This is a genomic window from Nocardia brasiliensis (genome assembly GCF_042691675.1).
GTDB lineage: Bacteria > Actinomycetota > Actinomycetes > Mycobacteriales > Mycobacteriaceae > Nocardia > Nocardia brasiliensis_D.
On the sequence record NZ_CP170507.1, the window covers coordinates 7,238,566 to 7,467,399 of the forward strand.

The 228,834-nt window shown below is 67.2% G+C and carries 220 protein-coding genes, 2 pseudogenes and 1 riboswitch (2 of these 223 cut by a window edge); of the genes and pseudogenes, 118 read left to right on the forward strand and 104 right to left on the reverse strand.

Features of this window, described 5'->3' with window-relative positions; translation table 11 throughout:
* Together ACFK0J_RS33340 and ACFK0J_RS33345 are read left to right on the forward strand one after the other, a co-directional pair.
* Positions 1-1,070, forward strand: the 3' portion of a protein-coding gene (locus tag ACFK0J_RS33340; protein WP_378733679.1) for a DEAD/DEAH box helicase. Its footprint begins 724 nt before the window's first position; the window shows 1,070 of its 1,794 coding nt (coding positions 725-1,794); the start codon falls outside the window, past its left edge; it ends in the stop codon at positions 1,068-1,070.
* Between the two features lie 259 nt (positions 1,071-1,329).
* On the forward strand, positions 1,330-4,695 hold the full coding sequence (locus tag ACFK0J_RS33345; protein ID WP_378733680.1) for an AAA domain-containing protein: 3,366 nt from the start codon (positions 1,330-1,332) through the stop codon (positions 4,693-4,695).
* Positions 4,696-4,709: 14 nt separating this feature from the next.
* Here the strand turns inward: ACFK0J_RS33345 and ACFK0J_RS33350 are convergent, their stop codons facing one another.
* Both ACFK0J_RS33350 and ACFK0J_RS33355 read right to left on the reverse strand, forming a co-directional pair.
* Entirely contained in the window at positions 4,710-5,888 is a 1,179-nt protein-coding gene (locus tag ACFK0J_RS33350) for an amino acid deaminase/aldolase (protein ID WP_378733681.1), read from the reverse strand.
* 86 nt (positions 5,889-5,974) lie between these two features.
* Positions 5,975-6,361 (reverse strand): TetR family transcriptional regulator, encoded by a 387-nt coding sequence (locus ACFK0J_RS33355; RefSeq protein WP_246634161.1) that lies wholly within the window; start codon positions 6,359-6,361, stop codon positions 5,975-5,977.
* Positions 6,362-6,840: 479 nt separating this feature from the next.
* On the opposite strand from ACFK0J_RS33355, the gene ACFK0J_RS33360 reads away from it, so the two are divergent.
* Positions 6,841-7,584, forward strand: coding sequence for a tyrosine-protein phosphatase (locus ACFK0J_RS33360; protein WP_378733682.1), 744 nt, complete (start codon positions 6,841-6,843; stop codon positions 7,582-7,584).
* Between the two features lie 7 nt (positions 7,585-7,591).
* Here the strand turns inward: ACFK0J_RS33360 and ACFK0J_RS33365 are convergent, their stop codons facing one another.
* Entirely contained in the window at positions 7,592-8,866 is a 1,275-nt protein-coding gene (locus ACFK0J_RS33365; RefSeq protein WP_378733683.1) for a class I adenylate-forming enzyme family protein, read from the reverse strand.
* A gap of 92 nt (positions 8,867-8,958) precedes the next feature.
* A complete protein-coding gene (locus tag ACFK0J_RS33370; protein WP_378733684.1) occupies positions 8,959-9,753 on the reverse strand; it encodes an enoyl-CoA hydratase/isomerase family protein in 795 nt (264 codons plus the stop codon).
* A 38-nt stretch (positions 9,754-9,791) separates the two neighbouring features.
* On the opposite strand from ACFK0J_RS33370, the gene ACFK0J_RS33375 reads away from it, so the two are divergent.
* The 12 genes from ACFK0J_RS33375 (at position 9,792) to ACFK0J_RS33430 (ending at position 25,795) form a co-directional block, all read left to right on the forward strand.
* Complete coding sequence (locus ACFK0J_RS33375; protein ID WP_378733685.1) at positions 9,792-10,814, forward strand: glutathione S-transferase family protein; 1,023 nt, start codon at positions 9,792-9,794, stop codon at positions 10,812-10,814.
* Between the two features lie 98 nt (positions 10,815-10,912).
* Positions 10,913-11,644, forward strand: coding sequence for a hypothetical protein (locus ACFK0J_RS33380; RefSeq protein ID WP_378733686.1), 732 nt, complete (start codon positions 10,913-10,915; stop codon positions 11,642-11,644).
* Positions 11,641-12,642: an ABC transporter ATP-binding protein gene (locus tag ACFK0J_RS33385; RefSeq protein ID WP_378733687.1), complete on the forward strand. Its 1,002-nt coding sequence runs from the start codon at positions 11,641-11,643 to the stop codon at positions 12,640-12,642. Before ACFK0J_RS33380 ends, ACFK0J_RS33385 begins: the two co-directional genes overlap by 4 nt.
* Complete coding sequence (locus ACFK0J_RS33390) at positions 12,639-13,421, forward strand: ABC transporter permease (protein ID WP_378733688.1); 783 nt, start codon at positions 12,639-12,641, stop codon at positions 13,419-13,421. The genes ACFK0J_RS33385 and ACFK0J_RS33390 overlap by 4 nt, the downstream gene beginning before the upstream one ends.
* Positions 13,422-13,553: 132 nt before the next feature.
* Complete coding sequence (locus ACFK0J_RS33395) at positions 13,554-17,159, forward strand: ABC transporter ATP-binding protein (RefSeq protein ID WP_378733689.1); 3,606 nt, start codon at positions 13,554-13,556, stop codon at positions 17,157-17,159.
* Between the two features lie 159 nt (positions 17,160-17,318).
* Entirely contained in the window at positions 17,319-21,092 is a 3,774-nt protein-coding gene (locus ACFK0J_RS33400) for a multifunctional oxoglutarate decarboxylase/oxoglutarate dehydrogenase thiamine pyrophosphate-binding subunit/dihydrolipoyllysine-residue succinyltransferase subunit (RefSeq protein WP_378733690.1), read from the forward strand.
* Positions 21,093-21,207: 115 nt separating this feature from the next.
* On the forward strand, positions 21,208-21,549 hold the full coding sequence (locus ACFK0J_RS33405; RefSeq protein WP_378733691.1) for an ESX-1 secretion-associated protein: 342 nt from the start codon (positions 21,208-21,210) through the stop codon (positions 21,547-21,549).
* Positions 21,546-21,845 (forward strand): WXG100 family type VII secretion target, encoded by a 300-nt coding sequence (locus tag ACFK0J_RS33410; RefSeq protein WP_378733692.1) that lies wholly within the window; start codon positions 21,546-21,548, stop codon positions 21,843-21,845. The genes ACFK0J_RS33405 and ACFK0J_RS33410 overlap by 4 nt, the downstream gene beginning before the upstream one ends.
* A gap of 3 nt (positions 21,846-21,848) precedes the next feature.
* The gene (locus tag ACFK0J_RS33415) at positions 21,849-23,339 is read left to right on the forward strand and encodes a hypothetical protein (protein ID WP_378733693.1); all 1,491 of its coding nucleotides are present in this window, start codon (positions 21,849-21,851) and stop codon (positions 23,337-23,339) included.
* Complete coding sequence (locus ACFK0J_RS33420; protein WP_378733694.1) at positions 23,336-24,004, forward strand: pentapeptide repeat-containing protein; 669 nt, start codon at positions 23,336-23,338, stop codon at positions 24,002-24,004. Before ACFK0J_RS33415 ends, ACFK0J_RS33420 begins: the two co-directional genes overlap by 4 nt.
* A gap of 191 nt (positions 24,005-24,195) precedes the next feature.
* A complete protein-coding gene (locus tag ACFK0J_RS33425) occupies positions 24,196-25,437 on the forward strand; it encodes a helix-turn-helix domain-containing protein (RefSeq protein ID WP_378733695.1) in 1,242 nt (413 codons plus the stop codon).
* A 160-nt stretch (positions 25,438-25,597) separates the two neighbouring features.
* On the forward strand, positions 25,598-25,795 hold the full coding sequence (locus tag ACFK0J_RS33430; protein ID WP_378733696.1) for a hypothetical protein: 198 nt from the start codon (positions 25,598-25,600) through the stop codon (positions 25,793-25,795).
* 22 nt (positions 25,796-25,817) lie between these two features.
* Here the strand turns inward: ACFK0J_RS33430 and ACFK0J_RS33435 are convergent, their stop codons facing one another.
* Together ACFK0J_RS33435 and ACFK0J_RS33440 are read right to left on the reverse strand one after the other, a co-directional pair.
* Positions 25,818-26,531 carry a GAP family protein gene (locus ACFK0J_RS33435; RefSeq protein ID WP_378733697.1) on the reverse strand — a complete coding sequence of 238 codons (714 nt, stop codon included), beginning with the start codon at positions 26,529-26,531 and terminating at the stop codon, positions 25,818-25,820.
* 138 nt (positions 26,532-26,669) lie between these two features.
* A complete protein-coding gene (locus ACFK0J_RS33440) occupies positions 26,670-27,305 on the reverse strand; it encodes a TetR/AcrR family transcriptional regulator (RefSeq protein ID WP_378733698.1) in 636 nt (211 codons plus the stop codon).
* 60 nt (positions 27,306-27,365) lie between these two features.
* Here ACFK0J_RS33440 and ACFK0J_RS33445 point away from each other — a divergent pair, with 60 nt between their 5' ends.
* The 6 genes from ACFK0J_RS33445 to ACFK0J_RS33470 all read left to right on the forward strand — a co-directional run bounded on the left by ACFK0J_RS33445 (position 27,366) and on the right by ACFK0J_RS33470 (position 35,107).
* On the forward strand, positions 27,366-28,907 hold the full coding sequence (locus ACFK0J_RS33445; RefSeq protein WP_378733699.1) for a flavin-containing monooxygenase: 1,542 nt from the start codon (positions 27,366-27,368) through the stop codon (positions 28,905-28,907).
* A complete protein-coding gene (locus ACFK0J_RS33450) occupies positions 28,904-29,734 on the forward strand; it encodes an SDR family NAD(P)-dependent oxidoreductase (RefSeq protein WP_378733700.1) in 831 nt (276 codons plus the stop codon). Before ACFK0J_RS33445 ends, ACFK0J_RS33450 begins: the two co-directional genes overlap by 4 nt.
* 15 nt (positions 29,735-29,749) lie before the next feature.
* Positions 29,750-30,664, forward strand: a complete 915-nt coding sequence (locus ACFK0J_RS33455; RefSeq protein ID WP_378733701.1) for an alpha/beta hydrolase — start codon at positions 29,750-29,752, stop codon at positions 30,662-30,664.
* A 119-nt stretch (positions 30,665-30,783) separates the two neighbouring features.
* Complete coding sequence (locus ACFK0J_RS33460) at positions 30,784-32,577, forward strand: AMP-dependent synthetase/ligase (RefSeq protein ID WP_378733702.1); 1,794 nt, start codon at positions 30,784-30,786, stop codon at positions 32,575-32,577.
* 179 nt (positions 32,578-32,756) lie between these two features.
* Positions 32,757-34,394, forward strand: a complete 1,638-nt coding sequence (locus ACFK0J_RS33465) for a sulfite oxidase (protein ID WP_378733703.1) — start codon at positions 32,757-32,759, stop codon at positions 34,392-34,394.
* A gap of 86 nt (positions 34,395-34,480) precedes the next feature.
* Positions 34,481-35,107 carry a Uma2 family endonuclease gene (locus ACFK0J_RS33470; RefSeq protein ID WP_378733704.1) on the forward strand — a complete coding sequence of 209 codons (627 nt, stop codon included), beginning with the start codon at positions 34,481-34,483 and terminating at the stop codon, positions 35,105-35,107.
* Between the two features lie 62 nt (positions 35,108-35,169).
* Here ACFK0J_RS33470 and ACFK0J_RS33475 read toward each other — a convergent pair whose 3' ends face one another.
* The 6 genes from ACFK0J_RS33475 to ACFK0J_RS33500 all read right to left on the reverse strand — a co-directional run bounded on the left by ACFK0J_RS33475 (position 35,170) and on the right by ACFK0J_RS33500 (position 41,051).
* The gene (locus ACFK0J_RS33475; protein WP_378733705.1) at positions 35,170-36,651 is read right to left on the reverse strand and encodes a DHA2 family efflux MFS transporter permease subunit; all 1,482 of its coding nucleotides are present in this window, start codon (positions 36,649-36,651) and stop codon (positions 35,170-35,172) included.
* Positions 36,648-37,400 (reverse strand): PadR family transcriptional regulator, encoded by a 753-nt coding sequence (locus tag ACFK0J_RS33480; protein ID WP_378733707.1) that lies wholly within the window; start codon positions 37,398-37,400, stop codon positions 36,648-36,650. The genes ACFK0J_RS33475 and ACFK0J_RS33480 overlap by 4 nt, the downstream gene beginning before the upstream one ends.
* A gap of 214 nt (positions 37,401-37,614) precedes the next feature.
* Complete coding sequence (locus tag ACFK0J_RS33485; RefSeq protein WP_378733708.1) at positions 37,615-38,331, reverse strand: ABC transporter permease; 717 nt, start codon at positions 38,329-38,331, stop codon at positions 37,615-37,617.
* The gene (locus ACFK0J_RS33490; protein WP_378733709.1) at positions 38,328-38,996 is read right to left on the reverse strand and encodes an ABC transporter permease; all 669 of its coding nucleotides are present in this window, start codon (positions 38,994-38,996) and stop codon (positions 38,328-38,330) included. Before ACFK0J_RS33490 ends, ACFK0J_RS33485 begins: the two co-directional genes overlap by 4 nt.
* A complete protein-coding gene (locus ACFK0J_RS33495; RefSeq protein ID WP_378733710.1) occupies positions 38,984-40,156 on the reverse strand; it encodes an ABC transporter ATP-binding protein in 1,173 nt (390 codons plus the stop codon). The genes ACFK0J_RS33490 and ACFK0J_RS33495 overlap by 13 nt, the downstream gene beginning before the upstream one ends.
* 10 nt (positions 40,157-40,166) lie before the next feature.
* The gene (locus ACFK0J_RS33500; RefSeq protein ID WP_378743220.1) at positions 40,167-41,051 is read right to left on the reverse strand and encodes an ABC transporter substrate-binding protein; all 885 of its coding nucleotides are present in this window, start codon (positions 41,049-41,051) and stop codon (positions 40,167-40,169) included.
* A 245-nt stretch (positions 41,052-41,296) separates the two neighbouring features.
* On the opposite strand from ACFK0J_RS33500, the gene ACFK0J_RS33505 reads away from it, so the two are divergent.
* Together ACFK0J_RS33505 and ACFK0J_RS33510 are read left to right on the forward strand one after the other, a co-directional pair.
* Complete coding sequence (locus tag ACFK0J_RS33505) at positions 41,297-42,190, forward strand: ABC transporter substrate-binding protein (protein WP_378733711.1); 894 nt, start codon at positions 41,297-41,299, stop codon at positions 42,188-42,190.
* Between the two features lie 42 nt (positions 42,191-42,232).
* Positions 42,233-42,445 carry a hypothetical protein gene (locus tag ACFK0J_RS33510; RefSeq protein WP_378733713.1) on the forward strand — a complete coding sequence of 71 codons (213 nt, stop codon included), beginning with the start codon at positions 42,233-42,235 and terminating at the stop codon, positions 42,443-42,445.
* A 9-nt stretch (positions 42,446-42,454) separates the two neighbouring features.
* Here ACFK0J_RS33510 and ACFK0J_RS33515 read toward each other — a convergent pair whose 3' ends face one another.
* The 4 genes from ACFK0J_RS33515 to ACFK0J_RS33530 form a co-directional block, all read right to left on the reverse strand.
* Positions 42,455-43,651 carry an NADP-dependent malic enzyme gene (locus ACFK0J_RS33515; RefSeq protein ID WP_378733714.1) on the reverse strand — a complete coding sequence of 399 codons (1,197 nt, stop codon included), beginning with the start codon at positions 43,649-43,651 and terminating at the stop codon, positions 42,455-42,457.
* 509 nt (positions 43,652-44,160) lie between these two features.
* Complete coding sequence (locus ACFK0J_RS33520) at positions 44,161-45,939, reverse strand: FAD-binding protein (protein ID WP_378733715.1); 1,779 nt, start codon at positions 45,937-45,939, stop codon at positions 44,161-44,163.
* Positions 45,940-46,035: 96 nt separating this feature from the next.
* The gene (locus tag ACFK0J_RS33525) at positions 46,036-46,302 is read right to left on the reverse strand and encodes a hypothetical protein (RefSeq protein ID WP_378733716.1); all 267 of its coding nucleotides are present in this window, start codon (positions 46,300-46,302) and stop codon (positions 46,036-46,038) included.
* Positions 46,299-47,153, reverse strand: a complete 855-nt coding sequence (locus tag ACFK0J_RS33530; RefSeq protein WP_378733717.1) for a PHP domain-containing protein — start codon at positions 47,151-47,153, stop codon at positions 46,299-46,301. The genes ACFK0J_RS33525 and ACFK0J_RS33530 overlap by 4 nt, the downstream gene beginning before the upstream one ends.
* A gap of 138 nt (positions 47,154-47,291) precedes the next feature.
* Between ACFK0J_RS33530 and ACFK0J_RS33535 the strand changes: the two genes are divergently transcribed.
* Positions 47,292-48,368, forward strand: coding sequence for a magnesium and cobalt transport protein CorA (locus ACFK0J_RS33535; protein WP_218471363.1), 1,077 nt, complete (start codon positions 47,292-47,294; stop codon positions 48,366-48,368).
* Between the two features lie 6 nt (positions 48,369-48,374).
* On the opposite strand, the gene ACFK0J_RS33540 is transcribed toward ACFK0J_RS33535, so the two are convergent.
* From ACFK0J_RS33540 to ACFK0J_RS33550, 3 genes are read right to left on the reverse strand one after another with little or no spacing between them, the layout of a single operon-like run.
* The gene (locus tag ACFK0J_RS33540; protein WP_378733719.1) at positions 48,375-48,956 is read right to left on the reverse strand and encodes a suppressor of fused domain protein; all 582 of its coding nucleotides are present in this window, start codon (positions 48,954-48,956) and stop codon (positions 48,375-48,377) included.
* A gap of 3 nt (positions 48,957-48,959) precedes the next feature.
* On the reverse strand, positions 48,960-49,451 hold the full coding sequence (locus ACFK0J_RS33545) for a general stress protein (RefSeq protein WP_218471365.1): 492 nt from the start codon (positions 49,449-49,451) through the stop codon (positions 48,960-48,962).
* Positions 49,452-49,463: 12 nt separating this feature from the next.
* Positions 49,464-50,420, reverse strand: coding sequence for an HpcH/HpaI aldolase/citrate lyase family protein (locus ACFK0J_RS33550; RefSeq protein ID WP_378743222.1), 957 nt, complete (start codon positions 50,418-50,420; stop codon positions 49,464-49,466).
* 64 nt (positions 50,421-50,484) lie between these two features.
* On the opposite strand from ACFK0J_RS33550, the gene ACFK0J_RS33555 reads away from it, so the two are divergent.
* The 9 genes from ACFK0J_RS33555 to ACFK0J_RS33595 all read left to right on the forward strand — a co-directional run bounded on the left by ACFK0J_RS33555 (position 50,485) and on the right by ACFK0J_RS33595 (position 58,290).
* On the forward strand, positions 50,485-51,771 hold the full coding sequence (locus ACFK0J_RS33555; RefSeq protein ID WP_378733720.1) for a magnesium transporter MgtE N-terminal domain-containing protein: 1,287 nt from the start codon (positions 50,485-50,487) through the stop codon (positions 51,769-51,771).
* On the forward strand, positions 51,764-52,327 hold the full coding sequence (locus ACFK0J_RS33560) for a DUF1003 domain-containing protein (RefSeq protein WP_378733721.1): 564 nt from the start codon (positions 51,764-51,766) through the stop codon (positions 52,325-52,327). The genes ACFK0J_RS33555 and ACFK0J_RS33560 overlap by 8 nt, the downstream gene beginning before the upstream one ends.
* 359 nt (positions 52,328-52,686) lie before the next feature.
* Positions 52,687-53,886 (forward strand): lytic murein transglycosylase, encoded by a 1,200-nt coding sequence (locus ACFK0J_RS33565; RefSeq protein ID WP_378733722.1) that lies wholly within the window; start codon positions 52,687-52,689, stop codon positions 53,884-53,886.
* A 113-nt stretch (positions 53,887-53,999) separates the two neighbouring features.
* A complete protein-coding gene (locus ACFK0J_RS33570; protein ID WP_378733723.1) occupies positions 54,000-54,866 on the forward strand; it encodes a lytic transglycosylase domain-containing protein in 867 nt (288 codons plus the stop codon).
* Positions 54,867-54,885: 19 nt separating this feature from the next.
* On the forward strand, positions 54,886-56,019 hold the full coding sequence (locus ACFK0J_RS33575) for an Mrp/NBP35 family ATP-binding protein (RefSeq protein WP_378733724.1): 1,134 nt from the start codon (positions 54,886-54,888) through the stop codon (positions 56,017-56,019).
* A 198-nt stretch (positions 56,020-56,217) separates the two neighbouring features.
* Positions 56,218-56,538, forward strand: a complete 321-nt coding sequence (locus tag ACFK0J_RS33580) for a DivIVA domain-containing protein (RefSeq protein ID WP_378733725.1) — start codon at positions 56,218-56,220, stop codon at positions 56,536-56,538.
* Positions 56,535-57,143: a DNA-3-methyladenine glycosylase I gene (locus ACFK0J_RS33585; RefSeq protein WP_378733726.1), complete on the forward strand. Its 609-nt coding sequence runs from the start codon at positions 56,535-56,537 to the stop codon at positions 57,141-57,143. Before ACFK0J_RS33580 ends, ACFK0J_RS33585 begins: the two co-directional genes overlap by 4 nt.
* A gap of 141 nt (positions 57,144-57,284) precedes the next feature.
* Positions 57,285-57,452 carry a DUF3117 domain-containing protein gene (locus ACFK0J_RS33590; protein WP_011211259.1) on the forward strand — a complete coding sequence of 56 codons (168 nt, stop codon included), beginning with the start codon at positions 57,285-57,287 and terminating at the stop codon, positions 57,450-57,452.
* Positions 57,439-58,290, forward strand: coding sequence for a putative RNA methyltransferase (locus ACFK0J_RS33595; RefSeq protein ID WP_378733727.1), 852 nt, complete (start codon positions 57,439-57,441; stop codon positions 58,288-58,290). The genes ACFK0J_RS33590 and ACFK0J_RS33595 overlap by 14 nt, the downstream gene beginning before the upstream one ends.
* Positions 58,291-58,299: 9 nt before the next feature.
* Here the strand turns inward: ACFK0J_RS33595 and glgA are convergent, their stop codons facing one another.
* Positions 58,300-59,457, reverse strand: a complete 1,158-nt coding sequence (gene glgA, locus ACFK0J_RS33600) for a glycogen synthase (protein WP_378743224.1) — start codon at positions 59,455-59,457, stop codon at positions 58,300-58,302.
* 138 nt (positions 59,458-59,595) lie between these two features.
* On the opposite strand from glgA, the gene glgC reads away from it, so the two are divergent.
* Positions 59,596-60,810, forward strand: a complete 1,215-nt coding sequence (glgC, locus tag ACFK0J_RS33605; protein WP_378733728.1) for a glucose-1-phosphate adenylyltransferase — start codon at positions 59,596-59,598, stop codon at positions 60,808-60,810.
* A 92-nt stretch (positions 60,811-60,902) separates the two neighbouring features.
* Here the strand turns inward: glgC and ACFK0J_RS33610 are convergent, their stop codons facing one another.
* The 3 genes from ACFK0J_RS33610 to ACFK0J_RS33620 form a co-directional block, all read right to left on the reverse strand.
* On the reverse strand, positions 60,903-61,121 hold the full coding sequence (locus ACFK0J_RS33610) for a hypothetical protein (protein ID WP_378733729.1): 219 nt from the start codon (positions 61,119-61,121) through the stop codon (positions 60,903-60,905).
* A 392-nt stretch (positions 61,122-61,513) separates the two neighbouring features.
* Positions 61,514-61,753 carry a hypothetical protein gene (locus ACFK0J_RS33615; protein ID WP_378733730.1) on the reverse strand — a complete coding sequence of 80 codons (240 nt, stop codon included), beginning with the start codon at positions 61,751-61,753 and terminating at the stop codon, positions 61,514-61,516.
* Between the two features lie 151 nt (positions 61,754-61,904).
* Entirely contained in the window at positions 61,905-62,537 is a 633-nt protein-coding gene (locus tag ACFK0J_RS33620; protein ID WP_218471374.1) for an O-methyltransferase, read from the reverse strand.
* A 307-nt stretch (positions 62,538-62,844) separates the two neighbouring features.
* Here ACFK0J_RS33620 and sigE point away from each other — a divergent pair, with 307 nt between their 5' ends.
* The 8 genes from sigE to ACFK0J_RS33660 all read left to right on the forward strand — a co-directional run bounded on the left by sigE (position 62,845) and on the right by ACFK0J_RS33660 (position 69,040).
* Positions 62,845-63,501, forward strand: coding sequence for an RNA polymerase sigma factor SigE (gene sigE, locus ACFK0J_RS33625; RefSeq protein WP_378733731.1), 657 nt, complete (start codon positions 62,845-62,847; stop codon positions 63,499-63,501).
* Between the two features lie 59 nt (positions 63,502-63,560).
* Entirely contained in the window at positions 63,561-63,950 is a 390-nt protein-coding gene (locus ACFK0J_RS33630) for a zf-HC2 domain-containing protein (RefSeq protein ID WP_378733732.1), read from the forward strand.
* A gap of 10 nt (positions 63,951-63,960) precedes the next feature.
* Positions 63,961-65,475, forward strand: a complete 1,515-nt coding sequence (locus tag ACFK0J_RS33635) for a trypsin-like peptidase domain-containing protein (RefSeq protein WP_378733733.1) — start codon at positions 63,961-63,963, stop codon at positions 65,473-65,475.
* A 33-nt stretch (positions 65,476-65,508) separates the two neighbouring features.
* Entirely contained in the window at positions 65,509-65,925 is a 417-nt protein-coding gene (gene tatB / locus ACFK0J_RS33640) for a Sec-independent protein translocase protein TatB (RefSeq protein WP_378733734.1), read from the forward strand.
* Between the two features lie 82 nt (positions 65,926-66,007).
* Entirely contained in the window at positions 66,008-66,865 is an 858-nt protein-coding gene (locus tag ACFK0J_RS33645; RefSeq protein ID WP_378733735.1) for a hypothetical protein, read from the forward strand.
* A gap of 149 nt (positions 66,866-67,014) precedes the next feature.
* Positions 67,015-67,587, forward strand: coding sequence for a hypothetical protein (locus tag ACFK0J_RS33650; RefSeq protein ID WP_378733736.1), 573 nt, complete (start codon positions 67,015-67,017; stop codon positions 67,585-67,587).
* Positions 67,588-67,609: 22 nt separating this feature from the next.
* Positions 67,610-67,834 (forward strand): hypothetical protein, encoded by a 225-nt coding sequence (locus ACFK0J_RS33655; RefSeq protein WP_378733737.1) that lies wholly within the window; start codon positions 67,610-67,612, stop codon positions 67,832-67,834.
* Positions 67,835-67,963: 129 nt separating this feature from the next.
* Complete coding sequence (locus ACFK0J_RS33660; RefSeq protein ID WP_378733738.1) at positions 67,964-69,040, forward strand: XdhC family protein; 1,077 nt, start codon at positions 67,964-67,966, stop codon at positions 69,038-69,040.
* Between the two features lie 15 nt (positions 69,041-69,055).
* Here ACFK0J_RS33660 and ACFK0J_RS33665 read toward each other — a convergent pair whose 3' ends face one another.
* The 9 genes from ACFK0J_RS33665 to dapE all read right to left on the reverse strand — a co-directional run bounded on the left by ACFK0J_RS33665 (position 69,056) and on the right by dapE (position 79,433).
* On the reverse strand, positions 69,056-71,299 hold the full coding sequence (locus ACFK0J_RS33665) for a xanthine dehydrogenase family protein molybdopterin-binding subunit (RefSeq protein ID WP_378733739.1): 2,244 nt from the start codon (positions 71,297-71,299) through the stop codon (positions 69,056-69,058).
* A complete protein-coding gene (locus ACFK0J_RS33670) occupies positions 71,296-72,306 on the reverse strand; it encodes an FAD binding domain-containing protein (RefSeq protein WP_378733740.1) in 1,011 nt (336 codons plus the stop codon). The genes ACFK0J_RS33665 and ACFK0J_RS33670 overlap by 4 nt, the downstream gene beginning before the upstream one ends.
* The gene (locus tag ACFK0J_RS33675) at positions 72,303-72,836 is read right to left on the reverse strand and encodes a (2Fe-2S)-binding protein (protein ID WP_378733741.1); all 534 of its coding nucleotides are present in this window, start codon (positions 72,834-72,836) and stop codon (positions 72,303-72,305) included. The genes ACFK0J_RS33670 and ACFK0J_RS33675 overlap by 4 nt, the downstream gene beginning before the upstream one ends.
* 213 nt (positions 72,837-73,049) lie before the next feature.
* Entirely contained in the window at positions 73,050-74,003 is a 954-nt protein-coding gene (locus tag ACFK0J_RS33680) for a glucosyl-3-phosphoglycerate synthase (protein WP_378733742.1), read from the reverse strand.
* Positions 74,000-74,884, reverse strand: coding sequence for a dihydropteroate synthase (gene folP, locus ACFK0J_RS33685; RefSeq protein ID WP_378733743.1), 885 nt, complete (start codon positions 74,882-74,884; stop codon positions 74,000-74,002). Before folP ends, ACFK0J_RS33680 begins: the two co-directional genes overlap by 4 nt.
* A gap of 145 nt (positions 74,885-75,029) precedes the next feature.
* Positions 75,030-76,799, reverse strand: a complete 1,770-nt coding sequence (locus ACFK0J_RS33690) for a long-chain-acyl-CoA synthetase (protein ID WP_378733744.1) — start codon at positions 76,797-76,799, stop codon at positions 75,030-75,032.
* A 16-nt stretch (positions 76,800-76,815) separates the two neighbouring features.
* Complete coding sequence (locus tag ACFK0J_RS33695; protein WP_378733745.1) at positions 76,816-77,376, reverse strand: TIGR00730 family Rossman fold protein; 561 nt, start codon at positions 77,374-77,376, stop codon at positions 76,816-76,818.
* Positions 77,370-78,179 carry a TIGR00730 family Rossman fold protein gene (locus ACFK0J_RS33700; protein WP_378733746.1) on the reverse strand — a complete coding sequence of 270 codons (810 nt, stop codon included), beginning with the start codon at positions 78,177-78,179 and terminating at the stop codon, positions 77,370-77,372. The genes ACFK0J_RS33695 and ACFK0J_RS33700 overlap by 7 nt, the downstream gene beginning before the upstream one ends.
* A 150-nt stretch (positions 78,180-78,329) precedes the next feature.
* Positions 78,330-79,433 (reverse strand): succinyl-diaminopimelate desuccinylase, encoded by a 1,104-nt coding sequence (gene dapE / locus ACFK0J_RS33705; RefSeq protein ID WP_378733747.1) that lies wholly within the window; start codon positions 79,431-79,433, stop codon positions 78,330-78,332.
* Between the two features lie 84 nt (positions 79,434-79,517).
* Here dapE and dapD point away from each other — a divergent pair, with 84 nt between their 5' ends.
* On the forward strand, positions 79,518-80,465 hold the full coding sequence (gene dapD, locus ACFK0J_RS33710; RefSeq protein WP_378733748.1) for a 2,3,4,5-tetrahydropyridine-2,6-dicarboxylate N-succinyltransferase: 948 nt from the start codon (positions 79,518-79,520) through the stop codon (positions 80,463-80,465).
* A 67-nt stretch (positions 80,466-80,532) separates the two neighbouring features.
* Here dapD and ACFK0J_RS33715 read toward each other — a convergent pair whose 3' ends face one another.
* Complete coding sequence (locus ACFK0J_RS33715) at positions 80,533-81,960, reverse strand: acyl-CoA synthetase (RefSeq protein WP_378733749.1); 1,428 nt, start codon at positions 81,958-81,960, stop codon at positions 80,533-80,535.
* 137 nt (positions 81,961-82,097) lie between these two features.
* Between ACFK0J_RS33715 and ACFK0J_RS33720 the strand changes: the two genes are divergently transcribed.
* Both ACFK0J_RS33720 and ACFK0J_RS33725 read left to right on the forward strand, forming a co-directional pair.
* A complete protein-coding gene (locus tag ACFK0J_RS33720) occupies positions 82,098-82,952 on the forward strand; it encodes an oxygenase MpaB family protein (protein WP_378733750.1) in 855 nt (284 codons plus the stop codon).
* Positions 82,953-83,041: 89 nt separating this feature from the next.
* Positions 83,042-83,749, forward strand: a complete 708-nt coding sequence (locus ACFK0J_RS33725) for a hypothetical protein (RefSeq protein WP_378733751.1) — start codon at positions 83,042-83,044, stop codon at positions 83,747-83,749.
* A 6-nt stretch (positions 83,750-83,755) separates the two neighbouring features.
* Here ACFK0J_RS33725 and ACFK0J_RS33730 read toward each other — a convergent pair whose 3' ends face one another.
* Positions 83,756-84,388: a TetR/AcrR family transcriptional regulator gene (locus tag ACFK0J_RS33730; RefSeq protein WP_218471397.1), complete on the reverse strand. Its 633-nt coding sequence runs from the start codon at positions 84,386-84,388 to the stop codon at positions 83,756-83,758.
* Between the two features lie 151 nt (positions 84,389-84,539).
* Here ACFK0J_RS33730 and ACFK0J_RS33735 point away from each other — a divergent pair, with 151 nt between their 5' ends.
* Positions 84,540-85,421 carry an oxygenase MpaB family protein gene (locus ACFK0J_RS33735; RefSeq protein WP_378743226.1) on the forward strand — a complete coding sequence of 294 codons (882 nt, stop codon included), beginning with the start codon at positions 84,540-84,542 and terminating at the stop codon, positions 85,419-85,421.
* Positions 85,422-85,487: 66 nt separating this feature from the next.
* Here the strand turns inward: ACFK0J_RS33735 and ACFK0J_RS33740 are convergent, their stop codons facing one another.
* The 6 genes from ACFK0J_RS33740 to ACFK0J_RS33765 all read right to left on the reverse strand — a co-directional run bounded on the left by ACFK0J_RS33740 (position 85,488) and on the right by ACFK0J_RS33765 (position 92,927).
* Positions 85,488-86,396 (reverse strand): proline dehydrogenase family protein, encoded by a 909-nt coding sequence (locus ACFK0J_RS33740; RefSeq protein WP_378733752.1) that lies wholly within the window; start codon positions 86,394-86,396, stop codon positions 85,488-85,490.
* Between the two features lie 44 nt (positions 86,397-86,440).
* Complete coding sequence (gene pruA / locus ACFK0J_RS33745; RefSeq protein ID WP_378733753.1) at positions 86,441-88,075, reverse strand: L-glutamate gamma-semialdehyde dehydrogenase; 1,635 nt, start codon at positions 88,073-88,075, stop codon at positions 86,441-86,443.
* Positions 88,076-88,154: 79 nt separating this feature from the next.
* On the reverse strand, positions 88,155-89,264 hold the full coding sequence (dapC, locus tag ACFK0J_RS33750; protein WP_378733754.1) for a succinyldiaminopimelate transaminase: 1,110 nt from the start codon (positions 89,262-89,264) through the stop codon (positions 88,155-88,157).
* Positions 89,265-89,271: 7 nt separating this feature from the next.
* On the reverse strand, positions 89,272-89,595 hold the full coding sequence (gene fdxA, locus ACFK0J_RS33755; protein WP_014987978.1) for a ferredoxin: 324 nt from the start codon (positions 89,593-89,595) through the stop codon (positions 89,272-89,274).
* 97 nt (positions 89,596-89,692) lie between these two features.
* Entirely contained in the window at positions 89,693-90,310 is a 618-nt protein-coding gene (locus tag ACFK0J_RS33760) for a Uma2 family endonuclease (protein ID WP_378733755.1), read from the reverse strand.
* Positions 90,311-90,338: 28 nt separating this feature from the next.
* The gene (locus tag ACFK0J_RS33765) at positions 90,339-92,927 is read right to left on the reverse strand and encodes a bifunctional FO biosynthesis protein CofGH (protein WP_378733756.1); all 2,589 of its coding nucleotides are present in this window, start codon (positions 92,925-92,927) and stop codon (positions 90,339-90,341) included.
* Positions 92,928-93,237: 310 nt separating this feature from the next.
* Here ACFK0J_RS33765 and ACFK0J_RS33770 point away from each other — a divergent pair, with 310 nt between their 5' ends.
* Positions 93,238-93,735: a PH domain-containing protein gene (locus tag ACFK0J_RS33770; RefSeq protein ID WP_378733757.1), complete on the forward strand. Its 498-nt coding sequence runs from the start codon at positions 93,238-93,240 to the stop codon at positions 93,733-93,735.
* 2 nt (positions 93,736-93,737) lie between these two features.
* Positions 93,738-95,339 carry a PH domain-containing protein gene (locus ACFK0J_RS33775; protein ID WP_378743228.1) on the forward strand — a complete coding sequence of 534 codons (1,602 nt, stop codon included), beginning with the start codon at positions 93,738-93,740 and terminating at the stop codon, positions 95,337-95,339.
* Positions 95,340-95,449: 110 nt separating this feature from the next.
* Here the strand turns inward: ACFK0J_RS33775 and ACFK0J_RS33780 are convergent, their stop codons facing one another.
* From ACFK0J_RS33780 to typA, 6 genes are all read right to left on the reverse strand, one after another.
* Entirely contained in the window at positions 95,450-95,851 is a 402-nt protein-coding gene (locus tag ACFK0J_RS33780; protein ID WP_378733758.1) for a hypothetical protein, read from the reverse strand.
* A 26-nt stretch (positions 95,852-95,877) separates the two neighbouring features.
* The gene (locus ACFK0J_RS33785; RefSeq protein ID WP_218471408.1) at positions 95,878-96,036 is read right to left on the reverse strand and encodes a hypothetical protein; all 159 of its coding nucleotides are present in this window, start codon (positions 96,034-96,036) and stop codon (positions 95,878-95,880) included.
* A 45-nt stretch (positions 96,037-96,081) separates the two neighbouring features.
* Positions 96,082-97,551 carry an amino acid permease gene (locus ACFK0J_RS33790; RefSeq protein WP_378733759.1) on the reverse strand — a complete coding sequence of 490 codons (1,470 nt, stop codon included), beginning with the start codon at positions 97,549-97,551 and terminating at the stop codon, positions 96,082-96,084.
* Positions 97,552-97,741: 190 nt separating this feature from the next.
* On the reverse strand, positions 97,742-98,617 hold the full coding sequence (gene mshB, locus ACFK0J_RS33795) for an N-acetyl-1-D-myo-inositol-2-amino-2-deoxy-alpha-D-glucopyranoside deacetylase (RefSeq protein ID WP_378743230.1): 876 nt from the start codon (positions 98,615-98,617) through the stop codon (positions 97,742-97,744).
* Entirely contained in the window at positions 98,614-100,338 is a 1,725-nt protein-coding gene (locus tag ACFK0J_RS33800; protein WP_378733760.1) for an ABC transporter family substrate-binding protein, read from the reverse strand. Before ACFK0J_RS33800 ends, mshB begins: the two co-directional genes overlap by 4 nt.
* A gap of 145 nt (positions 100,339-100,483) precedes the next feature.
* On the reverse strand, positions 100,484-102,382 hold the full coding sequence (gene typA, locus ACFK0J_RS33805) for a translational GTPase TypA (RefSeq protein WP_378733761.1): 1,899 nt from the start codon (positions 102,380-102,382) through the stop codon (positions 100,484-100,486).
* 153 nt (positions 102,383-102,535) lie between these two features.
* Here typA and ACFK0J_RS33810 point away from each other — a divergent pair, with 153 nt between their 5' ends.
* Positions 102,536-102,712 carry a hypothetical protein gene (locus ACFK0J_RS33810; RefSeq protein WP_167768842.1) on the forward strand — a complete coding sequence of 59 codons (177 nt, stop codon included), beginning with the start codon at positions 102,536-102,538 and terminating at the stop codon, positions 102,710-102,712.
* A gap of 96 nt (positions 102,713-102,808) precedes the next feature.
* Positions 102,809-103,105 carry a 4a-hydroxytetrahydrobiopterin dehydratase gene (locus ACFK0J_RS33815; RefSeq protein ID WP_378733762.1) on the forward strand — a complete coding sequence of 99 codons (297 nt, stop codon included), beginning with the start codon at positions 102,809-102,811 and terminating at the stop codon, positions 103,103-103,105.
* Positions 103,106-103,107: 2 nt separating this feature from the next.
* On the opposite strand, the gene ACFK0J_RS33820 is transcribed toward ACFK0J_RS33815, so the two are convergent.
* On the reverse strand, positions 103,108-104,373 hold the full coding sequence (locus tag ACFK0J_RS33820) for a mannosyltransferase (RefSeq protein ID WP_378733763.1): 1,266 nt from the start codon (positions 104,371-104,373) through the stop codon (positions 103,108-103,110).
* Positions 104,374-104,672: 299 nt separating this feature from the next.
* Here ACFK0J_RS33820 and ACFK0J_RS33825 point away from each other — a divergent pair, with 299 nt between their 5' ends.
* The gene (locus ACFK0J_RS33825; RefSeq protein WP_378733764.1) at positions 104,673-105,458 is read left to right on the forward strand and encodes a hypothetical protein; all 786 of its coding nucleotides are present in this window, start codon (positions 104,673-104,675) and stop codon (positions 105,456-105,458) included.
* A gap of 118 nt (positions 105,459-105,576) precedes the next feature.
* Entirely contained in the window at positions 105,577-105,936 is a 360-nt protein-coding gene (locus ACFK0J_RS33830) for a hypothetical protein (RefSeq protein WP_378733765.1), read from the forward strand.
* An 8-nt stretch (positions 105,937-105,944) separates the two neighbouring features.
* Here the strand turns inward: ACFK0J_RS33830 and ACFK0J_RS33835 are convergent, their stop codons facing one another.
* The 3 genes from ACFK0J_RS33835 to ACFK0J_RS33845 form a co-directional block, all read right to left on the reverse strand.
* Positions 105,945-106,652 (reverse strand): DUF1906 domain-containing protein, encoded by a 708-nt coding sequence (locus ACFK0J_RS33835; protein ID WP_378733766.1) that lies wholly within the window; start codon positions 106,650-106,652, stop codon positions 105,945-105,947.
* Between the two features lie 213 nt (positions 106,653-106,865).
* Positions 106,866-108,014, reverse strand: coding sequence for a hypothetical protein (locus ACFK0J_RS33840; RefSeq protein WP_378733767.1), 1,149 nt, complete (start codon positions 108,012-108,014; stop codon positions 106,866-106,868).
* A gap of 282 nt (positions 108,015-108,296) precedes the next feature.
* Complete coding sequence (locus ACFK0J_RS33845; RefSeq protein ID WP_378733769.1) at positions 108,297-108,953, reverse strand: CHAP domain-containing protein; 657 nt, start codon at positions 108,951-108,953, stop codon at positions 108,297-108,299.
* Positions 108,954-109,103: 150 nt separating this feature from the next.
* Here ACFK0J_RS33845 and ACFK0J_RS33850 point away from each other — a divergent pair, with 150 nt between their 5' ends.
* From ACFK0J_RS33850 to ACFK0J_RS33875, 6 genes are all read left to right on the forward strand, one after another.
* Positions 109,104-109,361: a type II toxin-antitoxin system VapB family antitoxin gene (locus ACFK0J_RS33850; protein ID WP_378733770.1), complete on the forward strand. Its 258-nt coding sequence runs from the start codon at positions 109,104-109,106 to the stop codon at positions 109,359-109,361.
* Positions 109,358-109,750 carry a type II toxin-antitoxin system VapC family toxin gene (locus ACFK0J_RS33855; RefSeq protein ID WP_378733771.1) on the forward strand — a complete coding sequence of 131 codons (393 nt, stop codon included), beginning with the start codon at positions 109,358-109,360 and terminating at the stop codon, positions 109,748-109,750. The genes ACFK0J_RS33850 and ACFK0J_RS33855 overlap by 4 nt, the downstream gene beginning before the upstream one ends.
* A 106-nt stretch (positions 109,751-109,856) precedes the next feature.
* Complete coding sequence (locus ACFK0J_RS33860) at positions 109,857-110,507, forward strand: ABC transporter permease (protein WP_378743232.1); 651 nt, start codon at positions 109,857-109,859, stop codon at positions 110,505-110,507.
* Positions 110,500-111,699, forward strand: a complete 1,200-nt coding sequence (locus tag ACFK0J_RS33865) for an ABC transporter ATP-binding protein (protein ID WP_378733772.1) — start codon at positions 110,500-110,502, stop codon at positions 111,697-111,699. Before ACFK0J_RS33860 ends, ACFK0J_RS33865 begins: the two co-directional genes overlap by 8 nt.
* Complete coding sequence (locus tag ACFK0J_RS33870) at positions 111,696-112,478, forward strand: ABC transporter permease (RefSeq protein ID WP_378733773.1); 783 nt, start codon at positions 111,696-111,698, stop codon at positions 112,476-112,478. Before ACFK0J_RS33865 ends, ACFK0J_RS33870 begins: the two co-directional genes overlap by 4 nt.
* The gene (locus tag ACFK0J_RS33875; protein ID WP_378733774.1) at positions 112,475-113,449 is read left to right on the forward strand and encodes a glycine betaine ABC transporter substrate-binding protein; all 975 of its coding nucleotides are present in this window, start codon (positions 112,475-112,477) and stop codon (positions 113,447-113,449) included. Before ACFK0J_RS33870 ends, ACFK0J_RS33875 begins: the two co-directional genes overlap by 4 nt.
* 15 nt (positions 113,450-113,464) lie before the next feature.
* Here ACFK0J_RS33875 and ACFK0J_RS33880 read toward each other — a convergent pair whose 3' ends face one another.
* Positions 113,465-114,115, reverse strand: coding sequence for a TIGR03086 family metal-binding protein (locus ACFK0J_RS33880; protein ID WP_378733775.1), 651 nt, complete (start codon positions 114,113-114,115; stop codon positions 113,465-113,467).
* A gap of 90 nt (positions 114,116-114,205) precedes the next feature.
* Here ACFK0J_RS33880 and ACFK0J_RS33885 point away from each other — a divergent pair, with 90 nt between their 5' ends.
* The 4 genes from ACFK0J_RS33885 (at position 114,206) to ACFK0J_RS33900 (ending at position 118,784) form a co-directional block, all read left to right on the forward strand.
* The gene (locus ACFK0J_RS33885) at positions 114,206-115,186 is read left to right on the forward strand and encodes a helix-turn-helix transcriptional regulator (RefSeq protein ID WP_378733776.1); all 981 of its coding nucleotides are present in this window, start codon (positions 114,206-114,208) and stop codon (positions 115,184-115,186) included.
* 1,535 nt (positions 115,187-116,721) lie between these two features.
* Positions 116,722-117,078, forward strand: a complete 357-nt coding sequence (locus tag ACFK0J_RS33890) for a nuclear transport factor 2 family protein (protein ID WP_378733777.1) — start codon at positions 116,722-116,724, stop codon at positions 117,076-117,078.
* Positions 117,079-117,317: 239 nt separating this feature from the next.
* On the forward strand, positions 117,318-117,740 hold the full coding sequence (locus tag ACFK0J_RS33895; RefSeq protein ID WP_378733778.1) for a hypothetical protein: 423 nt from the start codon (positions 117,318-117,320) through the stop codon (positions 117,738-117,740).
* 123 nt (positions 117,741-117,863) lie between these two features.
* Positions 117,864-118,784, forward strand: a complete 921-nt coding sequence (locus tag ACFK0J_RS33900; RefSeq protein ID WP_378733779.1) for an alpha/beta fold hydrolase — start codon at positions 117,864-117,866, stop codon at positions 118,782-118,784.
* 525 nt (positions 118,785-119,309) lie between these two features.
* Here the strand turns inward: ACFK0J_RS33900 and ACFK0J_RS33905 are convergent.
* Positions 119,310-120,767, reverse strand: a complete 1,458-nt coding sequence (locus tag ACFK0J_RS33905) for an MFS transporter (protein ID WP_378733780.1) — start codon at positions 120,765-120,767, stop codon at positions 119,310-119,312.
* A gap of 75 nt (positions 120,768-120,842) precedes the next feature.
* Between ACFK0J_RS33905 and ACFK0J_RS33910 the strand changes: the two genes are divergently transcribed.
* Positions 120,843-121,325, forward strand: coding sequence for a MarR family winged helix-turn-helix transcriptional regulator (locus ACFK0J_RS33910; RefSeq protein WP_378733781.1), 483 nt, complete (start codon positions 120,843-120,845; stop codon positions 121,323-121,325).
* 100 nt (positions 121,326-121,425) lie between these two features.
* On the opposite strand, the gene ACFK0J_RS33915 is transcribed toward ACFK0J_RS33910, so the two are convergent.
* Positions 121,426-122,256, reverse strand: coding sequence for an AraC family transcriptional regulator (locus ACFK0J_RS33915; protein WP_378733782.1), 831 nt, complete (start codon positions 122,254-122,256; stop codon positions 121,426-121,428).
* 63 nt (positions 122,257-122,319) lie between these two features.
* Here ACFK0J_RS33915 and ACFK0J_RS33920 point away from each other — a divergent pair, with 63 nt between their 5' ends.
* A complete protein-coding gene (locus tag ACFK0J_RS33920) occupies positions 122,320-123,249 on the forward strand; it encodes a DMT family transporter (RefSeq protein ID WP_378733783.1) in 930 nt (309 codons plus the stop codon).
* A 472-nt stretch (positions 123,250-123,721) separates the two neighbouring features.
* Positions 123,722-125,569, forward strand: coding sequence for a lipase family protein (locus ACFK0J_RS33925; protein ID WP_378733784.1), 1,848 nt, complete (start codon positions 123,722-123,724; stop codon positions 125,567-125,569).
* A 44-nt stretch (positions 125,570-125,613) separates the two neighbouring features.
* On the opposite strand, the gene ACFK0J_RS33930 is transcribed toward ACFK0J_RS33925, so the two are convergent.
* The 6 genes from ACFK0J_RS33930 to ACFK0J_RS33955 form a co-directional block, all read right to left on the reverse strand.
* On the reverse strand, positions 125,614-126,186 hold the full coding sequence (locus tag ACFK0J_RS33930; RefSeq protein ID WP_378733785.1) for an NADPH-dependent FMN reductase: 573 nt from the start codon (positions 126,184-126,186) through the stop codon (positions 125,614-125,616).
* A gap of 160 nt (positions 126,187-126,346) precedes the next feature.
* Entirely contained in the window at positions 126,347-126,862 is a 516-nt protein-coding gene (locus tag ACFK0J_RS33935) for a hypothetical protein (protein ID WP_378733787.1), read from the reverse strand.
* A gap of 4 nt (positions 126,863-126,866) precedes the next feature.
* The gene (locus tag ACFK0J_RS33940; RefSeq protein ID WP_378733788.1) at positions 126,867-128,078 is read right to left on the reverse strand and encodes a DUF6973 domain-containing protein; all 1,212 of its coding nucleotides are present in this window, start codon (positions 128,076-128,078) and stop codon (positions 126,867-126,869) included.
* Complete coding sequence (locus ACFK0J_RS33945; RefSeq protein ID WP_378733789.1) at positions 128,075-128,374, reverse strand: hypothetical protein; 300 nt, start codon at positions 128,372-128,374, stop codon at positions 128,075-128,077. The genes ACFK0J_RS33940 and ACFK0J_RS33945 overlap by 4 nt, the downstream gene beginning before the upstream one ends.
* A 70-nt stretch (positions 128,375-128,444) precedes the next feature.
* Complete coding sequence (locus ACFK0J_RS33950; protein WP_378733790.1) at positions 128,445-128,849, reverse strand: hypothetical protein; 405 nt, start codon at positions 128,847-128,849, stop codon at positions 128,445-128,447.
* A gap of 174 nt (positions 128,850-129,023) precedes the next feature.
* Entirely contained in the window at positions 129,024-130,079 is a 1,056-nt protein-coding gene (locus ACFK0J_RS33955) for an alpha/beta fold hydrolase (protein ID WP_378733791.1), read from the reverse strand.
* 198 nt (positions 130,080-130,277) lie between these two features.
* On the opposite strand from ACFK0J_RS33955, the gene ACFK0J_RS33960 reads away from it, so the two are divergent.
* A complete protein-coding gene (locus tag ACFK0J_RS33960) occupies positions 130,278-131,420 on the forward strand; it encodes a hypothetical protein (RefSeq protein WP_378733792.1) in 1,143 nt (380 codons plus the stop codon).
* A 69-nt stretch (positions 131,421-131,489) separates the two neighbouring features.
* Positions 131,490-131,825 (forward strand): dienelactone hydrolase family protein, encoded by a 336-nt coding sequence (locus ACFK0J_RS33965; RefSeq protein ID WP_378733793.1) that lies wholly within the window; start codon positions 131,490-131,492, stop codon positions 131,823-131,825.
* A 234-nt stretch (positions 131,826-132,059) separates the two neighbouring features.
* Here the strand turns inward: ACFK0J_RS33965 and ACFK0J_RS33970 are convergent, their stop codons facing one another.
* Positions 132,060-132,422: a nucleotide pyrophosphohydrolase gene (locus ACFK0J_RS33970; RefSeq protein WP_378733794.1), complete on the reverse strand. Its 363-nt coding sequence runs from the start codon at positions 132,420-132,422 to the stop codon at positions 132,060-132,062.
* Between the two features lie 232 nt (positions 132,423-132,654).
* Between ACFK0J_RS33970 and ACFK0J_RS33975 the strand changes: the two genes are divergently transcribed.
* Entirely contained in the window at positions 132,655-134,523 is a 1,869-nt protein-coding gene (locus tag ACFK0J_RS33975) for a DNA/RNA helicase domain-containing protein (protein ID WP_378733795.1), read from the forward strand.
* Between the two features lie 173 nt (positions 134,524-134,696).
* Here ACFK0J_RS33975 and ychF read toward each other — a convergent pair whose 3' ends face one another.
* Complete coding sequence (gene ychF / locus ACFK0J_RS33980; RefSeq protein ID WP_378733796.1) at positions 134,697-135,776, reverse strand: redox-regulated ATPase YchF; 1,080 nt, start codon at positions 135,774-135,776, stop codon at positions 134,697-134,699.
* Positions 135,777-136,163: 387 nt separating this feature from the next.
* Complete coding sequence (locus ACFK0J_RS33985; RefSeq protein ID WP_378733797.1) at positions 136,164-137,087, reverse strand: zinc-binding alcohol dehydrogenase family protein; 924 nt, start codon at positions 137,085-137,087, stop codon at positions 136,164-136,166.
* 718 nt (positions 137,088-137,805) lie between these two features.
* On the opposite strand from ACFK0J_RS33985, the gene ACFK0J_RS33990 reads away from it, so the two are divergent.
* The 3 genes from ACFK0J_RS33990 to ACFK0J_RS34000 all read left to right on the forward strand — a co-directional run bounded on the left by ACFK0J_RS33990 (position 137,806) and on the right by ACFK0J_RS34000 (position 139,973).
* Positions 137,806-138,642: a helix-turn-helix domain-containing protein gene (locus tag ACFK0J_RS33990; RefSeq protein ID WP_378733798.1), complete on the forward strand. Its 837-nt coding sequence runs from the start codon at positions 137,806-137,808 to the stop codon at positions 138,640-138,642.
* Positions 138,643-138,652: 10 nt separating this feature from the next.
* On the forward strand, positions 138,653-139,075 hold the full coding sequence (locus ACFK0J_RS33995; protein WP_378733799.1) for a VOC family protein: 423 nt from the start codon (positions 138,653-138,655) through the stop codon (positions 139,073-139,075).
* A gap of 337 nt (positions 139,076-139,412) precedes the next feature.
* Entirely contained in the window at positions 139,413-139,973 is a 561-nt protein-coding gene (locus ACFK0J_RS34000) for a TIGR03086 family metal-binding protein (protein WP_378733800.1), read from the forward strand.
* Positions 139,974-139,976: 3 nt separating this feature from the next.
* Here ACFK0J_RS34000 and ACFK0J_RS34005 read toward each other — a convergent pair whose 3' ends face one another.
* The 3 genes from ACFK0J_RS34005 to ACFK0J_RS34015 are packed head-to-tail and all read right to left on the reverse strand — an operon-like array spanning position 139,977 to position 143,043.
* A complete protein-coding gene (locus ACFK0J_RS34005) occupies positions 139,977-140,828 on the reverse strand; it encodes a carbohydrate ABC transporter permease (RefSeq protein ID WP_378733801.1) in 852 nt (283 codons plus the stop codon).
* A complete protein-coding gene (locus tag ACFK0J_RS34010; RefSeq protein ID WP_378743234.1) occupies positions 140,825-141,700 on the reverse strand; it encodes a carbohydrate ABC transporter permease in 876 nt (291 codons plus the stop codon). The genes ACFK0J_RS34005 and ACFK0J_RS34010 overlap by 4 nt, the downstream gene beginning before the upstream one ends.
* Before the next feature lie 59 nt (positions 141,701-141,759).
* A complete protein-coding gene (locus ACFK0J_RS34015; protein WP_378733802.1) occupies positions 141,760-143,043 on the reverse strand; it encodes an ABC transporter substrate-binding protein in 1,284 nt (427 codons plus the stop codon).
* Between the two features lie 384 nt (positions 143,044-143,427).
* Between ACFK0J_RS34015 and ACFK0J_RS34020 the strand changes: the two genes are divergently transcribed.
* The 4 genes from ACFK0J_RS34020 to ACFK0J_RS34035 all read left to right on the forward strand — a co-directional run bounded on the left by ACFK0J_RS34020 (position 143,428) and on the right by ACFK0J_RS34035 (position 148,288).
* Complete coding sequence (locus tag ACFK0J_RS34020) at positions 143,428-145,722, forward strand: carbon starvation CstA family protein (protein ID WP_378733803.1); 2,295 nt, start codon at positions 143,428-143,430, stop codon at positions 145,720-145,722.
* Between the two features lie 56 nt (positions 145,723-145,778).
* On the forward strand, positions 145,779-145,982 hold the full coding sequence (locus tag ACFK0J_RS34025; RefSeq protein WP_378743236.1) for a YbdD/YjiX family protein: 204 nt from the start codon (positions 145,779-145,781) through the stop codon (positions 145,980-145,982).
* A gap of 114 nt (positions 145,983-146,096) precedes the next feature.
* Positions 146,097-147,716, forward strand: a complete 1,620-nt coding sequence (locus ACFK0J_RS34030) for a DNA-3-methyladenine glycosylase 2 family protein (RefSeq protein WP_378733804.1) — start codon at positions 146,097-146,099, stop codon at positions 147,714-147,716.
* On the forward strand, positions 147,713-148,288 hold the full coding sequence (locus tag ACFK0J_RS34035; protein ID WP_378733805.1) for a methylated-DNA--[protein]-cysteine S-methyltransferase: 576 nt from the start codon (positions 147,713-147,715) through the stop codon (positions 148,286-148,288). The genes ACFK0J_RS34030 and ACFK0J_RS34035 overlap by 4 nt, the downstream gene beginning before the upstream one ends.
* Here ACFK0J_RS34035 and ACFK0J_RS34040 read toward each other — a convergent pair.
* Positions 148,277-148,900, reverse strand: coding sequence for a helix-turn-helix domain-containing protein (locus ACFK0J_RS34040; RefSeq protein ID WP_378733807.1), 624 nt, complete (start codon positions 148,898-148,900; stop codon positions 148,277-148,279). The genes ACFK0J_RS34035 and ACFK0J_RS34040 overlap by 12 nt on opposite strands.
* Positions 148,901-148,977: 77 nt before the next feature.
* Here ACFK0J_RS34040 and ACFK0J_RS34045 point away from each other — a divergent pair, with 77 nt between their 5' ends.
* Positions 148,978-150,414, forward strand: coding sequence for an MFS transporter (locus ACFK0J_RS34045; protein ID WP_378733808.1), 1,437 nt, complete (start codon positions 148,978-148,980; stop codon positions 150,412-150,414).
* A gap of 52 nt (positions 150,415-150,466) precedes the next feature.
* Here ACFK0J_RS34045 and ACFK0J_RS34050 read toward each other — a convergent pair whose 3' ends face one another.
* Complete coding sequence (locus ACFK0J_RS34050; RefSeq protein WP_378733809.1) at positions 150,467-153,706, reverse strand: AAA family ATPase; 3,240 nt, start codon at positions 153,704-153,706, stop codon at positions 150,467-150,469.
* Positions 153,707-153,788: 82 nt separating this feature from the next.
* Positions 153,789-154,967 carry an exonuclease SbcCD subunit D gene (locus ACFK0J_RS34055; RefSeq protein WP_378733810.1) on the reverse strand — a complete coding sequence of 393 codons (1,179 nt, stop codon included), beginning with the start codon at positions 154,965-154,967 and terminating at the stop codon, positions 153,789-153,791.
* A 208-nt stretch (positions 154,968-155,175) separates the two neighbouring features.
* On the opposite strand from ACFK0J_RS34055, the gene ACFK0J_RS34060 reads away from it, so the two are divergent.
* Both ACFK0J_RS34060 and ACFK0J_RS34065 read left to right on the forward strand, forming a co-directional pair.
* Complete coding sequence (locus ACFK0J_RS34060; RefSeq protein ID WP_378733811.1) at positions 155,176-156,333, forward strand: DNA recombination protein RmuC; 1,158 nt, start codon at positions 155,176-155,178, stop codon at positions 156,331-156,333.
* A 59-nt stretch (positions 156,334-156,392) separates the two neighbouring features.
* The gene (locus ACFK0J_RS34065; protein ID WP_378733812.1) at positions 156,393-157,280 is read left to right on the forward strand and encodes a DUF6542 domain-containing protein; all 888 of its coding nucleotides are present in this window, start codon (positions 156,393-156,395) and stop codon (positions 157,278-157,280) included.
* A 21-nt stretch (positions 157,281-157,301) separates the two neighbouring features.
* Here the strand turns inward: ACFK0J_RS34065 and ACFK0J_RS34070 are convergent, their stop codons facing one another.
* Together ACFK0J_RS34070 and ACFK0J_RS34075 are read right to left on the reverse strand one after the other, a co-directional pair.
* Positions 157,302-158,252: a phosphotransferase family protein gene (locus ACFK0J_RS34070; RefSeq protein ID WP_378733813.1), complete on the reverse strand. Its 951-nt coding sequence runs from the start codon at positions 158,250-158,252 to the stop codon at positions 157,302-157,304.
* 160 nt (positions 158,253-158,412) lie between these two features.
* Complete coding sequence (locus tag ACFK0J_RS34075) at positions 158,413-159,423, reverse strand: 4-hydroxy-3-methylbut-2-enyl diphosphate reductase (RefSeq protein WP_218471465.1); 1,011 nt, start codon at positions 159,421-159,423, stop codon at positions 158,413-158,415.
* A 165-nt stretch (positions 159,424-159,588) separates the two neighbouring features.
* Here ACFK0J_RS34075 and ACFK0J_RS34080 point away from each other — a divergent pair, with 165 nt between their 5' ends.
* Genes ACFK0J_RS34080 through ACFK0J_RS34100 form a run of 5 tightly spaced genes read left to right on the forward strand, consistent with a single transcriptional unit; the run spans position 159,589 to position 162,535 of the window.
* Positions 159,589-160,248, forward strand: a complete 660-nt coding sequence (locus tag ACFK0J_RS34080) for a lipid droplet-associated protein (protein WP_378733814.1) — start codon at positions 159,589-159,591, stop codon at positions 160,246-160,248.
* 11 nt (positions 160,249-160,259) lie between these two features.
* A complete protein-coding gene (gene xseA / locus ACFK0J_RS34085) occupies positions 160,260-161,606 on the forward strand; it encodes an exodeoxyribonuclease VII large subunit (protein ID WP_378743238.1) in 1,347 nt (448 codons plus the stop codon).
* A gap of 2 nt (positions 161,607-161,608) precedes the next feature.
* Positions 161,609-161,857, forward strand: coding sequence for an exodeoxyribonuclease VII small subunit (locus tag ACFK0J_RS34090; RefSeq protein WP_378733815.1), 249 nt, complete (start codon positions 161,609-161,611; stop codon positions 161,855-161,857).
* Positions 161,854-162,198: a VOC family protein gene (locus ACFK0J_RS34095; RefSeq protein WP_378733816.1), complete on the forward strand. Its 345-nt coding sequence runs from the start codon at positions 161,854-161,856 to the stop codon at positions 162,196-162,198. The genes ACFK0J_RS34090 and ACFK0J_RS34095 overlap by 4 nt, the downstream gene beginning before the upstream one ends.
* A gap of 37 nt (positions 162,199-162,235) precedes the next feature.
* Positions 162,236-162,535 carry a type II toxin-antitoxin system Phd/YefM family antitoxin gene (locus tag ACFK0J_RS34100; RefSeq protein ID WP_378733817.1) on the forward strand — a complete coding sequence of 100 codons (300 nt, stop codon included), beginning with the start codon at positions 162,236-162,238 and terminating at the stop codon, positions 162,533-162,535.
* Between the two features lie 194 nt (positions 162,536-162,729).
* On the opposite strand, the gene ACFK0J_RS34105 is transcribed toward ACFK0J_RS34100, so the two are convergent.
* Both ACFK0J_RS34105 and ACFK0J_RS34110 read right to left on the reverse strand, forming a co-directional pair.
* Entirely contained in the window at positions 162,730-162,951 is a 222-nt protein-coding gene (locus ACFK0J_RS34105; RefSeq protein WP_378733818.1) for a hypothetical protein, read from the reverse strand.
* A 101-nt stretch (positions 162,952-163,052) separates the two neighbouring features.
* Positions 163,053-163,619, reverse strand: a complete 567-nt coding sequence (locus ACFK0J_RS34110) for a DUF4245 domain-containing protein (protein ID WP_378733819.1) — start codon at positions 163,617-163,619, stop codon at positions 163,053-163,055.
* 203 nt (positions 163,620-163,822) lie between these two features.
* On the opposite strand from ACFK0J_RS34110, the gene glpX reads away from it, so the two are divergent.
* Positions 163,823-164,866: a class II fructose-bisphosphatase gene (gene glpX, locus ACFK0J_RS34115; RefSeq protein WP_218471472.1), complete on the forward strand. Its 1,044-nt coding sequence runs from the start codon at positions 163,823-163,825 to the stop codon at positions 164,864-164,866.
* A gap of 273 nt (positions 164,867-165,139) precedes the next feature.
* Positions 165,140-166,543, forward strand: coding sequence for a class II fumarate hydratase (locus ACFK0J_RS34120; protein WP_378733820.1), 1,404 nt, complete (start codon positions 165,140-165,142; stop codon positions 166,541-166,543).
* A gap of 107 nt (positions 166,544-166,650) precedes the next feature.
* On the opposite strand, the gene ACFK0J_RS34125 is transcribed toward ACFK0J_RS34120, so the two are convergent.
* The 4 genes from ACFK0J_RS34125 to ACFK0J_RS34140 form a co-directional block, all read right to left on the reverse strand.
* Positions 166,651-166,812, reverse strand: coding sequence for a hypothetical protein (locus tag ACFK0J_RS34125; RefSeq protein WP_378733821.1), 162 nt, complete (start codon positions 166,810-166,812; stop codon positions 166,651-166,653).
* 66 nt (positions 166,813-166,878) lie between these two features.
* Positions 166,879-167,736 (reverse strand): acyl-ACP desaturase, encoded by an 858-nt coding sequence (locus ACFK0J_RS34130; protein WP_246634172.1) that lies wholly within the window; start codon positions 167,734-167,736, stop codon positions 166,879-166,881.
* 102 nt (positions 167,737-167,838) lie between these two features.
* Entirely contained in the window at positions 167,839-168,393 is a 555-nt protein-coding gene (locus ACFK0J_RS34135; protein ID WP_378733822.1) for an LGFP repeat-containing protein, read from the reverse strand.
* Positions 168,394-168,562: 169 nt separating this feature from the next.
* Positions 168,563-169,948 (reverse strand): PhoH family protein, encoded by a 1,386-nt coding sequence (locus ACFK0J_RS34140; RefSeq protein ID WP_378733823.1) that lies wholly within the window; start codon positions 169,946-169,948, stop codon positions 168,563-168,565.
* A gap of 360 nt (positions 169,949-170,308) precedes the next feature.
* On the opposite strand from ACFK0J_RS34140, the gene ACFK0J_RS34145 reads away from it, so the two are divergent.
* Positions 170,309-170,581: a hypothetical protein gene (locus tag ACFK0J_RS34145; protein ID WP_218471476.1), complete on the forward strand. Its 273-nt coding sequence runs from the start codon at positions 170,309-170,311 to the stop codon at positions 170,579-170,581.
* Positions 170,582-170,627: 46 nt separating this feature from the next.
* On the opposite strand, the gene ACFK0J_RS34150 is transcribed toward ACFK0J_RS34145, so the two are convergent.
* Together ACFK0J_RS34150 and ACFK0J_RS34155 are read right to left on the reverse strand one after the other, a co-directional pair.
* A complete protein-coding gene (locus tag ACFK0J_RS34150) occupies positions 170,628-170,834 on the reverse strand; it encodes a ferredoxin (protein WP_378733824.1) in 207 nt (68 codons plus the stop codon).
* Positions 170,835-170,846: 12 nt separating this feature from the next.
* Complete coding sequence (locus ACFK0J_RS34155; RefSeq protein ID WP_378733825.1) at positions 170,847-172,028, reverse strand: cytochrome P450; 1,182 nt, start codon at positions 172,026-172,028, stop codon at positions 170,847-170,849.
* Between the two features lie 244 nt (positions 172,029-172,272).
* Between ACFK0J_RS34155 and ACFK0J_RS34160 the strand changes: the two genes are divergently transcribed.
* Positions 172,273-172,983, forward strand: coding sequence for a helix-turn-helix domain-containing protein (locus ACFK0J_RS34160; protein ID WP_378733826.1), 711 nt, complete (start codon positions 172,273-172,275; stop codon positions 172,981-172,983).
* Between the two features lie 53 nt (positions 172,984-173,036).
* Here ACFK0J_RS34160 and ACFK0J_RS34165 read toward each other — a convergent pair whose 3' ends face one another.
* The gene (locus tag ACFK0J_RS34165; protein WP_378733827.1) at positions 173,037-173,480 is read right to left on the reverse strand and encodes a limonene-1,2-epoxide hydrolase family protein; all 444 of its coding nucleotides are present in this window, start codon (positions 173,478-173,480) and stop codon (positions 173,037-173,039) included.
* Between the two features lie 50 nt (positions 173,481-173,530).
* Positions 173,531-174,274, reverse strand: coding sequence for a TetR/AcrR family transcriptional regulator (locus ACFK0J_RS34170; RefSeq protein WP_378733828.1), 744 nt, complete (start codon positions 174,272-174,274; stop codon positions 173,531-173,533).
* A 112-nt stretch (positions 174,275-174,386) separates the two neighbouring features.
* Here ACFK0J_RS34170 and ACFK0J_RS34175 point away from each other — a divergent pair, with 112 nt between their 5' ends.
* The 5 genes from ACFK0J_RS34175 (at position 174,387) to ACFK0J_RS34195 (ending at position 178,701) form a co-directional block, all read left to right on the forward strand.
* On the forward strand, positions 174,387-175,583 hold the full coding sequence (locus tag ACFK0J_RS34175) for an FAD-dependent monooxygenase (RefSeq protein WP_378733829.1): 1,197 nt from the start codon (positions 174,387-174,389) through the stop codon (positions 175,581-175,583).
* A 170-nt stretch (positions 175,584-175,753) separates the two neighbouring features.
* The gene (locus ACFK0J_RS34180) at positions 175,754-176,143 is read left to right on the forward strand and encodes a hypothetical protein (RefSeq protein WP_378733830.1); all 390 of its coding nucleotides are present in this window, start codon (positions 175,754-175,756) and stop codon (positions 176,141-176,143) included.
* Positions 176,140-176,727: a DUF3558 domain-containing protein gene (locus tag ACFK0J_RS34185; RefSeq protein ID WP_378733831.1), complete on the forward strand. Its 588-nt coding sequence runs from the start codon at positions 176,140-176,142 to the stop codon at positions 176,725-176,727. The genes ACFK0J_RS34180 and ACFK0J_RS34185 overlap by 4 nt, the downstream gene beginning before the upstream one ends.
* Before the next feature lie 22 nt (positions 176,728-176,749).
* Positions 176,750-177,961 carry a hypothetical protein gene (locus tag ACFK0J_RS34190; RefSeq protein WP_378733832.1) on the forward strand — a complete coding sequence of 404 codons (1,212 nt, stop codon included), beginning with the start codon at positions 176,750-176,752 and terminating at the stop codon, positions 177,959-177,961.
* Entirely contained in the window at positions 177,958-178,701 is a 744-nt protein-coding gene (locus tag ACFK0J_RS34195; protein ID WP_378733833.1) for an ESX secretion-associated protein EspG, read from the forward strand. The genes ACFK0J_RS34190 and ACFK0J_RS34195 overlap by 4 nt, the downstream gene beginning before the upstream one ends.
* Before the next feature lie 141 nt (positions 178,702-178,842).
* Here the strand turns inward: ACFK0J_RS34195 and ACFK0J_RS34200 are convergent, their stop codons facing one another.
* The 3 genes from ACFK0J_RS34200 to ACFK0J_RS34210 form a co-directional block, all read right to left on the reverse strand.
* Positions 178,843-179,118 (reverse strand): hypothetical protein, encoded by a 276-nt coding sequence (locus ACFK0J_RS34200; protein ID WP_378733834.1) that lies wholly within the window; start codon positions 179,116-179,118, stop codon positions 178,843-178,845.
* A gap of 408 nt (positions 179,119-179,526) precedes the next feature.
* Positions 179,527-180,822: a serine hydroxymethyltransferase gene (gene glyA / locus ACFK0J_RS34205; protein WP_378733835.1), complete on the reverse strand. Its 1,296-nt coding sequence runs from the start codon at positions 180,820-180,822 to the stop codon at positions 179,527-179,529.
* A 199-nt stretch (positions 180,823-181,021) separates the two neighbouring features.
* Positions 181,022-181,597 (reverse strand): TetR/AcrR family transcriptional regulator, encoded by a 576-nt coding sequence (locus ACFK0J_RS34210; RefSeq protein ID WP_378733836.1) that lies wholly within the window; start codon positions 181,595-181,597, stop codon positions 181,022-181,024.
* Positions 181,598-181,836: 239 nt separating this feature from the next.
* On the opposite strand from ACFK0J_RS34210, the gene ACFK0J_RS34215 reads away from it, so the two are divergent.
* Both ACFK0J_RS34215 and ACFK0J_RS34220 read left to right on the forward strand, forming a co-directional pair.
* The gene (locus ACFK0J_RS34215) at positions 181,837-182,295 is read left to right on the forward strand and encodes a PaaI family thioesterase (RefSeq protein WP_378733837.1); all 459 of its coding nucleotides are present in this window, start codon (positions 181,837-181,839) and stop codon (positions 182,293-182,295) included.
* A gap of 18 nt (positions 182,296-182,313) precedes the next feature.
* Complete coding sequence (locus ACFK0J_RS34220; protein WP_378733838.1) at positions 182,314-182,760, forward strand: nitroreductase family deazaflavin-dependent oxidoreductase; 447 nt, start codon at positions 182,314-182,316, stop codon at positions 182,758-182,760.
* A gap of 445 nt (positions 182,761-183,205) precedes the next feature.
* Here ACFK0J_RS34220 and ACFK0J_RS34225 read toward each other — a convergent pair whose 3' ends face one another.
* Entirely contained in the window at positions 183,206-184,402 is a 1,197-nt protein-coding gene (locus ACFK0J_RS34225; RefSeq protein ID WP_378733839.1) for a DUF885 domain-containing protein, read from the reverse strand.
* Positions 184,403-184,638: 236 nt separating this feature from the next.
* Here ACFK0J_RS34225 and coaA point away from each other — a divergent pair, with 236 nt between their 5' ends.
* Positions 184,639-185,571, forward strand: a complete 933-nt coding sequence (gene coaA / locus ACFK0J_RS34230) for a type I pantothenate kinase (protein ID WP_218471494.1) — start codon at positions 184,639-184,641, stop codon at positions 185,569-185,571.
* Positions 185,572-185,577: 6 nt separating this feature from the next.
* Here coaA and ACFK0J_RS34235 read toward each other — a convergent pair whose 3' ends face one another.
* The gene (locus ACFK0J_RS34235) at positions 185,578-186,183 is read right to left on the reverse strand and encodes a hypothetical protein (RefSeq protein WP_378733840.1); all 606 of its coding nucleotides are present in this window, start codon (positions 186,181-186,183) and stop codon (positions 185,578-185,580) included.
* Positions 186,184-186,199: 16 nt separating this feature from the next.
* Positions 186,200-186,979: an isoprenyl transferase gene (locus ACFK0J_RS34240; protein ID WP_218471496.1), complete on the reverse strand. Its 780-nt coding sequence runs from the start codon at positions 186,977-186,979 to the stop codon at positions 186,200-186,202.
* Positions 186,980-187,261: 282 nt separating this feature from the next.
* Between ACFK0J_RS34240 and ACFK0J_RS34245 the strand changes: the two genes are divergently transcribed.
* Together ACFK0J_RS34245 and ACFK0J_RS34250 are read left to right on the forward strand one after the other, a co-directional pair.
* The gene (locus tag ACFK0J_RS34245) at positions 187,262-187,885 is read left to right on the forward strand and encodes a hemolysin III family protein (protein ID WP_378743240.1); all 624 of its coding nucleotides are present in this window, start codon (positions 187,262-187,264) and stop codon (positions 187,883-187,885) included.
* 156 nt (positions 187,886-188,041) lie between these two features.
* Positions 188,042-189,655 (forward strand): adenylate/guanylate cyclase domain-containing protein, encoded by a 1,614-nt coding sequence (locus ACFK0J_RS34250; RefSeq protein WP_378733841.1) that lies wholly within the window; start codon positions 188,042-188,044, stop codon positions 189,653-189,655.
* A 382-nt stretch (positions 189,656-190,037) separates the two neighbouring features.
* On the opposite strand, the pseudogene ACFK0J_RS34255 reads toward ACFK0J_RS34250, so the two are convergent.
* Positions 190,038-192,102, reverse strand: a pseudogene (locus ACFK0J_RS34255) (thioredoxin domain-containing protein).
* 645 nt (positions 192,103-192,747) lie between these two features.
* Between ACFK0J_RS34255 and ACFK0J_RS34260 the strand changes: the two are divergent.
* Both ACFK0J_RS34260 and ACFK0J_RS34265 read left to right on the forward strand, forming a co-directional pair.
* Complete coding sequence (locus ACFK0J_RS34260) at positions 192,748-193,128, forward strand: hypothetical protein (protein WP_378733842.1); 381 nt, start codon at positions 192,748-192,750, stop codon at positions 193,126-193,128.
* A gap of 88 nt (positions 193,129-193,216) precedes the next feature.
* Positions 193,217-193,849 (forward strand): hypothetical protein, encoded by a 633-nt coding sequence (locus ACFK0J_RS34265; RefSeq protein WP_378733843.1) that lies wholly within the window; start codon positions 193,217-193,219, stop codon positions 193,847-193,849.
* 776 nt (positions 193,850-194,625) lie between these two features.
* On the opposite strand, the pseudogene ACFK0J_RS34270 reads toward ACFK0J_RS34265, so the two are convergent.
* Positions 194,626-194,790 (reverse strand): annotated as a pseudogene (locus ACFK0J_RS34270) (DUF255 domain-containing protein); the annotation flags it as partial.
* Positions 194,791-195,189: 399 nt separating this feature from the next.
* Here ACFK0J_RS34270 and ACFK0J_RS34275 point away from each other — a divergent pair.
* Both ACFK0J_RS34275 and ACFK0J_RS34280 read left to right on the forward strand, forming a co-directional pair.
* A complete protein-coding gene (locus ACFK0J_RS34275) occupies positions 195,190-195,756 on the forward strand; it encodes a GyrI-like domain-containing protein (protein WP_378733844.1) in 567 nt (188 codons plus the stop codon).
* A gap of 260 nt (positions 195,757-196,016) precedes the next feature.
* A complete protein-coding gene (locus ACFK0J_RS34280) occupies positions 196,017-196,202 on the forward strand; it encodes a hypothetical protein (protein WP_378733845.1) in 186 nt (61 codons plus the stop codon).
* A gap of 9 nt (positions 196,203-196,211) precedes the next feature.
* Here ACFK0J_RS34280 and ACFK0J_RS34285 read toward each other — a convergent pair whose 3' ends face one another.
* The gene (locus tag ACFK0J_RS34285) at positions 196,212-196,790 is read right to left on the reverse strand and encodes a TIGR03086 family metal-binding protein (protein WP_378733846.1); all 579 of its coding nucleotides are present in this window, start codon (positions 196,788-196,790) and stop codon (positions 196,212-196,214) included.
* Positions 196,791-197,235: 445 nt separating this feature from the next.
* Here ACFK0J_RS34285 and ACFK0J_RS34290 point away from each other — a divergent pair, with 445 nt between their 5' ends.
* Positions 197,236-197,628, forward strand: a complete 393-nt coding sequence (locus tag ACFK0J_RS34290) for a VOC family protein (protein WP_378743242.1) — start codon at positions 197,236-197,238, stop codon at positions 197,626-197,628.
* A gap of 8 nt (positions 197,629-197,636) precedes the next feature.
* Here ACFK0J_RS34290 and ACFK0J_RS34295 read toward each other — a convergent pair whose 3' ends face one another.
* The 3 genes from ACFK0J_RS34295 to mca all read right to left on the reverse strand — a co-directional run bounded on the left by ACFK0J_RS34295 (position 197,637) and on the right by mca (position 200,219).
* Positions 197,637-198,947: an FAD-binding oxidoreductase gene (locus ACFK0J_RS34295; RefSeq protein ID WP_378733847.1), complete on the reverse strand. Its 1,311-nt coding sequence runs from the start codon at positions 198,945-198,947 to the stop codon at positions 197,637-197,639.
* 139 nt (positions 198,948-199,086) lie between these two features.
* Positions 199,087-199,353: a hypothetical protein gene (locus tag ACFK0J_RS34300; RefSeq protein WP_218471503.1), complete on the reverse strand. Its 267-nt coding sequence runs from the start codon at positions 199,351-199,353 to the stop codon at positions 199,087-199,089.
* Positions 199,353-200,219 carry a mycothiol conjugate amidase Mca gene (mca, locus tag ACFK0J_RS34305; protein ID WP_378743244.1) on the reverse strand — a complete coding sequence of 289 codons (867 nt, stop codon included), beginning with the start codon at positions 200,217-200,219 and terminating at the stop codon, positions 199,353-199,355. Before mca ends, ACFK0J_RS34300 begins: the two co-directional genes overlap by 1 nt.
* Positions 200,220-200,338: 119 nt before the next feature.
* Between mca and ACFK0J_RS34310 the strand changes: the two genes are divergently transcribed.
* Both ACFK0J_RS34310 and greA read left to right on the forward strand, forming a co-directional pair.
* Entirely contained in the window at positions 200,339-200,812 is a 474-nt protein-coding gene (locus tag ACFK0J_RS34310; protein WP_378733848.1) for a DUF4307 domain-containing protein, read from the forward strand.
* 301 nt (positions 200,813-201,113) lie between these two features.
* Positions 201,114-201,608 (forward strand): transcription elongation factor GreA, encoded by a 495-nt coding sequence (gene greA, locus ACFK0J_RS34315; RefSeq protein WP_014988087.1) that lies wholly within the window; start codon positions 201,114-201,116, stop codon positions 201,606-201,608.
* A gap of 112 nt (positions 201,609-201,720) precedes the next feature.
* On the opposite strand, the gene ACFK0J_RS34320 is transcribed toward greA, so the two are convergent.
* Positions 201,721-202,866, reverse strand: a complete 1,146-nt coding sequence (locus tag ACFK0J_RS34320; protein WP_378733849.1) for a cystathionine gamma-synthase — start codon at positions 202,864-202,866, stop codon at positions 201,721-201,723.
* Positions 202,867-203,052: 186 nt separating this feature from the next.
* Between ACFK0J_RS34320 and ACFK0J_RS34325 the strand changes: the two genes are divergently transcribed.
* On the forward strand, positions 203,053-204,228 hold the full coding sequence (locus ACFK0J_RS34325) for an acyl-CoA dehydrogenase family protein (RefSeq protein ID WP_378733850.1): 1,176 nt from the start codon (positions 203,053-203,055) through the stop codon (positions 204,226-204,228).
* A gap of 213 nt (positions 204,229-204,441) precedes the next feature.
* Positions 204,442-204,813 (forward strand): DUF6401 family natural product biosynthesis protein, encoded by a 372-nt coding sequence (locus ACFK0J_RS34330; protein WP_378733851.1) that lies wholly within the window; start codon positions 204,442-204,444, stop codon positions 204,811-204,813.
* Positions 204,814-204,894: 81 nt separating this feature from the next.
* Here the strand turns inward: ACFK0J_RS34330 and ACFK0J_RS34335 are convergent, their stop codons facing one another.
* Positions 204,895-205,791: a hypothetical protein gene (locus ACFK0J_RS34335; protein WP_378733852.1), complete on the reverse strand. Its 897-nt coding sequence runs from the start codon at positions 205,789-205,791 to the stop codon at positions 204,895-204,897.
* A 432-nt stretch (positions 205,792-206,223) separates the two neighbouring features.
* Here ACFK0J_RS34335 and ACFK0J_RS34340 point away from each other — a divergent pair, with 432 nt between their 5' ends.
* Positions 206,224-206,682 (forward strand): DUF4254 domain-containing protein, encoded by a 459-nt coding sequence (locus ACFK0J_RS34340; RefSeq protein ID WP_378733853.1) that lies wholly within the window; start codon positions 206,224-206,226, stop codon positions 206,680-206,682.
* Between the two features lie 4 nt (positions 206,683-206,686).
* Here the strand turns inward: ACFK0J_RS34340 and ACFK0J_RS34345 are convergent, their stop codons facing one another.
* Positions 206,687-207,820 carry an AbrB family transcriptional regulator gene (locus ACFK0J_RS34345; protein WP_378733854.1) on the reverse strand — a complete coding sequence of 378 codons (1,134 nt, stop codon included), beginning with the start codon at positions 207,818-207,820 and terminating at the stop codon, positions 206,687-206,689.
* Positions 207,821-208,080: 260 nt separating this feature from the next.
* Positions 208,081-208,196, forward strand: a riboswitch (TPP riboswitch).
* Between ACFK0J_RS34345 and ACFK0J_RS34350 the strand changes: the two genes are divergently transcribed.
* Together ACFK0J_RS34350 and ACFK0J_RS34355 are read left to right on the forward strand one after the other, a co-directional pair.
* The gene (locus tag ACFK0J_RS34350; RefSeq protein ID WP_378733855.1) at positions 208,193-209,581 is read left to right on the forward strand and encodes a purine-cytosine permease family protein; all 1,389 of its coding nucleotides are present in this window, start codon (positions 208,193-208,195) and stop codon (positions 209,579-209,581) included. It overlaps the preceding riboswitch by 4 nt.
* A gap of 162 nt (positions 209,582-209,743) precedes the next feature.
* The gene (locus tag ACFK0J_RS34355; RefSeq protein ID WP_378733856.1) at positions 209,744-210,550 is read left to right on the forward strand and encodes a DUF72 domain-containing protein; all 807 of its coding nucleotides are present in this window, start codon (positions 209,744-209,746) and stop codon (positions 210,548-210,550) included.
* Between the two features lie 47 nt (positions 210,551-210,597).
* Here the strand turns inward: ACFK0J_RS34355 and ACFK0J_RS34360 are convergent, their stop codons facing one another.
* Positions 210,598-211,989, reverse strand: a complete 1,392-nt coding sequence (locus tag ACFK0J_RS34360) for a cystathionine beta-synthase (protein ID WP_378733857.1) — start codon at positions 211,987-211,989, stop codon at positions 210,598-210,600.
* A gap of 109 nt (positions 211,990-212,098) precedes the next feature.
* Between ACFK0J_RS34360 and ACFK0J_RS34365 the strand changes: the two genes are divergently transcribed.
* From ACFK0J_RS34365 to ACFK0J_RS34375, 3 genes are read left to right on the forward strand one after another with little or no spacing between them, the layout of a single operon-like run.
* On the forward strand, positions 212,099-212,578 hold the full coding sequence (locus ACFK0J_RS34365) for a hypothetical protein (RefSeq protein ID WP_378733858.1): 480 nt from the start codon (positions 212,099-212,101) through the stop codon (positions 212,576-212,578).
* Between the two features lie 55 nt (positions 212,579-212,633).
* Positions 212,634-213,488: an SGNH/GDSL hydrolase family protein gene (locus ACFK0J_RS34370; protein WP_378743246.1), complete on the forward strand. Its 855-nt coding sequence runs from the start codon at positions 212,634-212,636 to the stop codon at positions 213,486-213,488.
* Positions 213,489-213,529: 41 nt separating this feature from the next.
* Positions 213,530-214,750, forward strand: coding sequence for an acetyl-CoA C-acetyltransferase (locus ACFK0J_RS34375; protein WP_378733860.1), 1,221 nt, complete (start codon positions 213,530-213,532; stop codon positions 214,748-214,750).
* A gap of 200 nt (positions 214,751-214,950) precedes the next feature.
* Here ACFK0J_RS34375 and ACFK0J_RS34380 read toward each other — a convergent pair whose 3' ends face one another.
* The 3 genes from ACFK0J_RS34380 to ACFK0J_RS34390 form a co-directional block, all read right to left on the reverse strand.
* Complete coding sequence (locus ACFK0J_RS34380; protein WP_378733861.1) at positions 214,951-215,814, reverse strand: Bax inhibitor-1/YccA family protein; 864 nt, start codon at positions 215,812-215,814, stop codon at positions 214,951-214,953.
* 124 nt (positions 215,815-215,938) lie between these two features.
* The gene (locus ACFK0J_RS34385; RefSeq protein WP_378733863.1) at positions 215,939-217,090 is read right to left on the reverse strand and encodes a class I SAM-dependent methyltransferase; all 1,152 of its coding nucleotides are present in this window, start codon (positions 217,088-217,090) and stop codon (positions 215,939-215,941) included.
* A gap of 118 nt (positions 217,091-217,208) precedes the next feature.
* On the reverse strand, positions 217,209-217,814 hold the full coding sequence (locus ACFK0J_RS34390; RefSeq protein WP_378733864.1) for a hypothetical protein: 606 nt from the start codon (positions 217,812-217,814) through the stop codon (positions 217,209-217,211).
* A gap of 163 nt (positions 217,815-217,977) precedes the next feature.
* Here ACFK0J_RS34390 and ACFK0J_RS34395 point away from each other — a divergent pair, with 163 nt between their 5' ends.
* The 4 genes from ACFK0J_RS34395 to ACFK0J_RS34410 all read left to right on the forward strand — a co-directional run bounded on the left by ACFK0J_RS34395 (position 217,978) and on the right by ACFK0J_RS34410 (position 220,865).
* Positions 217,978-218,559 carry a hypothetical protein gene (locus ACFK0J_RS34395; protein WP_378733865.1) on the forward strand — a complete coding sequence of 194 codons (582 nt, stop codon included), beginning with the start codon at positions 217,978-217,980 and terminating at the stop codon, positions 218,557-218,559.
* Between the two features lie 59 nt (positions 218,560-218,618).
* Positions 218,619-219,419: a hypothetical protein gene (locus ACFK0J_RS34400; RefSeq protein WP_378733866.1), complete on the forward strand. Its 801-nt coding sequence runs from the start codon at positions 218,619-218,621 to the stop codon at positions 219,417-219,419.
* Positions 219,420-219,497: 78 nt separating this feature from the next.
* The gene (locus ACFK0J_RS34405; protein ID WP_378733867.1) at positions 219,498-220,133 is read left to right on the forward strand and encodes a DUF305 domain-containing protein; all 636 of its coding nucleotides are present in this window, start codon (positions 219,498-219,500) and stop codon (positions 220,131-220,133) included.
* A 180-nt stretch (positions 220,134-220,313) separates the two neighbouring features.
* Complete coding sequence (locus ACFK0J_RS34410) at positions 220,314-220,865, forward strand: hypothetical protein (protein WP_378733868.1); 552 nt, start codon at positions 220,314-220,316, stop codon at positions 220,863-220,865.
* 31 nt (positions 220,866-220,896) lie between these two features.
* On the opposite strand, the gene ACFK0J_RS34415 is transcribed toward ACFK0J_RS34410, so the two are convergent.
* The gene (locus tag ACFK0J_RS34415; protein WP_378733869.1) at positions 220,897-222,324 is read right to left on the reverse strand and encodes a three-helix bundle dimerization domain-containing protein; all 1,428 of its coding nucleotides are present in this window, start codon (positions 222,322-222,324) and stop codon (positions 220,897-220,899) included.
* A gap of 288 nt (positions 222,325-222,612) precedes the next feature.
* On the opposite strand from ACFK0J_RS34415, the gene ACFK0J_RS34420 reads away from it, so the two are divergent.
* Positions 222,613-223,416, forward strand: a complete 804-nt coding sequence (locus ACFK0J_RS34420) for an SDR family oxidoreductase (protein ID WP_378733870.1) — start codon at positions 222,613-222,615, stop codon at positions 223,414-223,416.
* 25 nt (positions 223,417-223,441) lie between these two features.
* On the opposite strand, the gene ACFK0J_RS34425 is transcribed toward ACFK0J_RS34420, so the two are convergent.
* Both ACFK0J_RS34425 and ACFK0J_RS34430 read right to left on the reverse strand, forming a co-directional pair.
* Positions 223,442-223,921 carry a Dps family protein gene (locus ACFK0J_RS34425; RefSeq protein WP_378733871.1) on the reverse strand — a complete coding sequence of 160 codons (480 nt, stop codon included), beginning with the start codon at positions 223,919-223,921 and terminating at the stop codon, positions 223,442-223,444.
* Between the two features lie 71 nt (positions 223,922-223,992).
* Positions 223,993-224,922 (reverse strand): LysR family transcriptional regulator, encoded by a 930-nt coding sequence (locus ACFK0J_RS34430; protein ID WP_378733872.1) that lies wholly within the window; start codon positions 224,920-224,922, stop codon positions 223,993-223,995.
* Between the two features lie 208 nt (positions 224,923-225,130).
* Here ACFK0J_RS34430 and ACFK0J_RS34435 point away from each other — a divergent pair, with 208 nt between their 5' ends.
* Positions 225,131-226,090, forward strand: a complete 960-nt coding sequence (locus ACFK0J_RS34435) for a YeiH family protein (RefSeq protein WP_378743248.1) — start codon at positions 225,131-225,133, stop codon at positions 226,088-226,090.
* Positions 226,091-226,257: 167 nt separating this feature from the next.
* Here the strand turns inward: ACFK0J_RS34435 and ACFK0J_RS34440 are convergent, their stop codons facing one another.
* Complete coding sequence (locus ACFK0J_RS34440; protein WP_378733873.1) at positions 226,258-227,448, reverse strand: alpha/beta hydrolase family protein; 1,191 nt, start codon at positions 227,446-227,448, stop codon at positions 226,258-226,260.
* A gap of 41 nt (positions 227,449-227,489) precedes the next feature.
* Positions 227,490-228,834: the 3' portion of a DUF885 family protein gene (locus ACFK0J_RS34445; protein ID WP_378733874.1), read on the reverse strand. Its footprint extends 278 nt past the window's final position; 1,345 of the gene's 1,623 nt are visible here — the last part of the coding sequence; its start codon lies beyond the right edge, outside the window; its stop codon occupies positions 227,490-227,492.

Here is a 228,834-nt window from a genome sequence, read left to right on the forward strand (position 1 = left end):
CGCATCAGCGCAAGCTGGACGCGCTCACCCGGGTTCTCGAGGTCGAGTCGTTCGAGGCGATGATCATCTTCGTGCGCACCAAGCAGGCCACCGAGGAGCTTGCCGAAAAGCTGCGTGCCAGGGGCTTTTCCGCGGCCGCCATCAACGGCGACATCGCGCAGAACCAGCGCGAGCGCACCATCGGCCAGCTCAAGTCCGGTGCGCTGGACATCCTGGTCGCCACCGACGTCGCCGCGCGCGGTCTCGACGTGGACCGCATTTCGCACGTGGTCAACTACGACATCCCGCACGACACCGAGTCCTACGTGCACCGGATCGGCCGCACCGGCCGGGCCGGGCGCAGCGGTGAGGCACTGCTGTTCGTCGCGCCGCGCGAACGGCACCTGCTCAAGTCGATCGAGCGGGCCATCCGGCATCCGCTGGAGGAGATGCAGCTGCCCAGCGTCGACGACGTCAACGCGCAGCGCGTCGCCAAGTTCGGCGACGACATCACCGAGAGCCTGACCTCGTCGAACCTGGCGCTGTTCCGCAGGCTCATCGAGGATTACGAACGCGAGCACGACATTCCGCTGGTCGACATCGCGGCCGCGCTGGCCGTGCTCTCCCGCGACGGCGACAACTTCCTGATGCAGCCCGAACCGCCGGAGCCGGTGCGCGAGCGCCGGGAACGGCCGGAGCGCGCGCCGCGCCGGTTCGAGGGCGACGACGATCGGACCGGTTTCGGTTCGCACAGCCGGGCCAACGGCACCGAGCTGGCCACCTACCGGATCAGCGTCGGCAAGCGGCACCGCGTGGTGCCCGGCGCGATCGTCGGCGCCATCGCCAACGAGGGCGGCCTGCGGCGCAGCGACTTCGGGCACATCAGCATCCGGCCGGACCACAGTCTGGTCGAGCTCCCCGCGGACCTGCCGCCGGAGACGCTGGAAGCGTTGCGGCGCACCAGGATCAGCGGCGTGCTCATCCAGCTGACGCCGGATCAGGGTCCGCCGGGACAGCGCTCGTTCACCCGCGGTCCGCGCCGCGAGGGCGCCACCGCCAAGCGACCGGAGCGGCGTAAGCCACGCTCCTGAACCGGGGAGGGTACTCCGAGGTCAGACGCGCTAGCTACAGTGTTGCCGTCCGGTGCGTAATTAGTGCTGACGGCAGCGGGTGTCCCGCGAAAACTCGAGACGTGATGAGCGACAATGACGCAGCCCGCTCAGCGACGCCGATCGGGTGCGGGTGTCCCGCGGAGACCCGAGGCGTCGATGGGCGACAATTGCGCAGCCCGCTCAGCGATGCCGACCGGGTGCGGGTGTCCCGCAAGACACAGGAGGGCCGCGTTTGTTCGTGTTCGGTGATCGTGTCGTCTGCTCCGCCGTCGATCTCGTGCGCGCGGCGCGCTGTGAATTCGCGCTGCTCCGTGCCCTCGATGCCGAACTGGGAACCGTCGCGGGCGACCCGGAGACCGCCGCCGAATGGGCGCCGGAGCCGCGCGTCTGGTTCGACGACTCGCGCGATCGCCGGATCAGCGACTTCCGCGACCGGTTCGGCAGCGCGATGGTGGAGATCCAACGCCCGCAGCACAAATCGGACAGCACGCAGACCCACCTCGCCGCGCTGACGGCCGCGCACGCCGAGACCATCGCGGCGCTACGGGCGGGGGTGCACGTGATCCACGGCGCCACCTTCTTCGACGGCGCGTTCGAATGTTCCTGCGACTTCCTGGTTCGGGCGGGTCACCGGGTGCGCTACACCGTGCACGGCACCGCGCACAGCAGGCCCGACCGCGTCGGCGTCGCGCTGGAACTGGCCGCCTGCGCCGACGCGGTGGACAACAGCGGATCGTTGACCGGCCCGCTGGTCCGGCTGCATCTCGGCGAGGACAACAGCGCGTACGCGGTGAGCGATCTGGTCCCGGTGTACCGGGCGCGCCGGCGCCGGGTGGAACACATCCTGGACGAGAAAATGAGCGAGCTGCTACCCGTACAGTGGGGCGATCCCCGCTATCTCGCGTGCGGGCGGTGCGGCACCTGCACGACGGCCTCGGCGGCCGCGCGGGATCTGCTCCTCGTCGCCGGCATGCCGACCACCACCCGGGCCCGGCTCCGCGAAGCCGGTGTGAGCACCATCGACCGGCTGGTCAGCACCGAGAACACCGTGCGCGGCGTGCCACCGCGGACCTTCGCGGCGCTGCGTCGGCAGGCCGAAATTCAGCTGCGCCGGGAGGATTCCGGCCTGCCGACACACAGCCTGGTCGACCCGATCGCGCTCGGCGCACTGCCACCAGCCTCCCCCGGTGACCTGTCGCTCACCATCGACGGCGGCGTGCGCACCCCGCTGGCCGTCGACGTGGGCGGACCGGGCACGGTGCACCTGACCTTCCGCGGACCGTTCGGCACGGAGGGTGAACCGGGTAGCGAGGCGGCGGGACAGCGGCGCGCCCTGGCGGAGATGCTCGACTATCTGGTGCAGCGGCGGCGGATGTATCCGGACATGCACGTCTACCACTACACCTCCGCGGTGCGCACCGCGCTGCTGCATTGCACCGGCAGCACCGGCGTCGGCGAGGAGATCGTCGACGAGTTGCTGTGCGACGGCGTGCTGGTCGACCTGTATCCGATCGTCCGCAACGCGCTGATCATCGGCGAACGCTCCTACCGGTTGAGCAGGCTGGCGCGGCTGCTGCCCGGCGCGGCGCATTCGCCTGCCGCCGAACGCGATTGCCTGACCGTGCTGCGGTTGCGCGACTGGCTGCTGGACCGGGCCGCCGAGCAACGCATCGACCCGCAGGCGGTGACGCTGGAGCGGGCCGGTGCCTGGTGCCAGGTGGCCGGACCCGACGAGCTGGAACCGATGCCGCCGTCGCGGCCGTCCTCGTTCGAGGCGGCGCTCGCCGAATACGCCGCGGCGCGGGACGAACCGCGGCACACCGCCGCGCTGATGGCCGCTGCGCTCGGTTATCACCGGCGGGAGCGACAGCCGCTGTGGTGGGCGCACGTGGACCGGCTCAGCCATCCGGTCGACGAATGGGCCGACGCTCCAGGGGTGCTCGTCGCCGAATGGGGCACCGTCGACACCAAATGGCATCGCAGCCCGGACCGGCCGACCATGCGCCGCTATCTCACGCTGACCGGCCGGATCGGTTCGAGTTGGAGCGCGGGCGGACCGGGACCCGCCACCGTGCTGACGCCGGGCGCCACCGTATACACCTTCTACGACCGGCCCGCGGCGGCGGGCATGGTGACCGCCGTCGGGCGGCGCGCCACCGCCGTCGCCACCGTGCTCGGCTGCTCGGTGGACGCCGAATTCGATGATGCCGTTCGGCTCGAGGAACTGTTGCCGGACGGCTGCGAACCCTACGACGAACTGCCCACCGCTATCGCGCCCGGTCTACCGGCCTGGGACGAGAACGCCGAGCTCGCGGTCGAATTCGCGGCGCAGCAACTGTTGGTCGCGCTTCCCGACATCCCGGAGAGCGCGGTATTCGACCTGCTCGCCCGCCGCCCACCCCGGCTGCGCTCCGGTGCCGCGCTGCCCGAGGTGCACGGCGATCATGCCGCGGCGATCACCGCCGCGATGCGCGAACTGGACCACTCCTATCTCGCGGTGCAGGGGCCCTCTGGCACCGGCAAGACCTGCACCGCCGCCCGGGTGCTGGAGCGCCTCGTCACCAAGCAGAAGTGGCGGATCGGCATTGTCGGGCAGACACATTCGACCGTGGAGAATTTGCTGGACGCGGTCGTGCGAGTCGGTGTGCTGCCGGAACTGGTCGCGAAGAAGGATGTCCAGGCGGTGGCGCCGGACTGGGTCGTCATCGATGCCTCCCGGTACGCGCGGTTCCTGGACAACGCCATCAGCGGATGCGTACTCGGTGGCACCCCAACGGATTTCGCGAACGAGGAGATGGTGCCGCGCGACGGGCTCGACCTGCTGGTGATCGCCGATGCGGGCCGGTTCCCGCTGGCCGACGCCGTCGCGGTCGGGGTCAGCGCGCGAAACCTGTTGCTGCTCGGCGATCCCGTTCCACCGGCCACCCACAGCGCGCACCCGGAACCGGTCGGCGAATCGGTGCTCGGCTGGCTCGCCGAGGGGCGACACACGCTACCCGGCGAGCGCGGCTACTTCCTGGACCGCACCTGGCGGATGCATCCGAAGGTGTGCGAGCCGATCTCCCGGCTGTATTACGACGGGCGCCTGCGCTCGAATGAAACCGTCACGCTCGCACGGGAACTCGACGGTGAGGCACCCGGGGTGAGTACCGTCCTGGTACCCCATCACGGCAATGCCACCGAATCCGCGGCCGAAGCCCGCGAAGTGGTCCGTCGAGTGCGGACGCTGCTCACCATGAACTGGACCATCGGCGCGACGACCCGGCGGCTGCACCCGCACGACATCTTCGTGGTCGCGCCGTACGCGGCGCAGGTCGGGCGGATTCGGACACTGCTGGCCAGGGCCAGGATCGAGGACGTGCTCGTCGGTACCCCGGACCGGTTCCGCGGCCGGGAGGCGGCCGTGGTGCTGCTCTCGATGACCACGTCCAGTCCGGCGGACGCGCCCTACGGCATGCCGTTCCTGTTGTCGCGGGCGCTGATTCACGCGGCACTGTGCCGGGCCATGTGGAAAGCGGTCATCATCCGCTCGCCGCTGCTCAGCGAGTATCTGCCCGCCTGCCCGGAGGAGTTGCCCGACCTGGCCGGGTTCCTGCGGCTCTGACGACGGAAAACCGCTCAGCCGAAGCAGTTTCCTTCGCCGCGGTAGGTGGGTACCGTCGTCCGGGTGCCGTCGGCGTCGACCAGATGCACCTTGTCGAAGCGCTCGCACAGTTCGCCCGCTTTGGCGTGCCGGAACCACACCCGGTCACCGATGCGCAGTTCCGCCGCACCGGTCAGGGGGGTCTGCACCTCGCCGGTGCCCTCGGTGCCGATCAGCCGTAACCCGGTGGGCCACACGGGCTTCGGCACCCGAGACGGGCCGGTCGGGCCGGACGCGATGTAGCCGCCCGCGAAAACCGTTGCGATGGAAGGTGTGGGGCGACGCAGCACCGAAGTTGCGAAAAACAGTGCGGGCCTTGGCGTGAAGGACCGGTAATGGTCGAACAGTGTCGGCACATACAGTCCGGAACCCGCCGTCACCTCGGTGACGTCCGGGTCCGCGATGCTGACCTCGATCGAGCCGGTGCCGCCGCTGTTGACGATCTCCAGCTTGCCGGTCACCGACCGGACCGCGTCGAGTACCCGCTTGCGGCGCTTGCCGATTTCCGCGGCGGACGCCCGTTTCACCAGGCGCACCGCGACATTGCTGTCGGGCAGTCCGGCGATCTGCGCCTCGTAGGTCATGACGCCGACCACCTCGAAGCCGCGGCGCAATGCCTCCCCGGCCAGGGCGGCGGCCTGCTCGGGCGTACGCACCGGCGAGCGGCGCACGCCGAGATGGATCGGGCCGATCCGCAGAGAGGCGTCCACGTCCAGGCACACCCGTGGGCGTACCCGGTCGGTGCCGATGGCGGCGCGAATGAAGGTCAGTTGGGCCACGTCGTCGACCATCAGCGTGATGGATCGACGCAGAGTGTCGTCGGCGGCGAGTTCGGCAAGCGCGGTCCGGTCGACGGTCGGGTAGCCGAGCAGGATGTCGCGGGCGCCGCGCCGGGCCAGCCAGATGGCCTCGGCCAGTGAGTAGGACATGATGCCCGCGAAGCCACCCGAGGCGGTGAGTTCACCGCCGAGCACTTCTTCGAGGACGGCGCGACAGCGCACGGATTTGCTGGCGACCCGCACCGGGACACCGTTCGCCCGGCGCACCAGGTCGGCGGCGTTCGCACGCAGTGCGGTCAGGTCGAGCGCGGCCAGCGGCGGGTCGAGCTCGGCGGTGGCCGCATGCAGCCCCGCGATGGGAGAAGTCTCGGACACGACTCCAACTCAACCACCAAACTGGTCAAACGTCCAGTATTTGCGGGAGACCATTTCCCGAGGTCACCCCGCGGCCGAGTGGGCGGCTAGACCTCGGCGGCCCTGGTCGCCAAGCTGCTCACCAGATCGTCGAGCACCACCAGCATTGTTTCGTCATTGCAGTCGGCGAGCCAGCGCAACACGGTGCCTTGCAGCACCGAGACCGCGTAGGCCGCGATGGCCTCCACCGGTTCCAGCCACTGCGCGCCCGAGCGATCGGCACACAGCTGCAGGAAGGCCGCGACTTCGGTATCCATCTCGCGGTACGCCGCCGTCGCGGTCGGGTCGGCGATGCAGTCGGTCTGCGCTTCCCAGCGCTCACTCAGTGTCTGCACCGTCGCCGCATAGGCCTGGACCTGCTTGGACGGGGCGGCTTTGACCAGCGGCCAGTACGCGCTCACTCCGGCGTGCAGCAGCACCCGAAGCGCACGCACGCCTCCATGGTCTAGTGAGGCGGCCGCCTTTTCGACGGCCTCGCAGATGGTCGGCCGTAGCCGAACCTCTGCTATATCTCCTCGTACGCTCAACGACGACTCCCTCGGCGAAAAGAACTCGCGCACCCTCGTCGGCGCGACTCGTCGAACATGGCGGGCAAACGCGCTGGAAACCCCAGGCTGCCCGGTCCAACGTTCATCAATGGTAGAGGGTTTTCGGGGTTTGAGAACAGGTTCAGTGGGGAATTCCAGACTGAAAGAATGTTTTGTTACCCAAACGGAATGACGGGGAGACCACCCTGTCCTGCCCCGAATTCCCTCCCTCGGGGTCACTCTCAGCCCTGCCCGGCTGAAAAGCAGACCGTTGTCCACTGTACGGACGGACCCGAGCGGCCCCCGAATCCTGTGGCCGATCACACAGGTGAACCGCGCAAAACGGTCATCTATCGGTGACCGCCGACGGCCGATAACCTGGATCGGTGACTCTCTCGCCAGCCGACCAGTACTTTATCTCCGGCACCTTCAACTTCCGCGATCTGGGCGGGCTGCGCACCGTCGACGGCGCGAAGATCCGGCCGGGCGTGCTGCTGCGCTCGGCCCAGCTGAGCGGACTCGACGAGGCGGGGTTGGCCGCCCTGCGCGAACTGCGCGTCAGCGACGTGCACGACCTGCGCGGGGAGCGCGAGATCGAGCACATCGGCCACGACCGGCTGCCCGAGGGGGTCCGGCTGGCGGTCACGCCGTTCGATTCCCGGATGGCCGAGGCGCCGCCGCACCACGCCACCCCGCAGTCGGCCTTCACCCACATGCTCGAGGTCTATCGGATGTTCCCGGCGCTGCCCGAGGCGCATGCCGCGCTCGCCGCCCTCGCCGCTTCCATCGCGCGCGGAGCGGGCGCGGTGCTGGTGCACTGCGCGGCGGGCAAGGACCGCACCGGCTGGGCCATTGCCACGCTGCTGCGCGCGGTCGGGGTGACCGAGGCCGACGTGCAGGCCGACTTCATGCTGAGCAACGGGGCCATCCCGGCGCTGCGCGCGATGATGACGACGAAGTTGCTCGGTGGCGAAGAGCTCTCGGTGGATCTGCTCGGCGTGCGCGAGGAATACCTGAGCACCGCCACCGAATCGATGTACCAGCTGCACGGTGACGTGGACAGCTACCTGACCACCGTCGGGATCACCCCGGAGCTGCGCGCCCGACTGCGCGAGCGGATGCTGGAGTGACGCAGGGTCATTCGTCCTGAGCGGGGCCTCGGCGCACCAGACCATCGGCGTCGATGGTGACCTGATCGCCGGTGTGGAACCAGGTTCCGGTGAAGCGGGCCGCGGTGGTGGTCGGGTCGTTCCAGTAGCGCGGGGAGACATTCGGGCCGCGGCACAGCAGTTCGCCGTGGCCGGTCTGCGCCTTCGGCCCCCACAGCGCCAATTCCGTTCCGCCGAACGGGAATCCGAGCACCGTGTCGGTGTCGACGGCGTGCTCCGACTCGGCCGCGTCGTCGACCGCGAGGCCGATGCCGCTGGTTTCGGTGGCGCCCCAGATGGACCACTGCCGGGCCGACGGGAACATCTCGCGCAATTCGGCGGCCAGGTCCGCGGGGGTGGCCGGGGCCGCGGCCCGTTCGGCCCGGTGCCCGGCCTTGCTGATTCGGGTGATGCCGTCGGTGCGCAAACCGCCGCCGCGTAACCCGTCGAGTTCGGGCAGCAGGCCCGCGAAGATTCGCGGCGTCGCCGACACCATGTCGATCCGTTCGGCCACAATGGCTTCCGCAAGCCCGCGGGTGTCCCTGGCGAGAACGACGGTGCCGCCGACCGCGAAGGTCGGTAACAGTTGATCGACGCAGCCGCTGGCATGGGCGAGCGGCAGCAACACCAGATTGCGCAGGCCGTCGGTCGGCAGATCGAGTGCGGCGACCACCGAACGTATTGCCGACAGCAGGTTTTCGTTGGTCAGCTCAACGCCCTTGGGCGCGGCCGTAGTACAGAGCGGGGTGCCGCTGGTATAGCTGAGCAGCGCCAGATCACCCAGTGCCGCACCGTCATCGATGAAGGCGGCGCCGTCGGGCAATTCGGCGCCGCGCGCGATTTCCCGGCCCAGCACGAAATCCGCACTGCTGTCGGCGATCACCCGCTCGGCCACCGCGTCCGGTAAGCCGTCGTGCACCAGCACGGGTACCGCACCGCTGAGCAGCGCACCGAGAAACGCCTGCACCCAGCGGACACCGGCGGGCATGTGCACGGCGACCCGGTCGCCGTAGCCGATGCCGTGCTCCTGCAACCCGCCCGCGATCCGGGAGGCCGAATGCCACAGCTCCCGGTAGGTGAGCCGCGCGCCGCCGACCTCGACCACGGCCTCGCGGGTGGAGAAGGCGTGCACCTGCAGGTCGAGTAGCTCGGTGAGCGCCGGCGTGAGGTTGCCGTAGCGCAACACTCCGTCGGCCCCGCGCGCCAGCGGGGTATCCCGGGCATGCGGACGTGACAAGGGGTATTCGACAAGCAACTGCGACATCCGTCCTCCGCGCGCCTCGAGTCAGCAGGCACTGCGACTATATGACGCGAGTCACATTTTAGCCGGGAGAGGCGGTGTACGTGTCCTAGCTGTCACCGCCCGGTGTAGCTCGCCTTCCCCGGACCGACCTCGAGGAAGCTGCGCACCGCGCCTTTGAGGTCCGCGGTGTCGAACAACGCGCCGGACACCTCCGGTGTCACCGAATCCGCGTGCGCCACACCACCGGAGCGCCACGCCTCGATGATCTTCTTGGTCGCCGCGTGCGCCACGGTCGGGCCCTGCGCCAGGCGGTGTGTCAATTCCCTTGCGGCAGTGTCGACATCGTCGTGCACGGCATTCACCACGCCCCACTCGGCCATGGTCGCCGCGGCGTAGAGATCGCCGGTCATCACGAATTCCCGTGCCCGGCCGGAGCCCGCGCGCTCGGCGAGCCGTTGCGGGCCGCCCATCGACGGCGTCAGTCCGACGACGGTCTCCACCAGACCGAACTTGGCCTTCGGCGCGGCCAGAATGATGTCGCAGGCCAGCGCGATCTCGAAGGCGGCGGTCAGGGTCAGGCCGTGCGCGGCGAACACCACCGGGCACGGCAGCGCCTCCACCGGGTGAATGATCTGCGCGAACAGGGTGCGCCACAGTTCGGCGCCCTGTTCGACCGACAACCCGTCGAAGACGTGCACGTCGACGCCGCCGGACACCAGTTTGCCTTCGGCGCGCAGCAGCACCGCGCGCGGCGGGTCGGCCGACAGTTCGGCGATGTCCTCGATCAGCGCGTCGAGCATCGCCCGGTCGAAGAGGTTCAGCGGCGGATGGGCCAGCGTCAGCGTCGCCACCTCCGCGCCGCCGTCGGTGATTTCCCGTTCCAGACGGGTGGCCTTCGTTTCAGTCATTTCGTCAGACTAGGTCCTCGATCTGCCAGACTGTTCGGGTGACCAAGTCGGTGGAAAGCGGTTCCTACGTCGAGCCCGGCGAGTTCAAGCGAGATACGAACTACATCACCACGCGGATCACGGCCGACGGCCGCGACGGTTACCCGGTCGAGCCGGGCCGCTACCGGCTGATCGCGGCCAGGGCCTGCCCATGGGCCAATCGCACGCTGATCGTGCGACGCCTGCTCGGGCTGGAGAGCGTGCTCTCGCTGGGGTTGTGTGGGCCGACGCACGACAAGCTGAGCTGGACCTTCGATCTCGATCCCGGCGGCGTAGACCCGGTACTCGGCATTCCCCGGCTGCGGGACGCGTATCTGGCCCGGTTTCCGGACTATCCGCGCGGCATCACGGTGCCCGCGGTCGTCGACGTGCCGACCGGGCAGGTGGTGACCAACGACTACGCCCAGCTGACGCTCGATTTCGCCACCGAGTGGACCGCGTTCCACCGGCCGGGCGCGCCGCAGTTGTATCCCGAGGCATTGCGCGCCGAGATCGATGAGGTGAACCAGGCGGTGTTCCGCGACGTCAACAACGGCGTCTACCGCTGTGGTTTCGCCGGATCGCAGGATGCCTACGAGGCCGCCTACGATCGGCTCTTCGGCCGCTTGGACTGGCTCTCGGAACGGCTTGCGGCGCAACGTTATCTGGTCGGCGACACGATCACCGAGGCGGACGTGCGGCTGTTCACCACGCTGGCGCGGTTCGATCCGGTGTATCACGGCCACTTCAAGTGCAACCGGTCCAAGTTGAGCGAGATGCCGGTGCTGTGGGCCTACGCCCGCGACCTCTACCAGACACCCGGTTTCGGCGACACCATCGACTTCGGGCAGATCAAAACGCACTACTACGTGGTGCACACCGACATAAACCCGACCGGGATCGTGCCCAAGGGACCGGATCTGATGAACTGGCTCACCCCGCACGGCCGGGAAACGTTGGGCGGCCGCCCATTCGGCGACGGCACCCCGCCGCCCCCACCGCCGCTGACCGAACGGGTGCCCGCGCTGCGCCAACCGGACTGATGGAACCGATCAGGCTGGGTACATCGTTGTCATGACGAGTTGGTGGTGGACTGTGTCCTACAGTTCAACCAGCAGACCGGAAGAGGAGGGTGCCGCCGATGGTTAAAGGCGCGTTCGAGAAGACGGTGGTCCAGCTACTCGATACGGGGTCTCGCCTGCAGGCACCCGCGGTCGCCAAGTATGTCGACCGAATTCGGCGCTCCCACCCGTCGGAGAGTCCCGCGCAGATCATCGAGCGCCTGGAAAAGCAGTACCTGCTCGCGGTGACCGGCAGCGGCAGCGCCGTCGGCGCGACGGCGGCGGTGCCCGGCGTCGGCACGGTCGCGGCGATCGCCGCGGTCAGCGCGGAGACCACGTTCTTCATGGAGGCCTCGGCCGTGTTCACCCTCGCGGTCGCGGCGGTGCACGGCATCTCGCCGGAGGACCGGGAGCAGCGCAGGGCGCTGGTGCTCGCCGTTGTCCTCGGCGAGGGCGGGATGGAGATCGTCCAGAAGACCGTCGGCACCTCGGCGAAGAACTGGGGCACGGTGTTCGCCAATCGGATCCCCGGGCTCTCCTCCATGAACGACTCGCTGCTCAAGCGGTTCATCATTCGGTTCATCACCCGCCGCGCCGCGCTGATGGCGGGCAAGGTGGTGCCCGCCGGTATCGGTGCGGTGATCGGCGGCGTCGGCAACCGGGCGATGGGCAAGACCACGATCAAGAACGCGCGCGAGGCGTTCGGGCCGCCACCGGTGGTCTGGCCCGCCGACCGGCACCTCATCGTCGACGCCGAACCGTTCACCGCGATCGACCCGACGAAGCCCCAATCGCCCACCACGCCACAGTGACCGCGGTGCGTCCGCTCGCCTTCTCCGTCCGAGCCCTGACCAAGCGATACGGTCTGGTTTCCGCCGTCGAGAACGTGAGTTTCACGGTTGCGTCCGGCAGCACCGCCGCCCTGGTCGGGCCGCGGGGTGCGGGCAAGACGACCATCGCCCGGACCCTGCTCGGACTGCTCGAACCGACCTCGGGGACGGCGGCGGTCGCCGGGCCCGGGTCGAGTCGGGCTCGCGGTGACAGTGCCGAACGGGACGTCAGCTCGGCCCGCATCGTCGGCGGGGTGCTCGCGCCGCGCGGACTGCATCCGAGCCGGACCGCGCGCGACCACCTGAAGGTGTACGCGGCGGCGGTCGGGGTGCCGGACGCACGGGTCGCGGAGGCGCTCGAGCTCGTCGGGCTCACCGAGGCAGCGGGGACGAAGGGCGGCGCTTTGTCGGCCGGGCAGCAGACTCGGCTGGCACTGGCGACGGCCGTGCTCGGCGATCCGCCGCTGCTGATCCTGGACGAACCGATGGATGGCCTCGACGCCGCGGAAGGTGGCTGGCTGCAAGACTTTCTGCGCAGGCACACCGCCCGCGGCGGCAGTGCATTGCTGACCAGCGAGAGCCTCGCGGCGGTACTGCCCGGCGCGGACCAGGTGATCGTGCTGAACGAGGGCGCGGTGGTGTATCAGGGCAGCCCGGCCCGGTTGCGGCGCGGTCATCCCGATCGGCTCGTCGTCGCGGCCTCCACCCCCATCGCGCTGGCGACCACACTGGCCGCGCGCGGGTTCATCGACGCGGTGATCCGGCCGGACGGTCGGCTGGCGGTGGCCGAGGCGACCGAAGCCGATATCCGGGACGCCGCGGCGGCGGCGCAGGTGCGGGTGGACAGCATCATCCCCGACCTGATCCATCCCGACCGCGTGCTGGCCTCACTGACCAGACCTCCGAGTCCGGCGCCCTACCCCGGCCTCGCCGGGCCAGCCCACCATCCGACGCCGATGCCCTACGGGATTCCACGATGATCACGCTGCTGCCGCCGGACCTCGTGCCCTCCGTCAACTCGGAGGTTCGCAAGGTCACCACGCTGCCGGCGCACCGAATTCTCGTCGGGGTGCCGCTGGTGGTCGCGCTCGTCGCGAGCATGGCCACCGCGATCATGGCGGGTGAGGCCGATCCCAAGGGTCAACCCGTCACCGGCACCGCGACGGTCGGCCTGTACGTCGGCTTCGCCGTGGCGATCCTGGCGGCCGCTGTGTTCGGCGCGATCGGCAGCGGCGCCGAGTACCGCCACCACACCATGCCGATGACCGCGCTGTTCACCGCGGACCGCGACCGGCTCGCCGCCGCGAAACTGCTCGTCACCGGCGTGTTCGCGGTGGCGGCCGCACTCGCCGTCGAGCTGGTTTCGCTGCTGGCGCTCTTCGCTTTCGGCCGCGGCAAATTCGACTTCGGCCTGGATCTGCTGGCCGTCCTCGGCGGCGGACTGTTCGCCGCGCTCTGCTGGTCGTTGATCGGCGCGGGACTCGGCCTGCTGCTGCGGTCGTCGTCGACCGCGATCACCGCCGTCCTCGGCTGGCTCGTCGTCGTCGAGCCGCTGCTGTGGCTGGTCGCGCACGGGGTCGGCGTCAGCGGCTTCGTCACCCTCTTCCCCGGCTCCGCCACCGTCAGCACCGTCGCCGTCGGGTCCTACCCCGACAGCGACTTCCTCGCCCCCACGCCCGCCGCGATCGTCGTCCTGCTGCTGTGGACCATCGGCATCGGCGGCGCGGCTTGGTGGAACCTGCGCCAGCGCGACCTCTGAGACGGCGCGGGCGCTGGTCCCCTCGCGGAACAAACGGCGTGTCGGTGAGCGTCGTTATGGTCGATGGGTGTGGCGTGGGCAGGTGAGAGGGGCAAGCTGACGAACTCGGGCGCGGGGGGTCGAGCGGGGTGGATGCGCAGGCTGTGGGCCGAGAGTCGGCTACACGGCAGAACGCTGGTAGGTATCGCGGTCGCGTTGGTCGTCGGGGCTTTGGTCGAGGTCGCGGGCCCATTGCTCACCAAACGGGCCGTCGATGCGGCGGGAGTCGGTGATACCGAGGTGATCGGGACCGTTGCCGCGCTGCTCGCGCTGCTGGCGGTGGGCCGGTTCGTCGCCGCGTTCGGACGGCGGCTGCTGGCCGGGCGGTTGGCGCTGGACGTGCAGCACTCGCTGCGGCTGGACATTCTCGGGTCGCTGCAGAAATTGGACGGGGCCGGACAGGACGCGCTGCGGACCGGACAGGTGGTCTCCCGCTCGATCACCGATCTGCAACTGGTGCAGGGATTGCTGGCGATGGTGCCGCTCTCCGGGATGGCGTTGCTGCAATTTCTGCTGGCCGCCGCGGTGATGGTGTGGTTGTCGCCGCCGCTCGCGGCGGTAGCGCTGCTGGTGGTGCCCGCGATCGCGGTGGTGGTGTATCGGATGCGGCCCCGGCTGTACGCGGCGACCTGGTCGGCGCAGCAGCGGGCCGCGGAGGTCGCCCAGCACGTCGAGGAGACGGTCACCGGCGTGCGGGTGGTGAAGGGGTTCGGGCAGGAAGCGCGGATGGTCGAACTGCTGGAACGGCAGGGTCGCACGCTCTACGCCGAACGGATGCGCGCGGCGGCCATCGACTCACGGTTCGCGCCGAGTCTGTCGGCGATCCCGCAAGCCGGGCTGGTCGCGGTGATCGCGCTCGGCGGACTGCTCGCGGTGCACGGCGTGATCGGCATCGGCACCTTCCTCGCATTCGCCGCCTACGTCGCCACCATGACCGCGACGACCCGAACCATGGCGTCGGTGGTGATCATGGCGCAGCTGACCCGCGCGGCTGCCGAACGGGTGTACCAGGTGATCGACACTGCCCCGGTGGTGGCGGATCCGGCGACGCCGGTCGAGTTGCCGGACGGCCCGCTCGGCGTCGAAATGGATTCGGTCACCTTCGGTTTCGATCCCGATCAGCCGATTCTGCGCGAGCTGGACTTGCGGATCAGACCCGGCGAGACGGTCGCGATCATCGGCCCCGCGGGCTCCGGCAAATCCACGCTTTCGCTGCTGCTCCCCCGCTTCTACGCGCCCGACTCCGGCAACATCCGCCTGTTCGGTTCCGAAACCCCCGGCACCCAACCTGTTTCGGTAGACATCGCGGATGTCCGCGCGACGGACCTCCGCGCGGCGATCGGTGTCGTCTTCGACGATCCATTCCTGTTCTCCGACTCCATCGCCGCCAATATCGCGCTCGGCCGACCGGATGCCACCGACGCCGAGATTCGGCAAGCCGCGAAGTCCGCCGCGGCGGACGACTTCATCGCCGAACTGCCGGACGGCTACGACACGGTGGTCGGCGAGCGGGGACTGACGCTGTCCGGTGGGCAGCGCCAACGCATCGCGCTGGCCAGGGCGCTGCTGGCCCGGCCGCGCATTCTGGTGCTCGACGATGCCACGTCCGCGGTGGACGCGGTCACCGAAGCGGCGATCTTCGGCGCACTGCCCGACGACGGCGGGCGCACCACGCTGATCCTGGCGCACCGGGAATCCACGCTCGCCCACGCGGACCGGGTGATTCGTCTGCCCGCGCCCGCCGGGCACGTGCCGATCGCCGATACCCCGATCGCCCGGCCGGTACCGGCTCGGCTCGGCGGCGGTCCGGGCAGCGCGGCGGCGGACCTGAGCGAGACGCCGGAGCTGCGCCGCACCATCGAACGCCTGCCACCCGCCACCGAGCAACCCGGCCTGGACGAGCGACGAATTCGCCTGCCCGACCCGGAATTCCGGTTCCTGAGGATGTTGCGGCCGGTCCGCTGGCTGGTACTGGCCGTGATCACGCTGCTCGCATTGGACGCGATCATCGGCATCGCCTTCCCACCGCTGGTGCGCTACGCCATCGATACCGGCGTGCTCGGCGACCAGCCCTCGGCCCTCGGCCGCGCGGCGGTGTTCGGCGCGGTGCTGGTGGCGGCGGGCTGGGCGGTCGGCGCGGCGACCACGGTGCTGACCTCGCGCACCGGTGAACGTGTGCTCTACGCCCTGCGCGTGCGCAGCTTCGCCCACCTGCAACGGCTCGGCCTCGACTACTACGAGCGCGAACTCTCCGGCCGGATCATGACCCGGATGACCACGGACATCGACGCGCTGTCCACCTTCCTGCAGACCGGCGTCGCGACCACCCTGATCGGCGGGCTGACCCTGGTCGGCATCGCGGTGGCGCTGCTGGTCATCGATGCCTCGCTGGCGGCGGTGGTGTTGGTGGCGCTGCCGGTGCTGCTGCTCGCGACGGCGTTGTTCCGGCGGGTGTCGTCCACCGCCTATACGGTGTCGCGCGAACATGTTTCGGCGGTCAACGCGGACTTCCAGGAGAACGTCAGCGGCCTGCGCGCCGTGCAGGCCAACCGGCACGAGCCGCGCTCGGCCCGCCGCTTCGGCGAATACTCCCAGCGCTACCGCAACAGCAGGATGCGCGCGCAACGGGCCATCGCGACCTACTTCGCCTTCGTGATCGCCTGGGCCGATCTGGCGCTGGCCGCGGTGGTGTTCGTCGGCGCCCGCGAGGTGGCGAGCGGCCGCACGACCGCGGGCACATTGATCGCCTTCGTGCTGTACCTACAGCTGCTGTTCGGGCCGATCCTGCAGCTGTCCCAGGTGTTCGACGGCTACCAGCAGGCCAGGGTCGGCCTGCGGCGGATCGGCGAACTGCTGCGTACGCCCTCCTCCATCGGCGCCGACGCGCCGGACGCCCGGTCGATCGACAACGGCCTGCGCGGCGAGGTCACCGTCGACAATGTACGATTCCACTATCCGCGCAGCGAGGTTCGCGCCCTCGACGGCGTATCGCTGCACATCCCACCCGGTTCGACCCTCGCGCTGGTCGGCCCCACCGGCGCGGGCAAGTCGACCATCGTCAAGCTGCTGGCCCGCCTGTACGACCTGCCACCGGATGGAACCGGTGCCATCCTCGTCGACGACATCGACATCCGTGACTACCGTCTCACCGACTACCGCGCCCGGCTCGGCATCGTCCCGCAGGAAGCTCATTTGTTCAGCGGTGACGTCGCCGGCAATATCGCGTTCGGGAAACCTTCCGCGACCGAAGCCGACATCGCCGAAGCGGCTGCGGCCGTCGGCGCGACCGACATGATCGCCGCACTTCCGCTCGGTATGCGCCAGCCGGTCGGCGAACGCGGGCGCGGCCTGTCCGCGGGTCAGCGCCAACTGATCGCGCTGGCTCGCGCCGAACTTGTGCGCCCCGACTTGTTACTGCTCGACGAGGCCACGGCTACGCTCGACCCGGACGCCGAGGCAGCGGTGCTGGCAGCGAGTCGATCATTGACCCGCGGCCGGACCACCGTCCTCGTCGCACACCGGCTCGGTACGGCGGCGCGGGCCGATCGGATCGCCGTCGTCGAGTACGGCCGGATCGCCGAAATCGGCACCCACGCCGAGTTGCTTGCCGCCGGCGGCGGGTATGCCCGACTGTGGGCAGCGGCACGGGAAACCGGGGGAATATTCTCGGTAACGGACAAGTCGTCTTCTATGAGGTGAGGTTTGTCGGGTGGTCAGTCGCTCCGTCGGTTTGCTGCTGGGCCTATCCTCAGATAGGGCGCATCGGCGCGCATCCGCTGATGCTGGTCCTTTCGAGCGACCTGCAAGCAGTCGCTACGGAGTGCCGGGCACGTCACAAACGTCGCAGCGCGAAATGAAATGAGGCGAACACCTGCTGTGAGCAGCTCAACTTCCCAGTTCGGACAGAACCAGTGGCTAGTCGATGAGATGTATCAGAAGTTCAAACAGGATCCATCTTCGGTCGATGAGAGTTGGCACGAGTTCCTCGCCGATTACACGCCCGAAGCCACGGGTGATTCCGGTAACAGCCAGGCCGCTCCGGCCGCTCCCGCGCAGGCGCCGAACCCGGCTCCGGCTCCCGCGTCGGTGAACTCGGCCCCCAAGGCCGCCGCCCCCGCACCGGCCAAGGCCGCGGCGCCCGCGAAGGCACCGGCGCCGGCTCCGGCCAAGACCACCGCGCGCGCGCCGCAGACCACGCCCGCGCCGACCTCCAACGCGGCGCCCACCTCTGGTGGCCCGAAGACCGACAACGCGGCCGACGAAGCCAAGGTGCTGCGTGGCGCCGCGGCCGCGGTGGCCAAGAACATGGCCGCGTCGCTGACCATCCCGACCGCGACCAGCGTGCGCGCCATCCCGGCGAAGCTGATGATCGACAACCGGTTGGTCATCAACAACCACCTGGCCCGCACGCGCGGCGGCAAGATCTCGTTCACCCACCTGCTCGGTTACGCGATCGTGCAGGCGGTCAAGTCGTTCCCGAACATGAACCGGCACTTCGCCGAGATCGACGGCAAGCCGAACGCGATCACCCCCGCGCACACCAACCTCGGCCTCGCCATCGACCTGCCAGGCAAGGACGGCAGCCGGTCGCTGGTCGTCGCGGCCATCAAGGGCACCGAGGCGATGACCTTCGGTCAGTTCCACACCGCCTACGAGGACATCGTCCGCCGCGCCCGCGACGCCAAGCTGACCGCCGACGACTTCAGCGGCGTCACCATCTCGCTCACCAACCCCGGCACCATCGGCACCGTGCACTCGGTGCCCCGCCTCATGCCGGGACAGGGCGCCATCATCGGCGCGGGCGCGATGGAGTACCCGGCCGAGTTCCAGGGCATGAGCGACGAGCGCATCGCCGATATCGGCGTCGGCAAGCTGATGACGCTGACCTCCACCTACGACCACCGCATCATCCAGGGCGCGGAGTCCGGCGACTTCCTGCGCACCATCCACAACCTGCTGATCTCCGACGAGTTCTACGACGAGATCTTCCACGGCCTCGGCGTGCCGTACGAGCCGGTGCGCTGGCGCAAGGACATTCGGGAACGCGGCGTCGACAAGAGCACCCGCGTGCTGGAGATGATCGCGGCCTACCGCAACCGCGGCCACCTGATGGCGGACACCGATCCGCTGCGCCTGGTCAAGGACAAGTTCCGCAGCCACCCCGACCTCGACGTCACCCAGCACGGCCTGACACTGTGGGACCTGGACCGCACCTTCAATGTCGGCGGCTTCCACGGCCAGGACCAGATGAAGCTGCGCGAGGTCCTCTCGGTGCTGCGCGACGCCTACTGTCGCCACGTCGGTGTGGAGTACACCCACATCCTGGAAACCGAACAGCTGCAGTGGATCCAGGAACGGGTCGAGCAGAAGCACGTCAAACCGACTGTCGCCCAGCAGAAGTACATCCTGAACCGGCTGAACGCGGCGGAGGCCTTCGAGACCTTCCTGCAGACCAAGTACGTCGGGCAGAAGCGCTTCTCGCTGGAAGGCGCCGAAGCCGTCATCCCGATGATGGACGCGACCATCGACCAGTGCGCCGAGCACGGGCTCGACGAGGTCGTCATCGGCATGCCGCACCGCGGCCGGCTGAACGTGCTGGCCAACATCGTCGGCAAGCCGTACTCGAAGATCTTCACCGAGTTCGAGGGCAACATGAACCCGGCCGGTGCGCACGGCTCCGGCGACGTGAAGTACCACCTCGGCGCGCACGGCACCTACCTGCAGATGTTCGGCGACAACGAGATCGAGGTCTCGCTGACCGCCAACCCGTCGCACCTGGAGGCGGTCGACCCGGTCCTGGAGGGCCTGGTCCGCGCCAAGCAGGACCTGCTGGACAAGGGCGACGGCCCGGAGGGCTACTCCGTCATGCCGTTGATGCTGCACGGTGACGCCGCGTTCGCGGGTCAGGGTGTGGTCGCCGAGACGCTGAACATGTCCGGCCTGCGCGGCTACCGGGTCGGCGGCACCATCCACATCGTGGTGAACAACCAGATCGGCTTCACCACCGCTCCGGAGAACAGCCGCTCCACCGAATACTCCACCGACATCGCGAAGTTCATCGGCGCGCCGATCTTCCACGTGAACGGCGACGACCCGGAAGCCTGCGACTGGGTGGCCCGGCTCGCGGTCGACTTCCGGCAGAAGTTCCGCAAGGACGTCGTGATCGACATGGTCTGCTACCGGCGCCGTGGCCACAACGAGGGCGACGACCCGTCGATGACCCAGCCGTCGATGTACGACGTCATCGACACCAAGCGCTCGGTGCGCAAGGCCTACACCGAGAGCCTGATCGGCCGTGGCGACATCTCGCTGAAAGAGGCCGAGGACGCGCTGCGCGACTACCAGGGCCAGCTGGAACGGGTCTTCAACGAGGTCCGCGAGCTGGAGAAGTACACGCCGGAACCGAGCGAGTCGGTCGAGGACGACCAGCGGGTGCCGACCACCGTGCAGACGGCCGTGGACAAGGCGGTGCTGCAACGCATCGGCGACGCGTTCCTGAACGTGCCCGACGGCTTCAACGTGCACCCGCGCGTCAAGCCGGTGCTGGAGAAGCGCCGCGAAATGGCCTACGAGGGCAAGGTCGACTGGGCCTTCGCCGAGCTGATGGCCTTCGGCACGCTGATCGACGAGGGTCGCGCGGTGCGGCTGACCGGTCAGGACTCCCGGCGCGGCACCTTCACCCAGCGGCACGCGGTGATCATCGACCGGAAGACCGCCGAGGAGTACACCCCGCTGCACAACATCGGCAGCACCAACCCCGGTTGGTTCGCGGTGCACGATTCGGCGCTGAGCGAATACGCCGCCGTCGGCTTCGAATACGGCTACTCGCTGGGCAACCCGAACGCACTCGTGTTGTGGGAGGCGCAGTTCGGTGACTTCGTCAACGGCGCGCAGTCCATCATCGACGAGTTCATTTCCTCCGGTGAGGCCAAGTGGGGCCAGCTCTCCGACGTCGTGCTGCTGCTGCCGCACGGCCACGAGGGTCAGGGTCCGGACCACACCTCCGGCCGGATCGAGCGGTTCCTGCAGCTGTGCGCCGAGGGCTCGATGACGGTCGCCGTGCCGTCCACCCCGGCGAACTACTTCCACCTGCTGCGCCGCCACGCACTGGACGGCATCCGCCGCCCGCTGATCGTCTTCACCCCGAAGTCGATGCTGCGCAACAAGGCCGTCGTGTCGGATCTGAAGGACTTCACCGAGAGCAAGTTCCGCTCGGTGTTCGACGAGCCCGCCTACGAGCAGGGCATCGGCGACCGCAGCAAGGTCAAGCGGATCCTGATGACCAGCGGCAAGCTCTACTACGAGCTGGCCGCGGAGAAGGCCAAGCAGAAGCGCGAGGACGTCGCGATCGTGCGGATCGAGCAGCTCTACCCGCTGCCCACCTACCGCCTGAACGAGTCGCTCGACCGCTACCCCAACGCGACCGACATCGCGTGGGTCCAGGAGGAACCGGCCAACCAGGGCGCCTGGCCCTTCTTCGGCCTCAACCTTCCCGAGGTGCTGCCCGACCGCCTCGGCAAACTGCGCCGGATCTCCCGTCGCGCCATGTCGGCCCCCTCCTCGGGGTCCAGCAAGGTGCACGCGGTGGAGCAGGCGGAGATCGTCGCCGAAGCTTTCGAGCCGACCAGCTAGTCCCTAGTTGACCCGAACGCCGGGTCGGATCCGCTCCTGGGTGAGCGGATCCGACCCGGCGTTCGGCGTTTTCCGAGGTCGACAGTGCTGAGGGCGGTCACTAGAATTCGTCGGCATGAGCGACGGGGGGACGCCGGTGGTTCCGGGACAGCAGCTCACGGTCGTCCCCGAGCAGGTGCGCGACGTCGGCAGGTACGTCTACGAGTTGGCCGAGGCGCTGCGCTCGGCATTGGATTCCGCGGCCAAGGACGTGGACGCGCTGACCAACGGCAGTTGGACCGGTGACTCCGCCACCGAGTTCGCCAACGGCTGGACCGACGTCCGCGACGGCGGCACTCGGATCATGTCCGCATTGACCGGCATGGCGGAGAAACTCGGCGTCACCGCCGACACCTATCAATCCCGCGACTCGAACAACGCGACCGCACTGAACACGTCCAGCCTGGATCTGCCATGAGCTCCGAATTCTCGGTCGACCTCGAACACCTCGACCAGATCGTGGCTCGGCTCGCCGGACTTGCCGGGTTCGTCGCCGAGCACCTCGATGAAATCGACGACAAGGTGGCGACGCTGCATGGGACCGGATGGGAAAGCGTTGCCGCCCAAGCATATGCCGACGCCCATCGCGGCTGGGCTACCGGCGCACGCGAATTCGTCGAAGGTGTGCGCGAGATGAGTGACGCGGCCCGCCAGGCGCACACGCGCTATACCCGCGCGATCGCCATCAACAACAAGATGTTGGAAGGGGGTTGAGCCGTGCGCATCGATTGGCAGACCTACTACAACGCCGCCGAGAAATGCCACGCCCTCGCCGCCGACCTGCGCCGCGCGGACAAGCCCGTCCACGATGCCGTCAAAGGTGAGTGCGCCGGCATGGCCGGTGACGCACCCGGCTGCAAGCAGTGGGGTGAAACCTACGACCGCACCGCCCGAGACACGATGCAGTCGTGCACGAACCTGGCCGACGCGCTCACCAACTTCGGTTATGTGCTGTATGCGACCGGCTACAACTACGGCATCAACAACAAGAGCAATCCACCCCCGCCTCGCCCCGACGTTCGCGAGATGACCCAACACCAGGTCACGATCCCGACCTCGGTGCGCGACAACGGGATCGGCATCGAACGCCACAGTGGGGTTCAGGAACTCTTCGACATGCTGGTCGCGGAAATCCTGGAAAAGTTCGGCAAACTCCCGAACGGCGATGTGAAGAAGCTCGACAAGGCGGCGTCCACCTGGCAGACCTTCGCCAACCACGAAACAGTCACCGGTGCCGCAACCCAGATCACCTCGATTATCGGCCTGTTCGACAACATCGACGACAAAACAAACCTGCCGCCGATCCTCAACCACCTCGAAACCCTGCGTAATGGTGCGGGCCAGGTCGCCGCCGCATCCCAGAACCTGGCCGGACCAGTCGCGGACTATCACGCCGGAACAGTCGCGGTACGCGGAGACATCGAATCGGCGATCACCACCGCCGAGTGGGCGATCGGTCTCACCGTGGTCGCCGCTGCCGCCGCAGCCTTTTTCACCTTCGGCGGCAGCGCCGCCGCCGGAGCCGGTGGTGTCGGCGTCATCGTCACCAACACGATCAACACCATCCGCACCGTCTACCAGGGCAGCAATCTCCTCAAAGCGGTCGGCCTCGCCACCGCCGCCGCCGGAGCCGTCGGCGTCATCAAATCCTTCGACAACGTCCCCGACCTCGGCAGCACCCTCACCGCCCTCGGCAGCATAATCGCGATGCGCGTGCTGATCGATGATGAGGGCGAGGCAGCCGGTCCGGCAAACTCAGCCAATACTCCCGGAAGTACGGAGTACCAAAGGCGACTCGACGAACTGGCGAAAGACCCCGCTAAGAACGGGGCATCGAGCCCACAGTCCAGGAGAGAGGCAGAAGTCGGACTGCAGGCCGAACATGACGGCGCGATCCCTGGTCCGATAACCAGGGCACAGCCGGGCCCGAACGGCGAGGACCAAGGCGAGTTCATAGATTCCAAGAACGAACGATGGGACGTGAAAAGCTCGCCCGACTCGCATCCGAGTTACCGGCCGGAGGCGGGCAAACCGATCCCTAACCCGCAGACAGACGAGGCATTCACTAGAATGGTGGACAAGGATATCGCTACCGGCGAGAAAGTGCTGCTCGATCCTGACGGCATGTCACCTGCCCGCCGAGCCCATCTCGAGCAGTTGGTGGCAAACAATCCGAACTGGCAGGGAAAGGTAGTTTGGGGTCGATGACCAGAGTATACGGGCGGTCGCGCGAGAGCGTGGTCAAATGGCCGGATGACGCGAAAGCGCGTGAGGTTCTAGAACGATACCTGGACAGACTTTCAATAGATCCCCCATCATCACTGTCGGACAGTTCCCTGCTGGCCGCTGACGGCATGGACTTTACCGGTGCCGACCTTTCGGGCCTCCAACTGCAAGAGGCTGCGCTCAACGAAGCCGACTTGACCAATATTCGAGCGGTGGAAGCCGACCTGTATGGGGTTTGGATGATGTCGGCGAACATCACCCATGCCGACCTGACACGATCGGACCTGCGGAAAATCGAAGCACGGGGATGCAAGGCGTTTAATGCAATCCTGCGTTCCGCAGAGTTACAGGCGGCCGTATTCGAGGATGGCGATTTCCGGCAAGCCGACTTACACGGGGCCAATCTTTATGACGCCAGTTTCGCCGGGTCAGACCTGCGCTATGCAGACCTTCGCGAATGTCGATTCGGGTGGACTGATTTTTCTAATTGCCGATTCGGCGGCAGTGCCGTGGCGGGAGCCAAGGGCATGATCCTTGGTTCGATTGATGTCGGCATCGATACCCCCGCCATTCTTGCCGGCGCCGAATTGCAGTCTTGGTTCGATGCGCAGGACGCACCAGAGGTTAAGGTCCACGTTCCCCAGTAAGCAACTCATCGGACGTCCTCGTGTGCCCACGCAGGACCGATTGCTCAGGACTTCGCGCGGTGCTAGCAATCGGGATCGCGTTTGCCGTTGCCTGCCGAATAGATCGGTACAAGAAGTATTCGGCTAGCTGCGGCCTACGCTGGCGTGTGCGCGTCGAGAATCCGAGTGGCAAGCACGATCCGAGGTGACCGATGATTGATGATCTCGCCGGGAAGCGGACTGGGGAGCGGATTCAAGTTCTGCGGGAGCGCAAGGGGCTCAGTCGGCCGGTGCTGGCTGGGTTGGTCGGGATGTCTGCTTCCTGGTTGAAGGGGATCGAGCGGGGGACACGGTTGCCGCCTCGGTTGCCTTTGCTGGTCAAGTTGGCTGAAGCGTTGGCTGTGGGTGATGTGGCTGTGCTTGCCGGAGTCGATATGGACCTCGGGGGTTCGACTTCGGTGCCGATCGCGTCGTTTGCGCGAGTGCCGCATGATGCGGTTCCCGCTATTCGCGAGGCGGTGCGTGATTCACTGCTGGTTGTTCCCCCCCATCGCGTCGATGTTGCCGCGCTGGCCGGAAGGACAGCGGATGCGTGGCAGCTCTGGCATCAATCGAAGACACACCGCACGGATGTCGGTCGCATATTGCCGCGGCTTGTCCTCGATGCACGGATCGCTGCCCGGCTCACGGAGGGTACGGACAGGCGGGCCGCGTATGCGGTGTTGGCGGATGTCTACGCCCTGGTGCAGCACGAAATCGTTTGGGCGAGTGAGTCGGAACTGCTGTGGACGGCTGCCGATCGGGCGATGCTCGCGGCGCAAGAAGCCGACGAGCCGGTCGCCTTGGCTGGTGCGGCCTGGACGCTCGGCATGGTGCAACGCTCGGGCGGGGACACGGAGGGTGCACTGTCCCTGGTGCGGGATGCGGCAGCGCTACTCGAACCGCAGCTGGCGAATGCGGGCGACGATGCGCGCGGAATGTACGGCGCGCTCCAGCTACACGCGGCGATCACCGCCGCCCAAGCTGGCCGGGAAGGTGACGCGTGGCGGCACTGGGACGAAGCAGAAGACACGGCGAAACGGCTCGGAAAGAACTACCACCATCCGTGGACCATGTTCGGAGCAGCCAACGTCGAGCTGCACGGGGTCACCATCGCAGCTGATCTGTCCAAAGCGTCCGACGCTCGTCACCGTGCCGAGGACATCGACCCCGACGAGATCCCCAGCAGAGAGCGCCGGGGTCGACTAGGTGTCGAGATTGCTCGCACCTATCACCAGCGCCGCGACTATCCTGCCATGCTGCATTGGCTCGAACAGGCCTACCAGACCTCCGCCGATTCCGTGCACTACTCCCCGTCTGCGCGACAGATGATCACCGACGCAGTCGATAAGGGCGGCGCGCTCATCAGCCGCAGAGCGCGGTTGATGGCCGGCAGTGTCGGTCTGACTCGTTGAGCAGCGGGCGCGCAGTGCACCCCCACCTCGCCAGCCGCACAACGCGGCCCTGCCGACCGCCCCACCGATGAATGCTGATGCGGCCTCGACAAGAGGCGGGCCCAACTTCGAAACTCCTTCCGGGGCAGGGCCCTTCCCCTTATGCCCGGAGGTCCCCGCCATGGCTGACTTTCCCGAACTCCCCCCGACAGACCACAGTGTTCCGGCAGACGGCCTGACCATCGAAGCGGCGCACGTGGTGATGCAATCGCACATCGATTGCCCCATCACGGCTTGTCCGATCAAGCTCTTCGCCAAGACGCTTCTGGTACGGCATGGGCGGCTGCGTCCGGCTGAGCGGCCGAAGTTCGGGTTCTGAAAACGGTTATAGAAGTTGGGGTTCAGCCCTGGAAGGCGAGGGTGGCGGCGGCGTTGAGGGTTAGCCAGATGCCGATGCCGCCTACGGCCCAGCCGATGGCTTTCGCGCTGTTCTTGGTGAGCCAGTTGTTGATTCGTTGGAGTAGGGGGTCTATTCGTTCGTGGGCCAGTAGGCGGGCGGCGGCTAGGACGAGGGCGGGGAGGGTCATTACCAGGCAGTATGCGGCTAGGGTTGCGCCGGTTAGGGGCCAGGTGAGGTCGGTGTTGGCGATCAGGCCCACGGCGGCGAGGTACGGGAGCATGGTGGCGACTTCGAGGGTGGCGGCCACCAAGGCGAGGTTCATCAGGCTGCGTGCGCTGCCGCTGCCGGACATTGTCTTGGCGCGCCAGCGCTGGATCTTGCCGGGTTGGCCCGCCTGCCGTGCGGCCCTGGCTTCGAGCCGGTAGCTCAGGGCGATGATGGAGATACCGAGGATCAGTTGGCCGATTCGCAACGGCCACTGCGGGAGGTCGATCGAGCCGGATCGGACCGCGGTCAGCACGGCATCGGCACCGAGGGCCAGCAGGATGCCGACACCGAAGTAGAAGACGGCGACCGTGGCGAGGTAGATCGCGATGCGACCGAACCGCAGCCGTCCGGGGGTCAGCAGCAACCAGATCGGGATCAGCAGGGTGCCGAAGCTGGTGCTGTCGATGAGGGCGAGGCCGATCAGCGCCCCGACGAGGGTCGGAGTCATCGGTATTCCGTTCCGGGATGCGACACGTCTTTGATGGTGTCGCAGCCCGTCCCCCCGCCGCGTCCGACAAAGGGAGGACCCCGGTCACCCCCACGACGTAGTCGTTCCCGGCGAGGCCGGGCGGCACGGGTGGAAGTCTCAACCGCGTAGGGCAGCGGCCAGGGCGGGGCTGAGAGCAAGCGCGGGAAGGGATTCGACGATCAGGTCGATGAGTTGCTCACGGGGGATGGGCTTTTCGCTCATCCAGGTGAGGATCGTTTCCTCGACGAAGGCGATCCAACCGCGGACGGCGAGGGCGAGGCGGGGACGGTCGGGGTCGTCGGCGGGGATCGGCACTTCGCAGAGCACGAGTTCGGCTATCGCACTGCGGGATTCGTTGACGAAGGTGACCATGCCGGGGTTGTAGCTGGAGGGTCCGCGCAGGATGGCGTGGTAGGCGGCACGGTTCTGTTCTACGTAGTCGACGTAGCGTTCGACCGAATCGCGGAGCATGTCGAACAGCCCGAGGCTGCGGTCGGGCGCGGTCGCGGCCAGGAACTCGGCGCTGACATGCCGTGCGATCGCCTCGTGGAATTCGTTCTTCGAGGCGAAGTAGTGAAACAGCAGGCCACGGGATATACCCGCCTCTTTGGCGATGTCCTCGACAGAGATATCCTCGAGCGCCCGCTCGGCGAGCATCTCGGCCCCCAGCGTGATCAGTTGCAGGCGGCGCTCGTCCGGACTGAGCCGAACACGCTTGGTCTCTCCCGAACGACTGATGCTCACGTCCCACATCTTACTGAACGTGATTCAATACTGTTGACTGCTGCTCAATAAGCATCTACGCTCAGGTATATGAGTCGCAAGGTTACAGACAAAGCTGTCGGCGACCGGCCAGTGCGCCACGTCAAGACGATCATCATCGGCAGCGGTTTCGCGGGCCTAGGCCTAGCGATCCGGTTGAGCCAGCAGGGCCGCACCGACTACCTCGTGCTGGAACGGGGCAGCGACGTCGGCGGCACTTGGCGGGACAACACCTATCCCGGCGCAGCCTGCGACGTGCCGTCGCACCTGTACTCGTACTCCTTCGCGCTGAACCCGAACTGGTCGCGCTCGTTCTCCCGGCAGGGCGAGATCCAGCAGTACATCCAGGGTGTCGCCGACAAGTACAACGTGCGCGACAAGCACCTCTTCGACTGCGATGTGACCGGCGCCCGCTGGAACAACGCCACCGCGCAGTGGGAGATCGAGTCGACCAAGGGCAGCTTCACCGCCGACACCGTGGTTTCCGCGGTCGGCGCGCTGTGTGAGCCCGCCCTCCCGGATATCAAGGGCATCAACGACTTCCAGGGCGAGATCTTCCACTCCGCCCGCTGGAACCACGACGCGGACCTGACCGGCAAGCGCGTCGCGATCATCGGCACCGGCGCCTCCGCCATCCAGATCGTCCCGGCCATCGCGGGCAAGGTCGCACACCTCGACGTCTACCAGCGCACCGCCCCGTGGCTGCTCCCCCGCCTGGACCGCCCGTACACCAAGCCCGAGCGGCTCGCGTTCAAGTACCTGCCGGGCTACCAGCGGCTGTCCCGCGCGGCCATCTACGCCGCGCGGGAGACGCAGGTGGTCGGCCTGGCCAAGGTTCCGGCGCTGATGCAGGCGTTCGAGCTGATCGCCAAGGCCAAGCTGCGCTACGAGGTCCGCGACCCCGAACTGCGCGCCAAGGTCACCCCGAACTTCCGGATCGGCTGCAAGCGCATGCTGATCTCCAACAACTACTATCCGGCGCTGAGCCGCGACAACGTGGACGTGGTCACCGACGGCATCGCCGAGGTGCGCGCGAATTCGATCGTCACCAAGGACGGCACCGAGCGCGAGATCGACGCCCTCATCGTGGCGACCGGCTTCCACGTCACCGATTCGCCGACCTACGAGACCATCGCGGGCCGCGACGGACGCACCCTCAGTGAGGTGTTCGATCAGATCGGACAGCAGGGCTACAAGGGTTCGACGATCGCGAACTTCCCCAATATGTTCTTCCTGCTCGGCCCGAACGTCGGCCTGGGCCACACCTCGATGGTGTACATGATCGAATCGCAGATCAACTACGTGGCCGACGCGCTGGCCACCGTCGACCGGCTCGGCTTGCGCACCGTGGAGGTGCGCAAGGACGTGCAGGACGAGTTCAACGCGGACCTGCAGCGCAAACTGAGCAAGAGCGTCTGGATCAATGGCGGCTGCGCCAGCTGGTATCTGGACAAGCACGGCAACAACACCACGTTGTGGCCGGACTTCACTTTCGAATTCCGTAGGCTCACCAAGTCATTCGACGTGGACGCCTATGAGACGACACCCGCGTCCGAACCGTCCCGAGCCGACCTGAAAGTAGGGGCATTGTGAGCAAAGATGCTTACTTCTGCGACAAAGTCTGTGTGATCACCGGAGCTGGCTCCGGCATCGGTCGCGCACTCGCCGAAAATCTGGCCAAGCGGGGCGCCAAGCTCGCGCTGTCCGATATCGACACCGAGGGCCTGGCCGAGACCGTGCGCCGCTGCGAAAAGCTGGGCGCCCAGGTGAAATCCGATCGGGTCAACGTGGCCGAGCGCGAGGCGGTGCTGCTCTACGCCGACGCGGTCAAGACGCATTTCGGCGCCGTGCACCAGATCTACAACAACGCGGGCATCGCCTACCACGGTGACGTGATCAAGTCCGAGTTCAAGGACATCGAGCGGATCATGGACGTCGACTTCTGGGGCGTCGTCAACGGCACCAAGGCGTTCCTGCCGTTCCTGATGGACTCCGGCGCCGGGCACGTCGTCAACGTGTCCAGCCTCTTCGGCTTGATCGCCGTTCCCGGCCAAAGTGCCTACAACTCGGCCAAATTCGCGGTGCGCGGGTTCACCGAGTCGCTGCGCCAGGAGATGCTGGTCGGCAAGCACCCGGTCAAGGTCACCTGCGTGCACCCCGGCGGCATCAAGACCGCCGTCGCGCGCAATGCCACCTGGGCCGAAGGCATCGACGGCAAGAAGGCCGCCTCGATGTTCGACGCGAAGCTGGCCATGCACACCCCGGAGATGGCCGCGCAGACCATCACCGAGGGCGTGCGCAAGGGACACGGGCGAGTGCTGATCGGCTGGGAGGCCAAGCTGCTCGACGTATTCGTCCGCGTCACCGCCTCCGGCTACCAGCGCATCGCCGCCGTCGTGAACCGCCCGTTCCTACCCTGATTCGAGATCCAACCCATGCGGGACATCAATCTTCCGCTGCCCGTCGCCCGAGCGTTGCTGCGTCCGATCTTCCGCGTCACGCTGAACAAGCGGACGCCGTGGCGGATGCAGCGGCTCTTGCTCGAGGTGAGCTCGGCAGCGCAACTGGTGCCCGCGGGCACCACCGTGCACCGGCTTCGGCTCGGCGGCAGACCGGCCGAGCGGGTCACCGCCACCGAGAAACCCACCGGTGCGGTGCTTTATCTGCACGGCGGCGGCTACGCGGTCGGCTCACCGGTGACCCACCGGTCGCTGACCGCCCGGCTGGCCAAGGAAACCGGGTCCGCCGTCTATGCCCTCGACTACCGACTGGCACCGGAGCATCCGTTCCCGGCCGGGCTCGACGACGCCGAAGCGGCGTTCCTGGAACTGGTGAACAGCGCGGGCTACCAGCCGGACCAGATCGCCCTCGCCGGTGATTCGGCGGGCGGCGGTTTGTCGCTGGCCACCGCGCAGCGCCTGATCGCGCGGCACGGGCACACCCCGGCCGCACTCGGCCTGATCGCGCCGTGGACCGACCCGAACCAACCGCCGGAACGCGACAGCGACCTGGTGATCACCCGGGGCTGGTCGCGGGCCTGCGCCGCCGCCTATCTCGGCGACGGTGATTCGAGTGATCCTGGTTACGCGCCGCTCACCGGCGAATTGGTCGGGCTGCCGCCGACCTATGTTCAGGTCGACATCAGCGAGTTGCTGCACGGGCAGTGCGTGAAGTTGGTCGCCGCGCTGCGGACGGCGGGCGTGCACGTCCGTTTCACCGAGAGCACCGGCCTGTGGCACGTCGCGCAGCTGCAAGCCGCGCTGGTCGCCCCGGCCGCGGCGGCGGTGAGCGAGCTGGCCGCGTTCCTACGGGAAGCGATTCAACCGGTCCATATGCGCGACTTAGGATGACTACGAAGCGGATCCGTAGCTCGGGTGTTACGCACGGATCCGTTTCTGGTGGTCGACCTCACGGCCCTGACCAAGGTGTCGTAGATTACTGGCGAGTAAACCCACGTGGAAGGGCACTGATGCGAGAGTTCGAAGTCCCGGCTTCCTACACAATTCCGGAAGACGCGAACAATTCTGACAACGTCTTCCGGCACGCCGAGGAGTCGCCCGGCGCGGTGCTGTTCAACGTTCCGAGCGGCAACGGTGGCTGGCAGGACGTGACGGCCGCGGAGTTCGCGAAGACCGTCACCGGTGTCGCCAAGGGACTCATCGCCTCGGGCATCGAACTCGGCGACCGGGTCGCCATCATGGCCCCCACCCGCTACGAGTGGGCCGTGCTCGACTTCGCCATTTGGGCGGTCGGCGGCTGCACCGTCGCGATCTACGACAGCTCCGCCGCCGAGCAGGCCAAGTGGATCCTGCAGGACTCCGCCACCAAGCTGCTGATCGTCGACAGCGACCGGCACCGCGCGGTCATCAATGAGATCGAGGCCGGTTCGCTGGCGGACCTGCGGGAGACCCTGCAGATCGACAAGGGCGCCGTCGACGAGCTGACGAGCCGTGGCGCCGACTTGGCCGACCAGGCCGTGCACGACCGGCGCAAGCAGGTCAACGCCGAGTCGCCTGCGACCCTGATCTACACCTCCGGCACCACCGGACGCCCCAAGGGCGTCATGCTCTCGCACGCGAACCTCTATGCCGAGTCCAAGTCGGACCGGATCGCGCTCGGCAAATTCATCAGGCCCGGCAAGAAGACGCTGATGTTCCTGCCGATGGCGCACGTCTTCGCGCGCGCCGTCGCGCTGGCCGCGTTCGACGCCAAGGTGATCGTCGCGCACACCTCCGACTGGGCCACCCTGGTCGACCAGTTCGGCACGTACAAGCCGCACTTCATCCTGTCGGTGCCGCGGGTGTTCGAGAAGGTGTTCAACAGCGCCAAGCAGAAGGCGTACGACGGCGGCAAGGGCAAGATCTTCGACGCGGCCGCCGACACCGCCATCGCGTGGAGCGAGTCGATCGACCACGGCGGGCCCGGACTGGTGCTCAAGCTCAAGCACGCCCTGTTCAACAAGCTGGTCTACAGCAAGCTGCAGGTCGCGCTCGGCGGCCAGTGCGAGGCCGCGGTCTCCGGCGGTGGTCCGCTCGGCGCCCGCCTCGGCCACTTCTTCCGTGGCGTCGGCGTCACCATCTACGAGGGCTACGGGCTCACCGAGACCACCGCCGCCATCACCGTGAACACCCCGGAAAACATTCGGGTCGGCTCGGTGGGCAAGCCCATCGAGGGCCACGGCGCCAAGATCGCCGAGGACGGCGAGCTGCTGCTGCGCGGCTCGGTGGTGTTCAACGGCTACTGGGGTAATGCCGAGGCCACCGAGGACGCCTTCCAGGACGGCTGGTTCAAGACCGGCGACCTCGGCGCCATCGACGCGGACGGGTACGTCACCATCACCGGCCGCAAGAAGGAAATCATCGTTACCGCGGGCGGCAAGAACGTCTCCCCCGCGCTGCTCGAGGATTCGCTGCGGGCCAACCCGCTGATCAGCCAGGTAATGGTGGTCGGCGACGGCCAGCCGTTCATCGGCGCGCTGATCACCCTGGACCCGGAGGCGCTGCCCGGCTGGCAGAAGAACCACAACGTGCCCGCCAACACCCCGATCGAGAAGTTGATCGAGAACCCGGAACTGATCGCCGAGATCGACGCCGCGGTCGCCGAGACCAACAAGAAGGTCTCGCACGCCGAGGGAATCAAGAAGATCCGCATCCTGCCGGTCGACTGGACCCAGGAGGGTGGCGAGCTCACGCCGAAGTTGTCGCTCAAGCGTGCGGTCGTGATGAAGCAGCACGCCGACGACGTGGCGCAGATCTACAGCTGAGTCAGGGCGTCGCGGCGCTGTCCGCGAGTTTCCTTCGCGGACAGCGCCTTTCGCTTGTTTGCCGACGCCTGGACGCAGTTCGCGTTTCGCGTGGCGCGACAGCTTGGGCCATCGCGGTGAGCCGGGGGCCGTTAGCGAATACGCACTGGTGGTGACCGCCCGGCAGTACGCTCGAAACCATGGCCGATCTGCGACTGCGGGTGGTAGCTGGGATCGTCTCGGCGGGCGTGGCGCTCGGCGTCGCGGAATTGCTGGCGGCGTTCTTCGGTGCCGACCGGGCGCCCCTCAACGCCCTCGGCGCGACCGTGGTCGACCACACGCCCGATGGGGTCCGCGAATGGGCCATCAGCACGTTCGGCACCAACGACAAGGCGGTTCTGTATATCTGCATGGGCCTGGTTGCCGTGCTGGTTGCCGGGTCGGCGGGGGCGATCGAACGCACCACGCGGGCGGCCGGGTCCGCGGTGCTCGCGGTTTTCGGGGTGGTAGCCGCCATCGTTGTTGCCGCCCGGACCAACGCCGCCGGTGCGCTGCCGACGATTATCGGCGTTGCGTTGGGCATCTACGCGTTGCGGGTGCTGACCCGTCGGATCGATGCGGCAGACGCGGCGACTGACCAGACGCCTACCGAAACACGAGGTGTCACAACAAGATTCGGTGACAAGGCAGGTAAGTCCGCGCCGACACCCGCATCCTCGACCTCCGGTAGCACCGCCGACCACGCGAAAACAACGCGGGCCGCCGCGATACCGGAACGGCGGCAGGTCTTGCAGGGTCTGTTGCTGGTGGGCGGGCTGGCTGTGGTCACCGGTGTGGGCGGGCGGTTGCTCGGGGGGCGGCGACACGATGTGTCGGGTGAGCGAGCGGCGGTGGAGTTGCCGCAGCCGAGTGCGCCGGAGACGCCGATCGCGCCGGGCGCCGATCTGCGGGTGCCGGGACTGACGCCCTATCTCACCGCCAACGAGGACTTCTATCGGATCGACACCGCGTTGGTCGTGCCGCAGGTGTCCAAGGACGATTGGTCGCTGCGCATTCACGGCATGGTGGATCGCGAAATCCGGCTCACCTGGGCGGATTTGGCGAACCGACCGGCCGTGGAGCGGCTGGTGACGCTGGCGTGTGTGTCGAATCCGGTCGGTGGCGATCTGATCGGCAATGCCCGCTGGCTCGGCTACCGGCTCGATGAACTACTCGCCGAGGCGGGCCCGCATCCCGACGCCGACATGGTGCTCTCGCACAGCACCGACGGCTGGACCGCGGGTACGCCGCTGTCCGTGCTCACCGACGGTCGCGACGCGCTGCTCGCGGTCGGCATGAACGGCGAACCCCTGCCGGTCATCCACGGATATCCGGCCCGCCTGGTCGTGCCCGGCCTCTACGGCTACGTCTCCGCCACCAAATGGGTGACCGAGCTGGAGATCACCCGCTTCGACCGCGCCACCGCCTACTGGACCCGTCGCGGGTGGTCCGCCCTCGGTCCGATCAAAACCGGCACCCGTATCGACACCCCGCGCCCGCGTAGCCGAATCAAGCAGGGCCGTACCACCGTCGCCGGTGTCGCCTGGGCCCAGCACCGCGGCATCCGCGCCGTCGAAGTCCAGATCGACAACGGCCCTTGGCAACCCGCCCGGCTGGCCGACGAGCAATCCATCGACACCTGGCGCCAATGGGTCTACGACTGGGATGCCACCCCCGGCCCGCACACCCTGCGTGCCCGCTCCACCGACGCCACCGGCGAGGTGCAAACCGCCGAACGCCGCGACGTAGTCCCCGACGGCGCCACCGGCCACCCCTCCGTCACCGTCCAGGTGAGCTGATACCGACCTTGACCTATGGCGATGTCCGCGCTCGTCACCGGGATAGGATCGACAAGGAATCCGTTGCCCGCCCAGAGGAGCGCTGCGTGTCCGCCGTATTCGATTGGGCCAAAGAAGAGAACCTCCAGCCAGAGCCGATCACGGTGGCGATCTGGAAAGAACTTCCAGAAGCTTTCTGCCGTCTCGTCGAAGTCGTCAACGGCGAAGCCGTCCGGGCCGAATCGCTGACGCGGCGGCATCAGAAAGCCGCCCGACGAATCGCCGACCTGGTCGAGGTGGCAGCTGAAACGCACATGAATCGCCATCAGGACGGCTGCTTGGACGTCGACACCGACTTCGATGTCGTGCTCTGGGAGTTTCCCAACGCCACGATCAGACGGCCCGACGTGGCGCTTTTCGACTGCGCTCCGGAGGAGCTTCGGCCTTTGCCCGCGTCGATGGTGAAGCTGGCTATCGAAGTCGTCTCACCAACGTCTGAGAAAATCGATATCGCCGAGAAGAAAGCTGAGTATGCGCTTGCGGGTATTCCTTGGTATTGGATTGTTTGGACAGACGACAACCAGGTCGCGTCCATAGCAATTCATGTACTCGATCACGCCCATGATCAGTACCGCTTACACGCCGTGCTCGAGCCGACCAGCACAGAGGTCGTGATCGACATGCCGATTCGGATACGAATCGACTGGACTCGACTATCGGAGCTGGTTCGCTGACCATCGCCCGGTCGAATGCTGCACCCCACCGACGAATGTCTGTGGGACGCAGCACTCCTGACTCAGCTGGCCAGTGAATCGGCCGTGATCGGCTCATCCTTCGGCTTGGCCGGGAAGCCTCGGCCGTGGCGGAGGAAGAGGGCGGAGGCGATGACGCCGATCAGGAGGATGGCGGCGGGGAGGAGGGTGGCCTGGCTGAGGGCGGTGCTGAAGGCGTCCTCGACGAATTCGGGGACGGGCCCTTGGCCCGCACCGCCTTCGGCGACCTTGCCGCCGCCGAGGCCGTTGGCCGACATCCGGGCGGCGATGAGCGCGCTGATCGCGGCACTGCCGAGAACCGAACCGACCTGGCGGGTGGTGTTGTAGACCCCCGCACCCGCACCGGCCTGTTGGACCGGCAGGTTGTGCGTGGCGGTCGACGCGAGCGGACCCCAGATGCAGGCGTTCGCGAAACCGGCCAGCGCGGCCGACACCAGGAACCAGACGATCGAAGAGTCCGGCGTCATCAGTGCGGAGAACCAGAAGATCGACACCGCGAACAGCGCGAAGCCGATGGTCGGCACGATCCGTGGCTGCACCCGGTCGGCGAACTTGCCGATGAACGGCGCGAAGATGCCGGTGACGATCGCCATCGGCGCGAACACCAGCGCCGACTCGGTCGGCGACAGCTCGCGCACCGCCTGCAGGTAGAAGTAGGACGGCACCATGAACGCGGTGACCGCCGCGCCCATCGCGGCGATCGCGGTGTTGGACAAGGCGAAGTTGCGATCCTTGAACAGGCTCAGCGGCAACAGTGGTTCGCCGCTGTTGCGTGCCTGGTTCACCGCGAAGGCGCCGAGCACCACCAGTCCGAGGCCGATCATCACCCAGATGCGCAGCGACCAGTCGTAGCTGTTGCCCTCCTGGATGCCGAACACCACCAGGAACATGCCGACACCACTGAGCAGCACGCCCGGGATGTCGAACTTGTGCCGGTTCGTCGGCAGCGCGGGCACCAGCCACACCGCCAGCGCGAACGCGATAATGCCGAGCGGGACATTGACGATGAAGATCCATTCCCAGCCGAGGCCGTCGACCAGCACACCGCCGAGGATCGGCCCGATCAGCGTGGCCAGACCCGCCACGCCGCCCCACAGCCCCATGGCCGCGCCGCGCTTGTCCGGCGGGAAGGTGCGGGTGATCACCGCCATGGTCTGCGGCGTCATCAGCGCCGCGCCGATGCCCTGCACGGCGCGCGCGGCGATCAGCATGGCGATGCTGCCGGACAGCCCGCACCACAGCGACGCGGCGGTGAACACGGCGAGCCCGACCAGATAGATGTTCTTGGGGCCGAAGCGATCACCGAGCCGACCGGTGACCAGCAGCGGCACCGCGTAGCTGAGCAGGTAGGCGCTGGTCACCCAGATCACCTGGGAGATGTCGGCGTGCAGGTTCGTCATGATCGCCGGGTTGGCGACCGCGACGATGGTCATGTCCAGCAGGATCATGAAGAAGCCGACGACCAGCGCGGTGAGCGCCAGCCACGGATTGCGTTGGGTGGTCATGAATTCGGAGTTCCTATCTCGGCGGTTACCGATGACGGGGGAAGAACGACGGACGGCGCGGCGGCGTCGGCCGAGGGCGGGGGCAGACCGGCGCCGAGGCTCGGCGGCTCGGCATGATCGGCATTCGGTCGATCGCAGTACGCCTCGACGGCCCGCTCACCGGTGGCCGGATCGAAGTCGTCCCATTCCAGTGTCCCGCTGTCCAATTCGGCGAGGAAGCTCTGGATCCAGGCGATCTCCGCGCTGAGCCTGGCGCGCTGATAAGGGAGCACGATGGTGTAGCGGCGCGGAACCCCGCGCCCACTCGCCCACTCGATCATCGAGTCGACCTCGGCGAGCTCGGCAGCCAAATGCCCGACGCGCTCGCGCAACAAGGCGAGCACATCGTCCTTGGGCAGGTTGTGCGCCTCGCCCAGCGCGATCGGGAACACCGGATACTCCGGTGCCGGATACCGCAGGATCTCGGTGATCCGGGCACGTAGTGCCGCTCTGCCACGTTCGGTGATCCGATAGGTGGTGCGTTCGGGCCGGTTGCCTTCACGGTCGACACCTTCGGACCGGACGAATTCCTGCTCGGCCAGCCGTGTCACCGTGTGATACAGCGAGCCGGGCCGCACCTTGACCAGCCGATCTTCCCGGCGCGCGATCAGCAACTGAAACATCTCGTACGGATGCATCGGCCGCTCCTCGAGCAGCGCGAGCACGGCGATCGCCAGTGGCGTCACCGCCGGACGCGCCTGCTGCGCCATTCCCATTACCTCCCGTAGATCGCTCGTCGCGCGAGCCGGAGCCGTCGATTCGAGGCGAACGCTAGCCGCACCCTCGGACATGCCCCACGCCAAATACTCCAAACGGAATATACGGCGCGGAACAATGCAGCTGCAAGACAGATCGCTCGATGTGAAAGGTGATTCGAAGCACCGCGCACCCGCCCGGCGGCCGGGCTCGCGCGATGGACCGAGTTCAGTCGGCGGACCGCACGCTCAGGTCGGGGGCCGCGGGCAGGACATACGTGCGCTGCATCCGGCCGGTGCCGGGCGTGCTCGCCCACACGGTAATGGCGAGCAGGCCATCGAGCACCATGGCCAAGACGGCGACCAGCAGCGCGCCGACCAGGACCCGGTCGTACCGATACAGGCTGATGCCGTCGAAGATGTAACGACCTAGGCCGCCCAGGTTGACGTAAGCCGCGATGGTCGCGGTGGCGACCACCTGGAGGGTGGCACCGCGCAGGCCGGTGAGCAGGATGGGCATCGCATTGGGCACCTCGACGCGGAACAGGATCTGCCGTTCGGTCATCCCCATGGCCCGCGAGGCGTCGACGACGTCGGCCGGCACATTGGCGATTCCGGCATAGGCACCGGCGAGCAGCGGCGGAATGCCGACGGTCACCAGGGCGAGCAGCGGCGGAATCAAACCGAGACCGAGCAGCAGCACCAGGAAGGTGAGCAGGCCGAGCGTCGGCAGGGCGCGCATGGCGTTGGCGAAGCCGACGAGCAGCGCGGCGCCGCGCTTGGTGTGACCGATCACCAGGCCGAGCGGCACCGCGATCGCGGCGGAAATCACGATGGTGAGAAAGCTGTACCAAAGATGTTGGGCGATCCGGGTTTCGATGCCCGCGGGCCCGTTCCAGTTCGCGCCGTCGGTGAGGTAGTGCCAGGCGTCGATGAAAAGATTCACAACGCACCGCCTTTCGCCTGCGCGGACCTGACGTCGGCCCGCACCCACGGCGTCGACCAGCGGCCGAGCGCATAGACGAGACGGTCGAAGATCAAGGCCAGCGCCAAGATAACGATGATGCCCGCGACGATCTCGTCCGGATAGTCCCGCTGGTAGCCCTGGGTGAACAGCTTGCCGACGCCGCCGACACCGATCAGCGCGCCGACCGACACCATGGCGATATTGGTGACCACCACCACCCGCAGGCTGGACACGAAAACCGGGATGGCCAAGGGCATGTCGACGGTGAGCGTGCGGCGCAGCGGGCTGAACCCGACCGCGTCGGCGGCGTCGATCACCTCGGCGGACACCGAATCCAGCGCCGCGGGCACCGCGATCACCAGCAGCGCGGTCGAATACACCGTCAACGCGATGATCACGTTCAACGGATCGATGGTGGAGATCCCGACCAGCGGCGGAATGATCACGAACAACGCCAACGACGGAATGGTGTACGACAGGCTCGCCACGGTCACCGTCACCCGGCGCAGCCAAGCGACGCGGCGAACCAGCGCACCCACCGGAATCGCGATCACCAACCCGAGCAGTAGCGGCACCAGCGCCAGGTACAGATGGGTTTTGGTAAAACCCATGATCTCGGCGAAGTTGTCGATCAAATACCGCACGTCGGCCCCCCGCCGCTCACTTCCTGCTCGAAGAAGTGTCGATTGCGGTCGGCGTCCTCGGTGGCCCGCTGACCGGCCAGCTGCTGCAGCACCTCGGTGGCCAGCACGCCACCCCGCACCGCACCCGAATCATCCACGGCGACACCGACTCCGGACGGCGAGGAGATCGCGGCGTCCAGCGCCTGCCGCAGGTCGCCGGTCGGCGTGAACAGCGAACCACCCGCGGACGTGCTCTCCGCCAGCGAACGTCCGGCGCGCACCGCCTCCACGCCGGTCACGTCAACCCAGCCGTTCGGCCTGCCCTCCGCGTCGACGACCAGCACCCAATCGCCGCGAGCCAACCGCAGCGCGGTCACTTCGGCCGCGGACGCGGTCCGGATCTCGTGCAGCGGAACATCTTTCGCGGACCGAAAGGACAGTCCGCGATAGCCGCGGTCGCGCCCGACGAAATCGGCGACGAAATCGGTGGCAGGCTGGGCGAGCACGTGATCGGGCGGGTCGTACTGCTGCAACACACCGCCGCGCCCGAACACCGCGACCCGGTCACCCAGCGTGATCGCCTCGTCGATGTCGTGCGTGACGAACACGATGGTCTTCTGCAATTCCGCTTGCAGCCTTTGCATTTCGCTCTGCAACTCGGCCCGGACCACCGGGTCGACGGCGCTGAACGGCTCATCCATCAGCAGCACCGGCGGGTCGGCGGCCAATGCCCGCGCCACCCCGACGCGTTGCTGCTGCCCACCGGAGAGCTGCGCCGGATACCGGCCGGCCAACGACCGGTCCAGCCCTACCCGATCGAGCACCTCCAGCGCCGCCGCGCGAGCCGCCTTGCGCGAATCACCGCGCAGCACCGGCACGGTCGCCACATTGTCGACGACCGTGCGGTGCGGCAGCAGTCCGCCGCTCTGGATCACGTAGCCGATACCGAGCCGCAGCTTGACCGGATCGACCTTCGAAATGTCCTGTCCGGCAATGGTGATCGTGCCGGAGCTGGGCGTGATCATCCGGTTGATCATCCGCATGGACGTGGTCTTGCCGCAGCCGGACGGGCCGACGAACACGGTGAACGTACCGGAATCAATACGCAGATCGAGATCGGTGACGGCGTGCGTGCCGTCCGGATAGGTCTTGCTGATGCCGTTGAATTCGATATCGGACAACGGTTTTCCCCTAACCGGTCGGCGTGTTCAGCCCTTGTTCGGCTACCCAGGCGACTGCCGCGGCCTTGGGCTCGGTCTTGCTGCTACCGGACACGGCTTCGTTCAGTTCGATGAGCTCCGCTGTGGTCAGCTTCGCCGAGGCGGCGTTCAACGCGGCCAGCGCCTTGTCGGACTTCTTGGCCGAATTCAGCAGCGGGACCACGTTCTGCGCGGCGAAGTTGCGCTTCGGATCTTCCAGCACCACCAGGTCGTTCTGCACGATGGCCGGCGAGGTGGTGAAGATGTCGGCCGCGGTCACCTGGCCCTCGACCAGCGCGCGCACGGTGGCGGGCCCGCCGCCGTCGGCGATCGGCACGAAGTTGTTCGGGGCGATGTCGAGGTTGTAGTTCTTCTTCAGGCCGGGCAGCCCGCCCGCGCGCTCCTGAAATTCCGCCGGCGCACCGAATTTCACCTCGGCCGAGTGCGCGGCCAGGTCGGCGATGGTGCGCAGGTTCCAGCGTTCGGCGGTGGCGCGAGTGACCACCACCGCGTCGGAATCCTCACCGGGGGCCGGGGTACCGATGGCGAGCTCCGAGCCGAGCGCCTTGGTCAACGCGCTCTCGACCTCGGCGGCGCTGGTCGCGGTCGCGTCCTTGTCCAGGTACTGCAGCAGGTTGCCGGTGTATTCGGGGATCACCGAGATCGCGCACTGACGCACGGCCGGGACGTAGGCCTCACGACTGCCGATATTCAGCTTGGTGTCGACCTTGAAGCCGTTGATACGCAATACCTCCGCGTATATTTCCGCGACGGTCTCCGACTCCGGGAAGTTCGCCGAGCCGACGATGAGCCCGTCGCCTTCGCAGCTGCCCTTGCCGGCCAGCGGGTCGGAGTTGCCACACGCGGACAGGATCATGGCGGCGGCCAGTGCCGTGGCGGCGACGATGAACCGGGCGGCGCGCAGCGCGAGCCGCAGCGCCGATCGGCCGTGCCGCGCGGCATCGGGGTTGATCGAGGTTTTCACTGGAGTCCTTCCGGCATGAGCTGGCAGTGCGAGGTCCCGGGGCAGCACAGCCACCGGTACATTCTGGGTGTCCATACTGCCCGCTTCAGGATGTTCCTGTTAGCTCTGTCGGTCTCTCGGAGAGTTGGTGTCGCCGAATGGTGTTGCCCGCGTCGCTGCCGATGCTGGCTCGTTTACTGGTCGTCGCGACCGCCGCACTGGCCGTATCCTGCGGAAACGGTGAACAGGGCGCGCGGATCACGATCGGTGCCGGTGATTCGGTCGAGTCCATACTGCTCGCCGAGATCTACGCGGGTGCGCTGGCGAGAACCGGGGCACACACCTCGGTCGAACCGCATCTCGGTCGCCGTGCCGACTACCTGTCGGCACTCGACGCGGGCCGGATCGACCTGATCGGCGAGCACAGCGGCGCGCTGCTGGCCTTCCTCGACACCACCGCCCGCGATCGCACACCGGAGCACGTTGGTCGCGCGCTGAGCAAGTCGCTGCCCGAGGGACTGGTGGTCACCGATGCCGCCGACGGCACCGACCTGCGGCCGCGGGTCGTGCTCGGCACCGAGACCGCGACGCGCGACAACATGCGCACCATCGCCGATCTCACGCCGCGATGCGACCAGCTCACGGTCGGCGTCGCCCCGGTGCCGGACCTGATCACGCTGCCGCCCGCGCTGGAACAGGTGGCGGACTGCGCCTTCGCCGCGACGCTACCGTTTCCCGATCCCGAAGCATTGCGAAAGGCTTTGCTGGACGGGCAGGTTCAAGTCGGCCTGCTGACCGGCCCGCCCGCCGTGGTCCCCGGTTCGACCGACGGGCTGACGATCCTGTCCGACGACACCTATGCCGTGCGCGCCGAGAACGTGTTGCCGCTGCTGCGCAAGGGCGTGCTGGACGAGCGCCGGATCGAGAAACTGAATTACGTTGCGGGCGAGCTCAGCACCGACGAACTCGCCACCATGATCCGCCGGATCAGGGACGAGCGGGCCGAGCCCGCCGAGGTGGCGCGCAACTGGCTGGACGACCACTCGTTGTAAACACCGCACGTGCGGCACCGGAGGTGGCTAACGTCTCCAGGCGTGAGTATCCGGTTCATCGGCGGCTACGTCGCCCTCGTGGCGATCCTGTTGTTCGTCTGGGCGAGCTACTCGGACAAGGATCCCGTGTTCGCGATCTCCCTCGTCGTCGCGCTGGGTGCGATGGTCGCCCTGAACCTCTGGATCAGGGCATCCGCCCGCACCACGCGAAAGGCGCCTCGTCCCGATCGGAACAAGGCGCCTTCCGGCGAGTGAGCGAACCTGTCAGGCAACGCCTTCGGCACGCGCGGCCGCCGCGACGGCCTCGGCGACAGCGGGGGCGACCCGCGGGTCCAGCGGGCTCGGCACGATCTTCTCCGGGCCCAGTTCGTCGGCGACGACGCTGAGGATGGCATCGGCGGCGGCGATCTTCATGCCTTCGGTGATGCGGCGAGCGCCCGCGTCGAGCGCGCCCTTGAACACGCCGGGGAAGGCGAGCACGTTGTTGATCTGGTTCGGGAAGTCGCTGCGGCCGGTGGCGACGATCGCGGCGTACTTGCGCGCGACATCGGGGTGGATTTCCGGGTCCGGGTTGGACATGGCGAACACGATCGACTCCGGGGCCATCGAGGCGATGAGCTCCTCGGCGATCAGACCGGCGGACAGGCCGAGGAACACGTCGGCGCCGGTGAGTGCCTCGGCGGCGCCACCGGTCAGCCCGCGCGGGTTGGTCCGGGTGGCCAGTTCGGCCTTCACATCGTTGAGGTCGCTGCGCTCGCGGCTGATGATGCCCTTCGAGTCGAGCACGGTGACGTCCCGAACGCCCGCGGCCAGCAAGATATTCGTGCACGCGACACCGGCCGCGCCCGCACCGGACACCACCACCTTCATGCCGTCGATGCCGCGACCCTGCACCTTGGCCGCGCCGTTGAGGGCGGCGAGCACCACGATGGCGGTGCCGTGCTGGTCGTCGTGCATGACCGGGCAGTCGAGCGCCTCGATGAGCCGCTTCTCGACCTCGAAGCAGCGCGGCGCCGAGATGTCCTCCAGGTTCACCGCACCGAAGCTGGGGCGCAGCCGGATGACCGTCTCGACGATTTCGTCGACGTCCTTGGTGTCCAACACGATCGGGATCGAGTTCAGTCCGGCGAACTTCTTGAACAGCGCGGCCTTGCCCTCCATCACCGGCAGCGAGGCGCGCGGACCGATGTCACCGAGGCCGAGCACCGCGGTGCCGTCGCTGACCACGACGACGAGACGGTCGGTCCAGGTGTAGCGCTTGCAGAGCTCGACGTCCTGCGCGATCGCCCGGCTCACCTGAGCGACGCCCGGGGTGTAGGCGATCGACAGGTCGCGCTGGGTTTCCAGCGGCGAGCTGAGTTCTACCGAGAGCTTGCCTCCGAGATGTCCCGCGAAAATCTCGTCATGGGTGATTTCGGAAAGACTTGCAGTGGCATTCGGTGCGTCAGTCACAGGTGACACGATTTCACTCCTGCTCGGGCCGGACAAACCGGGGGACGGTTACCGCCGGGTATACATGTATTAGTGGATTCTTTACGCTCATCGAGTGCGCTGACCGGTACGTTTCGCGTACGACGGCGGGTCGCGAAAACCCGTCGGCGGGGAGCCGGGCACGGAGGCGGCAGCTTGCGTAACCACGCAGTGCCCGGCGGACGCCGCATCAACAGAGCCGATTTCGCTGACGTGGCGCGGCACTGATCCGCGGAGCGGGAGCCGGACGGGTGGGTCCGGACAGAACATGCGGCGTGATCCTCGGGTCGCGACGGTGCGTCGTGAGGCGGAGATCTCCGTAACTCCAGTACCCGGCGGTGGCTTAGGTACGGAATCCGACACATTCTGCCAGCATGGTCCGCGACTTGCCAAACCGATCGGGTCTCCGCCGTGTCGCGCGCCGGTATCCAGCGTAGGCCGCGGGAATTACCGGGCCGTAAGCGAAAACTCGCACGCCACCGGCGCCGGGCGGTGAGTTGTCACAACGGGATCGGGTCGGCCGGTGTGAGCTGATCGGCGGGCGGGGGCCCCGCTTCGGCCTCGGACACGATCTCCGGCGCGTCCGGCACCGCAGCCGATCGCGCACTGAGCACGCCCGCTTCCCGCGCGTGTGGAACCGGTCCGCGCAGGTCGAACACCAGGGATTCGCGCCGACCCGGCACAGCGGGCCCGCGCGGCGGCGTCACGGCGATCTCCTTGGCGCCCACCTCCCCCGCGTCGAGCATCGCGATCTCCCGCGCGTCCGGCCGCACCCACACGTTGTCCAAGCCGCCGGACATCAACCGCACCCGCCAGTCGTCGGCGGCCCCGGGGTGATCGGTGCGCCGATGCATGCCGCGCGTTTCGGTTCGCGCCAGCGCGCTGTATTTGGTCCACCGCGCCACCGCGAGCAAGGCCGCCGCCTGCCTGGCCCGCAACCGGTCCAGACCGGTGCCGCCGAGGTCGAATTCGGCACCCGGCCACATCGAGTCGAGTTCGCCGATGCTGTCGACCAGGCTGCCCGCACTGCGCCAGTAGCTGCGCCGCAGCGGCAGCGTGTGTTCCTGCACGAGGCCGACCACCGCCCGCGGATCGATCCGCGCCACCGCGTTGAGCCCCGCACCCGGCACCTCACACACCGGACTGCGCCGGTCGGCAGTGCGCGCGTATCTCGCCGCGCCCGCGCCCGCCCACACCCCGGAGGCGATGGCCCAGGCGCCACCCTGCCCGCCGAATCCGCTCACCGCACCGGTGATCGGCTCCCTGGTGGTCACGTCGCCCGCACCGAACAGCCCGTCGACCGTGGTCGCGCAGTCCGCTCGGGCGAGCCGCAGCCCGCCGGTGCCGCGCACGGTGCCCTCCAGCACCGCTCGCAGCGGCACCCGCCCGGTGTGGTCGACCAGGCCCTGTTCGGTCAGCCAGCCACGCAGCGCGACGGGCACGTCATCGAGTGCGGCGAACACCCTGCGGCCGTCGGCGATCGCGGCGAAAGCCGCCGCGCGGTGACCTTCCAAGACCGTCCCCGCCTCGTCGTAGAGGGTGGCGAAGTGCAGCCCGAGCCCGGAAGCGGAACTCGAATGCGCGGCCGGAGCAGGCACGTTGGTGGCCGGAGTCAAGCCGTACGCGCTGGAGAACTCCATGCCGGACAGCTGGGCGCCCGCCTCGGCGGCGAACAGCAGGCCGTCGCCCGTGTCCACGTCGGTACCTGCCCCGCCGGAGAGGAACGCACAGCCGCCGGTGGCCACCACCACGGCACCGGCGCGGACCGTCCACGGCTCGAACCGATTGTGCTGCTGCACCCCCGTCGCACCCGCGGCCTGACCATCCCGGCCGACCAGCAGCTGCAGCGCCGGATGGTGATCGAGAATCCGCACACCGGCGTCGAGCACGCTGCGCCGCATCCGGCGCAAATAGCTGGCACCGTCGAGATACACCCGCAACGACGACCCGCGCCCGCCCGGGCCCGCGCCGGGGAATCGATAGCCCCAGCGGGCCAGCTGCTCGACGCGTCGGTGCGTCTCCTCCAGCACCCGGTGCATCCACTCCTGGTCGCCGAGTCCGCCGCCGTGCGCGTATCCGCGGTGTACTGCCTCGTCCCTGGCCGGTCCGGGCGGGATGTTCCACAAGGCGGTGGTGCCGTGCGCAGTCGGTCCGCTGCTGCCGCACCTGGCCTTGTCGGCGAGCACGACACGGGCACCCGTGGCGGCGGCGGAGACGGCGGCCCAGGTTCCAGCGGGGCCACCGCCCAGAACCAGTACGTCCGTCTCGAGTTCCGTCACAAAGAGAAATATTCGGCCACAATTCACCGAGCCGCAACCATTACCGCAATATTTAGCGCGGCCGTATTCGATCCGTTGTCAGCCGAATGCCTCGAATCAACTCCACCACTGGGTCCACAGCAATAATCCGGCGACCAAGAAAACAACCGCAGATCCGGAAAAAGCCACCAAACCCCGACGCTTATCCGAATAAATCTGCGCCGCAACGGCTATCCCCGCGGACACCACATGCCAGGCCACCGATTCGCTGCCCGGGCCGGGAAAATCGCGACGCCCCGCCATGAACGCGGTGCCGATGACGACCAGCATCAGCGCGCAGGTGCCCGCGGCGACGATGCCGCTGAGGCCACGAAGCACCTTCACGAGACGATCACCGGTACGCCGGTCGCCTTGCCCGCGAGCACCTCGAATTGTGCTGGGTCGGTGGTGAATTCACCGAGGCGGATGGTCTTGTTGGTGCCGTGGTAGTCGGACGAGCCGGTGGTGAGCAGGCCCAGTTCGGCGGCCAGCTCGGCGAGCACCGCGCGGTCCTGCGCGGAGTGGTCCGGATGGTCGATCTCCAGTCCGCCGAGCCCGAGTGTGGCCAGTTCCCTGATGTCGTCGAAGTCGAGCAGCCTGCCCCGTTTGCGCGCCCTGGCGTGCGCGAGCACGCTCACCCCGCCCGCGGTGGCGATCAGCTCGACCGCCCGGCGCAGCGGCGTGTCGGCTTTCTCGGCGTAATACGGGCCGTGCGGCGCGAGCAATTCCTCGAACGCCGCGTCCACACTCGGCACCACACCGGCCGCCACCAGCGCCCTGGCCAAGTGTGGACGACCCGCGGATGGCCCGGCCGAGGCCAGCACGGCATCGGGGTCGATCGGCAACCCGTCGGCCACCATGCGCTCGGCCATCGCGCGCACCCGTTCGATCCGCTCGCCACGCAGCCGCTCGCGCTCGTCGGCGAAACCGCGATCGGTCGGGTCGAAGAGATAAGCGAGCAGATGCACCGGCACGGGCCAGCCGTCCTCGCCGAGGCCGACGCACGACATCTCCATACCGCGAACCAGCGTGAGCCCCTTCGGCAGCGCGTCGACCGCCTCGGTCCAGCCCGCCGTGGTGTCGTGGTCGGTGATCGCGACCACGTCCAAGCCGGCGGCGGCCGCGTTCCGGACCAGTTCGGCGGGTGTGTCGGTGCCGTCGGAGGCGGTCGAATGGGTATGCAGGTCGATGCGCACGCCTTCCAGTCTTACAGTGCTCGATCGGCGGCGTTCCCGGGTCCCTGCGTGGTGACACTTCGCTACCGCCTCCTGGCCCGTCGCTCACACCGCGGGCTGCAGCGGGAACCGCACGCGCAGGCGACGTAGCATCGCGGGGTGCCATCAATACCGCAGCTACCGTCGTTCCGTGGGTCAGGCCGCGAGCCGCGCCAACTGCCGCGCATCCCGATCCCGACCGCGCGGGCCATCGTCGACTGCGGCGTCTATGTCGAAGGACACCGGCTGCCCGGCAGATTCACCCATCGCGACGCGCTCGCCGAGGTGCGCAATCGGGGCGCGGGCTTCGTCTGGGTGGGCCTGCACGACCCGGACGAGGCGCAGATGGCCGACATCGCCGAGACGTTCGGGCTGCACGCGCTCGCCGCCGAAGACGCGGTCAAGGCGCATCAGCGACCGAAACTGGAACGCTACGACGACACACTCGTGCTGGCGATGCGCACGGTCGCCTATGTCGAGCACGAAATGCACAGCGTCAGTGAGATCGTGGAGACCGGCGAGATCATGGTCTTCACGGCGCCGGACTTCGTGGTGTCGGTGCGGCACGGCGAGCATTCCGAACTCGCCTCGCTCCGCAAGGAACTGGAGGCCGACCCGGCGCAGCTGATGCTGGGCACCGGCGCGGTACTGCACGCGATCGCCGACCATGTGGTGGATTCGTATATCGAAGTGACGCAATCGATCGAGCTCGATATCGATGCGATGGAGGAGGAGGTCTTCACTCCCCGCAACAAGATCACGATCGAGTCGATCTACCAGCTCAAGCGGGAAGTGGTCGAGCTACGCCGGGCGGTGAACCCGCTCGCGGTTCCGCTGCAGGTACTCGGGCACAAGCCGGATGTGCCACTGCCCAAAGAGATTCGGCGTTACCTGCGGGACGTGGCCGACCATCACGCCGGTGTCGCCGAACGGATCACCGACTTCGACGAGGCGCTCAGCGCGCTGATCAGTGCCGTGCTGGCCAAGGTCGGCGTGCAGCAGAACACCGACATGCGCACCATCTCGGCCTGGGTCGCGATCGCCGCGGTGCCGACGATGATCGCGGGCCTCTACGGCATGAATTTCAGCCATATCCCCGGGTCCGAGGAACCGTGGGGCTTTTTCTCGGTCGTCCTGGTGACCCTGGGCATCTGCATCGGGTTGTACGTCAATTTTCACCGCAACAACTGGCTGTAACGCCGATTACATTCGGGCGGCGCCACGTTCGGGATCGCACACGTCGATTCCCGCCTCGGCCCACGCATCCCGCAACGCCTGCGCGCCGCGCACCCGCACCCAGGCCGCCTCGGTCGCGGTCACCGGCGTCACCGCGAAGTAGCGCACCGGCTCGGCCGGGTCGGGCAGCACCACTTCGGGAATCCCGCTGTCCCCCAACAACACCGCGGTGAACGGCGCGTTCTGCCACATCGGCTCACCCAGGTCCATCAACGCATCCGCTTGCAGCACAACACCTTCCACCGCGGGCGCGGCGGCAAGCACGCCGAGCGCCTTGGCCAGGCCGGAGTGCGCACCCGCCGCGGCACGCAGCGTGAGCACCAGTTCGGCCCGCGGCCCGCGCACCGGATCGGCAACCAGCGCAGTGGGATCGCCCATCGGATGACGGGACCCGCCCACCGTCGCGTAGTGCACCAGATCGCCGTCGACAATCCGCAGGATCTCGATCGGTTCCAAGCCGAGAAAAGTCACCGACGCCGAATCGACCCCGGTTACCGGCACGCCGAAATGGTCGAGCACACCCGTGCGGACCGTCTGCACCACCTCCATGCGTCAGATGGCCAGCCGCGCAAGCATGTCCCGCGCCTGTTCCGCGGACTTCGGGTCGCACAGCACGTCATAGCGCCCGGCCACCAACTGCATGGTGGAGGCGAAATCGCGCTGCCCCTTGGTCGCCGCGTACGGGATCGAGGTGGAGATCACGCCGAAGATGATGCCGCCGACCAGGCCGACCAGCAGCGGGCCGAGCGCGCCGCTGGTGGTGAACAGGCTCAGCAGCAGACCGAGGAACAGGCCGAGCCAGGCACCGCTCACCACGCCGCCGCCGATGACCTTGCCCCACGTCAGCCGGTAGAGGACGCGTTCGACCTGCATCAAGTCGACGCCGACGATGGTCACGTCCTGCACCGGGAATTGCCCGTCGGCCAGATAGTCGACGGCCTTCTGCGCCTCGGCGTAGGTGGGATAGGAGCCGACAGGCCAGCCGGACGGCGGCGTCGGCAGGCCCTGCCGTGCGCGATTCGAGTTCCCCATGGGATTCGTCATGTCTCTATTCTGCTATTCCGGCCGGTTTCCCGGGGGCGTGAAACGCGTGGTCCGCGTCATTGCCGCGGCCCGGCCCTTTTCCGCGATCACCTGAGCCATTTTCGCACTCGCCTCATCGATCATTTCGTCGCCGAGCATGACCGCTCCGCGCGCACCGCCCTCGACCGAGGTGTGGAAGGCGTACGCGTCCAGAATCAACTCGGCCCGGTCGTAGTCGGACTGGCGCGGACTGAAGATCTCGTTCGCGGCCTCGATCTGGCCGGGATGCAGCACCCACTTGCCGTCGAAACCGAGGGCCGCGGTGCGCGCGGCGGCCCGCCGGAAGCCGTCCACATCCCGAATCTGCAGGTACGGGCCGTCGATCGCCTGCAAACCGTGGGCACGGGCGGTGAGCAGGATCGTCATCAGGATGTGGTGATAGGCATCGCCGGTGTCGTAGCCCTCCGGCTGTTCGCCGACCACCAGGGTGCGCATGTTGATGCTCGCCATGAAGTCGGCCGGGCCGAACACCAGCGCCTGCACGCGCGGGCTCGCGGTGGCGATTTCATCGATATTGCGCAGCCCCAACGCGTTTTCCAGCTGCGGTTCGATGCCGATGCGGCCGACCTCGAGTCCGGTCGCCTTCTCCAGTTGGGTGAGCAGCAGGTCCAGCGCGCGCACCTGACCGCCGTCGGTCACCTTCGGCAGCAGGATGGCGTCCAGTGCGGTGCCCGCGCCTTCGACAACGGTGATCACGTCCGCGTAGGTCCACTCGGTGGTCCAGTCGTTGACCCGGACCACCCGCAGTTGCGATCCCCAGTCGGAATCGTTGAGCGCCGCCACGATATTCGCCCGCGCCTCGGCCTTGGCGGCGGGTGCGACCGCGTCCTCCAGGTCGAGGAACACCTCGTCGACCGGCAGGCCCTTCGCCTTCTGGATCATTTTCTTGTTGCTGCCTGGACAGGCAAGCACCGAACGGCGCGGCTTCAAGATCACTCCCGTCGATCGTGGCGCGGTACTTCTTCCGGTCGCCGAACCCTCTAGCCTGGCAAGCATGGCAGCTACCAGGGTGTACGTCGCCAGGCTGGCCGGCCTGGTGGTGTTGGGGCCGGACGGCGAGTCTATCGGCCGGGTCCGCGACGTCGTCGTGGCCATCCGGTACGACCGCCAGCAGCCCCGCGTGCACGGTCTCGTCGTCGAATTGCCCACCCGGCGGCGCATTTTCGTGCCGATTCTGCGGGTCACCGCGATCGAACCCGGCGTGGTGACACTGAACACCGGCACGGTGAGTCTGCGCCGCTTCACCCAGCGACCCGGCGAAATGCTCGCCCTCGCGCAGATCGTGGATTCCAAGGTGCGGGTGGAGGATCCGGATCTGCCGGACCTCGTCGGCGTGGACGTGCACGTGGTCGATCTCGGCATGGAACAGGCGCGGACCAGAGACTGGCGGGTGACCAGGGTCGCCGTGCGCGGGCATCGCCGGCTCGGACGCCGCCGCACCGTGCACGTGGTGGATTGGATCCACGTCTCCGGATTGACCCCGTACGAGATCGGCAGGCCCGGCCAGGACGTCACCCAGCTGCTCGAGCAGTTCGAGGGCCTGCGCCCCGCCGACGTCGCGCACTTGCTGCGCGAACTCCCGGAGAAGCGGCGCATCGAGGTGGCCATCGCGCTCGACGACGAGCGCCTGGCCGATGTGGTGCAGGAGCTGCCCGACGACGAGCAGGTCGATCTGCTCGGTCATCTGGAGGTGCGCCGCGCCGCCGACGTGCTCGAGGCGATGGATCCCGACGACGCCGCCGACCTGCTCGGCGAATTGCCGGTCGGCGAGGCCGAATCGCTGCTCGCGCTGATGGACCCGGAGGAGTCCGAACCGGTCCGGCGGCTATTGGAACATTCCCCATACAGCGCGGGCGGTCTGATGACGCCGAAGCCCGTCATCCTGACGCCGTCCACCACGGTGGCCGAGGCGCTGGCGCGGGTGCGCAACCCCGACCTGACGCCCGCGCTGGCCTCCATGGTGTTCGTGGTGCGGCCGCCGACCGCGACGCCGACCGGCCGATACCTGGGGTCGGTCCACATCCAGCAGCTGCTGCGGGAACCACCGGCCCACCTGGTCGGCGGCATTCTCGACGCCGACCTGGCCCCGCTGCGCCCCGAGGTCCCGCTGGCGGCGGTGACCCGCTACTTCGCGACCTACAACCTGGTCTGCGGGCCGGTGGTGGACGACGAGAACCACCTGCTCGGCGCGGTCAGCGTGGACGACGTACTCGACCATTTGCTGCCCGACAACTGGCGCGACCAGGCAGAGCTGCACGAGGGGATTTCCGGACATGAATGACAAGGTCGGCGGCGCGCGGATGCGCCTCGAAACGCCGGTCGAGTCCCGGTTCCGCATCGATTGGGACGCCGAGGCGCTCGCGCGCAGCAGCGAGCGCGTGGCCCGGTTCCTCGGCACCGGTCGCTACCTGGCCATCCAGACGATCATCGTGATCGTTTGGATTTTGTTGAATGTCTTCGCCGTCGCATTGCGCTGGGACCCGTACCCCTTCATTCTGTTGAATCTAGCGTTTTCCACCCAGGCCGCCTACGCCGCGCCGCTGATCCTGCTGGCGCAGAATCGGCAGGACAACCGCGACCGGGTCGCGCTGGAGGAAGACCGGATGCGGGCGGCGCAGACCAAGGCGGACACCGAGTTTCTGGCCCGCGAACTCGCAGCATTGCGGATCGCGGTCGGCGAAGTCGCGACTCGCGACTACTTGCGCAGGGAATTGGAGGAGATGAAGGAGATCCTCGATCGAATCGAGGGTGCGAGCGAAGACAAGCCGCAGCGCAAGAAAAGTTCCGCCAGAAAGCAAGCCCCACCCCCGGTTTCACCGCCCGTAGCTGATGATTGACCGGAAATACCAAACAACTACCTGACTGGTGGGTAACCTGGACAGCGTTGTCCCGAGCAGCGCCGGGCGGGGGATGCCCAGACAGCCGCTCACACGACGTAGAGGATTGGTGTGGCTGAATGCGTATATCTACTCCGATAACCGTCTCGGCCCTGGTTGTAGCCGGTCTCGTCGCCTCAGGCTCAGCCGCTCTCCCCACCACCTCCACCGGCGCGCCCGAGGCTCCCGAGGCCTTGCTGGCCGCGTCGACGAATCCAGCCGGATCGAAAGACAACTCGGACAACACCGGTGCGAGCGGATTGTCTAAGACAGTCGGCCTGCTCCCGGTGACCCAGGAAGCTCCTCGCAAACTACGGGCAATGACCCCGCTCGGCGAGGGGTCGGCCCCGTTCGCGGGCCGGGTACCGCTGCAAGAGATCTCGCTGCCCCAGGTCGGCGGCGCGCTCGGCATCCCGGAAGTGGTGCTCGCCGCGTACCGCAATGCCGAACTCGCCATGGAGTCCTCCTCGCCCAACTGCGGCCTGTCCTGGAGCCTGCTGGCCGGCATCGGCCGGATCGAATCGGGCCACGCGGGCGGCGGGCGCACCGACGCCGCGGGCACCACGGTCACCCCGATCTACGGCCCCGCGCTGGACGGCACGCTGCCCGGCAACGAGATCATCAAGGCGGCCAGTGGCGGCTATGTGCGCGCGATCGGACCGATGCAATTCCTACCCGGCACCTGGAGCCTGTACTCGGCCGACGGTAACGGCGACGGTGTCGCCGACCCGAACAACGTCTTCGACGCCGCGCTCGCCGCGGGCAAGTACCTGTGTTCGGGCGGGCTGAACCTGCGCGACCAGGCCCAGGAACTTCGCGCGGTGTTGCGCTACAACAACTCCACCGCCTACGCCGCCAACGTGCTCAGCTGGGCGGCGGCCTACCGCACCGGCGGTTCGCCGACCCAGGTGGCCATCTCCCCCGACTTGATCCCGCCGGGCAGCGCACAGGTGCAGGCGGCGGGCATGACGGCGGTGAACACCACCGCGCCGTCCACCACGACCACCACCACCGCCCCGCCGAGCACCACCACGACGACACCGACGCCGACCGAGGTGATGATCACCATCCCCGGCCTGCCCCCGATCCCGTGCGGCATCTTCTGCCCGCCGCCGCCGAAGCCGCTGAATCCCTGTGAGCCCGCGGTGATTCCGGCGCCGATGCCGCAGCCGGGCGAGCCCGCGGTCGCGCCCGCTGCGCCCGGCCAGACCTTCGGCGCCGGTACCGCCGCCCCGAAGGATCCCGCGCATCCGGAGCAGCCCATCGCGCCGGTGTGCGTCGCACCGCCGGAAGCGGCCCAGCCGCCCGCCCCGCCGCAAGTGCAGGTGGCACCGCAACCGCAGCAGGCGCCCGAGCAGCAGACCGCGCAGACGCCCGAATCGGCCCCGACGGTCCCCGAATCGGCCCCGACCGTCACGGTCGAGCCCACCCAGACGGCCGTGCCGCAACCCACCCAACCGCCCGGCATCACGCTGCCGTTCGGCATCGTGATTCCGCTGCCGCCCGCCCCCCAGGGCTGACGCCACACTCGAACGAGGTCACGAAGCAGTAACAAAAAGGTCTCGAATGCGGTAGCCTTCCCTTCGTCCGATCACGAAGGGCTCACATCGAGCCATTGGAGGGTCACCGCACAGTGGGGCGTCACCGAAAAAAGCCGGCTGTCACCGTCAGGCGCAGCTCCGTACTCGCATTGACCGGTTTGGTCCCCGCTGGACTCGTGGCAGTCACTGCCGCGTCCGATGTGGGAAATGGCAGTCAGGCCGCGGCAGCGGTCGAGCAGCACGTCCCGGGGGACGATCAGGAAGCACTGGGGGCCAAACCGCAAGCCCTGGTGGAACCGATCGCCACGGCCGAATTCATTACCAACAAGATGGCGAAGCCGGGCGGTCCGCCGGTGGTGAAAACCGTTGCGCTGAAGGATGGTCGGCAGCTCGCGGCAATGCCCGCCGGGCCGATGGGGATTCCCGGCATCGCGGTCGCGGCCTATGAGAACGCCGAACGCATCCTCGCCGCGGAGAACGCGGGCTGTGCCATGCCGTGGTCGATGCTCGCCGGGATCGGCCGCGTCGAATCCACGCACGCGTACGGCGGCAAGGCCGACGCCGACGGTAATCCGATCAGCCCGGTCTACGGCCCGGTGCTCGACGGAAGCCTGGCAGGAAACAACGTCATTCGCGATTCCGACGACGGCGAGCTGGACGGCCTGGCCGGTTACGACCGCGCCATCGGGCCGATGCAGTTCCTGCCGCAGACCTGGAAGCGCTACGCCGCCGACGGCAACGGCGACGGCATCGCCGATCCACAGAACCTCTTCGACGCGGCACTGACCGCCGGAAAGTACCTGTGCGACGGCGGATTGAACATGCGCGACTTCGCCCAGCAGTCCAAGGCGATCCTGCGCTACAACAACTCGATGGCCTACGTCGCGAACGTCATGGCCTGGGAAACCTCCTACAGCAGCGGAGTCGCACCACGGGCCGGGGACCTGCCCAAAATTTGACACGCCTAAAATTCCTGCCATGCCAGTAGTTACGGAATCGGATGTGCGGGGCGCTCTCGCGAAGGTCGACGATCCGGAGATCCGCAAGCCGATCACCGAACTGGGCATGGTGAAAAGCGTCGCGATCAGTCCCGACAGCAATGTCCACATCGAGGTCTACCTGACCACGGCGGGTTGCCCGCTGCGCACCGAGATCATCCAGCGGGTCACCAAGGCTGTCGCCGACGTCTCCGGCGTCGGCGCGGTCACCGTCGATCTCGACGTGATGAACGACGAGCAGCGCACCAACCTGCGCAAACAGCTGCGTGGCGACTCGGCGGACCCGGTCATTCCGTTCGCCCAGCCCGGCTCGCTGACCCGGGTGTACGCGGTCGCGTCCGGCAAGGGCGGGGTCGGGAAATCCAGCGTCACAGTCAATCTCGCGGCGGCCATGGCCGCCCGCGGCCTCTCGGTCGGCGTGCTGGACGCCGACATCTACGGCCACTCGATCCCCCGCATGCTCGGCACGGACGCTCGACCGACCCAGGTCGAGAAGATGATCATGCCGCCGCAGGCACACGGCGTGAAGATGATCTCCATCGCGCAATTCACCCAGGGCAACACCCCGGTGGTGTGGCGCGGCCCGATGCTGCACCGCGCGCTGCAACAGTTCCTCGCCGACGTGTTCTGGGGCGACCTGGACGTGCTGCTGCTCGACCTGCCGCCGGGCACCGGCGACATCGCCATCTCGATCGCCCAGCTGATTCCCGGCGCCGAGATCCTGGTCGTCACCACCCCGCAGATCGCGGCCGCCGAGGTGGCCGAGCGGGCAGGCGCCATCGCGCTGCAGACCCGGCAACGGATCGCGGGCGTGGTGGAGAACATGTCCTGGCTCGACCTGCCCGACGGCAGCCGGATGGAGCTCTACGGTTCCGGCGGCGGTCAAGTGGTCGCCGACCGGCTGACCCGCGCCGTCGGCGCCGACGTGCCGCTGCTCGGCCAGATCCCGATCGAGCAGGCGGTTCGCGAAGCGGGCGACGAAGGCACCCCGATCGTGCTGCGCGACCCCGACTCCCCCGCCGCCAAGGCACTGCTCGACGTCGCCGACAAACTCGCCGTCCGCCGCCGCGGCCTGGCGGGCATGTCCCTCAACATCGACACGACCCGCCGCTAGCCCGCCTCTCCGCGTATTCAGACCGGACTCGGTGCCACGGCAATCGCGTCGGCGACCGGCGGTGAGCTCGTGGACGAGTCAGCCAGTCCCCGATGAGTACCCAGGTACGTACGAAACCAGTTGTCCCGGCGATCTCCGGGTCCGATTTCCGCGTGGCAGCATGTGCTCAGTGTCGGTGGGTGCCAATAAGCTCTTGGCATGCTCACGTTGCTGTTGTACGTGCTGATCGTCGGTCTCGTCGCCGCGGTGCTGTTCTTGCTCGCCAGTGCGGTGTTCGGGCGGGCCGAGGAACTGGGGCCGCTACCGGAGGGGACCACGGCTACCGTGCTACCCGCCGAGGGGATCTCCGGGGCCGATGTGCGGGCGCTGCGATTCCAACAGGTGGTGCGCGGCTACAAGGCGTCCGAGGTGGACTGGACGCTGGCTCGGCTGGCCGCCAGGATCGACGAGCTACAACACCAACTGGCCGAGGCACAGGCCGCGCGCTGGCAGACACCGGTCGCGCCCGAGTCCAAGTGAGCGCGGCCGACCTCGCCGCAGTCGAGGACGACGGCCGGATCCGCTGTGCCTGGCCCCTGCAAACCCGGCTGTACCGCGATTATCACGATTACGAGTGGGGAAAGCCGCTGCACGGCGACGACGCGCTCTTCGAGCGACTATGCCTGGAAGCCTTCCAATCGGGGCTGGCGTGGATCACCATCCTGCGCAAGCGACCGGCCTTCCGGGAAGCGTTTGCCGGGTTCTCGATCGAGCGCGTCGCCGAGTTCGGCGATGCCGATGTGGCGCGCCTGCTCGCCGACACCGGCATCGTGCGCAACCGGCTGAAAATCGAGGCCGCGATCGGCAACGCCCGGGTTGCCCGGGACCTCGATATCGGACTGGACGAACTGCTCTGGTCGTTCGCACCTGCGCGTCGGCCGCGCCCGGCGACCAGCGCCGATGTGCCCGCCAGCACACCCGAATCCATAGCTCTGGCAAAAGAATTGAAGCGGCGCGGGTTCCGCTTCGTCGGGCCGACAACGGCCTACGCACTGATGCAGGCGACCGGGATGGTAGACGATCACCTGGCCGATTGCTGGGTCGGTAGTGACGTGTCCGACACAGTCCGACCGGTCACTTTTTGAACTCAGGTATCCGTCCACATCCGCGATAGGGAAGAATGGGACGGGTGTAGCTCGCCAAATGCCGGCGAGCTCGCTGGTTGGTGACAACTGGAGTTCCAAGAAAGTGCGCAGCATATCGCGCAGATCTGGAGGGAGCAGAGGATGGCGGCCATGAAGCCCCGTACCGGGGACGGTCCCCTCGAGGCAACCAAGGAAGGGCGTGGAATCGTCATGCGGGTTCCACTCGAGGGTGGCGGGCGTTTGGTCGTCGAACTCACGCCGGACGAGGCCGCGGCGCTCGGCGACGAACTGAAGAGTGTCACCAGCTGATACCTCGGCGCTGACAGCGCTGGCCGGTCTACTGGCCTGCCCGGAATGCGCGCTCGGACTCGAGCCGCATGCACGGGTATTGCGGTGTGGACACGGACACAGTTTCGACATAGCCAAGCAGGGCTACGTCAGCCTGCTGACCGGCGCGTCGACCAAAATGACCGGCGACACCGCGGCCATGCTGGACGCGCGTGCCGCCTTTCAAGGTGGGGGACATTTCGCGCCGATCGCCGCCGCGGTAGCAGAGGCGGTCGGGTCGGACGCGCATGCGTCCGACACAGTGCTGGAGGTGGGCGCGGGCACCGGCTACTACCTGGCCGGTGCGCTCGACGCCGCGCCTTCTACTTCGGGAATCGCGCTGGACGTGGCCAAACCGGCCGCCCGGCGCTGTGCCCGCGCCCATCCACGGGCCGCATCGGTCCTCGCCGACGCCTGGGGCGGGTTGCCCGTCCGCGACGGCACCCTGCGCGCGGTGCTGTCGGTGTTCGCACCACGCAATCCGGCCGAGGTCGCCCGCGTGCTCGCCGAGGACGGCCGATTCGTCGTCGCCACCCCCACCGAACGCCACCTCGCCGAACTGGTCGGCCCGCTCGGCATGGTGACGGTCGACCCGGACAAGGATCGCAGGCTCGACACCGCCATGTCCGGTCATTTCGTGACGGTCGATCGCGTCCTGGTGGAGTACCCGATGAAACTCACCAGGGGCGACGTGGCGAACGTTGTCGGCATGGGTCCCTCCGCCCACCACGCGAGCGCTACGGATTCGCGCCTCGCCGCCCTCCCCGACGCTACTGAGGTCACCGCCTCCGTCGTGGTCTCCAGTTACCGACCGGCATAGCGGCGGGAATCAGATTTTGCGGACCTGGTCGTACACCTGGACGGTCTGCGCCGCGATCTGGGACCAATCGAATTCGGCGATCGCCCGCGCCCGCCCGGCCGCACCGAACTCGGCCGCCAAAACGGGATCACCGGCCACTTCATTGATGGCCGTGGCCAACGCCTGCTCGTACGCCGCGGGCGCGGCCGGGTCGTAGTGCACCAGCCGGCCGGTCCGGCCGTCGGCGACGACCTCCGGGATGCCGCCGACATCCGAGGCGACCACCGCGGTCGCGCACGCCATCGCCTCCAGATTGACGATGCCGAGCGGCTCGTAGACCGACGGACACACGAACACCGTCGCCGCCGCCAAGATCTGCCGGATCTGCTCGGTGGGCAGCATCTCGCGCACCCAGAACACATTGCCCCGGCTGCGCTGCAACTCCTCGACCGCGGCGGCCGTCTCCGCCTCCAACTCCTTGGTGTCCGGCGCCCCGGCGCACAGCACCAGCTGGATGTCCTTGTCGAAGTCGCGGGCCGCGGCGAGCAGATGCCCGACGCCCTTCTGCCGGGTGATCCGGCCGACGAACGCCACGATCGGCTGGTCGGGTTGCACACCGAGCACGGCTAGCACCGGCCGCGCACCCGCCGCCACCGGCCCCGGATGCCAGATGCTCGCGTCGATGCCGTTGTGCACGACGTGCACCCGGTCCGGATCGACCGCGGGATAGGCGTCGAGCACATCGTGGCGCATGCCCTCGCTCACCGCGATGATCGCGTCCGCGTGCTCGACCGCGTTGCGTTCCGACCACGACGAGAGCCGGTAGCCACCGCCGAGCTGTTCGGCCTTCCACGGCCGTCGTGGCTCCAGCGAATGCGCGGTGAGCACGTGCGGGATGCCGTAGAGGGTGCCCGCCAGGTGCCCGGCCAGGCCGGTGTACCAGGTGTGCGAGTGCACGACGTCCACCTGGCCCGCGGCATCGGCCATGCGCAGTTGTGCCGACATCATCTGGACCGCGGCGTTGGCGGCGTAGAGCTGCGGATCGGGTTGGTGCACTACGGCATCGGTGCGCGCGACACCCATGCAGTGCACGGTGACTTCACACAGCTGCCGCAACTGCGCAGTCAACTGCGTCACATGTACCCCGGCCCCGCCGTAGACCTCGGGTGGGTACTCGCGGGTCAGCATGGCGACCCGAAGCCGGTCCTGCGCGCCGGAATCCGCCGTCGAGCGCCCGGTGTCCGTGCCGAAACTCACCCGCTTCAAAGTAGACCTTCGCCTCGGCTGGGGCCACTCGCGCGCCGGTTACCCGGTAGTTTGGCAGGTGTGAGGAGCCAGCCGCACGTACTCGGGATCGTGCTCGCCGGTGGCGAGGGCAAGCGACTCTTTCCACTCACGGCGGACCGCGCCAAACCAGCGGTGCCGTTCGGCGGCGCGTATCGACTGATCGATTTTGTCCTCAGCAACCTGGTCAACGCGGGTTTTCTGCGGCTGTGTGTGCTCACCCAGTACAAGTCGCACTCGCTGGACCGGCACATCTCGCAGACCTGGCGGCTGTCCGGTTTCGGGGGCGAATACATCACGCCGGTGCCCGCCCAGCAACGGCTCGGCCCGCGCTGGTACACCGGCAGCGCCGACGCGATCATGCAGTCGTTGAACCTGATCTACGACGAGGATCCCGATTACATCGTGGTTTTCGGCGCCGACCACGTGTACCGGATGGATCCGGAGCAGATGGTCAACCATCACATCGAGTCCGGCGCCGGTGTCACGGTGGCGGGCATCCGGGTGCCGCGCAGCGAGGCCAGCGCGTTCGGCTGCATCGACTCCGACGAGTCCGGCCGGATCACCCAGTTCCTGGAGAAGCCCGCGCACCCGCCCGGCACGCCCGATGATCCCAATGTCACTTTTGCGTCAATGGGCAACTATGTCTTCACCACCAAAGTGCTGGTGGATTCGATCAGGGCCGACGCGGACAACTCCGACTCCGATCACGACATGGGTGGCGACATCATCCCGTCGCTGGTCGCCTCGGGTCAGGCCGGTGTCTACGACTTCGCCGACAACGACGTCCCCGGCGCCACCGAACGCGACCGCGGCTACTGGCGCGACGTCGGGACCATCGACGCCTTCTACGACGCGCACATGGACTTGGTCTCGGTGCACCCCGTCTTCAACCTCTACAACCGGCACTGGCCGATTCGGGGTGCCGCTGAAAACCTGCCGCCCGCCAAGTTCGCCCAGGGCGGGCTGGCCCAGGAGTGCATCGTCGGCGCGGGCAGCATCCTGTCGGCCGCGACGGTCCGCAATTCGGTGCTCAGCTCCAATGTGGTGATCGACGACGGCGCCACCGTCGAGGGCAGTGTGCTGATGCCCGGCGTCCGCATCGGCCGCGGTGCGGTGGTGCGCCGGGCCATCCTGGACAAGAACGTGGTCGTCGCGGAGGGCGAGATCATCGGCGTCGACATGGAGCGTGACCGCGAGCGTTTCGCCGTCAGCAACGGCGGCGTGGTCACCGTCGGCAAGGGTGTCTGGGTGTAGCTGCGGCGGCGCTGGAATGGCCGTGGCGACTGGGGAAGCATGGCGACTGGGGAAGCTCGGCGATCACGTCGCGACATTGCCGAATAGGCCGCTCACAGCGGCGGCGCGGGCGTGGCGGTGCAGAACGGTGCGCAGGGGCCGGGCGTGCGGGGCACCGTCGACTTGGTCGGGCCGCCGAAATCAGCGGTGCTGACCAGATAGACCATCAACACCGCGGCGAGCAGGACCAGGGCGAAGGCGATCATCGTCCCGCCCCAGTGGATCGGGCGACGTCCGTTTTCGTCGTTGCTGTTCAAGATGTAGTAGATCACCGGGTCGCACCTCTTCCGCATGCCTCGACGGGGAGCATCACCTCTCTGGTACCGGTTCGGATGTGCTCTGAGCAGCATGCGCCTCGAGTCGCCGCACTGTTGCGGTATTCGCCGAGTCGGGCCGCGACCGACGCCGGCGACCGGCCCACCCCTCCGGGGTCGGTCACCAGCGGTCCAGCCTCCGAAAACGTTCGGGAACGGTCTTCTCTCCTCGAACGCGACCTGACGAAGGCGAACCGGCCATCCTACATCCGTTGCGAGCCTGTGCATTCCATGATCTGTCACCGATCGGTCAGCGCAATACCCAGCGCGACAAACGAATTCACGAACGGTGAACACCGCGGAACCACGCTCCACCTGTCGGTGGAGCGTGCGTCGGACGTACTGACGAACTACTGGCCGGGGGCAGGTGGTGCGGGCGGTGCCGTGCAGAACGGTTCGCAGGACCCCGGCGTCGGGGTGACTTTCGCTGGGCCGGTATCGAAGTCGGCGTTACTCACCAGCACCATCACGATCACCGCGGCGAGAATGACGAGCCCGAAAAAGAACAGGGTGGGCCGCAACCAACTCGTTCGATGTTCTACGACGACGTGGCCGACATGGCCGATTTCGAAGAGTTCGTACCCACGCATTGCTCTATACCTCCGCCAACTGGCTATCCACTGGGTACCCGGCACGGGGCGGGGAAACCGCGTTTCTTCTTGGATATCCAGAACGGGCGGGACCTAGCGAGCATTCACCACGCAGTCCACAGCGCGCACGGTCAGCGAATGCGGAGAACAGTCAGCCGCGTGAAGCGCAGAGCAATCCGTCGCCGACCGGAATGAGCACACTGGTGAGCTCCGGGTCCTCGGCGATCGCACGGGTGGCCGCCCGCACCGCCTGAGTGGCCGGATCACGTTGCGCCGCATCGGGTACCCGCCCGCCGAGCAGCGCGTTGTGCAGCAGAATGGCGCCGCCCGCGCGCAGCAACCGCACCGCCTGGGTGACGTACTGCGGATGCTCGAGCGGCGCGGCGTCGATGAACACCAGGTCGTAGGCGCCGTCCGCGAGGCGGGGCAGCACATCGAGCGCGCGGCCGTTGATCAAACGGGTGCGCGCGGGCGGAATCTCGGCGGTGCGGAACGCCTCCTTGGCGGCGCGCTGATGCTCCGGCTCGGAATCGATGGTGGTCAGCGTGCCGTCCTCGCGCATGCCGTCGAGCAGCCACAGCCCGCTGATACCCGCGCCGGTACCGACCTCGACCACAGCTTTGGCGCCCAGCAACTGCGCGTACATACTCAGCAGCGCCCCGACCGACGGCGGCACGGGCACCGCACCGAGTTCGGTGGCCCGTTCGCGCGCGCTGACGAGGATCTCGTCCTCCACGACGGATTCCTCCACGTAGGCGAGATTTCGCTCCAAATTCGATGCCACGCTATGAGGCTATCCCGCCTCTCCGAGTATTCAGGCCATACGAGTGGGGTGCCACGCGAGACGCGTTCGGGGAAATACCTGCGGCAAGTTTTCTCAGGTGTCCCTCAGGGTCTCCATATCCAGGCCATATCAGGACAGGAAAGAGTAGGGGCAACGCAAGACCAGCCGACCGCTCGACACGGGACGCGGGAACAACGACATACCGATTGTCGGTTGTATCCAACGTAACGGTTCCAGGTCCGAAACAGATTCGGATCGGAGCCCAGTTCCGAGTTTACGGTCCCTAGTAGGAGGTAGCCCCATCCACATGGTCGATGCGGCGCGTGAGCACGCCACCCTGCCAGAGCAGATTCTGCCGATCGAGTCCGACGCCGACGAGGCCGTGGATCTCACCGGTACCGCTGCCTTCGATGCCACCGGTGACCGGGCGGCCATGCCGTCCTGGGACGACTTGGTCCGCGAACACGCCGACCGCGTCTACCGGCTGGCCTACCGCCTTTCCGGCGACGCGCAAGACGCCGAGGATCTCACCCAGGAGACCTTCATCCGCGTGTTCCGCTCGCTGTCCAATTACCAGCCTGGCACCTTCGAGGGCTGGTTGCACCGCATCACCACGAACCTGTTCCTCGACATGGTTCGCCGCCGTAATCGCATTCGGATGGAGGCGCTGCCGGAGGACTACGACCGGGTCCCGTCCGAAGGTCCCGACCCGGAGCAGGCCTATCACGACGCCCGCCTCGACCCGGATCTGCAACGTGCGCTGGATTCGCTGGCGCCGGAATTCCGCGCCGCGGTCGTCCTGTGTGACATCGAAGGACTCTCCTACGAGGAAATCGGCGCTACGCTCGGCGTGAAGCTCGGTACGGTGCGCAGCCGCATTCATCGCGGGCGACAGGCACTGCGCGACTACCTTGCGCATAATGGAAGTGAGCAGCGGTTCGCCGCTGAAGCAAACATCGGGTGAGCCGGACGAAGGCATCGCCCTACGGATCGGATGATGTCGGTTGGAAGGGTGAGCACCGAATGAGTGGCGACTCCAGCACGTCCGGTCGTCGTCCGCCTCGATTCCGTCCCACCGAGCATCTGGCCAGCGAAGCGATCGCGGCCTATGTGGACGGCGAGTTGCGGATGAACGCCTATCTGCGTGCCGCCCAACATCTTTCTCAGTGCCCGGAATGCGCGGCCGAGGTCGACGCGCAACAGCAGGCGCGCGTCGCGCTACGCCAGTCGGGTCCGATCTCCATCCCCACGGGTCTGCACGACAGCTTGACCCGAATTCCGCTCGCCGATCTCCCCGGCGGCGCGTCGAGCCAGACGTCCGGATCCACCGGGACTCCGCGCAACGAGGCGGTTTTCGGCTTTCTGACCGATTCGTTCGCCGCGACTCGGTGGACTACGTGGTGGCGCAAGTAGAGTTTCCCGCGTGACTGAGCGTAGCGAGGGAACCATTGGCACAGCGGCCGACGGGGGGAACCTGCGGCCGCCGGACGCGCCCGTCCTGGGGCCGCGCCCGGTCTACCGACCCCATGTCGACACCCACACCGCCCGCGCCTTCCGCAGGCCCGCCGGCCTGTCCGGCTCGTTCGCCGAGCCGCTCCCCCGTAGCTCCGCGCAGGCCGCGAGCCAGGACGTGCAGAATCGCCCGCCGGACGCGGTGCTCGCCGAGGCGTTCGGACGCCCGGCCGGTTCCACCGAACTCTTGCAGCGCGACCCGGACGCCGCCGACGACAGCGCGCCCGTGGCAGGCCCTGTCGATCCGTGGCGCGACCCGACCTCCGCCGCCCGGCTCGGCGCCCCCGCGGTGCCGACGCCGAAATCCGCACCGCTGCCGCAGGCGCAACGCCTCAGCGCCCGCGAAGTCCTGTTCGGTTCCCGCGTCGCCCCCAAGGCCCTGGCCCTGCTCGCGGTCGTCGCCCTCGCCATCGGCGTGCTCGGCGGCCTGGTCGGCCGGCTGACCGCCGAGCAGGCCTCCACGCTCACCTCCCGCAAAGTCACGCTGGAGCAGGCCGCCGACCCCGAACAGCCGCACAGCCAGATCGCCAAGGTCGCCAACGCGGTGCTGCCCGCCGTCGTATCCATCCGGGTCACCGTCGGCGAGAACGGTGCGACCGGCTCCGGTGTGGTGATCGACGGTGCGGGCTACATCGCGACGAACAACCACGTGGTCTCGATGGCCGCCCAGGACAAGACCAACAAGGCCGCCATCACGGTCCAGTTCTCCGACGGCACCCGGGTGCCCGCCAATATCGTCGGGCGCGACCCGAAGTCCGACCTGGCCGTGCTCAAGGTCGACGTGAAGAACCTCACCGTCGCCAAGCTCGGTAAGTCCAACGACGTCCAGGTCGGCGACGAAGTGCTGGCCATCGGCTCCCCGCTCGGCCTGAGCAAGACGGTGACCTCCGGCATCGTCAGCGCGCTGCACCGCCCGGTGAAACTGCAGGGCGAAGGCAGCGATACCAACGCGGTGATCGACGCGGTGCAGACCGACGCCTCGATCAACCCGGGTAACTCCGGTGGCGCGCTGGTGGACATGGAGGGCAGGCTCATCGGCATCAACACCGCGATCCGCAGCGAGACCGGCGGGTCGGTCGGCCTCGGCTTCGCCATCCCGGTGGACCGGGCCACCGAGGTGGCGCAGACGCTCATCCGCGACGGCAAGATCCACCACCCGACACTCGGCGTCAGCCTGCGCTCCAAGGTGGTCGCGAACGAGCAGATGAGCGGCGCCGAGGTGGCCGACGTCGTGCCGGGTGGGCCCGCGGCCAGGGCCGGGATCGTCGAGAAGGACGTGATCGTGAAGGTGGGCGATCGTGAGGTGACCGGTCCGGACGAACTCGTGGTCGCGGTGCAGTCACGCCGGATCGGCGAGACGGTGAACGTGGTGTTGATCCGCGACGGCAGGCAGGTGGACGTGTCCGTCACGCTGGAATCCGACTGAGCCGCTGGTCGAATGGCCGGGTAGCCTGGATCCGTGTTCAGCAACATCGGCTGGAGCGAGATGATGATCTTGCTCGTCGCCGCCCTCGTGATCCTCGGACCGGAGCGACTGCCCGGCGCGGTTCGCTGGACCACGCGCAGCCTGCGTCAGGTACGCGACTACGCCAGCGGCGCGACCGCACAGCTGAAGGACGAGCTCGGCCCGGAGTTCGAGGATTTCCGCAAGCCGCTGGCCGACTTGAACGAGCTGCGCGGCATGACCCCGCGCTCGATGGTGACCAAACACCTTCTCAACGGCGACGATTCGATCTTCCGCAATATGGAGGACGCGCTGCCGGACAAGAAGGATTTCTACAGCACGAACAGCGGAATGCCGGACTATCCGATGCCCAAATTGGAAAAACCGCTGGAGCGCAACGAACGTCCACCGATCGACACCGACGCCACTTGAGCTGGCGCGAACGCGTCACGAGAAGGGCTCGGTGTCAAGCGAACTAGACACCATGGCCTGTCCAGCTGTCTAGACTTCGCACATGTCGGCCGATGACGTGGCGCGAGTTTTCGCGATCGAAGACAAGGTCGAGCGACTGAAGGCGGCCACCGATGGGGTGGCGGCGGCCCAGCAGACCATCAACGAACTCACCAGGATCCGCCGCGCGGTGATCCGCGAGCTACACGCCGAAGGCTGGACCTTCGCCAGAATCGGTGCGGCAGCCGGGCTTTCCCGCGCTCGGATCCATCAGGTGAGCACCCAGGGCCCCGCACCGGAGGGCTTGTTCTTCGGGCACGGGACGCTCACCGTGTTGGTGCCGGAGGTGCGGGCGGGCCGGGTGATCGGCGCGCCGGATCCGGCGGCGCCGCATCGCCTCGTCGAGTTGCTGCGCGAACTCGGCTTCACCGCCTCGATCGAGCACTTCCTGCCGGGACGGCCGGTCGACCTGAACCGGGACGGCCTGATCGTGCTCGGCGGCCCGGAGCTCTCGCCGAGCTTGCGTCAGCTGCTCGCCGCCGATCCGCGGCTGCGGCGCGCGGTGGCCAGGGCAGGTGACGCCAGGCGTGGCATCGAGGATCGGGCCGCGCGCCGGGTCTACCGACCGGGCGGACCCGATCCGCATGACATCGCCTATCTGGCGCGACTACCGCGGCCGGACGGGCGCGGCACGGTGCTGATGATCGACGGCATGCACCCGCCCGGCTCGCTCGGTGCTATCCGGTTGCTCGCCACCCGGCTGGCCACTCTGCACGAACGGGCGGGCACGCACCTGTTCTCGGTGCTTGTTGCCTGCCGGTTCGACCGCGCGACCGGCGAGCCGCTGGAAGCCGAACTGCTCACGCCGGTCTATCGGCACGACCCCGAAATGCGGGTGCCCGCACCGGGTTCGCGTCGCTGAATTCCGCTCCGAGCCACCGCGCGACCTGGCGCCGACAATGATCGCCACACCGGTAATGTGGCGCAGGTCACTCCGCTCTTCCCTTCGGGAAATCCCAGTGCGATGCTTGGATAGCTAGAAGATAACTAAGCGTTGATAGGTGAGCTCAGATGAGTGTTCCACGTTCGATGGCGGCGAGTTCGGCGCGCACGGTCCGTACGGTGCGGCGCAAGCCGCTCGAGCCAGGACAGGCCGCCGTGATCGACGCGGCCGATCCGAACATCACGACCCATCGGGTCACCTACAGCGACCGGCTGAAGCTGTTCATCGGCGCCGGCGAGACCATCGATAACTTCCTGCGACCACTGCGCAGGCTGGACGGCCACCACCGTCACTCGATCCAACTGACCCGGCTGCCCGCGCCCATGCGCCCCGCCGACATCACCCCTGCGGTCAGTTCGGCCCCTGGCCAGAACTATCTGCGGTGCACCGGATCGGCGGACGCCCTGGTCCTCGAACTCCGCACCACCATCCACGGCAGCACCCGACTGCACATCGTCGGTCGTGCGGGCAGCCGGGACGGCGAACCCGCCATCTGCGTCCAGGTTCCGGAGGACATGCCGACGCCCTGGATCTATCCGAACGAGGTATTCACGGCCGAAACCGCGGCCGAGGTCTTCGCCGCCTACTTCCACACCGGCACCGTCCCATTCGGCTTCGAGCTCCGCGAAACGATCGACTGATGCGTTTCCCGAGGAGGCAGTGATGAACCCGCTCGTCATCGTCGGCGGCGCCGTATTGGCGGTCGGCCTGGTCATTCTCATCGTCACCGTGCTGCGCAGACCCACCGCTTCGCACCGGCACCTGACCGTCGCCGCGCTCCAGGCGCGGCTCGCCGAGGAGAACACTCCGGTGGCCCCCGAAGCGGAGGAACGCCTGATCGACCCGGTCATGGAGCACGCATCGGTCCAGCCGCCCAGGGAGTCCTGACCAGCGGGCACGCCGAATTGCCGTTCGCTCCGGCACGGTCCGCGGACGGGCGTTGCCGGACTGTTGCCCGGTAGGCTGGATATGAGCCGGTGTACCCCGGTGAGCCCGCTCGAGAGAGGAACCGTGCTGATGCGCGCCATGCTCGAGCAGTTGACAACGCTGGCGAACCAGGGCCACGTGGCCCTGGCGCGAGTAGTCGATACCACCGGCCCCGGACCGCGTGAGCCGGGTGCGGCCATGCTCGTCACCGAATCAGGCGAGGTCTTCGGGTCGCTGTCGGGCGGTTGTGTGGAGGCCGCGGTCGTCGAATCGGCACGGCAGGTGCTGAGCACCGGCCACGCGGTGACCGACCGGTTCGGCTACGCCGACGGCGACGGTATCGCGATCGGGCTGACCTGCGGCGGCGAGATCGAGGTCTTCGTCGAACGGGTGGGTCCGGAGCACCTCGCGCTGCTTTCGGATTTGCATCGGCGGATCGAGGCAGGCACCCCGGTCGCGCTGGCCACCAGGCTGGACACGACCGCCGAATGGAAACTGGTGCGCGACGGCGATACCGAGCCGTGGCACGGCGTCGACCGCGACGCGCGCGCACTGCTCGCCGCGGGGCACAGCGGAGTGGTCGGCGCCGACGAGTGCGAGGCCGACGTCTCCCCGCGCCCCCGCGTTTTCGTGCAGGTCTTCGCGGTTCCCGCGCGCATGATCCTGGCCGGTGCGAACGATTTCGTGCGGGCGCTGAGCCGCACCGGACGCCAGCTCGGCTACCGGGTCACCGTCGTCGACGCCCGCGAAACCTTTGCCACACCGGCCCGATTCCCGTCCGCACACGAGGTCGTGGTCGACTGGCCGCACCGGTATTTGCGCGCCGAACACGAGGCGGGCCGGATCGACGGCCGCACCGTGGTCTGCGTGCTCACCCACGACACCAAGTTCGACGTGCCGACGATCGCTGCGGCCTTGAGCATCGACGACATCGCCTTCGTCGGCGCTCTCGGTTCGCGCCGCACGCATGCCGAACGCACCGCCCGCCTGCGTGCCGCGGGCGTCACCGAGAGCCGGCTGGCGCGCCTGAAAAGCCCACTGGGCCTGGATCTCAACGCACGCACCCCCGACGAGACCGCGATCTCCATCGCCGCGCAGATCCTCGCCGAGCGCGGCTCGGCATCGGCGCGCCCACTCGATCGGATCGACGGGCCCATCCACCGCTGAGCCCGCCGCGCCGAATCAGAGCAGATGTTCGAGCCGGAGCGGAATGTCGCGGCAGCGGCGCCCGGTGGCGTGGTGGACGGCGTTCACGATGGCGGCGGCGGCACCGATCATGCCGAGTTCGCCGATGCCCTTGACGCCCAACGGGTTCACCACCGGGTCGTCGACCTCCACGAACGAGATGTCGACCTCGGGAGCGTCCGCGTTCACCGGCAACAGATATTCCAGCAGCGACGCGTTGGCCCAGCGGCCGTCGCGAGTGTCGGGCAGGGTGGCCTCCATGAGTGCTTGGGACAGGCCCCAATTCATGCCGCCGAGCACTTGGCTGCGCGCCAGCTTCGCATTGAGCACCCGGCCGGGCGCGAAGGCACCGACCATGCGGCGAACGCGGATGATTCCCAACTCCGGGTCCACGGCGACTTCGGCGAACTGCGCGCCGAAGCTCATCTTCCCGTACGGCGCCGCCGGCGTGGCGGGCCGCCAACTACCGGTCGTCTCGATATCCGAAAGATGATTCCGCTCGAGCACCTCCGCGTAGGCCTCGCTGACCGACGGGTCCTCGATCAGCCGCAATCGGCCGTCCACTCCCTCGATCTCATCGGGCGTGCGGCCGCGCAGCGGCGAGTCGATATCGGCGACCGCGATCTCGATGAGCTGGGCGAGCAACTGCGCGCAGGTGGTGTGCACCGCGGAGCTGACCGCACTCGCACCGATCGATCCGACGGTGGCCGCGATGTTCGGGTAGTCGGTGTTGCCGATCTCGAAGCGGATGCGGTCGAACGGCATCCCCATGGCATCGCAGGCGACCTGCGACATGGCCGTGGCTACACCGGTGCCGAATTCCTGGGTGCCCGTCTGGACGACCAGTGAGCCGTCCGAACGCAGCCGCGCGTGCGCCCGTTGCGGTTGGCCGGGTTCGTACACCGGGTAGCCCGCGGTGCCGACGCCCCAGCCGATGAGCCAGTTGCCGTCGGTGTGCGATCCGGGGGTCCGGTTACGGCGATCCCAGCCGAAACGCTGCGCGGACTGCCGGAGGCATTCGAGATAACCGTCGGAGCTCCACGGGTTTCCGCTCTCCGGGTCCACCGCGGCGTGATTGCGCAGCCGCAGTTCCACCGGGTCCGCGCCGAGTTGTTCGGCGAGCTCGTCTATGGCGCACTCCAGCGCGATCATGCCGGAAGCCTCACCGGGCCCGCGCATGAACGTCGGCGTCATGGTATTTCCCTTGATCAGCCGATACTGCCCTTCCCAGTGCGGAATTCCGTACGCCTTGCTCGCCACCTCCAGCGACGGCTCCGCCCAGTCGTCGAAATGCGAAGTGACGGAAAGCTTGTGGTGCCGCAACCCGGTGAACCGGCCATCGGCGTCACTGACCAGAGTGACGCGCTGCTCCTGCTCTTCCCGTAATCCGGTGCCGTAGAACATCTGCTCGCGATTCAGGATCACCCGAACCGGCCTGCCCAGCTCCCGCGCGATCAGCGGGGCGAGCGTAACGTGCGGCCACATCATGGCTTTGGCGCCGAAACCGCCGCCGACGTAATCGGTGACGACCCGCACCTTGCTCGGCGAGATGCCCAGGTGCGCCGCGATGGTCAGCTGACTGGCCACGATGCCCTGGGTGGCGTCGTAGACGGTGACCGAATCCCCGTTCCACATGGCGGCGGTGACCGAGCATTCGATCGGATTGTGGTGATTGGCGGCAAACCGGAACGTCGCGTCGACGGTGTGCGCGGCGGATGCCGCGGCGGACGCGAAGTCGCCACGCGATTGGGACGCGGGGATCTGGCCAGCGAAAATGCTGTCCGGCAGGTACTGCTCAGCGCGTCCGTCATCCAGCCGCACCAGCGCGGGCTGCGCGTCGTAGGTGGCCTCGACCAGCCGGGCGGCGTGCTGGGCAACCTCGAAGGTGTCCGCGACGACCACGGCGATCGGCTGGCCGAAGTAGTGGATCCTGGTGTCCTGCATGGGAAAGAAGGTCTGGCCCGGTGCCGGTTGACCGAACAGGGACGGCATCAGCGGCACCGTCGCGACCCGCGGCAGGTTCTCGTGGGTGAGCACAGCGACCGCACCGGCCCGCAGTGCGCGACTGGTGTCGATGGATGTCACTGTGCCGTTGCCGATCTCGGCTCCGACAAGGACGCCATAGGCGGCGTTCGGCATCGGGATCTCGGCGGTGTACCTGGCGGCACCGGTGACCTTGGCGTGCCCGTCGATGCGGTCGAGTCCCTGACCGACAAGCTTGGTGGCGGCAGGAGCGCTCATTTCCCGCCTCCCCGCTGCGCGATCCCGTCGGCTACGAGCTCCAGCGTGCGCACCATGGTCCGTTGCGCCAGTTCGATTTTGAACCGATTCATGGCATGGCTGCCGTCAGCCCCCGCGAGTTCGGTAGCGGCGGCGGCCGCGAAGTTCTCCTTGGTGGCGGACTTGCCGATCAGCAACGCCTCGGCCATCCTGGCGCGCCACGGTTTGGTCGCCACGCCGCCGAGGCCGATGCGGACATCGCGCACCTGCCCGTCCACCAGGTCGAGCGCCACTGCCGCGGAAGCCGCGGCGAATTCATAGGATTCACGGTCGCGCACCTTCAGATAGTGCGAGTTCACCGCGAACGGTAACGGCGGCACCTCGATTCCGACAATGAGTTCGTCGGCGGTGATCGGATGTTCGAGATGCGGTGTGTCACCGGGCAAGAGGAAGAAGTCGTCGAAGGCGATGGCCCTGCTACCGTGCGGGCCCTGCACATGCACCACGGCGTCGAGTGCGGTCAGTGGGATCGCCGTATCGGACGGATGCATGGCGAAACAGTGCTCGCTGGTACCCAATACGGCATTGCCGCGATGCAGTCCCTCGTGCGCGCCGCAGCCACTCCCCGGCTCGCGCTTGTTGCAGGCGAACGCGATATCGCGGAACTGCGGACACCGCACCCGCTGCATCAGGTTGCCGCCCATCGAGGCCATGTTGCGGATCTGCGCGGACGCGCCCTTCCACAGGGCGATGGACAGAAACGGAAAGCGTTCGACGACACCGGGGTCGGCGGCCACCTCGCCCATCCGGGCCATCGCGCCGATGCGCAGGCCGCCGTCCGGGCGGTGCTCCAGGTCGGTGAGCGGCAACCGGTTGATGTCGACGACATTGTCCGGCTCCATCGCGCCGATCCGCAGCATGTCCACCAAAGTGGTGCCACCGGCCAGGAATACGGTATTCGGGCGGGCGGTCACCGCGGCGAGGGCCTGGTCCACCGTCTCGGCGCGGGCGAAGGCGATGGGCTTCATCGTGTCTCACCCATCTCGTCGCGTGCGGTCTTTATCGCGTCCCTGATGTTCTGATAGGCGGCACAGCGGCAGATATTGCCGCTCATCCACTCGGCGATCTCCGCATCGCTGCCGGTGTGCCCCTCTTCGATGCATTTGATCGCCGACATGATCTGCCCCGGTGTGCAGTACCCGCATTGGAAGCCGTCGCAGCTGATGAACGCGCGCTGCACCGGGTGCAGTTCCTCTCCGGCCGCGACCCCCTCGATGGTGGTGACTTCGCGTCCCTCCACGCTCAATGCCAAAGTGAGGCAGGACAATTCGCGCTTGCCGTCGACCCACACCGTGCACGCACCGCACGCGCCCTGGTCGCACCCCTTCTTGGTGCCGGTGAGATGTAGGTATTCACGAAGGGCGTCGAGCAGGCTGACCCGGGGTTCGAGGGCCACCGGGAAAACGTGGCCGTTCACGCGCAATGTCGCCAGCGTGTAATCGGGACCGGCAAACTCCGGCTGCCGCGTGTCCTGCTTGGGTAGCTCACCAATAGTCATAGACGTATCTCCTGCTCGTGAGCGCGCAATGGCTGCACGTCTCGGAATACAGAATGCGAACGTAAGACCCGAGCTCCACCCTAGCGTCCATGCAGCAAACTCGCTCGCTATCCGGCGAATGTGCAAATCGCATCCGTTGTCGGCCCATGGCTTTCGACGAACAGCACCGAACCCGGGCACCAGCGGCACCCGGGTTCGCCCGTCAAACTTCGGTCAGGCAGCCGCCCAGGCCGGGCGCAGCGTATTCATCGGCGGCCGGTCGGCCAGCGATACCTCGGTGCTCTGCGCGGTGAAGGCGTCCCCGATCAGCGGGAACTGGGTGAGCGCTGCCCCGGAATCCTGCACGCCGCTGCGGCCGAGCACGGTACCGAGAATTTGCCTGCTCATCACCCCCAGATCCGCCAGCGGGCGGTTGCGGTGGGTGCGCACCCCCAAGTTCACCTGGCCGATCGCGGACAGGCCGAGCTGGTCGTAGGTATCGAGCAGCAACCCGATCTCCACCCCATAGCCGGGCGCGAACGGTACCGAGGTGAGCAGCTCACGGGTGCCGGCGTATTCGCCGCCCAGCGGCTGCAGCACGTCCGAGAGGTCGGGGCGCAGCGCGGCGAGCAGCGGCCGGGCGACGAGCTCGGTCACCCGCCCACCGCCGTGCGCGTCCACCGCACCACCCTGCCGCAGCGGCCTGCGGTAGTAGGCCTTGACCAGGTGCATGTCGTCGACGGTGAGCAGCGGGCCGAGCAGCTTCGGGACGAAGGCGGGATCGGGGTCGATGAGATCGGAGTCGACGAAGGCGATCAGATCACCACTGGTGACGGCCAGCGAGCGCCACAGCACCTCACCCTTGCCCGGCACCGGGTCCAACTCCGGCACCGCCTGTTCCCGGGTGATCACCTCGGCGCCCGCGGCACGGGCCCGCTCGGCGGTGGCGTCGGTCGAGCCGGAATCGAGCACGAGCAGCTCGTCGACCAGGGTGCCGAGCAGCGGGCGGATGCTGGCGACCACGTCGGCAACGGTGTTTTCCTCGTTGAGCGCGGGCAGCACCACCGAAACGGTGCGGCCCGCCTTGGCGGCGACGAGTTCGTCGACGGACCAGTCGGGGGTGTCCCAGGTGTTTGTCGTCGCCCACGCGGGGCTGTAGTCGCGGCTGTGGGGGTGGTGGAATTTCATACCAAACCTCGCAGGGTGCGTGCTGGGGGCCGGATGCCTTGGATCGCGGCGATCATGTCCACCACCCGCCGGGTCGCGGCGACTTCGTGGACGCGGAAGACTCGGGCGCCGGCGGCGGCCGACCATGCTGTTGCTGCCAATGTGCCCTCCAACCGTTCGGAAAGATCGACACCTAGAGTCTCCCCGATGAAATCCTTGTTGCTGAGTGCCATCAGGACTGGCCACCCGGTATTTACAAGAACGTCCACTCCGCGCAACAACTCCAGCCCGTGATAAGTGTTCTTGCCGAAATCATGGGTCGGATCGATCAAAATCGAATCCTTGCGCACCCCCGCCGCGACCGCGTTTTCGGCCGCGCGCACCACGGTATCGGTCACTTCGGCCAGGACATCGGCGTACCGGACCCGATGTGGGCGGGTGCGCGGCACCGCTCCGCCGGTGTGGCTGCACACGATTCCGACGGCGTGTTCGGCGGCCACCCGCACCAGATCGGGGTCGGCGCCCGACCAGGTGTCGTTGATCAGATCCGCGCCCGCCCGCACGGCGGCCAGCGCCACGTCGGCCCGCCAGGTGTCGATGCTGATCAATAGCTCGGGGTACTTTTCGCGAATTGCCGCGACGAACGGGATCACCCGTCGAGATTCCTCGGCCGCGTCGACCACCGAGCCTGGGCCCGCCTTCACCCCGCCGATATCGACGAGATCGGCTCCCTCGTCCACCGCACGCGCGACCGCGTCCATGGCCGCGGCGTCCGTGAAGGTCGCACCCTTGTCGTAAAACGAATCGGGGGTGCGATTGACAATCGCCATGACCAGCGCCCGATCCGTCGCCACCGGCTTGCCACACAGGCTTGGCAGCGGCGTTACGGTCGGGCTGAGCATCCTCAAACTGTACCGACTCATGTATCTCCACCCCCAGGTGCGGGACCCGCGCACCCGATCTCGAGAGCCGCATCCGTCCTGGGGGTGTGCACCCCTTTCGGCTCCTGGTGAAGGAGTGTCGATCCGGTGCGGGGTGCGTTCGGTGTCAGTTCTTCGGCACTCGGCCCGCGGCGACGTCGGAGGGGTAGTCGTCGTAGGCGGGGACGTAGCCGTCGGAACGGCCCGCGAGGACGTACAGGGTGCCGTCGCCGTCCGGGGCGTAGCCCTGCTTGCGCAGCTCGACCTTGCGGCTCTTGAAGGTGGAGGTCTGCTCCAGTTCCTCGACGACGCGGATGAAGAGCGGGACGGCGTAGCCGGGTAGCCGGTCGTAGGCCAGCTCGGCGATGGCTTTGCCGTCGAACTCGGCATCGGGACTCAGCGTGACGGCGGCCATGCCCGCTTTGCCGTCTGTGCCCGGAATGTCTACGCCGTAGACGACCGCGTGCGAAATGGCATTGGACTGGGTCAGCGCGCCCTCGACCTCGGTGGTCGCCACGTTCTCACCCTTCCAGCGGAAGGTGTCGCCGAGCCGGTCCACGAACGCGATGTGATGCCAGCCCTGGTTGCGGACCAGATCACCGGTGTCGAACCAGACGTCGCCCTTCTTGAAACCGTCGCGCACCAGCTTCGCCTCGGAGGCCTCTTTGTCGGTGTAGCCGTCGAACGGCGAGCGGCTGGTCACCTTGGCCAACAGCAGCCCGACCCCACCGGTGCCGACCCGACGCAACCGGCCGTTGTTGTCCCGCTTGGCTTTTCCGGATTCGTCGTCATATTCCACCACCGCGTACGGCAGCGGCCCGAACCCCGCGGTGCGGTCGACGCTGAACGCGTTGACAAAGGCGATATTGGCCTCGCTGGCACCGTAGAACTCGACGATCCGGTTGATGCCGAAACGCTGCTTGAAGTCGTCCCACAGCTCCGGGCGCAGCCCGTTGCCGACCGCCAGGCGGACCTTGTGCTGCCGGTCGGTGGGCTTCTCGGGCTGGTTGAGCAGGTAACGGCACAATTCACCGATATAGATGAAAGCCGTTGCCTCCTCCCGGATCACCTCGTCCCAGAAGCGAGACACCGAGAAATGCCGTCCCAGCGCCAAGGTGGCACCGGAGCACAGCACGGTCGACAGCGCGACGGTCAGCGCGTTGTTGTGGTACAGCGGCAGGCAGCAGTACAGAGTGTCGTTGCCACGCAAGCGAATACCGAGCCCGCCGAGGCCGACCATGCTCTTGGTCCAGCGCAGGTGCGTCATCACGCTGGCCTTCGGCAGACCTGTCGTGCCGGAGGTGAAGATCAGGAACGCGCGCTCCTTGGCGGTGATCTCGACGCAGACCGGCGGATCGGTGGCGGCCGCGCCCTGGGCGGCGGCCTGTAGGTCCTTGGCGGACAACACCTTCGCGGGCGGCTCGGACAGCGAGTCCAATGCCTCCTGGCATTCCTCGCCGACCACATCGAGCACGCTGTTCAGCAGGCCGAAGCTGTGCGCGAGCACCTGGTCGCGCTGATGGTGGTTGAGCAGGCCGACGGTGGCGCCGAGTTTCGCCGACGCCAGGACCACGAACAAGGTTTCCGGCCGGTTGGTCATCAGGACCCCGACCACGTCGCCGCGCCGCACGCCACGCTCGGCGAGCACCGACGCGTAGCGGTTCACCTCGACATTGGCCGCACCGTAGGTGTAGGTGGCACCCTCGAACCGCAGGAACAGGCGGTCCGGATGACGATGCGCGGTGCGCTGAAAGTACAGCCCGACAGAGGATTTGTCGTCCGGCTTGACCAGCAGGCCGACCGCGTTGCGCAGCATGGCCGGCGCGTCGAGCGCCATCGCGGGGAGGCTTCTGGCCAGGTCTAACAGGCTCACCGTGGAGCGACCGTCTGAACTCACTTTTCAGTTCTCCTCATCAGGGTGCTGCTGCCGCCTCCAGTGCCGCGAAGGCGGACGAAAGATCGGTGACCACGGTGATGCGGTCCATGGCGCGTTGCGGCACGAACTTACGGTCGTAGAGTTCGTCGAGCCACCGGAAAAGACCTCGGTAGAAGCCATCCGAATCCAACAGCACCACCGGCTTATTGTGCTGTCCCAGATAGCCTCCGGTCCAGGTTTCGAAGAACTCCTCCAGCGTGCCGATGCCGCCGGGCAGGGTGAGGAAGGCGTCGGCGCGGTCCTCCATGATCTGCTTGCGCTGCCGCATGGTGTCGGTGACGACCAGCTCGTCGGCGTCGACGTCGGCGACTTCGCGGTGCACCAGATGCTTCGGGATCACCCCGATGGTGTTCGCGCCGCCCGCCCGCGCCGCGTTCGCCACCTCGCCCATCATCGAGACATTGCCGCCACCGGACACCAATTGCCAACCGCGCCGGGCGATTTCGGCACCGACCTGGGCGGCCAGCGCAAGATAGTCGGGATCGATAGTGCTGGCGGAGCAGTAGACACAGATGGCGTAGGGCTGCTCGTTCACCACTGGTCCTCCGTACCGATCACGTCCTCCGCGCCATTCGCCTCGGCGTTGGCGAGGATGATCTGCACGACCTCTTCCACGCTGTCGGTCACATGGATCAGCCCGAGATCACCGGGCGAGATCTTGCCGGAGCCACCGAGCGAGTCACGGAGCCAATCGACCAGTCCGGACCAGTACCTGCTGCCGAACAGGATGATCGGGAAGCGGGTGATCTTGCGGGTCTGCACCAGGGTGAGCGCCTCGAACAGCTCGTCCAGGGTGCCGAAGCCGCCGGGCAGGCAGATGAAGGCCTCGGAGTACTTCACGAACATCGTCTTGCGGACGAAGAAGTAGCGGAAATTGATGCCCAGATCGACCCAGTCGTTGAGGCTCTGCTCGAACGGCAGCTCGATGCCGAGGCCGATCGAATACCCGCCCGCCTCGCACGCGCCCCGGTTCGCCGCCTCCATCGCGCCGGGCCCGCCGCCGGTGATCACCGCGAACCCGGCCTTGGCCAGTGCCGTGCCGATGGCCCGGCCCGCCTCGTACTCCGGATGATCCGGCCCGGTGCGCGCCGACCCGAAAACGGTCACCGCCCGCGGCACCTCGGCGAGCGCGCCGAAACCCTCGACGAACTCGGCTTGGATGCGCAGCACGCGCCACGGGTCGGTATGCACCCAATCGGTGTCGCCGCGCCGGTCCAGCAAATTCCGGTCGGCAGTGCCGATCCCGTCTTTGCGGTCGCGGCGGAACATGACCGGCCCGCGGAACTTGGCTGTCGACTTCGGCTTGTTGGCAACCTCACGGTCAGCGGCGTCGGTGGACATGCGATCCACGCTACCGGGCGATGGACAGGGGCAACGGGGCGGACAGGAGAAGTCGTCCTACGTTCAGCCGACCGTTCGGGGAACGAGAGTGTTCGGCTCGGAGACCCGAGGTAGCGGCGGTATCGGTCGCGGACGTTGGTTTCGGGTGCGTCACTCTGTCGAGCCGGTCAGGTAGGTGCGCAGCATGGCGGTGACGGCGGTGATCTGGTCGACCGGGACGTGCTCGTCGCGCTTGTGGGCGAGGTTGGGGTCGCCGGGGCCGAAGTTGACGGCGGGGATGCCGCGGGCGGCGAAACGGGAGACGTCGGTCCAGCCGTACTTGGCGCGCACTCCGCCGCCACCGTGGCTGTTCACCGATGCGACCAGGTCCTTGGCGGCGGGGGCGGTCAGCCCGGGCAGCGCGCCCGGGGCGGAATCGGTCACCTCGAAGGTCAGCTCGAGGCCGTCGAATACCTCGCGAACATGCTCGACGGCTTGGGCCACGGTGCGGTCGGGCGCGAAGCGGAAGTTCACGTCCACCTCGGCCACGTCGGGGACCACATTGCCCGCCACTCCACCGAAAACCCGTACCGCGGACAGCCCTTCGCGGTAGACGCACCCGTCGATGTCGACCTCACGGGCCCGGTAGTCGGCCAGCCGTTGCAGGATCGGTGCCAACCGGTGAATCGCGTTGTCGCCCAACCAGGCTCGCGCCGAATGCGCACGCACCCCGGCGGTGGACAGCCGAACCCGCAGCGTCCCTTGGCAACCCGCCTCGATCCAGCCGCCGGACGGTTCACCGAGCACTGCCAGGTCACCGGCAAGCCACTCCGGCAGGTCGCGTTCGATGTGTCCGAGTCCATTGAATTCCGACGCGATTTCCTCGCAGTCGTAGAAGATCAGCGTCAGATCGTGCACCGGTTCGGCGACCGTCGCGGCCAGGTGCAGGAACACCGCGTCGCCGGACTTCATATCGACCGAGCCGCAGCCGTACAACACCCGCTCCCCCGCCGCGTTCACCGTGAAGTGGCCCGGCACGTTGTCGGCGATCGGCACGGTATCCAGGTGACCGGCCAGCACTACCCGCGTCGGCAGCCCGCGATTCGTCCGCGCCAGCACCACATTCCCGTGCCGTAGCACCTCGAATCCGCTGGTCTGCTCCCGCAGCGCCTGTTCGACGAGATCGGTAATCGCCAGTTCGTCCCGAGAAACACTCGGAATGTCGACAAGAGCGGCGGTCAGCGTAATCGGGTCGGCACGCAGGTCGATGGTCACGTACCCACCCTACGACCGTGCCGAACGGCACCGGCGCGGAGCAGGCTCACCACAGGTGGCGGCGGGTCGGTAACCTCTGTGGACGTGAGTACTCAGGGAGCAGCAGCAGTCGGTATCGCCAATGTGACCGCGGACGGGACCGTCCTCGACACCTGGTACCCGAATCCGGAGCTCGGCGAGTTCGCCGAGACCGGGACCAAGCGGCTGGACGACGCACCCGCCGAGTACGCGGCGCTGCTCGGCTTCGACGAGGCGCGCGGTGTCGATGTGGTCGCGGTGCGCACGACGATCGCCGATCTGGCCGCCGCCCCGATCGACGCGCACGACGTCTACCTGCGCCTGCACCTGCTCTCGCACCGGCTGGTCCGGCCGCATGGAGTGAACCTCGACGGTCAGTTCGGGCTGCTGAGCAATGTGGTGTGGACCAACCACGGTCCGGCCGCGGTCGACGGCTTCGAGACCACCCGGGCCAAGCTGCGCGCCCGCGGCCCGGTGACCGTGTACAGCGTCGACAAGTTCCCGCGCATGGTCGACTACGTCGTTCCGTCCGGTGTGCGCATCGGCGACGCGGACCGGGTCCGGCTCGGCGCGCACCTCGCGTCCGGCACCACCGTCATGCACGAGGGCTTCGTGAACTTCAACGCGGGCACCCTCGGTAACTCCATGGTCGAGGGGCGCATTTCTGCGGGCGTGGTGGTCGGCGACGGCTCCGATATCGGCGGCGGCGCGTCCACCATGGGCACCCTCTCCGGCGGCGGCACCACCATCATCTCCATCGGCGAACGTTCCCTGCTCGGCGCCAACTCCGGCCTCGGCATCCCGCTCGGCGACGACTGCGTCCTGGAAGCAGGCCTCTACCTGACCGCGGGCACCAAGGTCACCACCCCCGACGGCACCGTCACCAAGGCCGCCGAATTCAGCGGCCAGAAAAACCTCCTCTTCCGCCGCAACTCCGTCACCGGCGCGGTAGAAGTGGTCCCCCGCAAGGGAACCGGCATCGAACTCAACGCCGCCCTACACGCCAACGACTGACTCACCGCCCAGTGGCGAGCCACGAGCAAGCTAACTCACGCGCGGCGAGTGCCGTCGCGGTCGGAGCTCAGGTGAGGCGCTTCTTTTGGACTTTGCCCATCGCGTTGCGGGGCAAGGAATCGACCACGCGGATTTCGCGGGGGCGTTTGTGGACCGAGAGTTGTTCGGCCACATAGGTGATCAGGTCTTGTTCGATCGAAGCAGGCGCGGTGGGGCGTAGGACGACAAAGGCGACCAGGCGCTGGCCGAGGTCAGGGTCGGGGAGGCCGACGACGGCGGCCTCGGCGACGTCCGGGTGGCCGAGGAGGACGGTTTCCACTTCGCCTGCGCCGATGCGGTAGCCGCCGGATTTGATGAGGTCCACCGATTCGCGGCCGACGATGCGGTGGAAGCCGTCGGCGTCGATGGCGGCGACGTCGCCGGTCTTGAACCAGCCGTCGTCGGTCCAGCTTTCGGCGGTGGCCTCGGGTCGGTTGAGGTAGCCGTCGAAGAGCATCGGGCCGCAAACCTGGAGGCCGCCGATGCTTTCGCCGTCGTGGGCGACGTCAGCGCCGGATTCGTCGCGCAACCGGGTCCGCACGCCGCGCACCGGGGTGCCGACCCAGCCGGGACGGCGCTCACCGTCGGCGCGGGTGGACAGGGTGATCATGGTTTCGCTCATGCCGTAACGCTCGACGGGCGCGTGCCCGGTGAGTTCACGCAACCGCTCGAAGACCGGAACGGGCAGTGGTGCACTACCGGACACGAGCAGTCGGGCGTCGGCCAATTGCTTTGCGGCCGCTGGATCTTCGACGATGCGGGACCACACGGTGGGCACCCCGAAGTACAGCGTGCCTGGCGCGGCGGCATAGGCCTGCGGGGTCGGCTTGCCGGTATGCACCAGCGGGCTGCCCACCCGCAGCGGGCCGAGCACGCCGAGGATCAGGCCGTGCACGTGGAACAGCGGAAGTCCGTGCACCAGCACGTCGTTCGCGCTCCACGCCCACGCATCGGCCAGTGCGTCCAATCCGGCGGCGATCGCACCGCGGCTCAGCACAACGCCTTTCGGCAAACCGGTCGTCCCGGAGGTGTACAGCACGAAAGCTGTTGTGGCGGAGTCGGGCTCCGGGTAGGTGTGCCACGACCTGGCGTGCACCCGCACCGGAATCACCGGCAACTCACTACCCTCCGGCGCTTTCCCGAGCCATGCCTGCGCCCCGGAATCGGCCAGGATGTGCGCGAGTTCCGCGGTGCCCGAATCCGGCGGCACCGGAACGACGGTCACGCCGGCGATCAGGCAGCCGACAATCGCGAGCACCGTGCTGACGGTCGGCTCGGCCAGCACCGCGACCCGATCGGCGCGGGCGACGCGTTCGGCCACCGAGGTCGCGGCACCGAGCAGATCACTGCGCGAGAGCGTCACCCCGTCGATGGTGACGGCATTCGGAATATCCGCGCCGCCTGCGACGGCGAGCGGGTTCAGGGAACTGAGCAGCAGCGGCGGACCGAACGACATGCGCCCAAACTACTTCGCCCTGCCCCGGGCGCCCCGGCCGATCACAGGTGAATGACGCTCCGATGTGACGGTTGACACAGCGGGTGAGGCGGTGAGAAAGTTCATATACAACCTTCTCATTGAGACAGGGGTCAACGATGACCACGCCACTTCGCGCAACGACGCACGTCACCGAGCCGCCGGACGATCTCGACATCACCCAGTTCATCGATGGCATCGCCGGGCTGCTCGCCGGTACCGCCAACGTCATCATGCAGCTCAGCAACCGGCCCATCGGCTACGGCGTCGTGGAGAGCACCGTCGACAGCGGAAAGGTCATGCTGCACCCGGTCAAGCGGTTGCGCACCACCGTCACCTATCTCGCCGTGGCCATGCTCGGCACCGACGCGGAGCGCGACGACTACCGCGAAGCCGTCAACCGTTCGCACCGGCCGGTGCGTTCCACCGCGGCAAGTCCGGTGCGGTACAACGCATTCGACCCGAACCTCCAACTGTGGGTGGCCGCGTGCCTCTACTGGGGCGCGAAGGACCTGTACGAACGCATGCACGGCCCCATGGGCGAGCACACCGCCGACGCCTTCTACCGCTACAGCGCCCGCCTCGGCACCACACTGCAGGTCCGGCCGGACATGTGGCCTGTCGATCGGCAAGCTTTCGCAACGTACTGGGACAAGCATCTGGCCACCACCACGATCGACCCGCCGATCCGCGACTACTTCAATGACCTGATCGATCTGAAGATGCTGCCCCGACCGGTACAACTCACCTTCGGCCGCATGCATCGCTTCTTCGTCATCGGCCTGCTCCCTCAGCACCTGCGCGACCAAATGGGCTGCACCTGGTCCGCGCGCGACGACCGCACCCTCGACCGCATCATGCGCACCCTCGGCGCCACCCAATCCCGGCTCCCCCGGCAGGCGCGCATGTTCCCGCTCAATGCCTACCTGCTGGACCTGCGCATCCGCCGCCGCCTCGGCCTTCGCCTGGTCTGACGAACCGGCCCTGGCATTTCGCCGTCGAACAGTGTGAGCTCGAAGGAGTCGGGCATTCCAGCCAAAGGGGGCAGACCCAGGAGGAAACCATGGGCCGTCGGACTGTGGCGATCGTTGCCGCTGGGCTCTTTTTCGCCTTCACACCGCCGAACGCGAGCGCCGAGATGAGCGATCCCGATGGGGTGCACCCCCGTACCGCCATCTCGGTTCGCTCCAACACGGGGTTCCACGGGAGCACCGCCAACGAGCACGAGGCACGCACCGCGCTCTCGCTGGTCAAGCTCTACCTCGCCGACTACGTCCTGCGGCACGGCGACGGCTCCGGCACGGACCGCGACCTGGCCGAGCGGATGATCCGCTACTCCGACGACGGAGCGGCGAGCGCCGTGGAAGCCAAATACCCGGACGCGATCGACACCATCGCGGCGGAATACCACCTCACCGCTACCGATAGCGGAGACAGCTGGGGCTTCGCCTTCACCAGCACCGCCGACGTCGCCGACTTCCTCATCGCCAAGCTGCGCACCGATCCCCGGTCACCCATCTTCGAATGGATGGCCGCCGCGGGCGCCACCGCTGCCGACGGCACCGAACAAGACTGGGGCACTGCCCGATTGCCGTACGTCCTCGGCACCAAATGGGGTTGGTCCGATGTCGGCGTGCCCGAGGTCGCCTCGGCGTCGTACGGACCCGGCTTCGTGGTGGTCGCCCACACGCACGGGACCGCCGAAGAACAGACCGCCGACATCATGGACGCACTGCCGTACCTGGCGGATGATCTCGTCCCGTTCCCCTGAGCACTCTCATGGCACCCGGAACGACACCACCACGTGGTCCCGGGCGAATTGCCGGATCGCGGCGTCGTCGTGCAGCGGAATGACCGTCTGCGGTGTCAGTGCGAGCGACAGCGCGGTGCGCGCGATCATCTCGGCCAGCGGCTCCGGGTCATAGGCGGGCAGCTTGCCTTCCTGCTGTAGCCGCGCGATGAACTCGGCCAGATAGTCCCGGCCGAGCTCGAGCACGGGCGCACCCTTGGTCGTCAGATAGGGCAGCACCAGCTCGGGTTCGGTGGCCAACAGCCGGTGCAGGAGCTGGTTGTCGCGCAGGCCGGTGATGAACGCGGCGAACAGCTCGACGATCTGCGCCTCCGCGCTCGCGTCCCGATCGACCTGCCGCTGCAGGGCGGCGTCGACCTGCTCGACGAACTCGCGGGTCTGCCGCAGCCCGACCGCCTCGATCAGATCGGTCTTGCTCGCGAAGCGCCGATAGAGCGTAGCGAGCGAGAGTCCGCAGCGCCGGGCCACCTCGACCATGCTGGTGCGCTTGATGCCGAAATCCAGGAACGCCAGCAGCGCGGCGTCGAGCACCCGTGCCTGATTGCCGTCCTCTGGGCCCGTGCTCCGCACCAACGGCAGCAATCTGCTCAGCTTCGCCATGTCTGCCAGCCTATCCGGTCGCCGAAACGATGACACAAAAAGCATTGCACAGCATCATTGACACGGCATCGAGGCAATGAGAAGGTGAGTTACAAATCTTCTCACCGTTTGCTCACTGCGAGCGTCCGGACACAGAAAGACGAGGTCAATGATGACCGCACCGCTGCGCGCCGCCACGCACGAGCCGGATCCGAGCCGGGCCGAGCTGTCCGCCCAGGCATTCACGCCGGAAACCATCCAGGAGTACATGGATGGCATCGCGGCCTTTCTCGGCGGCACCGCCAACGTCATCATGCAGCTGAGCCTGCGCCCGGTCGGCCGCGGCGTGCTGGAGAGCACCGTGGACAGCGGCAAGGTCACCCTGCATCCGGTCAAGCGACTGCGCACCACGCTGACCTACATCGCCGTCGCCATGATGGGATCCGACGAGGAACGCGCCGCCTACCGCGACGCCGTCAACGGCTCGCACCGGCCGGTGCGCTCCGGGCCGCAGAGCCCGGTCAAATACAACGCCTTCGACCCGAAATTGCAGCTGTGGGTGGCGGCCACGATCTACTGGGGCATCGACGACCTGTACACCCGCATGCACGGTCCGCTGGATCCGGCGACCGCCGAGGCGCTCTACCAGTACAGCGCCCGGCTCGGCACCACCTTGCAGATGCGGCAGGAGATGTGGCCCGCCAGCCGCGCGGAGTTCCTGCCGTGGTGGGAGGAGAACCTGGCGCGGCACCGGATCGAGCCCGCCCTGCGCGACTACTTCGACGCCCTCATCGATCTCGAAATGATGCCGCGGCCGATCCGATTCACCTTCGCCAAGCTCCAGCGGTTCATCGTGGCCGGGCTGCTGCCCCAGCACGTCCGCGACGAGATGCGGATGACCTGGACCGAACGGGACCAGCGCCGATTCGACCGGCTGTTGCGGGGTATTTCCGTGGTACACACGCGGCTGCCCAAGCAGGCGCGGATGTTCCCGTTGAACGTCTACCTGTTCGACCTGCGTAGGCGGATGCGGCTGGGAAAGCCACTGGTGTAGGGACTTTCGGAGAAGGGACACCAGCGGAACGGTGGGCAGGGCACGCGCTCTGCCCACGGCTTTGCCTCAGGATTTGCTGACCAGTGCGCGCAGGAAGAACGCGAGGTTGGCGGGCCGCTCCGCCAGCCGCCTGGTGAGATAGCCGTACCACTGGCTGCCGTAGGGCACATAGACCCGCACCGCGTTGCCCGCCCTGACCAGCCGCAGTTGCTCCGCGTCGCGAATGCCGTACAGCATTTGCAGCTCGAATCGGTCTGGGCCACGGCCGGTTTCGACTGACAGGTCTTCGGCAGCGGCGATCGGCACCGGATCGTGCGACGCCACCATCGGGTAGCCCGCGCCGCGCATCAGAATCTCGAGGCAACGCAGATAGGAATCTGTTACCTCGGCCGCACGCTGGAATGCGACTTCATGCGGTTCGCGGTAAGCGCCCTTGCACAACCGGATTCGCGATCCCGGGCCCGACAACTCACGACAGTCGCGCTCGGTGCGCCGCAGATACGACTGCACAACGGCACCGAGCCAAGGGAATTCGCGGCGCAACTCGCGGACCGTCGCCAGCGTGGCGTCGGTCGTGGTGTGGTCTTCGGCGTCGACGGTCACCCAAACGTCGGCCTGCGCCGCCTTGGTGCACAGGATGCGCAGGTTCTCGGTGGCGATCGCGGGACCGTCCACGGGCAGCGCTTGACCGAGGGCGGACAGCTTGACCGACACCTCGACCGGCGGGGCCTCGATCCCCGGTCGCGGGGACCGCTCCAGCGCCGCCAAATCATTGATCAGCGACAGATATTCGGCCACCATCGCGTCGGCCTGGGCCCGGTCGGTGGTGTTCTCGCCGAGGAAGTCCACGCTGACCATCCGGCCAGTGTCCAGCAGTGTCTGCGCCACCCTGATGAGATCGTCCCTGGTCTCCCCGGCCACGAACCGCCGCACGATCTCGGCGGTCACCGGAATACCGGTGAGCACACGCTTCATTCGCCGCGACTCCGAAGCCGCGAGGATGAGCGGGCGCAGCGGATTCACGAGCTCATGTGGGGGTAGCGGTACTCGGTGGGTGGGACGAAGGTTTCCTTGGTCGTGCGTGGCGCCACCCAGCGCAGCAGGTTCAGCGGCGAGCCCGCCTTGTCGTCGGTGCCCGAGGCGCGGGCGCCGCCGAACGGCTGCTGGCCGACCACCGCACCGGTCGGCTTGTCGTTGACGTAGAAGTTGCCCGCCGCGAAGCGCAGAGCGTCGTCGGCCTGTTCGATCGCCTTGCGGTCCTGCGCGAACACCGCGCCGGTCAGCGCATACGGCGCGGCCGACTCGACCTCGGCCAATATCGCCGCGTACGAGCCAGGTTCGGAATCGTCGTAGACGTGCACCGACAGGATCGGTCCGAAATACTCGGTGGCGAAGGACTCGTCGTGCGGGTCGTCCGCCAGTAGCACCGTCGGACGGACGAACCATCCTTCGCTGTCGTCACAGGTGCCGCCGACCGGGATGGTGAGCCCGGCATCCCTGGCGCGACCGATCGCGGCGGCATTCTTGTCGAAGGCCCGCTGATCGATCAGTGCCCCACCGAAATTGGACAGGTCGGCTACGTCGCCGTAGCTCAGCTCGTCGGTGCGGTGCAGGAAATCGTCGCCCATCTTGCGCCATACCGAACGCGCGATATACGCGCGGGAGGCTGCCGAACACTTCTGTCCCTGATACTCGTAGGCGCCGCGAATCAGTGCGGCCCGCAATGCATCCGGATCGGCCGACGGGTGCGCGACGATGAAGTCCTTACCGCCGGTCTCCCCGACCAGTCGCGGATATCCGTGGTACCGGCCGATATTCGCGCCCACCTGCTGCCACAGATACTGAAATGTCTTGGTGGAGCCGGTGAAATGGATTCCGGCGAGCTGAGGATCGGCCAGTGCGACCTCCGACAGGGCCACCCCGTCACCGGTCACCATGTTGATCACACCCGGTGGCAGCCCGGCCGCCTCCAGTAGTCGCATGGTGTAGAAGGCGGACAATGTCTGCGTCGGCGACGGCTTCCACACCACGGTGTTGCCCATCAGCGCGGGCGCGGTCGGCAAGTTCCCGGCGATCGCGGTGAAGTTGAACGGCGTGATCGCGTAGACGAACCCCTCCAACGGCCGATAGTCCAGCCGGTTCCACACCCCCGCGCTCGACTCCGGCTGCTGCTGCAGGATCTGCCGCGCGAACGCCACATTGAACCGCCAGAAATCCACCAACTCACACGGCGCGTCGATCTCGGCCTGCTGAGCCGATTTCGATTGCCCGAGCATGGTCGCCGCGGCTACCGTCTCCCGCCACGGCCCCGCCAGCAGATCAGCGGCCCGCAAGAAGATCGCCGCCCGCTCGTCGAACGGCAACGTCCGCCACCCGGCCGCCGCCGCCATCGCGGCATCAATCGCCCCCTGCGCCTCCGAATGCGTCGTGTCGGTATAGGTCCCCAGCACATGCCGCCGCCGATGCGGCGCGACGATATCGTGCCGCTCGCCGATCCCAGGGCGGTGTTTCCCCCCGATCACCAGCGGCACATCCACCGTCTGCCCGGAAATCTCCGCCAGCCTGGCAACCAGCAGCTCCCGCTCCCGGCTACCCGGCCCATACGAATGCACCGGCTCATTACTCGGAGTAGGAACAACCGTCACAGCGTCCATACCCCAGGCTAACGCTCCCCCCGCCCACCGCGCCCGTCGCCGGACACGGGCCCCGTGCGCGTGTCGTAGCGGAGGAAGGTCAGGCGGAGGTCAAGCGGTCGGCGGCGGTGGCGATGCGTTCGTCGGTGGCGGTGAGGGCGATGCGGACGTGTTCGGCGCCGGTCGGGCCGTAGAAGTCGCCGGGGGCGGCGAGGATGCCGCGGTCGGCGAGCCAGCCGAGGGTGGTGTGGCAGGGTTCGCCGCGGGTCGACCAGAGGTAGAGGCCCGCTTCGGAGTGGTCGATCCGGAAACCGGCTGCTAGCAAAGCTTTTCGGAGGACTTCGCGACGGATCCGGTAGCGCTCGCGCTGTTGGGCTTCGTGGGCATCGTCGCTGAGGGCGGCGGTCATGGCGGCCTGAATGGGGAAGGGCACCATCATGCCCGCGTGTTTGCGGACCTCGAGCAGTTCGGCGACGAGGGCGGGGTCACCCGCGACGAAGCCGGCGCGGTAGCTCGCGAGGTTGGAGGTCTTCGAAAGGGAGTGCACGGCAAGCAGGTTCGTGTGGTCGCCGTCGCTGACCTCGGGGTCGAGGATGGAGACGGCTCGACCGTCCCAGGTGAGGCCGAGGTAGCACTCGTCGGAGGCCACGATCACGTCCCGTTCGCGGGCGAACTCGACGACCTTGCGCAGGTGGTCGACACCGAGCACCCGACCGGTCGGGTTCGACGGCGAGTTCACGTAGATCAGCGCCGGGCTGCGCGGACCGAGCTGGGTCAACCCGTCGGCGCGCGCGACTTGCGCACCTGCCAGCAGCGCGCCGACCTGGTAAGTCGGGTAGGCGACCTCGGGGATGACGACCAGGTCGTCCGGGCCGAGGCCGAGCAGCCGGGGTAGTCCGGCGATCAGTTCCTTGGTGCCGATCGCGGGCAACACCGCCGCCGGGTCGAGCCCGGTGATCCCGTAGCGCCGCTTCAGCGCTTCGACCGCGGCCGCGCGGAGTTCGGGCGTGCCGTGGGTGGCCGGGTAACCGGGCACCGCGGACGCCGAACTCAACGCGGCGCGGATCAGCGGGTCGACCGGATCCACCGGGGTGCCGACCGACAGATCGACGATCCCACCGGGATGTGTCGCGGCCTTCGCCTTCACCGAAGCGATGGTGTCCCAGGGGAAATCGGGGAGGAGACTGCTGACCCGGCCACGTGCGGACACGGCAGAGCTACTCACTCGCCATGGGAGGTAGTTCCTTGATGAACGGCGGGTCGTAGTCGACCTTGCCGACCTTCGTCGCACCGCCCGGCGAACCGAGTTCGTCGAAGAAGTCGACGTTGGCGTTCACGTATCCGCTCCACTGGTCCGGGGTGTCGTCCTCGTAGAAGATCGCCTCCACCGGACACACCGGCTCACATGCACCACAGTCCACGCATTCGTCGGGATGGATGTACAGCATGCGACCACCCTCGTAGATACAGTCCACGGGGCATTCTTCGATGCATGCCTTGTCCTTCACGTCAACGCACGGTTCAGCGATGATGTACGGCACTGCCGCTCTCCTAGTCTGTCCTCACCTTGCGGGGATAGTCCGCCCAGCGAAACCCTATCCGGACACCCCAAGGTACTACCGATCAGCCTGTCCTAACTCACTGCTGCGGAACGACCTCCAGATCCGCCCACTTCAACTCGAGCGGAAAGGGATCGGACACCGAGACCGCCATTGGCCCCATGTCCCGATGTGCGGTGCCGATATGTGTGTACGGCCCGGTACGCCCGGACAACGCATAGCGCTCGATCGTCAGAGCGCCGACCTTGTCGAAGCTGACCAGCCAGTAATGCGGTATACCGGCATCGGCGTAATCGCTCATCTTGTGCACCCGGTCGCGGCGCGCGGACCACGTCGACAGCACCTCCGCGACAATCACGCAGTGCTCTGCGGTGAGCTGCTCATAGTCCGGCAGGCACCGATGCAACACCGCATCCGGCTTGCGGGCTGTCGGCGGAACCTCCCACAGCAACACATCGACCTCGGTGTTCGTCTCGTAGCATGATCCGCCACCGCTGCGCCGCATCTCGGCTACGGCCGCCCGCTCGAGCGCCAGCGACAACCGGGTCCCCACCTTCTGATGGTCGCGGCCGCGCTGCTCCCGCGGGACGACGTAACCGTCGACGATCTCGAGCTCCCGCCGGATGTCTTCGTCGAGGTCGAGGAACGCCTCCCACGCGATGGGCGCGTGTTGGGGTCCTTGCCAGCTGACGGTCACGGTTCGATCGTAGTCCTACCTGGTCGTATTACCCGACGGGCAAATGCAATGCCGGTACCCGGTGCCGCGGAACGCCGTACGTCGTGGTCCGTTCACGCGCCGGACGTCCGATGCCCGCGGCGATATCGACCAGTTCCGCGACGGTCTTCGCGGAACCGTGCTGTGAACCGGCCATTCGGGAGATGGTCTCCTCCATCAGCGTGCCGCCGACGTCGTTGGCGCCGCTGTTGAGCATGACCCTGGTGCCGGTGGTGCCGAGCTTCACCCAGCTGGTCTGGATGTTCTCGATGCGGCCGTGCAGCATGATCCGGGCCAGCGCGTGCGCCGCCCGGTTGTCCCGGTTGGTCGGGCCGGGTCGCGCGGCGCCCGCCAGGTACAGCGGCGCGCTCTGATGCACGAACGGCAGCAGCACGAATTCGGTGAAACCGCCTGTCTCATCCTGAATTCCGCGCAGCACGCGCAGGTGCCCGACCCAGTGCTTCGGGTTGTCCACGTGCCCGTACATCATCGTCGAGCTGGAGCGCAGCCCCACCTGATGCGCGGTGGTGATCACCTCGATCCAGGCGGAAGTCGGCAGCTTGCCCTTGGTGAGCACCCAGCGCACCTCGTCGTCGAGGATCTCCGCGGCCGTGCCGGGGATGGTGTCCAGGCCCGCTTCCTTCAGCGCCACCAGCCAGTCGCGAATGCTTTCGCCGCCGCGGGAAGCGCCGTTGACGATCTCCATCGGGCTGAAGGCGTGCACGTGCATGGACGGCACCCGCTGTTTTACCGCCCGCACGATGTCGGCATAGCCGGTGACCGGCAGGTCGGGATCGATGCCGCCCTGCATGCAGACCTCGGTGGCACCGTCGACGTGCGCCTCCCAGGCCCGGTCGGCGACCTCGTCCATGCTCAGCGTGAACGCGTCGGCGTCGCCCTTGCGCTGGGCGAACGCGCAGAAGCGGCAGCCGGTGTAGCAGATATTGGTGAAGTTGATGTTCCGGTTCACCACGTAGGTGACGTCGTCACCGACGGCGTCGCGGCGCAGCTGATCGGCCAGCGCGGCCACCGCCTCCAGGTTCGCGCCATCGGCCGTGGCCAAAGCCAGGTATTCGGCGTCGGTGAGCCCGGCCGGGTCGCGCTCGGCCGCCCGCAACGCGGCGAGGACATCGGAGTCGAGCCGTTCCGGCGCCACGACGGCCAGGTCGCGGGCCTGTTCCCGGACGGTGTCCCAGTCACCGAAGGCCCCGACCACGTCCTGCCCCAGCGCGGAATCGCTGCGGCTCTCGGTATTGCGTCCCTCGGTGTCGATCGAGGTATTGAGGTCGACACGGCCCGCGGATTCCCAGGTTTGGTCCGGTTCCTGCCAGGGCAGGCCGACCGGCATCGCATCCGGGTTCGCCAACCCGGTGACCGGATCGCTGAGCGCGGCGACGTGCGCGCCGATCCGCGGATCGATCCACGGGCTGCCCGCCCGCACGTACTTCGGATGCGCGGACGTCCGCTCGACCAGCTGATATCCGGACGCCTCGGTGATCTCCCGCAGCGTGTCCAGATTCGGCCACGGCCGTTCCGGGTTCACGTGGTCCGGCGTCACCGGCGACACGCCACCCCAGTCGTCGATGCCCGCATCGATCAGCGCCCGGCATTCCTCATGTGACACCAGGTTCGGCGGCGCCTGCACCGGCACATCCGGGCCGAGCAGCAGCCTGGTCACCGCGATGGTGGCCAGGAACTCCTCGATGCCCGCATCCGGGACATCGCGCATCGCGGTGTCGTTCTTGGCCCGGAAGTTCTGGATGATCACTTCCTGGATATGCCCGAAAGCCTTGTGCTGCTTGCGAATCGCCATGATCGACTCGGCGCGCTCATGCAGCGTCTCACCGATGCCGACCAGGATGCCGGTGGTGTATGGGACCGAGAGCCGGCCCGCGTCGGTGATGGCGCGCAGCCGGACCGCCGGGTCCTTGTCCGGGCTGCCGTAGTGGCAGTTGCCCTTCTCGGTGAACAGCCGGGCGGCGGTGGTCTCCAGCATCATGCCCATCGACTGCGCGACCGGCTTGAGCCGGGAGATCTCCTCCCACGACATCACACCTGGGTTCAGGTGCGGCAGCAGCCCGGTCTCCTCCAGCACCATGATCGAGACGGCACGCAGATAGTCCAGGGTGGAGTCGTAACCGCGCTCGTCGAGCCACTGCGCGGCCTCCGGCCAGCGGTCCTCGGGACGGTCGCCGAGGGTGAACAGCGCCTCCTTGCAACCCAGCGCGGCGCCGCGACGTGCGATATCGAGCACCTCATCGGGTTCGAGGAACATGCCCTTGCCCTCGGCGCGCAGCTTGCCCGGCACGGTGACGAAGGTGCAGTAGTGGCACTTGTCACGACACAGCCGAGTCAGCGGGATGAAGACATTGCGCGAGTAGCTGATGGTTTTGGGGCGGCCCGCCGACTCCAGGCCCGCATCACGCACCCGGGCGGCGCTGTGGCTCAGATCGACCAGGTCGTCGCCGGTCGCGTGCAACAGCACCGCGGCCTCGTCCACGTTCAACGTGACACCGTCGCGGGCTCGTCGCAGCGCCCGGCGCATGGCCGATGGGGAAGGCGCTGCGGACGGGACACTCGGGTTCGGTAGCTCGGTCACTGCTCGGCCTCGCTGGCGCTCGGCCGCGCCGCGACCGGTGGTGCTGTGTCGATGGTTCCCTCGCTGCGCTCAGTCACGCCTTCGATCATGCGCTACACATCCTGAACTGTCTCCCTCCACTGCTGATGAGTGAGCGTAGTGACCAGCACCCACCGGGCGCGGGACCCCGCACTCACCACGGGGCCCGTGACAGCGAGGCACCATGTGAGCGTTGACAACTGCGTGAAGCCCGGGCCTATTCCATCGGTCCGCGCCGCGCCGCAGACAATCGGCGCGACCACGGGCCGGACTTCATGGAACCATGACAGGCATGTCACAGCCGCGCACGATCATGGCCGACCCGGCCTGGCGTCCCAGTCCGAAGGCCAAACTCCTGTGGACCGTGCAGGGCGCACTGGTCTGGGTGGTTCCGTTCGCGGCGCTGATCGTCTGGGTGCTGCTCGACTCCGGGCATCGCGGCTGGCAGCTCGTGGTGTTCCTGGTGGCGCTGGTCCTCGCGGTGCTGAATATCGGAGTGGTGCCGTGGTGGCGATACGCGGTGCATCGGTGGGAGGTCACCGACGAGGCCGTGTATACCCGGGTCGGCTGGTTCACCCAGGAGAGCCGGGTGGCGCCGATCTCGCGGGTGCAGACCGTGGACACCGAGCGCGGGCCGCTGGAGCGGCTGCTCGGGCTGGCCACCGTGACGGTGACCACCGCCTCGTCCGCGGGTGCGGTGCAGATCTCCGCGCTCGATCTGCCGGTGGCCGAGGAGACGGTGACCCGGCTGACCCGGATCGCCGCGCAGCATCGGGGGGACGCGACGTGACGATGGAACCGCTCGCGCCCGCGACGGATCAACCATGGTCGCGGCTGGACAAGCGAATGCTGTTGGTGCATCCGGTCACCGAGGTGGTGAAGTTCATCCCCGTGCTGATCGGGTCGGTGATCCTCGGCACCAGCAGCGGCAATCACGTGTGGAGCGTCATTCCGCTGGCGTTGATCGTCGGGTTCGCGCTCACTCGCTGGTTCACCACCACCTATCGGGTCGGGCCGACCCATGTCGAACTACGCACCGGGCTGATTCAGCGCAAGAAGCTGTCGGTGCCGCGGTCGCGAATCCGGTCGGTGGACATCGAAGCCGACGTGCTGCACCGGTTGCTCGGGCTCGCGGTGCTGGCCATCGGCACCGGGCAGCAAGCGGATTCGGGCGAACAGTTCAAATTGGACGCGCTCGACGCGCGACTGGTACCCGAACTGCGCGCCGCGCTCCTCGCCCACACCTCGGGTACGCCGCAAAGCGTTGCCGGACAAACTGTTTCGGAGGCCGATGCGACCGGCACAGTCGCTGCCGAGAGCCAGCAGCGGCCGCCCTCCCGGGAGATCGCGCATTGGAATCCGAGCTGGGTTCGTTACGCCCCACTGTCTTTGACGGGCTTCGCGATCGTCGCGCCGATCGTCGGTCTGGCGTTCCAGTACGGCGTCGGCCAGGTGCTGTTCCGTTCGGACGCGGTGCAATGGGTGGAGAACGGCGGGGCGGTACTCATCGCCGTCAGCGCTATCGCCTTGGTCCTGGTGATCGTGCTGGTGGTCAGTTTGGCCGCCTGCGCCCGTTATCTGACAACGTATTTCGGACTGCGCGTCCTCGATGACGGCCGGACGCTGCATCTGCGCCACGGCTTGTTCACCACCCGCCAGATCACCCTGGATCTGGCCCGCTTCCGTGGCGCGACGGTGAACGAACCGCTGCTGCTCCGGCTGGCCGGTGCCGCCGAACTCGAAGCCATCATGACCGGCGAGAACCCGCGTCAGAAGATCCTGCCCCAGGCGCCACGCACCGCCATCGAGCACACGCTGAGCCACCTGCTCGCGCCGAATGAGTTCCAGGACAAGGTCGATGCCTTTCTGGACAAGGCAGGCCCGCATGTCGCGGGACCGACCCCGGGCAGCGCACCGCTGCGCACCCACGGACCGGTCGCCCGTCGCAGGCGACATACCCGAACCCTCGTGCCCATCGCCGTGGCCGCGCTCGTCATGCTCGCCTTTTCCGCTGCCGGAGCGGACTTTTCGCCGTGGTGGTGGGCCGTGCCCGCCCTGCTTGTTCCGGCCGCGATCGCGCTGGCCGAAGACCGCTATCGCGGCCTCGGCCACACCGTTCTGCCCGAAACAGCCACCAGCCCAACCTGGCTCATCACCCGATCCGGCTCACTGGACCGCGACCGCGACTGCCTGGAAGCCCCCGGCGTGATCGGCTGGACCGTCCGGCAGACCTTCTTCCAACGCCGCGCGGGCGTCGCCACCCTGATCGCGGCCACCGCCGCGGGCAAGAAGCGCTACGTCGTCCTCGACATCGCCCTCGACCAAGCCTGGTCACTCATCGACGCCACCACCCCCGGCCTGCTCGGCACCGCTCAGGCAGCCGAGCGCGGCTGAGACCCCGCCCCGGAATCAGGCAAGCCATGGACGTCGACAATGCGACCGGTGTCAGCCGCATCGCGACCGCGCTCAATGGTCTTGGCCAACCGCCGCCGCGGTAGGGGCGCTCAACGTCTGCTGAACAAGCCGGAATTGACCCGGACATAGATGTACACCAGTGGCGGCACCAATCCGCCGAACAGCAAAAGCACTGTGCGCCAATCGCTGGCCAGCATGATGTCGCCGCCGGGGCCGGTGCTCGCGCAGATCAGGAAGCCGAAAGTCCAAGCGGCCAACGGCAAGAACATCGCCGCGACGCGCTGGGAGACGGTACGCACCCCGAGCACGAGCAGGACGTTCACCACCCCGGCCAGCAGTCCTGCCAGGGGGAACGCGGTGCCGCCGAGGTAGGTCGGCAGATACAGGACCTCCAGCGCGAGGGTGATGACGGCGTCGATCACCAGGATCACCAGGATGAGCGGGCCCAGCGCGGCCGATGCGGACGGCGGATCACCGTAGGTGGATGCCACGGGTACGTGGTCGTCGACGGCGGCCGTCACGGCACCGGCGGGAAGCCGAGGAGGGTCAGCAGGTGACTCTGCATATCGACGAACCCGTACAGCACCCGCAGGTACAGCTCGTGTTGCGCCTGCCAGTTCGGCTTCATGCTGTCGACGAACGCGACAATCGCGTCCTGGACCGACCAGTTGTACATGGCAGCGAGTCTATTCCGGCGCCGTCGCGGACGGGACTCGCATGATCACTTCTCCCCGTCCATCGGGATGTTGGCGACCACCGGGAACTCACCTGTGTAGCCCATCCGCTGCTCAGCGATGGCCAGCACTCGCTTACGCGCCGCGAGCCAGCCGACGATCAGCATCGGAATGATCACCGCCAGCGAGGCGACCGTCCAGGTGCCCACCGGATAGTCGAAACCGGTCAACACCACCACGAAGAACAGGAACACCAAGGTGAGCAGTCCGGTGTAGGGCGCGCCGAACATCCGGAAGGACGGCCGCTCCACCTTGCCCTGCTGGGACCACCGCCACAGCTGCAACTGGCACAGCACGATGGTGGCCCAGGAGGCGACGATGCCGAGCGAGGCCATGTTCAGCACGATCTCGAAGGCTCGGTCCGGCACCACGCCGTTCAGCGCGATACCGACCAGCGCGATCAGGCTGGTCAGCAGGATGCCGCCGTAGGGAACGCCGTTGCGGCCCATCACGCCGGTGAACTTCGGCGCGCTGCCGTTCATCGACATGGACCGCAGGATGCGCCCGGTGGAGTACAGCCCGGCGTTGAGGCTGGAGAACGCCGCGGTGAGCACGACCAGGTTCATCACGCTGCCGATGCCGGGCACGCCGAGCATGGTGAAGAAGGTGACGAACGGGCTCTCCTTGGCGGTGTACGCGGTGTAGGGCAGCAGCAGGCCGAGCAGCACCAGCGAACCGACGTAGAAGATCGCGATGCGGGCGATCACCGAGTTGATGGCGCGCGGCATGATCTTGGCCGGGTTCTCCGTCTCACCCGCCGCGGTGCCGACCAACTCGACCGCGGCGTACGCGAACACGACCCCGGAGACCACGACGACCAGCGGAAGCACCCCGGTCGGGAACAGTCCGCCGTTGTCGGCGATGACGGCGGGCCCGGTCGGGTGGCCCTGCACGGTGAATCGGCCGATGAGGAAGATCGTGCCGATGATCAGGAACGCGCTGAGCGCGAACACCTTCACCAGCGCGGCCCAGAACTCCATCTCGCCGAACCACTTCACCGAGATCAGGTTGATGCTGAGCACCAGGACCAGCGCGATGAGCGCGAGCAGCCACTGCGGGATGCTGCTGAACCCGGACCAGTAGTGGAAGTACTGGGCGATCGCGGTGGTGTCGGCGATGCCGGTCATCGACCAGTTGAGGAAATACATCCACCCGGCCACGAACGCGGCCTTCTCGCCGAAGAACTCCCGTGCGTAGGAGACGAACGATCCGGACGAGGGCCGGTGCAGCACGAGCTCACCGAGCGCGCGCAGGATGAGGAACGCGAAGAAGCCGCAGACGCCGTAAACGAGGAACAGCCCGGGTCCCGCGTTGGCGAGTCGGCCGCCCGCACCGAGGAACAGACCGGTGCCGATGGCGCCGCCGATGGCGATCATCTGCAGTTGTCGCGGTTTGAGGCTCTTGTGGTAACCCTCGTCTTCGATGCTTAGGTGAGCCTTGTCGCCGACCGCTGTCATGAACCGCTTCGCCCTCCACATCGATGAATTCGAGATCACGGGAACGGTACCCGGCGTGCATTGTCGAGGTGACAGCAACCCTCAGGCTACGCATATTCGCAGCTCAGGCGGTGCTCAGACAACATTCGGAGTTAAACCTCGAATGTGACAGGAAGTGCGGAACGCAGCCGCTGCCATTCATAGAAGTTCGTTATTCGAGGCCCGCGAAGAGATCATGTTCGCGGCCGTCCGGCCCGACCGGTCCCCGGCGACCGCGCACGAGTACGTAGCACTCGGCCGGGAGTACCGGTTGAGCAACCTTGTTGGACAAGGCGAATTCGCGTCCCGACGGCGCCACCGTGACCTGGGTGGCGTGCGCGCGCAACGCCGCACGCTTGGCGGCGAGCGCGTCGGAGACATCGATAGTGGTCGTCACGGTGCGGCTCGGCACGCACGCGAGCTCGCCCTCGGCGGGCAGGCGCCAGCCGGGCGGCAATCTGCCGGGCAGGCCGTCCACCGTGCGCTTGGCGAGCGCCGCCGTGTGCTGTCGCAGGATGTCGGCGTCGGTGACGGTCCAGTAGAACTTCGGCGTGTCCCAGCCCCGTTCGGCCGCGGAACGCACTGCGGCCGTGGTGATCTGGTGTGCCCGGATGTGGTCGGGGTGGCCGTAGCCGCCGTTCGGGTCATAGCTGACAAGCACCTGCGGGCGCAGTGCGAGGATCACCTCGATCAGCGCCTCCACCGCCGCGTCGCCCGATTGCACGAACACCCGCGGCTTCTCCGCCGCCGGGGTGCCTGCCATACCGGAATCGCGCCAGCGGCCCGCACCGCCGAGGAAGCGCGGGGGCCCGGCGTCCAACGCCTCCAGCGCCCTGGTCAGTTCGAGGATGCGGTAGCCGCCGAGTTGATCGGCGTGGTCGGCGGTGAGCTGCGCCCACTCGTCACCGATCACCTCGCCCTCTTCGCCGAGGGTGCAGGTCACCACGGTGACCGGCACGCCGCGCCGACGGTAGTGCGCGATCGTGCCACCGGTGGTGATGGATTCGTCGTCCGGGTGCGCGTGCACCAGCAGCAGACCGCCGGTCATTGGATCTTTCGCCACTGTCCGGCGTCCCCGAAGATGCCGACCTGGATGCTGCCGCTCAGCGACGCACCGTCCACCCGGGGACCGGCCGCGGCGACGACGTTGTCCTGCACGATCGGCAGCACCGTGGCCAGCTCCCACAGCTTGGGCTCGGCTTCGGCGAGTACCCGCCCGGTCTCGATGCCGCGCAGCGCCTCATCGATCGGCAGTTGCAGCGTGGGATCGCACACCCCGGACAGGTTGGCCGGCGCGCGGCGCACCGGATCCGTGCTCGGCTGCGAGGTACCGGCGGTACCCGTAGTGGTTTCCGGCGGCGGGCAACCGTAGCGGGAGGCGAGCACGATGGCCGGATCGCCGCCGGCCCGCTCCCAGCCGACGATCGCGTCGGTCGTTCCCTCGACCAGCTCGCGGCCGTAGAGCTCGTCGGCCGAGATGCCACGCACCGTGGCATCGATTCCGGCACTGCGCAATTGGTCCGCGGCGGTATCGGCGACCGCGATGGCGGTGGTGTCGCCCTCCACCGCGCCGATCCGAATCGTCAGGGACTTACCGTTTTTCGCGACCGGACGCGGGGTCGGCGCTGGCGAGGTCGGCGAGTTGACCGGTGGCGGTTCCGGCGCGCGGCCATAGCCCGCCTCCGCCAGCAGCGCGAAGGCTTCCTCGGCGGGCAGCCGGGGTGGCGCGGTCGGCGCGTAGCCCGGATCGGACGGCGAAAGTATTTGGGCGCGAACCGGATCCACCCAGCCGCCGGTCTGCGCGCCGACCGTCGCCAGCAGCGCGGGGTCGAGCAGCGCGAGCACCGCGCGCCGGACCCGGATATCGCTCACCGGCCCGGTCCGCCCGTTGAGCGCGAGCTGCAACACCCGCGACTGCGGCATGATCGCGGTGCGCACCGATGGAATGGCCGCCAGCTGCGCCTGCGTCGCGACTCCACCGTGCACCAAGGTCATCTGAGCGTCGTTGGTGCGCAACGATTCCGCCAATTGTGCGGGAGTTCCGCCGCGCCGCAACAGGATTTCGTCCGGCGCAACCGGGGTGCCCCAGAAGCGGGCGTTGCGCTCCAGCAGGATTTCCTCGCGGCCGCGATCGACGTTCTTGATCGCGAATTGCGCGCCGGACACCCGGATTCGCTTGACCCAGCCGTCCTGGAAGCCGCCGGGCGAATCCTTCATCAGATGCGAGGGCAGCAGGTTGGCGAACAGCTGCCGCCATGCCGGGAACGGCTCGCGCATGGTCACCGTCACCACCTTGCCGCCGCCCGCGGAGCCGATATCGGTGATCAGCCGGTAACCGGCCGAGTCGACCACACCGGGCTGCGAAATCATCTGCTGCCAGAGGAATTGGAAGTCCTCCGCGGCGATCGGCGCACCGTCGGACCAGTTCGCCTCGTTGCGCAGCGTGTAGGTGATGGTGAACGGCTCCTGCGCGGTGACATCGGCCGTGGCGATCAGCGAGGTGTCCGGCACCCAGTCGGTGGCGCCTGCCGCCACCGGGCTCGGCACCGGCCGGAACGGGCTCGGCAGCACCATCGAACTCAACGCCGCGGTGGCCGGCGACTGATCCGACCGCAGGTGCGGGTTGAAGCCGATGCCGATGGTGTCGATCGCGACGACGACGGTGCTCTTGCCCGGTTTGGCCGGTGTGGTCTTCGGGCTGTCGGTGCTCTCGATCGGCGGTGGCGGGTTCGCCGTGCAACCGGCGAACACCGTCAACGACGCCGTCACGATGATCAGCAACGTGCGCCAGGTGGCGCTTCGACCGGCGCGTGCGGTCCGGCCCGGAGGAAGCGGCCTGCGTAACCACGCAGGGCCCCGCAGGCGCCTCTCAGATACAGCCCCCGAGCTCACGGTGCGCACTCTACCGCGATAACTACAGCGCGGCCCGGTCCCGAGCCTTCCGGCGAGACAGTTCGCGACCACGTTCGGTCGCACCGAGGATCACCTTGCGCACCCGGACCACCTCCGGCGTGACCTCGACGCACTCGTCGTCCGAGCAGAACTCCATCGCGGCTTCCAGATCGAGATGCAGCGGCTTGGCCAGCGTCTCGAACACATCGGCGGTGGAGCTGCGCATGTTGGTCAGCTTCTTCTCGCGGGTCACGTTGATATCGAGGTCCTCGGCGCGCGGGTTGATGCCGACGACCATGCCCTCGTAGGTGTCCGCGCCCGGCTCGACGAAGAACTGGCCGCGGTCGGCGAGCTGGATCATGGCGAACGGAGTCACCGTGCCCGCACGGTCGGACACCAGCGCACCGGTGTGCCGGGCCCGGATCTCCCCGGCCCACGGCGCGTAGCCGTGCGAGACGGCGTTGGCGATGCCGGTGCCTCGGGTCTCGGTGAGGAAATCGGTGCGGAAGCCGATCAGACCGCGCGACGGGACGATGAACTCCATCCGGACCCAGCCCGCGCTGTGGTTGGCCATCTGGACCATCTTGCCCTTGCGGGCGGCCAGCAGCTGGGTGACGGCGCCGAGGTACTCGTCGGGGCAATCGATGGTGAGCTCCTCGTAGGGCTCGTGCACCTTGCCGTCGACCTGCTTGGTGACCACCTGCGGCTTGCCGACGGTCAGCTCGAAGCCCTCGCGGCGCATCTGCTCGACCAGGATGGCCAGCGCGAGCTCACCACGGCCCTGTACCTCCCAGGCGTCCGGACGGCCGATGTCGAGCACACGCAGCGACACGTTGCCGACCAGTTCCTGATCGAGCCGCGACTTCACCATGCGAGCGGTGAGCTTGTGCCCCGGCACCCGGCCGACCAGCGGCGAGGTGTTGGTGCCGATGGTCACCGAGATGGCGGGCTCGTCGACGGTGATACGCGGCAGCGCGACGGGGTTGTCGATGTCGGCGAGGGTGTCGCCGATCATGATCTCCGGGATGCCCGCGATGGCGACGATGTCACCGGCCACCGCGACCTCACCCGGCTGACGCTCGACACCGATGGTCTGCAGCAGCTCGGTGATCTTGACCTGCTTGACGCCGTCGGCGTGCATCCACGCGACGTTCTGACCCTTGCGCAGCTCGCCCTGGTAGATGCGGACCAGCGCGAGACGGCCGAGGAACGCGGAGGCGTCCAGGTTGGTGACGTGCGCCTGCAGTGGCGCGGCCGGATCGCCCTTGGGCGCCGGAATGTTGTTGAGCAGCACCTCGAACAGCGCGTCGAGGTTCTCCGCGTCCGGAGCGTGCCCGTTCTCGGGACGCTCCTTGGACGCCTTGCCCTCGCGGCCCGAGGCGTAGAGCACCGGCAGGTCGAGCGCGAGCTCGGCGGCCTCGGCGGCGGAGTCGTCCAGGTCGGAGGCCAGGTCGAGCAGCAGGTCGTGGCTTTCCTCGACGACCTCCGCGATCCGGGCGTCGGGACGGTCGGTCTTGTTGACCACCAGGATCACCGGCAGCGACGCGGCAAGGGCCTTACGCAGCACGAACCGGGTCTGCGGCAGCGGGCCCTCGGAGGCGTCGACCAGCAGCACGACACCGTCGACCATGGAGAGGCCGCGTTCGACCTCACCACCGAAGTCGGCGTGGCCGGGCGTGTCGATCACATTGATGACGGTGACGGAGCCGTCGGCGTGGTGCTTATGCACGGCGGTGTTCTTGGCGAGAATGGTGATGCCCTTCTCGCGCTCCAGGTCACCGGAGTCCATCACCCGGTCGACGAGCTCGGCTCGCTCGGCGAAGGCACCGGATTGGCGGAGCATGGCGTCGACCAGCGTTGTCTTACCGTGGTCGACGTGGGCCACGATGGCTACGTTGCGAAAATCGCGCGCAGACGACACGCTGAATCCTCCTGCTGTTAGGTGTTGGTACCGGCCGACCCCTGCAAACAGGTGGAGAATGGAAACTCACCGGGCATTGCGGCCATATACACCCTACCTGCGTTCGGGTCACCGCTACGCGTCAGGCACTGTACTAAGGGTATGCTAACCGACATGGGCAAGGTCAAGGCTAAGCAGGTTTCGCGCCTGAAACCGAAGAAGAAGTGCTGTCGCAAAAAGACGCGCTGCCTGAAATGCCCTGTGGTCATTATGCGTATGAAGAAGTGCGAAGCCGCAGGCATCTGCGGCAAGGACCTGAAAAAAGCGCTCAAGCAAGCGCGCGCCGCCTGACCTTCGCGCCCGCCGCGCGCCGTCCCCGACCCCGCTGTCCTCGGCTGATCGCGTAATGACGGACATCACTCCCGGCATAGGAGTAGAACCGGGGTTATGAGCGCTCCGCTGTTGACCGAAACCGAAGTGGCCGAGGCACTGAACACCCTGCCGGACTGGACCAGGGACGGCGACGTCCTGACCCGCACCGTCCAAGCGCCCAGCTTCCTCGCGGGCATCGAACTCGTCCGGCAGGTCGCCGAAGCGGCCGAGGCCGCCGATCACCATCCCGATATCGATATCCGCTGGCGCAAGGTGACGTTCGCGCTGTCCACCCACGATTCGGGCGGCCTGACCGCGTTGGACGTCGACCTGGCTCGCAAGATCGACCAACTGGCCGCACAACTCAGCTGAGGCTAGGCGGCGCGCGCGGGGCCCTCAACGGTTACCCGCGCCGGCTGCGGGCCTGAGCGCGCGCGCCGACCGGAGCTGATCACCCAGACGAAGAACACCAGCACCCCGATCACGTCGACCGCCCCGAGCCAGGCCAGCACGGCGGGTCGGGGAATGGTCCAGATCGAATCCTGGAAGAACGACAGCACCCACGGCACGCCGATCAACGTGGTCACCAACCAGTAGCCCGCGATGATCTTGGCGCCGGGCACCTGCCGCAGCGGTCCGTAGCGCAGCCACAGCACCGTCGGCAGCAGCCAAACCCAATGGTGCGACCAGGAAATGGGCGAGACGAGCACACCGAACAGCTGCACCATGATCAGCGTGCCCATCCGGTCGTCCGGCCCGAGCACGCGCCAGGCCAGGAAGGCCAGCACCGCGACGACCAGCACCGCGGCGATCCACCACGGGCCGGATTCCACGTCGTCGCCGAGGATTCGGCTCAGCGTGCCGCGCAGCGACTGGTTCCACACCGAGCCCACCGGGCCGATCCGGTCGGCGTCGCCGAGCAGGGTGCCGAAGTACCGCCGCGCCTCATGCGGGGCCAGCAGGAAACTGATGCCGACCGTCGCGCCGAACACCAGCGCCGACCACACCACCGTCGCCCAGCGCCGCCGGGCGACGAAGTAGAGGCCGCTGATCGCCGGAGTCAGCTTGATTCCCGCGATGATGCCGATCAGCCCACCGGAGAGCCACCAGCGTGAGCTACGCACCGCGACCATCGCGCCGAGCACCAGGAAGACGTTGACCTGGCCGTAGTCCATCGTGGTCCGCACCGGCTCCATCCACAGGCCGAGCGCGGTCCAACCGACCGCCGCGGTGTGCCACCGCGGCTCGCGCGCCCGCTCCACCCCCAGGATCAGCTCGAACGCGATGCGCACCACCGCGTACAGCGCGGCGGCGATGGCCAGCAGCCAGGCCACCGCGACCACGGTGAACGGCAGATAGTGCAGCGGGAAGAACACCAGCGCGGCGAACGGCGGGTAGGTGAACGGCAGCGGGAAGTCCGGGGTCTTCTCCGCGTAGGTGAAGTCGTAGAGCCGGTCGGTGACCAGCGCCGCCGATCCGTCGACGTAGACGTGCAGGTCGACGAGGTTCATGCCGTTGTCTGACAACAGCATCCAGAGCAGCCTGGCCAGCACGGACAGACCGAGTGCCGAGACAGCCCATCGGAGTTGACGGTTCAAATCGCAGGCTTTCGACTCGGGTGCGGTGCGTCGGCCCGGCACCCGGCAATGCGAGTGTTCGGCGACAAGAATGGACGGCTCCGACTAGATTAACCGCAGCGCGGATCCGACCCCGTGCGCCCTCACATCAAAAGACTTCCCCTGAATCACTGATAACATTTGTATCACCTTTCACACCAGTAACACCCGGGGCGCGCTACCGTCTGATAACACTGATCGTCCGCAGCACCTGTAGGGCAGCACAGCTGTACACATAGCCGTGATGTCCCTAGAGTGACCCCCGAAACGATGGCTTTTCAGCATCGGCCCCAGATGTACCCGAGGTAAGGACGGCTAGACCAGTGCTTCGCACCCGAGGATCGCGGATTGCATTGTCCGCGCTCGCCATCGCGGCGAGTGCCACGCTTGCCGCGCCGACGACAGCTGTCGCGGCGCCCGCGCCCGCGCCTGCGGCGACCCCGAACACCGTGCCGATGGTCCCCGAGGGCGTCCCGGTCGATGCTCTTGCCGCCTTGGCTCCCGCAATCATCGGCTCGATCGCCGGTCCCGCCGATATCGCGGCAGGTCCGCAGTCGGCCATCCTCGATCAGGCTCGGACGCTGCTCGCGACGCTGAACCTGCCGCCGCAGATCAAGTCCACGCTGGAACGGATCATCACCTTCCTGGACGGCAGCGGCGGCGGTGGCCCCAAGCTTCCGGAAGAGGGCCCGGCCATCGCGCAGTTCCTCTACCCGACCATCGGCAAGGGCTGCATCGGCCCGACCGCCGACTCGGTCGGCACCGCGCTCGCCGTGCCCGGCCCGGCGCAGCTGCCGCCGCCCGGACCGAAGGCCGGTCAGACCGGCTTCGTCTTCACCGCGCTGGGCACCAAGGCGCCGACGGCAGAGCAGAATCCGCCGATGACGGTGCAGTGGATGAACCTGGATACCCGCCAGTCCGGCATCCTGCCGCTGACCGACGAGGCCAAGATCAACCCGGGCGGCCCGGCCACCCTGTCCGCGATCGCCGACACCGGCTCTGGCCGGGTCGTCGCGGTCGTCGCCGGCTCGCTGACCACCAAGGCCGACGACGCCGACCCGCGGACCTGCTCGTTCCTGCCGACACTCGGATTCTTCACCGTCGCTTGAGTTTCGAATAAAGGCGGCGACTCTCCTGAGTCGCCGCCTTTGTCGTCTCCAGGACATCCCGGTGGCGAATCGCCGCGATGACGCATGCGCGGGTGGCGATTGTGGTAGACCGCTAACTATGGCGACGATCGAACATTCGATACGGCCCGGCCGCTCCATCCGAAGCAGGCGCTCGCACCGGTCAATACTGTCCTACCGATCCGAGGGCTCCATTCTCTCCATCGGGTCGGCCTACTCGATCCTCTCGATCGGCAGCGTCGGCTCGGTGCTGTCGATCGGCTCGGTCGGCTCGTTCGGGTCGGCCATCTCCTCGTTCTCGTTCACCAGCCTCGGCTCGGCGTTCTCCGGCTTGTCCCGCTGGTCGATGTTCTCCTGGCTCGGCGACCACGAGGCCCCGGACACTCGTCCGACATTGCGGGTGGTGCCGGACGACGAGCCCGATCTACGGGAAGCACCGCTCAGCCACTGCCAAACCTAGAGCGGCAGCTACCACTGGCCGAAGTCGGCGGCGAGGGCATTGTTGAGATCAATGCCGACGCCGTCGAGCGAGCGCTTGTCGATTTCGAACTGGTGCAGGTGGGCGGCGGGGTGCACGACACCGTTGGACCCCCAATTGTGTTGCCAGTACCAGGAACACAGGCCCGCGGCGCGGGCGAGTTCGATGGTGGGGGCGTTGGCGTACATGCCGGTGTTCTCCTGGCCGAGCACCTCCTGCCAGCCGAGTAGGTAGGGCGCGATCATGGTGGCGAACTCGACCGGCGTCGGATTGTCATCGATCGAGGCGTAGATCGGCACGCCGTCGGGTCCGCCTGCGGCATAGTGCAATTCGAGCCCGCGCTGGGCGTGCTTCTTGCCCGCCTCCAGTCCGCCGCGCCAGTCCGCTGTGGGGCCCTTGCCGAATTGGTAGCAGGAGACGATGTTCAGGCCCGCCGCGTGCAACTGATCTACTTCGCTGGCGCGCAGCGGTTTGCCTTCCATCCATTCCGCGCCGGGGCGTCGGTCGGAAACGTACCGGATCACGCCGAGATGCCCGGCGTCCCTGATCGCGGCGGCCGAGGGGACTCCGCCCGCGTAATCGATCAACGTGCCGAAGGTATCGGCGGCGGCCCGCGGCGCCGCAGCGGTCATGCCGATCGCTGCCGCCGCGGCGGCATACCCGAATAGCTCACGCCGGGACACAGAATTGGAACGCATCGCAGGACTCCTTCGCGCAACCCCGACCATGGATGGCAGCGTGCCCGGCGCACCTTCCCCAAGGTATGCAGTGCGCGCCGGGAGCCTCGAACGTGTACTCATTTCACCATATTCACTTGGGAACCGCTAGACCCACGGGACACGTCTATTCACATTGGTCACATGCGTGACATCGGCTTGCCGACGGCGGCGTTGCGGCAGCTCAGACCGGGTCTAACTACCCGGAGAGGGCGCGGGGCCTACCCCGTCGATGCGGGCGGCGACGTCGATGGTCCGGCCGGAATTATCGGCCAGCTCCTTGCTGATCACCCCGGCGACCTGGGCAATCACCTGCTTTTTGATCCCGGCGATGGCACCGAGCGTTGCCGCGCGGACGCCGTGCGCCTTGAACTCCAACCGGATATCGTCCGGCTCGGGCGGCGGCACATCGATGACGACGAGCAACGGGTCGGCCGCCCGCGCGGTCAACACCAGCGGGACCTCGACGTCGGCTCGATAGCGGTTGGCCTTCAGCACATCGACGGTGATATCGAGGCTGACCGGCAACGTCAGGTCGAAAGCCCGTGGCGTATCCGCCTTGTCCGCCAGCTGCGGCACTCGCACGCTGCCGCGCACGGTGACCGTCGCCGACTTGCGCGGCCCGGTCTTCAGTGGACCGACTTCGATCGGTCGTCCCGCCATCCGCTCCACCACATCGAAGACGCGATCCCGGGTCACGATCCGGGAGAAGAACCGGTGCCCGAATTCGTCGTAGCCGATCCAGTCGAACTCCGCCTGCTCCCGATGCGCCGACGGCGTACCGCTCACCATGGCTTCGATATCGAAGACTCGGCTGCGTCGCGCCTGCGGGTCGGCGAGCATGCCGTTCACCCGGGAGGCGACTTCGCGTTGCACCAGGCCCGCGATCGGGTCGAGCAACAATTCGCCGACCGACTCCACGGCTTGCGCGCGCAGCACGAAGCTGACGTCGCGCGCGGTGACCGGCGGGATGTCGATGACGATCAGCAGCGGATCGGCGGTGCGCGCGTGCAAGGTCAGATCGATCTCGACGCGTGCTTCCAGCCGCAACTTCTTGCCGCCGAGCATCACCTTCACCGCCAACGACACCGGGACGGTGACATCGAAGGTCACGTGGGGGCCGCTGTGCAGCACCACCGGCTGGCCCACCTTGCCCTCGGCCACGAAACCCGCGAGGCCGGCCGGGCCGATCGAGAACGGGCCGATCGTCATGCCGCGGCCGGTCATCCCAGCCACCGCGGCTTCGATCCGGTCCTTCGTCACCGCGTGCGTGACGAAGCGCTCGCCGAAATCGGCATAGTCGATCCAGGGCGGATCGCTACTCGGTTCGTCGGTCGGCTGCATCAGATGTTCCGAAACCCTCACCTCTCGATGGACAACCGACACGGTACGCGACCAACATTGCCTGGAACTTGCACGCGTACGCCGCATTCGCCCGACCATGTGCGGCCCGTCCGGCAGCGCACGTTCTGCGCTGAACCCGAGATCCCCGTCCTGCCGATGAGGGGGAAGCAGGGCGGGGATCGGCGACGGCGCTGCCGGGCGCCGCCACTTCTATCGTAGAACTACCCGCGCACCGACCCGTCGCGCGCACCCGTCACCACCGCCGTTGGCTGGCAATGATTTTCACAATCGGCCGTATCCGACGATGCCCGGGACGTCGGCCGGCGCGAAGGTGTGCATGCCGACTTCGTCGAATTCGTTGCCGCCGATGGTCGTCACCACACCAGCCTCGGCCGTCAGCACGATGTTGGTGTGCTGGCCGAACGGACTGGCGTCGGTGTACAGCAGGACGTCGCCCATGCGCGGCTGGTAGCCGCCGTACGGGACGAATCGGCCCGTACTCGCGTAGTACTCCTGGAGTGTGTAGACGCCGGGAATCCGCCACGAGCCCGAATTCGGATTGGCCAGTGGCGCGCCCGCCTCGCGCATCACCCAGCTGACGAAGTCCGCGCACCAGGGTTCCACAACACCCTCGGCGTACTTGGTGCCCGCCCCCGGAGCGCGAAATTCGCGCTCCGCCACTGCGAGGATTCGGGCCTGCGTCGGGTCGAGCGTGGATCGGTCGATCGCCGGGAACTCCGTGACGCGCTGCCCGGTGATGGCCGGTGCGCCCGAATGTTCTTGCCACCAGCGAGCTCCCACCACCCCGGCGACCACGAGCGCGATGACCAACAGCACCACCGCGAGCCACCGGCCCGCCCCCCGGTTCGCCTGGCCGTGCCGGGCGCCCGCGCTGCGGTAGCGCACTCGGTGCGAGGTTCTGGCCTGGTGCTCGGACATCTGTCCCCCGGTTCGTCGCGGCCGATCTGGTCCTTGCTGAATTGGACGAACGGGCCCGCCGAACGGTTCCCCTCTCGGAAAACCATTTCCACGCGGCAGGAACCAGGGTAGACTGTCTACCATCCCGGTCCAGGAGGGTAGAACATGGGCTTGAATATAAAGAATGAGAAGGTGCACGCCTTGGTGCGTGAGGCAGCGGAGCGGACGGGGATGTCCCAGACCAGCGTTGTCGAGGAGGCACTAAAACGCATGCTGAAAGAACTGGACGCCGAGCGGGAAGCGACAAGACAGTCCCGAAAGGCGCGACTGTGGGAAATCGTGGCCGATATGGACGCCAGGATGACGCCCGAGACCCGAGCGTTACTCACTACCGATGATCTCTACGACGATCAGGGGATGCCCGCATGATCGTCGACGCATCGGCCCTGCTCGCCATCATCAATCAGGAGCCGGAACGGGGCAGCTTCATCGACGCACTCGACTCGGCCGAAAGCCGGTCGATGTCGGTGGTCAACCACTTCGAAGTGGCGATCAAGGTCGATCGCAGTCCGGACCCGATCATGGCGCGCAGGTTCGCGGAGCTGATCGGTGAGGGCGACATCGAACTCGCACCCGTTTCGTTGGAACAGGCTGCCGTCGCCAGGGCGGCATACCGCGACTTCGGCAAGGGCAGTGGCCATCCCGCCCAGCTCAACCTCGGTGACTGCTTCGCCTACGCACTCGCCACCGTCACCAAGAAACCGCTGCTGTACAAGGGCAACGACTTCGGCCACACCGACATCAGATCGGCGGTGTGACGTCGGAGCCTGATTCCGGGCGGCCGCCGCGCCGCCCGGAATACCGTCCGGCCGAGCGCAATCCGCGATACTCTCCCAGAACACCGGGCGACAGGGAGGTGCGACCCTGGACACGCTGTGGAATTTCGTAGTACACCGGCGACATCAACTGCTCATCGACTCCTATCTGCATGTGTCGGCGGTGCTGCAATCGGTGCTGGTGGCGACCCTCGTCGCGGTGCTGATCGGGATACTGGTGCACCGCAGCCCGCTCGGCTCCTCGCTCGCGACGGCCCTCGCGAGCGCCATCCTCACCGTGCCCTCGTTCGCCCTGCTCGGCTTGCTGATTCCGATACTCGGCCTCGGCGTCGGTCCGACGATCACCGCGCTGGTGCTCTATGCGCTACTGCCGATCCTGCGCAATACGATAATCGGGCTGTCCTCAGTGGATCCCGCGGTGACCGATGCCGCCCGCGGCGTCGGGATGAACCGGTTCCGGGTGCTCACCGCCATCGAACTCCCCCTCGCCTGGCCCGCGATCCTGGCCGGGATGCGGGTCAGCACACAGCTGATCATGGGCATTCTCGCCATCGCCGCCTACGCCAAGGGACCGGGGCTCGGCAACCTCATCTTCTCCGGACTCGCGCGCCTCGGCAGCCCGAACGCGGTGCCACAGGCACTGGTCGGCACCGTGCTCATCGTCGTGCTCGCGCTCGTCCTGGACGGGATCTACGTCCTGGTCGGACGTCTCACCACCTCGAGGGGAATCCGTGACTGACACCGAAACCCGTTCCGGCAGCATCGAATCGACGGTGTCCGGCGAGGAGATCGTGCTCGACGCCGTCACCAAACGCTATCCGGGCCAACGCGAACCGGCCGTCGACCAGGTCTCGATGACCATCCCCGCCGGTGAAATCGTCGTGCTCGTCGGCCCTTCCGGCTGCGGCAAGACCACCACCATGCGGATGATCAACCGGTTGATCGAGCCGACCTCGGGCACCATCACCATCGGCGGCCGCGACGCCACCTCGATGAATCCCGACCAGTTGCGCCGCGGCATCGGCTACTCGATCCAGCAGGCCGGGCTGTTCCCGCACATGACGGTCGCCAAGAATGTCGCCACGGTACCCGGCTTGCTCGGCTGGGACCGCAAGAAGATCGACGCCCGCACCGACGAGATGCTCGAACTCGTCGGCCTCGACCCCGGTACCTATCGCGACCGCTACCCACGCCAACTGTCGGGCGGGCAGCAGCAACGCGTCGGGGTCGCCCGCGCGCTCGCCGCCGACCCACCGGTGCTGCTGATGGACGAACCGTTCGGCGCGGTCGATCCGATCACCCGCGGCCTGCTGCAGGACGAATTGCTGCGACTGCAGGGCGAATTGGGCAAGACCATCGTCTTCGTCACGCACGACTTCACCGAGGCGGTCAAGCTCGGCGATCGAATCGCCGTGCTGGGCAGTCAGTCCCGCATCCTCCAGTACGACACCCCGGCGGCGATCCTCGCCGATCCCGCGGACGAGACGGTCGCGGGCTTCGTCGGCGCGGACGCCTCGCTCAAGCAGCTCACCCTCACCAGGGTGCGCGATGTCGAGTTGGCCCGCTGCCCGACCGCCGTCGAGGACGAGCCGGTCGACGTCCTGCGTACCGCGCTGGCCGAGCAGGACTGGCCGTGGTCACTGGTGCTCGACCACCACCGGCGCCCGCTGCGCTGGGTGTCGGCCGAGCAGCTGGCGCACGCGAATTCGTTGCGCGGCATCGGATCCCCGATCGGCGAGCCGCTGTCACTGCAATCGACATTGCAGGACGCGCTGGAGGCCTTGCTCGCCGACCAGACGGCGAACGCGGTCGTCACCGGCAAGCGCGGCGAATACGTCGGACTGATCACCATCGACACGTTGGTGTCGCATCTGTCGGCGATGCGCGCCGAACACGGATCCGGCCGTCCCGCGGTGGGTGACGCGCCGTGACGGCGGCCACCGGAACCGCGCCCGCGACGTCGGCGCCGGCCGCCCAGCGCCGGGCCGAGCGCATCCGGTTGTTCGTTCAACCGGTGATCGTGTTGCTGCTCACCGCGGGTGTGCTGGTGTGGGCGTTCGCCCGGGACCTGACCACCACTCAGCAAGCCAGCCTCAACGTGAGCAACATTGTCACCGTCACTTGGCAGCACGTGCTGATCTCGGCGACCGTGGTGCTGATCGTCATCGTTATCGCGGTACCCCTCGGCACACTGCTCACCCGGCCTGGATACCGCCGTCTGGCACCACTTTTCGTCGGCATCGCCAATATCGGCGCGGCGGCGCCCGCCATCGGCCTGATCGTGCTGTGTTACCTGGCCACCCGCACCACCGGCTTCTGGATCGGTGTCGCGCCGATCGCGTTCTATTCGCTGCTTCCGGTGCTGCGCAACACGATTCTCGGCTACCAGGAGGTCGATCAAACCCTCGTCGACGCCGGGCGTGGCCAAGGTATGTCGGCGGCAACGGTATTGCGGCGCATCGAGTTCCCGCTCGCAGTGCCCTATATCCTGGCGGGCTTGCGCACCTCGCTGGTGCTGGCCGTCGGCACCGCTACGCTGTCGTTCCTGGTGAGCGCGGGCGGTCTCGGCATCCTGATCGACACCGGCTACAAGTTGCGCGACAACGTCACGCTGGTGGTCGGCGCGGTGCTCGCGGTCGCGCTCGCCCTGCTGGTCGACTGGCTCGGTGCACTCGCCGAACAGTTCCTCGGGCCCAGGGGGCTGAAGTGAGCCGGTGGTTGCGTGGCCTGGCGCTGGCGGCCGGGTTGCTGTTGGTCGCCGCCTGCGGCCTGGAGTCCGGTGGCGCGGTGCCGCTGCGGGTGGGGCCGGGCAGCATTCGTCCGGTTCCCGAACTCGACGGCGTCCGAATCATCGTGGGGTCCAAAGATTTCACCGAGCAGAACATCCTCGGCTATATCATCGAGTTCGCCATGACGGCGGCGGGTGCGCAGGTGCGGGACCTGACGAACATCCAGGGCTCCAACAGTCTTCGCGACGCCCAGCTGCACGGTCAGATCGATGTCGCCTACGACTACACCGGCACCGGCTGGGTGAATTACCTCGGCAAGGAGACCCCGATACCGGACGAGGCAGGCCAATTCGAGGCCGTCCGCGAGGCCGACCTCGCCGCGCACGGCATGGTGTGGACGGCCATGGCGCCGATGAACAACACCTACGCGCTGGTGACGAGCGCGCGCACCGCCGAGGAGACCGGCGTGCGCACGCTGTCCGACTACGCCGCCCTGATCGCGACGGACCCGGCGGCGGCGGCCACCTGTGTCGGCACCGAATTCAATGTGCGCCAGGACGGATTCCCCGGCCTGGCCCGCAAATACAACATCGACACGGCCAAGGTTCAGAAGCAGATCGTTCAGGATGCCCTGGTGTATCAGGCCACCGCCGACGCCAAGCAGTGCAGGTTCGGCTCCGTCGCCGCCACCGACGGCCGCATCCCCGCACTGAAACTTGTACTGCTGCAAGATGATCAGGGATTCTTTCCGAAATACAATGCGGCAGTGGTGATGCGCCAGGATTTCGCCGAGGCGCACCCCCAGGTCGCCGCCATCCTGAAGCCGATCTCCGATCGCCTCACCAATGAGGCCATTACCGAACTCAATCGTCAGGTCGATGTCGAAGGACGCGAGCCTGCCGAGGTGGCCCGCGACTGGATGGTCGCCCAAGGGTTCGTCACCGCACGCTGACGACCATCCACTGCGTCAGATTCGCGGGTCGCGGCCGAGGTAGCGCAGCAGCTCGGCGACCGCCGTGTCGTTGGTCTTGCCGTCGACGATCGCCGCGTAGGCACCCCATTGGCGCAGCGGCGCAACGATTTCCGCGTCCTGTCCGGTTCCCGGGGCAGGGTGGGTGATGCGGGCGGCGGTGAGCAGGTACCCGGCGAGTTCGTCGGTCAACGGGGACGGCTGACCGGTGGCGATCGCGATGTCCCAGGCGTGCACGGCGGCGTCCAGTGCGCACATCACAGCTGCGACGGGGGTGGCGAGGGTGCCGTGTGGCAGTGGGGTCGGGACGGCTTCGGTGGTGTCGGTGACCGTCGCCCAAGCGGCGGTGGTCTGCTCGATCGCGTTGTCCACCAAGGCTTCCGGTGAACCAGCGACGGTGCCGGATGGTTCGAAGGGATTGTCGGCCGGGCCGGTGCCGATGCCGAGGGCCATCGCGAAGGCGAGCTGATCGCCCGCGGCGTGCTGCACCACCTGCGTGACATTCCATTCCGAGCAGGGGGTCGGCAGCTGCCACTGGTCGTCGCGGACACCGGCGACAACGTTTGCCAGAGCGCGGTAGGAGTCGGCGAGCACGTCCCGCCACACCGGGGTCAGGGTGGCGATGGTGGCGGTGTCGGGGGCGTTCATGGCGGAACCTCTCGTGGTTGTTTCTTGCTTCTGACATCAGCCTATGGGTCCATTAGGCTGCTTTCGTTCCTAATTATTCGGAGGTGAAAAGTGACGTCCACCACAGTTCGTGTGCTGCGTTTGCTGGCGCTGCTGCAGGACCGCGCGCACACCGGCCGGGAGCTGGCCGAGCGGTTGGCGATCACCGATCGGACCCTGCGCAACGACATCCAACGCCTGCGCGAGCTGGGCTACCCCGTGCACGCGCAACGCGGCGCGATCGGCGGTTACCGGCTCGGTCGCGGCACCACGATGCCGCCGCTGCTGCTGGACGACGACGAGGCGGTGGCCGTCGCGGTGGCTGTCGGTCTCGCCGAGGACGGCGCCACCGGGATCGCGGACATCACCGCCAACGTCACCCGCGCACTGGCCAAACTCGACCAGATTCTGCCGAAACGCTTGCAGCGCAAGGTGACCGCGCTGCGCGAGGCCACCGCCATCGGACCCGCCACCACCGGCTCCAGGGAACCGGATGCCCCGGTGCCCGCCGCGGTCCTGACCACACTCGCCGGAGCCATCCGGGACGGCGCCACCGTCGTGCTCGAACAGTCGGACCCCGACCACAGCGCGGAAGTCGAACCGTATCGGCTCATCAATTGGCAGCGACGCTGGTATCTGGTCGCCTACCAGCTCGAAAACCATTCCTGGAGTGCGATTCCCGTCGCCAGAATCCAGCGCGCCAGCCTCGGCACACGCCGTTTCGCCGCCCGCTCACTCCCCGACGACGACCTGGTCGCCTTCGTCATGCGAGACATCGCCAGCACCGGCTGGAAGGTGCACGCCCGCATCACAGTCCTCGCCCCCGCCGAAACCGTAATCGCCCGCATCAACCCCGCGGTCGGCGTAGTCGAACCCGTCGACGCCGACACCTGCGTCCTACTCACCGGCGCCGACACCCTAGAAACCATCGCCATCTACTCGAGCATGCTGATGATGGACTTCCGAGTCGACGGCCCCCCAGAACTGGTCGCCCACATCCGCACCCTAGCCCGCCGCTACACCGCCGCCGTCGCACCAGACAACAACGAATAACCCCTGACACCAGCCAATCCAAACCCCGTCCACCGACCCGCACCCACCTGCCCACCCATGATCAACGGAACCTGGCTGCGCCATTGTGCGAATAGCCCCTCCACCACGTCCCGTTGACCATGAACCCGCGACCTCATCGCCCAGCGTCACCACGAAACCGTGCGCCAGGCGCGCGAGTCGCCGGTCCACCACGGGGCAGCGGGACCCCGGTGGCCGCGGGCTCAAGGTGCGGCCGACCGCAGACCTACGGAAACCCGCTGTGCGGCTGTCCTATTCGCGCGGCGACCGCCCGCACTCACCCTTCGGTCGTGATCAACGGGACCTGGGTGCGTCATTGTGCGAGTAGAGCCTCCATCATGTCCCGTTGACCATGAACCCGCGACCTCATCGCCCACCGCCACCACGAAACCCCGCGCCAGGCGCGCGAGGGGTCGCCGGTCCACCACGGGGCCGCGGGACCCCGGTGGCCGCGGGCTCGAGGCGCGACGGCGGCGGACCTACGGAAACCCGCTGTGTGCGGCTGTCCTATTCGCGCCGCTGCCGCCCGCACTCGCCCTCCGGTCGTGATCAACGGGACCTGGCTGCGTCATTGTGCGAGTAAAGCCTCCACCACGTCCCGTTGATCATGAACCCGCGACCTCATCGGCCAGCGCCACCACGAAACCCCGCGCCAGGCCCGCGAGGATCGCGGTCACCACCGGCAGGCCGCGGACTCAAGGCGCTGCGGCCGCAGACCTACGCAAACCCTGTGTGCAGCTGCCCCATTCGCACGACCACCAGCCACACCCCACACCCGACCATGATCAACGGGACCTGGCTGCGCCATTGTGCGAGTAGCCCCTCCACCACGTCCCGTTGATCATGAACCTGCGGCCTCATCGCCCAGCGCCACACAGCAGCCGCGCAGCAGGCGCGCGACAGGCGCGCGAGGGTCGCCGGTGACCACCCAGGGGCCGCGGGCTCAAGGGGCGGCGGCCGCGAGCCTACGCAAACCCGTTATGCGGCCGCCCTATTCGCGCGCCGACCACCCACACCCATACCCGCCGGTGATCAACGGGACCTGGCTGCGTCATTGTGCGAGTAGAGCCTCCACCATGTCCCGTTGACCATGAGCCCGCGACCTCATCGGCCACCGCCATGACGAAACCGCGCGCCAGGCGCGGGAGGGGTCGCCGGTCCACCACGGGGCCGCGGGACCCCGGTGGCCGCGGGACCCGGTGGCCGCGGACTCCCGCAGGCAAGGGCTCCCGGGGGGCGCGGCTTCCCGAGGCCGCGGGCTCCCGGGCCGCGGCTCCCGGGGCGTGGCCCCCGGAGGCCGCAGGCTCCCGGGGCGCGGGCGCGGGCTCGCGCGGGCTCCGGGGGCCAGGGTTCCCAGTGGCCGCAGGCTCGGGGTGGGCGGCGGCTCGGGATAGGTATGCCGGTGTCGAAACTACCTATAGGTGACTGATTCGGGGCATACCGGTGCGGCCATAACGTAGTTGCTGTCAGCACGACGACAGCGAAACCGCAGATCACACACCCTCGAGGAGCAGATTATGAACACTCTTGTCGCCCAGTACCTCGAAGCCTGGAACACCACCGACACCACCGCGCGCCAAGCCGCGATCGCCCGGGTCTTCACCGACACCGCCACCTACACCGACCCACTGATGGCCGTGACCGGACACCACGCCATCGACGCCGGAATCGCCGCCGCTCAAGCACAATTCCCCGGCTGGGTCTTCCGCCTGGCCGGACCCGTCGACGCCCACCACGACCAAGTCCGCTTCACCTGGGAACTCGGACCCGCCGACGCACCCGCGGTCGTGGTCGGCTTCGACGTCGCCGTCATCGAAAACGGCCGCATCGCCAACGTCTACGGATTCCTCGACAAAGTCCCCGCCACCACCTAACCAAACCCACCCCACCACCGCCCAACCAGAACACCGCCCCACCACCGCCTAACCAGAACGCCGTTCCGGCACCGCCTAACCAGAACGCCGTTCCGGCACTGCCCAACCAGAACCCACCCCACACCACCGCCTAACCCGAACTCCGTTCCACCACCGCCCAACCAGAACCCGCACTGCGCTACCGATCTGACCCGAACCCCGTTGCACCACAACCTGATCGACCGAAGGAAATCACTGTCATGCACGCCACCGCCCCGTCCTACCTGTCCTCCCTCACAGCCCCCGGCCCCGCACTGCTTCGCCTGTCGCTGCGCCTGGATGCCGTCATCACCACCGTCAACGGCCTGGCCTACCTCGCCCTGGCCGGACCCCTCGAGTCGCTACTGGGCCTCGACACCAGCCTCGCCATCCCGATCGGGATCTTCTTGACCCTCTACGGCCTCGCCGTGGCCATCATCGCCACCCGACCCGCGATCAAACCGACCGCCACCCGCATAGTGATCGCAGCCAACACCGCCTGGGTCCTGTTCAGCCTCGCCACCGTCTTCGTCACCGACACGCTGGATTTGAACCTGATCGGCTCCACCTGGGCAGTCATCCAAGCAGGCACCGTCGGCGCATTCGCCGCCCTGCAATACCTGGGCCTGCGCAAAACTCAGTGACCACACCCACAACCAAACACCCCACGACCGCGGCACCAGCACACAGCTGATGCCGCGGTCGTCATCGCAGGTCAACTACTGCAATCGACCCGCACGAACATCGCTGGGCATAAGCTGAAATCCGTGGCCGACAACGAGTTTTTCCTGGCACCGAACATCGGAAAGCCCACCGAGAAGGTCGGATACTTCGCGACCAAAGCAGGATTCGATCGATTCGCCGCCGCGTACACCAACGGCATGGCCGCACTACCTGATCCCGCCGAGCAGGTTGCGGTGTCGACCTCGTTCGGCCCGGTCCGCGCCTATCGCTTCGGCGACGCGGCGGGCACGCCCCTGGTGCTTCTGTCCGGCCGACAGGCGTCGACACCGATGTGGGCCGCGAACCTGCCCAGCCTGATGGCGGACCGCACCGTGTGGTCGATCGACAGCATCGGCGAGCCCGGCGCGAGCACCCAGCAGAAAGAACTCGTCACCCCGGCCGACCAGGTCGCGTGGCTGACCGAGGCACTCACCGGCCTCGGACTGAGCCGCCCCCACCTGCTCGGTGCGAGCATCGGCGGCTGGCTGGCCCTTCAGGTGGCACTGCATCGCCCCGAGTCCGCGGCCTCGGTGACCCTGCTCGATCCGGCGAATACCTTTGCGCCCCTAGGCTGGAAGATGATTGTCGTATCACTGGGCAGCCTCCTCCCCGGCGTGCCGATGCGCATGCGCTACTGGCTGCTCGGCCACATCTCAGGCGGCGTGCCGCTAGACGATTCGGTACCGGAGGGCCGCCTGATCGCCTCTGCCATGCGCGATTTCACCTCGGCACAGCCGATGCCGGTCCGTCCGACCGTCGAAGAACTGGCTGGAATCAAGGTCCCGGTACTCGCGATCATGGCCGGACGCAGCATCGTTCACAACGCCGCCCACGCCGCCGAGACCGCCCGGTCAATCCCGGGCGCGCAGGTCGAGGTCTGGCCGGATGCCTCGCATGCCGTCAACGGCGAGTTCCCGGACCGCATCGCCCAGCGCTTCGCCGAGTTCGCAGCGAACGTGCCTTGACGCGACGACATCTCCGATCGGGACGACACACCGCAGTCCCGCCTTCGGACTCCGCGAGGCAGCCAATGGTGATCTCCGCTTCGACGTCGACGGGACGAACAAGGCTGCGGAGTTCCTGACCGAGCAGGGTCTGGCGGCCGCTGCGGTCGACTCGGCTCGGGAGGCGATCGCGCTGCACACCTCCGCACTGATCGCCGACCGCCGCGGCCCGCTGTGCTACCTAACCAAAACCGGTATCTCCCTCGACTTCGGCAAAAACCCCGAGTTCATCACCGACGAATTCGGCGCGGCGATCCACGAGCAGTACCGGCGACACGCGATGGCCACCTGGTGGCCATCATCGTCGAGCAGGCGAGGGCGGCCAAAGCCCCGCCGTTCTCCGCCGCCTCCGCGCTGCTGCGAGAGCGCAACGCCGGAGGACCGACCTGCTCGAGCAGGCGGGCGACCTCGGCCGCTGGGGCAACTGACCCCGGAAACGACAGAGCCGACCCGAGCGAACCCAGGTCGGCCCTACTACTTCTCGGCTCAGGCGTGCCCGACTGTCGCCGCCGCATCCGGCGCTTTGCGCATCGGGATCAGCGCGGTCAGCACGATCGCGACCAGGGCCGCAGCCGTGGCGATCAGGAACGTGGTGTGGAATCCGTCGCGCGACGGGAAGACGTGCGGGCCGAGCTGCATGGTCATGTGCGCGAGCACCACGCTCATCACCGCCGACGAGGTCGACGTACCGACCGAACGCATCAGCGAGTTGAGCCCGTTGGCGGCGGCGGTTTCGGTGATCGGTACCGCGCCCATGATCAGTGCGGGCATCGCGGCGTAGGCGAGACCGACACCCGCCGCGACGATCATCGACGCGAGCATGATCTCCCAGACGCTGTTCATCAGCACCACGGCGCACAGGTAACCCGCCGCGATCACCGCCGAGCCGAGCGCGAGAGTGATCTTCGGACCGCGCGCCGCGGACAACTTCGCCGACACCGGCGAAAGCAGGATCATCACGAATCCGGTTGGCGCGAGCGCCAATCCGGCGTTGACCATGGTCAGGCCGAACCCGTAGCCGGTCTGCTCCGGCGCCATCAGCAGCTGCGGGAAGGTCAGCGACATGCCGTAGAGCGCGAAGCCGACCGCGATCGAGGCCACGTTGGTGAACAGCACCCGCGGCCGCGCCGAGACCCGCAGGTCCACCAGCGGCGACCGCTGCCGCAGCTCGAAGGCGCCCCAGCCGAGGAACACCACCAGCGACACCGCGAACAGGATCAGCGTCGGCGCACTGGCCCAACCCCAGTCCGCACCCTTGGTGATCGGTATGAGCAACGCCAACAGCGCGATCGAAAGACCAAGCGCGCCACCGAAATCGAATCGCGCGGGAGTGCGCACCGGCGATTCCGGCACGAAGACGAAAACCAGTGCGGCACAGACGATGCCGAGCCCCGCGGCAGTCCAGAACAGCATGTGCCAGTCCGCGTTCTGCGCGATCACCGCGGCAAGCGGCAGGCCGAGGGCGCCGCCGACGCCGAGCGTGGCGCTCATGATCGCCATCGCCGAACCCACCTTCTCGGCGGGCAGTTCGTCGCGCATGATGCTGATGCCCAACGGAATCGCGCCGACCGCCGCGCCCTGCAGCGAGCGCCCGATGATCTCGGGTACCAGCGAGGAGAACGTCGCGCAGACAACCGACCCGGCGACCAGTGAGATCAGGTTGGCGAACAGCACCCGCCGCTTGCCGAACATGTCGCCGAGCCGACCGCTGATCGGTGTCGCCACCGCACCCGCGAGCAGCGTCGCGGTGACCACCCAGGAGGCGTTGGACGCCGAGGTGTTCAACAAGTCGGGCAGCGTCGGGATGATCGGAATGACCAGCGTCTGCATCAGCGAGACGACAACGCCGACCATACCGAGGGTCGCGATCAGTACGCCCGGCGCGGGACGCCGGCGGTCGTCGGTATCGGGGACGGTCGAAGACGCGTCGGCAGCAACAGTCACGAATGTGCACGCTACACACGATGTGTATGGTGCACAATTTGATATAGCCGTGATGCACACGACATAGTGAGGCCCATGTCCGATTCCGGTCCTGCCGACAACGCAGCGCTCACCCGCCTGGTCTTCGAGCTGACCTTGCTTGCCAGGCACTTCCCCGCGTCGCTGCTGCGCCGTCCCGGCTTCCAGCTCGACCGCTCGGCCTTCCTCATTCTGACCAGACTGGAGTTCGACGCCCCGCTCAGCCTGCGCGAGCTGTCCGAGGCGTTCCAGCTCGACATTTCCACGATCAACCGCCAGGTCGCGGCGATGCTCAAGCAGGGACTCGTCGACCGCGTCGCCGACCCCGAAGGCGGCATCGCCCGCAAGATCCAAGCCAGCGCCAAAGGCCTGGAAGCGCTGGCCGCCGATCGACTGCAAAGCCGCGACGGCATCGGCGCGGTGGTCGCCGACTGGCCGGACACCGATGTCGAACAGTTGAGTAGGTTGATAGCGCGCTTCAACCAGTCGGTCGAACACATCGAAGAGAACCCCTGGCCCCGCCCACCGGACATCCAGTAGCCAACCGTCCCGACGTGGACCGAACGGGACATGACGGAGCAAATTCCGGCGTGTCGCCGCAACCATGTCCCGCTCGGCGGAACCGGGGACGTGCGCTGGGTTAGGTGGCGTTGGCGTAGAGGCCGGGGGTGATGCCGTAGGAGCGGCGGAACCAGCGGGTCAAGTGCGCTTGGTCGGCGAAGCCGGATTCGGTGGCTGCTTCGGCGACGGGGCGGCCCGCGGCGATCAGGCGGCGGGCGGCGCGGAGGCGGAGTTGGCGTTGGTAGTCGCTGGGGGCCATGCCGTACTTGGCGCGGAAGGCGCGGTAGAGGGCGAAGCGGCTGCAGCCGGTGGCATCGACGAGGTCGTCCATGGAGAGGGGGTCGAGGTAGCGGTCGTCGAGGACGGCGCGAACGCGGCGGGCGATGTCGGCTCCCGCGCTGTGGTCGAGGGTGGCGGATGAGCTCACCAACGGGCGGCGGGCGCCGCGGCGCACCATGGCGGCGACCGATGCGGCCAGTGCCTCGTCGGCGGCCAGTTCGGCGGCGGGGTGGATCAGGCTGGCGCACAACCGATTCAACGCGGCGGACAGCAGCGGGTCGGGTAGGACCGGTTCGGCGAAGAGGGGCAGGCCGGTGGGCCGGCCGGCTTGGTCGGACAGCAGGTCGGTGACCAGCTCCGTCCCGATGTGCACGATCGAATAAGTGAAACCCAGCTCGGTGGTGCTGTGCCCGTCGTGCGGTTCATCGGGGTTGAACGCCATCACCATGCCCGCCGCGCTGACCCGCGACGCGCCACGGCAGTCGAAGCTCTGCGCGCCGAACTGGGTGAGCCCGAACGAATACGTCTCGTGACTGTGCGGGTGATAGACATGCCGCTCGAAGTGGGCGCGCATCACCTCGACCGGACGGTTCGGCATCCGCCGGTATGTCACCCACTCGCGCTCCGCCACCGAACTATTGTCCCCGCACCAGCGTTCAATACGGTGCCGAGGTCTCGGAACGAGGATCGCACAGTGCGTATCCGACTGTTGCTCGTCCTGGTCATGGCCTTGTGGGGCAGTGCGTTCGCCTCCTCGAAGCTGGCGGTGCACGATGTGCCGCATGAGGTCGCGGGGTTCCTGCGGTTCTTGATCGGCACTGTGGTGCTGATCGTTGTGCTGCGGCTACCTCGGCTGGATCCGAGAGAAACGACCCGCGTCGCCGGGCTCGGCCTGGTCGGCGTGTTCGGCTACAACGTCCTGTTCTTCCTCGGTTTATCCCTCGCCCCCGCGGCCGACGGCAGCATGATCGTGCCGATGACCGCACCCGTCATCACCGTTCTCGTCCTGACCGTGCGCGACCGCGTCCGCCCGTCCGGTCCGCGGGCGCTCGGACTCGGCGCCGCGGTGGCCGGGGGTGTCGTCTTCTTCGTCGGGATTCCGTCATCCGGTGGCAACCGTTTGCTCGGTGACCTCGTCTTCCTCGGCGCCGCCGCGTGCTGGGCCTGCTACACCATGCTCGGCGCGCCGATCCTGGCTCGGCTGACCGCCCCGACCGTCACCGTGTACGCGACAGCCGCTGGCACGTTCGCACTCGGCCTGTTCGCCGCACCCGCGTTACCGAACGTGGCGTGGTCCGACCTAGGCCTCGAATTCTGGTGCAACCAGGCATATCTCGGCGTCTTGCCGACGGCGCTGGCCTACGTCCTGTACTACCGCGCCGTCGGCCAAGTCGGGCCCGCGACCGCCGCGACCGCGATGTTTCTGGTCCCCGCCTTCGGGTTGGCCTGCGCCTGGGTCGTTCTCGGTGAAACGATCGAGCCGATACAGGCCGTGGGGGCTGGACTGATGTTCGTCGGCGCCTGGCTGAACACGCGCAAGGACACCCCGCGCGAAGCGACGCCGCCGCCGGTTCAGCCGGTCGAGCTGGCTTCGCTACCGGCACAACGTGATCCGAATCTTTGACGGTCCAGGCCCCCTCGTGGCGCTAGGCTCTGCGGCTGGGTCGGACACCACGTCTCGGGAGGCGCTTCGATTCACACCAAACAACCCGCATGGTGGGACAACTACCTCGTCGCCCTGCTCGGACTCGTGCTGGCAGCCGGATTCGCGTTCGCCGCGATCGCCGCGGCCGCCGGTGGCGCCTATCCGGTGGCGATTGCCCTGGCGGTGCTAGCGGGCCCCTAATTCCGACCATCCTGCAAGTCCTCGGTGAACTGCTCATCTACCTGATGATTCCGGTCGTGCTTGTCGGTTTCGTACTGTTCCTTCCGGTACTCGTCGTCAGCCCGGCCGCCCGGAAGTGGGCGCGACGGCGGTGGCGGAACCGCTGAACCCGGCCGCGCACCGACGAAGATCACATCGACCGTTGGTCAGCCGTCCGTAGAGTTGTCGGCATCGAGCTGTTTGCCGCGTAACCGAAGGACGGAGGCCCCGGGTGAGCGGTAGCAAGGCCCGGACCTGGGACGCACGCGGTATCGCGTGGTGGCTGCCCGGGCTCGCAGTGATCGTGTCGGGAGTACTGCTGTACTCGCCCTTCGGCGTTTCGCTGATCGCGGGACGGGTGGTTGTCGCGGTCGCGATGCTGGTGCTGGGGGCCTCCGCCGCGGCGCGATGGTGGTTGGCCGGGCGGGCGCAGTCACCGGATGCCGCAGCCGAGCACCCTGCCGGTCACGATTCCGGCCTCGGGCACGCTCGGCGATTGCTGGGTGTCGAGGCGCTACTCGCCGCGGGGTTCGCTGTCTTCGGTGCGGCGGCGATGACCATGTCGGTGTCGATGGCGCTGGTGTGGGTCGGGGCGTGTCTGATCGGCGTCGGGCTCTGTGCGGTGCTGGCCGGGACGCGGCGCGATGATGTCGTCGTGGCGTCTGCGGCGCTGGCGGGCTGGCAGCTGCTGGCCGGGGTGATCTTGGTAACGCTGCCGTTTCGGACCGGGCTGGATTTCACGGCGTGGACGATCATCGCGCTGTTGATCACCGGGACGGCGATGGTGGTGCGCGGTGTCCGGCTCACGGCGCCGCTACCTCGGGCGAGCGCCCTGCGTTGGTGGCGCCCGGCCGCGGTGACCGTGCAGCTTGTCGTGCTGGTCGCGACGGTCGGCTGGTACGGAACGATCGTCACGCAGGCCGCCCAGCAAGACGCCGAGCAGGATCGGCTGGCTGCCTTCTACGACGTGCCGGAAGGCATTTCCCCTGGTGCACCGGGCACCGTGATCCGTTCCGCGCCGATGTCGCTGCCCGGCGTGCACGGCCGCGGCTGGCGCATCCTGTACTGGTCTCAGGACCGGCACGGCACCCCCGCGGTGTCTTCCGGCATGGTCTTTACGCCGCTCACCGAGGGCACCGACCGGCCGATCCTGAACTTCGCCCACGGCACCGTCAGCCTCGGTGCCGAATGCGCGCCGAGCAGGCAATCCGAGATCGCCTCGTCCATGCCCTGGCTCAACGACGCACTCGGTCGCGGCTGGGTGGTCGCCGCCAGCGACTACGCGGGCGCCGCGGGCACCGGCGACGGCGAGCACTACCTCGTCGCCGCCGATCAAGGCCGCGACACCCTGAACGCCGCCCGCGCCGCCCGCAACCTGCCCGGAACCGGGGCAGGCGCCGACATGGTGGTCTACGGCGTCTCGCAGGGCGGCCTCATCTCGCTGGCCGCCGCCGCCCTGTCCCCCACCTACGCGCCCGAACTGCACCTGGTCGCCGACGCCGCCAACGCCGCGGCCTCCGACATCGCGGGCATCCTCCGCGCGCGCCCACCCCAACTCCTCAACGGCTGGGCCGTCACACCCTTCCTCACCACCCAGTACGCGAAGGCTTATCCCCAACTCGACCCCAGCGCCCTGCTCACCCCCCAAGCCGCCGCGCGCAACCATGAAATGGCGGCGGCAGGCTGCGCCGCAACACCTTTCGCTGCGCTGTTCCCCCGCCTGACCATCGTGCCCGGCATGGGCGACTACTTCAAAGGCGACCCGCTCGCCGACCCCGGCTGGCTGCACGCCTTCGAGGAAAATCGCGCACCCAACATGCCGCCCGGCATCCCGGTCTACCTGGCCCACGGCCTCGACGACCAACTTGTCCCGCCGAAATTCACCGCGGCACTCGTGGACCGTTACTGCGCCGCCGGGAGCCGGGTGACAACGCAGTGGAACCCCGGCGTCGGCCACGACAACGACAACGAGAAGGCCGTCTCACCGCGCGTCATCCAGTGGTTCGCCGACCGCCTCGCCGGTACTCCGTCACCTGACAATTGCGGCCAACCCCTCCCCGCGTCGCTCACCGGCCCCTAGCAGATGCGAAATACGGTGTGGCGCAGCGCTTTACAGCGCAATGATCAGGCCGCGTAGGGACGTTCGGCGCGGGCCGCGCGCAGGGCGGATCCCCACCAGACGAGCTGGTTGAGTAGTTGGTCTGCGGCGGCCGCGGGAGCGGTCGGATCGATCGGGTTGCCCGTCACGTCGAAGACCTGGGCGGCTCCGTGGAAGCTCACCGTGTCACGGACGGTGACAGCGTGCAGTTCGGCGAACACGTGACGGAGGTGTTCGACGGCCCGCAAGCCGCCGGAAACGCCGCCGTAAGAGACGAATCCGATCGGCTTGGCCTGCCACTGGGTGTAATGCCCATCGATGGCGCTCTTGAGCGGGGCCGGATAGCTGTGGTTGTACTCGGGTGTCACCACCACAAACGCGTCGGCGGCGGTCAGTCGTGCGCTTATGGCCTGCGCGCCCCCCGACTCCGGTTCACTCGACATGTCTACCGACAGTGGGTCTTCCGCCAGATCGATGAGATCGACCGCGATGTCCCGCTGTTTCGCATGCCCGACAAACCAGTTGGCGACCGTCGGGCCGAACCGCCCCACCCGAGTGCTACCGATGATCACTGCGAGCTGAACCGGATTCTCCGTCATAACAATTCCTTTCGACACGTGCAGGTGATGAGAGCAAGCGTCGAACATGAACAAAGGTTGATGTCAAGCGGCTGTGATCCAGCTGGCATCGCCAGCGGTGCCCGGCGGCCTACGGGAGAACGGCGGCAGCATCAGCAGGCGGTCCTCAGCGCGCCGACTCCTAGGGCGCAGGCTCGAGCTTGTCGTGCCATTGCGCTGGCACGAGCAGGGTTTCGGCGGTGAGCGCGCCTCGGCCACGGACCTCGAGCGGCTTCTTGTTGCCGCTCCAGGAAACAACTTGCACCGGCTTACCCTTGTCGACGAACAAGTAGTAGCCCTGCTCCGGCCCGTCGCGGTGGCCGGTCGTCGGAAGATTCTTCCAACATTGGCCAGGCGTCCCGGCCTTGGCGTTGAGGTCCGCTTCCTTGGTGGACGCGCGCACCTCGACCAACCGCTCCCAGCCATCGGTCCAACCGGCCGCCCGGGTGATATCGATCAATGTGGCCCCCTCCGTACCTGCTGCCACCGAGCGCAACTCGGCATCGAACCGGCTGCTCGATCCGAGCGTCTCGACTCGGTCGGCGAAATCGAATGTGCCAGTGCAGTTTTGCGCGGCCGGTTGATCAGTGCTGGCCGTGCACGCGCCGACCATCGAGACAGCGACGGCGGCCAGGAACAAGTACTTCACCGTGGTCATAGGATCACTTTCCCGTCAGCGGAATGTCGACTCCGGCAGGCTGACCGGTCTGGCTCTCGTCCACAGTATTGCTCCAGGTGATCTGGGGCCGACTCTGCGTACCGGTCCCGAGAACAATGGCCTGCCCATTATCGATCTGTTCTTTGACCTTCTGCGCCAGCTCTTCGGGAGTAGCGTCCGGGTTCGCCGAGCCGAGCTTTCGGCCCAGCTCATTGTTGTACAGATCCATGGCCTCCCGGTGTGGCGGATTTCCGCCGATCTTCTCATGGCTCGTGGTGTACGTTTCGGTCCACTCCGCACCGAACTTCTGCGTCATCAACGCATTCCAGTAGGCGTGCCGGAAGGCATCACCGTGCCCATCGAGAAACGAGTCCGGATACCGAGTCTTGGCCTCTTCCTCGGCCTGCGAGGTGATATCGAAGAAGTCCTTCAGGGCGAGGGCCCCCTTCTTCGAGTAGAGGTCTTCCAGCGCTCTGGCCTCCTCCTCGGTCATCAAGGTGGCTTTGAAATCGGGGATCACGGTTCGGATGGCGTCGAGCAGGAGGCCGTCGGTCGGCCAGATCGTTGGTTCGGCGCCTGAGGTCTTGGTTTGGTAATCGGCGAGGATCTTCGCCAGATTCGGATCGGTCGGCGTACCGGCCAAACCTTGCTTCACCGAGTCGGCCACCTTCTCCAGCAGCCGCCCGAGGTTCTCCGATCCGGTCATATCGGCTTCTTGAATCCGAGTGAGGGCTTGACGAATCGCTTGGGTCAACCGGAACTCTTCGAACTCCTTCATCGCGACCGCGGTTCCGGGAGACCACCAGTGCTCCTTCATCGTCTCCCAATTCGATTTGTGCGAGAGCACTTCACCATCGGGTCGGCAGAACAGATCCCAGTCCGAATCCTCGACCTCTTGGAGCCACCCGCGGATCTCGCCGATCTTCCCGTCGATGGTGTCGCACACGGAGGCGATCGTGGTGGACATCTCCTCGTAGATGTCTACGGTGCCGAGGGCGTCCTTTGTGTCTTGGGCACCGCGCGCACGCGCACTGTCACCTGACTTGCCGTAGAAGTATTCGTACGACAGCTCGACCTTGCGTCCCGATTCGGTTATTTCCGAATCGAGTTCGCTCGCTACGCGTTTCACGATCGACGCCACCTCGCGGGCCGGGCCGACATTCCAGGCCAGGACCTGCGGAACAGTCAGGGGATGGTCCTCGCGGTATCCGCTCATCGCTGGCCGACCTGCCGTAGGCCACTCGCGAAGGCTTCGTCCTGTTGCTCGAATGCCGCGGCCTGCACTTCGATTCCACCGGCAAGCTCACGCAGCCGACCGACATGGAACTCCACTACCCGGTCCAGCGCCTCCAGCGTTTCCTGGATTCGGACCCCGGTGGCCGAACCGGTCAGGTTGTCCCGCGCCTGATCGCGAGCTGTTTTCGCCACCGGATCCTTGCCCGCGACGGCGTCGGAATGGACCCGCACATCGGCCGCGAGTTTGCGCATCTTCGCGGGGTCGACATCGAACACTGGATCACCACACCTTCGGGTTTCGCATGCCGCCTTCGACAACTCGCGGACGGCGAATTAGCGCATTCATCTACAGAACGTATTCGTTGCCATCTGCCTGGTGACGCGACGAGTCGCGCGCACTCGGCCACCTGGACGACGCCACTGACGACGGCGGCACCGTGCTGTGCGGCGAACCGTGCTGAGGTGGCGCATCCCGCTTCGGCGCGTCCCGATTGAGCTCGGTATAGATCCGCTCGGCCTCGGCTTGGGCATTCGTATACGCGATCCGGTGCCGATCCGCGATCAGCGTCTCGAGCCGTCGGGCACCCGCCTCCAGCACATACGGCTCGATGTGCAAAGCGGTGATGTTGCCGCAGGTATCGGTCTCGACGAAGACGCCGCCATCCGCCGATCTGGAGCTGCCGCGTACCCCGGAGATCGCGGCATTCAATCGTTTGATGTGCGCGGCACGACGCTCGGTGTATTCGTCCACTACTTCCCCCGATTCGACCGGCGAACCGATCCTTCATGTACCGCGACACACTATCGGCCGACAGTTTGCCGGAGCAACCTCATGGTAGAGATTCGGCAGCGTCCGCTGATCAGGGGTCGATAGAACTGCGCGACCTCGGCTATGCCGGCTCGATGGCGTGCGGATGGCAGCTCATTACCGCAGCGCGGCCCCGCTACGGGAAGTACCAACGCAAGCCCGACCGGGAATACCCGGTCGCGCGGCGGTGAGCTCAGACTGTCGCCCGGCCGAGCAACGACCGAGCCTCGACCGGGAATTCGGATGAGGCTCAGCGGTGCCGCTCGCCCGCGTCAGTAGGCGGGCAATGGCCACGGCCACTTCACTCGGCTGCTCGAGAATCACCGAGTGACCGGCGCCCTCGACTACCACGAAATCCGAATACTCGACGGCGGCGGCCATCGCGACGGAATGCGACGGCGGTGTCATCAGGTCGGCGGACCCGCACAGAATCAACGTCGGGATCTTCGAAAGCACAGGCAGCGCATCGGTTTGGTCATAGTCCATGAAGGCGCTCAGGAAGCTCGCCATGGTCACGATCGGTGTTTCGTTGTGCATCGCGTTGGCAAGGGCGAGCACGCGAGCGCTGACCTTGCGATCGCCGAATTCGGCGGTACGGATGATCGGGGCGAAAACTTTGCAGGCCAACAGCTTTGCGTGATGCATCAGGACCGGCGCGCGTCGGACGGCGGCCTGGAATACCGAAACGACCGGGTGACGCAGGAGGCGGCCGAAGCCGACGTCGGCAAGCCCGCTCGCAGCCGTCGCGATGAGTGCCACGCCGACGATGCGGGTGCCGATCTCGTGCGGGTTCTGGTCGGCGTAGGTCAGCACGGTCATGCCGCCCATCGAGTGGCCGACCAGCACGATCGGCCCGCAGGGGGCGACTGCGTCGATAACATCGCGCAGGTCGTAGCCGAGTTGTTCGAGGTTGTAGGTGTGCCTGGACGCCGCGGCCGAGTCGCCGTGGCCGCGATGGTCGTAGCAGACGACCCGGGCCCCGGTGTACTGGCGCAGCAGCGCGTCGCGGACGTAGGTCCAAGACTCGCTGCGCAGGCAATGCCCGTGCACGAGGACGACCGTGAGGTCCGCCCTTCGGCGACCGTACTCGCGAACCGCCAGTGCCACACCGTCTTCCGTCGAGACCACGGCACGACGTGCTGCCGAGGTGACGATTGTGCTGAAGGTCGGCATCGGAGGCTCCGGTTCGCTGGCGGTGACTTGTCCAACTTTCCGCCGCATTGGTCGCCGATATCAGGCCCCCGAGTGCTGAGGTCGTTCCCCCAGGGGTGAGCAGACCCCCACCAAGGTGACGCCTGGTTGCTGATCTCCATGTCCGGCGGGTCACCAGAATCACGGGCGATCGGCGCGCCTTTCCGGCATGGTTGGGATATGGACGTTTTGCGCGAATACGCCCTACTTGCCTTGCGAATCGACCGCCTCGTGACCGAACACCCCAGTGGAACCTGGATTCTCGACTATCGCGGCCCGGACCGGTGGCGTGCCGAGGTGGCCGCCGAGCCGTTGCCGAATCCGGCGGACTTGGTTCGCCGTGCCGAGGACCTGGTCGCCGCCGTCACCGACGATGTCGCGTTGACAGAGCAGATCGGTGCCCTCCACACCATGGCCCGGCAGCTGTCCGGCGAAAAGCTGTCGCTGCCCGAGCAAGTCCGGGGCATGCTCGGGATCGAGGTCGATTGGATCCCGGACGAACGGTTCGACGAGGCGTATCAGCTTCTCGATGAGGGACTGCCGGGCACGAAAGGGTCTCTCGCACAACGGATGCAGGCGTGGCGCGCGTCGCACAGTCTGCCGCCGGGCCGAACGGAGCGACTTTCGGAGCTAGTGCAGCGAGCCGTAACCGAGACGATTACCCGCAGCGCAACCCTGTTCCCGCTGCCCGAAAACATCGAAGTTACCCTCGAATTCGCTCCCGGGCCGTTTCGCGGGCTCTATCGCGGCGACACGCAGGGCACCCTGTTCATCGATCCACAACTCCCGTTCAACCTCGCCGACCTGTTCTATGTCGTTGCACACGAGGCTTTCCCGGGCCACATCTGCGAGTTCATGATCAAGCAACGCCACCTGGCGGACCGACCGGACATCCAAACCCGCTTCATGCCCTCGCCCGCGTACGTGGTGTCCGAGGGACTCGGGCTACACGCCCAACAACTACTCTTTCCGGACGACCAGGCGCAGAGCTGGCTGCTCGACAATGTCGATGAGCTCCAACCGGATTCGAGCGACTACGCCAAAATCCACCACGCCAGGAACATCCTGTGGGGCGCCTACTGCAACGCCGCCTTTCTAGTCGCCCGGCAACAGCCATGGTCAGCCGTCCGAACCTACCTCGCGGACACCGCATTCCTCGCCGACGACGAACTCGCATTCCTCGAAGGGATGTACGGCACCCCCTTCCTCGAGCCCTACATCTTCACCTACTACCACGGCTACCGCCTACTACAACCACACCTGCCCGATCAGCACTTCCTGCGACGCGTCCTGACAGAACAACTCCCCGTCTCGTCGCTGTGATCGCGACCCGTTCCGAAGCCGAATAACCCCTGGGGATACGCACAGCGGGCCGTACGTCCGACATTGCCGATGAGCGTTGACACGGCGGGAGTGCTGCTACTTCACGGACTGGCAGACTTCTCCACGTGGGCGCGACCAGGACTCCCGATACAACTGCATATCGCCGTCCCCGACACATTCGCACCACCAGAACGGGTCGCGGCCTGGCAAGCCACCGCCATCAACCGCGAAGCGTCAGCAGAGGTCTTCACCTACCCAGGAGTGGGCCACTTCTACACCGACGAAAGCCATCCGGACTACAACGCTGAGGCCGCGACACTCACCTGGCAACGGTCGATCGATTTCCTGGGCACCCTCGAACCCAGCCCCACGACCTCTAACGCTGACGGCCACAACATCCCGTGATGCCGCACAGTCCGTGCGCCCGCGCTGATCCAGCCCATGCCCACTAGCCTGCGCTGCACCGACATTCCGGACTATCCACGAGTCTCCGCGACGACTGTGAACCCATGCCGCTCGTAAAACCCTTGGCCGGGTCGCCCGGCGGTATCAACTAGCCGTGAGCGTGCACTCAGCGGGCTTCGGTCGGGACGCGGTCAGGGCCGCGTCAACGCTTTCGCGCACCAACGCCGAGAGGACCTACCCCTTGCTGTCGAGTTCCGAGTGCTTTAGCGCCCGGCCGTAAACCTGCTGGATCGGATAGCGCTCGGCGTTCTTCTGTATCTTCGCTTCGACCGCGGCAACGAGGTCGATCTGTAGGACATCAGCGAGTCGTAGCAGGTAGATAAAAACGTCGGCGACCTCCTCCTCGACGCGAGTGCGCCGTGTCGGGTCATCCATGAGCGCCTGGCTCTGCTCGTCGGTCAGCCATTGAAAGAGCTCCGACAGCTCACCCACCTCCCCCGTCAGCGCCATGACGAGGTTCTTGGGGGTATGGAAACGCTCCCACGCTCGTTCCGCCGCAAAATCCGCAACCATGCTCTGGAGTCTGTCGATCGCCATGGATCGGTTCTAGCAGGTGATGCCGGGCGTTCTACGGCACGGGCACGAATCCGCGGGCGACAAACAGGAGGGATCCATCGCGGCGAAAGCCTGATAACAACACACCGATCTGGAGAGGTTTGCCTAGCAACCGTGCAGTACGCGCTAGCATTCCGATGATCAAACCGAGGTCGCTGGGCGACTGTATGTCGGATACTGCGGCACTACAACAGGTTTCGAATGGTGGGGTACTGTGACGCTTCGGTCGTTCAACTCGACTGCTCCCGAAGTCCTGGCCCTGGCCCGCCGAGGCGAGCTAGTGACGGCCATCGCCGAGGGAGCAGGTAGGAAGGGCAGTCCAAAAGAGCGGTCATCGTGGACGGCCAGTATTCCCGCACTCGCCAAGCTCTTGGTCAAAGCCAAACTCCGCGAGGTCGCCATGTTGATCGAGTGCTCCCTGCCGGGCTCCAGCCTACGCGCCGACGTGATTCTCGCCGGCGTTCATCCGAAGACTGGCGCCGACAACTATGTCGTGGTGGAGCTGAAGCAGTGGAGCCACGCCGAGTTGGGTTGGGGGAGCGATCTGATCGCGTGGTCACTGCACGTGCAGGGCGATCGGCTTCATCCCGTCGAACAGGTGCGAAGCTACTGTAGGTACCTCCAAAGAGACGTGGCTGTACTCCATGATTGCCCCGAGGCACTGCACGGTGTGGCCTTCTTGCATAACGCCGACAAGGAATCCGTAGAGGCGTTGTTCCATCTGAAGCCCGATCGATTCGGACGTTTGTTCACCGGCGACCAGCGCGAAAGGTTCATCGAGTATCTGCACACTCAGCTAGCACCCATCCCCGGCAGCGCCGCTGCGGATCGATTGCTCAACAGCGCGATCCACCGAAGAGCGACGCTCTTGAATTCCACAACGGCAGACCTCAGCACAGCTGCAGAGTGGCTTGTGGACAACCAAAGACTCGCCTTCGAGGCGGTGATGAGCCGAATCAGCCTCTCCCAGAGGAGCAACCACAAAACCGTCGTGCTCGTCACTGGCGGTCCCGGAAGCGGTAAGAGCATCATCGCGCTGTCACTACTCCAACGCCTTCGCAAAGAGAAACGACGGGTGCGATACGCGACAGGGTCGGAAGCCATCACGAGAACCATGCGGAGAATCTACGGCAACCAAGAACCCGACTTGGAAAAACAGATCACCTATTACAAGAGCCTGACGACCAAACAGACGGAGTGGTTGGATGTGGTCATCTGCGACGAAGCTCACCGCCTTCGGCGCACTTCGACCGACCGATTCACCCCAGGCAGGCTTCGGTCGAAGCGACCGCAGGTTGACGAACTGATCGAGGCTGCAAAGGTCCCGGTTTTCCTGCTCGATGAGAACCAGGTGGTCCGGCCGAATGAAGTCGGAACAATCGACCACATCAGAGACCATGCCGCGCGCGCAGGATTGCCTGTATTTCAGATCAACCTCGACGGTCAATTCCGCTGCGGTGGCAGTGCAGCCTACGACGAGTGGGTACTGAACCTGCTCGACCTGCGGAAGTTCGGACCAATGCGGTGGAAAAACGACGACCCCTTCGTAGTTCGCGTAGCAAGTTCGCCGCAGCAGATGGAGGACTTCCTCCGGTCGAAAATCACTCCAACGGTCACCGCGAGGATCACCGCAGGCTACTGCTGGGAGTGGACTCCCGACCCGGACATCGACGGAGCACTCGTTCCTGACGTCAAGATCGGTGAGTGGTATAGACCGTGGAACAAATACAAGGAAACAATCGGGGGTAAGGACGACCCACCTCCGAGTTGGCTATGGGCGTATGACCCGCGGGGTTTCGAACAGGTCGGTTGCATCTACACCGCACAGGGATTCGAGTTCGACTGGGCTGGTGTCATTCTCGGGCCGGAGATCGTCGTAGAGGACGGGCACTTGTTAGTGCGCCGAGATGCCAACAAGGACAAACAGCTCAAGAGCAAGAACCTCCTCGATGAGGATTTCGATATCCTCATCCGTAACACATACAAGGTTTTGCTGACCCGAGGAATGCAGGGAGTGGTCATCTACGCTGTCGACCCGGCCACCCAGGAGTTCATCTCCGGTCTGGCTGATCCCCTCGCATAGTGACCACTGTGCGTCGCCCGACCACGTCCGATGCGCGATCGTGTCGTCGCCGCCTCGAGCCCGACGGCCGTCTCGAAACGTTGCTCTGCAGCCGGGCCGGACGCACAAGCAATGAGTGCGAGGCGCACGGACAACGGCATCGGTGAGATCGCGGCGCTGTTCCTCGGTGGCCCTTAGACGTTGAAACGGAATTCGACTACGTCGCCGTCGTGCATTACGTAGTCCTTGCCTTCCATGCGGACCTTGCCTGCGGACTTGGCGGCGGCCATGGAGCCGGCTTCTACCAGGTCGGTGAAGGCTACTACTTCGGCCTTGATGAAACCGCGTTCGAAGTCGGTGTGGATTACGCCTGCGGCCTTGGGGGCGGTGTCGCCTTGGTGGATTGTCCAGGCGCGGGCCTCTTTCGGGCCTGCGGTGAGGTAGGTCTGCAGGCCGAGGGTGTGGAAGCCGGCGCGGGCGAGGGCGTGCAGGCCGGGTTCGGTCTGGCCGATGGATTCGAGGAGTTCGAGGGCGGATTCGTCGTCGAGTTCGAGGAGTTCGGCTTCGACCTTGGCGTCGAGGAAGACCGCATCCGCCGGGGCGACAGCGGCTTTCAGCTCGGCGACCTTGGCCTCGTCGGTGAGTACCGACTCGTCGGCGTTGAAGACGTAGAGGAACGGCTTGGTGGTGAGCAGCGAAAGTTCTTTCAGCAGTTCGGCATCCACCTTGTTGCCCGCGGCGAACAGGGTGGTGCCGCTGTTCAGGATTTCCTGCGCGACCTTCGCGGCGTCGGCGACCGGCTTGCGGTCCTTCTTGACCTTGGCTTCCTTCTCCAGGCGCACGACCGCCTTCTCCAGCGTCTGCAGGTCGGCGAGGATGAGCTCGGTCTCGATCACCTCGATGTCAGCGGCGGGGTCGACGCGGCCGTCGACGTGCACCACGTCGTCGTCGGCGAAGACGCGGACCACCTGGCAGATGGCGTCGGCTTCGCGGATGTTGGCGAGGAACTTGTTGCCGAGGCCGGCGCCCTCGGAGGCGCCCTTGACGATGCCCGCGATGTCGACGAAGGACACGACGGCGGGCACGATGCGCTCGGAGTTGAAGATTTCGGCCAGCGTGTTCAGCCGCGGATCGGGCAGCGGAACCACGCCGACGTTCGGCTCGATGGTCGCGAACGGGTAGTTCGCGGCCAGCACGTCGTTCTTGGTCAGCGCGTTGAAGAGCGTCGACTTTCCGACGTTGGGCAGGCCGACGATTCCGAGGGTGAGACTCACGAGAAGTGGAGTCTACGCGGCAGGCGCGGTCCCCCAACCCGCGCCCGTCCGCAGCCACCGGATATGCGGGGCCGGTCGAGCTGCGACCGCCACCAGCTGCCGAACCAATGGGCTCGAATGCAACGCCAGCTCACCGGTGACCAGCCTCACTGCGGGCTACTGAACGAGCCGACACGGTGCAGCCCGAGCGAGCCTTGCCACGACCTACCGGGCCAGAGACGCCGAAACCCGTCGTCCCAGCCCGACAGTCGGCCACTCGCCCATCGATCTCGCAGAGCGTCCACACGCCTCACAAGGTCTACACCTCCTGTGAGGCGCAGGACGCCTCTGTGAGATCGATTCGGGTGACAACCGGTGCGGTCGCCAGCTGTGAGCCGCCGTCGGTGATCAGGGGATCAGGACGACCTTGCCTTGGTTGCCATGCTCCTCGATCACCATGTGCGCCTTGACAGCCTCATCGAGCGCGAATTCCTCGTGGACCGCGGGCCGAAGCTGGCCCGAGGCGACGTACTGCCACAGTTCCTGCCGCCACTGCTCGTACAGGGCGGGCAGGCCCTTCGCGATCCGCGCCATCTGGAAGCCGATGACCGACTTGGCGCCGACGAGCAGGTCGTACGCCTGGATGGTGCCGCCGCCGGAGCTGTAGGCGACCAATCGTCCGCCGGGTGCGAGGGCGGCGATGGCGGGGCCGAGCAGGTCGCCGCCGACCGCGTCGAGCGCGTAGTCGACGGGTTCACCCCACGATTCCTGCCTGTACTCGATCACCTCGTCCGCGCCGAGTCCGCGCACGAAATCAGCCTTGGCCAGATCCGAGACCGCACCGACCACTCGCGAAGCGCCACGCACCCGCGCAAGCTGCACCGCGAGATGCCCCACCCCGCTGGCCGCGGCGGTGATGAGTGCCGACTCGCCGTCCTTCGGGTTCGCGGCATCGAGGGCACCCAGTGCGACCAAACCGCTGCGCACGAGCGCGACCGCGTCCACGGCGGACGCGCCGTCGGGAATCGAGGACGCCATCGCCACCGACAGCAGCGCGTAGTCGGCGTATCCGTGCCCGAAGACCAGCCCGGTCACTCGGTACCCCGGCGCGTATCCGGTGACGCCCTCGCCGACCGCGACCACCTCGCCCGCGACCTCGCCACCCAGCGCGATCGGGTCGCGCTGCTCGCGCACCTTCCGCACCACCGGCAGGGTCACTCCGATCGCCTCGACCCGGACCAGAAGTTCACCGGGGCCGGGCGTCGGCACCTCAGCCGACACGACCTCGAGCACCTCAGGACCACCGCTGCGCTCGTATTGGACCCGCCGCATCACACCTCCACAAATCGTCAGAAGCCGCAACGGTAACCAGTGGCCCAAGTGGGCCCCAACCCAATTCCGAACCCAAGTGCTCCATCTCACCGCCCGCCGGACCCACCCCTACCCGACCGGGACGTACCCCGACGCCCCCGAACCCCCTCCGCCAGGCCCCGTCTCCGACGGCACCGAGCCCAAAGCGCCAAGCCTCCGCGCACCAACGGGACATGGCAGCGGCATAGTGCGAGAACCGACACCATCACGTCCCGTTCGAGAACTTCGGAGCCGGGCTCGATGAGTTCTAGAGAGCCCAACAGGACATCGCTCCGGCATCGCCCGAGAACCTGCCCCCTCATGTCCCGTTCGACGCCCCCGCCCCCCGGGCTCGGCGAGTCCTTGAGAAGCCAACGGGACATGGCAGCGGCATAGTGCGAGAACCGACACCGTCATGTCCCCAGCCCCGGGGTCGGGGTGTCGAACGGGACATCGCCGAGGCATCGCCCGAGGACCGGCACCATCATGTCCCGATCGCGAACCCCAGCGACCGGCTCGGGGAGTCGTAGAGAGCCCAAGGGGACATGGCCGTGGCGTTGTCCGGGATCCGGCTACCGTCATGCCCGTTCGCCGACGCCAGCTTCTGGGTGCCCGGAGTTCAGCTAGTACGGCGGGGTGGGTCAGGGCGAGAGGTGGCATTCGCCTTGCGGTAGCCAGGGCGCGGCGTAGCGTGACCGGTATGCAGCCGAGCACCGAAGTGGTGACGGCGCGGCCGGCCCCGATGCTCGCGCCGTTCATCGATCACTACGTGGGTTACCGCATGGCGGGATATGCGGCAGGTCTGCATCGCGGGCTGCCGTCGGCGCACATGACCTTCGTCATCAGCATCGGGCCGCCCATCGACGTTGTCGCGCAAACGAATCCGCGACAGTCCCCACAGGACTACCGCTGTTCGCTCGGCGGGTTACAGGCGAACTCGGCACTCATCTCGCATGAGGGCTACCAGGAGGGTGTGGCGGTCGCACTGACGCCACTGGGCAGCCGAGCGCTGTTCGGCGTGCCCGCGGCGGCGCTGTGGGATACGTCGGTGGAATGCGCCGATGTCGTCGGCCCGGTGGGCAGCGAACTGTGGGAACAGTTGCAGGAGTTGCCCGCTTGGCCGGAACGTTTCGCAGCCTGCGATCGGATCCTGAGCCGGATGGCCTGCCCGGATCACGTGGTCGGCCCCGAGCTGACCTGGGCGTGGCGCACGCTGGTCCAATCCGGCGGGACGCTGTCGATCGGACGGCTGGGCGAGGAAATCGGCTGGAGCAGACAGCATCTCGCGCGCCGGTTCAACAACGAATTCGGCTCGAGCCCGAAACTGGCGGCCCGGATCATCCGCTTCGAGCGGGCCCGACGGATGCTGGAACACACCCCCTCGTACGTGTCCATCGCCCAGGTCGCCGCCGCCTGCGGCTACTACGACCAAGCCCATCTGAACCGAGACTTCGCCGAACTCGCGGGCACCAGCCCGACGACCTGGCTGGCCGAGGAAGTTCCATCCGTCCAAGACCCCGCGGGGTCCGCCGGGTGACGCTGAAGGCATGACGAATCCAGCAACCACCGAAACCACCACCCGCACCGCCGTCTGGCCGACTATGGCCTTCCGCGACGGGCGGGCCATGGCCTCCTTCCTCGTCGAGGCGTTCGGCTTCCGGCAGACCGCGCTCTACGCCCGCGAGGACGACCCGTCGATCATCGAACACGGCGAAATGCGCTGGCCGCTCGGCGGGGGCATCATGTTCGGCACCTCGTGCAAGGACGCGGGCCCATTCGGCGAACGCACACCGGGCCACGACTCGGTCTACGTGGTCTGCGAGGACCCAGACGCCTTGTTCGCCCAAGCCACCGCCGCGGGCGCCGAGGTAGTCCGCGGCTTGCGCGACGAGGATTACGGCTCACGCGGTTTCATCGTCCGCGACCCCGAGGGAAACCTCTGGAGCTTCGGCACCTACTGGGGCGAATAGCCCTGCGCACAACATAGTTCGCGTTCGTGACGGCCTGACGGTACCGGGCCCCGTTGGGCCGCTCACGCGCGAGCGTCGCGAGACATCCCCTACGCCGACTCCGGCCACGGGCCACCCGCACGCCAGTCGTGCGCCACACATGCCGGTCAAGCACCCACCCACACCGGGTCACGCACCACTCCCGCACGCCCGACCATGCCCCACCCGCACGCCCGACCACGCCCACCCCAGCCGCGCGCCACACGACTACGCGTCACCTGCGGACCGGCGCGAACTCGGCCGCAAAGCGCGACCAACGTATATAGACGCACGAACGATCGCGCGCTTAAATTGGAGCATGAATATCTCCGAACTAGACGCCCGTGCACTGCATGATCTGGTGCCAATCGTCGAAGCACTGACCGACGCCGATCTGGCGGCCCCGACTCCCTGCACCGGGTGGCAGGTGCGGGACCTGCTGCAGCACATGAACTCTGAGCACGAGGCGGTGTCCGAACTGCTACTGACCGAGCCAGCGGTGCTCGACGAGGATCCCCGAAAAGCCTTCGGGCAGGTGATTTCCCGCTGGATCACCGCTACCGGCTCCGCCCTGGCCGAAGGCCGGGCGATCAGGGTGCCGAAGTTCGGCGCGGAATTTTCGGCCGAGTCCCTTCTGTCGATCCACTTCGCCGACATGCTGGTGCACCGCTGGGATATCGCGAAAGCCTTGGGCGTCGACCCCGACCTGCCCAAGAACTTGGTCGACGTAGCGTTGCCCATCGCACTGTCGATACCCGATACCGGCCCGCTGCGCGGCGTCAACGGCTATGCGCAGGCTGTCCCTGTCCCCGACTCGGCCGCACCCACCGATCGACTCGTCGCCGCCCTCGGCCGCTCCCCCAACTGGCAACGCCCCTAACGTTCAACGGCCGCCGAGTCCGGACATAGCGATACCGCGAACGAACGCACGCTGAGCTACCGCGTACACCACGAGCAGCGGTAGCAGAAGGATCATCGAAGCGGCCATGAGGATCGGCCATTGAGTGTGATACTGCCCTTGTAGACGTACTAATCCCAGTGTGGCGGTGGCGATCTCATTGCGCTGAATCATGACGAGCGGCCACAGAAAGTCGTTCCAGACGGTGATCCAGGTGAGGACGGCGAGCACCATCAGGGCGGGGCGGGTGTGCGGCAGCAGAACTCGCCAGTAGACCTGCCAGGTAGAGCAGCCGTCCAGAATGGCTGCCTCCTCCAATTCCATTGGCAGGGTGTAGAAGAACTGCCGCATCAGATAGGTACCGAAGGCGCTGCCGAACAGGCCGGGCACGATCATCGCCCACGGCGTATCCACCCAACCGAGCGCCCGCATCAACAGGAACTGCGGGATCACCGTCACGGTCAGCGGCACCATCAGCGTGCCGAGATAGGCGACGAACAGCACCTCGCGCCCGCGAAACCGCAAGCGTGCGAACGCATATCCGGCCAGCGAGCAGAAGAACACCTGGCCTGCGGTGACGCACACCGCGTACACCGCGGTATTGATCAGCATCCGCCCGAGCGGCAGCAGATCGAAGACCAGGCCGTAGTTGGACCACTGCGGACTCGCCGGAAGAAACGTTTGCTCGGCAATCTCCCCGCTCCGCTTCAACGACCCGGACAGTGCCCACAGAATCGGCGCCAACGCACACCACGCGATCCCGATCAGCACCGCATAGATCCCGATCCCCCGCAGCACCCGCCGCACGATCGCCCGTTCCGCCCTGCCGGTGTTCACAGGTCAACAGCCTCGCGCCGGGCAAACCGCAACTGCACCACGGTGAGCACCAACAAGATCGCGAAGATCACCCACGCCAATGCCGATGCGTACCCGACCTCGTAGAAACCGAAGGCGTGCTGGAACAACATGATTCCCAGCAGATAGGTGCCGGTCTCCGGCCCCCCATTACTCCCGGTGAGCGCGTACACCTGATCGAACGCCTGCACCGAATTGATGATGGTGATCACGAAGACGAACGACAGTGGCCCACGGATCAGCGGCAGCGTGATCGCCGAAAACCGCCGCAGCGCACCGGCTCCGTCGATCTTCGCCGCCTCGTACAGCGGCTCCGGCACCCCCTGCATCGCGGCCAGCAGGATGACCGTCGCGAATGGCACGCTCTTCCACACCGTCACCACACTCAGCGAGACCAACGCCAAATCCGGATCGGTCAACCACGGCACCGGCCCCGCACCGAACCAGCCCAACCCGGTATCGAGCACCCCGTCGTCGGTGAAGATGAACCGCCACACCACCGCCATCGCCACCGTGGAGGCAACCAGCGGCAGAAACGCCACCGTCCGAAAGATCCCGATACCGGCCAACTTCCGATTCAACGCCGCGGCGATCCCCAACCCGATCACCACCGTCGGCACCAGCGTGAGCACGGTGAACACCGCACTGTTCCGCAACGCGATGAGAAACAGCGGATCCGCCCCCACCAACCGCCGATAGTTCTCCACCCCCACGAACCGCATCGGCCGGAACAAGTCCCACGAATAGAAACTCAGATACAACGAAAACCCCAACGGAAACAACAGAAAGACCCCCACCGCCGCCACATTCGGCGCCACGAACACCCACCCGGCCCGCTCCCGCTTCCGCGCCAACTGCCCCCGTTCGGCGCGCGGCACATCATCGTGAGCCCGCCTCCGCGGCCATGCGCCACTCACGGGACCAGGAGAGCGTCTAGGTCCGCGGTGAACTGACCGTTGAGGGAGGCCGCAGTGGCAGCGCCGCGGAGAACGCGGGTGGATCCGCGTTCGAGGAGGGCGGAAACTTTGCCCCAGGCGGGGGTGATCGGTAGCGGGCGGGAGCTGTCGGGACCGTCGGTGAAGACGTCGAGGTTTCGGATGTCATGGTGTGCGGCAGCGAAACCGGGTGAACTCATCGCGGATTTCAGCACCGGCACGAACAGCCCGGACGCGGCGATAATGGCCTGCCCCACCGGTCCGGTGGCGAATTTGACGAACTCCCAAGCCTGTTCGATGCGCGGACTGTTCGTCGCGATGGACAGCCCGGTACTGCCGACAGCGGTGATCGCACCGGGACCGCCATGCGGCCCGACAGGCAACACGGTGACGTCGATGGAAAGGTCATCCTGCCCCGCGAATTCCGAATACAGCCAATGCCCACCGAGCACCAACGCGGCCCGACCGCCGCGGAACAGATCGGGTCCCGAAATCGACAGCCGGTCAGCGACTTTCGGTGCCACCCGATGCCGCACCGCGAGATCGGCGTAGAACTGGAACCCTTCGGCGAACCTGGGATCACCGAGATTGGTCCTGACCGGCGCCACCGACGGCGTGAACCACTCCGCGCCGTTGTTCATGCCGAAGCAGGCGGCCGAGTAGTACGGCACCCAAGCGTCGGCGAAGCCCCACTGCCGGGTCCGCCCGGAACGGGTGAGCGTGCCTGCGGCATCGAGGAATTCGTCGAACGACCAGGCATCACGCCACCGAGCAGGCGGCGTCAGCCCCGCGTCGGCGAACAGGTCCCGGTTGTAATACAGAAACACCCCGGACCACTGTTCGGGTAGCGCGTACTGCCCACCGGCATAGGTGAAGGTGTCGTACAACGCCGGATAACTGTCCCGGCGCAAGGTTTCCGCGTACGCCGGTTCCCGATCGAGCAGGGTACGCAGATCCAGCAGCACGCCACGCTCGGCGAGCCCGGCATAGAGCAGCTCCCACGCCATGATCACATCCGGACACTTTCCGCCCGCGCAGTAGGTGAGCAGCTGCTGCTGCGGATCCGGACCGGACATGATGGTGCGAATCCTGATGTCCGGGTGCCGCTTCTGGAATTCCTCGATGATCCGCAGCCGCACCCGCGCCTCTTCCGGCCTGGCCTGGAAGAAGAAGGTCAGCTCGTCGTCGGCGGCCGCGCAGGCGGTCAGCACCGGGACAGCCAGCGCCGAGCCGAGCAGGGTGCGACGGCGAACCGGTGACACGAGCTCCTCCACGGTCGGCGGATGGATACGTGAACCTCGGCGTGCGGGTGCCGGGGAGTACCGACCGACAAATGCCCGAGCCAGCATGGCAGCATACGGATGGCAACATCGCCGGGCGAGGGAACACGCCCACTCGTCCGCGCGAACTCCGGACGCCGTGAACAACGGCCGACCGGGCAGCTGGCGTCCCGCGGGCCACCCATACCCGCCGCGCATGACGGATCCGGCCCCACTCGTAGGAACACACAGTGCGAGTCCTGGTGGCACCCGCGATCCGTATCCCAATGTTCAGACTTCACTAAGTCCGGCTCACACGCGCTTCAGTTCAGCTACGTTGTCAACGTTTCAGCAAGTCCAGCTCGATATCACGGGAGAGTAGTTCGCATGGCGACCATCGAATACCTCCGGACAGATCCCGACCTACCTCCCGTGGGTGTCGTGGACCGTTCGCCTATCACCCCTGCTAAGAAGGGGATTTTCGCCGGAATCGCCATTGTCGGCGCGATCGCCTGGGCGGTCATCGCCATCGCCCGCGGCGAGTCGGTCAACGCGGTGTGGATCGTGGTCGCGGCGGTGTGTACCTACGTGCTCGCCTACCAGTTCTATTCCAGGCTCATCGAACACAAGATCACCAAACCGCGCGACGACCAGGCAACACCTGCCGAGATCCTGGAAAACGGCAAGGACTACATGCCAATGGACCGGCGGGTGCTGTTCGGGCACCACTTCGCCGCCATCGCGGGCGCCGGGCCGCTCGTCGGACCCGTCCTCGCCGCCCAGATGGGATATCTGCCGGGCACGCTGTGGATCGTGTTCGGCGTCGTCTTCGCCGGGGCGGTGCAGGACTATCTGGTGCTGTGGGCCTCGACCCGCCGCCGTGGCCGCAGCCTGGGGCAGATGGCCCGCGACGAGCTCGGAGTGGTCGGCGGCGTCGCCGCCATCATCGCCGTGCTGGTGATCATGATGATCCTGCTCGCGGTGCTCGGCATCGTCGTGGTGAACGCGCTGGCCGCGACACCCGGCGCGGACGGCACGCTGCACGGCGGCAGCCCCTGGGGTGTGTTCTCCATCGCGATGACCATCCCGATCGCTCTGTTCATGGGCGTGTACCTGCGCTTCTTCCGCCCGGGCAAGGTCGGCGAGGTCTCGCTCATCGGGTTCGCGCTGCTGATGCTCGCCATCATCTCCGGTAACTGGGTCGCCGGATCCGGTTGGGGCCAGGACTGGTTCACGTTGTCCGGCACCACCATCGCGTGGTTCCTGATCGCCTACGGTTTCATCGCCTCGGTGCTGCCGGTCTGGCTGCTGCTCGCGCCGCGCGACTACCTGTCGACCTTCATGAAGATCGGCACCATCGTCCTGCTCGCCGTCGGCGTGCTGATCACCATGCCGGTGCTGAAGGCGCCCGCGGTCTCGCAGTTCGCGCACAGCGGTACCGGTCCGTCCTTCGCGGGCAGCCTGTTTCCGTTCCTGTTCATCACGATCGCGTGCGGCGCGCTTTCCGGATTCCACGCGCTGGTCTCCTCGGGCACCACGCCGAAACTGCTGGAGAAGCAGTCGCACGCCAGGATGATCGGCTACGGCGGCATGCTGATGGAATCGTTCGTCGCGGTCATGGCGATCATCACCGCCAGCATCATCGACCAGCACCTGTACTTCGCGATGAACGCCAGCGCCGGGCTCACCGGCGGCACCGCCGAGAAGGCAGCCAACTACACCAATAGCCTTGGCCTGGCCGGAGATCCGATCACCGCCGCCGATTTGGACCAGGCGGCCAAGGACGTCGGCGAGACCAGCATCGTGTCCCGCACCGGCGGCGCGCCGACGCTGGCCGTCGGCATGTCCGAGGTGCTGCACCGATTCCTCGGCGGCACCGGCCTCAAGGCGTTCTGGTACCACTTCGCGATCATGTTCGAGGCGCTGTTCATCCTCACCACGATCGACGCGGGCACCCGTGTCGCGCGGTTCATGCTGTCGGATTCGCTGGGCAACCTCGGCGGGCCCGCGAGCAAGTTCAAGGATCCGTCCTGGCGGCCGGGTGCGTGGCTGTGCTCGGCGATCGTGGTCGCCGCGTGGGGTTCGGTGCTGCTGATGGGTGTCACCGATCCGCTGGGCGGCATCTACACGCTGTATCCGTTGTTCGGCATCTCCAACCAGTTGCTCGCCGCCATCGCGCTCACCGTGGTGCTGACCATCGTGATCAAGAAGGGCCTGATCAAGTGGGCGTGGATTCCCGGCATCCCGCTGGTTTGGGATCTGACGGTGACGATGACGGCGTCCTGGCAGAAGATCTTCTCCGCCGACCCGAAGCTCGGCTACTGGAAGCAGCACAGCATCTACAGCGCCGCTCTCGACGCCGGAAAGGTGGTGGCGCCGGCCAAAACGGCGGAGGATATGGAGAAGGTGGTACGCAATACCTTCATCCAGGGCAGCCTGTCGATCGTCTTCGCGGTGCTGGTGCTGATCGTGGCGATAGTCGGCGTACTGGTCTGTGTGCGGGCCTGGCGAGCGGGTGGTGGGCCGAGCAGTGAAACCGCGGACGAGCCGTCGAAGATCTTCGCGCCGAAGGCCTTCTTCGCGACGCCGACCGAGAAGGAGGTGCAACGGGAATGGGACGCCCTGATCGAATCGGGGAAGGTCCGGGCACCGGGCGCCGCGCACGTGAAAGCGACGCATTGACCGTAAGTGCTGTCGCGCGGGACGGCCGGTCTGCTCGACCGGCCGTCCCGGGGCGCTTGGCTGCCGCTCGAAGTGCCTGTGCGACAGCGGTTCGCGCGGTCGGCTGGTGGTTCAACTCGATTCTCGGCGGGCAGGACTACCAGCGGTATGTCGCCCACCTGACGCGCAACCATCCCGGCAGCGAGATTCCGACGGAGCGCGAGTACTGGCGGCAGCGGCACGCGGAGGCGGACCGAAAGCCGGCGAACCGCTGCTGCTGAGGCACGGCAGGGCGGTGCGATGAGGGCGCCGCTCTGCCTGCCCCGGTGGCAGCTAGGAGGTTCGTGGCAGATTCCCGCTAGCAGAGTAGGTTCTTACCTGACATTGTGGTTGGCGTGACGATCACGGTGTTGGATTTCGAGCGGTGCTACCGGGCGGTATCGACCAAGGACTCCCGATTCGACGGGCAGTTCTTCACCGCCGTGCGGACCACCGGAATCTATTGCCGCCCTTCGTGTCCGGCGATCACGCCGAAACGGGCGAATGTGTCGTTCCTGCCGACGGCCGCGGCGGCACAGCAGGCGGGCTACCGGGCTTGCCGCCGGTGCCTGCCGGACGCGGCGCCCGGATCGCCGCTCTGGAACACCCGCGCCGACCTGGCCGCCCGTGCGATGAGGCTGATCGGCGACGGGGTGATCGAACGCGGCGGCGTGCCCGCGCTGGCCGCCACTCTCGGCTATTCACAGCGGCAGTTGACCCGCGTGCTCACCACCGAACTCGGTGCGGGTCCGCTGGCACTGGCCCGCGCACATCGCGCGCACACGGCGCGACTGCTGATCCAGACGACGGCAATGCCGATGTCGGACATCGCCTTCGCCGCCGGTTTCGCCAGCATCCGCCAGTTCAACGACACGGTGCGCGAGGTGTTCGCGGTCAGCCCGACCACCATGCGGGCCGAGGCACAGCGGGCGAAATCCCACGCGAACGGCCGCCCGGTGCCCGCCGTCAACGGTTCGCTGAGCCTGCGACTGCCCTACCGTGAGCCGCTCGATCGAACCTGGCTGGAATGGTTCCTCTCCTCGCATGTGGCACCCGGCATGGAGCTGTGGGAAAACCGCGCCTACACCAGGAATCTGCGGACCCCGCACGGTCATGCGACCACCCGGCTCAGCTTCCAGCGCGATCACGTGCGCGCCGAACTATCCCTGCACGACATGCGAGACCTGGCACCGACCGTGGCGCGCCTGCGCCACCTACTCGACCTCGATGCCGATCCGATCGGCATCGATGAAGCGCTGGGTGTCCCTCCGGGACAGCGGGTTTCGGCGCCGGAGCTGTCGGATCCGGATACCGTGCGACTGCCGGACGCGGGTGCGGGCTCACCGCCGGACGCCGAGACCGCGCTCGACCCGGTCAAGCGTCGGCAGCCGGTTCTCACGCCGGGCATTCGCGTGCCCGGCTGCCTCGACGGAGCGGAACTGTTGCTGCGCACCATGATCGGGCAGCAGATCTCGGTGTCGGCGGCGACGACGCACACCGCCCGGCTGGTCGAGGCGCTCGGCGACCGGGTCGACGGTCCGATTCCCCTGCTGTTCCCCACCCCCGCGGTGATCGCCGAACGCGGGGCCGAGGTGCTCACCGGCCCGACGCGGCGGATTCGCTCGATCATCGGCGCGGCCGAAGCGCTGGCCAGCGGCGAATTGGCGCTGCACCAGGGGCGCACCGCAGCCGACCTGCGTCGCGAGCTGCTCGCATTGGACGGCGTCGGTCCGTGGACGGCCGACTATGTCACCATGCGGCTGCTCGCCGACCCGGACATCCTGCTGAGCACCGATCTGGTGGTTCGCCAGGGTGCCGCGCTGCTCGGCGTCGATCTCACCGACACCTCCCGCTGGGCGCCGTGGCGCTCGTATCTGTCCATGCATCTGTGGAAGGCGGCGCTGACCGATCGCGCCGACCGATCCAAGACCGCCGCGGCAAAGGCCGCCTCCTCGAAAGCGAGTGCCGAAGCATGAACGCCCCCACGGTTGTTCGTGCGCCGAAGCGCCACATCGGCACCGGAACCGCGGATTTCGCGACTGTCGAGACGCCGATCGGCCCGTTCACCACCCTGGTCGACGCCGACAGCGTCGTACTGGCCTCCGGCTGGACCGCCGACGCGGAGAATCTGCGTACGCTGATCCACCCGACGTTGCGTCCGGCCGAACTGCGCCGACGGGATTCACTCGGCGAAGTCACCCGCGTCATCACGGCCTATCACGAAGGTGATCTCACCGCGATCGACGCCGTGCCGGTCCGTCAGCAGTCGGGCGAATTCCTTTCGCACGCTTGGGAAGTCCTGCGCAAGGTGCCCGCCGGAGCACCCATCACCTACACCGAGTACGCCGCCATCTCCGGCCGCCCGGACGCCACCCGTGCCGCGGCGAACGCCTGCGCGCGCAATGCGGCGGCGCTGTTCGTCCCCTGCCACCGCATCTTCCGGATCGGCGGCGCGCTCGGCGGTTTCCGCTGGGGGCTGCCGATCAAGCGTTGGCTGCTCGATCACGAAGGCGCGAACCCCACGCTACTCACGCCACTAGGGAAGTAGCTGTACCGCAAGCGAATCGGCGGCCCAGTCCGCCCACTCGTCCGCGGACCAGCCGCGCTCGTGGACCAGCAGGTGATAGGTCTCGGGGGCGAGCACGGCCAGCGCGATATCGGCGGCCCGCGCCGCGTCGATACCGCGACGTAGGGGCGTTTTCGCGGCCAGTGCCTCGGCGAGGCGCAGCTGTACCGTGTGCCGCTGGGCAATGTTCGTCCGCCACAATTCGGCGAGCTCCGGGTCGGTCGCCGCGGCCGATCGGATCACCTCGAGCAGTGGGCTGGCCCGCGCGAAAATCGTTGCCGCCGCGGCGACTTGCTGTCGGATCTGCTCGGCGGGCGCTGCCGCCACCGCTTCGGCGAACCATGGCCGGTCCAGGGTGGCGACCGGTTCGGTGTCACCGGCGATCTCGACGTCCAGCAGTTCGGACAGGATCGCGCGCTTGGTCGCGAAGGTGAAGTAAAGCGTCTGCACCGCCATGCCCGCTTCCTCGGCGATGGCTTTCATCGTCGTGGCCGTGTAGCCGCGGCTGGTGAACAGTTCCCGCGCGGCGGCGAGCATCTTCGCGCGGTTCGCCGTCGTCTTTGCCGCCCGTACACCGGTGTCCTTCCCACTCATGACCACCACCCTACTTGACTAGAGTTGCACTTCAGTGAAATTCTCACTAGAGCGGAACTCTAGTGAAAGGACTCGTCATGACCGAACGAGCCATATTCCGGCCGAAAGACCGGCTGATCCTGCTCCTCATCACGGTCGTCGAGCTGGTGATCTTCCTGGACACGACGGTGTTGAACGTGGCGCTGCCGAGCATCGGCGCCGACCTCGGACTCGACGAAGCGGGGCTCGGCTGGGTGACCAACGCGTACCTGCTGGCATTCGGCGGATTCATGTTGCTGGGCGGGCGCGTCGCGGACCTGTTCGGACCGCGACGCGTCTTCGTCACCGGGCTGGCGGTGTTCACCGTCGCCTCGGCCTTGGCCGGTTTCGCCGGAACTCCCGCGCTGCTGATCGCCGCGCGTGCCCTCCAGGGCGTTGGTGCCGCTGTGGTAATTCCGGCTCAGCTCGCGCTGCTGACCGCGAGTTTCACCACGCCCGCCGCACGGAATCGGGCCTTCGGCGTGTGGAGCGCGATGGGTGCCGCGGGCGCGGCCATCGGCACGGCGGTCGGCGGACCGCTCACCGACGCGTTCGGCTGGCCGTCGATCTTCTTGATCAACCTGCCGGTGGGTGTCCTCGCCCTGGCCTGCGTCCGGTTGTTGCCCGCCGATCGCCGCCATGGGGACACCACGGGCAAGCTGGACGTGCCCGGCGCCATCGTCGGCACCTCGGCCCTGCTGATCATCGGCTACGCCATCGGCGCGCTGGCGGACAGCGGTACGCGCACCCTCGCGGCCGTCTCGCTCGGCGTCGGCCTGCTGCTGCTCGGCTGCTTCGTACTGATCGAATCCCGCAGCTCGCATCCGCTGATGCCGTTGCGACTGTTCGCGATTCGCAAGGTGAGTGGCTCGGCGGCGGTGAACGCACTGGTCGGCGCCGCGCACGTGCCGACCTTCGCACTGTTGGCGTTGTATCTACAGAACACCCAGGACTACAGCCCGACCCGATCCGGCTTGGCGGTACTGCCGGTGGCCGTCGTCAACATCGTCATCTCCCGGACCGTCCTGCCCTACGCATTGGACCGGCTAGGTGCGTGGCGCGTGCTCGCGGCCGGTCTCGGTCTGCAGGCGATCGCGATGCTCTGGTTCGCCTGGACACCTGAGCACAGCAGCTACCTCATCCACGTGCTGCCCGGCGCGGTGCTGCTCGGCATCGGCTTGCCCGCGGCCTTCGTCGGCGTCACCGCGCCCGCCGTCACCTCGGTCGGCACCGCGGACGCAGGTATCGCGGCAGGCATCGTGAACACCGCGCAGCGGGTCGGCTCCGGGCTCGGTGTCACCGCGGTGTTGTTGCTCGCCGAGATGGTCGCACAGCGGTCCACCGCCGACCTGGATGTCGCCTATCGCACCGGACTCGGTGTGGCATTCACCGCGGCGGCCGGGCTCGCTGCGGTGGGTTGCCTGCTCACGGTGGTGCTGCTGCGCGATAGGCGAGTCGATCAGGCGGTGACGAGTGCGGTATCGGCGCACAGCTGACCGCGCACCAAGCGACAGTGCCGCAGCGCCTCCCGGCCAGGCGGTTACCCAATCAGGCGACGGTGGCTTCCAGGTGGGAGCCGTTGCGGCCACGGCGGACGTGCAGGCGGCTGGGGATGCGCTGGCGCATCTCGTCGACGTGGCTGACGACGCCGACGACGCGGCCGCCCGCGCGGAGTTCGTCGAGGACGCCCATGACCGCGTCGAGGGTGTCGGCGTCCAGGCCGCCGAAGCCCTCGTCGATGAAGAGGGTGTCCAGCACGAGGCCGCCGGATTCGGCGGCGACGGTGTCGGCCAGGCCGAGCGCCAACGACAGTGAGGCCATGAATGTTTCGCCGCCGGAGAGGGTTTTGGCGGGACGGATGGCGCCGGTGTAGTCGTCGCGGATGTCCAGGCCGAGTCCGCCGCGGCGGCCGCGCGGGCCCGCCTTGTCCGAATGGACGAATTCGTAACGGCCGCCTGACATTCGGCGCAGGCGCAGCGAACCCGCCTGGGCCACTTCTTCCAGGCGGGCGGCGAGCACATAAGAGCGCAGCGACATCCGGCGATTGTTCTCGCCGCGGCCCGCGACCACCTCGGCAAGACCGGCCAATTCATCGTGGGTGCGCTGCAACGGAGCGATTCGATCCACCGCCGCCCACAGCTGACCGCCGAGATCCTCTAGCAGGCTCACCCGCCTGCTTGCCTCGGCGTGCACGGCGACGGCGGCGTTCAGCTGTGCCTGCGCGGCCGCGACCATTGCGTCGAGCTCGGCCAGGTCACCGGGCTCGACGGTTTCCGCCGCCTGGATCTCCGGTTCCGCGAGAACCGCTTGCGCGTGTGCCCGCGCACGGTCGGCGGAGACCAGTTCGGCTTCGATCTCCGCCTGCCGTTGCGGAGTCCGGCTGGCCGCGTTGACGACTCGGGCATACGCGGTCAGCCGCGCCACGTCGTCACGCGGTGCGGTTGCCGCACCGCCCGAGTCGATATCGGAGCTATCGGAGGCGGGTTCGGCGCCCTCCCGCTCAGGCACGAAACCCGCGGCGCGGGCCAGGTTTTCGACTCGGTCGGCGATCACCGCCACCTGTTCGCGGGCAGCAGCCGCTTCGGCACGGGCGTCGCGGAGGGTGGTGGCGTCGGTGACCAGCGCGGTGAGGCGGGCGCGGCGGCGGTCGATGGTTTCGTCGGCGCCCGCGGCGGCCCGGAGGCGGTCGTTGAGTTCGGCGAGGCGGGTAGTCGCGGTGGCCATGTTCGCAGCGACCGTGCTTCTGCGCGAATCGGATTCGCGGAGTTCGTCGTGCAGGCGGGACTCGTCGGTGCGCAGGCGGGCGAGTTCGGCGGTCAGGCCGTCGGCGAGGGCCGCCAGTTCGGCGGTGTCCTCGTAGCGGTCGGTGGCGGCGCGCAGGGCGGCGGCCAACTCGACCCGGTCGGCGTCGCCACCGCGGGCGGTGAGCGCCTCGATCTCGCGCTCCAGAGCGGTGATTCGGGCCAGCACGCGGTCGCGGGCGTCCTCGGCGGCACGTTCGGCGGCTACCGCGGCATCTTCGGCGTCCTTGGAGACGGCGGTAGCGGTGGGCCGAGCGGGCGCGGGGTGGTCGGCGGAACCGCAGACCGCGCACGGCCGGCCGGCTATCAGTCCACCGGCCAATTCGGCGGCCATCCCCGCCAGCCTGCGCTCGCGCAAGTCGAGGACGCGTTCCTTGGCGTCGTTGTGGGCGGCGCGGGCCGTCTCGAACTCCACTCTGGCGTGGTCCAGACCTGTTCTACGAGAGGCGAGTTCGACCGCGGCGGCGGCAGCGGTCTGCAAACGTTCACATTCGGCGGTCAGCGTCGGGAGCATGGCGGCCGCGTTCGTGGCCACGCGCAGGCGGGCCTCCAGAGTCGCGAGGGAGCCGGGAAGTTGCTCCCGCAGCCTGGTCAGTTTGGTCACCTGGGTATTCAGTGCCGCGTCTTCGTCACGTAGCCCCGCCAATTCGCGGGTGAGCCGGGTGGCCGCCTTCGCGTCGGCCTGCACCTCGTCCAGCCCGCCGATCTGCGCGCTCCAGCGGCGGATCGCGGCATCGATGTCGGCATCGTCCCTGATGACCGGCCGATCGTCCGCCTGAGCCGCCACCGGAGTGCCACCGCGATCCGCACGTTCCGGTCGAACTCTCGACTCCCCGCTTCCCGCACTCGCTGACTCGACACGGATTCCGTCGGCATCCTGGTGGTCAGGTACGGCGTACTCGACCTGGACGAGTTCTACGCCGCCGAGATCGGCACCACCGGGTTCCAGCAGCCGGGCGGCCAATTGCCGCGCTGCGCTGCGGGTTTCGCCCTCCCGACGGCGCATCTGCATGACGGCATCACGGGCTTCATCGATGGCGGCCGCGACCGGCTCGGCGCGGCGGGCCAGTTCGAGTTCGGCCTGCAGGGCAGTGCGGTGGTCGACGGCGGCGGCGTAGTCGTCGAGTTGCTTGCGGGCGGTGGACATTCGGCGGCGCAGCTCGTGCAGGCGGCGTTGTTCCTCGGCGAGCGCGCGGACCCGGACCGACTCCTGTTGGCAGCGTTCGGCTTCGATGGCCGCGGTGGTCAAGTCGGTGCGCGCGGTGGCGAGCAGGTCCTGAGACCAGCTGACGGCCTCCAGCGGGCCCGCGGTCTCGGCCGCACCGACGCCTGCCGCGACCCCGACCTGCGCGATCAGTCGGTCGATGCCCTGTTTACGGGCGTCCAGGTCGGCGGACGAGGCGCGGCGCTTGTCGGCGAGCCACTGTTCGGCGCTGCCGAAACGCTCGGTGTCGAAGAGCTTTTCGAGCAGCTTCTCCCGGTCTTCGTTGTCCGCCCGCAGGAATCGCGCGAAATCGCCCTGCGGCAGCAGCACCACCTGGAAGAACTGGTCGGCGCTCATGCCGAGCAGGCGGATGATCTCGTCGCCGATATCGGGTATCCGGGACAGGTTTTCACCGCGCCCGTCCAGCCAGGCCAGGGTCGCCTTGGGTGGGTCGGTGCGCATGCCGGTGCCACGCAGCTTCGGGCGTTCGAATTCCGGGATGCGGGTCAATCGCAGCCGCCGCCCGCCGAGGGTCGCCTCCAGGATCACTTGCGGCGGCGTCTGCTCCGGCGCGTGATCGGAGTGTAAGCGCTTGCTTTCGCCGCGGGCGCCAGGGACCCGGCCATAGAGTGCGAACGCGATCGCGTCGAGCACCGTGGTCTTGCCCGCGCCGGTCTGCCCGTGCAGCAGAAAGAGCCCATCGGCGCCGAGCGCGTCGAAGTCGACGACGGCGGTCTCGGCGAAGGGGCCGAACGCGGTCATCTCCAGCCGGTGCAGCCTCATGCAGTCGCACCACCGTGCGACGCGGGCCGCGGTGCTGGACGCGTGGCGGGCCGCGGTACTCGGCGCGCGGCAGGCCGCGCGCTCACGCGGAAAGTTCCGCTGCCGAGTCGGTGGCCGTCAGCACCCGATCCGGTTCGGCGACCGCTGCCGCCAGTGCCCGTTCGAGCCAGGCCATTTCGCCCGCGCTGGGCGCACCGCGGACGTCGGTGAGGAAGCTCTGCGCTACTTCGGTGTCGCGGCGGCCGTGCACTCGCTCACGGTAGCGCAACTCCGGGTTGCCCTCCGGTCGCACCCACTCGACGTGCACCGCGTGCGGGAATCGTTCGCGCAGCTTGCGCATGGCGTCGACCGGCCGGGCCGAGTCGGTGAGCACCGCGGAAACGTAGTGCTCCTCGGCGGGCGCGTGGCTCGCGTCGGTGAGCAACTCGTCGAGGGTGCCGGTGAGTCTGGTCAGCCCGCGGACCACGGGTAGGTCTCGGCGTTCGACCGAATGCAACCCGGCGGCATCGAGCTCGATCAGCCACACAGCCTTGCGGTGCGAGCTCTCCGCGAACGAATACGGCAGCGGGGACCCGCAATAGCGCACGGATTCGGAGAGGGTCTGCGGCGAATGCAGGTGGCCGAGCGCGACGTAGTCGATGCCGTCGAAGGCGCCCATCGGCACCGTCTCCACACCGCCGACCGAGATCGAGCGCTCCGAGCCGGTCGCCTCGCCGCCGACGACGAAGGCGTGGGCGAGCACCACCGTGCGCGTGCCGTCGCGTTGCGCGATGTCGGCACGGATCCGGCGCATTGCCGCATCGAGGATGTCGGCGTGCGAACGTGCTTGCGGCACTCCGAGTTCCGCGCGAGTGATCTCCGGCTCCAGGTAAGGGATGCCGTAGAACGCTACCGGACCGTGTTCATCGTCGAGCAGCACTGGCTGATCGACATCGGCGACGGTGGTGCGCAAATACAGTCCGCCCGCCGCCGCGAAACTCGCGCCCGCGCCCAAGCGGGCAGGCGAATCGTGGTTACCCGAGGTGGCGACGATCCGGGCACCGGCCGCACGGATGGCCTCGAATCCCCGGTTGCACACCGCGATCGCGTCGGCACTCGGAATGGACCGGTCGTACACGTCGCCGGGCAGTACTACCACGTCGACCGACTCCTCGGCCACCAGCTCCGCGATCGCGGTCAGTGAACGAGCCTGATCGGCAAGCAGATCGACCCCGTGGAACGTGCGCCCGATGTGCCAGTCCGAGGTGTGCAGCATCCGCATCCGCGAAACCGTAGGCGAGAGGACCGACAGAATTCAATTGCCGGGCCCGCCGTGTCGGATAGCCGTCTCGTGGTGCGGCGTGTCCGCAGGTGTTTCCTGCGCACCAGGGTGGATTTGTCTGTGCGCCTTGACTGTCGTTTGCCGACACGGCGCTGTGTAATTGCCCACCGGAGAGTTCTTGTCGGTGGGGTGCGGCACTATCTGCGCTATGACCGCACCGATGCTCGTCGCACTGATGCTGGTGTTCGCCGCAGGGGTCGGGCTCGGCTGGCTCGGCCATGCCGCGCGCGCCGGACATCGGGCGACGGCAGCGGAGGCGAGACTCGCCGCGGCCACCGATAACGAGCGGCTGCTGCGGCAGTCGCTCACTGCGGCGAACGAGGATGCGGCGCGCCGACATTCGCACGCGATCGGGGCCATGGTCGATCCGCTGCGTGAGGCGGTCGGTGCGCTGAACCAGCACATCCAGCAGGTCGAGCACCATCGGATCAATGCCTATTCGAGTCTGCGCGAGCAGGTCGCGGGCATGCAGCGCACTTCACTGCAACTCACCAGCCAGACCAGTCAGCTGGTTGCCGCGTTGCGAGCGCCGCAGGTGCGCGGGCGATGGGGTGAGATCCAATTGGAGCGGGTGGTCGAACTCGCCGGGATGACGAGGCACGTCGACTTCGATACCCAGGTGACCCGCGCCGCCCGGGGCGACGGCTCCAGCGACCGAACCGGCAACGTCCGGCCCGACCTGGTGGTGAACCTGGCGGGCGGCAGGCACATCGTGGTCGACGCCAAGGTGCCGTTCAGCGCCTATCTCGATGCCAGCACGGTCGACGATCCCGATCTGCGGGCCGAGCATCTGACCAGGCACGCGAAACACCTGCGCGGGCATATCGACCAGCTGGCCGATAAGGCGTACTGGGCGGCCTTCGACCCGGCGCCGGAATTCGTCGTGTTATTCGTGCCCGGCGATCCGTTCCTGGATGCCGCGTTGACCACGGACTCGGAGTTGCTGGAGTACGCATTCGGCCGGAACGTGATCCTCGCGACGCCCACCACGCTCATCGCGTTGCTGCGCACGGTCGCGTTCGGCTGGCGGCAGGAGGCGCTGTCCCGAGATATGGCAACCGTTCAGCAATTAGGTAAGGAGTTGTATGCCCGGCTCGGCATGACGGGCAGGCATTTGGATCGCCTCGGCGCCCAACTCGGTAAGGCGGTCGACGCTTTCAACTACACCGTGGCGTCGGTGGAATCGCGGGTCATGGTCACCGCGCGCAAACTGCACGACCTGGAAATCGCGGAACAGGAGGTGCCGGCAATCCACCGGGTGGATTCCTGGCCACGCGCGGTGGGCTTCGCCGACGCCGGTGATTAGCCCGGGGCAACCGCCGTGCCATAACGCCGTCGGGCGCGGCGAAGGTTAGTGTTCATAATGTGGCTGCTTCCCAACGTGTGCGAACCCGGGTGCCCGCGCCGCAACGGTCGATTCTGCCGACGGTCCCGGGGCTCCCGGTGGGCGCGGCGGTCCTGATCGCGGTTGCCTGCACGTTTCTGGGGTTCTTGATCGATGCGAACGGCGACAGTACCGACCTGACCGGTACTTTCGCCGCGCTGTACGTCGTCGGTTGTCTGGCAGCCGTGCTGACCGTCCGCTACCGCGGCCTGTTCACGACCATGGTGTTGCCGCCGTTGCTGCTTTCGGTCGCCGTTCCACTGGCCTACCAGCAGCTGACCGGTCGGCCCGCGACCTCCATCAAGGACATCCTGCTGAACCTGGCCGTCCCGCTGGTGGAGCGGTTCCCCACGATGATGCTGGCCACCGTGCTCGTCCTGCTGATCGGTGGCGCGCGCATCATGATGCAGCGCCGCGGCGAGCCGTCCGGCCGCGCCACGGAGTCCCGTCGCGGCGACAGCGGCGGGCGCGCTGACAGCGGAGGGCGCGCCGCCAAACGCCCGCGCTCCGGACGTACCAGTGCCGCCTCCCTCGCCGAATCGGCACGTCGCCGCGCACGGCGTCCCAAGGACGAACCGGACGATCTCGATCCCGAGGAAGACACCCCACGGCCGAGCCGCCGCGCCACACCCCCCGTGGCCGACGCCCCGCCTCGGGTCGCCGCACCCGCTCGCCCACGCGAAGGGCGCCCGGCCGCCCGCGGGCCCGTCCGCCCTGCCCCCGCTATCCCGCGCACGGACAACGAGCCACCCCGCGGCAACGCCCCTCGCCGCCGCGGCGAAATGCCGCCGCCGCACCCGCAGCCCAATGTTCGCTACCGCGAACGTGATTCGAGCCGCACCGAACGCCGCAGGCCCGAGAACCTATAGGTGTCCCGGCGCGGGCTCGGTTCAGGTACCCAGATCGACGGCAAATGGCGTAGACCGCCAGTGCTCGATGGACGGTTTCAGTGCCTCCGCGAGCATGGGCAACTGCGGCACCAGCGCAAGGCACGCCACCACCCGGCACATACCTACGGCGTCGACGAAGCGCAGCACGCGCTCGTCCAGCTGACGCAGACCTAGTTGCCGCGCGGCCGAGTTGTACGCCGCCTCGCAATCGGAACCCATGGATGCCAGGTCCCATTCGACCGGTCCGAGCGTGACCAGCTCGAAGTCGCTGTACAGTTCGCCACCCTTGGTGGCGATGATGTTGGCCGCCGGGGCGTCTCCGTGAATCGGCTGGAGATCGATGCCGGGGAACGCCGCCTCGAATGCCGCGCGCGAGCGGACGACAGGTTCCAGGACTGCCCATTCCCGTCGTGCGCGGTGGAGGTCAGCCGGGTCGACGAGATCCGGACGCCCGTCGAGCTCGGCCAGTCCCGTTGTGATCATCCTCGGTTCGGCCGCGGACAGGAACGACAGCTCGCCCGGATAGCCGCGCAGCGCGGCATGCAGGTCGGCGGTCAAGCGAGAATTGTGCGCATAGTCGGGTTCGACGTTCTTGTCCTGGTCGACGAACTGCCAGAAAGTCATCGAGAAGCCGTTGCGCTGCACCGGTTCCCTCGGCACCAGCGGACTCGGCGGAATCACCGGAACTCCCTGCTCCGCCAGCCACGCCACCACATCGAGCTCGACCCGCTGTCGCGCTGTCTGAGCCGCGAGGTCCAGGTACGACGGCAACACAGTGGGCACTCGCACCACCACCGGTGCCGGAGCGAGGTGCACGACGACGGAGAACACGTCATACAGCACAGCCGCATCATCCACCGTGAGCCCGAGCCCACGCCCCGCCGCAACCGCCGCGTCGAACGCCCGTGCCGTGCGCGCGGCAAGGTGTTCAGGCGTCATCGCTACTGGCATGACGGCGATAGTGCCAGCCCAGCCGCACCAGGACCACAGGTTTAACGCTCGCCGCAGACTCACAGAGTCTCCGCGCACCCCACAACGCCTACTACGTGTGTGCCGCGCACCGAAACTCTGTGCAGCCCGGCTGGCCTACCGCACCGGACCGATCGCCGCGTCAGCGACGGGCTGTGCGCAGCTCGCGGGGCAGGGCGAAGACCAGAGTCTCGTTCGCGGTGGTTACCGGTTGGACGTCGGCGTAGCCGTGCTCTTCGAGCATGTCCAGGACGCCGCGGACCAGGATCTCGGGGACGGACGCGCCCGAGGTGATGCCGATGGTGCGGACGCCGTCGAGCCAGGCGGGATCCACTTCGCGGGCGTAGTCGACCAGGTAGGAGGCTTTGGCGCCGGCGTTGAGGGCGACCTCGACCAGGCGTACCGAGTTCGAGGAGTTGCGCGAGCCGACGACGATCACCAGATCGCATTCGGGTGCCATTGCCTTGACCGCAACCTGACGGTTCTGGGTGGCGTAGCAGATGTCGTCGCTCGGCGGGTCCTGCAGGGCGGGGAAGCGCTCACGCAGGCGCTGCACCGTCTCCATCGTCTCGTCGACGCTGAGCGTGGTCTGTGAGAGCCAAATCACTTTCGACTCGTCGCGGACGGTGACCTTGTCGACCGAGGCGGGGCCGTCCACCAGCTGCACGTGCTCGGGTGCCTCACCCGCCGTGCCCTCGACTTCTTCGTGGCCTTCGTGGCCGATGAGCAGGATGTCGTAGTCGTCGCGGGCGAAGCGCTTGGCCTCCTGGTGCACCTTCGTCACCAGCGGGCAGGTCGCGTCGATGGTGTGCAGGTTGCGGGCGGCGGCGGACTCGTGCACCGCGGGTGAGACGCCGTGCGCGGAGAACACGACGACCGAGCCCTCGGGCACCTCATCGGTCTCGTCGACAAAGATGACGCCCTGCTCACGCAGGGTTTCCACGACGTGGCGGTTGTGCACGATCTCCTTGCGCACGTAGATCGGCGCACCGTGCTTTTCGAGCGTCTTCTCGACGGTTTCCACCGCCCGGTCCACGCCGGCGCAGTACCCCCGCGGCTCGGCGAGCAGCACCCGCTTGCCGCCGACGGGATCGGCGGTTCCGGCACCCGCTGAGCGGGCGATTCCGACGTTCAAGGGTATGGCCGAGGACATGCCGACAGCTTACGTGCGTCTACCGACCAACCGCTGTCCGGGCAGCGCCCGGCGAACTCTTCGCGCGGCGGCGAGGCGTGCTCCGAGCGCGCCGTTTCATGGGCCAGAATCAGTCCGGTGAGCCCCGACCTTTGCATAGCACACCATTTCGGGCAGGCTAGGACCATGTTTCGACCACCGTTCCTGGCCCGGGTAGCCGCCGGTGCCGCCGTTTACGCCATTGAGGAAACTCGTCGGCTCCCTACGGCCGCAATGAATTTCCCGATCACCGCGATCAGCCAGATGCTGCAGACGACGATGCATGTCCAGCAGTTCGTGACCAGCCTGGCGCTCAAGGGCGACGCGGTCTTCGACCGATTGGCCAACGCTCCGGAGGAACAGCCGGAGTGGGCCACCTTCGACGAGGACCTGCCTTCCGAGCAAACTCCCAGCAGTACAGCCCGCAGCAGCCGCTTCGACCTGTATGCCGCCGAGGAACCCGAACCGTCCGCCTTCACCCGGGAACCGGTCGAAGCCACCGCCCGCGCGGCCGAGCGCAACGGTCACACCGCTCCGGTACCGACCATCGCCGAGCTGGAAACCGTTGAGCCGGAAACAGAACCGGAGATCGCCCGGGCGGAAGACCCCGCCCCGGCGATCAGCGAGCCGGAAGTAGCCACCCGCTACGACTACGCCAACATGACGCTCGCTCAGCTGCGCGCCCGGTTGCGCATGCTGACCGTCGAAGACCTCACCGCGCTGCTGGACTACGAGCAGCAGACCCGTGCCAGGGCGCCGTTCGTGACCATGCTGACGAATCGGATCGCCACCGTGCGGGCCCAGTGACCGAACCCCGGATCTCACCATCGACGGGTGGCCGGGAAACGAACTCCGCCGACCAACCCCAAGCCCCCGCGGCCCCGGGAAGTTCCGCTGAGCAACCGTTCCCGGTCCGCTCTGTCGCCATCAAGGTCGCGCAGTGGATCGACCGGCTCGGCAGCATCTGGGTCGAGGGCCAGATCACCCAGATCAATCTGCGCCCTGGCACCCGCACCGCGTTCCTGGTGCTACGCGACCCGTCCGCCGACATGTCGCTGTCGGTGACCTGCGACCCGGACCTCATCCGCAAGTCCGCGATCCCGCTGCAGGAAGGCAGCCGGGTCGTGGTCTACGGCAAGCTCTCCTTCTTCACCGGCCGCGGCACACTGTCCCTGCGCGTCATCGAGATTCGACCCGTCGGCATCGGCGAACTGCTCGCCCGCATCGAGCGGCTGAAGGCGCTGCTGGCGGCCGAGGGACTCTTCGATCCCCGGCTCAAGCGGCCGATCCCGTTCCTGCCCAAAACCATCGGCCTGATCACCGGCCGGGCCAGTGCCGCCGAACGCGACGTCCTGACCGTGGCCCGAAATCGCTGGCCCGCCGTGCGTTTCGAGATCCGCAATACCGCCGTGCAGGGACCGACCGCGGTGCCGCAGATGCTGGAGGCGCTGACCCAGCTCGACCGTGATCCGTCCGTCGAGGTGATCGTGCTGGCCCGGGGCGGCGGCAGCGTCGAGGATCTGCTGCCCTTTTCCGATGAGGCGCTCTGCCGCGCCATCGTCGCCGCGACCACCCCGATCGTCAGCGCGATCGGCCACGAACCCGACAACCCGCTCAGCGATCTCGTCGCCGACCTGCGCGCCGCGACCCCCACCGACGCCGCCAAACGGGTCGTGCCCGACGCCGCCGCGGAATTGGCCGGTGTGCGCGATATGCGCGCCCGCTCCGCCGCCGCGTTGCGTGGCTGGGTCGACCGCGAGACCCGCGCGCTGACCCAACTGCGTTCGCGCCCCGTGCTCGCCGACCCGCTGCGCGAAATCGACCGCCGCCGTGAGGAAGTCGAGCGTCTGCGGGCGTCGGCCCGCCGCTGCGCCGAGCAGTTCATTCGCACCGAGGCCACCGCGACCCGCCACCTGCGGGAGAAGCTGACCGCGGTGGGCCCGGCCGCCACCATGGCTCGTGGCTACGCTGTCGTGCAACGCGTCGCGGGCACCGAGCGGCATGTGGTGCGCACGATCGAGGACGCGCCCGCGGGCAGTCAACTGCGCATCCGGGTCGCCGATGGCGCCGTGACCGCGGCCGCGCTGGGTACCCAGGCATTGGGCGCTCAGGCACCGAGTACCAGGCAGAACGAGACGGACGACACCGAAACAAGGAGGAGCTGACCTTGGCCGAGCCCGGCAAGGATGCCGAGACCGAATTGGCCGAGATCGCCACCTTCGGCTACGAGCGCGCCCGCGACGAACTGGTCAATGTCGTGAAGATGCTCGAGCAGGGCGGCCTCGACCTCGACGAGTCGCTGGCGCTGTGGGAGCGGGGTGAGGCGTTGGCCAACCGCTGCGAGGAACATCTGGCGGGGGCCAGAAAGCGCGTTGAGGACGCGCTCTCGCGCACCGACCTCGAGGACGACAAATGACGATCCGCCGGGCAACACCGGATATCCACACCACCGACATCGAGCGCAGCCGCGACTTCTACAAGTCGCTCGGCTTCGAAGAGGCGATGGACCTCGGCTGGGTTGTCACCATGGCCTCACCGTCCAACCCGACCGCCCAGGTCCTACTGATCGGCCCCGGCGCGGAGAAACTCCAGCCGAACATGAGCGTCGAAGTAGATGACGTAGACGCCGTGCACGCCACACTGACCGCAGCGGGCGCCGACATCATCTACCCCCTGACCGACGAACAATGGGGCGTCCGCCGCTTCTTCGTCCGCGACCCGAGCGGCACCATCGTCAACGTGGTCAGCCACCGCTGACCTGGTATGGGCCACATATTGTGGGACAGTTTTGGTCATGACAGCGATCTCGGTTCGCGACCTATCGCATCACACTGCTCGATGCTTGGCGTTGGTCAAAGCCGGGGAGTCCGTAGAGATCACCGAACGTGGCAAAGTGATCGCCCGCATCGTCCCGGTAGACGCGGAGCACGATGTCCGGGCACGGTTGCTGGCCGAAGGCACGAGGCACCCGGCAACCAGAGGCCGTACCGCCTTACTTACCGATGTGCTCCGCCGTCTAAATCGGGAGACCGTGGACGTCGAGAACCGTGCGAGTACGGCTTTGCTGACATCGCGCGCCGACGAGCGGCACTGATGCTGTGCGTAGAAACCAGTGCGGTGGTCGAGCTCATCGTTCCGGAGGCTGAATCTGCTGCACTGGCGCGGTAGCTGGCCGATCGGCCTGACGGCCGTGGGTCGCGTCCGCATTCATCGAGGTCGAGTTGGTTCGTGCGATGCGAGGATCGCGCCCAACTGACCATGGGATTGCACCACCGCTGACCGCGGCGGTCAGGGGAAGGTGCAGGCTGGGCCGCCGCCTGAGCTGTCGACATATCCGGCGCGGAGCATGCGCAGGACTCGGCAGAGGTATTCGCCCGCCGAGCCGGTCGAGGCCGAGCCGGTGTCGGCGACGGTTGTGGGGGTGGGACGGGCGATCGGGGTGGCCGTTGCGATGGCGGCCGGGGTCATGAGCATGGCGGCGATGGCGAGGGAGGCACAGGTCTTCTTCATCAAATCCGTCCGAATTCGTCGGAATCCCCGCCCGCAAGCAGTATTCGGCGCATCCGGCCGGGGCGCACGACCCTAATCCTGCGGGGTCGATCCGTCCCGAGTCAGGGTTTGAGGGGCTGAGCTGCGGTGATGGCTTGGGCCAGGGTGGTGAACGCTTCCTTCTTACCCGCGCCGGTGATGAGCACGCGCGACTGGCCGAGATCGGTGATCCACGCGGATTCCGAGCCGGGCTCGGAGTAGACGATCCACTTCTGGTCGCCGATCTGTTCGGTGCCGCTGGCGTAGCGGGAGCCGAGGACGAAACGGGCGAGCGATTCCTCGGTCGCGTTGCTCTGCGTGAACCGCATGTAGGCGCCCTGCGCAGTGATATAGCCGACAGTGCTGACCGGTCCGCCGCCGGTGCCGCTGATGGATTCGCGGCTGCCGGAGTTGGGGGTCCAGTCGGCGGGCACCGCGGGGTTCCGGATCGGGAACGGCAGGGTGCGCGCGTCGGAGGTCAGAGCCGCCTGCACATCGAAGTGCGGGATCTGTCCCTGCGTCGGACCCTTTGCGCCGAAACTACATTGGCTCGCGAGCCCCGCGAAAACCACGGCGATCAACACCAACGGGATCAGCGACCAGAACAGATCCCGGTAGTCGTTCAGGATGCGTGGCTTTTGGTACGACACGCTCCCCAGTATCCACTCGCCCGCTCGGGCGTCGCCCGTGCACCCCGATCCCGAGAGCAGGGTGTACGCCCGTCTCAGTCCGAGTGAGACAATCGACCGACCGACGCGCGCGGTCAGGGCCGGAGGCGGCAGCTTGCGTAACCACGGAGGACCCCGCGCGCGGCGCATAGATTTCTGTACCGACGCACAGGAGGCACCCCGCAATGACGGCATCTTCCCCGACACCGAGCCGCCGCGAGGCGCCGGACCGCAACCTCGCGCTAGAGCTGGTCCGCGTCACCGAGGCCGGTGCGATGGCCGCGGGCCGCTGGGTCGGTCGCGGCGACAAGGAGGGGGGCGACGGCGCCGCCGTCGACGCGATGCGGCAGCTGGTCAACTCGGTGTCCATGCGTGGCGTCGTGGTCATCGGCGAGGGCGAGAAGGACGAGGCGCCCATGCTGTTCAACGGTGAGCTGGTGGGTGACGGCACCGGCCCCGAGGTCGACTTCGCGGTGGACCCGGTCGATGGCACCACGCTGATGTCGAAGGGCTCCCCCGGCGCCATCGCGGTGCTCGCGGTCGCCCAGCGCGGCGCGATGTTCGACCCGTCCGCGGTGTTCTACATGAGCAAGATCGCGGTCGGCCCGGACGCCGCCGACGTGATCGATATCTCGGTGCCGATCAGCGAGAACATCCGGCGGGTCGCCAAGGCCAAGGGCCTGTCGAAGTCGGACCTGACCGTCTGCATCCTGGACCGGCCGCGCCATGCCGACCTGATCCAGCAGGTCCGCGACGCGGGCGCGCGCATCCGGCTGATCTCCGACGGCGACGTCGCGGGCGCCATCGCCGCGGCCCGCCCCGACTCCGGCACCGACATCCTGGTCGGCATCGGCGGCACCCCCGAGGGCATCATCGCCGCCGCCGCCATGCGCTGTATGGGTGGCGAACTGCAAGGCATGCTGGCCCCCACCGACGACGAGGAGCGGCAGAAGGCGATCGACGCGGGCCACGATCTGGACCGCGTACTCACCACCGAGGATCTGGTGGCGGGCGACAACGTCTTCTTCTGCGCCACCGGCGTCACCGACGGCGATCTGCTGCGCGGCGTGCGTTACTACGGTGGCGGCGCGTCCACCCAGTCGATCGTGATGCGCTCCAAGTCCGGCACGGTTCGCATGATCGACGCGTACCACCGCCTGACCAAGCTGCGCGAGTACTCCTCGGTCGATTTCATCGGCGACGAGCACGCGGTCCCGCCGCTGCCGTAATTTCGGCCGCGCCTCCGCGCGGCGTGTTCGCGGCCCCCTGATGGCTCGCGTTCGAGCGATCGCTGCTGGCGACTACGTCGCTTCGCATCGGCCGCTCGCACGCGAGCCGGGCCGCGAACGGCAATGCTCGATCTCGCTTCGCTCGAAATTGGTGATCGCACCGATCTGGCTGCGATCGGAACAACGTCGCCTGCCGGTATTCCATGGCAGATGTGTGCATGCACTCACGCGTGGCAGCCCCATCACGGCCGTCTCAGGCATATGGTCGAAATCATGACCGAGGAGACGCAGTACCGGATCGAGCACGACACGATGGGCGAGGTGCGGGTACCGGTGGACGCGCTATGGCGGGCGCAGACCCAGCGGGCCGTGGAGAACTTCCCGATCAGCGGACGCGGCCTGGAGCGCGCGCAGATCCGCGCGCTCGGCCTGCTGAAGGCCGCTTGCGCCAAGGTGAATCGGGATCTCGGCTTGCTCGACCCCGCGAAGGCCGACGCGATCATCGCCGCGGCCGGCGAGATCGCCGAGGGCAAGCACGACGACCAGTTCCCGATCGATGTGTTCCAGACCGGCTCGGGCACCAGCTCGAACATGAACGCCAACGAGGTGATCGCCTCGATCGCGAAGGCGAACGGCGTCACCGTGCACCCGAACGATGACGTGAACATGTCGCAGTCGTCCAACGACACCTTCCCCACCGCGGTGCATCTCGCCGCCACCGAGGCGGTCATCACCGATCTGGTGCCCGCGCTCGAGCACCTGCGACTTGCCCTGCTGGACAAGACGACCGAGTGGCGGACCGTGGTCAAGTCGGGTCGCACCCACCTGATGGACGCGGTGCCGGTGACCCTCGGTCAGGAGTTCGGCGGCTACACCCGGCAGATCGCCGCGAGCATCGAACGCGTCATGGCGACACTGCCGCGCCTCGGTGAGCTCCCCATCGGCGGCACCGCGGTCGGCACCGGCCTGAACGCGCCCGACGGTTTCGGCGCGAAAGTGGTTGCGGAGCTGGTCCGCTCGACCGGTATCGACGCGCTGCGTGAGGCGAAGGATCACTTCGAGGCGCAGGCGGCGCGCGACGGTCTGGTCGAGGCGTCCGGCGCGGTGCGCACCGTCGCGGTGAGCCTCACCAAGATCGCCAACGATATTCGCTGGATGGGCTCGGGCCCGCTGACCGGCCTGGCCGAACTTCAGCTGCCCGACCTGCAGCCCGGCAGCTCGATCATGCCAGGCAAGGTCAATCCCGTGCTCCCCGAGGCGGTTACCCAGGTCGCCGCCCAGGTGATCGGCAATGATGCCGCCGTAGCGTTCGGCGGTGCGAACGGCGCCTTCGAACTCAACGTCTATATCCCGGTGATGGCGCGCAACCTGCTCGAGTCGATTCGGCTGCTGGCCAACGTTTCCCGGCTCTTCGCAGACCGGTGTGTGCGCGGCTTGGTCGCCAATGTCGACCACCTTCGCACCTTGGCCGAGTCGTCCCCCTCCATCGTGACTCCGTTGAATTCGGCAATCGGTTACGAGGAGGCGGCGGCGGTCGCGAAAGAAGCGTTGAAGGAGAAGAAGACAATTCGTCAGACAGTTATCGACCGCGGTCTGCTCGACGAGAAGCTGACCGAGGAAGAACTCGACCGTCGGCTCGATGTGCTTTCGATGGCGAAAGTCAAAGACGCGGAATAGGCAGACGCCAGTCGAGCGCCACGTTGGACACCCTCATGCACATCCAACGTGGCGCTCGAACGAGTGGAGGGTGTGTCGCACAGAGCTGACACACCCGCGCAGTGGCGTCAGACAAGAATGCCGAGCGCCGCGAGAAATGCCTTCGCGCCGACACCGAAGAGATCGACGAGGCCGTTGACAATTGCTGTGACCATGATTCTTTCCTTTCCCTGATACCGCGCAATGCGGATGTACTCAGCTAATCGCTGGCAATGCCGCGTGTGTTTCATCACAACTACGCGAAAAAGGAAAGAATCCGGTCGGCGCGGTAAAACCACGCGCCGACCGGGGGTAATTCAGTCGCGCAGGTGCGCGAGTTCGGCGCGGGCCGCTTCGCCTACTTCGCCGAGATCGGTCCGAGTGAAGACGTTCCACCGCTGCAGCATCGGCTTGAAGACCAACTCGTCCTGCTTCGCCGGGTCGTAGATCCCGGCTTCGGCGAGCACCTCGTCGCTGCTGCGCCCGTCGGCCAGGGTCACCGAGGGCACTTTGAAAGCCGCGACCTGGTCGGCGATGGCGCGCATTGTCTGATCGGGCGCGAGGTTCAGGCCCGCGTCGACCAGATCGGCGAAGACGATCGCCTGCAGCTCGTCGTCGCGCGCGATGCGCTCGGCGATCGCGGTGACCATCGGGCTTTCGCCGAGCGCCGCGGTGTTGCGGTGCCGGATCGCGGCCGCGACCTCTTCGAAGGCGCAGGCGGCGAGCACGTCGAGCAGGTGCATGCCGGGGCGGCGGAAGCCGGTGGTCATGTGCGCCATCCGCAACCGCTCCAACTCGACCGGGTCCACCGACCTGGTCACCATGAGGAAGTTGCGGATCATGATTTCGTGGCGGTTCTCCTCGGCGGTCCACCGGCCGACCCAGCGCCACCACGCGCCGGTCCGCAGATACTTGCCGAGCTCGCGATGATACGAGGGCAAGTTGTCGGCGATCAGCACGCTGACGGTCAACGCCAGCTTGGCGACATCACTGAGCTCGGACTGATCCGGGGCCCAGTCGACACCATGGAGAAACGCGAAGTTCCGGCCGTCGTCCCACGGCACGTAGTCGTGCGGCTGCCACCCGTCGGCGGCGTCGATGTGCCGGCGCAGGATGGATTCCACGTCCAGCGCGAGGGATTCGAGCAACTCGCGATCGGTCAAGAGAGTTTGCACCTAGACAACCTAGCCGCTGAGCCCGCGATACGGGGATTTAATGAATGAGACTGGACGGGCGTCCGGGACCAGCTGGGACCGTCCCGGACGCCGAACCGACTGCTACTTCGGCGTGACGGTCGTCTTGCCGTCCACCCAAGTAATGGTGCCACCGGAGAAGTCGCTCTCCTTACCGCCCGCGATGTCCTTCTCGTCGCTGACCGGGTAGCCGAGCTTGCCCTTGGCGCCGCCGTTGTCTTCCCAAGCCTTGCGGATCTCGCCCCACACGATGTGCGGCTCGCCATCCTTGGCCTTGTAGATGGTGCCACCGACGAAGTCCTGGTACTTGCCGTCGTCGGGTCCGTCTTCCTGCGCTTCCAGCGGAGCGCCGAGCGGGCCCGCCGGGCCGCCGGTCTGCACGTACTTGTCGAAAATGTGCCCGGAGACGGTGATGTCGCCGCGCTGCGTCGCGATCTTGGTCTCCGCCGCGGCACCGGAGGTGTGCTCCTCGGTGGTGCCCATCGGGACCGTGGTGGTGGTCATCATGGCCGCGGCCGAGGAGGCCGCGCTGTCGTTCTTGTCGTCGTCATCCTTGCTGCAGCCGGTGGCGATCAGGCCGGCGGCGGCGAGCAGGGCAGTGTATCCAGCCGTTCGTCGAGCGAAGTGGTGCATTTCCATCCTCTCGAAAGTGGCTACCGAGGGCGTCCCCGACTCGGCGACGCCGCTGGCAGCCTAGGCCCCTGTTCGACAATGACCCGGCGAATCCACCAGGGACACGCCGGGTCATACCGAACAGCTATCGCCGGGATATTACCCGTCGATTGTGAGGGGAAACACACCACCCGACTCAGGCGTTCGGGCCGTACTCCTCCAGCATCTCGGTCACGAGCGCCGCGATCGGCGAGCGCTCACTGCGGGTCAAGGTGATGTGGGCGAACAACGGGTGCCCCTTGAGCTTTTCGATCACCGCGGCCACCCCGTCGTGCCTGCCGACCCGCAGATTGTCGCGCTGTGCCACGTCGTGGGTGAGCACCACCCGCGACCCGGTACCGAGGCGGCTCAGCACCGTGAGCAACACATTCCGTTCGAGTGACTGTGCCTCGTCGACGATCACGAACGAGTCGTGCAACGATCGACCGCGAATGTGGGTGAGCGGCAGCACCTCCAACATGTCGCGACTGAGCACCTCCTCCATCACCTCGCGGCTGGCCAGTCCGTCGAGCGTGTCGAAGACCGCCTGTGCCCACGGGCCCATCTTCTCGCTCTCGCTACCGGGCAGGTAGCCGAGCTCCTGGCCGCCGACCGCGTAGAGCGGACGGAAGACCACCACCTTTCGCTGGGTTCGCCGCTCCAGCACCGCCTCCAGGCCCGCGGTCAACGCGAGCGCGGACTTGCCGGTGCCCGCCCGGCCGCCGAGCGAGACGATGCCGATGCTCTCGTCCAGCAGCAGATCCAACGCGATGCGCTGCTCGGCGGAACGGCCGTGCAGGCCGAACGCCTCGCGCTCACGCACCAGTTGGACCCGCTTGTCCGGGGTGACCCGGCCGAGCGCACTGGAACTACTGCCCAGCAACCGGATTCCGGTGTGGCAGGGCAGTTCCCTGGCGTCGTCCACGTCGAGCACGGACTCCGAGTAGAGCTGATCTATCTGGCCCGAGCTGACGTCGAGCTCGACCATTCCGGACCAGCCGGAAGTGACGACGTCCTGTGCGTGGTATTCGTCGGCTTGCAAGCCCACCGCACTCGCTTTGACCCGCAGCGGAATGTCCTTGGACACGAGCACCACCTGGCGGCCCTCGGCCGCCAGATTCAATGCGCACGCCAGAATTCGGGAATCATTGGTGTCGGTGCGGAATCCGACCGGAAGGACCGCGGGATCGGTGTGGTTCAATTCCACCTGCAGCGTTCCACCCTCGGTGCCGATCGGCACCTGCTGATCCAGCCTGCCGAACTGCAGGCGAAGATCGTCCAGGTTGCGCAGGGCTTCCCGCGCGAACCAGCCCAATTCATGGTGATGCCGTTTGCCTTCGAGTTCGCTGATGACCACCAGCGGCAGCACGACGTCGTGTTCACCGAACCGGGTAAATGCCCACGGATCGGACAAAAGGACCGACGTATCGATAACGAAGGTATTGGCGAGGGATTGCGAGGGGTGTGCCCCCTTCGCGGCGGTTCCGCCTTTCGCGGAACGGGATTGCGCCGAGGGAGCGGGAACGGAGCGTGAAGCAGTCACGGTGGGCTCCTCTGTGTCCGCGCGGCACCCGCACGAACGATCTCGCTGGACCGGTCCGTCCTGATGGACCTGACGTTGCCGTCAGATGCCACGAGGGCCGGGTGCCGGCCCCCTCGTACTGATCAGCTCAGTCACGGTCAGGACCTCCCGTACGAGCCACACCGCCGCGGCCCGCACCACCGACGCTACCGCCGAACCAGGCTTCCCCGCTCCCGCACCGGTAGGCGTGTCCGTGAATTTGTCGTTAACCTCACGCCGCACCTGCGAGTAAGCCCGATCGTTGCCGGTCAGCGGAGTTGTCGTCGCCGGGTTCCGGCGGGTGGCAGACCGGGCCCGGCCGCGCCCGTTAGAGTCGCTGGTATGGCCGGTAACGAGGACCTGGAGAAGCTGTCGTCGAAGGAACTGCACGATCGCGCGGTGAAGCTGGCCGTGCGGCACGGGGACGTGAAGTTCCTGTGGCGGTTGCTCAGCTCGATCCCGGCCGCCGAGGCCGCGGCGGGCAACCTCGGCGAGAGCGAAGTGGACATCAAGTACGTGCTGCCGCTGCTCGACGACTACTTGCACGCCGGTGACGGTGACATCGCCGAGGTGTTGCGGCCGTTCTATCTGGAATACCTGAACGAGCACAGCTGAACGCTCGGCACAGCTGAGGCATGGGGTGGCGCTGCCGGGTGCGGTGCTACGAGTCCCCGTCCGCGGCAACGCTGATCGCTCCGGACGGGCAGACCTGCTCCGCCTCCAGGGTGATCGCCTGCGCACCGGGCGGTGGCGCGGGATCGAGCAACTGCACCTTTCCGTCGACGGCGTCCTGGTCGAATACCGCGGGGGCAAGGAGTACGCACATCCCGGCGCCGATGCAGCGATCCCGGTCGATGATGATCCTCATGGGCACACCCACCTACCAAGTGACCGGGAGCCGGTGCACGCCATAGATGTCCATCTCGTGCCGCAGCGGGATGTCCGCCGCCGGGACCGCGAGACGCAGCGTGGGGAAGCGGTTCACCAAGGCGGGCAACGCGATCCGCATCTCGACGCGGGCCAGTTGCTGGCCGAGGCACTGGTGCACGCCGTGCCCGAAGCCGACGTGCCCGACCGCGTTGCGGCGGATATCGAAGATGTCCGGTTCGTCGAACTTGGCCGGATCGCGGTTGGCCGCCTGCACCGACAGCGCGACCGTCTCCCCCGCCTTGATCAATTGTCCGTCCAGCTCGACATCGGTGAGCGCGGTCCGCGACGAGGTGTGCACGATGCTCAGGTAGCGCATCAGCTCCTCGATGGTCTGGTCGGTGAGTTCGGGCCGGGCACGTAGTTCGGCGAGTTGGTCGGGATGGGTCAGCAGCGCGAAGGTGCCGAGCGCGATCATGTTCGCCGAGGTATCCAAGCCCGCGCCGAGCAACAGGGTGCCGACGCCGGCGAGCTCGTCGTCGTCGAGATCGGTCTCGGTGAGGTCGCTGAGCATGTCGTCGGTCGGTTCGGCGCGCTTGGCGACCACCAGCTTGCGGAGGTAGTCCTCGCCTGCGGTGTAGGCCGCCGTCCGTTCCTCCGTGGTGGCGTTCATGTCGTTCACGACGGCGACGTACTGACGGAAGGTGTCGCGGTCGGCGGCGGGGATGCCGAGCAACTCGCACACGGTCAGCGCGGGCACCGGGAAGGCGAACGCGTCGATCAGATCGACCGGACCGCCGGTGCGCGCCATGGCGTCCAGATGGTCGGCGGTGATCGCCTCGATCCGCTCGGTGAGCTTGGCCATCCGGCGCACGGTGAACTTGCCCGCCAACAGCTTTCGGTAGCGGGTGTGTTCCGGTGCGTCGACACCGAGCATGTCGCCGGGCGGCGCGGGCGGCATCGGGCCCACGTCGGCGAGCGGGCTGTGGCCGAGTTCGTAGCGCACGCTGAAGCGTGGGTCGGCGAAGACCGCGCGCACCGTCGCGTATCCGGTGGCGAGCCAGCCGCGATGGCCGTCGGGAAAATTCATGCGGACGAGCGGACGTAGCGCGGCCAGTTCGGTGGGCGGGTCGAAGGGGCAGCCGGGCGGGCGGGTGGTGGGGAGTTCGACAGCATCGGGCAGTGGTTGATTCACGGTGATCTTCCTTCGTTGATTATCTTTTGGATATTCGCAAACGCTACGTTGCGTTCAGTGCGTCATCAACGAATGCGGTTTCGAAATACACTGTGCCAGCTGGTGAAAGCCAAATATGGATTGCACTGGTTCTGTAGCTAAACGCACTGATACATCCTGCGTGTTGCAATGAGATGCATCTGAGTGCAATATGGGCCCAGCCCGCTCGTCACCATGACGCGCTCGCACTCAGGAGGCACGACCCATGCCGGGTGGCAGGTTGACCCAGGAAGATCGCCAGCAGATCGCCGACGGGCTCGCGGAAGGTCTCGGGTACGCCGAGATCGCGCGCCAACTCGACCGGCCGACCTCCACCGTCAGCCGCGAAGTCACTCGTAACGGCGGGCCGAGCCGCTATCACCCCGGCCGTGCGCACAAGGCGACCGAGCAACGCGCACGCAGACGCAGGTCGCCATCGACGACCGCCGAAACCTCCCCCGCCGCAGGCGATGTGGCGATTCAAGAGTTCCTGACGCAGTTCACCGTGATCTGCGTCAAGACCGGAATCCCGCGGACCGCGGCGGCCGTGCTGGCCTGCCTGTACACCACCGACAACGGGAGCCACACCGCCGCCGAACTGACACAGCGACTCCAGGTCAGTCCGGCCACCATCTCCTCGGCCGTCCGGCTACTCGAGGAGCAGGGGCTGATCCATCGCGAACGCGATGCGCGCAGTCGCCGCGACCGCTATCTCGTCGACGAGAACATTTGGGTCCGTGCGACGTTGGTCAGCGCGCAACAGATTTTCGATCTGGCCGAGCTCACTCGACGTGGTGTCGATTTGTTCGGCAGCACGACACCGGTGGGGGCACGCGCGCAGCACACCAGCGAGTTTCTCGAATTCGTCGGCCGGGACATGCTCGAATCGGCGCAGCGCTGGCGAAAAGTGCTCGCCCAGCAGCGAACCCGAGCTTGAGCTGCCGCCGCGGCGCGTTCAGCTCCGCGGCGCGTTCAGCTCCGCAGTGCCGCTCAGCTCCGCAGCGCCGGCGCGGTTGCGCCGCGGGAGAGCGCGGCACGCCACAGTCCGACGACGGTGCCGCGCAGGAAGTTCTCCCAGCTGAAGTGGTCGTGCCACAGGATGATTCGGCCGTCGCGCAGTTCGAAGGTGCCGGTCACCCAAAAGGCGATCCGCACCGGGCCGAAGCGCAGGATATCGGTGCGGTCGGTGAGCACGATGTCGCCGTTGGCGGCAATGTGGTGCATCTGCACCGCGAAACCGAACGCGTCCCGATTGAGGTTGAGCAGTATCTTGCGCGCCAAGCCGCCGCCCACATCGGGCAGTGAGGTGTTCTTCCAGACGATATCCGGGTGCAGTAGTTCCAATGCCTCCGAAACGGCGCCGAGCTCGAGTGCGGACAAGAACTCCCGCACCGTGGTGATCGCGTCTTGCTGCAGTTCGAGGTCCTGAGTCATGTTCCGACGATAGGCCGTACGCGGGCCGAACGGCAGTCCCGTGCGACGGTTCAACTGTTCGCTCGGCGGGCAATGAGGACGGCAAGACCATCGAGAACTCGCTCGATACCGAAGTTCAGGGCATCATTCGGGCCACCCGAATCAGCCGAAGTGCCTGTTGCGGCGGCCTCCTCGGCGAAGGCGGCGCGGACGGCGGGGTAGCGATCGCCCGCCGCGGCCATCATTTCGGTGATCTGGGCGGTGAACTGCACCGTCGGATCATCCCCGAGGGACTGGATCTGCTGCGTCAGACTACGGATGTGGCCGTTGAGCAACACGATCGTGTCGAGCCGTTCCGACCCGGTGAGACCGGTGGCGGTGAGCGCTACCAGCGCGCTCTCCATCCAGGCCATTTCATTGGGCCCGAAGGGGCGAGCACCGGCACTCAGTTCGATAGCCCACGGATGCGCCGTGTAACGCTCGTACAGCGTCTCGGCCCATAGGCGAAGTCCGGCACGCCAGCTTTCCACGTCCGGATCAGCTTGCACCGCAGTCATTTCCGGCGGCATTCCCATCGCAGCGTCGAGCATCAGGGCGGTGAGCTGCTCCTTGCCCGGCACATACCGGTACAGCGACATCTTGGTGAAACCGAGCCGGTCGGCCAACCGCTGCATGGACAGGTTCGCCAACCCTTCGGCATCGGCGAGGGCGATCGCCTCGGCCACGATCCCCGCCAGCGAGAGGGCGGGCTTCGGCCCTCGTTTGGGCCGCTGCTGGGTGCCCCACAGCAGTTGGACGGTGGTCGGTGCGGGCATGACCAGATCCTTCCGGAGAGCAGGTTGACCTGAAACTGTGTCTACCATACGCTGATTTGTGTCCATCGGAAACAGAATCCGGTGGACGCAGATCTAGGGTTCAGGAGTCTTCATGCGTAACCAGTCCGTCCTCGTTTCCGGCGCTAGCGTCGCGGGCCCTGCCCTCGCCTACTGGCTGCACCACTACGGGTTCGACGTCACCGTGGTCGAGCGGGCTCCCCGATTGCGTCCCGGCGGCCAGGCCATCGACTTCAAGGGCCGCACGCAGCTGACCGTGCTGGAACGCATGGGCATCCGCGACGACATCGAGCAGCGACGGACCGGCACCACCGACACCGTCTTCGTCGACGAGCACGGCAAGCGGCTCGCGACCATGTCCGGCGATTTCACCGGCGGCGACGTGGAGATCCTGCGCGGCGACCTGGCCGAGATCATGTACCAGCGCACCGCGGAGCATTGCGAATACCGGTTCGGCGATTCGATCAGCGCGCTCACCGAACTCGCCGACGGGGTGCACGTCGAATTCGAGCACGGCCCGGCACGCACTTTCGACCTCGTCTTCGGCGCCGACGGCATCCACTCCCGAGTACGCAGGCTGGCATTCGGACCGGAACAGGATTTCGTCAAGTACCTGGGACATTATTACTGCATCGCGGGTGCCAGCCCGTGGTTGGCGAAGTCGACCGGACCGCGCGAGCGCGCGACCGCCTACGCCCACAACACTCCTGGCAAACTCGCGCTCAGCGGCGGCCCGAAGGCCGCCCAGTTCTACCTGTTCGCCTCCCCCGAGCTCGACTACTCCCGCGACGACACCGCCGCCCAACGACGCATCATCGAGGAGGTCTATGCCGAGATGCGGTGGGAGGTGCCGCGGATGCTCACGGAGCTGGCCGACTTCGACGACCTCTACCTCGACTCGCTCAGTCAGGTCCGACTGAACGGGCAGTACACCAAGGGGCGGGTCGCGCTGGTCGGCGACGCGGCCTACGGAAACACGTTGGGCGGCTTCGGTAGCGGGCTCGCCGTGGTCGGCGCGTACGTCATCGCAGGCGAACTTGCCGTCGCCGAGGGGGATTACGCGGTGGCCTTCGCCCGCTACAACGAGATCATGCGGGGCTACGCCAAGATCGCGGGCAATCAGAACGCGGGAAAGTTTCTCGCGCCGAAGACCGCACTCGGCATCACTGTGCGCAACCGGTTCTTCGAATCGCGGATGTTCTCGCTGATGATGAAGTACATGGACAAGGTCACCAACGACATCGACCTGCGGGATTACCCAGGCTTGGTCGGCCCCGCCAAGATCAACTGAAACCGTTGGCGCCGGGCGAGTTTCGTCTTCCGTAGCCAGGTTTCGTGCCGACCGGTACGGACGGGTCGAGGTCGATGTGCTGGCACCGGAGAATCGGCTGTGTTTCGATGGAACCGGAGCGGGGCGGGGCGCGTCTATAGGGTCAGAGGCACTGACGAAAGGGGACGGTGATGGCGGTGGACAGCCCGTTTCCCGGGTACATCGAGGATGCGAAGACCGGGGCGTTGACGGTGCGGATGGATCCGCAGGGGTTTGTCGATATCGATAGGGCGTGCGAGGAGCTGGTCAATCAGCTGACCGGCGTCCGAGCCGACGCGCGCGAACTCGGCGAGAAGACCTCCTGGGGCCTCGGTGAAAACAACCCACGCCTATCGTCGGCCGTCGAACTCGTACAGTTGTTCCGGGAGAAGGCATTCGGTGGACCGAACAACGCCTACGACACCTTGAGCGACTACATCGCGGTCGCCGAGGAGATCCGGGCAATGTTCAAGGCCATCTGCGAGACCTATCAACGCACCGATGCCGAATTCGCCGCAAAGTTGCTGGAGATCAGGACATGAGTCTCCTCGAGCGCGAAAGTCGCCCACCCCTAATCGGATTGGCCGCCGCGGCGCTCCTACCTATCCTGCTGGCGGGATGCGGCGGCGAGGCAAAGACATCGGGCACACCGACAACGACAACGTCCACCGCGCCGTCCGTCACCAAGGCAGCGGGTTCCGATCCGCAAACCGCCTTCGACCCGTGCACCGCCCTGAAACCCCAATTCCTCGCCGAGCACCAATGGGACGCGTTGCCGCCCACACCGAAGCAGAACAGCACCGGCGGCATCAGCTGGAAGGGCTGCCGCTATGTGGCCAAAGCCGGATACGGGTTCACCATCGAAACCACCAACGGCACCCTCGACCAAGTGCGTGAGAAGTTCCCTGCGGCCGTGAACATCTCGGTCGGTGACCGCAAGGCGCTGCGCTATGAGGCCAGGCCCGACGTACCTGGCGGATGCACAGTAAATGTCGAGATGAACGGCGGTTCGCTCTACGTTCTCGTCGACGACCCGACCGGCAAACATCCCCGCAAACTGTCGCCCTGCGACAACGCCACCGAAATCGCCCAAGCAGTCGCACCATTGCTGCCCACCGGCAGCTGAACAACCCCACGGGGGAGCGATCATGAGACAGACCGACGGCCGCGCGATCACCAATCCCGAGAACGCGCAGAGCTTTACGCACGCCGAGATCAAGCAGGCGGCCGACGAGATGAACCCGGACGGGCTGGACAGCGCGTTCGACGCCTGGTCGAAGATCGCGACGGCGGTGACGACCGCGGGTCAACAGTTCGAGACCGCCATCAAGACCGCGATCGAACAGCATTGGGAGGGTGCGGCGGCCGATAATGCCGTGCGCGGCATCCGGGATTACGCGACGCGGGTCGGTGAGTTCGGCGAAACGCTGAACGCGCAGAGCACGCCGCTGTCGCAGGCGGCGAGCGCGGCGGCGAAGTTCAAGCTGGCGGTGCCCGACGTAGTGGACACCTCGACCAACCCGCGCGGGCCCGAACTGCGCAACACCAGCGAAGAGCAGGCCCGCGACGAGATGACCAGCCAGTACATCCAGCCATACGGCACCACCGCCCCCGCCATTCCGACGCTGCCACCACCGATCAACCCGATCACCGTGCCATCGCCCGGCGGGGACAGCAGTACGGATCCCGGCACGGGCGCCGTTCCGGGGAAGAGTGCCGACAACAACGGTTCCGGCACCGGGAATTCCAGTACACAGGCAGTGGCCGACAAGTCGGCCGACGCCGACGAGGCCGCGGAAACCGGCGACGCGGCGGAAACCGGCACGCCCGAAGCGGAAGGCTCGGCGGAAGGGACTGCTCCGCAATCTGTTTCGCAGGAGCAGTACAATGGCGCCTCGACTACCCCGGCCTCGACCACTACTGCTGCGACCACTCCGCAGCCGCCGACGACCGCCACCCCGACCATCGCGGGCAGCCCGGTCACCACGGCGCTACCGACCTCGGCACCGGCGACCGTCACCTCCGCCGCGAGCAACGGTTCCCCGAGCAGGTCTGGGACACCGAGCCCCGGCCCGAGCACCTCGGGCAGCCCGCGCAGCGAAGCACAGCCCGGTACCTCCCGCCCCGCACCTCCCGCCACCACGCCCGGTGCGGCAAGCGCACCGCCCGCCGCGACCCCTGGCCGACCAGGCGCACCGGGCATGGCCGGGTACCCCGGCATGTTCGCACCCGGAATCCGAGGCAGGGGCGAGGACGACGACGAACACAAGACCCCCGGATACCTGCGCACCGAAGAGCATGCCAAGGAACTGCTCGGCGAGGTCGAACGCACGGTGCCGCCGGTGATCGGCGAGAAATGACAGCGCAGTGGTCGCTGTCGGCCGAGCAGTTCGCGGCGGCCTGGTACGGGACCGGACTGGATCGATTGCCCTTTCCGTTCCGCTTCACCAGCCGCATCCCTGGTCTGCGGGAATATCAGGCCTACCAGCAGCAGTTCCGAGACGAGTTGGCCCGCGAGGAACGTATCCCGCTGTCCCGCACCATTACCGTGCTCGCCCAACCCGATTGGCGCATAGAGCTGTTCGGCTACGACAACACCCGCGACGGTATCGAGATACGAGCCGTCGGCTGCGGAACGCGCAAGGGGGCCGGTGTCGTCGCGCAACAGGCACCGGCGCCCGACGGCGGGCGAGTCCAGCTGCACCGCTGCCGCGTCGACCAACTCGCGACCGAATTGGTGCGACTGCTGCCGGAGACCGCGGCGGGCACCGCGGGCGAAAAGAGCTTCCTGCTCGACGATCTCAACGATGAACGTCCCGACCCGTTCGGCACCGCCCCATCCAGCGAGGTCAAGGAACGCTACCGCCGCTTCTGGCGGCAATCCTGCGTCACCCGCGGCACCGCCACCGTCCTGCTCGGCCCACGCAATGCCGAACCGCTACGCACCGGCCGTCTCCGCTGGATCGACACTCCCGACGGTCGCTACTACGAGGTCCCGGCCAACCGTGCGTTGATGATCCGCCCCGGCACCAGCGCCGACATCGGCCGCTACCTCGATGAAGCGATCATCCGTGCCAGGGCCAGGATGGATTCCGCATGAGACGTGTTGGCCTCCGCACCGCTGGATAAGTGGCCGACATGAACCGTCGCGGTCGCCATCGCCATCGACGAGGAGAAGCTTGCCCCACTGGTTGCCGCCCACGGGGCTGAACCATGGACGCCGCCTGTACTAGGTCCACCCTCAGCTGGGGAGCTGGTAGCGCGCCGTCAGTCGGTGAACCAAAAGTTTTCGATCAGGGTTCCGGCGGATCGCATCGGTCAGAATAAGAGCCTCGTTGTGATGACCAACAGTGTTGGCGTGCAACGGTTGTGCGGGCGAGTTGGGGAAAAGGCCTTCGGACCAGCGGACACCCTCCGGGGCGCAGGCGTCGTGGCCGATGCTCGCCGGGTAGACGTCGACACCGATGGATTCGCGAAGACCTGGGCAGCCGAGGAGATGCCAGTCCTCGGCGAGCACCGCCGAGCAACTCAGACACCATCCCGCGCCGCTACCTAGGCATCACACAGGCCGCAGACCTCCTGTACCTCCAGGGCCCTGGCGCGGTTCGCGCGAGCCCGCAGGTGTCGTCGGCGCGCTGGAAGCACAGACCGCCGACCGCTGCGGGCGTGCCCGCCATTCGAGGCCGCCACGACCGAGGCGGATGCCAACCGTGCCGCCCGCCTGAACATCACACAGGGCGGCGCAGTCCCCACAGAGTGTCCACACGGTTCACAGGGGCTATACACGCTGTAAGCCGTGTGGAGGCTTTGTGAGATCGGCTGCGGGAGGCCGTGGAATCAGCTCGGCGACTACGACTGTATACGGCTCGGGCTCGCGCATCCGGTGATGTGCGAGCCCGCCGACGGATTGGTGAGGACCTGGGGGTCAGCCCAGGAGGCGCCAGTCCTCCAGGCCGTCGTAGAGGGGGACGCTCTGGGCGAGCTTGGTGACTCGGCCGCGGAGGGTTTCCACGTCGGAAGTGCCTGCGAGGGCGGTGGCGATGATGTCGGCGACCTCGGTGAATTCGGTGTCGCCGAAGCCGCGGGTGGCCAGGGCGGCGGTGCCGATGCGCAGGCCGGAGGTGACCATCGGGGGGCGCGGGTCGAACGGAACGGCGTTGCGGTTCACCGTGATTCCGATTTCGTGCAGCAGGTCTTCGCCCTGCTGGCCGTCGAGCTCGGAGTTGCGCAGGTCGACGAGCACCAGGTGCACGTCGGTGCCGCCGGTGAGCACGCTGACGCCCTTGTCCTTGACGTCGGCCGCGGTGAGCCGCTCGGCCAGGATCTTGGCGCCGGACAGGGTGCGCTCCTGGCGGTCCTTGAACTCACCGCCGGCCGCGATCTTGAAGGCGACGGCCTTGGCGGCGATGGCGTGCATGAGCGGGCCGCCCTGCTGGCCGGGGAACACCGCACTGTTGAGCTTCTTGGCGAATTCCTGCTTGGCCAGGATCAGGCCGGAGCGCGGACCGCCGAGGGTCTTGTGCACAGTGGAAGAGACCACGTCGGCGTGCGGCACCGGCGAGGGGTGCAGACCGGCCGCGACCAGACCGGCGAAGTGCGCCATGTCCACCCACAGGTAAGCGCCGACCTCATCGGCGATCGAGCGGAACGCGGCGAAGTCCTGCTGCCGCGGGTAGGCCGACCAGCCCGCCACGATCACCTTCGGACGAGCGTCCAGCGCGATGCTGCGCACCTCGTCCATGTCGATGCGGTGGTCTTCTTTGCTCACACCGTAGAAGTGCGTCTCGTACAGCTTGCCGGAGAAGTTCAGCCGCATGCCGTGGGTCAGGTGACCGCCGTGCGCGAGGTCGAGGCCGAGCAGCTTGTCGCCGGGGTTCATCAGCGCCATCAGCACCGCGGCGTTCGCCTGCGCGCCGGAATGCGGCTGCACGTTGGCGAATTCGGCGCCGAAGAGTTCCTTGGCGCGGTCGCGGGCGAGGGTCTCGACGACGTCGACGTGCTCGCATCCACCGTAGTAGCGCCGACCGGGGTAGCCCTCGGCGTACTTGTTGGTGAGCACGCTGCCCTGTGCTTGCAGCACCGCGCGCGGCACGAAATTCTCCGAGGCGATCATCTCGAGGGTGTCGCGCTCGCGGGCGAGTTCACCTGCCATCGCGGCGGCGAGCTCCGGGTCGAGCTCACCGAGAGACTGAGTATTGACCGAGGCCGTCGTCTGCGTCACCGCCTCAGTCTATGGGCCGAGGGTGCACACTTCGGCATGGGGTTCGTCCCATGTCACTATCTTGCCGACGCCCGGTTCACGCCACTCCGACTACCTCGGCGGAGATCGGAATTTCCGAACCGCGCACCCCTTGAATTCCCATACACCGAATCACATGCGATTTCCCGCGCGTCACACCGAAGAGTGTGCGGCGCGGGCCTTACGGGTCCGCTGCCGGTAGGTAGCCCGCCAACAGGACTCCGAGGTGCTGCTGCGCGTCATTCAGTGGCTGAGTGGATTTCACCGCCCGCGACTGCACGATGGCACCCTCCATCGCACTGATCACGAAGCTCGCGAAGGATTTCGCCTCCGCTGGCGACATGCCCGCCGAAACCAATGCGGCGCCGAGCTTTTCATGCCATTCGGCGAACGCCGCGCCAGCTGCCGCCTGCACGCCGGGCTCGGATTCGGCCAGGGCCGCGCCGACGATCGGGCAGCCGGTGCGGAACGAGCTCGCTTCGAGCGCCGTGATCCACCAGCCGATCAGGGCGTCGAGCCACCGATCCGGCGGACGCGATGCGGTGATCTTCTCGATCACCGCACCCAAACGCGCACCGGCGATCTTGGTAGCGGTGGCGACCAGCTCGCCCTTACCGGACGGAAAGTGCTGATACAGCGAATTGCGCGATGCCTTGCTGCGATCGAGCAGGGCGGTGAGACCGGCCGCGTGCACGCCTTGCTCGCGGACCAGTTCGATCGCACTCTCGATCAGCCGGGCTCGTGGGCCTGCGGTCATCCGGCCACCCCTGTCCCGTGGAAGTTCCGAGCGCCCGTCGAGTCGGCGGGCTCCGCTCGATTGTGACTCACGACACCTAGCCGAGGCAGAGCAGGGATGCCGCAGCTTTCGGCGTTGTCGGCGCGGCTCGAGGGGCTTTCCACGCGGCAATCCTCCTCGAGCACGGTTGCGTGAACCGATCGGTCCATGCTGCAATCATGACAGATGTGGACCGATCGGTTCACCGAGAGGACGGATTCATGTCGGAAACCACGATCGACCTCGCCCAGCTGTCGGGCCTAGAGCTGCTGCGCACGGCGATGACGATGCCGAACCGCCCGCCGTTCATCGGCGACCTGCTCGGCATGGAGGTGGACGAACTCGAGCACGGCAAGGTCGTCTTCGGCCTGCGGACCCGGCCCGAGTTCGCCAACCCGCTGGGCACCACGCACGGTGGCATCTGCGCCACCCTGCTCGACTCGGTGATGGGCTGCGCGGTGCACTCCACCCTCGAGGCGGGCGTCGGCTACACCACGCTGGAGCTGAAGATCAACTACATCCGCGCCGTCCCCACCGACGGCCAGCGGCTCACCGCGACCGGAACCACCATCCACGTCGGCCACACCACCGCGACCGCGGAAGGTCGCGTCGTCGACGAACAGGGCCGCCTGGTCGCGCACGCCACCACCACCTGCGTCATCTTCCGTGGAAACCGTTGAGGCACAAGGAGCATCGCCATGCGTGAACGCAGCACCGCCGCCGCCGTGCGCAAATTCCGGCGCGAGCGCTTCGTCGGCCGCTACCTGGCCAACCCCGCCGTCGGCCTGCTCGACCGGGTCGGCATCCGCTCCAGGTTCGTCTCCGAACTGGAGACCACCGGCGCCAAATCCGGTCAGCCACGCCGGGTTCCGGTCACCGTAGCGTTCGACGACGAAGGCGCCTGGCTGATCTCCCAGCACGGCTACCGTTCCGGCTGGGCCCGCAATATCGCCGCCGACCCGAAAGTGCGCCTGCGCCAGGGCAAGCGCTGGCACACCGGCACCGCCACCTTCGTCCCCGACGACGACGTGGTCGCCCGCTCCCGCAGCATGGCCACCGGCCGCGTACCCGAATCGGCAGCCGAATGGGTGATGAAAGCCCTGGCCAGCGACGCCATCTCAGTGCGCATCACGTTCGACGCCTGAACCACAGACCCCCGCACACTGCACAGCGGTTCGAGCTGTTGTGCAGCGGGTCTGCCCCGAGCCATGGGGGCAGGTGTTTTCGGGGCGCTGCGAGACGTAACAGAACGGTCCGTTAGCACCGGTTAACAGGTGACATCGTTCACACCGACGTCTCGAAGGAGTCGCTATGTTCAGTCTGATCGCCGTACCGACCAACCCGATCGAAGGACTGCTCCGCCAGCTGTCCCAGATCATGTGCACCATCTCATCCGGCCAGAGCTGCGCTGTCATCCAGTAACGCACCCGAATCCCGCCGCCACCCGGCAGCACGACGCGGACGTTCGGCCGACCGGCTCGGACCGGAGGGGATCGCACCGTGCGGCACAACGCCCGCAGCCGCACCCTTTCCCGGGATCTGCACCCCTTTACGGAGAAGACGCGGATCCGCCGAAAGGGTGCGGCGGGGTCAGCCTCGGCGGAGTGCGCCGGGGGTGAGCGGTTCGTCCAGCAGGCGGCGGAAGCGGTCCGCGCGTTCGTCCGCGTCGGCGGCCTGGTCCAGCCAGCCGCCGAGCAGACGGTAGCCCTCCACATACGTGGAGATATAGGCGCGCCACAGCGGGGACGACAGGAAGCGCAGCGACTGGCGGGCGCGCTCCGGGGTGACCAGGTTCCACGTCTGCAGGAACTCGGCGACCTCGTCCTCGCTGCGCCGCCGGTCGTGCAGCAGCAGTGCCGCGTCCTGACGCACGCTGAGCAGCTTGGCCGAGGCGGTCGAAAGCCGTTCGGCCCGTTCACCGTCGAAGCGCAGGCCGAGGTCGGCGTAGATTTCCTGGGCCCACTTGCCCCAGCCGGGCCCGACGATGGAGCGTAGTGCGAGGTCGGCAAGGCCCTCGGCCATCAGGCACTGGGGCGTGTTGACCAGGAACAGTGTCTGCTCGGCCTGCCCGGCGGCGACCAACCCGGCCTCCTTGCGGCAGTGCTCGGTGTGGTGGCCCGGGTACGACTCGTGCGCGATCAGTGATGGCAGGTGCGCCATGTGTTGTTTGAGGTCGGAGTTGATCGCGACCCGCGAGTGGTAGTTGCCGAGGTAGTAGTTGAAGCCGGACCACGGCTTGTCGCCGACCACCTCGTAGGTGACGTGCTCGTGATCGGGCAGCGGGTAGCGCGCACGGACCAACTCGCGCAACGCGCTGGAGAACGCGTCGACGCAGGCGGCCAGCCGCTCCGGCGGAATCTCGTCGGCCTTGCGATGGGCGGCCATCCGCTCGGCCAGCGTGCCGTCCCCGGCGAGCACCTCGTCCAGCTGCCGGTGCGCGTCTCGATATTCCTCGACGTCACCGGGGGCGATGTCCACGTCGAAGTAGGCGCGCACCTCGTCGACGAAGCCGATGTCGTCACCCGCGAACTTGCGGCCGGAGCATTCCAGCGCGCGCAGGTGCACATCCAGGAATTCGGTGCGCTCGGCGGTCAGACCCGCATCGGCCAGTCCGCCGCGCAGTTCGGCCGCGCGGCGGGCCAGCTGCCGCGGCTCCGGCGCGGGGGCGTTCTCCACTTCGCGACGCAACGCCGGATCACCGGTGTAGGCGTCCACGAACCCGTCTTCGAGCCGGTCGAATGCCAAGCCGAGCCGCAGGTACTCGGTCACGAGTGGATGCGCTTCCATCCGATCGACATTAGCCGCTCGGCGGCAGTCCGCGCGCGGCACAATCCCGCGCCGTCGACATGCGGTAGCCCGGCGGAAAGTATCAGCTTCGACCCGGTTACCACCCGGTATCGGTACCCCGTTTTTCCCACGATGTTGACGCAGAGCAGAATTCGGCTATGCGGCGAGAGTTAGACCGAATCACACGGAGCCGGCACGGTATGTGTGCGTGTTTGCCGAAGTGGAGCGTCGGGTAAGTGGCACGAATGAGCGAGCCCAGCCCGTATGTGGAATTCGACCGGAAACAGTGGCGCACACTGCGTAAGTCGACTCCCCTGGTGCTCACCGAGGAAGAACTGCGGGGCCTGCGCGGTCTCGGCGAACAGATCGACCTCGAAGAAGTAGCGGAGGTGTATCTGCCGCTCGCTCGACTCATCCACTTGCAGGTGGCCGCGCGCCAACGGTTGTTCGCCGCGACCGCCACCTTCCTCGGCGAGACGCACCCCGATCAGCAGGTGCCTTTCGTGATCGGGGTCGCGGGCAGCGTCGCGGTCGGTAAATCCACCACGGCGCGCGTGCTGCAGGCGCTGCTGTCCCGCTGGGATCACCATCCGCGGGTGGATCTGGTGACCACCGACGGATTCCTCTATCCCACCGCGGAACTCACTCGTCGCGGCATCATGCACCGCAAGGGCTTCCCGGAGAGCTACGACCGCCGCAAGCTGCTGCGATTCGTCACCGAGGTGAAATCCGGTGCGCCCGAGGTGTGCGCGCCGGTGTATTCGCACATCTCCTACAACATCGTGCCCGGCAAGTTCCACTGCGTGCGGCAACCCGACATTCTCATCGTCGAGGGCCTGAACGTGCTGCAGACCGGGCCGCGGCTGATGGTTTCGGACCTGTTCGACTTCTCGATCTACGTCGATGCCCGCATCGAGGACATCGAGAAGTGGTATGTGCAAAGGTTTCTCGCGCTACGCAAGACCGCGTTCGCGAATCCGAACGCGCATTTCCACCACTACGCCGCCTTCACCGATGAGCAGGCCACCGCGGCGGCGCAGGAGATCTGGAACAACACCAACCGCCCGAATCTGGTGGAGAACATTCTGCCGACTCGGCCCAGGGCCACCCTGGTGTTACGCAAGGACGCCGACCACAGCATCAATAGACTGCGACTGCGTAAATTGTGATCCCGCTTACAATTTCCACGCTTCGTCGAGCCGTTTTGCCACATTGATATCGCGGGCCGCGGCAATGTGCGGTTTCTCGATCTCCTTGGCGATATAGCGGGCGATGAATCGCCGGATCTCCTGGTCGACGCTGGCGAGGATGCGCAGAAGCTGCCCCCGAATGGTGTCGGTGGCGACGTTGATCCGGACATCGCTGGATCGCGGGGTGGCGATGTCGATGACGACGCGCAGCGGCTCGGCGGCGCGCACGATCAGGTGCAGGTGGATATTGCCGTCGACCTCGAACCGATGCTTGTCCAGCGCGAGATCGATCAGCATGTCCACGCTCAGCGGAATCTTCAGCGCGAACGAGATCACGTCCTCGATATCGCGGCGCACCTCGGCCTGACCGAGCTGCACCTGCGCGCTCGCCTTCGCCAACCGGCCCGGGCCGACGCCGATCGGGCCGAAATCGAATGCGGCACCGGTCAACTGGTCGAACGCGCCGAGAATGCGCTGCTCGGTGGCGGCGTATTCGAGGAACCGGCGGCCGAACTCCTCGTAGCTGATGTAGGGCACGGCCTCCGGCACTTTCGCGCGATGCCCGTCGGAGCGGCTGTCGAGGTCGCTCATGACGCACCGCCAGGAGTCAGATGCCGAACCGGCGATGCCGTGCGGCGAAGTCGCGCAGTGCCCGCAGGAAGTCCACGCGCCGAAATTCCGGCCAGTATGCCTCGGTGAACCATATCTCCGAGTATGCGCTCTGCCACAGCAGGAATCCGGAGAGTCGCTGTTCCCCGGAGGTACGAATGACCAGATCCGGGTCCGGCTGGCCGGAGGTGTAGAGGTGCTGGCCGATGGCGTTCACGGTGATCGACTGCACCAGGTCCTCGCCGGTCTCCCCCGCCGCGATCTCCTGGCGAACCAGCGAGCGCACCGCGTCGGTGATCTCCTGCCTGCCGCCGTAACCGACGGCCACGTTCACATGCACGCCGTCCCGGCCTTCGGTGCGTTCGGCGGCCGTGCGCAGGCGTTTCGCGATCAGCTCCGGGAACCCGTCGAGCGAGCCGACGATCCGCACGCTCCAATTCTGTTCCGGCGCCGATAGTTCCTCGACCACGTCGGTGATCACCTCGAACAGCGTTTCCAACTCGTCGGGATCGCGCTGCAAGTTCTCGGTGGAGAGGAGATAGACGGTGACCATCTCGATGCCCTCGGCCTGACACCAGCCGACCAGCTCGGCGATCTTCACCGCGCCGACCCGATGACCATGGCTCACATCGGTGAATCCGTTTTCGCGGGCCCAGCGCCGATTACCATCGCACATCACCGCGACGTGCCGGGGATGTTGTTTGCCGGCCAGCTGCTTGGTCAGCCGGGCCTCGTAGATGCGATACGGCAAACCCCGCACCTGAACCGGAAGCTCCACGCGGCCACCCTACTCCCACCGGCACTGCCGGACGGAGTCCGTCGACAGACCTGCGCACGGCCGGAGCGAAGGCGGAGGTACGCCCCCGGGGCGAGGATCCCGGCACCGACCGGGTATCCCGGTACAGTGACGGGGGGCCATAACCTACGGTTCCGTAGGTTACCGGCGAGTGGAACCAGGAGGTAGCTCGTGTCCGAATCTGTCGGCGGCGGTGACACTGGAGTGGTCGAAGACCAGAGGTCGGCGAGCGAGGCGCTGGCCGACGTACTCGGCAAACCGCGGATGCGCGGGTGGATCCACACCTGGGCGGTGGGCATCGCGGCAGTCGCGGCCATCGTGCTGATCGCCAAGGCAGCGACCATCTCGGCCACCGCGGGATGGTCCACCGCCGTATACGGGCTGACGGTGTGCGGATTGTTCGGCATCAGCGCGGTCTACCACCGGGTGACCTGGCCGACCCCGCAGGCCCGGATCCGGATGAAGCGGGCGGACCACTCGATGATCTTCCTGTTCATCGCGGGCAGCTATACCCCCTTCGCTCTGCTCGGCCTGCCCGGCCGCACCGGGCAGACGCTGCTCATCGTGGTGTGGGCCGGTGCGCTGGCCGGTGTCGCGCTGAAACTGTTGTGGCCCACCGCCCCCCGCTGGGTCGGCGTGCCGCTCTATCTGCTGCTCGGCTGGGCGATCGTGCCGGTCGCCGGTCAGCTGAACACCCAGATCGGCATCGCGCCGCTGATCCTGCTGCTGGTCGGCGGGCTGTTCTACAGTGGCGGCGCCATTCTCTACGCCACCAAGTGGCCGAACCCGTGGCCGACCGTCTTCGGCCATCACGAGTTCTTCCATGCCGCGACGGTGCTCGCCGCCCTCACCCACTACATCGCGGTCTGGCTGGTCGTCCTGCGCTGATCGGCGCGAACGGCCGACGCAACGGCCCGGCTGTGCCGTTTTCGTCGTTCCCGCAATAAAGTCGGCAACGAGAACGGAACGAGACGGGGCAGCAACGATGGCACAGCAGAGGATCGACGCCTGCCGCAGCATGACGCTGCCGGTGCGGGCCGACGCGTGCGGGCGAACGCCATGATCGCCCGGCTGGTCATCTGGGCGCTCAAGGCCCGGGCGGGTCTGGCGGCGGTGGTGATCACCGCCAACCTCAGCGGTCTCGCGGTGATCATTACCGAGCTGTGGCTCAGCGGGTCGCTCAGCAGACTCGGCCCGAATTGGATTCGGTCGACGGCACTGGTCGGCATCTATCCCACCCTCGGCTTCCTGCTCGGGGTCGCGCTCGCCATCCGGGACCGGGCTTCCCATTTCGGCTGGCTGGATCAGGGCCGCAAACCGACCGAGGCGGAGGCGCGGCAGCTGCTGCGCCTGCCGATCATCATCACCGCTCGCGCGTTCGCGGTGTGGATCACCGGCGTCATCGTGGCCACCGTGACGCTCATGCGGGTGACGCCGGACAACGACCCCGCGGTGATGGCGGCGCTGTTCACCTTCGGCGGGTTCGAATCGGTCGGGCTGACCTTCCTCATCGTGGATCGGCTGATCCGCCCAACCATTCCGGTGGTGGCCGCGGTGCTCGGCCCGACCATGCACTGGAGTTCTTCGGTGCTGGTCCGGGTGGTGGTGAGCTGGGCGGTGGCGGCGGCGCTGCCGCTGCTGATGCTGATCGTGGTGCTGGGCAATCCGGTCGCCGATCCGGCCGACCGGGTGCGCACCGCCATCTACCTCTCGGTGGTCGGCCTCGCCGTCGGCGCGCTGGCCACCGCCTTCCTGGCACGCGCGGTGGCAACGCCGATGCGCACGCTGCGTCGCGCGCTCGATCGCATCACCAAGGGCGATCTCGAGGTGCGGGTACCGGTGGGCAGCACCAGCGAGATCGGGCGGTTGGAGAACTCGGTCAACGAGTTGGTCGCCAATCTGCGTGAGCGGCAACGGATGCGGGATCTGTTCGGCAGGCACGTCGGCACCGAGGTGGCCGAGCGCGCGCTGGCCGGCGGCGTCGACCTGACCGGTGATGTGCGGGAGGTGTCCGCGCTGTTCGTGGACGTGACCGGCTCGGTCGAACTGTCCACCGGGCTGCCCCCGGAGGAGTTCGTCGCCAAGCTGAACCGGCTGCTCGCGACCGTCGTCACCGCCACCGAGGAGAACAACGGGCTGGTCAACAAGTTCGAGGGCGACGCGGCATTGTGCATCTTCGGTGCCCCGATCGCCCTGCGCGACAACGCCACTCCCGCCCTGCGCGCGGCGCGCCGGATCCGTGACGAGGTGGTCGCGACCGGCGAACTCGACATCGGCATCGGTGTCGCGCACGGCCTGGTCTTCGCGGGCGACGTCGGCACCGACACCCGCCTCGAGTACACCGTCATCGGCGACGCGGTCAATGAGGCCGCGCGCCTCACCACCGAGGCCAAAGAGGTCCCCCGTCGAATTCTGGTGAGCGGCACCGTCATCGAAGCCGCCGCACCGCACGAACGCGCGAAATGGACGCTCTACGAGACCATCCTGCTGCGCGGCATGAAGAAGCCGACGGCCTGCTGGACCGACACCCACCAGCGCCCCACCAGCCCCTCGAGCACCAACGGCTCGCAAGCAGCCGCCCCGAGCGGCACCGCGGACCCGAACACCGAGCGCAGCGCGGTAGCCGAAGTCCGCACCGCCGCAACCGAAACCGACTGAGTCGCTGGCCCTCCGCGTCCTGGCCCGCCGCGGCGCTCACAGCGGACGGGTCACAGACCTTCGCACGCCGACCCACCACGGCACTCATCGCGGGCACCGAGTCACAGACCTTCCGCACCCTGGCCGCCACGGCACCAACGCCGGACCACGGATCACAGACTATCCGCACGCCTCACAGCGACTACAACCGCTGTGGCCCGTCGACAGCCTCTGTGACCCGGTTCGGGCCTCGCCAGGATCCAGCGTTCCAGAGCTGCGCGAAAGCTCGGCGGCGGATGTCACCGGCAGGCGGCGGGTCACAGCCCCTCCGCACGCCTCACAGCGACGACAACCGCTGTGATGCGTCGAGAGTCTCTGTAACCCCGGGTCGGACCTGGCGGGTCTAGCGTTCCAGAGCTGCGCGGAGTTCAGCGGTGGTTATCACTGGGAGGTCGCAAACCGAGCCGCGGCAGACGTAGGCGGCTGGTTGGCCGTGCAACAGCGGGCGGTCGGCCAGCAGGGGTACCGAGTTCGGTGCGGCGGCGAGGACTACCGAGCCGCCGGGGGCTGCGGTTCGGGCGGTGGCGAGGAGTTCGCTTGGGTCGCTGGATGGCTCGGTGACGATAGCGATGGCGATCTGGAGTGGGCCGCGGAGCGCGGCTTCGGCGACCGCGAGCCATTGACCGGCGGAGCGAGGGGCGCGGGCCAGGACGACAGCGCCGCGCTGGAGGGTTTGCTCGGCAAGTGCGCGGTAGGGGACGGCGCGGTCGGGGTCGCTGGCGGCCGCGGCGGTGAGCAGGGCTTCGGCGAGCGAGGAGGCGCCTGCGGGGGTGGCGCCATCGATGGGATCGCGGGGGCGGGTGACCAGCGTTTCGGCGTCATCGGCGGTGTCGAACCAGCTGCCGGGGATGTTCGGGTCGGCGAAGTGCTGGATCGCCGCGTCGAGCAGGCGTTGTGCTTCATCGAGCCAGCTGAGTTCGCCGGTGGCCTGATGCAGGGCGAGCAGGCCGGTGACGAGCCAGGCGTAGTCCTCCAGCACGCCGGGAGATGTTCCGGCCACCCCGTTGAGTGAGGCGCGGCGGACCCGGCCGTCGATTACGTGCTCGGACAACAGGAATCGCGCGCAACGCGCGGCGGCGCTCACCCAGTCGTGCACCCCCAGCGCGGCGCCCGCCTCGGCCAATGCGGTGATCGCGATGCCGTTCCACGCGGTGACCACCTTGTCGTCGCGGTCCGGTTGGGGGCGACCGCCTCGGGCCGCGCGGAGGGCGTCCCGGATTCGTTCGAGACGTTCATGGTCGGCGGGGTCGGCGTATCGGGTGAGCACCGAGGTACCCTGCTCGAAGTTCCCCGCGGTCGTCACGCCGAAAACCTCTGCGGCCCAAGCGCCGTCGATGGGCCCGAGTTCGCCGACCAGCTCGGCGGGCGTCCATACGTAGGTCGCGCCCTCCACCCCCGGCTGCCCCGGTTCGAGGTGCGTGTCGGCGTCGAGCGCGGAGGCGAAACCACCATGTTCGGTGCCGAGATCATCGAGCAGGAACTCCGCGGTTTCGCGAGTGACCCTGCGCACCAACGGCTCCCGCTCCCCTGCGGGAGTGCGCCGCGCCAAATGCGCGTACGCGCGCAGCAATTGGGCATTGTCGTAGAGCATCTTCTCGAAATGCGGTATCACCCAGGCGGCGTCGACGGAGTAACGCGCGAAACCACCGCGCAGCTGGTCGTAGATGCCGCCCCGGGCCATCGCCTCGGCGGTCCGGGTCACCGCCGCGAGCACGGCCGGGTCACCGGTGCGTTCCCAGCTGCGCAGCAGACCCTCCAGCAGTGCCGACGGTGGAAACTTCGGCGCGCCACCGAATCCGGCGTGCTTGTGGTCCTCGTCGCGCAATACCGCGGCGACCGCGTGGTCGAGCAGTTCCGCGGTGATCGTGAAGTCCGAGTCGGGCAAGCCGGCGGCCTGCGCTTGCAGTGCCTCGGTCACCTGGGCGGACGCCTTGTGCACCTCGTCGCGCCGATGCTGCCAGGTATCGGTGATCGCGGTGAGCAGCTGGGTGAACGAGGGCATCCCGCCGCGCGGCAGCTTCGGGTAATAGGTGCCGCAGTAGAACGGCTCGCCGTCCGGAGTGAGGAAACACGTCATCGGCCACCCACCCTGACCGGTCATCGCGACCGTGGCGTTCATATAGACCGCGTCCAGGTCGGGCCGTTCCTCCCGATCCACCTTCACACAGACGAAGTTCTCGTTCATCAACTCGGCGGTCGCCACATCCTCGAACGACTCGTGCGCCATGACATGACACCAGTGGTAACTGAAGCTACCAGTGGCAGGATGCGTACCCTACCGAAAGAAGAATGGGTACGTCCCGCCTGGCTGCTTCAGTCATCACCTCCGCTCCCCACTCCCGCCAGTGCACCGGGTTGCCCGCGTGCTGACGAAGATAGGGTGACGTGGCCCCACCTAATCGGTTCACGTCCACCAGCCTTCCACACACACCGTCCCCAATCCAGCCAGCGCGGATGACTCCGCCTCGTAGGTTTGTTCTGTTGCTCGTGGGAGTTCTGTGGCTCATGTTGTGAGTGGGAGGGCGCGAACGGATGCGGACTGTTCAGCTCTAATCAACTCCGTGATCACTGCCTGGTCGGGCTAGTTCCGCAGCGAGACCACCGAAACCGTGATGACGGTAGAGAAGCGACTGAATCGTCAATTGATCCCAGACAAGCCGCTAGTCGGCCTACGCCGACCGACTCTGGGCATCACACTATGCTGGGTTTGACTTCTGTCACACTGATACAGGTTGGGAGCGGGAAGTCGGCGCAGGGAGACCGCAGTGGAGTTGGGGCCGGAGGATACGTGGCCAAGACATCCGTCGCAATGCTGGCGCGAGACACTGGACTACGCGAGGGAACGCGGATGGCGAATCGTCCCGCACTCGGGCCACACTTTCGCGACGCTCAAGTGTGAATCCGGTAGCTGCGAGTTCAAGATCTTCTCCACTGGCCGAGGCGCCGAAAATGTTGCACGCCAAGCACGTCGGGACATCGACAAGTGCGTGCACAGCGCCTCGACAACGAATGTGCTTGCCGTAGTTGATGACCTTCTGCGGAAGGCAAATGCCATGATGGAAGCCGCAGAGGCGATGCTGGCCAAGGAGCGAGCCGAAGCTGCTGCGACCTTGCTCGATGAAGCATGTGGCCTTGTCGAGCAGGTAGCCGCTTGGGATGAGTTCAGTCGCCTTGTCGATGAGATCGAAACCCAGAGCGCCGTAGTTTCCAGCGCGCTGACTGGCGTGGGGGCGGATCCATCCACAACGGTGGGCCAGGCCGCAGAAACAGCAACGACGCACGTTGCCGACGCCAAGTCCGAGCTGGACAAGGCCCCGCCCCTGGCCGAGGCGGTCAAAACCCGACGCGCCCGCTGCAAGCAGCTGACACGCCGAATCGACAATGTGAGAAAGTCCCTAACCCGTAGCCCAGGCGGGTCGACGTGCAATGATTGACAGAGTTGGCGATTGTCAACGTGGGAGATCGACTGCAGGGAGGGTGTGAGACTGCATGTCTGTGTCCGTTAGAGTCCAGGTGGAGGGTGTGGACTTGTCTCAGGAAGCGACGCTCGAGGCGATCGGCGCTTCCGCCTTGGCGTCAGCGCTCTGGTCCACCGTTGACGGGACGGTGACCGCCACAGTTTTTCCCGATTCAGCTGATATCACGAGCGATGTTGTCAGGTTCGCACGGCAGGTAACCTGCACTTTCCGCTCCGCAAGGGTAAGAAGGGTCCACCGAGACCTGGTCTCAGCAAGCGATATCGCACATCGCACAGGTTTTTCTCGCGAAGCAGTACGCAAATGGGCGGGCGAATCCAATGCTCGTTCGTTTCCAGCGCCGTACGGTGCCGTGGGTGAAGAATCTCGAACGTCCAAGATCTGGCTGTGGCCGGATATCGCAGAGTGGTTGATTGCGAACTACGATTTCCCAATCGAGAAAGATTGGCCGAGTGAGTCTGTAATCGCCCACATCGAGGCCCGCCTTGCGAATGTGCCAGACTATACCGCCCAGGAATGGCATATGATCCAGGCTGGCTCCGCGATGGGCGAGATAGTTATCGGCCGCGTCGGGCCCACGAACTTCCCACTACGAACAGCTGGCTTGCGTATCCGTACAAATTACAGCCTGGAGCCCGAAGGGACCATCCGTGAGCACGACGAAACTGCCCGTGCCTGACCCTGCCAACCCTCCCCGGACGTCCCTGATTGCGCGCACTGCCATGCGTGATGTACGGGCAGTTCAGCTCCTCGCGAGGGTACATGCGATCGATCTACCCGATGAGATCGATATTTCGGTGCGAATCAGCGACCCACAGTACGTGCTTCAGGACCAACGGCTTCTGGTACGCGTTACCCACACAGTGGATTTCTCTGAGACCACACCATCGGACGGCGAACCACCAGCGCAGAATGCAAAGCTCGCGACAATTACGGTTTCACATGTCGCCGATCTCGAACTTGTTGGCGACACCCCCGATCCTGGTGAGATCGATGACCTGTTTAGGAATAACACGATCTTCATGATTCACCCGTATGCACGTTCGGCGATCCATAGACTGACTACCGAAGTGGGATTGCCTCCAGTTGTACTGCCTTACTTGCGGAGAAGCGAGCGGTCTTCGCCCCGATACGACGGACTCTGACGCCGGGAATGAACCCGCCTTCTTCCACGAGTCGGTCAGACCGCACCAGCCAAAAGGTCCATATACGACGGTCTCCCGTTTCGAACTGGCACGCAAGAAGCTCCACCGCTCAGCACCCGTCCTGCCGCCACACCGCCGACTTGTTGGTCATCACGTGAAAAGTAGTACCGACAGCATGCGGTGACGGCGGTCCACGCCACAGAGTTAGGCGTTAGACAATTAGCCGACCGCATCCAATTGAGGGTGAGGACAACCGAATTCGCGCACCGATGCAGTTATACCTGCAGAAATGCACCTAGCAACCTTTAACCATGACATGACACCAGTGGCACGACGCGTACCCCACCGAGAGCAGGATCGGTACATCCCGCTCCCGCGCCTCGGCCAGTGCCTGGGCATCCCACTCCTGCCAGTGCACCGGATTGTCCGCGTGCTGCCGCAGGTACGGAGAGGTCGCGTTCCCGAGCCGGTTCATGACTCCACCGTCTCACAGTCGGGGTGCGCAGGTCAGCAGGCAGTGGATTCGCCCGGGGTTGGGCTGCACCGTGGTCGGTCCTACTTCAAACGACGACCGAACGGCCGCCTGGCGGTCGAGCTCCGCTGGGCCACCTGTCCTCGAGCGCTGAGCGGCAGCCGGAATCAACACGTATCAACGGATCGACCGCATCCGCGCGCGCCAGCTTCCCGGTCAGGGCAGCGATCCGAACAGCGCGGCACCGAGCCGCTTCGCATCGGCGCACGAGGCGGACGCATCGGTCTGGACCTTGGTGGTGCGGACCGCGAATTCAATACTGCCGTAGGCGGCGGGGGTGCCGATATTGCAGGTCGGCGTGGCGCTTGACTCTCCAGGTGCTGGAGCGGCGAGGGTGGCGGAATGAAACTCGACCTGGCCAAGACCGACAAGCACTACTACCACGCACCGACAGAGCCGACGCTGCGCACCTTCGACACTTACAGCTACCTGACGGTCACCGGTTCAGGCGCCCCGGCGGGTCCGGAGTACACCTCGGCTGTAGAAGCGTTGTACCGGACCGCGTACGACGCCAAGAAGATCGCGAAGGCGGCCGGACACGACTTCGTGGTGCCGAAGCTGGAGGGTCTGTGGTGGGTGGAATCCGACGAACCCCCGCTCACGGTGCCCCGTGAGCAATGGCACTGGAAGCTGATGATCCGTATGCCGGAAGTGGTCACCGCGGACATGGTGCACGGAGCGGCGACCTTCGAGCGGATCACCGAAGGGGACGCCGTTCAGGTGCTGCACGTCGGCCCGTACGCGACCGAGCCGGAGACACTGGCCAGAATGGACGCGTTCATGTCCGCCCACGGCCTCACCATGAACGGCCGCCACCATGAGATCTATCTGTCCGACCCACGCCGGTCCGCGGCCGCGACCACCAAGACCATCCTGCGCCACCCGGTTCGCCGCCTCGCCGAAAAATAGGATGCGCCGGTCGAATTCGACCCGATACAGTTCGAAACGCGCCCGGTGCGCGGACAACAGTGGATTCGCAGCTGTTCGGCGGAACCAGTAGCTCGACCGGTAGAGCTACCACCGTTGTGTTCGGTGCCGACCGCGAACTCCGGCGCGCAGAACACGCACCCACAGTGCACGGCACACGTTTCTTTGATGTGCCCGAAATACGGTGGGCGCGTATGAAATCGGGCCGATAAACCTGCATCCGGAGAAAGGGCGGAATTGCCATGCGCAAATTCACCATCGCACGGCGCAACGACGACGCGCTCCGAAATATCGGTGCGACGACATCGTCGATCCACGCCGAGCAACACGAACTGCACCGCAACCACAGCGGGCGACTCGGCTACCGGCAAGCCGCGGCCCGCGAACTCCTGCTACTCGCGGCCTCGACCGTGGTGCGGATCCGTTAGCGAAACCCGCTAGGACGTCCGCGCCAGCACGTCGCGGCCGACGTAGCCGAGCAGCCGGCGATGGGCGGGCGCCTCGTCCTCGACAGCTACTTCGGCGCCGAAGATGCCCGGCGCGCGGAACTTGTCGATGCCGCCCCTGGCCTGCATGGTGGCGAGAAGTTCGCCGCACAGCTCGTCGTCGGCCAGATCGGGCCGGTCGATGGCGACCGCGAGGTCGACGCCGTGCACGATCAACTCGGTGAGGTGCACCATGGCCGCCATCTGGGCGGGCAGTGCGCCCAGCGAAATGTGCACGGTGTTGTCCAGCGCGTCCGGCCGGTGCCAGGCCGCCCGATCCACCTCCGCCGCCGCCGCGTACGCGCCCTGCGGGTCGCCGCCGAGCCAATCGGATTCGTGATCGGCGCCGGAATCCGTGCCGCTCAACGCGGCCGCGAAGACGTGCATGCCGCCCACCGTGTGATTCAGCACGGTGCGCACGTCCCACTCCCGGCACGGAGTCGGCGCGGTCATGGTGCCGTCGTCCAAGGCGGCGACGATGACGCTCGTCGCGTCGAGAGCACGGTCGATCTGTCCGATCACGTTGTCCATGAGCTTCCTTCGGTCGAGCGGTCTGGCTGAATTGGTAACACAGGCGAGCGACATACGGAGGCCGTTGCGAAAGCTGCTCGCGGCGAAATAGGTTGCCAGCAGTGTGCTTCTCGGTGGCCGATGGATTAATCGGATGCGCGAGCCGAATGCATCTCGCTACAGTGTGCAATGCGCCGGGAGCGCACGCAACGACCGCCTCGCCGGGCACGAAAAGTGTTGTGCCGCCATCGTTGCGACCGTAGAGCGCACTATGCGCGGAGTGCAGCTGACAATCACTTTCAATCGGTGTTATCGAAACCGGTTACCCCGATTCAATTCACACCGATGTCGCAAGCCGCACATTGCGGGTTCAGCAGATCGACCAGTCGATTTCCGCCGACAAACACCCCGCCGTGCGCGTTTCCGGGGCCACCTTCGTTCCGCCCGCGCCTACTATGTCGTGACCATGCGAATCGACCTCTGCACCCTCGTTGTCGAGGACTACGACACGGCGATCGCCTTCTTCACCGAAGCGCTCGGCTTCGCACTGATCGAGGACACCCCCGCCACGACCAACGACGGGCGACCCAAACGCTGGGTCGTCGTTCGCCCGCCCGGCGCGCAGACCGGTCTCCTACTGGCCCGCGCGGACGGCGCCGAACAGGCCGAGGTGATCGGCGGCCAAACGGCGGGCAGAGTCGGATTCTTCCTCCGGGTAGACGATTTCGACGCCGCATTCCACCGGATGGCGTCGTGCGGCGTCGAATTCATTACTGCGCCAAGGCAAGAGCCCTACGGGCGGGTCGCGGTATTTCGCGATATCGCGGGCAACCGCTGGGATCTGCTCGGCCCCACCTGATCTCGGCGCTATCCCGACACCGGGTAGTTCGCGCGGATCACCGACTGCGGATCGCGGTTCCGCTTGATGGCGCGCAACCGAGTCAGTGTCGCCTCGTCGAAGGCCGCCGCCGCGGACTCGTCCGGAGTCAGGAACGTGTACGGCTTCAGCCCGCTGATGTGGCCGCTGATCGCGTCGACGACCTCGGCATTGCGCGCCTTGACCGCCGCCGCGAGATGCGGGAGACCGAGACCGAAGGCGTACAGCAGGTACGGCTCGGTCACCGGGCCGCGCGCCGCACCCGCCGGGCGGGCCTGCGCCAACGCGCCGCCGAGGTGCCGGATCTGAATGTTCACCAGCGGCGAGATCGGCTCGTCCACAAGGGTTTTCAGCACCGCATCGCCGAGATCGGTGAGCAGTTCGGCACGGGACAGCGCAGGGCTCGGATCGGTGGGTTCGGCGGTGATGTCACCGAGACTCGCGACCGGAAGCACGCCACGCGTGTCGGCAATCGGATCCTCGATCACATCCAAGCGAGCCAACAGCGCACGTCCGGCCGCGGCGTCACCGAGATAGGCGGCATCGAGCGCGACCATGGGCGGTGCGTCGGGGAACTGAAGACGGTGGAACCACACCGACAGCTCGTCGGGCGCTGTCGCGGTGATCTCCTGGAACGCCTCGAACACCGCACGCGTCCTGCTGCCGGGCCACATCACCCGGCCGCCGTAGAGGGCGGGCGCGGGGACCAGGTCGAACTCCAGCGCCGTCACGACGGCGAAATCACCGCCACCACCGCGCAAAGCCCAGAACAGCTCGGGATCGTTCGCGGCGGTGACCCGCGTCGGAGTACCCGTGGCATCCACGATCTCGAAGGCGCGCACAGCATCCGAGGCCCAGCCGTACTTGCGGCTGAACCAGCTGAGTCCACCACCGAGGGTGTATCCGGTCACCCCGACCACCGGATTGCTGCCCGCCAAGCCGGTCAGCCCGTGTGCCGCCGCCGCGGCCTGCACCTGTCCCCAGTTCGCTCCGGCCCCTACCCGCGCCACCCGCCGTTCGGCGTCGATACGCACGCTGTCGAGCCGCCCGGTGCGCAATAGGATCGCGTCCTCGATGCCACCCGACGCACCGTGCCCGGTCGGTTGTGCGACCACCGGCACACCCGCCCGCCGCGCGTAGGCGACCACGGCCGCCACATCCTCCGCGTCCGCTGCCCGCACCACCGCGGCCACCGGCTGGGTCACCGTCAACGTCCACGGCCGTGCCACCCCGTCGAATCCCTCGTCACCCGGTAGCAGAACCTGGCCGGTCAACGCGCCACGCAGTTCTTCGAATGCCATTACCTATTCCTACTTTCGCAACTGTTCGTGATCGAAAACAGATGCGCGGCAGCGAATCCACCGGGGGATCGAGCCGCGACTATCTCATTGACGAAACAGCGCGCGAAAAGGTGACAAGCAACAGCTCAGCGACCGAAAGTCAGGTCTTGTCGGACCGGCCGTCCGGCTCGACCTCGTCGGTCCGCTTGGTGATGCCGGGTTCGGTCCCCTCGTCGGCTTCCTGGTCCGGCTCGGGGTGGTCGGGCTCGAATGTCGCGGGCAGGTTTTTGATGTGCTTGTTCATCGAACGAACCAGCAGCACCGTGCCTGCCAGCAGCAGCAGAATCAGGACCAACCCGAGCGGCGAAGCCTTGCCGAACTCGGGCCCGGTCGGCGTGCCCGGCGTCTGGGCGAGCAGAACCAGCATCACCGCTGCTCGTCTTCGATGCCGGCGAACAGGTCGGTTTCCGGCAGCGCCGTCTTGACCCTGGTCTTGGCCAGTTCGAATTCCTCGGTCGGCCAGAGCCGCTGCTGCAGCTCGAGCGGGATGGCGAAGAACGCGCCGTTCGGGTCGATCTGGGTGGCGTGCGCGCGCAGGGCGTCGTCACGCTGCGGGAAGTACTTGGCGCAGTCGATCTGCGTGGTGACCCTGGAGAACACGTCGCCGCGCTCGGGGACGTACTTACGCATCCGGTCCAGCCACTCCTGTAGCGGGAACGGCTCGCCCATCCGCTCGTACTCCTCGGCGAAGACCTCCATCCGGCGCGCGGTGAACCCATGGTCGTAGTACAGCTTCAGCGGTGTCCACGGCTCGCCCGCGTCGGGGAACCGTTCCGGATCGCCGGCCGCATCGAACGCGGCGACCGACACCTCGTGGCAACGGATGTGATCCGGATGCGGGTAGCCGCCGAGCTCGTCGTAGGTGGTCATGACGTGCGGCTTGAACTCACGAACCACCCGGACCAGCGCCTCGGTGGCCTCTTCCAGCGGGACCAGCGCGAAACACCCCTCCGGCAACGGCGGCAGCGGATCACCCTCCGGCAGACCGGAATCGACGAAACCGAGCCAGTGCTGGCGCACGCCGAGCGCCCGCGCCGCGGCGGCCATCTCCTCGCGGCGGATCTCGTTGATCCGGTCGAGGACGCCGGGGGTGTCCATCGCGGGGTTCAGGATGCTGCCACGTTCGCCACCGGTCAGCGTTACGACCAGGACGTCGTGTCCTTCGTCGGCGTACCGGGCGGTCGTGGCGGCACCCTTGCTGGATTCGTCGTCGGGGTGGGCATGCACCGCCATGAGGCGAAGGCCACTCACGTCTCGTTCACCATCGCTCTCGCTCGCGGGTGTCTGGTCTTCGTTCCCTATAGTTCCATTCGACCGACTTTTGTTCCGACGTACCCCCCGGGAGCGACCTTGTGAGCCAGCCCGATGGAACCCAGGGAATCCAGCACGGCGATGCCGCGGCCCCGGTGACGAAACACCGGCCGACCGACCGGTATGGAACCAGGCCTCCCGTCAACCGCCGGTGGCTGCCGGTCGCCCTCGGGGTTGTCGTGGTGTTGCTCGGGTGTGGCGTCGCTTACCTCGGCTACCAGAAGTACGGCCCCAAGGACATCGAGTTCGAGCAACTGGGCTACACCGTCACCGACGACTCCACGATGACGATCCGAATGAAGGTCACCCGCAAGGACCCGCGACAGCCTGCGGTATGTTTCGTCCGCGCCATGGCGCGCGACAGCGACGAGGTCGGCCGTCGAGAGGTATTGATCGCGCCGTCTACCAGCGGCACGATCGAACAGACCACCACCGTCAAGGCGTCCTCGCGACCCGCCTCCAGCAGTATCTACGGATGTAGTGGACAGGTGCCCAGCTATCTCCGGGCAGGGTGATTTGCCCCTTTTGCCGTACCGTTCGTCCTCGAAATTAACTCCGACCTGCACGTTTGTGATTCATGCTAAAATGGCCTGATACACGGTTCCGGGGTTCGGAGCCGTGTTTGCTGCATTGGCGGCCAGCGCTATCTGTTCCGGATTATGAGCTTTGCCCGGAACCAGGGTCTGTCGGGGTTCGATGAACTTCCCAGGATCGCTCTAGCCGTCGACTGGTGTCGTGCCCGCCCCACGGGTGGGTACTGCGGCAGTTATCAGGGAATCCCGGCCCGCCGGGAACAACTACTAGGGAGTGATCGAGATGACTGAGACGCAAGTGACGTGGCTGACCCCGGAGTCGCACGACAGGCTCAAGGGCGAACTCGATGCGCTCATCGCCAATCGTCCCGTCATCGCTGCCGAGATCAACGAACGCCGTGAAGAGGGCGACCTCAAGGAGAACGGCGGATACCACGCCGCCCGTGAGGAGCAGGGTCAGCAGGAGGCGCGCATTCGCCAGCTGCAGGAGCTGCTTAACAACGCCAAAGTTGGCGTCGCGCCGACCAAGTCCGGCGTCGCACTCCCCGGTTCGGTCGTCAAGGTCTACTACGACGGCGACGAGTCCGACACCGAAACCTTCCTCATCGCGACCCGCGAAGAGGGCTTGAACGACTCCAAGCTGGAGACCTACTCGCCCGCCTCCCCGCTCGGCGGCGCGCTCATCGACGCCAAGGTCGGCGAGACCCGCGAGTACACACTGCCCAACGGCAACACCATGAAGGTCACCCTGGTCAGCGCGGAGCCGTACCACAGCTGACGCCTTCGGCCGGGGCGCCGCGCCACCCGCGCGGCCCGACCGGCTGCTTCCCCTGAGACACGAACGGCCGCGCCCGATTTCCAGGCGCGGCCGTTTCGTCACGTCTCGGCTCTCAGCTTCCGAGCGCCTGCTCGATATCGGCGAGCAGGTCGGCGGCGTCCTCGATGCCGACCGACAACCGCACCAGATCCGCGGGCACCTCCAGCACCGAGCCCTCGGTGGACGCGTGCGTCATCGCGGCCGGGTGCTCGATCAGCGACTCCACCCCGCCGAGCGACTCGGCCAGCGTGAATACCTTGGTGCGCGAGCAGAAATCGCGAGCCGCGTCGGGGCCGCCGTGCAGCCGCACCGAGATCATGCCGCCGAACCGACGCATCTGCTTGGCGGCGACCGCGTGGCCCGGATGCTCCGGCAGGCCCGGGTAGATCACCTGGGAGATGGCCGGATGCCGGGACAGGAACTCGGCCAGGGTTTCCGCGTTGTCGCAGTGCCGGTCCATCCGCACGGCCAGGGTCTTGGTGCCGCGCAAGGTGAGGAAGGCGTCGAACGGGCCGGGAACCGCGCCCGCGCCGTTCTGCAGGAAGGCGAACGCGGCGTCGAGCTCGGGATCGTTGGTGATCAGCGCGCCACCGACCACGTCGGAGTGACCACCGAGGTACTTGGTGGTCGAGTGGGTGACGATGTCGGCGCCCAACAGCAGCGGCTGCTGCAGGTACGGCGTGGCGAAGGTGTTGTCCACCACCAGCTTCGCGCCCGCGGCGTGCGCGATGTCGGCGAGGGCGGGGATGTCGCCGATGCTCAACAGCGGGTTGGTCGGGGTCTCTACCCACACCAGCTTGGTGTTCGGGCGGATCGCCGCCCGCATCTCGTCCACGTCGAACACGTGCGCGGGCGAGTGCTCGATGCCCCACTGGCTGAACACCTTGTCGATCAGGCGGAAGGTGCCGCCGTACGCGTCGTCCGGGATGACGATGTGGTCGCCGGGCCGCAGCGTGGCGCGAATGGCACAGTCGGTGGCCGCCATGCCCGACGCGAAGGCCCGGCCGTAGCTGCCGGATTCGAGCGCGGCGAGGTTCGCTTCCAGCGCGGACCTGGTCGGGTTGCCGGTGCGGGCGTATTCGAAACCGCCGCGCAGCCCGCCGACCCCGTCCTGGGCGAACGTCGAACTCGCGTAGATGGGCACGTTCACCGCGCCGGTCTGCGGATCGGGATCGAATCCTGCGTGCACGGCCCGTGTGGAGAACCCCAGCTCACTCATAGCCCCCAGCCTAATCAGGAGCGATTCTCCGGCAACCCGCTGGTCGTCCGCAGTCGACGCCCGAGAGGCGTTTCCGCACCGGCTCCGATCTAGTTACGCAGCTAGGCCGAGTAGACCGAAAATTTTGTGCCGAGAACCTGAGATGACTCCGATCTCACCGGCCCCCTCCCCAATTAGGCTTAGCGCATGGTGACTGTGGAAGAACTGTTCGCGATCGACTCCCTGCTGTCCGACGACGAGCGCGAGATCCGCGCTGCCGTCGCGACCTTCGCGAACCAACGGCTGCGCCCGCACATCGCGGACTGGTTCGAGGCGGGGACCTTCCCGGCCCGCGAGATCGCTCCGCAACTGGGCGAGGTCGGACTGCTCGGCATGCATCTGGAGGGCTATGGCTGCGCGGGCATGTCGGCCACCATGTACGGGCTGGCCTGCCAGGAGCTGGAGGCGGTCGATTCCGGCGTGCGCAGCATGGTCTCGGTACAGGGCTCGCTCGCTATGACCGCGATCCACAAGTACGGCTCGGAGGAGCAGAAGCAGCAGTGGCTGCCGGAGATGGCGGCGGGCCGCGTGCTCGGCTGCTTCGGGCTCACCGAACCCGATTTCGGCTCCAACCCCGGCGGCATGCGGACCAGGGCCAAGCGCGACGGCACCGACTGGGTGCTCAACGGCTCGAAGATGTGGATCACCAACGGCTCGGTGGCCGATGTCGCGGTGGTGTGGGCACAGACCGAGGACGAGGGCAAGCAGGTGATCCGCGGCTTCCTGGTGCCCGCCGGGACAGCCGGATTCAGCGCACGGGAGATGCACCGCAAGCTGTCGCTGCGCGCCTCGGTGACCGCCGAACTGGACCTCGACGATGTCCGGCTGCCCGCCGACGCCGTGCTGCCGGAGTCGCGCGGCCTGGCCTCGCCGCTGGCCTGCCTGAGCGAGGCGCGGTTCGGGATCATCTTCGGCGCGCTCGGCGCGGCCCGTGACTGTCTGACGTCGACCATCGAGTACGCGCGCACCCGCGAGGTCTTCGACAAGCCGCTGGCCGCGTACCAGCTGACCCAGGCGAAGCTTGCCGATATGGTCCTGGAGTTCGGCAAGGGCCAGCTGCTCGCGCTGCACCTGGGCCGGTTGAAGGACCAGGGTGTGGTGACCCCCGAGCAGGTGAGTGCGGGCAAGTTGAACAGCACCAGGGAGGCCATCGCGATCGCCCGCGAGTGCCGCACCATCCTCGGTGCGAATGGCATCACGCTGGACTACCCGGTGTTGCGTCATGCGAACAACCTGGAGTCGGTGCTCACCTACGAGGGCACCGCGGAGGTGCATCAGCTGGTGCTCGGCCGCGCCCTGACCGACGCCAACGCCTTCCGGTAGTCCCGGTCCGGCAGGCGAACCACCTCCTGACCGGTGGAAGTCGGTTCGACTGGTTACGCGGCCGACGGTCACCTGATCGGTCGGCTTTCCGCGAACCGTTTCTCCCACAACGATTTTCGCGCGGCGAATTTGCTGGGCCGGGTTAATCCGACAAAGCCGACTGGGTCCAGCATCACAATTTCATAAAGACACGCCGGTTGCTAGCATAGGAACATGTTTCTGCTGGGCCCCGCGTTGCTCGAAGTGTCGGCGCGCAAGATATTGAACCGCCTGCACAAGACGCACGGGGTACCGGCGCTTGCCGCCGCCGCGGAGCTACCGGCGCTGTCGGCAGCTCTCGATCAGCACGCCGCCGCCGTCCGCGACATTCTCGAGCTCGGCGTCGAGGGTGCCGCGCGAGTTCCGGTGAGCGTGCTGCTCGCGGGCTACGCGCGCGGACTCCTCGATCACGTGCGCGAGGTCGCGGCCGAACACGGTGCGACGACCAGCACGACGCCGGGTGACCTCGGCAGCTGGGCGGACGCCGATTGGGTGCAGCTGCGCCTGGCGAGCGTGTGCTTGCACGCCTCCCGGCAGCCCGCCTGAACATCTGGCCCTGGCACACGTCCGCCGCGAGCGTCGAAGCCCGCGGCGGACGTACTTGTCACTCGTGTTGAATGCGGCGTTCTAACGCACGTCGCCCGGATCGCGGTAGCCCATGTACTCGCCGGACTGCTGGTAAGAACCGCCGCCCTGCTGGTACGCGCCGCCACCGCCTTGCATCGCGCCCTGGTCCCACTGCTGGGAAGGCTGGCCCTGGCCGCGCGCGGCCTGCTGATCCATCCATAGCTGCTCGCGCGACGCGTCCTCGCGACCACGCGAGTACGCCTGCGCGTGACCCTTGACCGCGGGCATCTCCTCTTCCAGCCCGCTCAGCCAGTTCTCCCAGCGCTGCTGCATCGGGCGAACCATGCCGCCGCCGACACCGACCACCAGGATGCCGCCGATGGTGGCGAGCACCGCGATGAGGATCGGCATGGTGACCGACATCGCGACCCCGATCTGGTTCAGCGCGGCGACGATGCCGACGCCCCAGATGAACACCGCGGCGACCCGGCCGATCATCGCGCCATAGGACAGGCCGCCGAGCATGTTGCCGACCAGGTCACGCACCGCGGAGGCGATCGCGCCCGCGATCACCACGATGATGATCGCCACCGCCGCCTTGGGCAGCCACGAGACGATGCCGTCGAGCAGATCGCTCACCGGGTTCGGACCGAAGACACCGAAGCCGAGCTGGAGGGCGATCAGCAGGATCGCGTAGTACGCCAGCTTCGCCAGCAGATCCGAGGCGTCGTAGCGACTGCGCGACATCATCTGCTTGAGGCCGCCGCGCTCGACCAGGCGGTCGAAGCCGACCCGCTCGAGCACCTTGTTCACGATTGTCGACACGGCCTTCGCGACGATCCAGCCGATGAGCAAGATGACGATGAATCCGGCCAGCTTGGGGACGAACGTGGCGATCGAGCTCCACGCGTCCGAAAACCCCTTCTGGAAATCGATAGCCAAACTGGAGGTGTACATGCCCATCCCTTCGCTATCCGATTACGCCATGGCTGTTTGCCGAGGCTGCTTCAAAGCCGGTTATACCCCGACGACATAACTCGAATCACTTGTTTGCAGATAATTTGCCACATTGCAGCATTCGCCGCGACCGCTACGGATCCGGCGCGCGGGGCGATATGGGCTGCCGACGACCGACGCGGACTGGTCGGTCGTCCTCACAGCCGGGATCCACGGGATGCGGAGAAGATTGTTACGACCTGTCATCGCGGTGCCATCTCGCTGTCACCGACACGCCAAGGTAAGCAGCGCACGCTTATCCCGGATCCGGCATCAGGGCAATGCCTCCCGCCTGACACCCCCGGAGGTGCACGATGTACACGCTGTCAGCCGTCCCCGTCGATCGATGGTCGACCTCCCGGGTCGGGAGCCGCACACCGCTGGGAGCCCGCGATGTTCGTGCGTGACCATGCGCTGTCCGCCACCGGCGGCACCGCCGCGCCGCTGCCGGATCACCGCGAACTGGTCGCCGCTTTCGGCGGCCAGGACGGGGATTCGGACACCGACCATCCCCTGATCGTCTGGGCTCGCCGCCTGGCCACGCTGCATCGGCAGCGCCATGGAGATCCGCTGGCAGCCGCCGGAATCGACTGCCGCCGAGCCGAATTGGTCGCGGCCATCGATACCTGGGTGGCTACTCAGCTGCCCCGCCGCAGCTGCACCGACCACCTGCGCGCCGGGTCGCTCGGCGCCACCGTCGATCGCATGGCGGCGGCGCACGCGCATGCCAGCCATCTGCTGCACACCGCCGAAAAGGTCTCCGACGATCGGGTCCATGCGGCGTGGTATCGGCTTGCGTCATTGGCCGACGAATGGACGGATCTGATCATCGGCGCGGTACGGAAGACTTAACGGTTCAGATCACCAGCTCGGGCTCGCGAAGCCCGAGCTGTCGTGCCGCCAGCCACCGCATCCCCTTGGTCAGCAGGGGCAGCATCAACACCATCAACAGCAACCGCATGCTCTGCACGCAGGTGATCAACGGCAGGTTGGCGTCCATCGACTCGGCGGTGGCCAGCACGGCATTGATGCCGCCGGGCGTGGTGGCCAGGTAGATGTCGGACAGTTCGAGGTCGACGAAGGTGGCCACGGCGAAAGCGAGCCCGGCGACGATGGCCGACAAGGCGACGATGGTGACCGTCATGCCCGGGATCATCCTGGCCATCTCCGTGACAACGGTTTTGGTGAACCGGGTGCCCACCTCGAAACCGATGAGCACGAACAGCAGATCCTTGAACAGGTTCGTCGGCGCGTACCCGTGGCTGATGCCGAGTGCGGTGAGCAGCGCGGTCATCAGCATCGGCCCGATCAGCGCCGGGCTCGGCAGGCTGAGCCGCTTACCCAGTTTGGTGCCGATGACGCACAGCATCACCGCGATGGACAATCCGGCGACCTGATCGCCGCGGCCGACGATCATCCAGTACGGCAGATCGGGATTGGTGACCGCGCCACCGAGCGTCACGTGCTCGGTGGTCAAGCTACCGCTGCTGTTGTTCAGCAGCGCGCCGAGCGCGGGCGCGCTCACCGCGACCAGCGCGACGCGCAGATACTGCATGAACGCCACTTGGCGCGGATCGGCGTCCATGTCGTCGGCGCAGGCCACCACCGCCGCGGACCCACCGGCCAGCAGGCCGAGTGTCGCGGTCGGCAACTCCACGTGGGCGACTCGCGCGAACACCACCGCGACCAGCAGGCTGATCACCAGCGTCGCCACGGTGACCGCGAGTACCGGCACCAGCGCCAGCCCGATGGTGGACAGCAGCGAGATCTCCAGATAGCTGCCCATCAGGACACCGAGCATCGCCTGCACGCCGATGGATAGTTCACGAGGCATCGGGGCGGGCAACCGCCCGGCCAACGCGAGAGCTCCGCCGACGACGATCGCTAGAATCATCTGCGGCGCCGGGAAATGCACTCGATCGAGCAATTCCGCCCCGGCAAGCACCGAGGCCAGCAGAGCTACCCATCCGATCACTTGCCTGCGCGTCATACCTAGTAATCCTTGCGCCCGCTAGTGAACAAACCGTTACGTCTCCGTTATCGCGGTTAACGGTTGGTGTGATCCCGGACGCACATCGCCAATCTCCTGTTCAGCGCGGAGATTTCTGGGGCCTGGTGCGGTTCTCGAAATCCGTTCGCGTTATTGGATAGTCGATCGAGCGAACTCGAAGCTCATATCCCGCACACCGCGCGAGCACGCGCATCGGATCGGCCGCCGGAGCTGCCACGTGTACTATTCGCCCGAACCACACCCCCCACCGCGGGAGCTCGGGCACGGCCGGGCTGAGAGGGCGGACCCCAGCGCTTCGCCGACCGCATGAACCTGTCCGGGTAATGCCGGCGTAGGAAGAGCGTTTCGGGCATGTCTTCATCGACCCTGCACAACTCCGAACGGCACGAGGCACCCTTCACCCTCGATCAGCCCGCCCCGAAGGTGCTGTCCTTCTGGGACCAGAGCGCATTCTGGGCAAACCTGGGCGTCAGCCTGTTCGCCTTTTCCGGCGCCTACACCGTGCTCGCGCCGAATTCCGATGGCGTCGCGCAGATCTCCATCGCCGCGGGCATTCTCGCGATGATCGTCGGGACGGTGGTCGGTGGCCTGATGCTCGGCCTGGCTGCGGTGCCGGGCGCGAAGACCGGCAAACCATCGATGGTCCTGCTACGCGGCCTGTTCGGCGCGAAACTCAGCTATCTGCCGACCGTGCTGAACATCGCCCAGCTGATCGGCTGGGGCACTTTCGAGTTGATCGTCATCGGTGACGCGGCCGACGAACTGTTCGGCGGCGGACCGCATTGGATGTATGTGGTGGCCGCGGGCGTGCTCACGACGGCGCTGACGATCTGGCCGCTCGGCTCGGTCCGGATGCTGCGCCGGTTCGTCACCGCGGGCGTCGTGATCGCGCTGGTCTGGTTCTATATCCAGTTCTTCCGCGCGGGGCTGCCCGATCTGTCGGCCAATCCGGGGCCGCGCGGCGACGGACCGTTCGGCGTCGACTGGAACCTCTTCTGGATCGCCACCGATGCGGCACTGGCGGTTTCGATCTCCTGGGTGCCGGTCGCCGCCGACTACACGCGCCACTCGCGCAGCACCGGATCGGCGTTCGGCGCGGCCAGCGGGGCCTACGCGCTCACCCAGATCGTCGCCTACGCGCTGGGCCTTTTCGCCTTGGCGCAGGCCACCGGCGGCGGCCAGTACTCGGCGTTCCTTCAGGTCAGCCTCGGCGGACTGTTCTTCTTCATCTTCGTGTTCCGCGAGGCCGATCAGTCGTTCGCCAATGTGTATTCCACCGCCGTGTCGATCCAGAACCTCGCGCCGCGGCTCGACCGGCGGATCCTGTCGATCGGGCTCGGCACGCTGATCACGGTGCTCGCGCTGCTGCTGAACATGCAGAACTACTTCGGCTTCCTCGGCCTGATCGGTTCGGTGTTCGTGCCGCTGCTCGGCGTACTGGTCGCCGACTTCTTCCTGCGCGCCAAGGGCGAGTGGAACACCGCCGACGACGCACCGCCGCGCTGGGGAATGATCGTCGCGTGGTTGGCCGGGTTCTCGGTCTACCAGCTCATCAATCCGGGCGATGCGGGCGCGTGGACCCGCTTCTGGGTGGACGTGCAGGAGCGGCTGCACTTCACCAAGCAGGCGTGGATGAGCGCGTCACTGCTGTCGTTCCTCGCCGCTGTGCTGGTCGCCTGGGCCCTCGGGCGGGTCTGGACGCTGCGGCAAGATCGCGCAACGGCAGGCGAATCCGCCTAGGCGTACCTCCGCATTCGCTCCGGCCATGCGCGGACTAATGACGGGCTCCGCCCGGCTGCGCCTATTCTGCGTACCTCCGCATTCGCTCCGGCCATGCCGGGCTGACGGCGGGTTCCACCCGGCTGCGCCCGTTCTGCCGGCCTCGGCTGCCACGATGGAGTCATGGGCGAGATCCGGATCGGCACGTCGGGCTGGGTGTATCCACCGTGGCGTGGTGTCTTCTATCCCAAGGGCGTGACGCAGAAGCGCGAACTCGCGTATCTGTCGGCACAGCTGAACAGCGTCGAGATCAACGGCTCGTTCTACGCGCTGCAGCGTCCGTCGAGCTACCAGAACTGGGCGAGCCAGACGCCGGACGACTTCGTGTTCGCGGTGAAGGGCAGCAGATTCATCACGCACATGAAGCGGCTGCGCGACGGCGACGCGCTGCTGGCGAACTTCCTGGCGTCCGGATTACTCGCCCTCGGCCCCAAACTCGGTCCGATCCTCTGGCAGCTGCCGCCGAACTTCCCGTTCGATCCCGAGTTGCTCGGCGCGTTCTTCACCCATCTTCCGCGCAGCACCACCCAGGCCGCCGACATCGCGAAACAGCATGATCATCGGGTGGATCCGGCGTTCACGACCACCGACGCCGACCGGCCGCTGCGGCACGCACTGGAGATCCGCCATCCCAGCTTCGTCACACCGGAGTTCACCGAGCTGCTCACCAAGCACGAGATCGCGCTGGTAATCGCCGACGCCGCAGGCAAATACCCGCTGATCGAAGAGGTCACCGCGGACTTCGTCTACATCCGCCTGCACGGCCACGACGAGCTCTACGTCAGCGGCTACACCGACGAGGGCCTGGACATGTGGGCGGCGAAGATCCGTGCCTGGTCCGCCCACGGTGACGTGTTCTGTTACTTCGACAACGACGCGAAGGTCATGGCCCCCCGCGACGCCCTGGCCCTCCGCGCCCGCCTCGAGTAACCGCGCCCGTTCGAGCAATCGGGCCGCCGCGAGTAGCCGGCCCGGCGTCAGTGCCCGAGGGTGCCGACGCTCAAGAAGCCCAACAGGTCGTGGCGGGTGATCACGCCGACCGGCTTGCCCTCCTCGACGACCATCAGCGCGTCGGTGTCCGACAGCGCCTTGGTCGCGGCAGAAATCGGCTCACCGGCGCCGATCAGCGGGAACGACGGGCTCATGTGCTTGCCCACCGAATCCGTCAGGTGCGCACGGCCTTCGAACACCGCCGAGAGCAGGTCGCGCTCGGAGACGCTGCCCGCGACCTCGCCCGCCATCACCGGCGGCTCCGCGCCGACCACCGGCATCTGCGAGACGCCGTACTCGCGCAGAATCTCGATGGCGTCGCGCAGGGTCTCCGACGGATGGGTGTGCACCAGATCGGGCAGCTCACCGGACTTGCCGCGCAACACATCTCCGACCAGCGGTTCGACGGTGCTGCCGTCGAGCCGCTCGCGCAGGAAGCCGTAGGAGCTCATCCACTGGTCGTTGAAGATCTTGGACAGGTAGCCGCGGCCACCATCCGGCAGCAGCACCACCACGACCGCGTCCGGGTCACGGCGCGCGACCTCGATGGCCGCGACCACCGCCATGCCGCACGATCCGCCGACCAACAGGCCTTCCTCGCGGGCGAGGCGCCGGGTCATGTCGAACGAGTCCGCGTCCGAGACCGCGATGATCTCGTCCGGGATGGCCGGGTCGTAGGCGGACGGCCAAAAGTCTTCGCCGACCCCCTCGACCAGGTACGGCCGTCCGGTACCACCGGAGTACACCGAGCCCTCCGGGTCGGCGCCGATGATCTTGACCTGGCCGCCGGACACCTCTTTGAGGTAGCGGCCGACGCCGGTGATGGTGCCGCCGGTGCCGACGCCCGCGACGAAGTGGGTGACCTTGCCGTCGGTGTCGTTCCAGATCTCCGGGCCGGTCGTCTCGTAGTGGCTTTCCGGGCCGCCGGGATTGGAGTACTGGTCCGGCTTCCACGCGCCGTCGATCTCCCCGACCAGGCGGTTGGAGACGCTGTAGTAGCTGGCCGGGTCTTCCGGCGACACGGCCGTCGGGCACACGACGACCTCGGCGCCGTACGCGCGCAGCACGTTGCGCTTGTCCTCGCTGACCTTGTCCGGGCAGACGAAAACGCAGTGGTAGCCACGCTGCTGGGCGACCAGCGCGAGGCCGACACCGGTGTTGCCCGAGGTGGGTTCGACGATGGTGCCGCCGGGCCGTAGCTCCCCGGACTTCTCGGCCGCGTCGATCATCTTCACCGCGATACGGTCCTTGGAACTACCGCCCGGGTTCAGGTATTCGATCTTGGCCGCCACCAATCCGGCATTCGGTCCTACAACAGAGTTCAACCGGACCAACGGCGTATTGCCGATGAGGTCCACGACATGGTCGGCGATGCGCATGCGCCCCATAGTTCCAGATGGCTCCGATGTGAGTCCGCGCACGCCACGCGGAAGCGGTTCCGGCCCGACAAATCCGGGAAACCAGCAAACCCCCATTTAGGATCGCACCATGAGGCAGCCGAAAAGTGCCCGGACCTGCACTGTTCTGGCCGGAGCGGCAGTGGCCGCGCTGGTCGGAACAGGCATCCCGGCAAACGCGGTGACCATCGAATTTCCGCAGGTGCCCACCCTCGCCTACGGCGGCTGGTGCGGGACGAGCATCCGCACCTGGGCCGATGTCGGCCCGGCGTGGCCCGGCCGGGCGATCCTCAATGTTCGGGCACTGCCCGTCGCGGGGATCGGCCCCGGCGACTATCCACTGGCCCCGCTGTGCGAGGTCCGCACCACGGTCGCCTGGCGCAACACCACCACCGGGGCGGCGGGCAGCTACGAACCCACCGTGGTGACCGGTATCTACGGCAGCGTCCAGTACTCGGAATTCCAGGACACCGGCCCCGGCCGCATCGCGGTCACCGTGACCACCGACGCGGCGAGCATTCCCGCCTACGGCTCGTTCGACGTTCCCGCTCCGGCTGCCCCAGCTGCGTGAAGTCGGTACATTCCTATTTGTGAGCGCACCACGCATCGGCTGGCGGACCGCCGCGATGACCGGTGCCGCGACAGTCTTGGCCGGTTCCGGAGCAGGCGGCGCTTGGTGGGCGACGTCTCGACTGTTGATGGCGCAGGCAGGCGCGGCGCGTGGCGTGATCGGCCGGGACACCTCGAAACCGCCTGAGGCCGACGGCATCTACACGGCGGGCTGCCTGACGCCGGAGCCATGGCGCACCGGCAAGCACGCGGACCTGCATCTGATGATCTTCGGCGACTCCACCGCGGCGGGTGTCGGCTGCGTGGTCGCCGACGAAGTGCCCGGCGTACGGCTGGCCCGCGGGCTCGCGGTGGCCACCGGGCAGCGAATCCGATTGAGCACCAAGGCGATCTCCGGCGCCACCTCCAAGGGACTGTCCGGCCAGGTCGACGCCATGTTCGTGGCCGGTCCACCACCGGACGCCGCGGTCATCCTGATCGGTGCCAACGACATCACCAAGAAGCATTCCGTCCGCGCCTCCGCGCGCCGGCTGGCCGCCGCGGTCGCGCGGCTGCGCAGCGCCGACAGCGTCGTCGTGGTCGGCACCTGCCCGAATCTCGGCACGGTAACCGCGATTCCGCAGCCATTGCGCACGGTGGTGCACAACTGGAGTGTCCGGCTGGCCCGGGCGCAGACGGTGGCCACCAGCGTCGCGGGCGGGCGTCCGGTGCCGATGGGCTATCTGCTGGCACCGGAGTTCCGGGCCCAGCCCGAACTGCTCTTCGCCGCCGACGGTTTCCATCCTTCGGCCGCGGGCTACGAACTTGCCGCGGCGCAACTACTTCCGGTCCTGCTCGAGGCCCTGGGCGAGGCGACCCCGGCTTCCCGTTCCTCGGGCCGCGACGTAGATTCGATAAGAACCCGCGAGTAACAACAGCGGTTCGCACGTTCCTTACCGACAAAGGAGTCCTCATGCCTGAGGCTGTCATCGTCTCGACCGCCCGCTCCCCCATCGGCCGGGCGGCCAAGGGATCGCTGGTCGACATGCGGCCCGACGACCTGACCACCCAGATCGTCCGCGCGGCGCTCGACAAGGTGCCCGCCCTCGACCCGGCCCAGATCGATGACCTGATCCTCGGCTGTGGTTCCCCCGGCGGCGAGCAGGGCTTCAATATCGCCCGCATCGTCGCGGTGCAGCTCGGCTACGACTTCGTGCCCGGCACCACCGTGCACCGCTACTGCGCGTCCTCGCTGCAGTCCACCCGGATGGCGTTCCACGCGATCAAGGCGGGCGAAGGTGACGTGTTCATCTCGGCGGGCGTCGAGACGGTGTCCCGGTACAAGAACGGCTCCGCCGACAGCTGGCCGAACACCCAGAACGAGCTCTTCGCCGAGGCGCAGGCGCGCACCGCGAAGGCCGCGGAGGGCGGCGCGGGCGTATGGCACGATCCGCGCGAGGACGGCCTGATTCCGGACGCCTATATCGCGATGGGCCAGACCGCGGAGAACGTCGCCAGCTTCACCGGCATCACCCGCGAGGAGCAGGACCACTGGGGTGTCCGCTCGCAGAACCGGGCCGAGGAAGCGATCAAGAACGGCTTCTTCGAGCGCGAGATCACCCCGGTCACGCTGCCCGACGGCTCCATCGTCGCCAAGGACGACGGCCCGCGCGCCGGTGTCACCTACGAGGCGGTCAGCAAGTTGAAGCCGGTGTTCCGCCCGGACGGCACGGTCACCGCGGGCAACTGCTGTCCGCTCAACGACGGCGCCGCCGCGCTGGTCGTGATGAGCGACACCAAGGCCAAGGAGCTCGGCCTGACCCCGCTGGCCCGCATCGTCTCCACCGGCGTCTCGGGTCTGTCCCCCGAGATCATGGGCCTCGGTCCGATCGAGGCATGCAAGCGCGCACTCGCCTTGGCGGGCAAGTCGATCGACGACATCGACCTGGTCGAGATCAACGAGGCGTTCGCGGTGCAGGTGCTCGGCTCGGCGCGCGAGCTGAAGATCGATGAGGACAAGCTGAATGTCTCGGGCGGCGCCATCGCGCTGGGCCACCCGTTCGGCATGACCGGCGCGCGCATCACCACCACGCTGATCAACAACCTGCAGACCCACGACAAGCAGTTCGGTCTGGAGACCATGTGCGTCGGCGGCGGTCAGGGCATGGCGATGGTCATCGAACGCCTCAGCTAGCCCGCCTCTCCGAGTATTCAGGCCAGACCTAGGTGCCTGGCCAGCCACGTCGGCGACCGGCGGTGAGGCGGTGGGCAGGTCAGCCCGTCCCCGGTGAGTTACCCATGTACTCACGAAATCAGTAGAACGGCTTCCTATCTTGGGATAGGAAGCCGTTCTATGTTGTGGCGTACTTGCGCGGCGGCGTGTACCGCCGTCGCTCAGTCGTTGTTGAAGTAGCTCAGCAGGCGCAGGATCTCGACGTACAGCCAGACCAGGGTGACGGTCAGGCCGAGGGCGACGCCCCAGGCGGCCCGCTCCGGTGCCTGAGCGCGGATCAGCTGATCGGCGGCGTCGAAGTCGAGCAGGAAGCTGAACGCGGCGATCGCGATGACCACCAGGCTGAAGATGATCGCGATCGGGCCGCCGTCGCGCAGGCCGAGGCCGCCGGAGATGAAGAAGCTGGCGACCAGGTTGCCGAGGGCGAGAACCAGCACGCCGATCATGGCGCCGACGATCATTCGGGTGAAGCGCGGCGTCACGCGGATCGCACCAGTCTTGTAGACGACCAGCATGCCCGCGAACACACCGAAGGTGCCGAGCACGGCCTGCGCGATCATCGCGCTGCCGCCGACGCCACCGAAGCTGATGTCGGTGAACATGAACGACAGGGCACCGACGAACAAACCCTCGAACACCGCGTACGACAGCACGAGGACCGGGTTGTCCATCTTGTTGGCGAAGGTCGCGACGAGTACCAGCACCAGGCCGATCAGGCCGCCGCCGATGACGAACAGCGGAGCCAGCGAGGTGTTGGCGTGACTCATGCCGTAGGAGACGATGGCCGACAGCGCGAGCACGCCGAGCGTGATCGCGGTCTTGGTCACCACATCGTCGATGGTCATCGAGCGGGTGGTGGCCGGTGCCTGCTGGTACGGCTGCGGCGGATACTGCTGGCCGTACTGGTTACCGTATTGCTGGCCGAGTTGGCCCGCGCCGGTCACTCCTGAGCCGAAGTTGGCGTAGCCACCACTGCCCTCTTGCCGAGGCAAGTTTCGGAAAACTGGATTGCTTGTGCTACGCACTTGCGTCCCTTTCTGGTCGTTGCCGCTGTTCGTCGAGCTTTCGCTCGATACCCAACTGCTAAGTCCAACGTTTACTGCCCGGCGCTAGTTCCCAGGGAACTGGCCGAGGCGGACAATTCGGACTCTACCGCTGTTGCGCGTCGCGCAAGCCACGGACGGAACGAGTGACCGTGAACTTGCGGTTGCGGCCGACCACGTCGGTGTGGCCCACCATGCGCTCGATGACGCCACGATAGTTGAGATGCGAGTTGAACACCGTCCACAGCTCGCCACCGGGCCGAAGCACCCGGCCGGTCTCGGCGAACATCTTGATCGCCGACCCGGTGTGCACGGCGGCCCCGACATGAAAGGGCGGGTTGCACAGCACCAGATCCGCGCTGTTGTCGGCGACCGAGGACATCGCATCGTCGCGCACCGCGGTCACCCGCTCCGCGACGCCGTTGACGGCGATGGTGGCCGTCGCCGAGGCCACCGCGGCCGCGGACTGATCGGTGCCGACCACCTTGAGGCCCGGCCGCGCCTTGGCCAGCGCGACGGCCAGTATTCCGGTGCCGCAACCGAGGTCGATAGCGTCCCGCGCGTCCGGCTTCATCCACTTCAGATGCTGCAGCAGGAATCGAGTGCCGATGTCGAGCCGGGCACCGGAGAAGGCGGCGCCGTGTGCGACCACATCGAGGTCGAGATCGTCGAGCCGGTCGCGCACCGGGAACGGCGGCTCACCGACCGGTTTCGGGCCGCTGACCAGCAGGGTGCGCGACTTCTGCCGGCCGCGGCTGGCTCTGACCTCGGAAAAAGACTGGGCCAGAACGTCGTTCATCGACTTGGTCAGATACTTGTCCCGGCCGCCCGCGAACACCACCACCTCGGGGTCGGCGTAGCGCGCGATGGCGTCGGCGACCTCGGCCAGCCCGGCCAGTGCCCGGGGCAGCCGCAGCAACACCACGCGGACATCGGCGAGCAACTCACGGCCGAGCGGGTAGGCCGTGTAGCGATCGGCGAACCCGAGCGCGCGGGCATTGTTGGCCAGTGCGAGTTCGCCGGTCAGCAGATCCTGGTGCACGCGCAGGTCGCGCAGATCGTGCGCCGCGATCGCACCGATGGTCAGCGCGCCGTACCCGTCGCCGACGATAGCTATCTTCTCGCTATCAGTGGCGGCGAGCGCTTCCTCGGCGACATCGAGAATCAGCCGATCGGCGGCATCCACGGCGTAGAGATTTAATGCCTCCACATCCGGATACCGCCGCAGTCGGCTGAGTACGTGCTCGACATCTGCCACGCCTCAAGTGTGCTAGATCGTTGCCCCCACGTCACATCGGCCCCAGCAAACCGGGGATCGGATACCGTACCGCCCCGCGCTCCGGGCCCGGGATGACCAGCGCCACAAGAGATTCGACTCAGTTGACAACCACCTTCGCGCCCCCGGGTGTCACCGCGTGCCAGACCCCACCGACGCCTTGCCCGAGCAGGTCGCCCGGCTTCTCGTCTTTGGCGAAGAAGTAGACCGGCCAGCCCGCAATGGTGATTTGGCATGCGCCATCGGCACGTTCGACGAAGCCGACGAGCTGTGGATCGACGCCCGTGACAGACACCGACTGGCCGCGCTGCGCGATCAACGGCGGCCACTTTGCGGCGCACTCGCCCACGCACGTGGAGGTGGGCGGCTGCGCGGTGTCCTTGTCGAATCGGTACACCGCGCGGCCCGCCGCCGTAACGTACTGTCCGGCAGCGCTATTGTTCGCCACGCCGAGCTGAACAGCATTTGCGCCGGTAGGCGCCGTTCCCTGGTAGATCTTCAGCCAGCCCAGGGTCTTGGCGGGCGCCTGGCTCCGCGGCGCTTCGGCGGGAGCCGCGGCCGAGGTCGATGCCGTCGGAGTCGGGGCCGCCGCGGGGACGGGCTGTCCCGCGTCGGTGCTTCCGCACGCAGTCAGCAAGCCGACGAGAACCACCGAGGCAGCGGCGAATGGCCCTGCTTCTCGCTGAAAGCGCTTGGTCGACAGCATTTTTCGGCCCTTTCGGATCGATCGTGACGCGCGATTCGCGCCCGCTCAACCACAACAACGAGACAGCTCCGCCACCGGTTCACCGTCTGGCAGACCCAGCGGCAAACATCGAGAAACCCGCAAATCCCGCGAGATGACGCACTCGCCGTTTACCATCAGCCCCATGCGTAACAGGATGGTGTTGACCATCGCCGCTGCGACGGCATTGCTCGCGGGCTGCGGCGACGACGCCGGATCCACCGCGAATACCCCGGCCACCCCCGCGGCCTCGACCACCGGAACCCTCGCCGAAGCCCCGAGCGCCCCGCGCGACGCGTTACCCAAGCGAGGCAAGGCATCCGGCGACGCGGGCCTGACCGTCACCGACATCCGGATCGGCCGCCAGCCGGGCTTCGACCGGGTGGTCTACGACCTCGGCGGCAAGGGCACGCCGGGCTGGATCGTGCAGTATGCCGACCGGGCCGTGCAGGACGGCAGCGGCAAGCCCATCGACGTGGCCGGGGACTCGATCCTGGAGGTGCAGATCCTCGGGTCGGCGTATCCGTTCGACAGCGCCGTAACGCCGTACTCGGGGCCCGATCCCGCGACCGATCCGAGCGCGCCGGGCATCGCGGGCGTGTACCGGAACACCGTGTTCGAGGGCACCACACAGTCGTTCATCGGCGTCAATGCCGACCGGCCCGGCTTCACCGTCACCGCGCTGACCAATCCGACCCGACTGGTCATCGATATCGCCGTCCCGTAGGTACCCGTACCATCAAGGGGTATTGCGAAGCACCGATGAGCCGCTACTACACTGACCGCGTGGCCGAACAGCACCTCCCGCCGCGCGCGACCGGGCCCGCCAGGGCGCTCGGCGTGCTGGTGCTGCTGGCCGGGATCGTCGCCATGCACGCCGTGGTGTTCGCGATGTCCGGTCACGCGGCGGCGCATTCCGAGCACGGTGCGACGGCGGGGCCGGGTGGCGGCCACACCGCCGAGATGGCGACCGCGGCAACCGGCTCCGACCGGATGCTCGCGCTACGGACCGACACTGCCCTCGAACCGACAGGCCCACCGGACGGGCATGAGCTCGCCGCAGCTCTCATGCCGCCCGGTCAGGATCTCGACACAGGTCCCGTGCCACACGGTCATGATCGCGACGCAGCTCCCATACCGCGCGGTCATGATCTCGACGCAGGTCCCGTACCGCGCGGTCATGATCTCGACGCAGCTCCCATACCGCACGGTCATGAGCGCGACGCAGGTCCCGTACGGCACAGCCATGATCTGAACCAGCTTGCTGGGGTGGACGGAAACAAGCTCGCTCCGACGACGATGCCAGCGGCTGTGGCAATCGGCAAACAGCCGATGTCCGGCGGCAACTCCGGTGCGGCAGGGGCGGATTGCGCGGGCGACGGCTGCGGGGGCTTGCACGGCGGAATGCACGGCTGTGTGTTCATCCTCGCCGCCGCTGCCTTGGCATTCGCCCTGGTGCTGCTGTATCGAATGGCTGATCGGCCGGGCAATGGTGTTACGCCGCTGCGTCATCCGCGCCCGCGGCGCGAGCGGTCGCCGCCGTGGACCGTGCTCTCCCTAGCCGAATTGTCGATTCTGCGGATCTGACAGGTAGCCGACCGTCGCGACGGTCGCCGCTTTGCCATGCCAGAACCCAATCGAACCCAATTCGCAAGGAGCGCAACCATGTTCATCTCACGTACCCGGATCACCGCCGTCCTCACCGCGAGCACAGCTGCCGCCGCCCTGTTCATCGCGGGCTGTAGCGACAACGACTCCGACTCGATGTCCGGGATGGATCACGGCACCGCGACCGCGACCGCGTCGCCGAGCACGTCGGCGGCGGCGGCGGCCCGCACCGACTTCAACGACGCCGACGTTACCTTCCTGCAGATGATGTACCCGCATCACGCGCAGGCCGTCGACATGGCGAAGTTGGTGCCGAGCCACAGCCAGAACCAGCAGTTGCTGGCGCTCGCCGCCGACGTGGAGAAGGCCCAGGCGCCGGAGATGCGGCAGATCACCGAGCTGCTGCAAAGTTTCGGCAAGCCCGCGCCCACCGCGGGCACCGGCCATGACGGTCACGCCATGCCGGGGATGATGAGCGCCGAGCAGATGAATGCCCTGCAGGCCGCGTCCGGTCCGGATTTCGATCGCCAGTGGCTGACCATGATGATCGAGCACCACACCGGCGCGGTCGCCATGGCCGAGACCGAGCTCGACGATGGCACGAACACCGAGTCGAAGGCATTGGCCCGCACCATTCTCGACAGCCAGCGAGCGGAGATCGACAAGATGCGCGCCATGCTCGGCCAGAGCTGATCCGACCGGTCTGTCGCACCGGGGTTACCAGCCGCCCCGGTGCGACAGGCACGGCCCGCAGATATCGGTTGGTGATCGATATCCGTACAGCCGGATGACGACACCTGCCGCGCCGACGTACGGTCGAAATGTCCGGCATCCCGTCCCGGCCGGACCTGCCGAGCGGAGCGAGGGACCTGCATGCGACGACTGGAACGAGCGGGCCGCACCGTCGCCGCCCTGACGACCGCGGCGGGCGTGCTGATCATCGGTGCCTGCGCACAGCAGGTTTCCGGCACCGCCGAGGTCAACCGGACCGACCTGGCCGCCTACACCTCCGAGGTCACGGCCTCCGCCATCGCCGCATCGGCGGCGCGCGCCGCCGCCATCGAACGCGCCACCGGAGCGGCGTGCGATGCCTTCTACGCGGCGAACGGCAACTCGGTCCGGGTGTTCAACGACTACATCGCGGTCAGCAATGTCAAGGGCGTCAACGATCCGGAGGCCAACAGCAAGGCCGACGCCGCTGTCACCACGTTGCACGACGGCGCGAGCGCGGTCGACCAGCAGGTGACCCAGGAAGTGCCGTCGAACATCGCGGACGTGCTGCACACCTACCGCGACGACAGTCGCAACCTCGCCGACACGCTGGCCCGTCGCGCGGACACCGACACACTCAACGCCACCATCGATAGGTTCAACGCCACCAAGGACACCGCCCTGGCCGCCTGCGCGGGCCACGGCACGCGCTGAACGCGGCGGAACACTCGGCGTTCGCCCGCGGTCAGTTGTAGGACTTGGTGACTCCGTCGAGTAGGCGCTCCAGCGTGTCGTAGGTGGGGGTGCTGATCACGTCGATGACGTCGTTGGCAACCGGAATCTTGTGGTCGGAGGTGACTTTGGCGAACTGGGCGGCGTCGCTGGTGCGGAAGCCGTGCTCGGCGGCGAGGCGCTGCAGGTCGGGGTCGGTGGACAGCAGGCGGCCGATCCGGTCGCCCGGCTCGCCGAACGGCACCAGCGTGTGCCGGGAAAGGATGGTCGGCGACGGGTACAGCAACGTCATGTCGGGCTTGATCAGGCCGCGCACCGCGGCGTCGACGAACTGCGACTCGTAGATCCAGACCAGCGGCGTCGGGCCCATGCCGGTCGCGAGGTAACTGTCGAAGGGGCCCTCGCTGCTGCTCTGCGTGTAGCCCTGACCGACGAAAAGTCTCGCCACCGTGGGCAGGATGTCTTCCTCGGCGGCGGTGCCCTGCACGATGGTGTTGTTGTTCGCGACGTAGCCCGCGATCGCCAGGTACATGGCCGCGGAGTTGGAGCTGCGCGGGTCGGTGGTGGAGATCAGCACGTTCTTACGCACGGAATACGCGGCGTTGTCGCCGAGATCGTCCCACCGCGTGTTGTTGCCGACCATGCGCAGATAGGGCGCCATGTCGAAGGTCGGCACCGGCCCCGGACGCACCACACCCGCCTTGGCCAGCAGGTCGGCGATCGGCGTGAACGTGGCGATCGCCATCGGCGAGGAGAACGGAATGTATTTGGCATTCACATTGCGCTGCCGCTGAATTCGCTCGGCGGCCGGCTCGCTGGACGGGAATGCGAAGTCGTATTTCGCGAGGTCGACAGAGGTCGCGATCTGTCGTGACCCGGCCGAGTCCACCTCGACCTCGAGCCCGTTGCGCGCCAACGCCTCGACCACCTTCGAGTCCTGGAAGAACGACATCTTCTCGGACCCGACCACACCGCGCACCACCGTCAGCGGCGCGGTGGGCGCCGCCGTGACCGGTCCGCCGCCGGGCTCTCGCACCGCGAGCACCACCGCGACGACGGTCACCACGACCAGCGCCGCGACCACGGCGGCAACCGCACCGGAGACGAAACGCTTGTTGGTGGACCATGTTTCACGAAGCACAACCGGCAATCCGCGATCTCCCGAATCGGCCTGGTGTTTCGGGATCGCCCTGCGCGCCTTGCCGGTTCCCGGCTCGGCAGCCGTGCTCGCCGCGTCCCCCACCGGCTCCAGTTCCCGACGAACGTACCGCTCGACCAGGATCGGAACGAACTGCCGGACCGGATGTCCCTCGAACCGCCGGCGCGCGGCCCCCACGACCCCCTCGATGTACTCCGCAGAGTAAGTGCCGCCGAAGTTTTCGACCAACCGCTCCGTCATCTGACGGATCGCCTGTTCCTCACGAACAGTGTCGACAACCACCACAATCTCCTCGGCATCCAGCGGCCTACACATCCCGGCGACAGCAGTCCCGCCCTACCGCGCCGGCCAACCCTAGCCCCCGAAAACCCGAGCCCCCGCACTCTCCACCGACCCGCTCCACAGAATTCAACACGCCATCGCCAACCCGCCACCCCCCGTTGCGCTCACGTTTGCCGCGCCCGCCGGACCGGCTTCGCGCAGGGGTGGCGTGATCGGGGGTGGCGCGGCGGCGAGGCTGGCCGGGGGAGGGCTATCGTCGGCTGGAGCCGCTGACTAAAGGAGATGGTTATGCCTCGCACTGCTGTTGTTACCGGTGCTTCGTCGGGAATCGGAAAGGCGACGGCCGCGGCGCTGGTGGGGCGGGGGTATCGAGTCATCGGGACGAGTCGGAAGCCGGAGGGGATCGGTGACGAGGCACGGGTGGCGGGGGTGGAATACCGGGCGCTCGATTTGACCGACGCCGGGTCCATCGAGGCGTTTGTCGCGGGCCTCGGGGAGGTCGATGTCCTGGTCAACAATGCCGGAGAGAGTCAGGCGGGACCGCTGGCGGAACTGCCGACCGACGCGGTGGAACGGCTGTTCCGGCCGAATGTGCTGGGGCCGGTGACGCTGACGCAGGCGGTGTTGCCGGGCATGCGGGAGCGCGGGTACGGCCGAGTGGTGATGGTGGGGTCGATGATCGCCAGCTTCCCGATGCCGTATCGGTCGTCCTACGGGGCGACGAAGGCGGCGCTGAAGGGCTTCGCGGTAGCCGCTCGGTTCGAGGAGTCACCGTTCGGCGTGTGGATCACCACCGTCGAGCCGGGACAGATCAACACGGGGCTGCGGGAACGCCGGACGAAATACCTGTCCGACGGTTCGCCGCATACCGCCGACTTCACCAAGTTCATCGCGAAACTGGATGCGGCACAAGGGAAAGGCATCACGGCCGAGCGGGTTGCCGAGACGATCGTGAAGGCCGTCGAGGCCGATCGGCCGCGGCCGCTCTACGCCGTCGGCAGCAATGCGCCGGTGATGTTCGCGGTGCGCAGGTTGCTGCCGCGCACGGTGCTGGAGCGCCTCATCGCGCGCGTCCACGGACTGTCGCGATAGCGCTCCACACCGTCGGTGCGCGGCCTCAGATCGTCGCCACCTGCGCCTGCCACATCCAGTGCAACTGCTCGAGCCGAGCGGCGATGCCGATGAGCAGGTCCTGAGTCACCGGGTCGGCCTTCTCCGTCGCCTCGATCCGTTCCCGGAGGCGCTGGATCACGGCATGCAGATTGCCGACGATCCCGTCGATGACATCGGTGTCCTGCTGCCAGCCCTCGGGGAAGCCGACGGCGCTGGTCTCCTTGGCGACCGTCGAAGCCCGGCCATCCGGGCTGACGCCGACGGCGGTCGCCCGCTCGGCTGCGGCATCGGTGAACTCCCTGGCCGCCGTAACCAGCTCGTCCAAGGCCAGGTGCACCGACCGGAAGTTGCGGCCGATCACGTTCCAGTGGGCCTGCTTGGCGATCAGCGACAGGTCGATCAGGTCGATCACGGTTGCCCGCAGGGCCTCCCCCGCGATCTTCTGCTGCTCCGTGTCGAGAGTGCTGGTGATGGGCTGGCTCATCATTCCCGCCTTTCTGGTTCGGATCCGTGTCCTGGACTGGCTACCCGCATCCGGCGTGCTGAATCACCAGGTCAGCAGTGACGAGCGCCATGTGATTCGAGCCGCGCGGCATGCTCGGCCAGCATCCCGGCCGGTCCCGATGGCGGTGCTTGCCGTCGCCAGATCGCGCGAAACTTCCTGGTCAGCACCACCGACTCCGCCACCCGGACCTCGATGAGCGCGCCGCTGGTCAAATCGGCGCCCGCGATCAACCTGCTCAATACCGCGGGCGCCACCGCCGCCCGCGCCGCGGCGGAGATCGCCACCGCCGAGCCAAGCTCGGCGGCGGGCTGCGCGGGCTGGCATTCGGCACCGAGGATCTCCCACACCGTGTCCCTGGTCCCCGACCCCGGTTCGCGCCACAGCAGCGGCGTCGTCGCCAGTTCCCGCAGCGTCACCGGCTTCCGCCGACGCGCCCACGGGTGCGCGGGCCCGACAACCACCACCAGTTCGTCCGCTCCGAGCACCCGGCTACCGAGCCCCCGCGGCGGATGCGGGCCCTCCACGAAACCGATATCGGCCGCCCCTTCCCGAACCAGCGCCTCGACATGCCGAGTGTTGTCCACTTCCAGCGACACCGCCACCTCCGGACAGCTGACCCGTAACGCATTGAGCCACTGCGGAATCCGATGATCGGCGATCGTCTTCGACGCGGCCACCCGCAACCTGGGCACGTCGGCGGCATGCAGCGCGGCAATACCAGCGCTGAACGCCCGCGCCGCCTCCAGCACCAACCGTGCGTGCCCCACCACCGACCGCCCCGGATCCGTCAACACCGACCCGGTAGGACCGCGATCCAACAGCCGCAACCGCAACCGTCGCTCCAACGCCTTGATCCGCATGCTCGCCGCAGGCTGACTGATCCCGTGCCGCCGCGCGGCCGCCCCCAAACTCCCGAGCTCAGCAACCGAAACCAACAAATCGAGAACGTCCAAATCAGGCGTCCCCGGCGGCAGCGTCATAACCCCTCAGTATGGACCCCCATCGCCATGATCAACGGGACATAGCTGCGGCAAAGTGCGAGTACGGACTCCGTCATGTCCCGTTGATGCGCGAGCCATTCGTCTGGCTTATGGGGTGTTGTTGTTTCGGCGGCTACCTCGGGCGGGTGTGCGGCGGGATCGTTTGGGGGTGAGGTTCCTTGGTCGCTTTGGTCCCGGTTTGTTGTTGGTGGCTGGGTTGGCTACTGCGGCAACGTTGTTGGGAGTGGTGGTGCCGGTTGCGGGGGCGCCGGTGCTTGCGTTGGCCGGAGGAGTCGGGGTGGGGGCGGTGGCTCGCCGGTATGGAACGGACACAGGGCGTTTCGAGCCCGGGCTGGTGTTGACCAGGCAGCGGGTGCTGGGCGCTGCCATCGTGTTGCTCGGGCTCGGGCTGCCGGTGGGGGCGGTGGTGAGTGTCGGGCGGGAGACGGCAGTGGTGCTGGTCGGCACGTTGATCGCGGGAGCCGCGGCCGCCGTGGTTGTCGGCAGAATGCTTGCGTTGGACCGGGAGTCGGCGATTCTGGTGGCGGTGGGTACCACGATCTGCGGGGCGTCGGCCATTGCCGCTGCCACGGCGGTGCTCAAACCTGATCGCGATCGGGTCGCTTACGCTCTCGGGACCATCTTCGTCTTCAATGTCGTTGCGGTGCTCGTCTATCCACCGATGGGGCGACTACTCGGGTTGTCCCAGGAAGCTTTCGGGCTCTGGGCGGGTACGGCCATCAACGACACGTCGTCGGTGTTGGCGGCGGGGGTCATTTTCGGGCCTGCGGCGGCTCATTTCGCGGTGATCGTCAAACTTGTCCGCAGTCTGATGATCGTTCCGATGTGCCTGGGTTTGCATCTGACGAACCGGCGCGACGATACGACGGCGAAAAGCTCAGTTCTGCACGCATTTCCACTCTTCGTCGTACTGTTCCTCGCCGCATCGGTGATTGCCGGACTGGGGCTGGTCCCGGACTCATTGACCGCTCCCCTGGCGAACATCAGCGCCTGGCTGATCGCCGCGGTCCTCGCCGCCATCGGCACCTCGCTGAGTTGGCGGCAACTCCGTAGCGCCGGATCCCGCCCGCTCCTGTTCGGCGGGATCCTCGCGGTGATACTGGCCGTCTCCAGCCTCGCCTTGCAGTTCGCTACCGGCTGGTGGTAGCCACCTTTCCCCTGCACACCGCCAGACTTGGACCTTCGCCATGGCTGCGCTCGGCCTGCTGACCGATGGCCAGGCCGAGCGGCTCGCGGTCGCGCCGCGCGAGCCGGATCCCGATTCGGTGCCGCGGCGCGGGCACCGACCTACCCGCGAACGCCTGATCCCGCCGGTCAGCTGGGCGGAAACTCCCGCTGGAACCAGGCGAGAATCTGCGGCAACGCCGCGCGGCCGGAGCCTGCGTGGTCGAGACCGCCGAGGTCGTGCAGGGTGGCGTTGTCGGTGCGCAGGGCTCGCAGGCAGTGCTCGGCGTTCGCGTAGGGCACATTTCGGTCGCCGGTGGCGGCATAGAGGCGGACCGGGACGCGCGGGACCCAGTCGCAGGTGGTGTCGCTGTCGCTCATCGCCTTTCGCGCGGCGCCGGTGGGGTTGGCCGCCCATTCGATGAAACGCGGCGTCAGCAGCAGGTCCGGGGTAATGGGAAGGGCGGTGGCGATGGTGATTTCGTTGCGGGTGCCGTCGAAAAGTCCCTCGATCTTCTCGGCATACGGCTCCTGGAACGCTTCGGCGGGATTGTCGTAGAGGTGGTAGATCCGGTTCATCGAGGTGAGCCAATAGGCAAAGAAGAACACCGCCGGGCCGGGCGCGATCCGACCGTCGAGCCCGGCGGGTGTCTGGACGTGCTGGAGATCGTAGGGCCCGCTGACCGGTGCCAGCGCCGCGGCACCGAAGCCGGGAACCTCATTCGCCTGCAACGCTTTACCGAAAGCCATTGCGGCATGGCCGCCCTGGGAGAACCCGGTCACCAGCACATCGCGCTCGAACGCACGATGTTGCTGGGCGGCAATATCTTTCGCGGCGAACAGCAAGTCGGCCGACGCGCTCACCGCCGACGGCGCGTGGGTGTAGGGATGGTTCCCCGGACCCTCGCCGAGGCCGAGATAGTCCGGAGCGACAGCCGCATACCCGACTGCCCCGAACATGACGGTCCGCGCCTGGTCCGGACGGTTCCAACGATTGACCGACGGCGCGTCACTCTTGCGGACCACAGTGCCGTGCTCGAAGATAACCACCCGCAACCGAGGAGAATCGGTGCGCGGCAACACAACGAGCCCACTCGCGGTGGTCGGCACCCCCTCCGGTGTGATCGTCCGGTAGAGCACCCGGTACGCATCCACACCGTTGCGTACCGCGGCATCGATGCGTCCCTCGGCGAGATAGGCCGCGGTCTCCTCGGTCGACAACTGCGCGACCGGAGTCGTGGACACGACCTCGCCGCGGTCTCCCTGGCCGGGCGCAGCAGTGGTCCCGACCTCCGTCGCACAGGCACTCGACCCGCCGAGCAGGACGAGTGCGCCGATCACACCCGCAACACAACGCCGGGCCCGGAACATCGGTGCCGGTCCTACCCGGCCAGCCGATCCGCCTCGTCGAGATGGTCACGCAGGCCGAGCAGTTCCCACCGCTGCAATGCCAGCGGAATATTTCCTTCGCGCCAGAGCCGGTCGTGGAACTCCTTCAGGTCGAAGGCGTCGCCGAGTTCGCTTACCGCCGTACTGAGCAAATCCTGGACCTGCAATTTGCCGATCTGATAGCTCAACGCCTGACCGGGGTTACCGGCGAAGAACACCGCCTCATCCCACGCCGTCTCCCGATCCACCGGCACGGCGACGGCAAGTCGATCGGCCGCCTCCTCGATGGAAAGGTTGCCAAGCGCGAGATCGATGTCCACCTCGACGCGTAAGGCCCGCAGCCGCATGGCATTCGCCACGAAGATCGCGCTGGCCGGTGCGTCGTCGAACAGCCCGGCCTGGAGCATCAGCTCCTCGTAGTGGAACGCGATGCCTTCGTTGGGCGTCGAGTCATAGAACCGCTGCCGGGCGGGATTGTCGTGCTGCCAACCGATCGCGACCTGCTGGGCGTGCACCCCCTCGTGCACGATCGCGGTGCGCGAATCGAAGGCGGCGGCATGGTCGAAGTACGGCAGCTCCGGATGCGGGTCGCGGACGTACCGAATGGCGTCCTCGTTCCTGCGGGAAGGACCGGTCAGGTCGTCGGTGACCCCGAGCCAGCTCAGCGGTTCCAGATACGGCGGGATGGGCGCGAACCGGTAGTGCCGCAAGCTGTCCGGCTGGCTCAGCAATCCCCGCTGCTCGGCGAACTCGCGTACCGCACGCTCAGCCACAGCCTGACGCTCGGCATGCGCCGCGGCATCGGCGGGCAGCGGCGGTGCGGGCACGCCTCGATACCGGGTGCGCAGGACGGCCTCGGTGGCGACCGCCCGGTGCCACTCTTGCCTGCCCATTTCGCGCAGCCGCCGCACCGAGTACGGCAGCAACGCGACCCGGTGCAAGAAGTAGGCCAGCGATTCCGGTCCGACGGGTTCGGCAGCGCCCAGTGACGGCAGCTGCTCGGCAAGCCAATCCCGGTAGGCTGCAACTGCTTCCGCGGCCACCCGGGCAGCCGCGGGTAGTTCGGCCGCGTACTCATCCGGCAGGAACGGAACCAGCGCGGCCATGGCCGCCTCGAGCGAACCCGCGGTCTCGTCCAGCAGGCGCACCGCGCTGCGGGCGAACGGTGCGCTCGCGTGTCCGGCGAGATTCTGCCGTGCCTGTTCCAGCACCAGCGGAACGTGCCGCAGCAGTGCGCTGATCGTCGCCGCCCGAGCGGTGTCGAACGGCGGTGGCCGCAACAAAATCAGGTAGATCGGGCCGAGGCTCTGCTGAATATAGAACTCGGGATTACGCTCC

Excerpts from the sequence above, each read along its gene's own strand:
- ACFK0J_RS33365 (WP_378733683.1), bottom strand. The coding sequence starts at position 8,866 with ATGTCGCAGTTGCTTGTCGAATACCCCTTGTCACGTCCGCATGCCCGG.
- ACFK0J_RS33370 (WP_378733684.1), bottom strand. The coding sequence starts at position 9,753 with ATGACTGAAACGAAGGCCACCCGTCTGGAACGGGAAATCACCGACGGC.
- ACFK0J_RS33380 (WP_378733686.1), top strand. The coding sequence starts at position 10,913 with ATGGTTAAAGGCGCGTTCGAGAAGACGGTGGTCCAGCTACTCGATACG.
- ACFK0J_RS33390 (WP_378733688.1), top strand. The coding sequence starts at position 12,639 with ATGATCACGCTGCTGCCGCCGGACCTCGTGCCCTCCGTCAACTCGGAG.
- ACFK0J_RS33395 (WP_378733689.1), top strand. The coding sequence starts at position 13,554 with ATGCGCAGGCTGTGGGCCGAGAGTCGGCTACACGGCAGAACGCTGGTA.
- ACFK0J_RS33400 (WP_378733690.1), top strand. The coding sequence starts at position 17,319 with ATGAGGCGAACACCTGCTGTGAGCAGCTCAACTTCCCAGTTCGGACAG.
- ACFK0J_RS33405 (WP_378733691.1), top strand. The coding sequence starts at position 21,208 with ATGAGCGACGGGGGGACGCCGGTGGTTCCGGGACAGCAGCTCACGGTC.
- ACFK0J_RS33410 (WP_378733692.1), top strand. The coding sequence starts at position 21,546 with ATGAGCTCCGAATTCTCGGTCGACCTCGAACACCTCGACCAGATCGTG.
- ACFK0J_RS33420 (WP_378733694.1), top strand. The coding sequence starts at position 23,336 with ATGACCAGAGTATACGGGCGGTCGCGCGAGAGCGTGGTCAAATGGCCG.
- ACFK0J_RS33425 (WP_378733695.1), top strand. The coding sequence starts at position 24,196 with ATGATTGATGATCTCGCCGGGAAGCGGACTGGGGAGCGGATTCAAGTT.
- ACFK0J_RS33430 (WP_378733696.1), top strand. The coding sequence starts at position 25,598 with ATGGCTGACTTTCCCGAACTCCCCCCGACAGACCACAGTGTTCCGGCA.
- ACFK0J_RS33435 (WP_378733697.1), bottom strand. The coding sequence starts at position 26,531 with ATGACTCCGACCCTCGTCGGGGCGCTGATCGGCCTCGCCCTCATCGAC.
- ACFK0J_RS33440 (WP_378733698.1), bottom strand. The coding sequence starts at position 27,305 with ATGTGGGACGTGAGCATCAGTCGTTCGGGAGAGACCAAGCGTGTTCGG.
- ACFK0J_RS33445 (WP_378733699.1), top strand. The coding sequence starts at position 27,366 with ATGAGTCGCAAGGTTACAGACAAAGCTGTCGGCGACCGGCCAGTGCGC.
- ACFK0J_RS33455 (WP_378733701.1), top strand. The coding sequence starts at position 29,750 with ATGCGGGACATCAATCTTCCGCTGCCCGTCGCCCGAGCGTTGCTGCGT.
- ACFK0J_RS33460 (WP_378733702.1), top strand. The coding sequence starts at position 30,784 with ATGCGAGAGTTCGAAGTCCCGGCTTCCTACACAATTCCGGAAGACGCG.
- ACFK0J_RS33465 (WP_378733703.1), top strand. The coding sequence starts at position 32,757 with ATGGCCGATCTGCGACTGCGGGTGGTAGCTGGGATCGTCTCGGCGGGC.
- ACFK0J_RS33475 (WP_378733705.1), bottom strand. The coding sequence starts at position 36,651 with ATGACCACCCAACGCAATCCGTGGCTGGCGCTCACCGCGCTGGTCGTC.
- ACFK0J_RS33480 (WP_378733707.1), bottom strand. The coding sequence starts at position 37,400 with ATGGCGCAGCAGGCGCGTCCGGCGGTGACGCCACTGGCGATCGCCGTG.
- ACFK0J_RS33500 (WP_378743220.1), bottom strand. The coding sequence starts at position 41,051 with ATGATCCTGTCCGCGTGTGGCAACTCCGACCCGCTGGCCGGCAAGGGC.
- ACFK0J_RS33505 (WP_378733711.1), top strand. The coding sequence starts at position 41,297 with ATGGTGTTGCCCGCGTCGCTGCCGATGCTGGCTCGTTTACTGGTCGTC.
- ACFK0J_RS33540 (WP_378733719.1), bottom strand. The coding sequence starts at position 48,956 with ATGGAGGTGGTGCAGACGGTCCGCACGGGTGTGCTCGACCATTTCGGC.
- ACFK0J_RS33545 (WP_218471365.1), bottom strand. The coding sequence starts at position 49,451 with ATGACGAATCCCATGGGGAACTCGAATCGCGCACGGCAGGGCCTGCCG.
- ACFK0J_RS33555 (WP_378733720.1), top strand. The coding sequence starts at position 50,485 with ATGGCAGCTACCAGGGTGTACGTCGCCAGGCTGGCCGGCCTGGTGGTG.
- ACFK0J_RS33560 (WP_378733721.1), top strand. The coding sequence starts at position 51,764 with ATGAATGACAAGGTCGGCGGCGCGCGGATGCGCCTCGAAACGCCGGTC.
- ACFK0J_RS33565 (WP_378733722.1), top strand. The coding sequence starts at position 52,687 with ATGACCCCGCTCGGCGAGGGGTCGGCCCCGTTCGCGGGCCGGGTACCG.
- ACFK0J_RS33575 (WP_378733724.1), top strand. The coding sequence starts at position 54,886 with ATGCCAGTAGTTACGGAATCGGATGTGCGGGGCGCTCTCGCGAAGGTC.
- ACFK0J_RS33580 (WP_378733725.1), top strand. The coding sequence starts at position 56,218 with ATGCTCACGTTGCTGTTGTACGTGCTGATCGTCGGTCTCGTCGCCGCG.
- ACFK0J_RS33590 (WP_011211259.1), top strand. The coding sequence starts at position 57,285 with ATGGCGGCCATGAAGCCCCGTACCGGGGACGGTCCCCTCGAGGCAACC.
- glgA (WP_378743224.1), bottom strand. The coding sequence starts at position 59,457 with ATGCTGACCCGCGAGTACCCACCCGAGGTCTACGGCGGGGCCGGGGTA.
- ACFK0J_RS33615 (WP_378733730.1), bottom strand. The coding sequence starts at position 61,753 with ATGCGTGGGTACGAACTCTTCGAAATCGGCCATGTCGGCCACGTCGTC.
- sigE (WP_378733731.1), top strand. The coding sequence starts at position 62,845 with ATGGTCGATGCGGCGCGTGAGCACGCCACCCTGCCAGAGCAGATTCTG.
- ACFK0J_RS33630 (WP_378733732.1), top strand. The coding sequence starts at position 63,561 with ATGAGTGGCGACTCCAGCACGTCCGGTCGTCGTCCGCCTCGATTCCGT.
- ACFK0J_RS33645 (WP_378733735.1), top strand. The coding sequence starts at position 66,008 with ATGTCGGCCGATGACGTGGCGCGAGTTTTCGCGATCGAAGACAAGGTC.
- ACFK0J_RS33650 (WP_378733736.1), top strand. The coding sequence starts at position 67,015 with ATGAGTGTTCCACGTTCGATGGCGGCGAGTTCGGCGCGCACGGTCCGT.
- ACFK0J_RS33655 (WP_378733737.1), top strand. The coding sequence starts at position 67,610 with ATGAACCCGCTCGTCATCGTCGGCGGCGCCGTATTGGCGGTCGGCCTG.
- ACFK0J_RS33660 (WP_378733738.1), top strand. The coding sequence starts at position 67,964 with ATGCGCGCCATGCTCGAGCAGTTGACAACGCTGGCGAACCAGGGCCAC.
- ACFK0J_RS33665 (WP_378733739.1), bottom strand. The coding sequence starts at position 71,299 with ATGAGCGCTCCTGCCGCCACCAAGCTTGTCGGTCAGGGACTCGACCGC.
- ACFK0J_RS33670 (WP_378733740.1), bottom strand. The coding sequence starts at position 72,306 with ATGAAGCCCATCGCCTTCGCCCGCGCCGAGACGGTGGACCAGGCCCTC.
- ACFK0J_RS33675 (WP_378733741.1), bottom strand. The coding sequence starts at position 72,836 with ATGACTATTGGTGAGCTACCCAAGCAGGACACGCGGCAGCCGGAGTTT.
- ACFK0J_RS33680 (WP_378733742.1), bottom strand. The coding sequence starts at position 74,003 with ATGAAATTCCACCACCCCCACAGCCGCGACTACAGCCCCGCGTGGGCG.
- folP (WP_378733743.1), bottom strand. The coding sequence starts at position 74,884 with ATGCTCAGCCCGACCGTAACGCCGCTGCCAAGCCTGTGTGGCAAGCCG.
- ACFK0J_RS33700 (WP_378733746.1), bottom strand. The coding sequence starts at position 78,179 with ATGTCCACCGACGCCGCTGACCGTGAGGTTGCCAACAAGCCGAAGTCG.
- ACFK0J_RS33715 (WP_378733749.1), bottom strand. The coding sequence starts at position 81,960 with ATGTCGTTCGGTCCGCCGCTGCTGCTCAGTTCCCTGAACCCGCTCGCC.
- ACFK0J_RS33720 (WP_378733750.1), top strand. The coding sequence starts at position 82,098 with ATGACCACGCCACTTCGCGCAACGACGCACGTCACCGAGCCGCCGGAC.
- ACFK0J_RS33725 (WP_378733751.1), top strand. The coding sequence starts at position 83,042 with ATGGGCCGTCGGACTGTGGCGATCGTTGCCGCTGGGCTCTTTTTCGCC.
- ACFK0J_RS33730 (WP_218471397.1), bottom strand. The coding sequence starts at position 84,388 with ATGGCGAAGCTGAGCAGATTGCTGCCGTTGGTGCGGAGCACGGGCCCA.
- ACFK0J_RS33735 (WP_378743226.1), top strand. The coding sequence starts at position 84,540 with ATGACCGCACCGCTGCGCGCCGCCACGCACGAGCCGGATCCGAGCCGG.
- ACFK0J_RS33740 (WP_378733752.1), bottom strand. The coding sequence starts at position 86,396 with ATGAAGCGTGTGCTCACCGGTATTCCGGTGACCGCCGAGATCGTGCGG.
- pruA (WP_378733753.1), bottom strand. The coding sequence starts at position 88,075 with ATGGACGCTGTGACGGTTGTTCCTACTCCGAGTAATGAGCCGGTGCAT.
- ACFK0J_RS33770 (WP_378733757.1), top strand. The coding sequence starts at position 93,238 with ATGTCACAGCCGCGCACGATCATGGCCGACCCGGCCTGGCGTCCCAGT.
- ACFK0J_RS33775 (WP_378743228.1), top strand. The coding sequence starts at position 93,738 with ATGGAACCGCTCGCGCCCGCGACGGATCAACCATGGTCGCGGCTGGAC.
- ACFK0J_RS33785 (WP_218471408.1), bottom strand. The coding sequence starts at position 96,036 with ATGTACAACTGGTCGGTCCAGGACGCGATTGTCGCGTTCGTCGACAGC.
- ACFK0J_RS33790 (WP_378733759.1), bottom strand. The coding sequence starts at position 97,551 with ATGACAGCGGTCGGCGACAAGGCTCACCTAAGCATCGAAGACGAGGGT.
- mshB (WP_378743230.1), bottom strand. The coding sequence starts at position 98,617 with ATGACCGGCGGTCTGCTGCTGGTGCACGCGCACCCGGACGACGAATCC.
- ACFK0J_RS33810 (WP_167768842.1), top strand. The coding sequence starts at position 102,536 with ATGGGCAAGGTCAAGGCTAAGCAGGTTTCGCGCCTGAAACCGAAGAAG.
- ACFK0J_RS33815 (WP_378733762.1), top strand. The coding sequence starts at position 102,809 with ATGAGCGCTCCGCTGTTGACCGAAACCGAAGTGGCCGAGGCACTGAAC.
- ACFK0J_RS33830 (WP_378733765.1), top strand. The coding sequence starts at position 105,577 with ATGGCGACGATCGAACATTCGATACGGCCCGGCCGCTCCATCCGAAGC.
- ACFK0J_RS33835 (WP_378733766.1), bottom strand. The coding sequence starts at position 106,652 with ATGCGTTCCAATTCTGTGTCCCGGCGTGAGCTATTCGGGTATGCCGCC.
- ACFK0J_RS33840 (WP_378733767.1), bottom strand. The coding sequence starts at position 108,014 with ATGCAGCCGACCGACGAACCGAGTAGCGATCCGCCCTGGATCGACTAT.
- ACFK0J_RS33845 (WP_378733769.1), bottom strand. The coding sequence starts at position 108,953 with ATGTCCGAGCACCAGGCCAGAACCTCGCACCGAGTGCGCTACCGCAGC.
- ACFK0J_RS33855 (WP_378733771.1), top strand. The coding sequence starts at position 109,358 with ATGATCGTCGACGCATCGGCCCTGCTCGCCATCATCAATCAGGAGCCG.
- ACFK0J_RS33880 (WP_378733775.1), bottom strand. The coding sequence starts at position 114,115 with ATGAACGCCCCCGACACCGCCACCATCGCCACCCTGACCCCGGTGTGG.
- ACFK0J_RS33890 (WP_378733777.1), top strand. The coding sequence starts at position 116,722 with ATGAACACTCTTGTCGCCCAGTACCTCGAAGCCTGGAACACCACCGAC.
- ACFK0J_RS33895 (WP_378733778.1), top strand. The coding sequence starts at position 117,318 with ATGCACGCCACCGCCCCGTCCTACCTGTCCTCCCTCACAGCCCCCGGC.
- ACFK0J_RS33910 (WP_378733781.1), top strand. The coding sequence starts at position 120,843 with ATGTCCGATTCCGGTCCTGCCGACAACGCAGCGCTCACCCGCCTGGTC.
- ACFK0J_RS33930 (WP_378733785.1), bottom strand. The coding sequence starts at position 126,186 with ATGACGGAGAATCCGGTTCAGCTCGCAGTGATCATCGGTAGCACTCGG.
- ACFK0J_RS33935 (WP_378733787.1), bottom strand. The coding sequence starts at position 126,862 with ATGACCACGGTGAAGTACTTGTTCCTGGCCGCCGTCGCTGTCTCGATG.
- ACFK0J_RS33940 (WP_378733788.1), bottom strand. The coding sequence starts at position 128,078 with ATGAGCGGATACCGCGAGGACCATCCCCTGACTGTTCCGCAGGTCCTG.
- ACFK0J_RS33955 (WP_378733791.1), bottom strand. The coding sequence starts at position 130,079 with ATGCCGACCTTCAGCACAATCGTCACCTCGGCAGCACGTCGTGCCGTG.
- ACFK0J_RS33960 (WP_378733792.1), top strand. The coding sequence starts at position 130,278 with ATGGACGTTTTGCGCGAATACGCCCTACTTGCCTTGCGAATCGACCGC.
- ACFK0J_RS33965 (WP_378733793.1), top strand. The coding sequence starts at position 131,490 with ATGAGCGTTGACACGGCGGGAGTGCTGCTACTTCACGGACTGGCAGAC.
- ACFK0J_RS33970 (WP_378733794.1), bottom strand. The coding sequence starts at position 132,422 with ATGGCGATCGACAGACTCCAGAGCATGGTTGCGGATTTTGCGGCGGAA.
- ACFK0J_RS33985 (WP_378733797.1), bottom strand. The coding sequence starts at position 137,087 with ATGCGGCGGGTCCAATACGAGCGCAGCGGTGGTCCTGAGGTGCTCGAG.
- ACFK0J_RS33990 (WP_378733798.1), top strand. The coding sequence starts at position 137,806 with ATGCAGCCGAGCACCGAAGTGGTGACGGCGCGGCCGGCCCCGATGCTC.
- ACFK0J_RS33995 (WP_378733799.1), top strand. The coding sequence starts at position 138,653 with ATGACGAATCCAGCAACCACCGAAACCACCACCCGCACCGCCGTCTGG.
- ACFK0J_RS34000 (WP_378733800.1), top strand. The coding sequence starts at position 139,413 with ATGAATATCTCCGAACTAGACGCCCGTGCACTGCATGATCTGGTGCCA.
- ACFK0J_RS34020 (WP_378733803.1), top strand. The coding sequence starts at position 143,428 with ATGGCGACCATCGAATACCTCCGGACAGATCCCGACCTACCTCCCGTG.
- ACFK0J_RS34035 (WP_378733805.1), top strand. The coding sequence starts at position 147,713 with ATGAACGCCCCCACGGTTGTTCGTGCGCCGAAGCGCCACATCGGCACC.
- ACFK0J_RS34040 (WP_378733807.1), bottom strand. The coding sequence starts at position 148,900 with ATGAGTGGGAAGGACACCGGTGTACGGGCGGCAAAGACGACGGCGAAC.
- ACFK0J_RS34045 (WP_378733808.1), top strand. The coding sequence starts at position 148,978 with ATGACCGAACGAGCCATATTCCGGCCGAAAGACCGGCTGATCCTGCTC.
- ACFK0J_RS34050 (WP_378733809.1), bottom strand. The coding sequence starts at position 153,706 with ATGAGGCTGCACCGGCTGGAGATGACCGCGTTCGGCCCCTTCGCCGAG.
- ACFK0J_RS34055 (WP_378733810.1), bottom strand. The coding sequence starts at position 154,967 with ATGCGGATGCTGCACACCTCGGACTGGCACATCGGGCGCACGTTCCAC.
- ACFK0J_RS34060 (WP_378733811.1), top strand. The coding sequence starts at position 155,176 with ATGACCGCACCGATGCTCGTCGCACTGATGCTGGTGTTCGCCGCAGGG.
- ACFK0J_RS34070 (WP_378733813.1), bottom strand. The coding sequence starts at position 158,252 with ATGCCAGTAGCGATGACGCCTGAACACCTTGCCGCGCGCACGGCACGG.
- ACFK0J_RS34075 (WP_218471465.1), bottom strand. The coding sequence starts at position 159,423 with ATGTCCTCGGCCATACCCTTGAACGTCGGAATCGCCCGCTCAGCGGGT.
- ACFK0J_RS34080 (WP_378733814.1), top strand. The coding sequence starts at position 159,589 with ATGTTTCGACCACCGTTCCTGGCCCGGGTAGCCGCCGGTGCCGCCGTT.
- ACFK0J_RS34095 (WP_378733816.1), top strand. The coding sequence starts at position 161,854 with ATGACGATCCGCCGGGCAACACCGGATATCCACACCACCGACATCGAG.
- ACFK0J_RS34100 (WP_378733817.1), top strand. The coding sequence starts at position 162,236 with ATGACAGCGATCTCGGTTCGCGACCTATCGCATCACACTGCTCGATGC.
- ACFK0J_RS34105 (WP_378733818.1), bottom strand. The coding sequence starts at position 162,951 with ATGAAGAAGACCTGTGCCTCCCTCGCCATCGCCGCCATGCTCATGACC.
- glpX (WP_218471472.1), top strand. The coding sequence starts at position 163,823 with ATGACGGCATCTTCCCCGACACCGAGCCGCCGCGAGGCGCCGGACCGC.
- ACFK0J_RS34120 (WP_378733820.1), top strand. The coding sequence starts at position 165,140 with ATGACCGAGGAGACGCAGTACCGGATCGAGCACGACACGATGGGCGAG.
- ACFK0J_RS34125 (WP_378733821.1), bottom strand. The coding sequence starts at position 166,812 with ATGAAACACACGCGGCATTGCCAGCGATTAGCTGAGTACATCCGCATT.
- ACFK0J_RS34135 (WP_378733822.1), bottom strand. The coding sequence starts at position 168,393 with ATGGAAATGCACCACTTCGCTCGACGAACGGCTGGATACACTGCCCTG.
- ACFK0J_RS34145 (WP_218471476.1), top strand. The coding sequence starts at position 170,309 with ATGGCCGGTAACGAGGACCTGGAGAAGCTGTCGTCGAAGGAACTGCAC.
- ACFK0J_RS34150 (WP_378733824.1), bottom strand. The coding sequence starts at position 170,834 with ATGAGGATCATCATCGACCGGGATCGCTGCATCGGCGCCGGGATGTGC.
- ACFK0J_RS34160 (WP_378733826.1), top strand. The coding sequence starts at position 172,273 with ATGCCGGGTGGCAGGTTGACCCAGGAAGATCGCCAGCAGATCGCCGAC.
- ACFK0J_RS34165 (WP_378733827.1), bottom strand. The coding sequence starts at position 173,480 with ATGACTCAGGACCTCGAACTGCAGCAAGACGCGATCACCACGGTGCGG.
- ACFK0J_RS34170 (WP_378733828.1), bottom strand. The coding sequence starts at position 174,274 with ATGCCCGCACCGACCACCGTCCAACTGCTGTGGGGCACCCAGCAGCGG.
- ACFK0J_RS34175 (WP_378733829.1), top strand. The coding sequence starts at position 174,387 with ATGCGTAACCAGTCCGTCCTCGTTTCCGGCGCTAGCGTCGCGGGCCCT.
- ACFK0J_RS34180 (WP_378733830.1), top strand. The coding sequence starts at position 175,754 with ATGGCGGTGGACAGCCCGTTTCCCGGGTACATCGAGGATGCGAAGACC.
- ACFK0J_RS34185 (WP_378733831.1), top strand. The coding sequence starts at position 176,140 with ATGAGTCTCCTCGAGCGCGAAAGTCGCCCACCCCTAATCGGATTGGCC.
- ACFK0J_RS34190 (WP_378733832.1), top strand. The coding sequence starts at position 176,750 with ATGAGACAGACCGACGGCCGCGCGATCACCAATCCCGAGAACGCGCAG.
- ACFK0J_RS34195 (WP_378733833.1), top strand. The coding sequence starts at position 177,958 with ATGACAGCGCAGTGGTCGCTGTCGGCCGAGCAGTTCGCGGCGGCCTGG.
- ACFK0J_RS34210 (WP_378733836.1), bottom strand. The coding sequence starts at position 181,597 with ATGACCGCAGGCCCACGAGCCCGGCTGATCGAGAGTGCGATCGAACTG.
- ACFK0J_RS34215 (WP_378733837.1), top strand. The coding sequence starts at position 181,837 with ATGTCGGAAACCACGATCGACCTCGCCCAGCTGTCGGGCCTAGAGCTG.
- ACFK0J_RS34220 (WP_378733838.1), top strand. The coding sequence starts at position 182,314 with ATGCGTGAACGCAGCACCGCCGCCGCCGTGCGCAAATTCCGGCGCGAG.
- ACFK0J_RS34225 (WP_378733839.1), bottom strand. The coding sequence starts at position 184,402 with ATGGAAGCGCATCCACTCGTGACCGAGTACCTGCGGCTCGGCTTGGCA.
- ACFK0J_RS34235 (WP_378733840.1), bottom strand. The coding sequence starts at position 186,183 with ATGAGCGACCTCGACAGCCGCTCCGACGGGCATCGCGCGAAAGTGCCG.
- ACFK0J_RS34245 (WP_378743240.1), top strand. The coding sequence starts at position 187,262 with ATGCGCGGGTGGATCCACACCTGGGCGGTGGGCATCGCGGCAGTCGCG.
- ACFK0J_RS34260 (WP_378733842.1), top strand. The coding sequence starts at position 192,748 with ATGATGGAAGCCGCAGAGGCGATGCTGGCCAAGGAGCGAGCCGAAGCT.
- ACFK0J_RS34275 (WP_378733844.1), top strand. The coding sequence starts at position 195,190 with ATGAAACTCGACCTGGCCAAGACCGACAAGCACTACTACCACGCACCG.
- ACFK0J_RS34280 (WP_378733845.1), top strand. The coding sequence starts at position 196,017 with ATGCGCAAATTCACCATCGCACGGCGCAACGACGACGCGCTCCGAAAT.
- ACFK0J_RS34285 (WP_378733846.1), bottom strand. The coding sequence starts at position 196,790 with ATGGACAACGTGATCGGACAGATCGACCGTGCTCTCGACGCGACGAGC.
- ACFK0J_RS34290 (WP_378743242.1), top strand. The coding sequence starts at position 197,236 with ATGCGAATCGACCTCTGCACCCTCGTTGTCGAGGACTACGACACGGCG.
- ACFK0J_RS34295 (WP_378733847.1), bottom strand. The coding sequence starts at position 198,947 with ATGGCATTCGAAGAACTGCGTGGCGCGTTGACCGGCCAGGTTCTGCTA.
- ACFK0J_RS34300 (WP_218471503.1), bottom strand. The coding sequence starts at position 199,353 with ATGCTGGTTCTGCTCGCCCAGACGCCGGGCACGCCGACCGGGCCCGAG.
- mca (WP_378743244.1), bottom strand. The coding sequence starts at position 200,219 with ATGGCGGTGCATGCCCACCCCGACGACGAATCCAGCAAGGGTGCCGCC.
- greA (WP_014988087.1), top strand. The coding sequence starts at position 201,114 with ATGACTGAGACGCAAGTGACGTGGCTGACCCCGGAGTCGCACGACAGG.
- ACFK0J_RS34320 (WP_378733849.1), bottom strand. The coding sequence starts at position 202,866 with ATGAGTGAGCTGGGGTTCTCCACACGGGCCGTGCACGCAGGATTCGAT.
- ACFK0J_RS34325 (WP_378733850.1), top strand. The coding sequence starts at position 203,053 with ATGGTGACTGTGGAAGAACTGTTCGCGATCGACTCCCTGCTGTCCGAC.
- ACFK0J_RS34330 (WP_378733851.1), top strand. The coding sequence starts at position 204,442 with ATGTTTCTGCTGGGCCCCGCGTTGCTCGAAGTGTCGGCGCGCAAGATA.
- ACFK0J_RS34335 (WP_378733852.1), bottom strand. The coding sequence starts at position 205,791 with ATGTACACCTCCAGTTTGGCTATCGATTTCCAGAAGGGGTTTTCGGAC.
- ACFK0J_RS34340 (WP_378733853.1), top strand. The coding sequence starts at position 206,224 with ATGTTCGTGCGTGACCATGCGCTGTCCGCCACCGGCGGCACCGCCGCG.
- ACFK0J_RS34345 (WP_378733854.1), bottom strand. The coding sequence starts at position 207,820 with ATGACGCGCAGGCAAGTGATCGGATGGGTAGCTCTGCTGGCCTCGGTG.
- ACFK0J_RS34350 (WP_378733855.1), top strand. The coding sequence starts at position 208,193 with ATGTCTTCATCGACCCTGCACAACTCCGAACGGCACGAGGCACCCTTC.
- ACFK0J_RS34355 (WP_378733856.1), top strand. The coding sequence starts at position 209,744 with ATGGGCGAGATCCGGATCGGCACGTCGGGCTGGGTGTATCCACCGTGG.
- ACFK0J_RS34360 (WP_378733857.1), bottom strand. The coding sequence starts at position 211,989 with ATGCGCATCGCCGACCATGTCGTGGACCTCATCGGCAATACGCCGTTG.
- ACFK0J_RS34365 (WP_378733858.1), top strand. The coding sequence starts at position 212,099 with ATGAGGCAGCCGAAAAGTGCCCGGACCTGCACTGTTCTGGCCGGAGCG.
- ACFK0J_RS34370 (WP_378743246.1), top strand. The coding sequence starts at position 212,634 with ATGACCGGTGCCGCGACAGTCTTGGCCGGTTCCGGAGCAGGCGGCGCT.
- ACFK0J_RS34375 (WP_378733860.1), top strand. The coding sequence starts at position 213,530 with ATGCCTGAGGCTGTCATCGTCTCGACCGCCCGCTCCCCCATCGGCCGG.
- ACFK0J_RS34390 (WP_378733864.1), bottom strand. The coding sequence starts at position 217,814 with ATGCTGTCGACCAAGCGCTTTCAGCGAGAAGCAGGGCCATTCGCCGCT.
- ACFK0J_RS34395 (WP_378733865.1), top strand. The coding sequence starts at position 217,978 with ATGCGTAACAGGATGGTGTTGACCATCGCCGCTGCGACGGCATTGCTC.
- ACFK0J_RS34405 (WP_378733867.1), top strand. The coding sequence starts at position 219,498 with ATGTTCATCTCACGTACCCGGATCACCGCCGTCCTCACCGCGAGCACA.
- ACFK0J_RS34410 (WP_378733868.1), top strand. The coding sequence starts at position 220,314 with ATGCGACGACTGGAACGAGCGGGCCGCACCGTCGCCGCCCTGACGACC.
- ACFK0J_RS34420 (WP_378733870.1), top strand. The coding sequence starts at position 222,613 with ATGCCTCGCACTGCTGTTGTTACCGGTGCTTCGTCGGGAATCGGAAAG.
- ACFK0J_RS34425 (WP_378733871.1), bottom strand. The coding sequence starts at position 223,921 with ATGAGCCAGCCCATCACCAGCACTCTCGACACGGAGCAGCAGAAGATC.
- ACFK0J_RS34430 (WP_378733872.1), bottom strand. The coding sequence starts at position 224,922 with ATGACGCTGCCGCCGGGGACGCCTGATTTGGACGTTCTCGATTTGTTG.